Origin of the sequence: Mesorhizobium sp. M0011, assembly GCF_040324155.1 — a bacterium.
GTDB lineage: Bacteria > Pseudomonadota > Alphaproteobacteria > Rhizobiales > Rhizobiaceae > Mesorhizobium.
On the sequence record NZ_JAMYVQ010000005.1, the window covers coordinates 1 to 221112 of the forward strand.

General features: G+C 61.2%; 229 protein-coding genes, 2 tRNA genes and 4 pseudogenes (1 of these 235 only partly in view). 137 read left to right on the forward strand and 98 right to left on the reverse strand.

Annotation, left to right across the window (positions count from 1 at the left end; genetic code table 11):
* Positions 1–220: 220 nt before the first annotated feature.
* From secY to rplQ, 6 genes are all read left to right on the forward strand, one after another.
* Positions 221–1561, forward strand: a complete 1341-nt coding sequence (secY, locus tag NKK51_RS07060) for a preprotein translocase subunit SecY (protein WP_023812083.1) — start codon at positions 221–223, stop codon at positions 1559–1561.
* The gene (locus tag NKK51_RS07065; protein WP_023812082.1) at positions 1558–2154 is read left to right on the forward strand and encodes an adenylate kinase; all 597 of its coding nucleotides are present in this window, start codon (positions 1558–1560) and stop codon (positions 2152–2154) included. Before secY ends, NKK51_RS07065 begins: the two co-directional genes overlap by 4 nt.
* Before the next feature lie 210 nt (positions 2155–2364).
* Complete coding sequence (gene rpsM / locus NKK51_RS07070; protein WP_013531437.1) at positions 2365–2733, forward strand: 30S ribosomal protein S13; 369 nt, start codon at positions 2365–2367, stop codon at positions 2731–2733.
* A 161-nt stretch (positions 2734–2894) separates the two neighbouring features.
* Entirely contained in the window at positions 2895–3284 is a 390-nt protein-coding gene (gene rpsK / locus NKK51_RS07075) for a 30S ribosomal protein S11 (RefSeq protein ID WP_006205444.1), read from the forward strand.
* 102 nt (positions 3285–3386) lie between these two features.
* Entirely contained in the window at positions 3387–4397 is a 1011-nt protein-coding gene (locus NKK51_RS07080) for a DNA-directed RNA polymerase subunit alpha (RefSeq protein ID WP_023812081.1), read from the forward strand.
* Between the two features lie 104 nt (positions 4398–4501).
* Positions 4502–4933 (forward strand): 50S ribosomal protein L17, encoded by a 432-nt coding sequence (gene rplQ / locus NKK51_RS07085; protein ID WP_352551983.1) that lies wholly within the window; start codon positions 4502–4504, stop codon positions 4931–4933.
* 93 nt (positions 4934–5026) lie between these two features.
* Here the strand turns inward: rplQ and NKK51_RS07090 are convergent, their stop codons facing one another.
* Entirely contained in the window at positions 5027–5659 is a 633-nt protein-coding gene (locus NKK51_RS07090; protein WP_352551985.1) for a hypothetical protein, read from the reverse strand.
* Positions 5660–5743: 84 nt separating this feature from the next.
* Here NKK51_RS07090 and NKK51_RS07095 point away from each other — a divergent pair, with 84 nt between their 5' ends.
* The 10 genes and pseudogenes from NKK51_RS07095 to NKK51_RS07140 all read left to right on the forward strand — a co-directional run bounded on the left by NKK51_RS07095 (position 5744) and on the right by NKK51_RS07140 (position 16697).
* Entirely contained in the window at positions 5744–7231 is a 1488-nt protein-coding gene (locus NKK51_RS07095; RefSeq protein WP_352551987.1) for a DegQ family serine endoprotease, read from the forward strand.
* Between the two features lie 48 nt (positions 7232–7279).
* Entirely contained in the window at positions 7280–8587 is a 1308-nt protein-coding gene (locus tag NKK51_RS07100; RefSeq protein WP_023812079.1) for a replication-associated recombination protein A, read from the forward strand.
* Between the two features lie 171 nt (positions 8588–8758).
* Positions 8759–9589 carry an aspartyl/asparaginyl beta-hydroxylase domain-containing protein gene (locus NKK51_RS07105; protein ID WP_127295791.1) on the forward strand — a complete coding sequence of 277 codons (831 nt, stop codon included), beginning with the start codon at positions 8759–8761 and terminating at the stop codon, positions 9587–9589.
* 160 nt (positions 9590–9749) lie between these two features.
* Complete coding sequence (locus NKK51_RS07110) at positions 9750–10964, forward strand: hypothetical protein (RefSeq protein ID WP_352551988.1); 1215 nt, start codon at positions 9750–9752, stop codon at positions 10962–10964.
* 31 nt (positions 10965–10995) lie between these two features.
* Entirely contained in the window at positions 10996–11388 is a 393-nt protein-coding gene (locus tag NKK51_RS07115; protein WP_352551989.1) for a hypothetical protein, read from the forward strand.
* Between the two features lie 77 nt (positions 11389–11465).
* Positions 11466–11840 carry a fluoride efflux transporter CrcB gene (gene crcB, locus NKK51_RS07120; RefSeq protein ID WP_352551991.1) on the forward strand — a complete coding sequence of 125 codons (375 nt, stop codon included), beginning with the start codon at positions 11466–11468 and terminating at the stop codon, positions 11838–11840.
* A 62-nt stretch (positions 11841–11902) separates the two neighbouring features.
* A complete protein-coding gene (locus tag NKK51_RS07125) occupies positions 11903–12883 on the forward strand; it encodes an RluA family pseudouridine synthase (RefSeq protein ID WP_023812076.1) in 981 nt (326 codons plus the stop codon).
* Between the two features lie 62 nt (positions 12884–12945).
* Positions 12946–13817, forward strand: a pseudogene (locus NKK51_RS07130) (DMT family transporter).
* A gap of 11 nt (positions 13818–13828) precedes the next feature.
* Positions 13829–14620 carry an ATP12 family chaperone protein gene (locus NKK51_RS07135; protein WP_352551992.1) on the forward strand — a complete coding sequence of 264 codons (792 nt, stop codon included), beginning with the start codon at positions 13829–13831 and terminating at the stop codon, positions 14618–14620.
* Between the two features lie 190 nt (positions 14621–14810).
* Complete coding sequence (locus NKK51_RS07140; RefSeq protein WP_023812073.1) at positions 14811–16697, forward strand: MFS transporter; 1887 nt, start codon at positions 14811–14813, stop codon at positions 16695–16697.
* A 104-nt stretch (positions 16698–16801) separates the two neighbouring features.
* Here the strand turns inward: NKK51_RS07140 and NKK51_RS07145 are convergent, their stop codons facing one another.
* Positions 16802–16999, reverse strand: coding sequence for a DUF2735 domain-containing protein (locus NKK51_RS07145; RefSeq protein ID WP_023812072.1), 198 nt, complete (start codon positions 16997–16999; stop codon positions 16802–16804).
* A gap of 315 nt (positions 17000–17314) precedes the next feature.
* Between NKK51_RS07145 and NKK51_RS07150 the strand changes: the two genes are divergently transcribed.
* The gene (locus NKK51_RS07150) at positions 17315–18355 is read left to right on the forward strand and encodes a glutamine synthetase beta-grasp domain-containing protein (protein WP_023812071.1); all 1041 of its coding nucleotides are present in this window, start codon (positions 17315–17317) and stop codon (positions 18353–18355) included.
* Positions 18356–19093: 738 nt separating this feature from the next.
* Here the strand turns inward: NKK51_RS07150 and glnA are convergent.
* Entirely contained in the window at positions 19094–20503 is a 1410-nt protein-coding gene (glnA, locus tag NKK51_RS07155) for a type I glutamate--ammonia ligase (RefSeq protein ID WP_128306005.1), read from the reverse strand.
* Between the two features lie 65 nt (positions 20504–20568).
* On the reverse strand, positions 20569–20907 hold the full coding sequence (locus NKK51_RS07160) for a P-II family nitrogen regulator (RefSeq protein ID WP_006205430.1): 339 nt from the start codon (positions 20905–20907) through the stop codon (positions 20569–20571).
* A gap of 358 nt (positions 20908–21265) precedes the next feature.
* On the opposite strand from NKK51_RS07160, the gene NKK51_RS07165 reads away from it, so the two are divergent.
* Both NKK51_RS07165 and NKK51_RS07170 read left to right on the forward strand, forming a co-directional pair.
* Positions 21266–22810, forward strand: a complete 1545-nt coding sequence (locus NKK51_RS07165; protein WP_352551994.1) for an NAD(P)H-hydrate dehydratase — start codon at positions 21266–21268, stop codon at positions 22808–22810.
* On the forward strand, positions 22807–24810 hold the full coding sequence (locus tag NKK51_RS07170) for a hypothetical protein (RefSeq protein ID WP_352551996.1): 2004 nt from the start codon (positions 22807–22809) through the stop codon (positions 24808–24810). The genes NKK51_RS07165 and NKK51_RS07170 overlap by 4 nt, the downstream gene beginning before the upstream one ends.
* A 43-nt stretch (positions 24811–24853) precedes the next feature.
* On the opposite strand, the gene NKK51_RS07175 is transcribed toward NKK51_RS07170, so the two are convergent.
* Positions 24854–26386 carry an acyl-CoA carboxylase subunit beta gene (locus NKK51_RS07175; protein WP_128363678.1) on the reverse strand — a complete coding sequence of 511 codons (1533 nt, stop codon included), beginning with the start codon at positions 26384–26386 and terminating at the stop codon, positions 24854–24856.
* Between the two features lie 408 nt (positions 26387–26794).
* Between NKK51_RS07175 and NKK51_RS07180 the strand changes: the two genes are divergently transcribed.
* A complete protein-coding gene (locus tag NKK51_RS07180; RefSeq protein ID WP_352551998.1) occupies positions 26795–28216 on the forward strand; it encodes a DEAD/DEAH box helicase in 1422 nt (473 codons plus the stop codon).
* A gap of 101 nt (positions 28217–28317) precedes the next feature.
* Here the strand turns inward: NKK51_RS07180 and NKK51_RS07185 are convergent, their stop codons facing one another.
* The gene (locus NKK51_RS07185) at positions 28318–29292 is read right to left on the reverse strand and encodes an alpha/beta hydrolase (protein WP_352552000.1); all 975 of its coding nucleotides are present in this window, start codon (positions 29290–29292) and stop codon (positions 28318–28320) included.
* A 78-nt stretch (positions 29293–29370) separates the two neighbouring features.
* Positions 29371–30192 (reverse strand): SDR family oxidoreductase, encoded by an 822-nt coding sequence (locus tag NKK51_RS07190; protein WP_023812065.1) that lies wholly within the window; start codon positions 30190–30192, stop codon positions 29371–29373.
* A gap of 225 nt (positions 30193–30417) precedes the next feature.
* Here NKK51_RS07190 and NKK51_RS07195 point away from each other — a divergent pair, with 225 nt between their 5' ends.
* The 7 genes from NKK51_RS07195 (at position 30418) to NKK51_RS07225 (ending at position 35158) form a co-directional block, all read left to right on the forward strand.
* The gene (locus NKK51_RS07195) at positions 30418–31452 is read left to right on the forward strand and encodes a cysteine synthase A (protein ID WP_352552002.1); all 1035 of its coding nucleotides are present in this window, start codon (positions 30418–30420) and stop codon (positions 31450–31452) included.
* The gene (locus NKK51_RS07200) at positions 31452–32195 is read left to right on the forward strand and encodes an alanyl-tRNA editing protein (RefSeq protein ID WP_352552003.1); all 744 of its coding nucleotides are present in this window, start codon (positions 31452–31454) and stop codon (positions 32193–32195) included. The genes NKK51_RS07195 and NKK51_RS07200 overlap by 1 nt, the downstream gene beginning before the upstream one ends.
* Positions 32196–32234: 39 nt before the next feature.
* On the forward strand, positions 32235–33086 hold the full coding sequence (gene sseA, locus NKK51_RS07205) for a 3-mercaptopyruvate sulfurtransferase (RefSeq protein ID WP_128305999.1): 852 nt from the start codon (positions 32235–32237) through the stop codon (positions 33084–33086).
* Between the two features lie 5 nt (positions 33087–33091).
* On the forward strand, positions 33092–33655 hold the full coding sequence (locus NKK51_RS07210) for a GNAT family N-acetyltransferase (RefSeq protein WP_023812061.1): 564 nt from the start codon (positions 33092–33094) through the stop codon (positions 33653–33655).
* Positions 33656–33766: 111 nt separating this feature from the next.
* Positions 33767–34324 carry an OmpA family protein gene (locus NKK51_RS07215; RefSeq protein WP_128305998.1) on the forward strand — a complete coding sequence of 186 codons (558 nt, stop codon included), beginning with the start codon at positions 33767–33769 and terminating at the stop codon, positions 34322–34324.
* 132 nt (positions 34325–34456) lie between these two features.
* Complete coding sequence (locus NKK51_RS07220) at positions 34457–34924, forward strand: DUF1203 domain-containing protein (protein WP_128305997.1); 468 nt, start codon at positions 34457–34459, stop codon at positions 34922–34924.
* A 63-nt stretch (positions 34925–34987) separates the two neighbouring features.
* Positions 34988–35158: a hypothetical protein gene (locus NKK51_RS07225; protein WP_352552006.1), complete on the forward strand. Its 171-nt coding sequence runs from the start codon at positions 34988–34990 to the stop codon at positions 35156–35158.
* A 1-nt stretch (position 35159) separates the two neighbouring features.
* Here NKK51_RS07225 and NKK51_RS07230 read toward each other — a convergent pair whose 3' ends face one another.
* Both NKK51_RS07230 and ald read right to left on the reverse strand, forming a co-directional pair.
* Positions 35160–36449, reverse strand: a complete 1290-nt coding sequence (locus NKK51_RS07230; protein ID WP_352552008.1) for an outer membrane protein — start codon at positions 36447–36449, stop codon at positions 35160–35162.
* A 207-nt stretch (positions 36450–36656) separates the two neighbouring features.
* Complete coding sequence (gene ald, locus NKK51_RS07235) at positions 36657–37772, reverse strand: alanine dehydrogenase (protein ID WP_023812057.1); 1116 nt, start codon at positions 37770–37772, stop codon at positions 36657–36659.
* A 155-nt stretch (positions 37773–37927) separates the two neighbouring features.
* On the opposite strand from ald, the gene NKK51_RS07240 reads away from it, so the two are divergent.
* The gene (locus NKK51_RS07240; protein ID WP_013531467.1) at positions 37928–38401 is read left to right on the forward strand and encodes an Lrp/AsnC family transcriptional regulator; all 474 of its coding nucleotides are present in this window, start codon (positions 37928–37930) and stop codon (positions 38399–38401) included.
* Positions 38402–38765: 364 nt separating this feature from the next.
* Here the strand turns inward: NKK51_RS07240 and NKK51_RS07245 are convergent, their stop codons facing one another.
* Positions 38766–39419, reverse strand: a complete 654-nt coding sequence (locus NKK51_RS07245; protein WP_023812055.1) for a 5-formyltetrahydrofolate cyclo-ligase — start codon at positions 39417–39419, stop codon at positions 38766–38768.
* 162 nt (positions 39420–39581) lie between these two features.
* On the opposite strand from NKK51_RS07245, the gene NKK51_RS07250 reads away from it, so the two are divergent.
* Both NKK51_RS07250 and NKK51_RS07255 read left to right on the forward strand, forming a co-directional pair.
* Complete coding sequence (locus tag NKK51_RS07250) at positions 39582–40847, forward strand: NAD(P)/FAD-dependent oxidoreductase (protein WP_352552010.1); 1266 nt, start codon at positions 39582–39584, stop codon at positions 40845–40847.
* Between the two features lie 147 nt (positions 40848–40994).
* Positions 40995–42974, forward strand: coding sequence for a bifunctional 2',3'-cyclic-nucleotide 2'-phosphodiesterase/3'-nucleotidase (locus tag NKK51_RS07255; RefSeq protein ID WP_352552012.1), 1980 nt, complete (start codon positions 40995–40997; stop codon positions 42972–42974).
* An 85-nt stretch (positions 42975–43059) separates the two neighbouring features.
* On the opposite strand, the gene NKK51_RS07260 is transcribed toward NKK51_RS07255, so the two are convergent.
* Positions 43060–44316 carry an SAM-dependent methyltransferase gene (locus NKK51_RS07260; RefSeq protein ID WP_128304513.1) on the reverse strand — a complete coding sequence of 419 codons (1257 nt, stop codon included), beginning with the start codon at positions 44314–44316 and terminating at the stop codon, positions 43060–43062.
* 331 nt (positions 44317–44647) lie between these two features.
* On the opposite strand from NKK51_RS07260, the gene NKK51_RS07265 reads away from it, so the two are divergent.
* The 18 genes from NKK51_RS07265 to plsY all read left to right on the forward strand — a co-directional run bounded on the left by NKK51_RS07265 (position 44648) and on the right by plsY (position 59231).
* Positions 44648–44782, forward strand: coding sequence for a hypothetical protein (locus NKK51_RS07265; RefSeq protein ID WP_023812051.1), 135 nt, complete (start codon positions 44648–44650; stop codon positions 44780–44782).
* Positions 44783–44873: 91 nt separating this feature from the next.
* A complete protein-coding gene (locus NKK51_RS07270; protein WP_023812050.1) occupies positions 44874–45164 on the forward strand; it encodes a Dabb family protein in 291 nt (96 codons plus the stop codon).
* Between the two features lie 113 nt (positions 45165–45277).
* Positions 45278–46168, forward strand: a complete 891-nt coding sequence (locus NKK51_RS07275; RefSeq protein ID WP_352552014.1) for a VOC family protein — start codon at positions 45278–45280, stop codon at positions 46166–46168.
* On the forward strand, positions 46165–47025 hold the full coding sequence (gene kdsA, locus NKK51_RS07280; protein WP_031213495.1) for a 3-deoxy-8-phosphooctulonate synthase: 861 nt from the start codon (positions 46165–46167) through the stop codon (positions 47023–47025). The genes NKK51_RS07275 and kdsA overlap by 4 nt, the downstream gene beginning before the upstream one ends.
* A 94-nt stretch (positions 47026–47119) precedes the next feature.
* Positions 47120–47323 (forward strand): dodecin family protein, encoded by a 204-nt coding sequence (locus tag NKK51_RS07285; protein ID WP_352552015.1) that lies wholly within the window; start codon positions 47120–47122, stop codon positions 47321–47323.
* Between the two features lie 86 nt (positions 47324–47409).
* Positions 47410–47775 carry a PRC-barrel domain-containing protein gene (locus NKK51_RS07290; protein ID WP_127294419.1) on the forward strand — a complete coding sequence of 122 codons (366 nt, stop codon included), beginning with the start codon at positions 47410–47412 and terminating at the stop codon, positions 47773–47775.
* 375 nt (positions 47776–48150) lie between these two features.
* Positions 48151–49425, forward strand: coding sequence for a phosphopyruvate hydratase (eno, locus tag NKK51_RS07295; protein ID WP_023812044.1), 1275 nt, complete (start codon positions 48151–48153; stop codon positions 49423–49425).
* 272 nt (positions 49426–49697) lie between these two features.
* Positions 49698–50021 carry an FtsB family cell division protein gene (locus NKK51_RS07300; RefSeq protein WP_352552016.1) on the forward strand — a complete coding sequence of 108 codons (324 nt, stop codon included), beginning with the start codon at positions 49698–49700 and terminating at the stop codon, positions 50019–50021.
* 193 nt (positions 50022–50214) lie between these two features.
* The gene (gene pdhA / locus NKK51_RS07305) at positions 50215–51252 is read left to right on the forward strand and encodes a pyruvate dehydrogenase (acetyl-transferring) E1 component subunit alpha (protein ID WP_127272717.1); all 1038 of its coding nucleotides are present in this window, start codon (positions 50215–50217) and stop codon (positions 51250–51252) included.
* A 15-nt stretch (positions 51253–51267) separates the two neighbouring features.
* Positions 51268–52671, forward strand: a complete 1404-nt coding sequence (locus NKK51_RS07310; protein WP_352552018.1) for a pyruvate dehydrogenase complex E1 component subunit beta — start codon at positions 51268–51270, stop codon at positions 52669–52671.
* A gap of 18 nt (positions 52672–52689) precedes the next feature.
* Entirely contained in the window at positions 52690–54108 is a 1419-nt protein-coding gene (locus NKK51_RS07315) for a pyruvate dehydrogenase complex dihydrolipoamide acetyltransferase (RefSeq protein ID WP_352552020.1), read from the forward strand.
* A 13-nt stretch (positions 54109–54121) separates the two neighbouring features.
* Positions 54122–54538, forward strand: coding sequence for a hypothetical protein (locus tag NKK51_RS07320; protein ID WP_352552022.1), 417 nt, complete (start codon positions 54122–54124; stop codon positions 54536–54538).
* Positions 54535–55170, forward strand: coding sequence for an SGNH/GDSL hydrolase family protein (locus NKK51_RS07325; RefSeq protein WP_352552024.1), 636 nt, complete (start codon positions 54535–54537; stop codon positions 55168–55170). The genes NKK51_RS07320 and NKK51_RS07325 overlap by 4 nt, the downstream gene beginning before the upstream one ends.
* A 12-nt stretch (positions 55171–55182) precedes the next feature.
* The gene (gene lpdA, locus NKK51_RS07330; RefSeq protein ID WP_352441534.1) at positions 55183–56628 is read left to right on the forward strand and encodes a dihydrolipoyl dehydrogenase; all 1446 of its coding nucleotides are present in this window, start codon (positions 55183–55185) and stop codon (positions 56626–56628) included.
* Positions 56629–56717: 89 nt separating this feature from the next.
* On the forward strand, positions 56718–56975 hold the full coding sequence (locus NKK51_RS07335) for a GlsB/YeaQ/YmgE family stress response membrane protein (protein WP_352552026.1): 258 nt from the start codon (positions 56718–56720) through the stop codon (positions 56973–56975).
* A 137-nt stretch (positions 56976–57112) separates the two neighbouring features.
* On the forward strand, positions 57113–58078 hold the full coding sequence (gene lipA / locus NKK51_RS07340) for a lipoyl synthase (protein ID WP_352552028.1): 966 nt from the start codon (positions 57113–57115) through the stop codon (positions 58076–58078).
* 12 nt (positions 58079–58090) lie between these two features.
* Entirely contained in the window at positions 58091–58546 is a 456-nt protein-coding gene (locus tag NKK51_RS07345; protein ID WP_127294439.1) for a type II toxin-antitoxin system RatA family toxin, read from the forward strand.
* Between the two features lie 10 nt (positions 58547–58556).
* Positions 58557–59231 carry a glycerol-3-phosphate 1-O-acyltransferase PlsY gene (plsY, locus tag NKK51_RS07350; protein WP_352552030.1) on the forward strand — a complete coding sequence of 225 codons (675 nt, stop codon included), beginning with the start codon at positions 58557–58559 and terminating at the stop codon, positions 59229–59231.
* Between the two features lie 44 nt (positions 59232–59275).
* On the opposite strand, the gene NKK51_RS07355 is transcribed toward plsY, so the two are convergent.
* Positions 59276–59758 (reverse strand): CinA family protein, encoded by a 483-nt coding sequence (locus NKK51_RS07355; RefSeq protein WP_352552031.1) that lies wholly within the window; start codon positions 59756–59758, stop codon positions 59276–59278.
* On the reverse strand, positions 59755–60984 hold the full coding sequence (locus tag NKK51_RS07360; RefSeq protein ID WP_352552033.1) for a bifunctional 2-C-methyl-D-erythritol 4-phosphate cytidylyltransferase/2-C-methyl-D-erythritol 2,4-cyclodiphosphate synthase: 1230 nt from the start codon (positions 60982–60984) through the stop codon (positions 59755–59757). The genes NKK51_RS07355 and NKK51_RS07360 overlap by 4 nt, the downstream gene beginning before the upstream one ends.
* 262 nt (positions 60985–61246) lie before the next feature.
* Between NKK51_RS07360 and dusB the strand changes: the two genes are divergently transcribed.
* The 8 genes from dusB to hflX all read left to right on the forward strand — a co-directional run bounded on the left by dusB (position 61247) and on the right by hflX (position 71384).
* On the forward strand, positions 61247–62275 hold the full coding sequence (gene dusB, locus NKK51_RS07365) for a tRNA dihydrouridine synthase DusB (protein ID WP_352552267.1): 1029 nt from the start codon (positions 61247–61249) through the stop codon (positions 62273–62275).
* Complete coding sequence (locus tag NKK51_RS07370; protein ID WP_352552035.1) at positions 62272–63414, forward strand: two-component system sensor histidine kinase NtrB; 1143 nt, start codon at positions 62272–62274, stop codon at positions 63412–63414. Before dusB ends, NKK51_RS07370 begins: the two co-directional genes overlap by 4 nt.
* On the forward strand, positions 63411–64871 hold the full coding sequence (ntrC, locus tag NKK51_RS07375) for a nitrogen regulation protein NR(I) (RefSeq protein WP_352552036.1): 1461 nt from the start codon (positions 63411–63413) through the stop codon (positions 64869–64871). The genes NKK51_RS07370 and ntrC overlap by 4 nt, the downstream gene beginning before the upstream one ends.
* 129 nt (positions 64872–65000) lie before the next feature.
* On the forward strand, positions 65001–67286 hold the full coding sequence (locus tag NKK51_RS07380) for a sensor histidine kinase NtrY-like (protein WP_352552038.1): 2286 nt from the start codon (positions 65001–65003) through the stop codon (positions 67284–67286).
* A complete protein-coding gene (gene ntrX / locus NKK51_RS07385) occupies positions 67276–68637 on the forward strand; it encodes a nitrogen assimilation response regulator NtrX (RefSeq protein WP_023812026.1) in 1362 nt (453 codons plus the stop codon). Before NKK51_RS07380 ends, ntrX begins: the two co-directional genes overlap by 11 nt.
* Before the next feature lie 100 nt (positions 68638–68737).
* Positions 68738–69601: a D-amino-acid transaminase gene (locus NKK51_RS07390; protein WP_352552040.1), complete on the forward strand. Its 864-nt coding sequence runs from the start codon at positions 68738–68740 to the stop codon at positions 69599–69601.
* 145 nt (positions 69602–69746) lie between these two features.
* On the forward strand, positions 69747–69992 hold the full coding sequence (gene hfq / locus NKK51_RS07395) for an RNA chaperone Hfq (protein WP_006202172.1): 246 nt from the start codon (positions 69747–69749) through the stop codon (positions 69990–69992).
* Positions 69993–71384, forward strand: a complete 1392-nt coding sequence (gene hflX / locus NKK51_RS07400; RefSeq protein WP_352552042.1) for a GTPase HflX — start codon at positions 69993–69995, stop codon at positions 71382–71384.
* A gap of 6 nt (positions 71385–71390) precedes the next feature.
* Here hflX and mazG read toward each other — a convergent pair whose 3' ends face one another.
* From mazG to cyoA, 7 genes are all read right to left on the reverse strand, one after another.
* Positions 71391–72215, reverse strand: a complete 825-nt coding sequence (mazG, locus tag NKK51_RS07405; RefSeq protein WP_352552043.1) for a nucleoside triphosphate pyrophosphohydrolase — start codon at positions 72213–72215, stop codon at positions 71391–71393.
* A 140-nt stretch (positions 72216–72355) separates the two neighbouring features.
* On the reverse strand, positions 72356–73540 hold the full coding sequence (locus tag NKK51_RS07410) for an amino acid aminotransferase (RefSeq protein ID WP_352552045.1): 1185 nt from the start codon (positions 73538–73540) through the stop codon (positions 72356–72358).
* 258 nt (positions 73541–73798) lie between these two features.
* Positions 73799–74500, reverse strand: coding sequence for an SURF1 family protein (locus NKK51_RS07415; RefSeq protein WP_352552268.1), 702 nt, complete (start codon positions 74498–74500; stop codon positions 73799–73801).
* 96 nt (positions 74501–74596) lie between these two features.
* Positions 74597–74977, reverse strand: coding sequence for a cytochrome o ubiquinol oxidase subunit IV (gene cyoD / locus NKK51_RS07420; protein ID WP_352552047.1), 381 nt, complete (start codon positions 74975–74977; stop codon positions 74597–74599).
* Positions 74974–75600 carry a cytochrome o ubiquinol oxidase subunit III gene (gene cyoC / locus NKK51_RS07425; RefSeq protein WP_023812019.1) on the reverse strand — a complete coding sequence of 209 codons (627 nt, stop codon included), beginning with the start codon at positions 75598–75600 and terminating at the stop codon, positions 74974–74976. Before cyoC ends, cyoD begins: the two co-directional genes overlap by 4 nt.
* A gap of 5 nt (positions 75601–75605) precedes the next feature.
* The gene (gene cyoB, locus NKK51_RS07430) at positions 75606–77618 is read right to left on the reverse strand and encodes a cytochrome o ubiquinol oxidase subunit I (RefSeq protein WP_352552049.1); all 2013 of its coding nucleotides are present in this window, start codon (positions 77616–77618) and stop codon (positions 75606–75608) included.
* A gap of 15 nt (positions 77619–77633) precedes the next feature.
* Positions 77634–78803 (reverse strand): ubiquinol oxidase subunit II, encoded by a 1170-nt coding sequence (gene cyoA / locus NKK51_RS07435; protein ID WP_352552050.1) that lies wholly within the window; start codon positions 78801–78803, stop codon positions 77634–77636.
* 166 nt (positions 78804–78969) lie between these two features.
* Between cyoA and NKK51_RS07440 the strand changes: the two genes are divergently transcribed.
* From NKK51_RS07440 to NKK51_RS07480, 9 genes are all read left to right on the forward strand, one after another.
* Entirely contained in the window at positions 78970–80283 is a 1314-nt protein-coding gene (locus NKK51_RS07440; RefSeq protein ID WP_352552052.1) for an MFS transporter, read from the forward strand.
* 38 nt (positions 80284–80321) lie between these two features.
* Positions 80322–81602 carry an ATP-binding protein gene (locus NKK51_RS07445; RefSeq protein ID WP_352552054.1) on the forward strand — a complete coding sequence of 427 codons (1281 nt, stop codon included), beginning with the start codon at positions 80322–80324 and terminating at the stop codon, positions 81600–81602.
* On the forward strand, positions 81592–82125 hold the full coding sequence (locus NKK51_RS07450; RefSeq protein ID WP_023812014.1) for a response regulator transcription factor: 534 nt from the start codon (positions 81592–81594) through the stop codon (positions 82123–82125). Before NKK51_RS07445 ends, NKK51_RS07450 begins: the two co-directional genes overlap by 11 nt.
* Positions 82126–82377: 252 nt before the next feature.
* Positions 82378–82893, forward strand: a complete 516-nt coding sequence (locus tag NKK51_RS07455) for a sigma-70 family RNA polymerase sigma factor (RefSeq protein ID WP_352552056.1) — start codon at positions 82378–82380, stop codon at positions 82891–82893.
* Positions 82890–83681: an anti-sigma factor family protein gene (locus NKK51_RS07460; RefSeq protein WP_352552058.1), complete on the forward strand. Its 792-nt coding sequence runs from the start codon at positions 82890–82892 to the stop codon at positions 83679–83681. The genes NKK51_RS07455 and NKK51_RS07460 overlap by 4 nt, the downstream gene beginning before the upstream one ends.
* Positions 83682–83704: 23 nt before the next feature.
* Complete coding sequence (locus NKK51_RS07465) at positions 83705–84421, forward strand: Bax inhibitor-1/YccA family protein (protein WP_023812012.1); 717 nt, start codon at positions 83705–83707, stop codon at positions 84419–84421.
* Between the two features lie 175 nt (positions 84422–84596).
* Complete coding sequence (locus NKK51_RS07470) at positions 84597–85469, forward strand: aldose 1-epimerase family protein (protein ID WP_352552059.1); 873 nt, start codon at positions 84597–84599, stop codon at positions 85467–85469.
* A 40-nt stretch (positions 85470–85509) separates the two neighbouring features.
* Positions 85510–86172, forward strand: coding sequence for a glutathione S-transferase family protein (locus NKK51_RS07475; protein ID WP_352552061.1), 663 nt, complete (start codon positions 85510–85512; stop codon positions 86170–86172).
* Between the two features lie 64 nt (positions 86173–86236).
* On the forward strand, positions 86237–86893 hold the full coding sequence (locus NKK51_RS07480) for an imm11 family protein (protein ID WP_352552062.1): 657 nt from the start codon (positions 86237–86239) through the stop codon (positions 86891–86893).
* A 2-nt stretch (positions 86894–86895) separates the two neighbouring features.
* Here NKK51_RS07480 and NKK51_RS07485 read toward each other — a convergent pair whose 3' ends face one another.
* Positions 86896–87807 (reverse strand): agmatinase, encoded by a 912-nt coding sequence (locus NKK51_RS07485; protein WP_352552064.1) that lies wholly within the window; start codon positions 87805–87807, stop codon positions 86896–86898.
* A gap of 355 nt (positions 87808–88162) precedes the next feature.
* On the opposite strand from NKK51_RS07485, the gene NKK51_RS07490 reads away from it, so the two are divergent.
* Positions 88163–88972: a nucleotidyltransferase family protein gene (locus NKK51_RS07490; RefSeq protein ID WP_023812007.1), complete on the forward strand. Its 810-nt coding sequence runs from the start codon at positions 88163–88165 to the stop codon at positions 88970–88972.
* On the forward strand, positions 88965–89714 hold the full coding sequence (locus NKK51_RS07495) for a metallophosphoesterase family protein (RefSeq protein WP_023812006.1): 750 nt from the start codon (positions 88965–88967) through the stop codon (positions 89712–89714). Before NKK51_RS07490 ends, NKK51_RS07495 begins: the two co-directional genes overlap by 8 nt.
* A 38-nt stretch (positions 89715–89752) precedes the next feature.
* Here NKK51_RS07495 and NKK51_RS07500 read toward each other — a convergent pair whose 3' ends face one another.
* Positions 89753–89938, reverse strand: a complete 186-nt coding sequence (locus NKK51_RS07500; protein ID WP_023812005.1) for a hypothetical protein — start codon at positions 89936–89938, stop codon at positions 89753–89755.
* Positions 89939–90391: 453 nt separating this feature from the next.
* Entirely contained in the window at positions 90392–90787 is a 396-nt protein-coding gene (locus NKK51_RS07505) for a hypothetical protein (protein WP_352552066.1), read from the reverse strand.
* Between the two features lie 251 nt (positions 90788–91038).
* Here NKK51_RS07505 and NKK51_RS07510 point away from each other — a divergent pair, with 251 nt between their 5' ends.
* Both NKK51_RS07510 and NKK51_RS07515 read left to right on the forward strand, forming a co-directional pair.
* Positions 91039–91266, forward strand: coding sequence for a hypothetical protein (locus NKK51_RS07510; protein WP_023812003.1), 228 nt, complete (start codon positions 91039–91041; stop codon positions 91264–91266).
* Between the two features lie 150 nt (positions 91267–91416).
* Complete coding sequence (locus NKK51_RS07515) at positions 91417–91575, forward strand: hypothetical protein (RefSeq protein WP_023812002.1); 159 nt, start codon at positions 91417–91419, stop codon at positions 91573–91575.
* 55 nt (positions 91576–91630) lie between these two features.
* On the opposite strand, the gene NKK51_RS07520 is transcribed toward NKK51_RS07515, so the two are convergent.
* The gene (locus NKK51_RS07520; protein ID WP_352552068.1) at positions 91631–93532 is read right to left on the reverse strand and encodes a multicopper oxidase domain-containing protein; all 1902 of its coding nucleotides are present in this window, start codon (positions 93530–93532) and stop codon (positions 91631–91633) included.
* Positions 93533–93723: 191 nt separating this feature from the next.
* Here NKK51_RS07520 and NKK51_RS07525 point away from each other — a divergent pair, with 191 nt between their 5' ends.
* Positions 93724–94152 carry a hypothetical protein gene (locus NKK51_RS07525; RefSeq protein WP_023812000.1) on the forward strand — a complete coding sequence of 143 codons (429 nt, stop codon included), beginning with the start codon at positions 93724–93726 and terminating at the stop codon, positions 94150–94152.
* A 110-nt stretch (positions 94153–94262) separates the two neighbouring features.
* On the opposite strand, the gene NKK51_RS07530 is transcribed toward NKK51_RS07525, so the two are convergent.
* The 4 genes from NKK51_RS07530 to NKK51_RS07545 form a co-directional block, all read right to left on the reverse strand.
* Positions 94263–94421, reverse strand: coding sequence for a hypothetical protein (locus NKK51_RS07530; RefSeq protein ID WP_128304463.1), 159 nt, complete (start codon positions 94419–94421; stop codon positions 94263–94265).
* An 84-nt stretch (positions 94422–94505) separates the two neighbouring features.
* A complete protein-coding gene (locus NKK51_RS07535) occupies positions 94506–94976 on the reverse strand; it encodes a YbhB/YbcL family Raf kinase inhibitor-like protein (RefSeq protein WP_127268875.1) in 471 nt (156 codons plus the stop codon).
* 46 nt (positions 94977–95022) lie between these two features.
* On the reverse strand, positions 95023–95229 hold the full coding sequence (locus NKK51_RS07540) for a hypothetical protein (protein WP_013531530.1): 207 nt from the start codon (positions 95227–95229) through the stop codon (positions 95023–95025).
* 101 nt (positions 95230–95330) lie between these two features.
* Entirely contained in the window at positions 95331–97322 is a 1992-nt protein-coding gene (locus NKK51_RS07545) for a protein-L-isoaspartate(D-aspartate) O-methyltransferase (protein ID WP_352552070.1), read from the reverse strand.
* Positions 97323–97584: 262 nt separating this feature from the next.
* Here NKK51_RS07545 and NKK51_RS07550 point away from each other — a divergent pair, with 262 nt between their 5' ends.
* The 4 genes from NKK51_RS07550 (at position 97585) to NKK51_RS07565 (ending at position 101923) form a co-directional block, all read left to right on the forward strand.
* The gene (locus NKK51_RS07550; RefSeq protein WP_352552072.1) at positions 97585–99996 is read left to right on the forward strand and encodes a phosphoketolase family protein; all 2412 of its coding nucleotides are present in this window, start codon (positions 97585–97587) and stop codon (positions 99994–99996) included.
* On the forward strand, positions 99993–101171 hold the full coding sequence (locus NKK51_RS07555) for an acetate/propionate family kinase (RefSeq protein WP_352552073.1): 1179 nt from the start codon (positions 99993–99995) through the stop codon (positions 101169–101171). The genes NKK51_RS07550 and NKK51_RS07555 overlap by 4 nt, the downstream gene beginning before the upstream one ends.
* Before the next feature lie 208 nt (positions 101172–101379).
* Positions 101380–101619, forward strand: a complete 240-nt coding sequence (locus NKK51_RS07560; RefSeq protein ID WP_352552075.1) for a hypothetical protein — start codon at positions 101380–101382, stop codon at positions 101617–101619.
* 49 nt (positions 101620–101668) lie between these two features.
* Positions 101669–101923, forward strand: a complete 255-nt coding sequence (locus tag NKK51_RS07565; protein ID WP_023811993.1) for a DUF6894 family protein — start codon at positions 101669–101671, stop codon at positions 101921–101923.
* Between the two features lie 62 nt (positions 101924–101985).
* Here the strand turns inward: NKK51_RS07565 and NKK51_RS07570 are convergent, their stop codons facing one another.
* The 4 genes from NKK51_RS07570 to NKK51_RS07585 form a co-directional block, all read right to left on the reverse strand.
* Positions 101986–102150, reverse strand: coding sequence for a hypothetical protein (locus tag NKK51_RS07570; protein WP_352552077.1), 165 nt, complete (start codon positions 102148–102150; stop codon positions 101986–101988).
* A 158-nt stretch (positions 102151–102308) separates the two neighbouring features.
* Positions 102309–102509: a KTSC domain-containing protein gene (locus NKK51_RS07575; protein WP_023811991.1), complete on the reverse strand. Its 201-nt coding sequence runs from the start codon at positions 102507–102509 to the stop codon at positions 102309–102311.
* 80 nt (positions 102510–102589) lie between these two features.
* Positions 102590–103024, reverse strand: coding sequence for a GFA family protein (locus tag NKK51_RS07580; RefSeq protein ID WP_352552079.1), 435 nt, complete (start codon positions 103022–103024; stop codon positions 102590–102592).
* A gap of 81 nt (positions 103025–103105) precedes the next feature.
* Positions 103106–103405: a PRC-barrel domain-containing protein gene (locus NKK51_RS07585; RefSeq protein ID WP_013531539.1), complete on the reverse strand. Its 300-nt coding sequence runs from the start codon at positions 103403–103405 to the stop codon at positions 103106–103108.
* Positions 103406–103976: 571 nt separating this feature from the next.
* Between NKK51_RS07585 and NKK51_RS07590 the strand changes: the two genes are divergently transcribed.
* The 4 genes from NKK51_RS07590 (at position 103977) to NKK51_RS07605 (ending at position 107633) form a co-directional block, all read left to right on the forward strand.
* Positions 103977–104726 carry a Crp/Fnr family transcriptional regulator gene (locus tag NKK51_RS07590; protein ID WP_352552080.1) on the forward strand — a complete coding sequence of 250 codons (750 nt, stop codon included), beginning with the start codon at positions 103977–103979 and terminating at the stop codon, positions 104724–104726.
* Between the two features lie 386 nt (positions 104727–105112).
* Positions 105113–105724 (forward strand): alpha-ketoglutarate-dependent dioxygenase AlkB, encoded by a 612-nt coding sequence (locus NKK51_RS07595; RefSeq protein ID WP_352552082.1) that lies wholly within the window; start codon positions 105113–105115, stop codon positions 105722–105724.
* Positions 105725–105855: 131 nt separating this feature from the next.
* Complete coding sequence (locus NKK51_RS07600; protein ID WP_352552084.1) at positions 105856–106296, forward strand: DUF2231 domain-containing protein; 441 nt, start codon at positions 105856–105858, stop codon at positions 106294–106296.
* Complete coding sequence (locus tag NKK51_RS07605; protein WP_352552086.1) at positions 106293–107633, forward strand: PQQ-dependent sugar dehydrogenase; 1341 nt, start codon at positions 106293–106295, stop codon at positions 107631–107633. The genes NKK51_RS07600 and NKK51_RS07605 overlap by 4 nt, the downstream gene beginning before the upstream one ends.
* Before the next feature lie 28 nt (positions 107634–107661).
* Here the strand turns inward: NKK51_RS07605 and NKK51_RS07610 are convergent, their stop codons facing one another.
* Complete coding sequence (locus NKK51_RS07610) at positions 107662–108501, reverse strand: alpha/beta fold hydrolase (RefSeq protein WP_352552088.1); 840 nt, start codon at positions 108499–108501, stop codon at positions 107662–107664.
* Positions 108502–108822: 321 nt separating this feature from the next.
* On the opposite strand from NKK51_RS07610, the gene NKK51_RS07615 reads away from it, so the two are divergent.
* Positions 108823–109440, forward strand: a complete 618-nt coding sequence (locus NKK51_RS07615) for a flavodoxin family protein (protein WP_352552089.1) — start codon at positions 108823–108825, stop codon at positions 109438–109440.
* A 144-nt stretch (positions 109441–109584) separates the two neighbouring features.
* On the forward strand, positions 109585–109749 hold the full coding sequence (locus NKK51_RS07620; RefSeq protein WP_023811982.1) for a DUF3309 family protein: 165 nt from the start codon (positions 109585–109587) through the stop codon (positions 109747–109749).
* A 127-nt stretch (positions 109750–109876) separates the two neighbouring features.
* On the opposite strand, the gene NKK51_RS07625 is transcribed toward NKK51_RS07620, so the two are convergent.
* On the reverse strand, positions 109877–110518 hold the full coding sequence (locus tag NKK51_RS07625; RefSeq protein ID WP_352552091.1) for a DUF1236 domain-containing protein: 642 nt from the start codon (positions 110516–110518) through the stop codon (positions 109877–109879).
* 235 nt (positions 110519–110753) lie between these two features.
* Here NKK51_RS07625 and NKK51_RS07630 point away from each other — a divergent pair, with 235 nt between their 5' ends.
* A complete protein-coding gene (locus NKK51_RS07630) occupies positions 110754–111167 on the forward strand; it encodes a hypothetical protein (RefSeq protein WP_245273244.1) in 414 nt (137 codons plus the stop codon).
* A gap of 95 nt (positions 111168–111262) precedes the next feature.
* On the forward strand, positions 111263–111499 hold the full coding sequence (locus tag NKK51_RS07635) for a DUF6894 family protein (RefSeq protein ID WP_023811979.1): 237 nt from the start codon (positions 111263–111265) through the stop codon (positions 111497–111499).
* 10 nt (positions 111500–111509) lie between these two features.
* Here NKK51_RS07635 and NKK51_RS07640 read toward each other — a convergent pair whose 3' ends face one another.
* Positions 111510–111890, reverse strand: a complete 381-nt coding sequence (locus NKK51_RS07640) for a hypothetical protein (protein WP_352441513.1) — start codon at positions 111888–111890, stop codon at positions 111510–111512.
* Positions 111891–112088: 198 nt separating this feature from the next.
* Between NKK51_RS07640 and NKK51_RS07645 the strand changes: the two genes are divergently transcribed.
* The 4 genes from NKK51_RS07645 to NKK51_RS07660 all read left to right on the forward strand — a co-directional run bounded on the left by NKK51_RS07645 (position 112089) and on the right by NKK51_RS07660 (position 113985).
* Positions 112089–112283 (forward strand): DUF2934 domain-containing protein, encoded by a 195-nt coding sequence (locus NKK51_RS07645; RefSeq protein WP_352552094.1) that lies wholly within the window; start codon positions 112089–112091, stop codon positions 112281–112283.
* Between the two features lie 88 nt (positions 112284–112371).
* Positions 112372–112557, forward strand: a complete 186-nt coding sequence (locus NKK51_RS07650; RefSeq protein ID WP_023811976.1) for a hypothetical protein — start codon at positions 112372–112374, stop codon at positions 112555–112557.
* Positions 112554–113450, forward strand: a complete 897-nt coding sequence (locus NKK51_RS07655) for an alpha/beta fold hydrolase (protein WP_128304478.1) — start codon at positions 112554–112556, stop codon at positions 113448–113450. The genes NKK51_RS07650 and NKK51_RS07655 overlap by 4 nt, the downstream gene beginning before the upstream one ends.
* Positions 113451–113574: 124 nt before the next feature.
* The gene (locus NKK51_RS07660) at positions 113575–113985 is read left to right on the forward strand and encodes a DUF427 domain-containing protein (RefSeq protein WP_023811973.1); all 411 of its coding nucleotides are present in this window, start codon (positions 113575–113577) and stop codon (positions 113983–113985) included.
* A 30-nt stretch (positions 113986–114015) separates the two neighbouring features.
* Here the strand turns inward: NKK51_RS07660 and NKK51_RS07665 are convergent, their stop codons facing one another.
* Positions 114016–114447: an HD domain-containing protein gene (locus NKK51_RS07665; protein WP_352552096.1), complete on the reverse strand. Its 432-nt coding sequence runs from the start codon at positions 114445–114447 to the stop codon at positions 114016–114018.
* Between the two features lie 24 nt (positions 114448–114471).
* Positions 114472–114867 carry a GFA family protein gene (locus NKK51_RS07670; RefSeq protein ID WP_352552097.1) on the reverse strand — a complete coding sequence of 132 codons (396 nt, stop codon included), beginning with the start codon at positions 114865–114867 and terminating at the stop codon, positions 114472–114474.
* A 202-nt stretch (positions 114868–115069) separates the two neighbouring features.
* On the opposite strand from NKK51_RS07670, the gene NKK51_RS07675 reads away from it, so the two are divergent.
* Both NKK51_RS07675 and NKK51_RS07680 read left to right on the forward strand, forming a co-directional pair.
* Positions 115070–115678, forward strand: coding sequence for a cysteine hydrolase family protein (locus NKK51_RS07675; RefSeq protein ID WP_352552099.1), 609 nt, complete (start codon positions 115070–115072; stop codon positions 115676–115678).
* 100 nt (positions 115679–115778) lie between these two features.
* Positions 115779–117053 (forward strand): DUF763 domain-containing protein, encoded by a 1275-nt coding sequence (locus NKK51_RS07680; protein WP_352552101.1) that lies wholly within the window; start codon positions 115779–115781, stop codon positions 117051–117053.
* A 22-nt stretch (positions 117054–117075) separates the two neighbouring features.
* On the opposite strand, the gene NKK51_RS07685 is transcribed toward NKK51_RS07680, so the two are convergent.
* The 3 genes from NKK51_RS07685 to NKK51_RS07695 form a co-directional block, all read right to left on the reverse strand.
* Complete coding sequence (locus NKK51_RS07685) at positions 117076–117519, reverse strand: PPC domain-containing DNA-binding protein (RefSeq protein WP_023811968.1); 444 nt, start codon at positions 117517–117519, stop codon at positions 117076–117078.
* Positions 117520–117559: 40 nt separating this feature from the next.
* On the reverse strand, positions 117560–117877 hold the full coding sequence (locus NKK51_RS07690) for a hypothetical protein (RefSeq protein WP_013531559.1): 318 nt from the start codon (positions 117875–117877) through the stop codon (positions 117560–117562).
* 163 nt (positions 117878–118040) lie between these two features.
* Entirely contained in the window at positions 118041–118217 is a 177-nt protein-coding gene (locus tag NKK51_RS07695; RefSeq protein WP_352552103.1) for a hypothetical protein, read from the reverse strand.
* A gap of 164 nt (positions 118218–118381) precedes the next feature.
* On the opposite strand from NKK51_RS07695, the gene NKK51_RS07700 reads away from it, so the two are divergent.
* Genes NKK51_RS07700 through NKK51_RS07710 form a run of 3 tightly spaced genes read left to right on the forward strand, consistent with a single transcriptional unit; the run spans position 118382 to position 122306 of the window.
* Complete coding sequence (locus NKK51_RS07700) at positions 118382–118999, forward strand: (2Fe-2S)-binding protein (protein WP_352552104.1); 618 nt, start codon at positions 118382–118384, stop codon at positions 118997–118999.
* Between the two features lies 1 nt (position 119000).
* A complete protein-coding gene (locus NKK51_RS07705) occupies positions 119001–120023 on the forward strand; it encodes an FAD binding domain-containing protein (protein WP_352552106.1) in 1023 nt (340 codons plus the stop codon).
* Positions 120024–120026: 3 nt separating this feature from the next.
* Positions 120027–122306: a xanthine dehydrogenase family protein molybdopterin-binding subunit gene (locus NKK51_RS07710; RefSeq protein WP_352552108.1), complete on the forward strand. Its 2280-nt coding sequence runs from the start codon at positions 120027–120029 to the stop codon at positions 122304–122306.
* Positions 122307–122432: 126 nt separating this feature from the next.
* Here NKK51_RS07710 and NKK51_RS07715 read toward each other — a convergent pair whose 3' ends face one another.
* Entirely contained in the window at positions 122433–124142 is a 1710-nt protein-coding gene (locus NKK51_RS07715) for an HAD family hydrolase (RefSeq protein WP_352552110.1), read from the reverse strand.
* Positions 124143–124369: 227 nt separating this feature from the next.
* Between NKK51_RS07715 and NKK51_RS07720 the strand changes: the two genes are divergently transcribed.
* Positions 124370–124876: a YciE/YciF ferroxidase family protein gene (locus NKK51_RS07720; protein WP_027036469.1), complete on the forward strand. Its 507-nt coding sequence runs from the start codon at positions 124370–124372 to the stop codon at positions 124874–124876.
* A 60-nt stretch (positions 124877–124936) separates the two neighbouring features.
* Here NKK51_RS07720 and NKK51_RS07725 read toward each other — a convergent pair whose 3' ends face one another.
* The 3 genes and pseudogenes from NKK51_RS07725 to NKK51_RS07735 all read right to left on the reverse strand — a co-directional run bounded on the left by NKK51_RS07725 (position 124937) and on the right by NKK51_RS07735 (position 127105).
* Positions 124937–125086, reverse strand: coding sequence for a hypothetical protein (locus NKK51_RS07725; protein ID WP_127397577.1), 150 nt, complete (start codon positions 125084–125086; stop codon positions 124937–124939).
* Between the two features lie 40 nt (positions 125087–125126).
* A pseudogene (locus NKK51_RS07730) lies at positions 125127–126097 on the reverse strand (SDR family oxidoreductase).
* A gap of 312 nt (positions 126098–126409) precedes the next feature.
* The gene (locus NKK51_RS07735; RefSeq protein ID WP_352552112.1) at positions 126410–127105 is read right to left on the reverse strand and encodes a TetR/AcrR family transcriptional regulator; all 696 of its coding nucleotides are present in this window, start codon (positions 127103–127105) and stop codon (positions 126410–126412) included.
* A gap of 189 nt (positions 127106–127294) precedes the next feature.
* Here NKK51_RS07735 and NKK51_RS07740 point away from each other — a divergent pair, with 189 nt between their 5' ends.
* Positions 127295–127777, forward strand: a complete 483-nt coding sequence (locus NKK51_RS07740; protein WP_352552114.1) for a RidA family protein — start codon at positions 127295–127297, stop codon at positions 127775–127777.
* A 69-nt stretch (positions 127778–127846) separates the two neighbouring features.
* On the opposite strand, the gene NKK51_RS07745 is transcribed toward NKK51_RS07740, so the two are convergent.
* A complete protein-coding gene (locus NKK51_RS07745) occupies positions 127847–128542 on the reverse strand; it encodes a TrmH family RNA methyltransferase (RefSeq protein WP_352552115.1) in 696 nt (231 codons plus the stop codon).
* Between the two features lie 313 nt (positions 128543–128855).
* Between NKK51_RS07745 and NKK51_RS07750 the strand changes: the two genes are divergently transcribed.
* On the forward strand, positions 128856–129500 hold the full coding sequence (locus NKK51_RS07750; protein WP_352552117.1) for a GNAT family N-acetyltransferase: 645 nt from the start codon (positions 128856–128858) through the stop codon (positions 129498–129500).
* Positions 129501–129513: 13 nt separating this feature from the next.
* On the opposite strand, the gene NKK51_RS07755 is transcribed toward NKK51_RS07750, so the two are convergent.
* From NKK51_RS07755 to NKK51_RS07785, 7 genes are all read right to left on the reverse strand, one after another.
* Positions 129514–130332, reverse strand: coding sequence for an MBL fold metallo-hydrolase (locus NKK51_RS07755; protein WP_352552119.1), 819 nt, complete (start codon positions 130330–130332; stop codon positions 129514–129516).
* Positions 130333–130335: 3 nt separating this feature from the next.
* Complete coding sequence (locus NKK51_RS07760) at positions 130336–131130, reverse strand: TatD family hydrolase (RefSeq protein WP_352552121.1); 795 nt, start codon at positions 131128–131130, stop codon at positions 130336–130338.
* Complete coding sequence (gene metG / locus NKK51_RS07765; RefSeq protein WP_023811953.1) at positions 131130–132680, reverse strand: methionine--tRNA ligase; 1551 nt, start codon at positions 132678–132680, stop codon at positions 131130–131132. Before metG ends, NKK51_RS07760 begins: the two co-directional genes overlap by 1 nt.
* Positions 132681–132821: 141 nt before the next feature.
* On the reverse strand, positions 132822–133877 hold the full coding sequence (locus NKK51_RS07770) for a DNA polymerase III subunit delta' (protein WP_352441502.1): 1056 nt from the start codon (positions 133875–133877) through the stop codon (positions 132822–132824).
* Positions 133874–134548, reverse strand: a complete 675-nt coding sequence (gene tmk / locus NKK51_RS07775) for a dTMP kinase (protein WP_023811951.1) — start codon at positions 134546–134548, stop codon at positions 133874–133876. Before tmk ends, NKK51_RS07770 begins: the two co-directional genes overlap by 4 nt.
* A gap of 137 nt (positions 134549–134685) precedes the next feature.
* Positions 134686–135849: a D-alanyl-D-alanine carboxypeptidase family protein gene (locus tag NKK51_RS07780; protein WP_164892962.1), complete on the reverse strand. Its 1164-nt coding sequence runs from the start codon at positions 135847–135849 to the stop codon at positions 134686–134688.
* A gap of 103 nt (positions 135850–135952) precedes the next feature.
* Positions 135953–137185 carry a septal ring lytic transglycosylase RlpA family protein gene (locus NKK51_RS07785; RefSeq protein ID WP_352552123.1) on the reverse strand — a complete coding sequence of 411 codons (1233 nt, stop codon included), beginning with the start codon at positions 137183–137185 and terminating at the stop codon, positions 135953–135955.
* 376 nt (positions 137186–137561) lie between these two features.
* Between NKK51_RS07785 and NKK51_RS07790 the strand changes: the two genes are divergently transcribed.
* The 5 genes from NKK51_RS07790 (at position 137562) to NKK51_RS07810 (ending at position 141333) form a co-directional block, all read left to right on the forward strand.
* On the forward strand, positions 137562–137897 hold the full coding sequence (locus tag NKK51_RS07790) for a hypothetical protein (RefSeq protein WP_023811948.1): 336 nt from the start codon (positions 137562–137564) through the stop codon (positions 137895–137897).
* 468 nt (positions 137898–138365) lie between these two features.
* Positions 138366–138455: transfer RNA gene (locus NKK51_RS07795), tRNA-Ser, on the forward strand.
* 110 nt (positions 138456–138565) lie between these two features.
* Positions 138566–139882, forward strand: a complete 1317-nt coding sequence (locus tag NKK51_RS07800) for an integrase (RefSeq protein ID WP_352552125.1) — start codon at positions 138566–138568, stop codon at positions 139880–139882.
* 615 nt (positions 139883–140497) lie between these two features.
* Positions 140498–140932: a hypothetical protein gene (locus NKK51_RS07805; protein ID WP_155930582.1), complete on the forward strand. Its 435-nt coding sequence runs from the start codon at positions 140498–140500 to the stop codon at positions 140930–140932.
* Between the two features lie 200 nt (positions 140933–141132).
* Positions 141133–141333: an HGGxSTG domain-containing protein gene (locus NKK51_RS07810; protein WP_352461333.1), complete on the forward strand. Its 201-nt coding sequence runs from the start codon at positions 141133–141135 to the stop codon at positions 141331–141333.
* A 453-nt stretch (positions 141334–141786) separates the two neighbouring features.
* Here NKK51_RS07810 and NKK51_RS07815 read toward each other — a convergent pair whose 3' ends face one another.
* The 9 genes from NKK51_RS07815 to nanR form a co-directional block, all read right to left on the reverse strand.
* The gene (locus NKK51_RS07815; RefSeq protein WP_352552127.1) at positions 141787–143763 is read right to left on the reverse strand and encodes a D-apionate lactonase family protein; all 1977 of its coding nucleotides are present in this window, start codon (positions 143761–143763) and stop codon (positions 141787–141789) included.
* On the reverse strand, positions 143760–144854 hold the full coding sequence (locus tag NKK51_RS07820) for an ABC transporter ATP-binding protein (RefSeq protein WP_023811943.1): 1095 nt from the start codon (positions 144852–144854) through the stop codon (positions 143760–143762). Before NKK51_RS07820 ends, NKK51_RS07815 begins: the two co-directional genes overlap by 4 nt.
* Positions 144855–144865: 11 nt before the next feature.
* On the reverse strand, positions 144866–145672 hold the full coding sequence (locus tag NKK51_RS07825) for a carbohydrate ABC transporter permease (RefSeq protein ID WP_245273237.1): 807 nt from the start codon (positions 145670–145672) through the stop codon (positions 144866–144868).
* Between the two features lie 41 nt (positions 145673–145713).
* The gene (locus tag NKK51_RS07830) at positions 145714–146715 is read right to left on the reverse strand and encodes a carbohydrate ABC transporter permease (protein WP_352552130.1); all 1002 of its coding nucleotides are present in this window, start codon (positions 146713–146715) and stop codon (positions 145714–145716) included.
* 27 nt (positions 146716–146742) lie between these two features.
* Positions 146743–148398, reverse strand: coding sequence for an extracellular solute-binding protein (locus NKK51_RS07835; RefSeq protein ID WP_352552131.1), 1656 nt, complete (start codon positions 148396–148398; stop codon positions 146743–146745).
* A gap of 122 nt (positions 148399–148520) precedes the next feature.
* Positions 148521–149573: an NAD(P)-dependent oxidoreductase gene (locus NKK51_RS07840; RefSeq protein WP_128304507.1), complete on the reverse strand. Its 1053-nt coding sequence runs from the start codon at positions 149571–149573 to the stop codon at positions 148521–148523.
* A gap of 14 nt (positions 149574–149587) precedes the next feature.
* A complete protein-coding gene (locus NKK51_RS07845; protein ID WP_352552133.1) occupies positions 149588–150364 on the reverse strand; it encodes an HpcH/HpaI aldolase family protein in 777 nt (258 codons plus the stop codon).
* A gap of 46 nt (positions 150365–150410) precedes the next feature.
* On the reverse strand, positions 150411–150716 hold the full coding sequence (locus tag NKK51_RS07850; RefSeq protein ID WP_023811937.1) for a putative quinol monooxygenase: 306 nt from the start codon (positions 150714–150716) through the stop codon (positions 150411–150413).
* Positions 150716–151423 (reverse strand): transcriptional regulator NanR, encoded by a 708-nt coding sequence (nanR, locus tag NKK51_RS07855; protein ID WP_023811936.1) that lies wholly within the window; start codon positions 151421–151423, stop codon positions 150716–150718. Before nanR ends, NKK51_RS07850 begins: the two co-directional genes overlap by 1 nt.
* A 177-nt stretch (positions 151424–151600) precedes the next feature.
* On the opposite strand from nanR, the gene NKK51_RS07860 reads away from it, so the two are divergent.
* The 11 genes from NKK51_RS07860 to NKK51_RS07910 all read left to right on the forward strand — a co-directional run bounded on the left by NKK51_RS07860 (position 151601) and on the right by NKK51_RS07910 (position 161826).
* Positions 151601–151780, forward strand: a complete 180-nt coding sequence (locus NKK51_RS07860) for a hypothetical protein (RefSeq protein WP_128304509.1) — start codon at positions 151601–151603, stop codon at positions 151778–151780.
* Positions 151781–152667: 887 nt separating this feature from the next.
* Complete coding sequence (locus NKK51_RS07865; RefSeq protein WP_127296135.1) at positions 152668–153372, forward strand: heme-binding protein; 705 nt, start codon at positions 152668–152670, stop codon at positions 153370–153372.
* Positions 153369–155249 carry a methanol/ethanol family PQQ-dependent dehydrogenase gene (locus NKK51_RS07870; RefSeq protein WP_352552135.1) on the forward strand — a complete coding sequence of 627 codons (1881 nt, stop codon included), beginning with the start codon at positions 153369–153371 and terminating at the stop codon, positions 155247–155249. Before NKK51_RS07865 ends, NKK51_RS07870 begins: the two co-directional genes overlap by 4 nt.
* Complete coding sequence (locus NKK51_RS07875; protein WP_352552137.1) at positions 155230–156099, forward strand: substrate-binding domain-containing protein; 870 nt, start codon at positions 155230–155232, stop codon at positions 156097–156099. The genes NKK51_RS07870 and NKK51_RS07875 overlap by 20 nt, the downstream gene beginning before the upstream one ends.
* Positions 156096–156629 (forward strand): c-type cytochrome, encoded by a 534-nt coding sequence (locus NKK51_RS07880; RefSeq protein ID WP_352552139.1) that lies wholly within the window; start codon positions 156096–156098, stop codon positions 156627–156629. Before NKK51_RS07875 ends, NKK51_RS07880 begins: the two co-directional genes overlap by 4 nt.
* Positions 156630–156643: 14 nt before the next feature.
* A complete protein-coding gene (gene coxB / locus NKK51_RS07885; RefSeq protein ID WP_352552269.1) occupies positions 156644–157639 on the forward strand; it encodes a cytochrome c oxidase subunit II in 996 nt (331 codons plus the stop codon).
* The gene (gene ctaD / locus NKK51_RS07890) at positions 157636–159609 is read left to right on the forward strand and encodes a cytochrome c oxidase subunit I (protein ID WP_127296111.1); all 1974 of its coding nucleotides are present in this window, start codon (positions 157636–157638) and stop codon (positions 159607–159609) included. Before coxB ends, ctaD begins: the two co-directional genes overlap by 4 nt.
* On the forward strand, positions 159606–160211 hold the full coding sequence (locus tag NKK51_RS07895; RefSeq protein WP_352552141.1) for a cytochrome c oxidase subunit 3: 606 nt from the start codon (positions 159606–159608) through the stop codon (positions 160209–160211). Before ctaD ends, NKK51_RS07895 begins: the two co-directional genes overlap by 4 nt.
* Before the next feature lies 1 nt (position 160212).
* Positions 160213–160554: a hypothetical protein gene (locus tag NKK51_RS07900; RefSeq protein ID WP_127296109.1), complete on the forward strand. Its 342-nt coding sequence runs from the start codon at positions 160213–160215 to the stop codon at positions 160552–160554.
* Positions 160551–161429 (forward strand): cytochrome c oxidase assembly protein, encoded by an 879-nt coding sequence (locus tag NKK51_RS07905; RefSeq protein WP_352552143.1) that lies wholly within the window; start codon positions 160551–160553, stop codon positions 161427–161429. The genes NKK51_RS07900 and NKK51_RS07905 overlap by 4 nt, the downstream gene beginning before the upstream one ends.
* Positions 161410–161826, forward strand: coding sequence for a c-type cytochrome (locus NKK51_RS07910; RefSeq protein WP_352552145.1), 417 nt, complete (start codon positions 161410–161412; stop codon positions 161824–161826). The genes NKK51_RS07905 and NKK51_RS07910 overlap by 20 nt, the downstream gene beginning before the upstream one ends.
* Positions 161827–161907: 81 nt before the next feature.
* Here the strand turns inward: NKK51_RS07910 and NKK51_RS07915 are convergent, their stop codons facing one another.
* The 5 genes from NKK51_RS07915 to NKK51_RS07935 all read right to left on the reverse strand — a co-directional run bounded on the left by NKK51_RS07915 (position 161908) and on the right by NKK51_RS07935 (position 165974).
* On the reverse strand, positions 161908–162744 hold the full coding sequence (locus NKK51_RS07915) for a hypothetical protein (protein ID WP_352552147.1): 837 nt from the start codon (positions 162742–162744) through the stop codon (positions 161908–161910).
* Positions 162741–163133 carry a phage holin family protein gene (locus tag NKK51_RS07920; protein WP_352552149.1) on the reverse strand — a complete coding sequence of 131 codons (393 nt, stop codon included), beginning with the start codon at positions 163131–163133 and terminating at the stop codon, positions 162741–162743. The genes NKK51_RS07915 and NKK51_RS07920 overlap by 4 nt, the downstream gene beginning before the upstream one ends.
* Positions 163130–163738: a hypothetical protein gene (locus tag NKK51_RS07925; RefSeq protein ID WP_352552151.1), complete on the reverse strand. Its 609-nt coding sequence runs from the start codon at positions 163736–163738 to the stop codon at positions 163130–163132. The genes NKK51_RS07920 and NKK51_RS07925 overlap by 4 nt, the downstream gene beginning before the upstream one ends.
* Positions 163739–164038: 300 nt before the next feature.
* Complete coding sequence (locus NKK51_RS07930; RefSeq protein ID WP_352552153.1) at positions 164039–164884, reverse strand: manganese catalase family protein; 846 nt, start codon at positions 164882–164884, stop codon at positions 164039–164041.
* 172 nt (positions 164885–165056) lie between these two features.
* Positions 165057–165974, reverse strand: coding sequence for a glycoside hydrolase family protein (locus tag NKK51_RS07935; protein WP_352442897.1), 918 nt, complete (start codon positions 165972–165974; stop codon positions 165057–165059).
* 360 nt (positions 165975–166334) lie between these two features.
* On the opposite strand from NKK51_RS07935, the gene NKK51_RS07940 reads away from it, so the two are divergent.
* Complete coding sequence (locus NKK51_RS07940; RefSeq protein ID WP_023811918.1) at positions 166335–167507, forward strand: glycosyltransferase family protein; 1173 nt, start codon at positions 166335–166337, stop codon at positions 167505–167507.
* Between the two features lie 2 nt (positions 167508–167509).
* Positions 167510–168652: a UDP-galactopyranose mutase gene (glf, locus tag NKK51_RS07945; RefSeq protein ID WP_352552155.1), complete on the forward strand. Its 1143-nt coding sequence runs from the start codon at positions 167510–167512 to the stop codon at positions 168650–168652.
* A gap of 86 nt (positions 168653–168738) precedes the next feature.
* On the opposite strand, the gene NKK51_RS07950 is transcribed toward glf, so the two are convergent.
* On the reverse strand, positions 168739–169905 hold the full coding sequence (locus NKK51_RS07950; RefSeq protein WP_352552157.1) for a glycoside hydrolase family 26 protein: 1167 nt from the start codon (positions 169903–169905) through the stop codon (positions 168739–168741).
* A gap of 205 nt (positions 169906–170110) precedes the next feature.
* Between NKK51_RS07950 and NKK51_RS07955 the strand changes: the two genes are divergently transcribed.
* The 4 genes from NKK51_RS07955 (at position 170111) to NKK51_RS07970 (ending at position 172754) form a co-directional block, all read left to right on the forward strand.
* Positions 170111–170986, forward strand: coding sequence for an MBL fold metallo-hydrolase (locus NKK51_RS07955; RefSeq protein WP_128305823.1), 876 nt, complete (start codon positions 170111–170113; stop codon positions 170984–170986).
* Positions 170987–171325: 339 nt separating this feature from the next.
* Positions 171326–172060, forward strand: coding sequence for a Crp/Fnr family transcriptional regulator (locus NKK51_RS07960; protein WP_352552159.1), 735 nt, complete (start codon positions 171326–171328; stop codon positions 172058–172060).
* A gap of 19 nt (positions 172061–172079) precedes the next feature.
* Positions 172080–172316, forward strand: a complete 237-nt coding sequence (locus NKK51_RS07965; RefSeq protein WP_127296098.1) for a DUF6894 family protein — start codon at positions 172080–172082, stop codon at positions 172314–172316.
* A gap of 195 nt (positions 172317–172511) precedes the next feature.
* Positions 172512–172754 (forward strand): hypothetical protein, encoded by a 243-nt coding sequence (locus NKK51_RS07970; RefSeq protein WP_352552161.1) that lies wholly within the window; start codon positions 172512–172514, stop codon positions 172752–172754.
* A 599-nt stretch (positions 172755–173353) separates the two neighbouring features.
* Here the strand turns inward: NKK51_RS07970 and NKK51_RS07975 are convergent.
* From NKK51_RS07975 to NKK51_RS07985, 3 genes are all read right to left on the reverse strand, one after another.
* Positions 173354–174304: an NAD(P)/FAD-dependent oxidoreductase gene (locus tag NKK51_RS07975; RefSeq protein WP_352552163.1), complete on the reverse strand. Its 951-nt coding sequence runs from the start codon at positions 174302–174304 to the stop codon at positions 173354–173356.
* Positions 174305–174404: 100 nt separating this feature from the next.
* On the reverse strand, positions 174405–174689 hold the full coding sequence (locus NKK51_RS07980) for a DUF6894 family protein (RefSeq protein WP_352552165.1): 285 nt from the start codon (positions 174687–174689) through the stop codon (positions 174405–174407).
* Positions 174690–174797: 108 nt separating this feature from the next.
* Entirely contained in the window at positions 174798–175046 is a 249-nt protein-coding gene (locus tag NKK51_RS07985) for a hypothetical protein (RefSeq protein WP_127296096.1), read from the reverse strand.
* 249 nt (positions 175047–175295) lie between these two features.
* On the opposite strand from NKK51_RS07985, the gene NKK51_RS07990 reads away from it, so the two are divergent.
* On the forward strand, positions 175296–175880 hold the full coding sequence (locus NKK51_RS07990) for a low affinity iron permease family protein (RefSeq protein ID WP_348625594.1): 585 nt from the start codon (positions 175296–175298) through the stop codon (positions 175878–175880).
* Complete coding sequence (locus NKK51_RS07995; protein ID WP_352552167.1) at positions 175825–177213, forward strand: phospholipase D-like domain-containing protein; 1389 nt, start codon at positions 175825–175827, stop codon at positions 177211–177213. The genes NKK51_RS07990 and NKK51_RS07995 overlap by 56 nt, the downstream gene beginning before the upstream one ends.
* A gap of 114 nt (positions 177214–177327) precedes the next feature.
* Here the strand turns inward: NKK51_RS07995 and NKK51_RS08000 are convergent, their stop codons facing one another.
* The 5 genes from NKK51_RS08000 to NKK51_RS08020 form a co-directional block, all read right to left on the reverse strand.
* The gene (locus NKK51_RS08000; protein ID WP_081734899.1) at positions 177328–177549 is read right to left on the reverse strand and encodes a hypothetical protein; all 222 of its coding nucleotides are present in this window, start codon (positions 177547–177549) and stop codon (positions 177328–177330) included.
* Positions 177550–177558: 9 nt separating this feature from the next.
* A complete protein-coding gene (locus NKK51_RS08005) occupies positions 177559–177759 on the reverse strand; it encodes a hypothetical protein (RefSeq protein WP_352552169.1) in 201 nt (66 codons plus the stop codon).
* A gap of 744 nt (positions 177760–178503) precedes the next feature.
* Positions 178504–178992, reverse strand: a complete 489-nt coding sequence (locus tag NKK51_RS08010; RefSeq protein WP_352552170.1) for a hypothetical protein — start codon at positions 178990–178992, stop codon at positions 178504–178506.
* A gap of 89 nt (positions 178993–179081) precedes the next feature.
* Positions 179082–179327, reverse strand: a complete 246-nt coding sequence (locus NKK51_RS08015; protein WP_023811904.1) for a hypothetical protein — start codon at positions 179325–179327, stop codon at positions 179082–179084.
* 253 nt (positions 179328–179580) lie between these two features.
* Positions 179581–179859 (reverse strand): hypothetical protein, encoded by a 279-nt coding sequence (locus tag NKK51_RS08020; protein ID WP_352552171.1) that lies wholly within the window; start codon positions 179857–179859, stop codon positions 179581–179583.
* A gap of 172 nt (positions 179860–180031) precedes the next feature.
* Here NKK51_RS08020 and NKK51_RS08025 point away from each other — a divergent pair, with 172 nt between their 5' ends.
* Positions 180032–180541, forward strand: coding sequence for a ferritin-like domain-containing protein (locus NKK51_RS08025; protein ID WP_128305833.1), 510 nt, complete (start codon positions 180032–180034; stop codon positions 180539–180541).
* Between the two features lie 249 nt (positions 180542–180790).
* Here the strand turns inward: NKK51_RS08025 and NKK51_RS08030 are convergent, their stop codons facing one another.
* Together NKK51_RS08030 and NKK51_RS08035 are read right to left on the reverse strand one after the other, a co-directional pair.
* On the reverse strand, positions 180791–181636 hold the full coding sequence (locus tag NKK51_RS08030; RefSeq protein WP_352442908.1) for an SIR2 family NAD-dependent protein deacylase: 846 nt from the start codon (positions 181634–181636) through the stop codon (positions 180791–180793).
* Positions 181637–181677: 41 nt separating this feature from the next.
* Positions 181678–181986 (reverse strand): hypothetical protein, encoded by a 309-nt coding sequence (locus NKK51_RS08035; protein WP_023811900.1) that lies wholly within the window; start codon positions 181984–181986, stop codon positions 181678–181680.
* Positions 181987–182550: 564 nt separating this feature from the next.
* Between NKK51_RS08035 and NKK51_RS08040 the strand changes: the two genes are divergently transcribed.
* The gene (locus tag NKK51_RS08040) at positions 182551–182769 is read left to right on the forward strand and encodes a hypothetical protein (RefSeq protein WP_352552173.1); all 219 of its coding nucleotides are present in this window, start codon (positions 182551–182553) and stop codon (positions 182767–182769) included.
* On the forward strand, positions 182766–183266 hold the full coding sequence (locus NKK51_RS08045; protein WP_023811899.1) for a metallophosphoesterase family protein: 501 nt from the start codon (positions 182766–182768) through the stop codon (positions 183264–183266). The genes NKK51_RS08040 and NKK51_RS08045 overlap by 4 nt, the downstream gene beginning before the upstream one ends.
* 267 nt (positions 183267–183533) lie before the next feature.
* Here NKK51_RS08045 and NKK51_RS08050 read toward each other — a convergent pair whose 3' ends face one another.
* Positions 183534–183965 carry a hypothetical protein gene (locus NKK51_RS08050; RefSeq protein WP_023811898.1) on the reverse strand — a complete coding sequence of 144 codons (432 nt, stop codon included), beginning with the start codon at positions 183963–183965 and terminating at the stop codon, positions 183534–183536.
* 786 nt (positions 183966–184751) lie between these two features.
* On the opposite strand from NKK51_RS08050, the gene ku reads away from it, so the two are divergent.
* The gene (gene ku, locus NKK51_RS08055; RefSeq protein WP_352552174.1) at positions 184752–185576 is read left to right on the forward strand and encodes a non-homologous end joining protein Ku; all 825 of its coding nucleotides are present in this window, start codon (positions 184752–184754) and stop codon (positions 185574–185576) included.
* A gap of 714 nt (positions 185577–186290) precedes the next feature.
* On the opposite strand, the pseudogene NKK51_RS08060 reads toward ku, so the two are convergent.
* Positions 186291–186692: pseudogene (locus tag NKK51_RS08060) on the reverse strand (isochorismatase family protein); the annotation flags it as partial.
* A gap of 494 nt (positions 186693–187186) precedes the next feature.
* Here NKK51_RS08060 and NKK51_RS08070 point away from each other — a divergent pair.
* From NKK51_RS08070 to NKK51_RS08090, 5 genes are all read left to right on the forward strand, one after another.
* Positions 187187–187885, forward strand: a complete 699-nt coding sequence (locus tag NKK51_RS08070) for a DUF2161 domain-containing phosphodiesterase (protein ID WP_128305837.1) — start codon at positions 187187–187189, stop codon at positions 187883–187885.
* Positions 187886–187941: 56 nt separating this feature from the next.
* Positions 187942–188349, forward strand: coding sequence for a DUF930 domain-containing protein (locus NKK51_RS08075; RefSeq protein ID WP_032909322.1), 408 nt, complete (start codon positions 187942–187944; stop codon positions 188347–188349).
* 180 nt (positions 188350–188529) lie between these two features.
* Positions 188530–189192, forward strand: a complete 663-nt coding sequence (locus NKK51_RS08080) for a TerC family protein (RefSeq protein ID WP_352552176.1) — start codon at positions 188530–188532, stop codon at positions 189190–189192.
* A gap of 134 nt (positions 189193–189326) precedes the next feature.
* The gene (gene rimO / locus NKK51_RS08085; RefSeq protein ID WP_352552177.1) at positions 189327–190640 is read left to right on the forward strand and encodes a 30S ribosomal protein S12 methylthiotransferase RimO; all 1314 of its coding nucleotides are present in this window, start codon (positions 189327–189329) and stop codon (positions 190638–190640) included.
* Positions 190641–190741: 101 nt separating this feature from the next.
* Positions 190742–191848, forward strand: coding sequence for an acyltransferase family protein (locus NKK51_RS08090; RefSeq protein WP_352552179.1), 1107 nt, complete (start codon positions 190742–190744; stop codon positions 191846–191848).
* 46 nt (positions 191849–191894) lie between these two features.
* Here NKK51_RS08090 and NKK51_RS08095 read toward each other — a convergent pair whose 3' ends face one another.
* From NKK51_RS08095 to NKK51_RS08130, 8 genes are all read right to left on the reverse strand, one after another.
* Positions 191895–192962: a BMP family ABC transporter substrate-binding protein gene (locus NKK51_RS08095; protein WP_352552180.1), complete on the reverse strand. Its 1068-nt coding sequence runs from the start codon at positions 192960–192962 to the stop codon at positions 191895–191897.
* A gap of 50 nt (positions 192963–193012) precedes the next feature.
* Positions 193013–193933, reverse strand: coding sequence for an ABC transporter permease (locus NKK51_RS08100; RefSeq protein WP_352552182.1), 921 nt, complete (start codon positions 193931–193933; stop codon positions 193013–193015).
* Complete coding sequence (locus tag NKK51_RS08105) at positions 193933–195063, reverse strand: ABC transporter permease (RefSeq protein ID WP_352552183.1); 1131 nt, start codon at positions 195061–195063, stop codon at positions 193933–193935. The genes NKK51_RS08100 and NKK51_RS08105 overlap by 1 nt, the downstream gene beginning before the upstream one ends.
* On the reverse strand, positions 195060–196637 hold the full coding sequence (locus NKK51_RS08110; RefSeq protein WP_352552185.1) for an ABC transporter ATP-binding protein: 1578 nt from the start codon (positions 196635–196637) through the stop codon (positions 195060–195062). The genes NKK51_RS08105 and NKK51_RS08110 overlap by 4 nt, the downstream gene beginning before the upstream one ends.
* Before the next feature lie 133 nt (positions 196638–196770).
* On the reverse strand, positions 196771–197748 hold the full coding sequence (locus NKK51_RS08115) for a quinone oxidoreductase family protein (protein WP_352552186.1): 978 nt from the start codon (positions 197746–197748) through the stop codon (positions 196771–196773).
* A 44-nt stretch (positions 197749–197792) separates the two neighbouring features.
* Entirely contained in the window at positions 197793–198611 is an 819-nt protein-coding gene (pcsA, locus tag NKK51_RS08120) for a phosphatidylcholine synthase (RefSeq protein ID WP_023811884.1), read from the reverse strand.
* A complete protein-coding gene (locus NKK51_RS08125; protein WP_352552188.1) occupies positions 198608–199222 on the reverse strand; it encodes a DUF1326 domain-containing protein in 615 nt (204 codons plus the stop codon). The genes pcsA and NKK51_RS08125 overlap by 4 nt, the downstream gene beginning before the upstream one ends.
* A 14-nt stretch (positions 199223–199236) precedes the next feature.
* On the reverse strand, positions 199237–200175 hold the full coding sequence (locus NKK51_RS08130; RefSeq protein ID WP_352552190.1) for a DUF2182 domain-containing protein: 939 nt from the start codon (positions 200173–200175) through the stop codon (positions 199237–199239).
* 70 nt (positions 200176–200245) lie between these two features.
* Between NKK51_RS08130 and NKK51_RS08135 the strand changes: the two genes are divergently transcribed.
* The gene (locus NKK51_RS08135) at positions 200246–201457 is read left to right on the forward strand and encodes a UbiH/UbiF family hydroxylase (protein ID WP_128305845.1); all 1212 of its coding nucleotides are present in this window, start codon (positions 200246–200248) and stop codon (positions 201455–201457) included.
* Here NKK51_RS08135 and NKK51_RS08140 read toward each other — a convergent pair.
* Positions 201434–202396, reverse strand: coding sequence for an AEC family transporter (locus NKK51_RS08140; protein WP_352552191.1), 963 nt, complete (start codon positions 202394–202396; stop codon positions 201434–201436). The two genes, NKK51_RS08135 and NKK51_RS08140, sit on opposite strands and share 24 nt — an antisense overlap.
* A 125-nt stretch (positions 202397–202521) precedes the next feature.
* Between NKK51_RS08140 and hspQ the strand changes: the two genes are divergently transcribed.
* The gene (hspQ, locus tag NKK51_RS08145) at positions 202522–202845 is read left to right on the forward strand and encodes a heat shock protein HspQ (protein WP_023811879.1); all 324 of its coding nucleotides are present in this window, start codon (positions 202522–202524) and stop codon (positions 202843–202845) included.
* Between the two features lie 72 nt (positions 202846–202917).
* On the opposite strand, the gene NKK51_RS08150 is transcribed toward hspQ, so the two are convergent.
* Positions 202918–203547 carry an invasion associated locus B family protein gene (locus NKK51_RS08150; RefSeq protein WP_013531658.1) on the reverse strand — a complete coding sequence of 210 codons (630 nt, stop codon included), beginning with the start codon at positions 203545–203547 and terminating at the stop codon, positions 202918–202920.
* A 232-nt stretch (positions 203548–203779) separates the two neighbouring features.
* On the opposite strand from NKK51_RS08150, the gene NKK51_RS08155 reads away from it, so the two are divergent.
* Both NKK51_RS08155 and NKK51_RS08160 read left to right on the forward strand, forming a co-directional pair.
* Positions 203780–205600, forward strand: coding sequence for an extracellular solute-binding protein (locus NKK51_RS08155; protein WP_352552193.1), 1821 nt, complete (start codon positions 203780–203782; stop codon positions 205598–205600).
* Positions 205601–205617: 17 nt separating this feature from the next.
* Entirely contained in the window at positions 205618–206298 is a 681-nt protein-coding gene (locus tag NKK51_RS08160; RefSeq protein WP_352552195.1) for a DsbA family oxidoreductase, read from the forward strand.
* On the opposite strand, the pseudogene NKK51_RS08165 reads toward NKK51_RS08160, so the two are convergent.
* Together NKK51_RS08165 and NKK51_RS08170 are read right to left on the reverse strand one after the other, a co-directional pair.
* Positions 206277–206384 (reverse strand): annotated as a pseudogene (locus tag NKK51_RS08165) (hypothetical protein); the annotation flags it as partial. The gene NKK51_RS08160 and the pseudogene NKK51_RS08165 overlap by 22 nt on opposite strands.
* Entirely contained in the window at positions 206336–206773 is a 438-nt protein-coding gene (locus tag NKK51_RS08170; protein WP_352552196.1) for a hypothetical protein, read from the reverse strand. The pseudogene NKK51_RS08165 and the gene NKK51_RS08170, both read right to left, overlap by 49 nt.
* 595 nt (positions 206774–207368) lie before the next feature.
* Between NKK51_RS08170 and NKK51_RS08175 the strand changes: the two genes are divergently transcribed.
* On the forward strand, positions 207369–209267 hold the full coding sequence (locus NKK51_RS08175; protein ID WP_352552198.1) for an ABC transporter ATP-binding protein/permease: 1899 nt from the start codon (positions 207369–207371) through the stop codon (positions 209265–209267).
* A 273-nt stretch (positions 209268–209540) separates the two neighbouring features.
* Positions 209541–210905, forward strand: a complete 1365-nt coding sequence (gene mgtE, locus NKK51_RS08180; RefSeq protein WP_352552200.1) for a magnesium transporter — start codon at positions 209541–209543, stop codon at positions 210903–210905.
* Positions 210906–210970: 65 nt separating this feature from the next.
* Here mgtE and gor read toward each other — a convergent pair whose 3' ends face one another.
* The 3 genes from gor to rpiA form a co-directional block, all read right to left on the reverse strand.
* Positions 210971–212362 (reverse strand): glutathione-disulfide reductase, encoded by a 1392-nt coding sequence (gor, locus tag NKK51_RS08185; RefSeq protein WP_352552202.1) that lies wholly within the window; start codon positions 212360–212362, stop codon positions 210971–210973.
* 116 nt (positions 212363–212478) lie between these two features.
* Entirely contained in the window at positions 212479–213081 is a 603-nt protein-coding gene (locus NKK51_RS08190; RefSeq protein ID WP_352552203.1) for a DUF2059 domain-containing protein, read from the reverse strand.
* Positions 213068–213799, reverse strand: coding sequence for a ribose-5-phosphate isomerase RpiA (gene rpiA / locus NKK51_RS08195; RefSeq protein WP_023813970.1), 732 nt, complete (start codon positions 213797–213799; stop codon positions 213068–213070). Before rpiA ends, NKK51_RS08190 begins: the two co-directional genes overlap by 14 nt.
* Positions 213800–214120: 321 nt before the next feature.
* Here rpiA and NKK51_RS08200 point away from each other — a divergent pair, with 321 nt between their 5' ends.
* Together NKK51_RS08200 and NKK51_RS08205 are read left to right on the forward strand one after the other, a co-directional pair.
* Complete coding sequence (locus NKK51_RS08200; protein ID WP_352552204.1) at positions 214121–214801, forward strand: phosphoglycolate phosphatase; 681 nt, start codon at positions 214121–214123, stop codon at positions 214799–214801.
* Between the two features lie 365 nt (positions 214802–215166).
* Positions 215167–215241, forward strand: a tRNA-Val gene (locus tag NKK51_RS08205).
* Positions 215242–215290: 49 nt separating this feature from the next.
* Here the strand turns inward: NKK51_RS08205 and NKK51_RS08210 are convergent.
* Positions 215291–215644 carry a hypothetical protein gene (locus tag NKK51_RS08210; protein WP_031213807.1) on the reverse strand — a complete coding sequence of 118 codons (354 nt, stop codon included), beginning with the start codon at positions 215642–215644 and terminating at the stop codon, positions 215291–215293.
* A 673-nt stretch (positions 215645–216317) separates the two neighbouring features.
* On the opposite strand from NKK51_RS08210, the gene NKK51_RS08220 reads away from it, so the two are divergent.
* Positions 216318–216575, forward strand: coding sequence for a PepSY domain-containing protein (locus NKK51_RS08220; protein WP_024503292.1), 258 nt, complete (start codon positions 216318–216320; stop codon positions 216573–216575).
* Positions 216576–216794: 219 nt separating this feature from the next.
* Entirely contained in the window at positions 216795–217280 is a 486-nt protein-coding gene (locus tag NKK51_RS08225; protein WP_032909546.1) for a hypothetical protein, read from the forward strand.
* A 150-nt stretch (positions 217281–217430) separates the two neighbouring features.
* Here NKK51_RS08225 and NKK51_RS08230 read toward each other — a convergent pair whose 3' ends face one another.
* The 3 genes from NKK51_RS08230 to NKK51_RS08240 form a co-directional block, all read right to left on the reverse strand.
* Positions 217431–218321, reverse strand: coding sequence for an arginase family protein (locus NKK51_RS08230; protein WP_352552208.1), 891 nt, complete (start codon positions 218319–218321; stop codon positions 217431–217433).
* Between the two features lie 341 nt (positions 218322–218662).
* Positions 218663–220552, reverse strand: a complete 1890-nt coding sequence (locus tag NKK51_RS08235; protein WP_352552209.1) for a L,D-transpeptidase family protein — start codon at positions 220550–220552, stop codon at positions 218663–218665.
* A 209-nt stretch (positions 220553–220761) separates the two neighbouring features.
* On the reverse strand, positions 220762–221112 hold the final stretch of the coding sequence (locus NKK51_RS08240) for a 3-oxoacyl-ACP reductase family protein (protein ID WP_352552211.1). 396 nt of this gene lie beyond the right edge of the window; only the last 351 of its 747 coding nucleotides appear in the window; its start codon lies off the right edge, out of view — the gene reads right to left on this strand; its stop codon occupies positions 220762–220764.

A 221112-nucleotide genomic window follows, 5' to 3' on the forward strand; every position in this document is an offset into this window, starting at 1 on the left:
CCGCCTTCAAAGGCCGCCTGCCGATAAACCTCAATTCCTCCAGCTCCCGGAACTAGTGTCACCCTTTTTCCCCCTCTTTGGCTTTTTTAGCTGCACAACAGGGCGGCCGCGCAAACGCGCCCGCTTGCATGTTTAGAGCCCGGAGCTTATCTCGTGAGCTTCGGTGAAACGCGCCGCCTGACCTCAGGGCCATCAAGCGTTACCAAGCGGAGAATCAGGCATGGCTTCGGCTGCTGAACAATTAGCCTCGAATCTGAATTTCTCGGCCTTCGCCAAGGCGGAGGATTTGAAGAAGCGCATCTGGTTCACGATCGGCGCGCTGCTCGTCTATCGCCTCGGCACCTACATCCCGCTTCCCGGTATCAATCCCGACGCCTTCGCCCAGGCCTTCTCTTCGCAGAGCAAGGGCGTGCTCGGCATGTTCAACATGTTCGCCGGCGGCGCCGTGCAGCGCATGGCGATCTTTGCGCTCGGCATCATGCCTTATATCTCCGCGTCCATCATCATGCAGTTGATGACCTCGGTCATCCCGTCACTGGAAGCGCTGAAGAAGGAAGGCGAACAGGGCCGCAAGGTCATCAACCAATACACGCGCTACGGCACCGTGCTGCTTGCGCTGGTTCAGGCCTATGGCATTTCTGTCGGTCTGGAAGGCGGCAACGGCATCGTCAGCGATCCCGGCATGTTCTTCCGCATCTCGACCGTCGTCACGCTGGTCGGCGGCACCATGTTCCTGATGTGGCTGGGCGAGCAGATAACCGCGCGCGGCATCGGCAACGGCATTTCGCTGATCATCTTCTCCGGCATCGTCGCCGGCCTGCCGCACGCCATCTCCGGCACGCTGGAGCTTGGCCGCACCGGCGCGCTGTCGACCGGCCTGATCCTGGCGATCATCGTGCTGGCCGTCGTCGTCATCGCACTCATCGTGTTCTTCGAGCGCGCCCAGCGCCGCTTGCTGATCCAGTATCCGAAGCGCCAGGTCGGCAACCGCATGTTCCAGGGCGATACCTCGCATCTGCCGCTGAAGCTCAACACGTCGGGTGTCATTCCGCCGATCTTCGCCTCGTCGCTGCTGTTGCTGCCGGCCACCGTCGCGGGTTTCTCGCAGACGACCAACATGCCGGCCTGGGCAAGCACCATTCTGGCTGCACTCGGACATGGCCAGCCGCTCTACATGGCATTCTATGCGGCGATGATCGCGTTCTTCGCTTTCTTCTACACTGCGATTGTCTTCAACCCGAAGGACACCGCCGACCAGCTCAAGAAGCATTCAGGCTTCATCCCGGGTTATCGTCCGGGCGAGCGCACCGCCGATTACATCGATTACGTTCTCACCCGCATCACCGTCGTCGGCGCCATCTATCTGGTGCTGGTGTGCCTGCTGCCGGAGTTCCTGATCTCGGCGACTGGCGTACCATTCTACCTTGGTGGCACATCGCTTCTGATCGTGGTCAGTGTCACGCTCGATACGGTTGCGCAGATTCAGGGCCACCTGATTGCGCACCAGTATGAAGGCCTGATCAAGAAGTCGAAGCTGCGCGGGGGGAAGAAAGCCAGATGAGGTTGATATTGCTTGGGCCGCCAGGAGCGGGCAAGGGGACGCAAGCACAAAGACTGGTAGAAAAACACGGCATACCCCAGCTCTCGACGGGCGACATGCTGCGTGCTGCCGTCCAGGCAGGCACCGAAGTCGGCAAGCGCGCCAAGGCGGTGATGGATGCCGGTGAACTGGTGTCCGATGCGATCGTCAACGCGATCGTCGCCGAGCGTATCGATCAGCCCGACTGCGCCAAGGGGTTCATCCTCGACGGCTATCCGCGGACCCTGGTGCAGGCGGATGCGGTCGAGCAGATGCTGTTGGATCGCTCCCAGGCCCTCGACGCCGTCATTGAGCTCGTGGTCGACGACAAGGCTCTGGTTGGCCGGATCGTCAAGCGCGCCGACGAGGCGCAGGCAGCCGGCCTTCCCGTTCGCAAGGACGACAACCCGACGGTGTTCGAAGAGCGCCTGAGGGAATACTACAAGAAGACGTCGCCGCTGATTGGCTACTACTATGCCAAGGGCAAGCTCCGCAGTGTCGACGGCATGGCCGATATCGACGCCGTGACGGAACAGATCGAAGCGGTGCTCAAGGACGCAGTGCGGGGAAATTAACGATTGCACTTGACGGAAGCGGTTCGCTGCGGTATGGCGGCCCGTCTTCCTATCAGGCATGAGCTTTGCTTGTCCGCAAGGGCAAGGCAGCCGCATTGAACTGGAAACTCCCGCATGGGCCGGCCTCCACCGGACGCGGGGCAACTTAAGACAGCGCCGTGCCCGCCTCGTTTTTGAGGATTGGCCGGCCCACATGGAGAAGGGAAGAACATGGCTCGTATAGCCGGCGTCAACATTCCGACCAACAAGCGCGTTGTCATTGCGCTTCAGTACATTCACGGCATTGGCAAGCGGTTCGCCCAGGAGATCGTCGACAAGGTCGGCATCCCGGCCGAGCGCCGCGTCAACCAGCTGACCGACGCGGAAGTGCTGCAGATCCGCGAAACCATCGACCGCGATTACCAGGTTGAAGGCGACCTGCGCCGCGAAGTCTCTATGAACATCAAGCGCCTCATGGACCTCGGCTGCTACCGCGGCCTGCGTCACCGCCGCTCGCTGCCGGTCCGCGGCCAGCGCACGCATACCAATGCGCGCACCCGCAAGGGCCCGGCCAAGTCGATCGCCGGCAAGAAGAAGTAATTTGTTAGGGGAATAAGGGAGTAGGGGAGTAAGGCAGTAGGGAATGCTCATCAATCGGGCCGCACTTTTCCCTACTCCCTTACTGCCCTATTCCCCTACTCCCTTACGAAGGTGGAGCCGCTGGCATTACGGCGGTGTAGAGATCAACTGAAAGGACTATCATGGCCAAGGAAGCCGCTCGTGTTCGCCGTCGCGAACGCAAGAATATCTCGTCGGGCGTTGCCCACGTCAATTCGACCTTCAACAACACGATGATCACCATCACCGACGCGCAGGGCAATTCGATTGCCTGGTCGTCGGCCGGTGCCCAGGGCTTCAAGGGTTCGCGCAAGTCGACCCCGTTCGCTGCCCAGATGGCTGCCGAGGATGTTGCCAAGAAGGCCCAGGAACACGGCATGCGCATGCTCGAAGTCGAGGTCTGCGGGCCCGGCTCCGGTCGTGAATCGGCACTGCGCGCCCTGCAGGCCGCCGGCTTCACCATCACGTCGATCCGTGATGTGACGCCGATCCCGCACAATGGCTGCCGCCCGCGCAAGAAGCGTCGCGTCTAAGCATTTACCGAACGCCGCGCGAGCGCCCTTGGGCGCTCCTCCGCGGCATTCCAGGTCGCCCGCCACGATTGGATGGTGGCGGGTCAACGGAAGGAAAGCATCATGATCCAGAAAAATTGGCAGGAACTGATCAAGCCGAACAAGATCGAGTTCTCGTCGAAGAAGAAGACGCTGACCACGCTGGTCGCCGAGCCTCTCGAGCGTGGCTTTGGCCTGACGCTGGGCAACGCGCTGCGCCGCGTGCTTCTGTCTTCGCTGCGCGGTGCGGCTGTTACCGCCGTGCAGATCGACGGCGTTCTGCATGAATTCTCGTCCATCGCCGGTGTGCGCGAGGACGTGACCGACATCGTCCTCAACATCAAGGAAATCGCCATCCGCATGGAAGGCGATGGTCCCAAGCGCATGGTCGTTCGCAAGCAGGGACCGGGTGCGGTTCTCGCCGGCGACATCCAGACGGTTGGCGACGTCGAGATCCTCAACCCCGACCACGTCATCTGCACGCTGGACGAAGGCGCTGAAATCCGCATGGAATTCACCGTCGACACCGGCAAGGGTTACGTGCCGGCCGACCGCAACCGCGCCGAAGACGCGCCGATCGGTCTCATCCCGGTCGACAGCCTTTATTCGCCGGTCAAGAAGGTCTCCTACAAGGTCGAGAACACCCGCGAGGGTCAGGTTCTCGACTATGACAAGCTGACCATGACGATCGACACCGACGGTTCGATCACCGGCGAGGACGCGGTGGCTTTCGCCGCCCGCATCCTGCAGGACCAGCTCGGCTTGTTCGTCAACTTCGACGAGCCGCAGAAGGAAGTCGCCGCCGAGGCCGTCACCGAGCTCGCCTTCAACCCGGCGCTGCTCAAGAAGGTCGACGAGCTCGAGCTTTCGGTGCGTTCGGCCAACTGCCTGAAGAACGACAACATCGTCTATATCGGCGACCTGATCCAGAAGACCGAAGCCGAGATGCTCCGCACCCCGAACTTCGGCCGCAAGTCGCTGAACGAGATCAAGGAAGTCCTGGCGGCGATGGGCCTGCACCTCGGCATGGAAGTGCCGGACTGGCCGCCGGAAAATATCGAAGACCTCGCCAAGCGTTACGAAGACCAATATTGAGCATGAATTCCAAGGATGGGCGGCGTGGGCCGCTCGATCCGACGGTCATGCGGAAAACCATCAGAGGCCACGGCCTCTTGAACAACTGAAGAAGGAAAAGAGCCATGCGCCACGGTTTCAAAGGCCGTCGCTTCGCCCGAAGCATTAGCCATCGCAAGTCGATGTTCGCCAACCTCGCCGTGTCGCTGCTCGAGCACGAGCAGATCGTCACGACCTTGCCGAAGGCGAAGGACCTGCGTCCGATCGTCGAGAAGCTGGTGACGCTCGGCAAGCGCGGCGACCTGCACGCCCGCCGCCAGGTCATTGCCCAGGTCGGCAATGAAGGCGTCGTCAAGCGTCTGTTCGACACCATCGCGCCGCGTTACGCCAACCGCAATGGCGGCTATCTGCGTATCATGAAGGCGGGCTTCCGTCACGGTGACAACGCCGCCATGGCTGTCATCGAGTTCGTCGATCGTGACGTCTCGGCCAAGGGCGCCGGCGACCGCGCTCGCATCGAAGCCGAAGGTGCCGACGCGGATGCCGCAGCCGCATAAGGCTCGGTTTTCCCAATGAGTTCAAAGGGGCCTGCGGGCCCCTTTTTTGTTTGCCGATGTTTGCTGTCCATCGGCCAGCGCCAGGTACTGGCTTCAGCTCAACAGCTTCCAATTGAATGCACCCGGTACCTCTTCAGTCTTCGGGTAGGGGTATGAATAGATACTGTCGAGGACGGCTTGAGAATCGATTTTCGCCATCGATTGCGATGGGGAGGAGACGTTCAAATAGGTTTCGGCGTCTTGGTTGCCGATGAAGTCGGCAGCCACATGAAAATGTATCTGAATCGGTCCGGCGCAGATGTTCATTCCGATGTCATGGCCGGACGTCGCGTAGAAAACCTTGGCCTGATCTGGAGTCCAAAGGCCGGCACCCAGGAACTCTGATGGCTTTGTCTTTCCGCTGAACCCGTCCAGGGAGACTGCAAAGCGAGTGGTGAGAGCCTCCAAATCGCCTTTGAGGCAACTGGCCTGCTCAATTTGAAACCAGTTCATCTGGCGAGGCGGCGTGATATCAAAGGAAATTTCGAGCTTTCCGAACGTCCAGTAATCTGGATCGACATGCTCAGGCGTGCCGAGCACTTCGACAATCTCGGCCATTGTCATGTCGGGGGAGATCGGCCCCAAGCTGCCGGTCTTCAAAAAGTCACGGAAAGACAGGAGTTGTTTTTTCATCAGGGCCACGAGGTTTTCGGTTTCAAGGTCAGCTGTAGCTGTTTTGCTGCCCAAAATAATCGGATTTCAGCGGCTTAGCCTTTCATTTTGCACAATCGTCGGGACAATGCCCCCGAACTTGCCTTGGAGGATTCGCGAATGCGCGCCAGAAGACTGCCCTTTGTTCTGCTTTTCGCCGTCATGGCGTTTGCGGCCGCACCGGTGGTCAGGCAGGCATTGGCCGAGGAGACCAAGACCGATCCCGGCCTGTCCGATGTGCTGACCGACCTGCTGCATGGCGTCGAAGGCGAAAACGCCACGGCTGGTCCCGACAAGCGTGTGCCGTTCGGCCGCGAGGAGGTGCAATTGTCCTTTGCGCCGCTGGTCAAGCAGACAGCGCCGGCGGTGGTCAACGTCTATGCCTCGCAGACCGCCAAGGTCACGTCGCCTTTCGACGGCGATCCGTTCTTCGAGGAATTCTTCGGCCGCTCGCAGCCGCGTGCGCAGTCTTCGCTGGGCTCCGGCGTGCTGGTCGATCCGACCGGCGTCGTGGTCACCAATTACCACGTCATCAAGGATGCCGACCGGGTCAAGGTGGCGACGGCGGACGGACGCGAGTTCGACAGCAAGGTGCTGCTCAAGGACGAGACACTCGACCTAGCCGTGCTCAAGATCACCTCGGACAAGCCGTTTCCGGTCATCGCCATCGGCGATTCCGACGCGCTTGAGGTCGGCGACCTGCTGCTGGCCATCGGCAACCCCTTCGGCGTCGGCCAAACCACCACCAGCGGCATCGTCTCGGCACTGGCCCGCAGCCATATCGGCGTGTCGGATTCCAGTTTCTTCATCCAGACCGACGCCGCCATCAATCCGGGCAATTCCGGCGGTGCGCTGATCAACATGGGCGGCCAGCTGGTGGGCATCAACACCGCCATCTACAGCCGCAGCGGTGGTTCGATCGGCATCGGCTTTGCCATTCCCTCGAACATGGTTCGCGCTTTTGCCGACGCGGCCAAGGCCGGGCTCGACTTCTTCGAGCGGCCCTATGTCGGCGCCGAGTTCGAAGCGGTGACGCCGCAGATCGCCGAATCGCTCGGCATGGAGAAGCCGACCGGTGCGCTGGTCTCGTCGGTCGAAGCGACCGGTCCGGCCGCCAAGGCAGGGCTCAAGCCCGGCGACGTGGTGCTGCAGCTCAACGGCAAGCCGGTCGAGAGCATCGAAGCGCTGGACTACCGGATGGCGACGCTGTCGATCGGCACCACCGCCAATTTCGCGGTTTTGACCAAGGGCCAGCAAGCGGCGATGGATATAGCGCTGGAGCGTGCTCCGGAAGGCATGAAGGCTGCCGAGGTGACGCTGCATGGCCGCAGCCCGTTTTCGGGCGCCAAGGTCGCGGAGCTGTCGCCCCGGCTCGCGCAGCGGCTTGGCCTGCGCACGGACATCAAGGGCGTCACCGTGGTCGACATCAACCGCGATTCTCCGGCCGCCGATTTCGGCTTCCAGCCGGGCGACATCGTGCGTGAGGTGAACGGCACCACCATCGATACCGCGGCGACCCTGGAGCTGGCGGCCAAGACGGATACGCGCTGGTGGCGCTTTACCGTCGAGCGCGGCGGGCAGATAATGCGTCAGGTATTGCGTTATTAGGGCTGGGTTCCGTGCATTCGGGCTCATGCTCCAACGAAAAAGAAGTGCATGGCCGATCTGTTCAGCGTCGATGAACCGGAAAAGACGCCGCCCGGGCGGCCGCTGGCCGACAGGCTGCGGCCGAGAAACCTTGGCGAGGTCGTCGGCCAGGAGCATCTGACCGGCCCTGACGGCGCGCTGACCCGGTTGATCGGTTCCGGCTCGCTCGGCTCGATGATCTTCTGGGGGCCGCCCGGCACCGGCAAGACCACCGTGGCGCGCCTGCTTGCCGGCGAAACCAGCCTGGCCTTCGAGCAGATATCGGCTGTCTTTTCCGGCGTCGCCGACCTGAAAAAGGTGTTCGAAGCGGCCAAATTGCGCCGCACCAATGGCCGCCAGACCTTGCTGTTCGTCGACGAGATCCATCGCTTCAACCGTGCCCAGCAAGACAGCTTTCTCCCGGTCATGGAGGACGGGACAGTCGTGCTGGTTGGCGCTACGACCGAAAACCCGTCCTTCGAACTGAATGCCGCTTTGTTGTCACGCGCGCGCGTTCTGGTCTTCCATTCGCTTGGCGAGGAGAGCATCTCCAAGCTGATGGTGCGGGCGGAGGAGACCGAGGGCAGGGCGCTGCCGCTCGACGACGAGGCGCGGGCCATGCTCATCCGCATGAGCGATGGCGACGGCCGGGCCTCGCTGACGCTCGCGGAAGAAGTCTGGCGGGCAGCCAAACCCGGCGAGGTCTTCGATCCCGAGGGACTGCAGCGCATCGTCCAGCGCCGCGCGCCGATCTACGACAAGGGCCAGGACGGCCATTACAATCTGATCTCGGCGCTGCACAAATCGGTACGCGGTTCAGACCCTGACGCGGCTCTCTACTATCTCGCACGCATGTTCGATGCGGGCGAGGATCCGCTCTATCTAGGCCGCCGGCTGGTGCGCATGGCGATGGAAGACATCGGCCTTGCCGACCCGCAGGCGCTTGTCGTCGCCAATGCCGCCAAGGATGCCTACGACTATCTCGGCTCGCCCGAAGGCGAACTCGCCTTTGCCGAGGCCACCGTCTATCTAGCCACCGCGCCCAAATCCAACGCCGTCTACAACGCTTTCAAGGCTGCCACGCGGGCCGCCAAGGAACATGGCTCGCTGCTGCCGCCCAAGCACATCCTCAACGCGCCGACCAAGCTGATGAAAGCGGAGGATTACGGCGCCGGCTATCGTTACGACCATGACGAGCCGGATGCCTTTTCCGGGCAGGATTATTTTCCGGAGAAGATGGGCCGCCAGACCTTCTATGATCCGCCCGAGCGCGGCTTCGAGCGCGACATCAGGAAGCGGCTCGACTATTGGGCGAAGCTGCGCAAGGAGCGGGAATAGCGGGTTTGCGTGAGGCCGTTGACCAGATCCGCCAGGCAGCCAGCCGGCCACGATAGCAGGGCCGTTGTGTGGTAACCCAAAAAACCTTATCAAGGCGCACGGCCGGGCGGTGGCCGTTGCCTTGATTTGGGCACCTCATTCGCAACAGGATCGCGCTTCGCGCGTGGAAAAATGACAAAAACCCTTCGCAAATCCCTTCGCAAGTTCGCCATTGCCATCCCGCTTCTCGCCCTTGGCTTCTATTTCATTCCCATCCTGACGACGATCTTCATCATCTGCGGCCTGATCGACGTGCTGCGCAACGACCGCAAGGATCTGTCGCTGTTCTCAGGCTATTTTCTCGGCAACGGCCTGTTCACCTGGCTGCTTTCGCCGTTCAATCTGCTGGTCGACCTCTTGTGCTACAGAAATCCGGGCGTCTGGAAGCTGGAGCAGTTTCCCGCCGACTACCAGCGCGAGGTCAACGAGGTCCTGGACATCTTCAAAGCGCGCAAGGATGAGATCATCGCCGACATCGACGCCAATTTCGGCGCCGGCCGGCGCGGCATGTATGTCTACCAGTGGTACGGCAAGCACAGGATCGATAATGTCGCCGAGTTCAACAAGGATTTCAAATACATCAAGACCATAGCCGTTTCCGTCTTCAGCAAGCGCGAATCGACGTCCTGGCATTTCGGCCCGCTGCGGCTCAGCCTGCGCATCCTCTACAATCTGATCCCGGTGAAGTCGGAGATTTTCGTCGAGTGCGGCAACGTCAAGAATTACTGGTACGACAATCCGCTGTTCATCTTCGACGACACGCTGCTGCATCGCTCGGTCAACGAGTATGACGGCCGCCGCTACTGCGTGTTCATGGACATTATCAGGCCGTCTCCGGTTCCCCGTCTCATCGCGGGCATGCTCGCCATCGTCTCGGTCAGCGTCGAGCGCATCAATTCCATGTTCTACAAGAACTGGAAGATGATCGGCTCGACCAAGCCGAAAAATGCCGGGACGACCTGAGCTTTAGAGAACCGGCGCTGCCGGCGGCATTTGGGTGCTCCGCATGTGAGATTTGGCCCATCCTTGTGGCCGCTCATGCGCCGGAACGGCTGCTGGCTGCATGAACGGCGGCCCCGGGCTGACTTTGACAGTTCTGCCTCTCCCCTCCTGGCGGCTTCAAGTGACGAAGAACAGATCTCTCGGATTTTGGGCAACGACCTATGTGTGCACCGCTCTGCTGGGAGTTGCTCTTGCTCTCACCTATGTAGGGCTTGAACAGCCTGTCTATTACTGGGACTTCGCTGCCTATTTCGACACGTTCAGCCAGCAAGGCACGCTCTTGGTTCAGAGCCCTCTCGAATGGCTCAGCCACCTGAGAACCTCGATAGCCACGGATGACTACAGTGCGGCGATCCTGGTGCCGCTGATGCCGTTTCACATCATTTTTGGGGATTCGAGGTTTTCCTACATCGCCGGAACAGTCGCTGTTTATCTGGTCCCGACCGCTCTTCTCATCGGCAGAATAAGCTATCTGGAGGCGGCGACCGGAACATCTTCATGCCGAAGCTGGCTCACCGTATGGATTGCGGCCTTTCTCTACACGCCCTTCTGGGCGGCGACGCTCCGTGGGTTGCCTGACATTGCCGGCTGTTTCGCGCTTTGCGCGGCAACCTATTTTCTCTGGAAATCGAGGTTCCTGACCCTTGAACCGGTGATCAGCGGAATACGTGTCGGCGTATGCCTGTGGTTGGCATTCGTGCTGCGCCGCTGGTACGCCTATCCCGTCATCGGGGTCGGAATTTCCGCAGCCTTCTTCTGTTTTCTGCAGGCGAAAGACCGGGACTTTCCGGCACTCCGCAATGCCGCCGTCGGGGGCCTGTGTGCGATCCTCGTGGTTGTCGGAGCCGCGCTGACCTTGCAGCAACCCCTGATCCTCAAGATACTGGGAAACAGGCGGATACAAGACAAACTTCGGTTCACAGCTTGGCCAGGTAGGATCGCGGCTCAGCTATGTGAACTGGCTGTTGATCGTATTTGGCCTTTACATCTCCATCATACGCCGAAACAGATTTTCCCTGTTCTGTGCCGTTGCTTCGGCACTCACCTTCGTCCTCTTCACCCGCATGCAGGACCCGGATCGCCATCATTCGGTGCCAGTATTTCTTTGGCTCTTTCCTGCCTACGGCCAGGCAATCGTTGCGATCGTTTCGATGCCAGCGCTGAGATCGCGATGGTCTGCTGCCGCGATAGCCGTTGCCGCCGGGCTGGCGTTTTTCGGTACTTTTTTCCCGACTGGCCGCCAGGTGCTGTCACCGATCAGCTACGTCTTTGCCAGCGAAGCCACGCTCCCGCTGCACCTCGACAATCTTCCAGAATACAGGCGCCTTATCGATGACCTTCTTGGAAAGATGGGACCTGAGGACCGGTTGTCGGTATTTGCATCCAGCGGGATGATGAGCGATTCATTGCTGTATGAAATGGACAAGGACCTTCACCCTCGCATCGAGTGGGCTTGTCAGGTCGATAGTCGCGATCGATTCAGACCGGCGACGTTGAAGTCCAAATACGTTGTCGTGACCGACCCGCCCGTTATCCATCTGCAGCCGGGCGCGCAGCTCTGCGTCTCGATACCCGACCAATACATTGTCGAGGGCAAAGGCATCGGCGCAGCATACAGGCGCATCGCTGCGTACCAGCTGTCCGGCGACGTCAAGGGCTACCTCTACGAACAGGTGCGCCCAATCGGCAAAACGGAGATCGATGACCTCTACAACGAGTTCAGGAAAAAATATCCGGGGTGGGCTACGCCTGAGTGGTGACGAGCTCGGCTGGTCTCTGCGGTTGCGCTCATAAACGAGGGATTGACCGGGCAGCCCTGTGGGGGCAGTAAACGGACATGTTCAATCTGTTTCTCGTCGTCGTCGGTGGCGGCATCGGTGCCGGAATTCGTCACCTTACCAACATCGGCGCGCTGCGCCTTGTCGGCCCCAGCTATCCCTGGGGCACGATGGCCATCAACATCATCGGCTCCTTCGCCATGGGGCTGTTCATCGCCTCCATGATGCGCCGTGGCGGATCGAACGAGGTCAGGCTGTTCGTTGCTACCGGCATTCTTGGCGGTTTCACCACCTTCTCCGCCTTTTCGCTCGATTTCGCGACGCTGTGGGAGCGGGGAGCCACGCTGCCTGCGCTGGCTTATGCCCTTGCCAGCGTCATTGGCGCCATTATCGCCCTGTTTCTGGGACTTTGGCTCGCAAGAAGCCTGCCTTAGTGCTATTGCCGCGCCAAGAACAGGCCGAGCTTCGCTCGGGAAACGGATAAGCGACAAAAAACATGGCAGGCGTTGAACAGATCACGGTGGAGGCCGGCGAGGCGGGCATGCGGCTCGACCGCTGGTTCAAGACCCATTTCCCGGGCCTTGGTTTCGGCCATTTGCAGAAGCTTCTGCGCTCCGGCCAGATCCGTGTCGACGGCGGTCGGGTCAAGGCGGACACCCGTGTCGAGCCCGGCCAGATGGTTCGCGTCCCACCGCTCGAGGTCGACAAGAAGGGCGAGAGTGCGCTGACCGGCCACTCGATCCGCAACCAGGGCGATGCCGATGTTCTCGCCAAGATGCTGATCCACGAGGATCCCAAGGTTTTCGTCTTCAACAAGCCGGCGGGCCTTGCGGTGCAGGGTGGCTCGGGCGTCACCCGCAATGTCGACGACATGCTGGAGGCCTGGCGCAACCAGAAGGGCGAGAAGCCCAGGCTGGTTCACAGGCTCGACCGCGACACCTCGGGCGTGCTGGTCGTCGCCCGCAGCCGGCTGGCCGCCATGAAGCTCTCGGAAGCGTTTCGCGCCCGCGAGACCAAGAAGACCTATTGGGCGCTGGTCAAGGGCGTGCCGCCCAAGCGCGAGGACAAGATCTCGACCTGGCTGATCAAGGAGCCGACGCCGGACGGTGACCGCGTGCGTGTCGCCGCCCACGGCGAAAAGGGCGCCGACCACGCCGTGTCCTACTACCGCATCATCGAGCAGGCGGCGCAGACGATGACCTGGCTGGAGATGGAGCCTTATACCGGCCGCACCCACCAGCTTCGCGTTCATGCCGCCCACATCGGCTGTCCGATCCTGGGCGATCCGAAATATTTCGAGGCCGACACCAACTGGGACTTTCCCGGCGGCATTCAAAACCGCCTGCATCTGCATGCGCGCCGCATCATCATTCCGCATCCCGACAAGGGCGTCATCGATGTCACCGCGCCAATGCCGCCGCACATGCGACAGAGCTGGAACCTGATCGGCTTCGACGACGCCAGCGCGGAGGACTGATCGTGAGCGGCGCCACCGACGGGCTCGCCACCGATACGCTTGATCGCCGCGACACGGTCGACATGGCCGCCGCCGCCATCATGGTCGGGCTGACCTTTTCCTGGGGGCTGAATTACGTCGCCGCCAAGATCTCCTACGCCGGCTATGATCCGGTTTTCCTATCGATCGCGCGCTCGATCATCGGCGGCCTGTGTGTCTTTGCCTGGTGCCGGTGGCGCGGCATCGCGCTTTTCACGCGCGACGGGACCTTGCTCGCCGGCATCGCGGTTGGCGCGCTTTTCGGCATCGAGTTCCTTTGCCTTTATGTCGGCCTGGAGCATACGACCGTTGCCCGCAACACGCTGCTGGTCAACACGATGCCGTTCTGGAGCTGCTCGGCGGCCATTTCCTGCTTGGCGAGCAGATCACGTTGAGAAAATTCCTTGGCCTGCTGCTGGCCTTTGCCGGTCTTGCCGCGGTGTTTTCCGACAAGCTCGGCGGCGGCGGAGACATGCTGTTCGGCGATCTCCTGAGCCTCGGCTCCGGATTCTTCTGGGCTTTGACCAACATCCTCATCAAGCGGTCGAAGCTGGTCGAGGCGAGCGCCGAAAAGCTTCTGCTTTACCAGCTCGCCGGGGCAGCGATCGTAGGCGTCTTGGTGCTGCCTCTCGCCGGCCCGCCCGTTCGCGATCCGACCGTGCTGCCGACTTTGGCGCTGCTTTTCCAGGCTGTCTACATCGTCGCCTTCACCTATGTGCTGTGGTTCTGGCTGCTGCGGCGCTATCCGGCATCAGGCCTGTCCAGTTTCACCTTCCTGTCGCCGGTTTTCGGCGTGCTGTGCGGCGCCATGTTCTTGAATGAGCCCCTGACCATGCGCATTTTTCTGGCACTTGGCCTGATTGCCGCCGGCCTGATCATCGTCAACCGGCCGGTGCGCAAGCTGACGCCGGTGTAAGAGAGACCTTCATGCGTGATATCCTCAACGACCTCGAAGCGGGCAAATATCTTTCCCATCCCGATCCGGTGCGTCGCGCCCAGATCCAGATGAAGACGCATCTGCCGAAGCGCTTCTACAAGGCCGCCTCTGTCGCACCTGTCGACAATGGCTTTGCCGTGCATCTCGACGGCAAGCCGGTGCGCACCCCGGGCAAGGCGCTGCTGGCGCTGCCTACCGAGGCAGCAGCAGTGCTTGCCGCCGACGAATTCGCCGCCCAAAGCGAGACCATCAATCCGGTGACCATGCCGGTGATGCGTCTCGTCAACACCGCCATCGACGGTGTTGCCAGCGACCCGCAGGCGGTGCTGGAGGATATCCTGCGCTTCGCCTCATCCGATCTGCTCTGCTACCGCGCCGACGTACCGCAGGGGCTGGTGGAGCGGCAGAACCAGCATTGGGATCCGGTGATCGACTGGGCGAGGGGAACACTCGGGGTCCGCTTCAATCTCGCCGAGGGCATCATTCATGTCGAGCAGCCGCGCGAGACCATCGCCGTGCTGGGCAGCCATCTTGCTCAGCGAACAGAGCCGCTGCGGCTTGCCGCCATCCATGTGATGACCTCGCTGACCGGTTCGGCTCTGCTGGCGCTGGCTGTCGATTTCGGCGAACTCGATGCCGATTCTGCCTGGGCCGCTGCCCATGTCGACGAGGACTGGCAGATCGAGCATTGGGGGCAGGACGCGGAGGCCGTTGCCCGCCGCGCGGCTCGCAAGCGCGACATGATGGCTGCTGTCGGCCTGCTGGAAGCGCTCAAGCGCTAAGGAGTTTTCCAGCTCGCCCGGATTCATCCCGCAGTGCACCTAATACCAAAGTCATAATCCCAAAGACGCGCTGCCTTTGGCAGGCGCTTTCTGTCATTTTTCCGAATGGCTGTCGTTGAGTCCGTGCTCGGAGGAGAACGCGGACGGTGTCGCGCAGCATCGAGAACGGGTCTCACGGGAGGATAACGCAATGGCAATCGCATCGACCGCCGGCGGAGCAAGCCGCGGCATGACGCGGGAGGAGAAGAAAGTCATCTTCGCTTCCTCGCTCGGCACCGTTTTCGAATGGTATGATTTCTATCTCTACGGCGCATTGGCCGGAGCGATCGGCGCGGCATTCTTCGCCTCCTATCCAGAGGCGACTCGCAACATCTTCACGCTGCTGGTTTTCGCCGCCGGCTTCCTGGTGCGCCCGTTCGGCGCGCTGGTGTTCGGTCGCATTGGCGATCTCGTCGGCCGCAAATACACATTTCTTGTCACCATCCTGATCATGGGCCTGTCGACCTTCCTGGTCGGCCTGCTTCCCGGCTCGGCGAACTGGGGCATTGCGGCGCCCATCATCCTGGTCGGGCTGCGCATGCTGCAGGGCCTGGCGCTCGGCGGTGAGTATGGTGGTGCGGCGACCTATGTCGCCGAGCATGCTCCCGACGATCGCCGCGGCTTCTATACGTCGTGGATTCAGACGACGGCGACGCTCGGCCTGTTCCTGTCGCTGATCGTCATCCTGGTCGTGCAGAATTCGCTGAGCAAGGAGGATTTCGCGGCTTGGGGCTGGCGTATTCCGTTCCTGCTCTCGGCCATACTGCTCGGCATATCGGTCTGGATCCGCCTGTCGCTTGCCGAATCGCCGACTTTCCAGCGCATGAAGGACGAGGGCAAGGGCTCCAAGGCGCCGCTGACGGAAGCCTTCGGCCAGTGGAAGAATGCCAAGATCGCGTTGCTCGCGTTGTTCGGCCTCACCGCCGGCCAGGCTGTGGTCTGGTACAACGGCCAGTTCTACGCGCTGTTCTTCCTGGCGAATGTGCTCAAGGTCGACCCACAGTCGGTCAACATCATGATCGCGATTGCGCTGGCGCTCGGCGCGGTCTTCTTCGTCGTGTTCGGCTGGCTATCCGACAAGATCGGCCGCAAGCCGATCATCATGGCCGGTCTCGCGCTGGCGATCGTCACCACCTTCCCGCTGTTCAAGGCGCTGACATGGGCCGCCAACCCGGCGCTCGCCACCGCCCAGCAGAACACGCGTGCGACGGTGACCGCTGCTCCGGGGGACTGCAAGTTCCAGTTCAATCCAACCGGAACACGCAAGCCTCTCACCTCGTGCGATATTGCGACGGACTTCCTGGCCAAAAGCTCGGTGCCCTATGATATCGTCACGACAGCGGCAGCGGGAACAGCGGCCAGCGTCAAGATCGGCGCCGAGACCGTGACGTCTTACGACGCCGTGGCGGCCGCTGATAAGGCTGCTCCAAGCGATGCGGCTTTCAAGAAGGCGATCAACCTGGCGCTTCAGGACGGCGGTTACCCGCTGAAGCGTGCTGCCGCCAAGGTTGCTGACCAAAAGCTCGACGCCTTTGTCGCGGCCAATCCCGAACTGAAGCTCGACGCGGCAGCCATTCGCGCCGGTGAAAAGGCCACTGTCCCGCTCGCCCAGGCGGTCAAGGACAAGCTGCTGACGGCCGATGAGGCTGCCGGCGCCACGGACGTGACCGTCTACAGTGTTCCGGCGGCCGGTGCGTTCGCGATGTTTGCCGACCCGGCGGCGGTCAACTGGGCAAAGGTCATCGGCATCCTGTTCATCCTGGTCCTCTACGTGACCATGGTCTACGGGCCGATCGCGGCGATCCTGGTCGAGATGTTCCCGACCCGCATCCGCTATACCGGCATGTCGCTGCCCTATCACATCGGCAATGGCTGGTTCGGCGGCCTGCTGCCGGCGATCGTGTTCGCGCTCAGCGCCTCCAAGGGCGATATCTACTACGGCCTCTGGTATCCGGTGGTGATCGCGGCGATGTCGCTGATCATCGGCATGATCTTCGTCAGGGATACGCTGGGAACCAACCTGCACGACAAGCAGTAGCTGACAGCTCCAGCATACAAAGATAAAGCCCGGCGCGAGCAATCGCGCCGGGCTTCCTCTTTTCAGGCCAATTATCCGTTGACGAGGGCTGCTGCCCCTCTGTGTCAGCTCTTGCGGCCCCGGGCCTCATCCTCGATGGCTGCCTCATGGTACCAGCCGTCGCCGAAGTCTGCGCGGGCACCACGCAGCGAGGCAAGCTCTGCCGCAAACTTAGCCCTTCCGCTCAAATTTGAGGCAGAGAGGCGCGCTGCTGCCGGGAACATCAGAATTTTGGCCGACGGTCGTGTGGAAATGATTTCCATGCCGGATTCCTTTCTTCCGCCGAACCTTTTCGATTCAACTTGGTCCAAAGATAAGGTCTGCAATCAAGTTAGGCAATATGCCTATGAAAAGATCAGTATTTGCACACTATTTGTGCAAATAACGATTGTGATGGATCCGGGCGCATTGCTTAGGCGCTCACCGACTTTCGAGCGGATGCCGCGTCAATTTTGCCGCACCCTCCGGACCAAGAATGGCACACGAATTGCATTTTAAGTGTGCGGCAGGCCGTCTGCTGACGGCAGACGCATGTCGACGCCGTTCAGTGTTCGGTGATCAAGCAACGAGAGGCTAGAATGACGAAATACAAGCTCGAGTATATCTGGCTCGATGGATATACCCCGGTCCCCAACCTTCGCGGCAAGACGCAGATCAAGGAATTCGCCGAATTCCCTGATCTTGAGCAGCTGCCGCTGTGGGGCTTCGATGGTTCCTCGACCCAGCAGGCCGAAGGGCACAGCTCCGATTGCGTGCTGAAGCCGGTTGCGGTCTATCCGGATCCCGCCCGCACCAACGGCGTGCTGGTCATGTGCGAAGTCATGATGCCCGATGGCGTGACGCCGCACGCATCCAACAAGCGCGCCACCATCCTCGATGACGAGGGCGCCTGGTTCGGCTTCGAGCAGGAATATTTCTTCTACAAGGACGGCCGGCCGCTCGGCTTCCCCGAGAGCGGCTATCCCGCACCCCAGGGCCCGTACTACACCGGCGTCGGCTATTCCAATGTCGGCTCCATTGCGCGCCAGATCGTCGAGGAGCATCTCGACCTCTGCCTCGCCGCCGGCATCAACCACGAAGGCATCAACGCCGAAGTTGCCAAGGGCCAGTGGGAATTCCAGATTTTCGGCAAGGGCTCCAAGAAAGCCGCCGACCAGATGTGGATGGCCCGCTACCTCATGCAGCGCCTGACCGAGAAGTACGGCATCGACATCGAATACCACTGCAAGCCGCTTGGCGACACCGACTGGAACGGCTCTGGCATGCACGCCAACTTCTCGACCGCCTATATGCGCGAAGTCGGCGGCAAGGCCTATTTCGAAGCGCTGATGGCGGCCTTCGACAAGAACCTGATGGATCACATCGCCGTCTACGGCCCGGACAACGACAAGCGTTTGACCGGCAAGCACGAGACCGCGCCGTGGAACCGGTTCAGCTATGGCATTGCCGACCGTGGCGCCTCGATCCGCGTGCCGCATTCCTTCATCAAAAGCGACTACAAGGGTTATCTGGAAGACCGCCGTCCGAACTCGCAGGGCGACCCCTACCAGATCGCCTCGCAGATCCTGAAGACGATCGCCTCGGTTCCGGCAAGCGCCCAGGTTTCGGCCGCCGCGTAAGCGTTTCGGACTGCATGACAAGAAGACCCCCGGCGTTTCGCGCCGGGTTCTTTTTTGGCCGTTACCCGGCTGACGGCATTCCTGGGAAAACATACCCAGAAAAAGTCAGGGAATTCACGCGATCGCAAATCGCCCGGGAGTTCTTGCCGCAGCCATGTGAGCCTCCGGCGATCACTCGCTATAAAGCCCGGAAAAGCGCCTTTTCCAGCCCTTATCCGGGGCAAAGGGCCTTCCATAAGCATCTGTTCATACAGCAGAATCGGCCATTCGCGGCCCAGCTTGCGACGTTGACAGATCACGCTACGGCATGCGTATTCGCAGGCCTTGGGGTTACGTCACGCAATGCTGTTCGGACGGGCGGGGTTTTCTGAACGGCGGCATTGGCGTGGGCGCCGGACGAGCGGTCACTGTAGCCTGAGACAGTGCTCCGCTCGCTCCTGGCTCCAACGTTGGCGACCGAGCGGCCGCCTTGATCTTCACTGGACATCGCCGAGTAGTGATTGAATTCACCGGACCGACGCTCAAGCCGGCCGCTCCGATGGACCGTAGGTCCAAGAATCCGGGCATCGTGCGATCGCCGAAGACGAAAGGCGGATACGGGTGCGCATGCGGCTGCCGCGCAGGCGAGACATGCCGGTCGGCTGGCAATTCCTATTGGAGCGCAGCAAAAAGCCCTTGAAAGAGCGAAGTCTTTCAAGGGCTTGAGCATTATAGCTAATCTGGACTGAGATTGAAATCTCAGACCGAGTAGTACATGTCGTATTCGACCGGATGCGGGGTCATTTCGAAGCGCATCACTTCGGCCATCTTCAGCTCGATGTAGCTGTCGATCTGGTCGTCGTCGAAGACGCCGCCAGCCTTCAGGAAGCCACGGTCCTTGTCGAGGCTCTGCAGGGCTTCGCGCAGCGAACCGCAGACGGTCGGGATCTTCTTCAACTCCTTCGGCGGCAGGTCGTAGAGATCCTTGTCCATCGGCTGGCCGGGATGGATCTTGTTCTTGATGCCGTCGAGGCCGGCCATCAGCAGAGCGGAGAAGGCGAGGTAGGGATTCGCGCCCGGATCGGGAAAGCGGACCTCGACGCGCTTGGCCTTCGGCGACGAGCCGAACGGGATGCGGCAGGACGCCGAGCGGTTGCGCGCCGAATAGGCGAGCAGAACCGGCGCTTCGTAACCCGGCACCAGGCGCTTGTAGGAATTGGTCAGCGGGTTGGTAAAGGCGTTGATCGCCTTGGCATGCTTGATGACGCCGCCAATGAAGAAGAGGCAGTTTTCCGACAGACCCGCATATTCATTGCCGGCGAAGGTCGGCTTGCCGTTCTTCCAGATCGACATGTGGACGTGCATGCCCGAGCCGTTGTCGCCGAAGATCGGCTTCGGCATAAAGGTGGCGGTCTTGCCATAGGCGTTGGCGACCTGGTGGACGACATATTTGTAGATCAGCATCTTGTCGGCGTTGCGCACCAGTGCGTCGAACTTGATGCCGAGTTCGTGCTGGGCCGCCGCCACCTCATGGTGATGCTTTTCGACGCGCACGCCCATCTCGGCGAGCACGGTCAGCATTTCCGAGCGCATGTCCTGCGCGCTGTCGATCGGCGGCACCGGGAAGTAGCCGCCCTTGACGCGCGGACGGTGGCCGAGATTGCCGGTCTCGTAGTCGGTGTCGTCGTTCGACGGCAGTTCCGTGGAGTCGAGCTTGAATCCGGTGTTGTAGGGATCGGCCTTGTACTTGACGTCGTCGAACACGAAGAACTCGGCTTCCGGGCCGACATAGATGGTGTCGCCGATACCTTCCGCCTTCATGTAGGCCTCGGCCTTCTTGGCCGTACCGCGCGGATCGCGGTTGTAGGATTCACCCGAAACCGGATCGAGGATGTCGCACAGGATGACCATGGTCGACTGCGCGAAGAACGGGTCCATGTGAACCGTGTCCGGATCGGGCATCAGCACCATGTCAGACTCGTTGATGGCCTTCCAGCCGGCAATCGACGAGCCGTCGAACATCACGCCATCGGCGAACATGTCTTCCTCGACCTCGATGACATCCATCGTCACGTGTTGCAGCTTGCCCTTCGGGTCTGTGAAGCGCAGGTCGACGAATTTCACGTCGTTGTCCTTGATCTGCTTCATGATGTCTTTGGCTGTCGTCATGTCATGTATCCCTGTTTGATGACGTTTTTTGTTGATGACGTTTTCAGGAGGATGGCCGGGTCAGGTCAGACCGCGTCCATGCCCGTTTCGCCGGTGCGGATTCGCACAACTTCCTCGATATTGGAAACGAAGATCTTGCCGTCACCGATGCGGCCCGTCTGGGCCGCCTTGCGGATGGCCTCAATGGCGCCTTCGACCGCGTCGTCGCCAAGCACGACCTCGATCTTCACCTTGGGCAGGAAATCGACGACATATTCGGCGCCGCGATAGAGTTCGGTGTGGCCCTTCTGACGACCGAAGCCTTTTGCCTCGGTGACAGTGATGCCTTGCAGTCCGGCTTCCTGAAGCGCTTCCTTCACTTCGTCCAGCTTGAATGGCTTGATGATCGCTTCGATCTTTTTCATGTAAAAAGTGGCCTCCACTGCCAAAAAAACGGGTTGTGACCCCCCGCTTGCGCCTCCATCAAGCACGAACTGTGCCAATTCAGCGGATTCTAAGCGGTCTCATAAGATTTCAAAGCCGCGCCGCACCGGGATGCAAATTCGCGTCATTCACTGCACCGGAAGCGGCATGGGCTGCCAGAGCCTACACAGCGCCAACACCCGCGTCCGCACAAAAATCAGGCACATCGCCTATCCCGCAGGCAATTTTCTGCCCGCGATGCCTTCGTCCCGACGTTATGGCTGCAGATCTCGGCAACTCCCCCTTGTTTGCTTAGGATCGAAATTGGACAATGCTTGATAGCATGCGGATCGGCAATCCATGAGCAACGAACTTCTTGTCCCCGCCGAAATGACCGCGGCTGATCGGCTGACGATCGCGGCCGGTCCGGCCGACGGCATCGGCCTGATGCGGCGCGCGGGCGCAGCGGTCGCGGCCGAGGTTCTCAAGCGCTATCCCTCGGCAAAGCACATCCATGTGCTGTGCGGGCCCGGCAACAATGGCGGCGATGGCTATGTCGTCGCACGCCTCCTGGCCGCCAGCGGCGTCGGCACAACGATCTGGTCATCCGGAGCGCCGAGGCCGGAAAGCGATGCGGCGCTCGCCGCCGCGGAATCACTGATCAAGTCCCGGCCGCTGTCTGATTTCGACGCCGAGTTCGGCTCGATCGTGATCGACGCGCTCTATGGGGCAGGGCTGTCCAAGCCGCTTTCCGGCGATGCCGCGAAGGCCGTCGATACCGTAACAGCCCTGCGCCTGCCTGGGGTCGCGATCGACCTGCCGTCGGGCGTCTCAGGTGCCAGCGGTGAAATATTGGGCAGGGCGTTTCGTGCCGAGGTCACCGTCACCTTCGCGCGGAAAAAGCCCGGCCACTTGCTGCTGCCGGGGCGCGGGCAATGCGGTGAAATCGTGCTCGCCGATATCGGCATCGATGACGGCATCATCGCCCAGCTCGCTGTCTCGACCTTCGAAAATGTGCCGGACCTGTGGTTGCGGGAATTTCCGGTGCCGGCGGTGGACGCGCATAAATACAAGCGCGGCCATGTCGGCGTCTTTTCCGGCGGCCCGAGTGCTACCGGCGCGGCGCGGCTGTCGGCGATGGCCGCCGCGAGAAGCGGGGCAGGGGCGGTCACCGTGCTGTCGCCTGGCAATGCCCTGCAGGTGAACGCGACACACCTCACCTCGATCATGCTGCGAGAGGCGGGGTCACTCGAGGAGGTGCAGGAATTTCTGACGGTGCGCCAGCCCGAGGCGCTGGTGTTTGGACCGGGGCTCGGGCCAAAGCCCAAGGTCGGCGATTTCGCCCTGCAACTGATCAAGACCTTGGCGGAGGGTGCACGCGCATCGCAAACCGCAAACCACGGAGGAGCGATCGTGCTTGATGCTGACGCCATTACATCTATGGCCCATCAGCCGCAGTCGCTGTTCGAAGCCGCCCGTCACCTGAACGCGCCAGCGTTGGTGATCACGCCGCATGAGGGTGAATTCGGCCGCTTGTTCCCAGATATCGCCGGGGACAAAACCATGTCGAAATTGGACAAGGCGCGGGCGGCCGCAGCGCGGGCCAATGCCGTCATCGTCTACAAGGGCGCCGACACGGTCATAGCAGCGCCCGATGGCAAAGCGGCGATCAACTCCAACGGTGCACCGTGGCTGGCCACAGCCGGGTCAGGCGACGTGCTGTCGGGCATCATTGCCGGTTTGCTCGCACAAGGCATGCCGCCCTTCGAGGGCACCTGCGCGGCGGTGTGGCTGCATGCCGAAGCCGGCAGCCGGTTCGGACCCGGCTTGATCGCCGAGGATCTGCCGCTGGCGCTGCTGCCGGTGTTGCGTGAACTCTTCGACGCGCGCATGGCCGTTCCATGAACCGCGCCCTGGCTCTGCTGCTTGCCACAGTCTTTGCCGTCTTCGTGGCGTCGACGGCGCGCGCCGAGGGCCCTGTGATCATCGTCGACGATCCGGCGGTGCTCGCCGCACTCGATGCCAAGGGTTTCGGTTTCGCCGATGTTTTGGGGGTCGACGGCGAGGACGGTCTAAAGACGCTTTACGACGAGGCACCCGCCTATCACGCCATCGTCGACATCGTTGCCTCCGATGTTGCGGCGCTGCGGGCCGAGATAAAGGCCGGCGGGCGGCCGCTCTACGAGATAACCGACGGCAATGTCGGCCGCATCATGGACATGCGCTGGCTGAAGACCGATGCCGCGCGCTTCCGGCTGGTCGGCGTCGTCAACCGGCTCGACCGTCGCGATTTCACGCTGCTGCAAGGCGACAGGAACTGCGGCGAGGTGCGCTTCATCTACCGCCTGGCCTACAGTTTTCGCAAGAACGGCAAGCTGCTGGCATCGCGCCTGCCGTTCAATTTCAATGCCGTCTACAGCGCGGTGCCCGATGCCGACGGCGGCTGCGTCGGCACTGCCGGACGCTGGACGCCACAGCTTGACGAGAGCGTCGATGCCGGCTGGCTGACCGGCGGGCCGCTGGAGAAGGCCGGGCTGACCTTCAAGCAGCTGGAGCTCAACGCGCAGGTGGTGCGCTTTCCCTCCGGACAGGAAACCGAGTTCGGCGGGCAGGCGGCCTATCTCATGCGGGTATTCGGCATCGATGGCGCTGCTATCAGCGAGAAGCCGCTGGAGAACACGCCCGACACCGCACGGCTCTCGCAGGACGCGGCGCTGAAAGCACGGCTTGCCGCCTATGTCGGCGCCAATCTGCCGGCGGTCGATGAAGGCGTTTATGAAATTCCCGACGAGTTCCTGGCCAGAAAGATCATTTCATGGTCGACCTTCGGCAGTACGCGGCAGGCCAATCACCCGTTTACGCAATTATTCCAGCCCAATGAATTCGCACCGCTCGATTATTCCGCGCTGAAACTGGTGCGCACGCCGGAAGCGCTGGTCGAGCGGCTGGACAATGGCGCCTGCCAGGGTTGCCATCAGGCCGGTTCGACCGCCGGTTTCCATTTCATCGGGCTAGACGACAAGACGACATCGCCGTTGAACCGCATCGAGGTCGGGGTTTCGCCGCATCTTCATGCCGAGATCCCGCGGCGCCAGGCGTGGCTCGCCGCCACGGCCGAAGGCAAGCAGCCGAACCGCTTCCGTCCGCTCTCCTTTGCGCCGCCGGCGGTCTGGACGAACGCCGGCGCGGTCGATTACGCGCCGGCGGAGATGGCCATGCCGTGCCTGATGCAGGAAGATGCGGCCCGCTTCGGCGCGACCTGGCAGTGCAGCAGTGGTACCATCTGCACGCCGCTGGCCACCGCTTCGGGCGTGCACACGAAACTGGCGCAATGCCTGCTGCCCAAGGACAGCGAAAAAATGTTTTCCGGCCATCCCTGCCTGACCGGCTCGATCGCCAGCAACGCGGCGCAGCCCTTCAACGACCGCTACAGCAGATCGGGCCAGTTCGCGGCCTTCGCCCAGGATGTCTCGCGCACCGCCTATACCTGCCGTCCGCCGAAGATCGGCGTGCCTGGAGGCATCGCCTATCGCGGCTGCGACGACAAGGACCGTGCTTTCGCGGCCTTCAAAGCCGGCAAGCCGATGCCGAACGAAATCTGCGGGCTGGTCGGCGGCAAGAAATTCGACATCTGCGTGGCCACCAACAATTTCGACCAATGTCTTGGCGGCGCTGTCAATCGCGGCAACCGCCCGGCGTGTTCGGCCGATCATTTCTGCCGCGAGGACTATATGTGCCAGTCGCTGCCGCCGGACACGCCGGGCATCGGCAAGGTGAAAGGCATCGGCTTCTGCTCGCCGACTTACTTCATCTTCCAGATGCGCATCGACAACCACGCAACGCCATGGGGCAGCCCTGTCCGTGCCACGAGGGGAGCGGGGTTTGGTGCGGCGGAAGAGGAGTGAGCTGCCCGACGGTTACCTCCTCGGATAGATGCCCAGCCACGCCTCACAGCGGGATGTTGTCGTGCTTCTTCCAGGGGTTCTGCATGTCCTTGTTGCGCAGCATGCGCAGCGCGCGCGCGATGCGGCGGCGGGTCGAGTGCGGCATGATCACCTCGTCGACATAGCCGCGCTCGGCGGCGACGAAAGGCGACAGGAAGCGATCCTCGTAAGCCTTTGTGTGGGCCGCGATTTTTTCCGCGTCGCCGATGTCTTTGCGGTAGATGATCTCGACCGCTCCCCTGGCGCCCATCACCGCGATCTGCGCGGTCGGCCAGGCGTAGTTCATGTCGCCGCGCAGATGCTTTGACGCCATCACGTCATAGGCGCCGCCATAGGCTTTGCGGGTGATGACGGTGATCTTCGGCACGGTGGCCTCGGCATAGGCGAACAGGAGCTTCGCGCCATGCTTGATCAGCCCGCCATATTCCTGCGCGGTGCCGGGCAGGAAGCCGGGGACATCGACGAAGGTGACGATCGGGATCGAAAAACAATCGCAGAAGCGCACGAAACGGGCCGCCTTGCGGCTGGCGTCGGAATCGAGCACGCCGGCCAATACCATCGGCTGGTTGGCGACGAAGCCGACCGTGCGGCCCTCGACGCGCCCGAACCCGGTGACGATGTTCTTGGCGAAGTTCTGCTGGATCTCGAAGAAGTCGCCTTCGTCGGCAACTTTCATGATCAGTTCCTTGATGTCGTAGGGCTTGTTGGCGTTGTCGGGAATCAGCCGGTCGAGCGACAAATCATGGTCGGTGACCGACTGGTAGCATTCGATCTCGGGAAGCTCCGATGTGTTGGAAGCCGGCAACAGGTCGACCAGCCGGCGCATCTGCAGCAGCGCCTCGACGTCGTTGTCATAGGCGCCGTCGGCGATCGACGATTTCGTCGTGTGGACGGAGGCGCCGCCGAGGCTCTCGGCGGTCACTGTTTCGTTGGTCACCGTCTTCACCACATCCGGCCCGGTGACGAACATGTAGGAGGTGTCGCGCACCATGAAGATGAAGTCGGTCATGGCAGGCGAATAGACATCGCCGCCGGCGCAAGGCCCCATGATCACCGAAATCTGCGGAATGACGCCGGAGGCCAGCACGTTGCGCTGAAAGATCTCGGCATAGCCGCCGAGTGCTGCCACGCCTTCCTGGATGCGCGCCCCGCCGGCATCGTAGAGGCCGATGATCGGCGCCCGGTTGCGGAGCGCCATCTCCTGCACCTTGATGACCTTCTCGGCATGCGCTTCCGACAGCGAGCCGCCGAATACGGTAAAGTCCTTGGCGAAGAGGTAGACCGGGCGGCCGTTGACGGTGCCCCAGCCGGTGACGACGCCGTCGCCGGCGATCTTGGTGTTCTCCATGCCGAAGTCGGTCGAGCGGTGCTCGACATACATGTCGAATTCCTCGAACGAGCCCTCGTCGAGAAACACCTCGATGCGTTCGCGCGCGGTGAGCTTGCCCTTCTTGTGCTGGGCATCGATGCGGACCTGGCCGCCGCCCATGCGGGCGATCTCGCGGCGGCGCTCGAGTTCCTTGAGAACGTCTTTCATCGATTACCTCCCAAGCCAGCGGCATTTCGTCGTAATCGTGCCGGCAAGCGAGCGCAAGCGGCGCTTGCGCCACGGGCTTTGCTGCGCTGCAACATGAAGCCCCTTGCAATTGAGGGCGAACTCAGCCATATGCAGCCCATAGGCGCTTGGGCCGGGAACGAATCCGGCCTTCTCGACGAATGAGACTGGTTGCGTCTGTTTTCCCTCTTTCCGGTATATCGGCCCTTTTTCCGGTAAATCACAAAGCGGCGAAAAAGCCCCGTGGCATGATGCCTGCGGGCACGACAGCGCAGCCGAGTGGACGAACCCGTCCGCCCGCCTTGTCGTTCATCACAGATTTTTCGACGGCAGGTTGCGCCCTGCCGCCATCGATGTTTGCGGCCAGAAGCCGCGTGAAAGAAGATTATTTTGACCAACGAAAACACTTTGCCCGGTGGCGCTGCGGAACTCACGGGTTTCGCGGCACTGGGTATTACGGGCGCGCTGCTCAAGGCCACCCACAACGCCGGCTTCGCCGAGCCGAAGCCGATCCAGGCACAGGCGATCCCGCCGCAGATGGAAGGCCGTGACATTTTCGGCATCGCCCAGACCGGCTCCGGCAAGACTGCGGCCTTCGCGCTGCCGATTCTGTCGAAGATCATTGCGCTTGGCACCAAGCGCCGGCCGAAGACGGCACGTGCGCTTATCCTGGCGCCGACGCGCGAACTCGCCGTGCAGATCGAAGACACGATCAAGATCCTCGCCAAGGGCGCGCATGTCTCGACCGCGCTCGTGCTCGGCGGCGTGTCCCGCTTCAGCCAGGTGAAGAAGGTTGCTCCCGGCGTCGACATCCTGATCGCCACGCCCGGCCGGTTGACCGACCTGGTGCGTGAGGGCGACCTCGTGCTTGCCGACACCAAATGGCTAGTGCTGGACGAAGGCGACCGCATGCTCGACATGGGCTTCATCAACGACGTCAAGCGCATCGCCAAGGCGACCGCGCCCGACCGTCAGACGGTGCTGTTCTCGGCGACCATGCCCAATGAAATCGCCGAACTGGCCAAGGGCCTGCTGAAGAACCCGATTCGTGTCGAAGTCGCGCCGCAAAGCACGGCGGCGGCCGAGATCGTGCAGGGCGTCGTCTTTGCCCGCACCAAGCAGAAGCGCCAGGTGTTGTCGACGATGCTCGCCGACGAGGCGATGAAGTCCGTCATCATCTTTTCGCGCACCAAGCATGGTGCCGACAGGGTGACCAAGGACCTCGAGCGCGACGGCTTCAAGGCCGCCGTCATCCACGGCAACAAGTCGCAGAACGCCCGCCAGAAAGCGCTGAACGATTTCCGCGACGGTTCGGTGCGCATTCTGGTGGCGACCGACATCGCGGCGCGCGGCATCGACGTGCCCGGCATCAGCCATGTCGTGAATTTCGACCTGCCTGATGAAGCCGAGAGCTACGTCCACCGCATCGGCCGTACCGGCCGCAACGGCATGGACGGCATCGCGATCACGCTTTGCGATCCTTCGGAAAACAGCAAGCTGCGCCAAGTCGAGCGCATCATCCGTACCAAGCTGCCGATCGTTGCCGACCATCTCGGCAGCCCCGATCCGCTGCGCAATCCGGCTGAAAAGAACGAGCGCTTCGAGCCGGCCAATGACCGCAACGACCGCAATGGGCGTCGCGACGGCAGGCGGCCCGGTGGCGAGAACAAGGGCAACGGCTTTGGCAAGAAGCGCTTCGGCGACAAGCCGGCCTTCGCCGGCGAGCGCAAGCCGGATGGCGCCAAGCCGGCCTTCAAGGGCAACAACAAGCGCCGCTTCGGCGGCAAGCGCCCGGCGGCGCGGGCTGCGTAAGTAGCCAGCGTTGTAGTCAGTCAAGCTCAGGCTGGCTGATTGCCGGGACAGACCAAGGAAAGGGCGGCTGAAGCGATGCTTCGGTCGCCTTTTTCGTCCGCCTACTTCACCACCGCTTCGATCCAGACGGCGATCCTTTGCGCCAGAAACGCCGTGGTCGATGGCGACAGCGCGTCGCCGGCAATGACGTGATTGTCCGGGTCGCCGGTGTCGTCGACCGAAACCAGTTCATGCGGCGCACCCCAGCGCCCGGCAATCTCGCGGGTGCGGTCGGCCCACACCACTTTGTCCGAATCAGAAAAGATGAACAAAGCAGGGATGGTCGCCTTCTCCACCGGCGCGCCATAGGCAAGCTCGGTCAGCGCCTGCATCGGCAAGGTTGCTTCGATCGGATAGCGGGTGGTCCAGAATTTTTCATGCAGCGCGTTGCGCGGCACGAAGCTGTGTTCCTTGCCGGCGACCAGCCTGGCGATCTGTTTGCCCCACGGCATGGTCAGGATCTCGGCGCCCGAAGCCTTGACGCCGAAATTCGGCGAGATGAACGCGATCGCCGCCACCCCGTCCGATGCACCGGACTGCGTTGCCGCCCAGACCGCCAGCGAGCCGCCGGTCGAAGTCGAGATGACGATCACCTTGTCGCCGATCGCCCGGCCAATGGCGAGTGCTTCCTCATAGTCGTTGATCCAGGCGTTGATGCTGCCTTGCGTCATCGCCGCGCCATCCTGCCCGTGACCGGTAAGGCGTGTGTAGAAGAGATTGGCGTCAAGCTGTTCCGCCACTTCGTCGGGCAGCGGGCGGATTTCGCCCTTCGATGCGGAAAAGCCGTGGATGTAGACGATCGACAGCGGGGTCGTGGCATGCACCAACGGATCGGCCCAGACGATCTCTTTTTCCAGCCCGTCACGGATTCCGGGGATGGCGGCTTCCGCCTTTGCCACATAGGCCTGCGGATCGTCAGCGATGAGCGAGGGATCGAAACGGATAGTGGTGTCGACGCGAACGCGCGGGCCGAGCACGAAGGCCAGTGCGAGAATGGCGACAAGGCCCAGCACAGCAAGCACGATCCGTCGCCCCATCGCAGACTCCACGCGGCACTTGTCTCAACCATGGCGATGGCGGCCCGAAACGGGGAGCCTGCCAATTTCGCAGACGTCCTATTCGATCGGGGGCTTGCGGTCGTAATGCAGAGGCCGCGCCTTCCAACTGGTCATCAGGCTGATAAACCCTCTGCACAGCGGCCTCGGCAGCAGGCCGAGCAGTTTCAGGGGCCAGCTTGTCCGGCGCGGGAAATGGACTTCGAAGCCGCCGGACTTGATGCCCCGCGCCATGCGGCGCGATGCGCGGCTGACCGGCATCAGTCCCGGCATGGGCAGCATGTTCTTCTCGGTCAGCGGGGTGTCGATGAAGCCGGGATTGAACACCTGGATACGCACGTTCATCTTGTCGAAATCATACTTCAGCGACTCGGCCAGAATGTTGATGGCCGCCTTGGTGCCGCCATAGGCGGCCGTTGTCGGCCAGCCGAAATAGGATGTCACCGAGCCGACCAGCACGACATGGCCGCGCGCCCGCACACGCATGCGTTCGACCGCGGGCACGAGGCCGTTGATGATGCCGAAATAATTGACCTCGAAGGACCGCCGAAAGTCGTTGACGACAAGATTCTCCCCCGGCGTCGAAATGTAGTTCCCTGCATTGAAGATGGCGAGCACGATGGGACCGAGTTCCTTCTCGATCGCGGCGACGGTTCTTGCCATGCGCGGCTCGTCGGTGACATCGCAAGGAAAGGCCGTGACACTGCCCGGCATCTGCGCGGTCTCGACGACAAGCGTGTCGATCGGATCGTCGTCAAGCGCCGTCACCGCGACGGCATAGCCCTGGGACGCAAGATCCCTGGCCAGCGCTCGGCCGATGCCGCTTGAGCCGCCCGTGATCCAGGCGACGCCGTGCTTCGGGTTGGCCCGGTAGAGTGTCATGCTGCGCCCTGCGAAATGTTGGTGCTTTGCTCTAGCGGTGAAGAAATCGAATGAAAAGCTGCTTTTCAACGTCAGCCTGAAATGAACAGTGGCGCATGAGGCCAGCCTCGGGAAGCGCCGACGCAACAACAGTGCCGCAAATGCGACTGGGCCAGGCAAATTCTTGCCTTGAAACCGAAGCTTCGGGTTTCTAGGGTTTCGGCGCACGCACACAAGGAATCCTGAATGCCCCGTTCTGTGATCGACGCGATCGGCAACACGCCTCTGATCCGCCTCAACAAAGCTTCGGAACAAACCGGTTGCGAGATCCTGGGCAAGGCCGAATTCATGAATCCGGGCCAGTCGGTCAAGGATCGCGCGGGCCTGTTCATCATCCGCGACGCCGAGAAGCGCGGGCTGCTGAAGCCCGGCGGTGTGATCGTCGAGGGAACGGCGGGCAATACCGGCATCGGGCTGACGTTGGTCGCCAAGGCGCTCGGCTATCGCACCGTCATCGTCATCCCGGACACACAGAGCCAGGAGAAGAAGGACACGATCAAACTGCTCGGCGCCGAACTGATCGAAGTGCCGGCCGTGCCCTACAGGAATCCCAACAATTACGTGAAACTGTCGGGGCGGTTGGCCGAGCAACTGGCAAAGACAGAACCGAACGGCGCCATCTGGGCCAACCAGTTCGACAATGTCGCCAACCGTGACGGCCATATCCGCACCACGGCGGAGGAAATCTGGAACCAGACCGGCGGCAAGGTCGACGGCTTTGTCTCGGCGGTCGGTTCGGGCGGCACGCTGGCCGGCGTCGCCTCCGGACTGAAAGCCAAAAGCCGGGATGTGAAGATCGCGCTCGCCGATCCGCTGGGGGCCGCGCTCTATTCTTTCTACACCAGCGGCGAGCTGAAGTCCGAAGGCAGCTCGATCACCGAAGGCATCGGGCAGGGGCGCATCACCGCCAACCTCGAAGGGTTCACGCCGGATTTTTCATTCCAGATCCCCGATGAGGATGCGCTGCCGATCGTCTTCGACCTGATCCAGGAAGAGGGCCTTTGCGTCGGCGGCTCGACCGGCATCAACATAGCCGGCGCGATCCGTCTGGCCAGGGAATTGGGTCCCGGCCACACCATCGTGACCATTCTTTGTGATTATGGCACGCGCTATCAATCAAAACTGTTCAACCCGGAATTCCTGCGCGAGAAGCAGCTGCCGGTGCCAAGCTGGATGGAGCTGAAGAGCACAATTCCGGTGCCGTTCGAAAAGGTCGCGTGATGGCAAACAGGACGGACGCCCTGTTTCGCGACGATGCCTACCTGCGGACGGCGGACGCAACGGTCGTTGCCGTCAACGATCGCGGCGGCATCATCTTCGACCGGACGATCTTCTACGCCACGTCGGGTGGCCAACCGGGCGATACCGGTTATCTCGAGCGCGGCGACGGCAGCCGCATCGCCATTGCCGCCACCATTACGGGCGAGACCAAGGACGAGATCATCCACGTGCCAGCGCCGGAGCAGGCGGTTCCGCAGGTCGGCGAGAAGGTGGGGCTGGCCATCGACTGGGAGCGGCGGCATCTCTTGATGCGCATGCACGCGGCTTGCCACCTGCTCACCGTCGTCTGCCCGTTCCCGATCACGGGTGCTTCGGTTTCCGAGGACGACAGCCGCGTCGACTTCGACGCCCCGGATGCCGGCTTTACCAAGGAGGACGTCACCGCCGGGCTGATGGACCTGGTGCGGGCCGACCACCCGATCTTTGTCAGGCTGATCAGCGACGAGGAACTGGCTGCCAATCCCGGCCTGGTGAAATCCAAGAACGTCCGGCCGCCGGTCGGCACCGGCAAGATCCGCCTGGTCTGTATCGGCGACAACGCCTCGGTGGACAGCCAGCCCTGCGGCGGCACCCATGTGAAGAGCACCGGCGAAGTCGGCGAAATCCACATCGGCAAGATCGAGAAGAAGGGCCGCGAGAACCGGCGCTTCCGCATCCGCTTTGGGCCGATGCCGGCAAACTGAACAGGACAGTGATCGCCAAAAAGCGAGCAGGAGAACAAAATGGCCGAGGACAGCCCCTTCACCGTCGACGCAGACTGGCTGCAGCAACGTCTCGGCGAGCCGGGCCTGACGATCATCGACGCATCCTGGTATCTCCCGGCGCAGAAGCGCGATGCGCGCGGCGAGTATGAGTCGGCCCACATCCCGGGCGCACGATTTCTCGATCAGGATGCCGTTTCGGACCCGGATTCGCCCCTGCCGCATACCTTGCCGTCGCCGCAGCATTTTGCCCAGTATGTCGGCGCCATGGGTGTTTCGGCCGATGACACCATCGTCGTCTATGATGGTCCGGGTTTCTTCTCGGCGCCCCGGGCGTGGTGGATGTTCCGGGTGATGGGCGTCTTCCAGACCTATATTCTGGATGGCGGCTTCGATGGCTGGAAAGCCGCCGGCAGGCCGGTGACGGCTGAGCCGACCAAGATCGCGCCAAGCGTGTTTCATGCCGATTTCGACCCCGGGCGCGTCGCCAGCCTCGCCGACATGCGCCGGATCGTCGACACCGGGGCAAGCCAGATCGCCGACGCCCGGGGGCCGGGCCGGTTCATCGGCACTGAACCTGAGCCGCGCGCGGGTATCCGCTCCGGCCATATGCCTGGCGCGCGCAATCTGCCCTATTCGGCGCTGTCGGAAAATGGCGAGCTGTTGTCGAAGGACCGCCTGCGCAAGGCGATCGAGGAGGCCGGCATCGATCTGTCGAAACCTGTCGTCACTTCATGTGGCTCCGGTATTACCGCGGCGGTGGTGACGCTGGCGCTGGAAACGCTTGGCCATACGAACAACAGGCTTTACGACGGCTCCTGGACGGAGTGGGGCGGGCTTTCCGACACGCCTGTGGTGACCGGCAAGGAATGAAGACGATGGAAAACGGCACGCTGGAAGACATTGACGTCACGGTGACGTTCCTCGAGATGCATGTGCCGCCGGCCTATTCGCCGCCTGTGCCGTATAACCGTCAGGTCGCGCTGCTGAAGACCAAGGACATTCCGCTGCATTTCTACCGCTATCTGATGGACCGGGTGGGGCGCAAATGGCACTGGGTCAATGTGCTGAGACTGGATGACGACGAGCTTTCGGCCGGCATCCATCGCGAGGACCGCGACATCAGGGTGCTCTACCTCGATGGCGCCCCCGCCGGCTTCTTCGACCTCAAGCCGCATCTGCCGGAGGAAGTCGAGCTTGCCTATTTCGGCATGATGGAACATGCCACCGGGCAAGGCATCGGCCGCTGGTTCCTGGGCTCCGCGATCGCCGCCGCATGGTCGCATGGGCCGAAGCGGGTGACGGTGCAGACCTGCACGCTCGATCATCCGGCGGCTCTGCCGCTCTACCAGAAGCTCGGCTTCGCACCGGTGGCGCAAAAGAGGGAAATCGTCCATCCGCTGCCTTTCACCGAGCGCGCGGCCAGCGTCATGCGGCCCTAGCCGGAAGCTAATACCAGCTCGAATCTGAACCCGTCGTTCATCGGCCCTTCAGGCTGTTTTTGGCATGTTGCCGGCACCATCAATGCGGCCAAGGCCGAAGGAGACGAAGATATGCTGACCCGCCGTACACTTGCCGCCGCGCTGATCGCGGCAATTGCCATGCCAAGCCTGGCCGCAGCCCAGGCGACAACGCCTTCGGCCGCGACGATCGAGCGGAAGCTCGAGGCGGCGCCGCGTGTGAAATTGCGGCCGAACGAGCGCGTCACCATCCGCGAATTCAAGCGGCGCCCGGATTTGCGCCGCATGGCCCGCTCGATCGATATCCAGTCGATCAACTTCGCCTTCGGTTCGGCGGCCATTTCCAGTTCGCAATACGACAAGATCGAGACCATTGCCGACGCGCTGCGGCGCATCCTGCGCCGCGATCGCGGCGCCCGCGTGCTGATCGAGGGCCATACCGACGCCGTCGGCTCCTTCCAGTCGAATCAGGCTCTGTCCGAACAGCGCGCCGCTTCGCTGAAGCGCACATTGGTGCGCGAATTCGGCGTGCCCGGCCATGCCCTGGAAACTGTTGGTTACGGCGAGGAGTTTTTGCTCGTGCGGACGCAGACCGAAAACTGGCAGAATCGCCGGGTGACGCTCCGCCGCTTCGACGATTTCATCCGTTGAGCCGCAGCTCCGACGGGACTTGATGAGAGCCGATCGCCGAGGGGCGACCGGCTCTTCGACATTTGGCAGGAATCGGGTGGGCGGCGAGGGTTCAAGGACATAATTTCCAGTCACGACACCGGAGATTTTTCGATGACCATCCAGTTCAAAGCTTTGCCGACCGAAGATGTCAGGACGTTGCAGCGCGGCGGGATCGATGCTTATGGCCAAATGCCCGAGCGAAAGATCTCCGACGGTGACGGCATGCCTTGCCGGCATTGCTTGAAGAATATAGGAGCCGGCGATGCCTACCTTGTTCTGGCATACAGGCCATTCCCTAGCCTTCAGCCCTACGCCGAAACGGGGCCGATCTTCCTGCATGCCGAGGAATGCGATGGTGCCGCTGAGAGCGAGGCGCTGCCCGAGGTTCTCGATAGCCCTGACTACATCGTGCGCGGCTATGGCAGGGATGATCGTATCGTCTATGGCAGCGGCGGCGTCATCCCGACCACGGCAATTGCTGCACGGGCCGAGACGCTGTTCGAACGCGACGAGATCGCCTACGTCCATGTCCGTTCGGCGCGCAACAATTGCTACCAGTGCCGCATCGAGCGCGCTTGAGGCTGAGATTAGCCCCTGGAAACAGTTGTCGTACTCCCGTCGCATATTCGCGATAGAAAGCCATTGTCGATCGATTTGCCGACCACGGATGAACCGGCGGTAAATCTCGACATCGAGGAAGCGGGGCTTTGGCTCCGCTTTTTTGTTGCCTGCGCTTTGCGCAGAAAAGTCTTCCACGCAAAAAAGCCCGCCGGCATGGCCGACGGGCTCAGACTGTTTGCCTGGAGGGCTTAGCTTAGTTGAACTTGTACTTTGCGCCCAGACGCACGGTCTGGAAGGACGGGGTGTCCTCGAGGATGCCGCCCGAGCCGAAGTCTTCCTTCTGATACTGCGAATAACGGTATTCCAAACCGACGGTCATATTGCTGGAGACGGCAGTTTCCAGGCCGCCACCGATCGAGAAGCCGCTCGAGCCCCAATCATAGATGTCAGCGCTACCACCACCCGGCGCTTCCGCATGCAGATCGAAGTGCTGCCAGCTGTAACCGCCGAGCACATAGGCCAGCGTTGATTCGTTGACCTTGGCACCGATTCTAGCGAGGGCATCGAAGCCGTAGTCGGCATCGCCCTTGATGGAAACGGGGCCGAGATCGAGCTTGGACTGGATGCCGGAATAACGGGCGTCCAACTGAACGCCGGCGACCCAGCTGCCGAAATCATGGTCATAGCCGACGCTGGCCTCGCCGAACACGCCTTCGCCGCCAATGCCGTTGAGCTCGCCGCTACCGCCCAACCCAAAATTGAGGTTTAGATCATGCACCATCGTGCCGGCACCGAGCGCGCCGCCGACATAGAAGCCGGTCCAATCATAGGCCGGGGCGGCAAAGGACGTGCCGCCACCATTTTGCGCGCCGAAGCGATAGTTTGCCGCGATATGGAAGGTGTGGGTGGAAGGCTCGACATCGAGAGAAGCACCGCCAAGATCGAGTACCGACTTGTCACCATAGTCCGCGTAACGATATTCGGTCTTCAACGTCCAGTTGCCACGCAGCACGGTTTCCATGCCAACGCCGAGCACATAGCCGCTGCGGTTCTGCGAGAATTCCAAGCCGTCCGCAGCGCCCGATCCGTCAAGTTTGAAATGCTGCCAGGTATACCCGCCGAGCACATAGCCCAACGTATTCGGATTGAGCAGATAGCCGGCACGCAGGCCAACATCGAAGCCGTAGGAGTTTGTCAGATCGACGTCGCCGCCTGCAATGCTCAACGAGGGGCCGATGTTACTCAGATTTGCGTCAATAAAACCACCGAGCAGGAAACGCTCCGAAACCATGTAGTCGTAGCCTGCCGTCAATTCGCCAAACACGCCATTTCCACCAAGGCCATTGAAGGCTAGGCCCGGTATGCTGAACTTGTGTACGCTAGCGCCAAAGCCGCCGCCGATGCCGACATAAGCACCGCTCCAGTTAAAGCCGGCAGCTTCTTCTACCGGTTGCACGACGTCAGCTGCATGAGCAGCAGACATCAAAGCTACAGCAGAAACAGCACCAAGAAGAAAAGATTTCGCGGATGTGCGAATGAACATATGCCCGTACCCCAATGAATAAACCCGGAAATGTCTCTAGCAGGGAGTCGGCCGGTACGGGAATGACAAATATGCAACAATGATGAGCAAAGTGCCGTTGCGTCACATCCTTCCACGCCATGCTTTGCCTGAAAAACAGGCTTGCAAGAAAAAACCCGCCGGCATGGAACCGGCGGGTTGGATTGAAAGAGGCTGTTTTCGCGAAAATCAGGCGGCGAGAACGGCTTTCGGCTCGACCAGTTCGTAGCCGAGCGCCTCCGCGACTGCCCGGTTGGTGATCTTGCCTTTATGGACATTGAGGCCGTTGCGCAGATGATGATCGTCGACCAGCGCTTTGAGGCCCTTGTCGGCAAGCTGCAGGCCATAGTGCAGCGTCGCGTTGTTGAGCGCGTGGGCCGAAGTGACCGGCACGGCACCCGGCATGTTGGCGACGCAATAGTGGATGACGCCGTCGACCTCATAGGTCGGCTCGGCATGAGTGGTGGCGTGCGAAGTCTCGAAGCAGCCGCCCTGGTCGATGGCGACGTCGACCAGCACCGAGCCTTTCTTCATGCCCGACAGCATTTCGCGCGAAACCAGTTTTGGTGCCGCGGCACCCGGGATCAGCACCGCGCCGACGACTATGTCGGCTGAAAAACACTCTTCTTCCAGCGCCTCGACAGTCGAGTAACGGGTGTGGACGCGGCCGGCGAAGAGGTCGTCGAGCTGGCGCAGGCGCGGGATCGAGCGGTCGATGATGGTGACGTCGGCGCCAAGGCCGGCCGCCATCCTGGCCGCGTGCAGGCCGACGACGCCACCGCCGAGCACGGTGACCTTGCCGGGCAGCACGCCGGGCACGCCACCCAGCAGCACACCGCGGCCGCCATTGGCCTTCTGCAGCGCCGTGGCGCCGGCCTGGATCGACAGGCGTCCGGCAACTTCCGACATCGGCGCCAGCAGCGGCAGGCCGCCACGGTCGTCGGTCACAGTCTCGTAGGCGATTGCCGTCACGCCGGACGCAAGCAGGCCCTTGGTCTGCTCCGGATCCGGCGCCAGGTGGAGGTAGGTGTACAGGATCTGGCCTTCGCGAAGCTGCGCCCATTCGCTGGGCTGCGGTTCCTTGACCTTGACGATCATGTCCGACCTGGCGAACACCTCGGCGGCCGTCTTGGCAATCGTGGCGCCGGCGGCGCGATAGGCGTTGTCATCGGCGCCGATGCCGGCCCCGGCGCCGGTCTCGACCAGCACTTCGTGGCCATGGGCGACATATTCGCGGACCGAGCCGGGAGTGAGGCCGACGCGGTATTCGTGGTTCTTGATTTCCTTGGGGCAGCCGACGCGCATTTTCTTCTCCTGATCCGGCCCTTTGGGCTCGTTCCCTGTATGAATGGAGTGAACCACGAATCGTTGCGCAGGTGTTTGCGAATGCGCTTGCGCCAACCGGCCGGTTTCGATAATCGTTGCGCGAAATAACAAGATATTCGCAGGATTCACGAATAATGCCGCTCGACAGGATTGATATCGCCATTCTCGAGGCATTGCAGAAGGATGGCAGGATACCCAACGCGGCACTTGCCGAAAAGGTCGGCCTATCGCAGTCGGCCTGTTCGCGCCGGCTCGACAATCTGGAGAAATCCGGAACCATCCGTGGCTATCATGCCCGGCTTTCCAATGCAGCACTTGGCCACCAGATGACGGCGATCGTGCACATATCGCTGTCGGGACAGTTCGAGAAGACGCTGTCGGATTTCGAGGCGGCGATCAAGCGCTGCCCGAACGTGCTGTCCTGCCATCTGATGTCGGGCGAATACGACTACATCCTGAGGATCGCGGCGAAGGATCTCGTCGACTATGAGCGCATCCACAAGGAATGGCTGTCGGCGATGCCGCACGTGACCAAGATCAATTCGTCGTTCGCCTTGCGTGAGATCGTCGACCGTACGGCCATGGGCATGAAGCCGGAGATGGCCTAGTTCCTCGACACAGAAGTTCTGACGGGTCGCTGCATAGACAAACCACCTGCCTTCGATTTGCGGAAACGGGCGTCACTTCGTCATCCACGGGCGGAGCAAGGAGTGTAGCGACGCAGCGCAGACCCGAGGATCCATGCCGCGACTTCAAAGCGTCACTACGGTGCAGAGTTCTGCTCGGCTGCATTCCTTGGTCAAGGTCACGGCATGGATCCTCGGGTCTCCGCGACGGAGCTTCGCTCCTGCTTCGCCCGTGGATGACGAAGGTGGGTGCCTTGGGTCAATCCCGAATGCCTCTGCGATCCATCGAGACGAACCATGACAACCTGGCTGCTGACAGGCCGCTAACCACCCTGTGGGGCCTGGGCTAGCTGACCGCCGTTACCACCCGATCCATCGGGATATCGTGCGGCTGCGGGTAGATGGTCGCGATGCGCTGCAATTCGTAGCCGACGCCGATGACCAGCGGCTTGAACGGCATCGCTGCCAGCGTACGGTCGAAGAAACCGCCGCCATACCCCAGGCGGTAGTTCTGGGGATCGATACCGACGATCGGCGAGATGACGATGTCCGGCAGCACCGGATCGCCCTCGGCCGGGATCGGGATATTCCAGACACCTTTCTCCAACCGGTCGCCCGCTTTGTAGGCGCGAAAGATCAGCGGCTGCCCCTTCTCGATGACGATGGGCAGGGCGGTGCGGCCGCCGCGTTCGTTTATGGACGCCATCCAAGGCCGCAAATCCGGCTCGCCACGAAACGGCCAATAGAGACTGACCATGCGCCCGGCGATCTCGCCGATGATCGCGTCGAGGCTTTCCGCAATGCTTTGCGACATTACCGTTCGGGCGTCGGCCGAAACAGCAAGACGCGCGGCGATCAGGCGTTCGCGCTCGGCTTTGCGCCAGCGTCTCACATCGGTCCAGTCGCTCGAAGGCGCACGGAATTGCGGATCGAGTTCGTGCATGAAACAGGGCGGCGAAGAATACTGCGCCGGAGCATCGTCGTCACGATCGTTGGCCATGCCTCACCTCATCGCGTGTTCGATGACGCTATACCTCGCGATACGATACAACATGTGCGTTCACGACATGCAACGACGAGTCTCGGGCACTGTCATCTGTTGTTGCATTGCACAAAAATACCTACATCCAGGACAGGCAATCTTGCTATCGGGGTGAACGAAATGAACGAAGCCAGGCATCATGTCGTCGTTGTCGGCGCAGGTTTCGGCGGCCTCGAGTTCACCGGTGCGCTTGTTGGCTCGCCGGTCCGTATCACCATGATCGACAAGCGCAACCATCACCTCTTCCAGCCGCTGCTCTACCAGGTGGCGACGACGGCGCTGGCCACCTCCGAAATTGCCTGGCCGATCCGCCACCTCCTGCGCAAGCGCAAGGATGTGACGACGCTGCTCGCCAATGTCACCGGTGTCGACCGCGCCGGCAAGCGCGTGCTGCTCGATGACGGCAGCGCGGTCGCCTACGACACGCTGGTGCTCGCCACCGGTGCCCGCCACGCCTATTTCGGCCATGACGAATGGGAGCCGTTCGCGCCTGGCCTGAAGACGCTGGAGGACGCCACCAGCATTCGGCGGCGAATTCTCCTGGCCTTCGAGCAGGCCGAGCGGGAGACCGATCCCGCCGAACGCCAGGCGTTGCTGACCATTGCGATCGTCGGCGGCGGGCCGACCGGCGTCGAGCTTGCCGGCACCATCGTCGAGTTGGCGCATGACACGCTGCGCGGCGAATTCCGCAACATCGACACGCGGCAGACGCGCGTGGTGCTGATCGAGGCCGGCGACCGTATTCTGGCCAATTTCGCACCGAAACTTTCCGACTATGCCAGCAAAGCGCTCGAGCGGCTCGGCGTGACGGTCGAGCTCGGCCGGGCCGTCACGCGCTGCGACGCCGAAGGTGTTGTGTTTGGCGATAAGCAACTGGCCGCCCGAACGATCCTGTGGGCAGCCGGCGTTGCCGCTTCGCCAGCCGCTGAATGGCTCGGCGCGCCGGCGGACCGGGCGGGCAGGGTGCTGGTCGAGCCTGACCTCAGCGTGCCCGGCAGCCCGGAGATATTTGTCATCGGCGACGCCGCTCATGTGCTGCGGCCGGACGGGCGGCCGGTTCCCGGCGTGGCGCCTTCCGCCAAGCAGGAGGGCCGACATGTTGCGGCTACCATCAAGGCCAGGCTCGGCGGCGACACGACCGCGCGTCCTTTCCACTACAGGCATGCCGGCGATCTGGCGACGATCGGCAAACGCGCCGCTGCCATCGATTTCGGCTGGATCAAGCTCACCGGCTGGCTCGCCTGGTGGCTGTGGGGAGTGGCGCACATCTATTTCCTGATCGGCTTTCGCAACCGGCTTGCGGTTTCGCTGAGCTGGCTATGGATCTACGCGACGGGGCAACGTAGCGCGCGGCTGATCACCCAGGGCGACGACGACAAGGGCTGATTTCTTCGCCCCGATCGTTCATGCGCACGTCAATCTGTTGCTGATGGACTGACGGCTTCATGCGCGCGACTTGTTGAATGGACTTAAGCAGGTTTCAGAGCGAAGTTCGCTTCGGGGCAGGGCTTGTCAGGTTGTCGAGGAGAAAACATGTCGCAACTGCTCCATCCCGTATCCCGCCGCGATCTCCTTGCGGGTGCCGCCGCCGCAGGGGCACTGATCATGCTGCATCCGTTCTCCGCCCGCGCTCAAGGCAACCAGGCCCATCTTCGGATCATGGAAACCACCGACATCCATGTGAACGTGCTGCCTTACGACTACTACGCCGACAAAGCGAACGACACGCTGGGCCTGTCGCGCACGGCGTCTCTCATCGATGCTGTGCGCAAGGAAGCCGTGAATTCGATGCTGATCGACAATGGCGACCTGCTGCAGGGCAATCCGATGGGCGACTACATCGCCTATGAGAAGGGGCTGAAGGACGGCGACCTGCATCCGATCATGAAAGGCATGAACTTGCTCGGCTACGAGTGCTCGACACTGGGCAACCACGAGTTCAACTACGGCCTGTCGTTCCTGGACAAGGTGCTGGCCGGTGCCAATTTTCCCTTCGTCTGCGCCAATTTGATCCGCGGGACCGAGCTTGCCGCTAACCCGCGCGACGACAAGCTCTATCTCAAGCCCTATGTCATCCTCGACAAGAAGATAAAGGACGGCGCGGGCGCCGAGCAGCCGATCAGGATCGGCATCATTGGCTTCGTGCCGCCGCAGATCATGGTTTGGGATCTCAAGAACCTGGAAGGCAACGTCAAGACGCGCGACATCGTCGAGGCGGCCAAGGCCTGGGTGCCGCAGATGAAGGAGGAGGGCGCCGACATCGTCATTGCGCTCTCGCATTCCGGCATCGATGTGAAGCAGGGCGAGATGATGGAGAACGCCTCGTTCTTCGTCGCCGGTGTCGACGGCATCGATGCGGTGTTCACCGGTCACCAGCATCTGGTGTTCCCCGGCAAGAAGGATTTCCAGTCGCTCGATGGTGTCGACACGCAGAAAGGCACGCTGCAGGGCAAGCCCGCCGTCATGGGCGGCTTCTGGGGCTCGCATATGGGGCTGGTCGACCTGATGCTGGAACGTGACGGGTCGAAATGGAAGGTCGTTTCAGCCACTTCCGAGGCGCGGCCGATCTTCGAACGCGTCGACAACAAGAACAAGCCGACTGTCCCGGACGACAAGCGCATCATCGCGGCCCTCGAACAGGACCACCAGGCGACACTGGCCTATGTGCGCCGCCCTGTCGGCAAGACCTCCGCGCCGCTCTATTCCTATTTCGCGCTGGTCGCCGACGATCCGTCGGTGCAGGTCGTCAGCCAGGCGCAGACCTGGTACCTCAAGGATATTCTCAAGAACACGCAATGGAAGGACGTGCCGCTGCTGTCGGCCGCCGCTCCCTTCAAGGCCGGCGGGCGCAACGGCGCCGACTACTATACCGACGTGCCGGCAGGCGACATCGCCATCAAGAATGTTGCCGACCTCTACCTCTATCCCAACACCGTGCGTGCGGTCGAAATCACCGGTGCGCAGGTCAAGGAATGGCTTGAAATGTCGGCCGGCATCTTCAACCGGATCGAGCCTGATAAGGCCGACCAGACCCTCATCAACACCGATTTTCCGTCCTACAATTTCGACGTCATCGACGGCGTCACCTACAAGATCGATCTGTCGCAGCCGTCGAAATACGATGCCAAGGGCGGGCTGGCCAACGCTGGCGCCAATCGCATCGTCGACCTGAGTTTCGATGGAAAACCAATTGATCCCAAACAGAAATTCGTCATCGCGACTAACAATTACCGGGCTGGTGGCGGCGGCAATTTCCCCGACATCAATGCCTCGAAGATCATCTACGAAGCACCGGACACCAATCGCGACGTCATCGTCCGCTATATCGTCAGCGAGGGCACGATCAATCCGTCGGCGGACGACAACTGGTCGTTCGCACCGCTGCCTGGAGCCAGCGCCGTGTTCGAAACCGGCCCCAAGGCCAAGGATTTCATTGCGCAGGTGAAATCGCTGAAGATCGAGCCGGCGGGCGAGGGCGAGGCAGGATTCGCGAAATACCGCATCCTGCTTTGAAGGGTGACGGCGACCGCGCGGCCATGTCGAGATCGTGCTCGACATCGCTTGGTCAGCGGCAATGAAAATCGAAGAGCGTGTCGATTTACGCCTTGTAGACCACCTGGCGCACGTCGATGTAGCTGGCGCGGAAGCCGGCTTCGCAATAGTGCAGGTAGAACTCCCAGAGCTTTTTGAAGCGGTCGTCGAAGCCGAGCGGAACAATCTTCTCCCATGACGCCCGGAACCGGTGGCGCCATTCGGCGAGCGTGCGCGCGTAGTCGTCGGGAAAGACGCGCTCGCGCAGGTGGGCGAGGCCATGATCCTTGCCCAGTGCCTTCAGGATCGACGGCGTCGGCAGCATGCCGCCCGGGAAGACGTAGCGCTGGATGAAATCCGGCCTTGCGCGATAGGTGTCGTAGGCGGCTTCGTTGATGGTGATGATCTGCAGGCCGGCAGTGCCCCCAGGCCTCAGGCAGGCCTTCATCTTGCCGAAAAACACCGGCCAGTATTTCTCGCCGACCGCCTCGAACATCTCGATCGAGGCGATGCGGTCATAGGTGCCGGTTTCGTCGCGATAATCCTGCAGCTTGATGTCGACCTTGTCGGCAAGGCCAGCCTTGGCGATGCGAGCCGTGGCAAAATCGTGCTGCTCGCGGCTGATCGTCAGCCCGGTCACGCGGCAGCCGATCTCGCGCGCCGCGAATTCGGCGAAGCCACCCCAGCCGCAGCCGATTTCCAGCACATGGTCCTTCGGACCGATCCCTGTATCCTTCGCCAGAGCGCGATATTTGGCGGCCTGGGCGCCTTCCAGGTCGTTGGCACCGGTCGTGTAGAGCGCCGAAGAATAGGTCATGCTCGGATCGAGCCATTCCTTGTAGAAGGCGTTGCCGAGGTCGTAATGCGCGGAGATATTGCGTTTCGAACCGGTGCGCGTGTTCTGGTTGAACCAGTGGCGGATGCGCTGGACGGTGTTGATCAGCCAACTGGTGCCGCCCGCGATACGCTCGCCGATGACCGAATTGACCACGAACAGCTCCAGGAAGCTGGTCACATCAGGGCTTTCCCAATCGCCGTCCATATAGGATTCGGCAACGCCGATCGTGCCGCCGGAAAAGGCGCGGCCCGGCAAGCGCCAATTCTTCAACACCAGTTCGGCATCTGGGCCAGGTCCCTTGCCGCCGACGAGGACGGCACGGCCGTCCGGCAGCCTGACCTTGAGCGAACCGCGCGGCAGGTTCATCGCCGCCGACAGCACCATGCGCGCTTTCGCTGGAAGACCTTTCACGATCTCCGCGAAATTGAATTCATCGAGCCTGACCGCGTCGCTCAATGCTACGCCAAAATGTTCCTTTTGCGCCATCTCGTGCCCCTGGATTTCCGCGGTGTCGGCGCAAATTGCCGGGCCACGGTTCTCTTGGATCATTCGCCAGCTTCGAACGCCGCCGCGACCGGTTCGTCGGCGAGCGGGCTCGAATGAAGTGCGCGCCCCCTACCAGAGCTTCAGCGCTTCCCGGTGAATCCGTGCGACAATCTTCCACGTCATGCGGGGAAACTTCAAGGGGCAGGCTGCAACCGGGGCTGTGCCAAGCAGATTGCTCGCGCCGGCGGGCATCTGTGCCTTTGGACAGCCAAGGCGCAGCGCGTTAAAAAACGCCTATGGCCGCAGAATTCCTTGTGCGATAGATTTAGCCATGCGTTATGTAATCGTCATTGCCGCCATCGCGTTTTTCCTGATCTGGGATGGCATGTACAATCAGGGCCGGTATCTCGACACCACGGTGAGAGAACTTAGCCGCATTGTGCGATATGCTACCGGCAAGGTTTAGCTCCGGCGGCTGCAGCCGCGACATCCTTGTCGATTGACGCCAACGTCCTGCCGTCACAAAAGACCCCAGCACTTTGATCGAGGAGGCGGGGTTGATCCGGCATATCGTTTTCTTCAGCGCGCGGCGAAAAGAGGATGTCGAGGCTGTGCGCACCGGCTTGCTGGCGCTCGGCGACATTCCTCATTCCAGCCTTTTCGAGGTCACCTTGAACACCAAGGTCGATCCACTGTCCGATGAGGTCGACGTGGTCGTCTATGCGGAGTTCGCCGACGACGCCGCGCTGGCCGCCTACAAGGCGCACCCGCTCTATGCGCAGACCACCAGCAAGGTCAAACCGATGCGGGAACTGCGCTATTCCGCCGATGTCGTTGCCGGAAGCTGATGCCTTGTCCAGGTGGTGCCTTTTTCGAAGTCCGGTGAACTGACTTGGGCGAACTGGCCGGGATTGCGATCAAGTCTTGAACCGATTTGCGGAATGATGCACATCGCGCCTGCATGACCCAAACCGCAGCCGCAGGCACTCATCCGCTCGATCACCTGGTGCTGCCGACGCAGAGCCTTGAGGTTGCGCGAGCCCGGCTCACCGCGCTTGGCTTCGTCGTGGCCCCGACCGGCATCCATCCCTTCGGAACGGAAAACTGCTGTGTTTTCCTGGCCGACGGCACGTATCTCGAACCGCTCGCGGTCGGCGACGAACAGGTGGCGACAAAGGCTATCGCAGACGGCAATGTCTTCGTCACGCGTGATCGCGCCTATCGCGACAGCAACGGCGACGAGGGATTTTCCGCCATTGTTCTAAGCACGGGCAATGCCGATGCCGACCATGCACGCTATGTCGATGCCGGCATCTCGGCGGGAGACATGCTGGGCTTTTCGCGCGCCTTCACCGACCCTGCCGGCAAAAGCGACATCGCATCATTCAAGCTCGCCTTCGCGGCCGGAGCCGAAGCCACGGACGCCTTCCTGTTTGCCTGCGAGCGCGTCAACGCGCCTGATGTTGACCGTACGGCTTTGCAGGCCCACGCCAACGGCGCGACCGGAATTGTCGAGATCTTGGCGATCAGCGATGCGCCCGGAAAGCAGCATGGGCTGATTTCCGTGGCGGTGGACGATCCGGCCGCCGACAGGCAGGGCGGCATGTTTCCCTTGCCGAATGCAGATTTGAGCGTGCTTGACGGCGCGGCTTTCACCGCGCGCTTCGGCCTGCCTGCCGGCGCGCCGACAGATCTACGCTTCGCAGCGGTGGTCTTTTCGGTTCGGAACGCCGATGTGACATCGAGGCTGCTTGCAGCCAATTCCGTCCAACACGATATAGCGGGCAATGATATCGTCGTGCGGCCTGCACCCGGACAGGGCGCGGCCTTCATCTTCCGGGAGATCCCATGAGCAAGCCGCAAGCGTCCAATTCGATGGCGCCCAATTCGTCGGTAACCGTCGGCAATGTCGTCTTCGACAACAAGGCGGCTCTGTCGCTGATCGCCGGCCCTTGTCAGTTTGAGTCACGCCAGCACGCCTTCGATATGGCCGGCGCGCTGAAGGAACTGACCGGCAGGCTCGGCATAGGGCTCGTCTACAAGACCAGCTACGACAAGGCCAACCGCACCTCGCTGTCGGCGACGCGCGGTGCCGGTATGGACGCAGCCCTTCCCGTCTTCGACGAGTTGCGCAAGGAATTTTCGCTCCCCGTGCTGACCGATGTCCATACCGAGGAGCAGTGCGCGATCGTCGCGCCGCATGTCGATGTCCTGCAGATTCCGGCTTTCCTGTCGCGCCAGACGGACATGCTGGTCGCCGCCGCCAGGACCGGCAAGGTGATCAATGTGAAGAAGGGGCAGTTCCTCGCCCCCTGGGACATGAAGAACGTCGTCGCCAAGATCACCGGATCCGGCAATGCCAATGTGCTGACCACCGAGCGCGGCGCGTCCTTCGGCTACAACACGCTGGTGTCCGACATGCGCGCTCTTCCCATCATGGCCGAGATCGGCGCTCCGGTGATCTTCGACGCTACCCATTCGGTGCAGCAGCCGGGCGGGCAGGGGGGCTCCTCGGGCGGCGAGCGCCGCTTTGTCGAGACGCTGGCCCGCGCGGCAGTCGCTGTCGGCGTTGCCGGCGTGTTCATCGAGACCCATCAGGATCCCGACAACTCGACCTCTTCCGACGGCCCGAACATGCTCCCGTTGAAGGACATGCCGGCCCTGCTCGAGCGGCTGATGGCATTCGACCGCATCGCCAAGGGCCTCTAAGGGCGGACGCATACTCCGCCGACTGCCGGCGCTTGTGGAAGGCACGAGCCGGCTATACGCTTGGCTGGCAATGAGCGTTTTGCAGGAGGAAGCCATGTCCGTCGCCCGCGTCACCGAAATCACATCCTCGTCGAACAAGAGCTTTCAGGACGCCATCGAACAGGGAATTGCGCGCGCATCCAAAACCCTGAAGAACGTCGAGGGCGCCTGGATCCAGGACCAGAAGATCGTCGTCGAAGACGGCAAGATTGTTGCTTATCGCGTCAATATGAAGGTTACCTTCATCCTCGCGGAGTGAACGGTCGACGCCGAAAAAGTCGGGAACCTTCGCCCGCGCCCCTCATTGTCCAAGTATGGTTCGAAACCACAATGAGGAGCACAATCATGGCAACCCAGACAGGTCACACCCAAGCCATCGCCGCTTCGCGGGTCATCGGCACATCGGTCTACAATACCGAAGGCACGAGCATCGGCAGCATCGAGGATGTGATGCTTGACAAGATGACGAACGGCATCATGTTCGCGGTCATCGGTTTTGGCGGCTTCCTCGGTATCGGCGAGAAATATCACGCCATTCCGTGGGCAAGCCTCGACTACGATGAGGACAAAGGCGGGTATGTCGTGCCGTTTTCCAAGGAACAACTCAGGGCGGCACCTGCCTATTCGATCAACGAATTGACCGGGGCGGATGGCGAGGCGGCCCGCGACGAATCCTACAATTATTACAAGGTCACGCCTTACTGGCATTAACAGCAACCACAAAGCGGCCCCCCCCCCAGGCGGGGGCGCGTTGGGTTGTTGGGTATTAGCTGACGTATAAGGGGGCCATCGCCTTCGGCGGCGACTGCTGATTGTCGCACGACGTCAGGAATGCCGCCGCGATCAGGAACAGACTCACGATACCACTCAACTGGGACATGGCGAAACTCCTCCTGTTTCGCCCCGCGCCCCCGCACCATAGCCACAAGCCGGCCTGCCGTACATGACTTATCATGACAGCGATTTGCGCTTCGTGAATCGTTCGGAGGCTGATGCCGCGGCAATAATTGCCAGCGGGCCGATTGCCTTTTGCAGCACTTTGGCTAAGACGTGCGGCATTCTTCAGATCAATCGAGGACATCGCAAATGACCGCCATCATCGACATTGTCGGGCGTGAAATCCTGGACAGCCGTGGAAATCCGACCGTCGAGGTCGATGTCATTCTCGAAGATGGCTCAATGGGCCGCGCGGCGGTGCCATCGGGTGCTTCGACCGGCGCCCACGAGGCCGTCGAACTGCGCGACGGCGGTGCCCGCTATCTCGGCAAGGGTGTGCTCAGGGCCGTCGAAGCGGTGAACGGCGAACTGTTCGAGGCGATCGGCGGCATGGAAGCCGAAAACCAGATCCATATCGACCAGACCATGATCGAGCTTGACGGCACGCCCAACAAGAGCCGGCTTGGCGCCAACGCCATTCTCGGTGTGTCGCTGGCGGTGGCCAAGGCGGCCGCTGACGCCGCCGGCCTGCCGCTGTACCGTTATGTCGGTGGCACCAAGGCGCATCTCCTGCCGGTACCGATGATGAACATCATCAATGGCGGCGCGCATGCCGACAACCCGATCGATTTCCAGGAATTCATGATCCTGCCGATCGGCGCGCCGACGCTGCGCGAAGGTGTACGCTGGGGTTCGGAAATCTTCCATACGCTGCGCAAGAAGCTGAAGGATGCCGGCCACAACACCAATGTCGGCGACGAGGGCGGCTTTGCCCCGAACCTGAAAAGCGCCCCGGTGGCGCTCGATTTCATCATGGAATCGATCGAGCAGGCCGGCTTCAAGCCGGGCGACGAGATCGCGCTCGGCCTCGATTGCGCCGCGACCGAGTTCTTCAAGGACGGCAACTACGTCTATGAGGGCGAGAAGAAGACGCGCGATCCCAAGGCCCAGGCCAAATACCTGGCCAAGCTTGCCGCCGACTATCCGATCATCTCGATCGAGGACGGCTTGGCCGAGGACGATTGGGAAGGCTGGAAGTACCTGACCGACCTGATCGGCAAGAAGACGCAGCTGGTCGGCGACGATTTGTTCGTCACCAACACGGCGCGGCTACGCGACGGCATCCGCATGGGCGTTGCCAATTCGATCCTGGTCAAGGTCAACCAGATCGGCTCGTTGACGGAAACGCTCGACGCCGTCGAGACCGCGCACAAGGCCGGCTACACCGCCGTCATGTCGCACCGCTCGGGCGAAACCGAGGATTCGACCATCGCCGATCTCGCGGTTGCCACCAATTGCGGACAGATCAAGACCGGCTCGCTGTCGCGCTCCGACCGCATGGCCAAGTACAACCAGCTGATCCGCATCGAGGAAGAACTCGGCAAGCAGGCAAGCTATGCCGGCAAGTCGGTGATCAAGGGCTGATCCGGAACACCGGCTCATCGATACCGGACAAAAGGGCGGGAGCATTCCCGCCCTTTTTCGTTTCGGTGCCGCCAAACAGGTCTCCCGTAACCGTCCGTTAAGCACAATCGGGCGAAAAAGATCGTGAGCCGCCTGAGTTCGCGGGCTAGAGCCGGATGATTTCAGGTCTGTTCGACCTGAAATCTGAATCCGACTCTAAATCAAAGAGATAGAGCATGTCGTCCGAAAACCGCTTCACACTTTTCGGCATCACGCTCTAGAGGAATCGGGCGATGTGGACGCGTCAGCACAAGCAGAGAAACACCGGCCGGCTGATCATTCCCTCGCTTTGCGTGGCGTTCCTGGCCTATTTCGGCTTTCACGCCTATCATGGCGAATTCGGCATCTATTCGAAATATCAGCTGGAAGCCCAGACGGTTGCGCTGCAAGGCCAGCTCGATGCGATCAAGGCGCGCCGCATGGAACTCGAGCGCCGCGTTCGGCTGATGCATGAAGGCACGCTCGAGAAGGACATGCTCGATGAGCAGGCACGCAAGGCGCTCAATCTGTCCCAAGCCGATGAAATCACCATTATGTTGCCGACCTCGGTGAAATAACTGATTTCCAGTTAATCGCCAATATTTTCAACGATTTTAATTGCTTAGGCGCATGCCAGCTATGCAAATTCGGCATGGCGCAACGCTTTGACGCGTGTTAGCCTCCCTAAAATCGGTGGGGAGGAGCTGATCTCCCCAGAGCAGATTTCATCCTGCTCTAATGTCCACAAAGAGACGCCACAGGGAGTGATGCATGGCCACCGCCGCCAGAAAAGCGCCTGCCAAATCCAAATCCGACGGCAAATCGGGGCTTTCGGCCCCCAAACCCGCCGAGTTCACCAAGGACGAAGAGCTTGCCGCTTACCGGCACATGCTGCTCATCCGTCGTTTCGAAGAAAAGGCCGGCCAGCTTTACGGCATGGGTTTCATCGGCGGCTTCTGCCATCTCTATATCGGCCAGGAAGCGGTCGTCACCGGCATGAAGATGGCATTGATCGACGGTGACCAGATGATCACCGCATATCGCGACCACGGCCACATGCTGGCGATGGAACTGTCGCCGCGCGGCGTCATGGCCGAGCTGACCGGCCGTCGCGGCGGCTTGTCCCGGGGCAAGGGCGGCTCCATGCACATGTTCTCCAAGGAAAAGCACTTTTACGGCGGCCACGGCATCGTCGGTGCGCAGGTGTCTCTTGGTACTGGTCTCGCCTTTGCCAACCGCTACCGCGACAACAACAATGTCTCGCTGACCTATTTCGGCGACGGCGCGGCCAACCAGGGCCAGGTCTATGAAAGCTTCAACATGGCCTCGCTGTGGAAGCTGCCGGTGATCTACATCATCGAGAACAACCGCTATGCGATGGGTACCTCGGTGTCGCGCTCTTCGGCGGAAACCAACTTTTCGCATCGTGGCGCTTCGTTCAAGATCCCCGGTATCCAGGTCGACGGCATGGATGTGCGCGCTGTCAAGGCTGCCGGCGACCAGGCGACCGAATGGTGCCGCGCCGGCAACGGGCCGATCATTCTCGAAATGCAGACCTACCGCTACCGCGGTCACTCGATGTCCGATCCGGCAAAATACCGCTCCAAGGAAGAAGTGCAGAAGATGCGCTCGGACCATGACCCGATCGAGCAGGTCAAGGCACGGCTGATGGAAAAGAAGTGGGCGACCGAGGACGAGCTCAAGACCATCGACAAGGAGGTCCGCGACATCGTCGCCGACGCCGCCGAATTTGCCCAGAACGACGCGGAGCCGGATCCGTCCGAGCTCTGGACCGATATCGTATTGTAACGGGAGGGCAAGGACATGCCGATCGAAATTCTCATGCCCGCTCTCTCGCCGACCATGGAAGAGGGCAATCTTTCCAAGTGGTTGAAGAACGAGGGCGACAAGGTCGTCGCCGGCGACGTTATCGCCGAGATCGAGACCGACAAGGCGACGATGGAAGTCGAAGCTGTTGACGAAGGCACGCTGGGCAAGATCCTGATCGCCGCCGGTACCGAAGGCGTCAAGGTCAACACACCGATCGCCGTGCTGCTGCAGGACGGCGAAAGTGCCGGGGATATCGGCAAGTCTGCGGCGCCCGCCAAGGCGGAAGCACCTGCAAAGGCAGAGGCTCCGGCCGCAGCAGAGGACAAGGCGGAGGCCGCAAAGCCGGCCGCCGCACCGGTGGCTGCCGCCCCGAAGACGGAGATCGCCGCCGATCCGGACATTCCGGCCGGCACGGAGATGGTCTCCACCACGGTGCGCGAAGCGCTGCGTGATGCGATGGCCGAGGAAATGCGCCGCGACGGCGATGTCTTCGTCATGGGCGAGGAGGTTGCCGAATACCAGGGCGCCTACAAGATCACGCAAGGCCTGCTGCAGGAATTCGGGCCGCGGCGCGTCGTCGACACGCCGATCACCGAGCATGGCTTTGCCGGCGTTGGCGTGGGTGCGGCGATGGCCGGCCTGAAGCCGATCGTCGAGTTCATGACCTTCAACTTCGCCATGCAGGCGATCGACCAGATCATCAACTCGGCCGCCAAGACGCTCTATATGTCCGGCGGCCAGATGGGCGCGCCGATCGTGTTCCGTGGACCGAACGGTGCCGCCGCACGCGTCGCTGCCCAGCACTCGCAGTGCTATGCTGCCTGGTACAGCCACATTCCGGGCCTCAAGGTCGTGATGCCCTACACCGCCGCCGACGCCAAGGGCTTGCTGAAGGCTGCAATCCGCGATCCCAACCCGATCATCTTCCTCGAGAATGAAATCCTTTACGGTCAGTCCTTCGACGTGCCGAAGCTGGACGATTTCGTGTTGCCGATCGGCAAGGCGCGCATCCATAAATCAGGCAAGGATGTCACCATCGTCTCCTTCGGCATCGGCATGACCTATGCGGTCAAGGCTGAAGCGGAACTGCGTGGCCTTGGCATCGACGTCGAGATCATCGATCTCAGGACCATCCGCCCGCTCGATCTCGACACCATTATCGCCTCGGTCAAGAAGACCAACCGGCTGATCGTTGTCGAAGAGGGATATCCGCAGAGCTCCGTCGGCGACCATATCGCCAACCAGGTGTCGCAGCGCGCCTTCGACTTTCTGGACGCGCCGGTCATCACCATCGCCGGCAAGGATGTGCCGATGCCTTATGCGGCCAACCTCGAGAAGCTGGCGTTGCCGAATGTCGGCGAAGTCATCGAGGCGGTCAAAGCCGTCACGTATCGCTGAATCGGGCGGGAGGACAAAATGCCAATCAACATCACCATGCCGGCCCTGTCGCCCACGATGGAAGAGGGCAATCTGTCCAAGTGGCTCGTCAAGGAAGGCGACAAGGTTTCGCCGGGCGATGTCATTGCCGAGATCGAGACCGACAAGGCGACGATGGAAGTCGAGGCTGTCGATGAGGGCACGGTTGCAAAGCTCGTCGTTCCCGCCGGCACCGAGGGCGTCAAAGTCAATGCGCTGATCGCCGTGCTCGCCGGAGAGGGCGAGGATGCCGGTGCTGCCGCGAAAAGCGATGGTGGTGCTGTGACGGCGAAAGCGGAGGCCAAGCAGGACAAGGCGCCAATCTCCCCACCTGTGGGGGAGATGTCGACGAAGTCGACAGAGGGGGGCGCTGTCCCGCCGGCGTCGCATTCTGTCACGCCCCCCTCTGCCCTGCCCTCTTTGCCGCCACTTGGCATCTCCCCCTCAAGGGGGGAGATCGGCCAGTCGCCGGAAGGCCGCACCTTCGCCTCGCCGCTCGCACGCCGCATTGCGAAGGAGGCCGGCGTCGATGTGTCTGCCGTGTCGGGCACCGGTCCGCATGGCCGCGTGGTCAAGGCGGATGTCGATGCGGCGATTGCCGGTGGAGGCGCCCAGGCGGCGCCTGCCGCCAAGGCTCCTGCTGGCGCTCCTGCGCCTGCGGTGAAGGCAATGTCGGACGAACAGGTGCTGAAACTGTTCGAACAGGGTTCCTACGACCTCGTCCCGCATGACAATATGCGCAAGACCATCGCGCGGCGCCTGGTCGAGGCCAAGACCACCATCCCGCATTTCTACCTGACGCTCGACTGCGAGCTCGATGCGCTGCTGGCGCTGCGCACGCAGATCAACGCCGCAGCGCCGGTGAAGAAGACCGACAAGGGCGAGGCGCCGGCTTACAAGCTGTCGGTCAACGACATGGTCATCAAGGCGATGGCTATGGCGCTGAAGGCAGTGCCGGATGCCAATGCCTCATGGACCGAAAGCGCCATGGTCAAGCACAAGCATGCCGATGTCGGCGTCGCGGTGTCGATCCCGGGCGGCCTGATCACGCCGATTATCCGCAAGGCCGATGAGAAGACGCTGTCCACCATCTCCAACGAGATGAAGGATCTGGCCAGCCGCGCGCGCAGCCGCAAGCTGAAGCCGGAAGAGTATCAGGGCGGCACCACGGCGGTGTCCAACCTCGGCATGTTCGGCATCAAGGACTTTGCCGCCGTCATCAACCCGCCGCATGCGACGATCCTTGCCGTCGGTGCGGGTGAGGAGCGGGCGGTGGTCAAGAATGGCGAGATCAAAATCGCCACCGTGATGTCGGTGACGCTGTCGACCGATCATCGCGCCGTCGACGGCGCGCTGGGTGCCGAACTGCTGGTCGCCTTCAAGCGCCTGATCGAGAACCCGATGGGCATGCTGGTTTAGGACGGAGAGGGCGGTGCGGATCTTCTTCACCTCCCTTATGGCGTTTTTCCTGTCAGGATTGGCAGGCGGCTTGGTTGCTCAACAGCTGGCGGTCGCAACCCATGCGCAGGAAGAATACATTCTGGTGTTCATGACGTCGGTGCTTGTCACCATTGTCGCGACGATCGTGTTTTTCATCGCGCAGCTTTTTTCGAACGCACCGTCGATCATCAACTGGCTGGGCCTCTGCGCAATTGTCCTGTTCGTGCTGATCGGGCTCGGCCTGATCGGTTGGACGTTCTCTCAGCCGGTCGATAAGCGCCAGTGGGGAGGTGACCTGCCGATCGTCGCCGGCCTGGTTTTGCCGAACCTGGCCACTGTGCTGGTTCACTGGCTGTTCGTGCGCTGGCGGTTGAGGCGCAGCTCGATTAACGCACAGGTGGGCGCATGAAGACGGTTCTTTGCTACGGCGACTCGCTGACCTGGGGCTACAATGCCGAAGGTGGCCGCCATGCGCTGGAAGACCGCTGGCCGAGCGTGCTGCAGGCAGCGTTAGGCGGCAGCGTGCAAGTGATTGCCGATGGCCTCAACGGCCGCACCACGGCCTTCGACGATCATCTGGCCGGTGCGGACCGCAACGGTGCAAAACTGCTACCAACCGTCCTGACGACCCATGCGCCGATTGACCTGATTGTCATCATGCTCGGCGCCAACGACATGAAGCCGTGGATCCACGGCAATCCCGTCGCGGCCAAGCAGGGCATCCAGCGGTTGATCGACATCGTGCGCGGTCACGACTATCCGTTCGACTGGCCGGCGCCACAGATCCTGATCGTTTCGCCGCCTGTGGTCAGCCGTACAGACAATGCCGAATTCAAGGAGATGTTTGCCGGCGGCGACGACGCCTCCACCCGGCTGGCGCCGCTCTACGCCGCCCTTGCCGATGAGGTTGGCTGCGGCTTCTTTGACGCCGGCAGCGTGGCGCAAACCACACCGCTTGATGGCGTCCACCTCGACGCCGAGAACACGCGAAACATCGGCAAGGCGCTGGCACCCGTCGTGCGCGTCATGCTGGAATTGTGAAGGAGAAAAACCGTGGCTGAGAACTACGACGTCATCATCATCGGCTCCGGCCCTGGCGGCTATGTCACCGCGGTGCGTTCCGCGCAACTCGGCTTCAAGACGGCGATCGTCGAGCGCGAGCATCTCGGCGGCATCTGCCTCAACTGGGGCTGCATCCCGACCAAGGCGCTGCTGCGCTCGGCCGAGATCATGCACTATTCGGATCACCTGAAGGATTACGGGCTGAAGCTCGACGGCAAGGTCAGCGTCGATGCGTCAGCCGTCGTCGATCGCTCGCGCAAGGTGTCGCTGCGGCTCAATGGCGGCGTTGCCTTCCTCATGAAGAAGAACAAGGTCGACGTCATCTGGGGCGAGGCCAAGCTTTCGAAGCCGGGTGAGATCGTCGTGTCCAAGACGGCCAAGAAGCCGATGGAGCCGCAGCCGCCGGTGCCGAAAGGCGTCAAGGGCGAAGGCACGTACACCGCCAAGCACATCATCCTGGCGACCGGCGCCCGGCCGCGCGCGCTGCCCGGCATCGAGCCGGACGGCAAGCTGATCTGGACTTATTTTGAAGCCATGGTGCCGAAGGAGATGCCGAAGTCGCTGCTAGTCATGGGGTCGGGCGCCATCGGCATCGAATTCGCCTCCTTCTACCGCACCATGGGCGCCGAAGTGACGGTGGTCGAGCTGCTGCCTGCGGTGATGCCGGTCGAGGATGCCGAAGTCTCGAAATTCGCGCAGAAGCAGTTCGAGAAGCAAGGCATGAAGATCATCCTCGAAGCCAAGGTGACCAAGGTCGAGAAGGGTGCCAACTCGGTCACCGCGCATGTCGAGATGAAGGACGGCAAGGTCGAGAAGATCACCGCCGATCGGATGATCTCGGCCGTCGGCGTCCAGGGCAACATCGAGGGCCTCGGGCTCGAGGCGCTTGGCGTGAAGACGGAGCGTGGCTGCGTCGTCATCGATGGTTACGGCAAGACCAACGTGCCGGGCATCTACGCCATCGGCGATGTCGCCGGCCCGCCGATGCTCGCCCACAAGGCCGAACATGAGGGGGTCGTGTGCATCGAGAAGATCGCAGATTTTCCTGGCGTGCATGCCACCGACAAGCTGAAGATTCCGGGCTGCACCTACTGCAATCCGCAGGTCGCCTCGGTAGGCCTGACGGAAGCCAAGGCCAAGGCCGAGGGCAAGGACATCCGGGTCGGGCGCTTCCAGTTCGCCGCCAATGGCAAGGCCATTGCGCTCGGCGAGGATCAGGGTTTCATCAAGACCATCTTCGACAAGAAGACCGGTCAATTGCTCGGCGCCCACATGGTCGGTGCCGAAGTGACCGAACTGATCCAGGGTTTTGTCGTGGCGATGAACCTGGAGACGACCGAGGAAGAGCTGATGCACACCATCTTCCCGCACCCGACGCTGTCGGAGATGATGAAGGAAAGCGTGCTCGACGCCTATGGCCGCGCGCTCAACGCCTGATAGATTGAAAGCGCTGCTACAGATGGAACCCGGCGGCAAGGTACTTCGTTTGCGAATGCGTTTTCACGTATCCCACAAGGAGAAGGCATATGCACCTGAATGGCGTCGGCTGGATAGCAGCCATCATCATCGGCGGCCTGGCAGGCTGGTTCGCCGAAATGTTCATGAAGAGCAACACCGGCATCTTCATGAACATCGTCATGGGCATCGTCGGCGCGGTCGTGCTGAACGCCATTCTGCAGGCTCTCAATTTTGGCCCGTTCGGCGTCGGCTGGATTGCCTATCTGATCACCGGCTTTATCGGTGCCTGCCTGCTGATCTGGGCCGGGTGTCTGGTGCGCCGTTAGCATCACTGAAGAGTTGCTATGCGAAAAAGGCTGTTGCGGCATGCGCCGTGGCGGCCTTTTTCTTTGCGTTGAAAAGTCTTAGATGACGTTATGACAGCGAACGCCTGACTGGCGTCGCGAATGAACCAGGTTTCCCGATGGTCACTGTCCTCGATACGATCGCCAACGCCCCGCGCTTGCGGCATCCGGAAAAGGCGCACAAGCCTGATCAGGACGTGCTGCGCAAGCCCGACTGGATCCGCGTCAAGGCGCCGGTGTCGAAGGGCTATGCCGAAACGCGCGAAATCGTCAAATCGCACAAGCTGGTGACGGTCTGCGAAGAGGCCGGCTGCCCTAACATCGGCGAATGCTGGGAAAAGAAGCACGCCACCTTCATGATCATGGGCGAGATCTGCACCCGCGCCTGCGCCTTCTGCAACGTCGCCACGGGCGTTCCAACAGCGCTTGACCCGGATGAACCGGCCCGCGTCGCGCATGCGGTCAAGCAGATGGGCCTTACCCATGTGGTCATCACCTCGGTGGACCGTGACGATCTCTCCGATGGCGGTGCGCAGCATTTCGCTGAAGTCATTCGTGCCATCCGGGCCGCGACGCCTTCGACGACGATCGAAATCCTGACGCCCGACTTCCTGCGCAAGGACGGCGCGCTGGAGATCGTCGTGGCCGCCAAGCCCGACGTCTTCAACCACAATCTCGAAACCGTACCGTCGAACTATCTGACGGTTCGTCCGGGCGCCCGCTATTTCCATTCGATCCGGCTGTTGCAGCGGGTCAAGGAGCTTGATCCGTCAATCTTCACCAAGTCCGGCATCATGGTGGGGCTGGGCGAGGAACGGAATGAAATCCTGCAGCTGATGGACGATCTGCGGTCCGCCAATGTCGATTTCATGACCATCGGCCAGTACCTGCAGCCGTCGAAGAAGCACCACCCGGTGATCCGCTTCGTCACGCCGGAGGAGTTCAAATCCTTTGAGACGATCGGCCGGACCAAGGGTTTCCTGCTGGTGGCATCTAGCCCGCTGACGCGTTCATCGCATCACGCCGGCGACGATTTTGCCAAGCTGCGCGCGGCACGGGAAGCGATTCTCAAGAAATCAGCTTAACTCGCTGGTTCCATGCCAAAATTCGAAGCCACCCGACGCGTATCCCATACACCCGAGCAGATGTTCGCTTTGGTCGCCGATGTTGAATCCTATCCGCAATTCCTGCCGCTTTGCGAAGCGCTGACGGTTCGCTCGCGCAAGGAGCGTGACGGGCGCACTGTTCTGCTTGCCGACATGAGCATCGGCTACAAGGCCATCCGCGAAACCTTCACGACGCAGGTGCTGCTGAAGCCCGCCGAGAACGCCATCGACGTGAAATACATCGACGGGCCGTTCAAATATTTGAGCAATGTCTGGCGTTTCGAACCCGACGGCGCCGGTTGCGCCGTCCGCTTCTTCATCGACTACGAGTTCAAGAGCCGTATTCTGGGCGCGGTCATGGGAACCATGTTCGATCGCGCCTTCCGCATGTTCGCCGAAGCCTTTGAGAAGCGCGCCGACGTCATCTACGGTGCAAAACCGTCTTGAGGCCCTGCGCATGCTTTTCTGGATAGCGAGCACCGTTGGACTGGCAATCGCCTATCTCTTCGGTACCATGCCCACGGGTTATCTGGCGGGGAAGCTGCTCAAGGGCATCGATATCCGGGAGCATGGCTCCAAATCCACCGGGGCAACGAACGTCTTGCGGGTCTTGGGAAAATGGCCTGCGTTGGTGGTGTTGCTGCTGGATGTGCTGAAAGGCGCGGCGGCGATCGTTTTTGCCCGCTGGTTCTATCCCTGGTTCATCACGTTGCCGTTGGTTACGCCATCGACCCCGCTTGACCTGCAAACCTGGGTGCCTTGGGCTGTTTGCCTGGCCGGAATTGCCGTGTTGTTGGGACATGGCCGTTCGATCTGGCTGAATTTTACAGGTGGCAAATCCGCTGCGACGGGGCTTGGCGTGTTGCTGGCTCTGTCTTGGCCGGTAGGTGTGGGGGCTGCGGCGGCTTTTGGTGCTGTGCTGGCTACGTCTCGGATAGTTTCCCTGAGTTCGATGGTAGCGGCGTTGACCGCGATCGCCCTCATCTGTGGCCTGGAGCAACCGTTGGCCTATCGGTTGCTGGTGATTGCGGGCAGCATCTACGTGATTGCGCGCCATCGTGCCAACATTCAGCGGCTGCTGGCTGGGACGGAGCCACGCTTAGGGCAAAGCAGCCCGGAATCGAAAACGTAACCGCAATCCAGCTTTCGGGCCCGCCCGCCCAACGTTTTTATACCCTATCCGAGTGCTTGTAGGCCCAGTTCCAGCGCTTGCCGGACCGTTTCGCGACGAATGAAATCGCGGCCTTTGTCTGCAAAGAGCTGGTGCTCGGCGACAATCGGTCGGCCGTCCAGCGCAACCCCGAACCAGACCAGGCCGACCGGTTTTCCCGCCGAACCGCCGCCAGGCCCGGCAATGCCGGTGACCGCCAGGGTCAGCCCGGCGCGCGAACGGGCAAGCGCGCCTGCCGCCATTTCAATCGCAGTCTCGCGCGAAACCGCGCCATGCGCCTCGAGCGTGACGGCGGAAACACCGAGCATGTCCATCTTGGCTTCGTTGGAATAGGTGATGAAGCCGCGATCGACCACGGTGGACGAGCCGGCGATGTCGGTCAACGCGGCGATGATCATGCCGCCGGTGCAGCTTTCCGCCGTTGCCAGCATGATGCCACGTCTCTGACAGGCTTGCAGCAGGGCATTTGCCAGCTCGTTGTGGGTCATTCCGGCACCTCGCCGGGAAACACCACGCTGGCGGTGGCGATCGCCGCAATGCCTTCCTCGCGCCCGACAAAGCCGAGCTTTTCGTTGGTTGTCGCCTTGATCGAGATGCGGTCCGCGGAAATTGCCAGCATCTTCGAAAGGGCTGCGGTCATGGCCTCGCGATGCGGGCCGACGCGCGGCGCTTCGCAGATCAGCGTGATGTCGGCATTGGCGATGCGGCCGCCGCGCGCGCGCACCAGCCTTGCCGCATGCTCGACGAATATGCGCGACGCAGCGCCTTTCCACTGCGGGTCGGATGGCGGAAAATGCGTGCCGATGTCGCCTGCGCCGCAAGTCGCCAGCAGCGCATCGGTCAAGGCGTGCAGACCGACATCGGCGTCGGAATGGCCGGACAGCTTCTTGTCGTGCGCAATGGCGACGCCACACAAAGTGACATGGTCTCCCGGTTCGAAGGCGTGGACGTCGTAGCCATTGCCGGTACGGATATCGGGAAAGCGCACGCGTTCGCCGGAAAGCCGCTGGTCCGCCATCGCAATATCCCGTGCCCAGGTGAGTTTGACATTGTCCGGCGAGCCCGGAACGATCTTGACCGGAATATTCGCCCATTCGGCGATCGCGGCATCGTCGGTAAAATCCATTCTTCCCAGATGATGGGCTTTCTCGTGCGCGGCAAGAATGGGCCAGAACGGAAAGCCCTGTGGCGTTTGCGCCGCGTGAAGACCGCTGCGCGAAACGGTTTCGCCAACCACGCCGGAGGCCGATTCGCGCTTCAGCGTGTCGGCGACGGGCAAAGCGGGCAACGCGCCCTCGCGCTCGCCGATGGCGGCGATGGTGCGATCTATCAGGTCCGCATCGACAAACGGGCGGACGGCGTCGTGGATCAGAACCTGCGCCGGCGCGTGGCCTCTAAGGGCAAGCAGGCCGAGCCGGACGGATTCCTGCCTCGTCGCCCCGCCCATGATGGCGGTGACGCGCTCTACATTGGCGCCCGCCGCCTGCCGGAACAGCTCGTGGTCATCGGCATGAATGGCGACGACGATCTCGCTGGTCCGCGGGTGGGCCAGAAAAATGTCCAGCGTGTGTGCAATGACGGCAAAGCCGCCAATGTGTTGATATTGCTTCGGTCCGTTGGCCTGTCCGGCGCGCGCGCCACGGCCGGCCGCAACGATCACCACCGCGACCTTGCCATCCGCATCCGAAACGTGATTTTCACTTGCGTCAGTCATGCCCGTTTGGTCCTAGCGCACGATCCCGAAAAGTGTAATCGGTTTTCGGAAAGATCGTGCGCTAAGTATGAAATTCCAAAGCGTCCTTTGCGCGTCCTGAGGGACGCGCGGCGCTTTGGTCGCGGCCAAAGCCGAAGGCCAGCATTTTCCCAATTGCGCCTAAATGTGGCGTCATTCCGCGTTGCACATTGCGCCGGTTCTGGCTAGAGAATGTGCAACGAATGAAGATGCTTGGTTTTTGTGCATGGTTAACTTGACCAAATTGCCTGACTTGACCAAATTGGCAGGGCCGCTCGATGTCGGTGGTGTGAGAATCCGCAATCGCGTGTTCCTCGCACCGATGTCGGGGATTACGGACGAGCCGTTCCGGCAGCGTGCCCACGCGCATGGAGCAGGCCTGGTCGTGTCCGAAATGGTTGCCAGCGGAGAGCTCGCCAAGGGCAGGGCCGGTTTCAACCTGCGCATACGCCACTCCGGCCTGCCCGTCCATATGGTTCAGCTTGCAGGCCGTGAGGCGATGCACATGGCCGAAGGTGCCAGAATCGCAGCCGGTGAGGGGGCCGACATTATCGACATCAACATGGGCTGCCCGGCCAAGAAGGTTACCGGCGGTTATGCGGGTTCGGCATTGATGCTGGATCTCGACCACGCACTGTCGCTGATCGACGCCGTTGTCGGCGCGGTCGAGGTGCCAGTGACGGTCAAGATGCGGCTTGGCTGGGACGAAGGCGCGCTCAACGCCCCAATGCTGGCGCGCCGCGCCGAGCAGGCCGGCGTCAGGATGGTTACCGTGCACGGCCGCACGCGCTGCCAGTTCTACCAGGGCAAGGCCGACTGGCGCGCCATCGCCCGCGTCAAGGAAGCCGTGTCCATCCCGGTCGTCGCCAATGGTGACGTCTCTTCGCCGGCGGAAGCGGCCGACATTCTCGATCAATCGGGTGCCGACGCCGTGATGATCGGCCGTGCCCATTATGGCGCGCCCTGGATCGCAGGCGGCATTGCGGCCGCGGCGACCGGCGAGGCGACGCCAAACATGCCACGGGACTCGACGGCGCTCGCCGACTACATCGTGGCCCACTATGAGGACATGCTGGCGCTCTACGGCGCCGAAAGCGGCCTGCGCCAGGCGCGCAAGCATCTTGGCTGGTATCTTGATCGGCATGCCGACGGCGTCGCCGACGACAGCCGAAAGGCCATACTGACCGCATTCGAGCCCGCGCGCGTCATTGCCTTGCTGCGCGATGTGTTTTCGCGCGATCCGCAACCCTTGAACCTGCGGAGCGCCGCATGAACGCCGCCGCCGGCCCGGGCGCCGAAATGGCGGATGCCGCCCAAATCGTGCTCAACACCATCCGCCGCCCGGTGATCATGATCAGCGAGGAGGGGTTCATCACCTTCGCCAACGCCGACGCGGAAGACTTCTTTCGTTCGAGCGCGACCATGCTCGCCCGCAACACGCTGTCAAAACTCATTCCCTTCGGCAGCCCGCTGCTGACACTGGTCGACCAGGTGCGCGAGCGCCGGGCCCCGGTCAACGAGTATCGGGTCGACGTGTCGTCGCCGCGGCTCGGCATCGAAAAGGTCGTCGATCTCTACGTCGCGCCGGTGCCGGAATTTCCGGGCTCGGTGGTGGTGATGTTCCAGGAACGGTCGATGGCCGACAAGATCGACCGGCAGATGACGCATCGGGGCGCGGCACGTTCGGTCACCGGTCTGGCGGCGATGCTTGCCCATGAGATCAAGAACCCGCTCTCAGGCATCCGCGGCGCTGCCCAGTTGCTCGAACTGTCGGCTTCCGACGAAGACCGCGCGCTGACGCGGCTGATCACCGACGAGACCGACCGCATCGTGTCGCTGGTCGATCGCATGGAGGTATTTTCCGACGAGCGGCCGATCGACCGCTACCCCGTCAACATCCATGTCGTTCTCGACCATGTGAAGGCGATTGCCAAGAACGGTTTTGCCAAGAGAATCAAGATATTGGAGGATTATGATCCTTCGTTGCCTCCGGTGTTTGCCAACCGCGACCAGTTGATCCAGGTGTTCCTCAACCTGGTCAAGAACGCCGCCGAGGCGATCGGCAGCGACCCGCAGGGCGAGATCGTGCTGTCGACCGCCTTCCGGCCAGGCATCCGTGTTTCCGTTCCGGGCACGCAGGACCGCGTGTCGCTGCCGCTGGAATTCTGCGTGCGCGACAATGGCTCCGGCGTCTCCGAGGACATCTTGCCGATCCTGTTCGACCCGTTCATCACCACCAAGCCGAACGGCTCCGGGTTGGGTCTTGCGCTGGTCGCCAAGATCGTCGGCGAGCATGGCGGCATCATCGAATGCGAATCGACGCCGCGCGGCACCACATTCCGCATCCTGATGCCGGCCTGGAAAGAAGCGCCAAACGGCGCCGATGATGACGGTGAAGGAGACCGCAAATGACCGTTCGCGGCAATATTCTCGTCGCCGACGACGACGCGGCGATCCGTACCGTCCTCAACCAGGCGCTTTCGCGCGCCGGCCACGAGGTGCGCGTCACCTCCAATGCTTCGACTTTGTGGCGCTGGGTGGCGGCGGGCGAGGGCGACCTTGTCATCACCGATGTGGTCATGCCGGACGAGAACGCCTTCGACATGCTGCCGCGCATCAAGAAGGCGCGGCCGGAGCTGCCGGTCATCGTCATGAGCGCCCAGAACACCTTCATGACGGCCATCCGCGCGTCCGAAACCGGCGCCTATGAATATCTGCCGAAGCCGTTCGACTTGACCGAGCTGCTCAACATCGTCAACCGCGCGCTTTCCGAGCCGCGGCGGCCGAAGATCGATCCGCGGCCTGAAGAACAGCCAGACGCGATGCCGTTGGTCGGCCGTTCGGCGGCCATGCAGGACATCTACCGCATGCTGGCGCGCATGATGCAGACCGACCTGACGGTGATGATCTCGGGCGAATCCGGCACCGGCAAGGAGCTGGTGGCGCGCGCGCTGCATGAATATGGCCGCCGCCGCGGCGGCCCCTTCGTCGCCATCAATATGGCGGCGATCCCGCGCGACCTGATCGAATCGGAACTGTTTGGTCACGAGAAGGGTGCCTTCACCGGCGCACAGAACCGCTCGACCGGGCGCTTCGAACAGGCTGAAGGCGGCACGCTTTTCCTCGACGAGATCGGCGACATGTCGATGGAGGCGCAGACGCGTCTGCTGCGCGTGCTCCAACAGGGTGAATATACGACGGTTGGCGGACGCACGCCGATCAAGACCGACGTGCGCATCGTCGCCGCCACCAACAAGGATCTGCGCACGCTGATCAACCAGGGGCTTTTTCGCGAGGATCTGTTCTATCGCCTCAACGTCGTGCCGCTCCGGCTGCCGGCGCTGCGTGAGCGCTCCGAGGATGTGCCGGACCTCGTCCGCCACTTCTTCAAGCTCGGCGAGATGGAAGGCCTGCAGACCAAGCGCATTTCTTCCGGCGGCATCGAGTTGATGAAGCGCTATCCGTGGCCAGGCAATGTTCGCGAACTGGAAAACCTCGTTCGGAGGCTCGCCGCGCTCTATTCGCAGGACGAGATTTCCGCCGAGATCATCGAGGCCGAGCTGAAGACCGGCGAGCGCCCCGTAGTGCCGGGAGGCGGTAACCTCATTCCCGACGATTTGTCGATTGGCCAGGCGGTGGAGCATTTCCTGCAGCGCTATTTCGCGTCGTTTGCCGGCGACTTGCCTCCTGCCGGGCTCTATCAGCGCATCCTATCCGAGGTCGAGTTTCCGCTTGTCCTGGCCTCGATGACGGCAACGCGCGGCAACCAGATCAAGGCTGCGGAACTGCTGGGCTTGAACCGCAACACGCTGCGCAAGAAGATTCGCGAGCTCGGCGTCAACGTCTACAAATCATCGCGGCAGGGCTGAGCCTTGATCTGAGCCCGCGCTCTTTTCAGGGGATCGGCTCGCGAAAGATTTCCGTCTCGGTCACACTTGTTGCATAATCGCCACAATGCGTTGCATACATCCGACGCAATCATGGCTCTAGACGGCGACATGGCTCCGCAGGCACCGACAACAAACCAACCGCTTTTCAGCGAACCCGGCGCTCGTGACGGGCGCCGGCTGCTTGCGCTGCCAGGCGTGATCGCGGTCGTCGGCGCGCTGATGACGGCGGCGATCTCGTTCACCATCCTCGTTGGCGCCACGCCGATCACACCGAACGAGTCGACGACGCTGGCGTTGATTGCCCTCAACACGGCTTTCGTCCTGTTTCTTATCGCGCTGGTCGGGCGTGAGGTGCACCGCATCCTGATGGCGCGCCGGCATGGCAAGGCCGCTTCGCGGCTGCATGTGCGCATTGTCGCCATGTTCGCCCTGGTTGCCGCCATTCCCGCCATCATGGTGGCCATCATCGCGTCGATCACGCTCGACATCGGCCTCGACCGCTGGTTCGAGATCCGCACCAAGACGATCGTCAATTCATCGCTCTCGATCGCCGACGCCTATGTCCAGGAAAATGCCCGCAACCTCCAGGGCACGACTCTGTCCATGGCCTATGATCTCGATGCGTCGCGCACGCTCTACGGCCTTGATCGTACCGGCTTTCTCGACCTGATGAACAAGGAAGCCGTGGGCCGTTCGCTGGCCCATGCGGCGCTGATCAAGCCGGACGGCTCTTTCGTCATGAGCGCCAAGACCGATACGGATTTCGCCATGCCCGAGCCGCCGGAAGGCGCGGTGGCCAGCGCTACCGACGGCAAGCCGGTGCTGATCGAACCGAAAACGCGCAACATCATGGGCGCCATCGTCAAGCTGCGGGAGATCGAAGGACTCTACCTCTACACCATTCGGCTCGTCGATCCCGAAGTGATCAAGGCAAGGCAGATCGTCAGGTCCAACACCGACGAATATCGGGGGCTGGAAGATAACCGCCGTACCTCTCAGGTGGCCTTCGCGCTGCCCTATCTGTCGTTGACGCTCATCATTATCCTGTCCGCGATCTGGACCGGCATTGCGGTCGCCGACCGTCTGGTGCGGCCTATTCGCCAGCTCATCGGCGCCGCCGACGAGGTCGCGACCGGCAATCTCGACGTCGCGGTTCCCGTCAGGCCTTCGGACGGCGATGTCGCCTCGCTCGGCGATACGTTCAACAAGATGCTGCTCGAACTGAAATCACAGCGCAACGAGATCCTGTCGGCCAAGGACCTGATCGATGAAAGGCGCCGCTTTTCGGAAGCCGTGCTTGCCGGCGTCACCGCAGGCGTCATCGGCGTCGACCCCTACGGCATCGTCACCATCGTCAACCGCTCGGCCGAGGCGATGCTGGCCATTTCCGCCAGCGCCGCCCTCGGCCAGAACCTCTCCGCCGTGCTGCCGCATGTCGGCCGCGTCTTCGAGATCGGCCGCAAGTCCGGCAAGCCCGTCTATCGCGAGCAGGTGACCTTCTACCGCACCGGCGCCGAGCGGACCTTCAACGTGCAGATCACCATAGAGGCCGGCGACGACGGCTCGGAGGAAAAATCCTATGTCGTGACGGTCGACGACATCACCGATCTGGTTCAGGCCCAGCGCTCCTCCGCCTGGGCCGACGTGGCGCGTCGCATCGCCCACGAGATCAAGAACCCGCTGACGCCGATCCAGCTTTCGGCCGAGCGCATCAAGCGCCGTTACGGCAAGGTCATCACCGAGGACCGCGAGGTTTTCGACCAATGCACCGACACCATCATCCGTCAGGTTGAGGATATCGGCCGTATGGTCGACGAATTCTCGGCGTTCGCGCGCATGCCGAAGCCCGAGATGAAGGCGATAGATCTGCGCGAATCGCTGCGTGAGGCCTCGTTCCTGGTCGAGGTCAGCCGCGCCGACATCACTTTCGAGCGGATCTTCGGCACCGAGCCGCTCAAGGGCACGTTCGACAGCCGCCTGATGGCGCAGGCTTTCGGCAATGTGATCAAGAACGCCGCCGAGGCAATCGACGGATTGGAACAGAAGGACGGTTCGCACGGCATAATCCGGATTCAAGCCGGGCGCCAGAATGGTGCGATTCGAATCGACGTCATCGACAATGGCAAAGGCCTGCCGCGCGAGAATCGCCAACGGCTGCTCGAGCCCTACATGACCACACGCGAGAAGGGCACCGGACTTGGCCTCGCTATCGTCAAGAAGATCGTGGAGGACCATGGCGGCAGGCTGGAACTACACGATGCTCCAGCGGACTTCCACGATGGGCGCGGCGCGATGATCAGCATCATCCTGCCGCCTGCGGCCGCAACGGCTCCGCGCGGCGAAAGCAGGGCGGAAAACGAAAGAGAAACTGAAAAGGTCGGTAATGGCGTCTGATATTCTCATCGTCGATGACGAGGAAGACATCCGTGAACTCGTCGCGGGCATACTGAGCGACGAAGGTCACGAAACCCGCACGGCATTCGATGCCGACAGCGCGCTCGCTGCTATAGCTGATCGCGCGCCGCGGCTGATTTTCCTCGATATCTGGCTGCAGGGCTCGCGCCTGGACGGGCTGGCGCTGCTCGACGAGATCAAGACCATGCATCCGACCTTGCCGGTGGTGATGATTTCCGGCCACGGCAACATCGAAACGGCGGTCTCCGCCATCCGTCGCGGCGCCTATGACTTCATCGAAAAGCCGTTCAAGGCCGACAGGCTGATCCTTATTGCCGAGCGTGCGCTGGAGACCTCGAAATTGCGGCGCGAGGTTTCCGACCTCAAGCTGCGCAGCGGCGAAACCTTCGATCTGATCGGCATGTCGTCGGCGATGAGCCAGTTGCGCCAGACGATCGAACGCGTCGCGCCGACCAACAGCCGCGTGATGATCATCGGACCGTCTGGCTCGGGCAAGGAACTGGCCGCGCGCGCCATCCACACGCTGTCGGCGCGCAAGAGCGCACCTTTCGTGACGCTGAGCGCCGCCAACATCACGCCCGAGCGCATGGAGATCGAGCTGTTCGGCACCGAATCGAATGGCGTCGAGCGCAAGGTCGGGGCGCTGGAGGAGGCCCATCGCGGTATCCTCTACATCGACGAGGTGGCCGACATGCCGCGCGAGACGCAGAACAAGATCCTGCGCGTGCTGGTCGAGCAGCAGTTCGAGCGGGTAGGGGGAACCAAGCGGGTCAAGGTCGATGTCCGCATCATCTCCTCGACCTCGCAGAACCTCGAAGCGATGATTGCCGACGGGCGTTTTCGCGAGGATCTTTACCATCGCCTCGCGGTGGTTCCGGTCATCGTGCCGGGATTGGCCGAGCGGCGCGAGGATATTCCCTACCTCGTCGATAATTTCATGAAGCAGATCGCCCGCCAGGCCGGCATCAAGCCGCGCCGCATCGGCGACGACGCGCTGGCCGTGCTGCAGGCGCACAACTGGCCGGGCAACGTTCGCCAGCTGCGCAACAATGTCGAGCGCCTGATGATCCTTGCGCGCGGCGACGACGTCGATGCGCCGATCACCGCCGACCTGTTGCCGGCCGAGATCGGCGATGTCATGCCGCGCACGCCGAATCAATCCGACCAGCACATCATGGCGCTGCCGTTGCGCGAAGCGCGTGAGCAGTTCGAGAAGGATTACCTGATCGCCCAGATCAACCGGTTCGGCGGCAACATCTCGAAGACCGCCGAGTTCATCGGCATGGAGCGCTCCGCTCTGCATCGCAAGCTGAAGTCGCTGGGCGTCTGAGCGCGACATATCCAGCCGCCGCGCCCGGGCCGAGCATTTGCCGGTTACGGCGGCGGTGGAATCGCATAAGAAAGCCCCGAGAATATCCTAGAGGTTGCCCATGCCGCGCATTGCCTATGTCAACGGGCGCTATGTCACGCACGCCGACGCCGCCGTCCATATCGAGGACCGTGGCTATCAGTTCGCCGACGGTGTCTATGAGGTCTGCGAGGTGGCGCGTGGTTTCATCGTCGACATGCCGCGCCATCTGTCCCGGCTGAACCGCTCGCTGACCGAATTGTCGATCGCCTGGCCGGTCACCTCTCACGTGCTGCCACTCATTCTGCGCGAGGTGGTCAATCGCAACCAGGTCGCCAATGGCCTGGTCTACGTGCAGGTGACGCGCGGTGTGGCCAGCCGCGACTTCGCCTTCCCTTCCGCCGACACGAAGCCGGCCCTGGTGGTCACCGCCAGGAAGGCCGACCCAGCGGCTGGAGCGAAGCGAGCCGAGACCGGCATCGCGGTCATCACCGTGCCGGAGAACCGGTGGGACCGCGTCGACATCAAGACCGTCGGGCTGCTGCCCAATGTATTGGCCAAGCAGAAGGCTAAAGAAGCTGGCGCCCAGGAAGCCTGGTTCGTCGACGGTGAAGGCAACGTCAAGGAAGGCGGCTCGTCCAACGCCTGGATCGTCACCAGGGACGGCGTCCTCGTCACCAGGCCGGCCGAGCACGGCATCTTGCGCGGCATCACCCGCACGACCATGTTCGAAGTGGCGGCCAAGCTTGGCCTGAAGATCGAGGAGCGCGGCTTTTCCGTCGCCGAGGCCAAGGCGGCACGCGAGGCGTTCATCAGCTCCGCAACGACAATCGCCATGCCGGTGGTGAGCATCGACGGCGATACGGTCGCCAACGGGCACCCCGGCTCAATAACACTTTCCTTGCGGCAGGCCTTTTTTGACATTGCGGAAAAAAGTCCAGCCTGATAACCGCACAGGTGGAATGAACATCAATATATCTCGTTCTGCTTGTCGTTACTGACGACAAGACGGTGTTTGCGAGCTTGACATGCGCCCGTTAATTTGGCGCATTGGCTTGCAAACCGAAGGGGATCGGCGAAAGACAAGAACAATGGCGGAACGATCGCAAAACCTTCAGGACCTGTTCCTGAATTCAGTTCGCAAGAGCAAGAACCCGCTCACCATCTTCCTCATCAACGGCGTGAAGCTGACCGGCGTGGTCACTTCGTTCGACAATTTCTGTGTCCTGCTGCGCCGCGACGGACACTCCCAGCTCGTCTACAAGCACGCCATTTCCACGATCATGCCGAGCCAGCCGGTTCAGATGTTCGATGGCGAGGAAAGCCAGGGCGCCTGATTGGCACGTGAAAAAGACGCGGACGCCACCGTTCGCGGAAAACCAACACATCATCCCGGGACGGAAGCCAAGGGCCCGACCCGGGCTGTTGTCATTGTGCCCGTCCTTACCCGCCACCAGCGCAACGACGACGAGACCAACCGTCCTCGGTTGATGCGTTCGGCTGATGCTCGTCACGACGAGGCCGTCGGCCTTGCTCGCGCCATCAACCTGGATCTGATCCACACTGCGGTGGTGACCGTCAACGATCCGCGCCCGGCGACGCTGCTCGGCAGCGGCAAGGTTGCGGAGTTCGCGGAAATCGTCAAAGAGGGACATGCGGAAGTGGTCGTCGTCGACCATCCGCTGACCCCGGTGCAGCAGCGCAATCTCGAAAAAGAGCTGAACGCCAAGGTGCTGGACCGCACCGGGCTGATTCTCGAGATCTTCGGCGAGCGCGCGCGCACCAAGGAAGGCACGCTGCAGGTCGAACTCGCCCATCTCAACTACCAGAAGGGCCGCCTCGTGCGCAGCTGGACCCATCTGGAGCGCCAGCGCGGTGGCGCCGGCTTCCTCGGGGGCCCCGGCGAAACGCAGATCGAATCCGACCGGCGGCAGTTGCAGGAAAAGATCATCAAGCTGAAGCAGGAGCTGGAAACGGTGCGGCGCACGCGCGACCTGCACCGCGCCAAGCGCAGGAAGGTGCCGTTCCCGGTGGTGGCGATCGTCGGCTACACCAACGCCGGCAAGTCGACGCTGTTCAACCGGCTGACCGGAGCAGACGTGCTGGCGCAGGACATGCTGTTCGCCACGCTCGACCCGACGCTTCGGCGCGTACGCCTGCCGCACGGCACGCCGATCATCCTATCTGACACTGTGGGTTTCATCTCGGATCTGCCGACGCATCTGATCGCGGCTTTCCGCGCCACCCTGGAAGAGGTGGTCGAGGCCGATCTCGTGCTTCATCTGCGCGACATTTCCGATCCGGACACCGCGGCACAAGCGGAAGATGTCGAGCGCATCCTGGCCGACCTCGGTGTCGACGCCGGCGACGCCAAGCGCGTGATCGAAGTGTGGAACAAGATCGACCGGCTCGACGAAGGCAACCGGACCCGGCTGCTTGCAGACGGCGCCAATGCCAGCAAGGCGCCGCCGATTGCGGTGTCGGCTGTCACCGGCGAGGGCATCGATGCGCTGAAGGCAATCATCGAAACGCGGATGGCGGGCGAGCTCGAAGACCTGACGGTGACGATCGAGCCGGCACAGTTCGGCCTTGTCGACTGGCTTTACCGCAATGGCGATGTCGTTTCGCGAAGCGACAATGATGACGGCAGCGCCACCATCTCGCTCAAGGCCACGCAAAGCGCCCGCGAAGAGATCGAAAGCAGATTGCGTCGTAAAAACAACGGCTAATGTAACTTACTTCGCGGTCTTTGCTTCCTGCCATAGCGCTTCCATCTCGGCCAGATCGGCCTTGTCCAGCGTGTTGCCGGCTTTCTCCAAAGCCTGCTCGACATAATGGAAACGTGAGCGGAATTTTTCGTTGGTGCCGCTCAGCGCTGCTTCCGAATCGAGCTTGAGGTGCCGTCCGAGATTGACGACGGCAAATAGCATGTCGCCGAACTCGTCCTTGATCGAGGCCGTGTCGCCCTTGGCCAGTGCCTCGCGCAACTCGCCGATCTCTTCCTCGATCTTGTCGAGGATGGGCGCCGCCTCGCTCCAGTCGAAACCGACGCGGGCGGCCTTCTCCTGAAGTTTCAGTGCCCGCGTCAGCGCGGGCAGGGCGACCGGCACGCTGTCCAGAAACCCCTTGCCATTGTCTTCGGGATCGAGATCGCGCGCGAGGCGGGCGCTTCGTTTCTCCGCCTTCTCTTCTGCCTTGATCTTTTCCCACATGCCCTTGGCCATGCCGGCGCTGCGGGCTTTTTCGTCGCCGAAGACATGCGGATGGCGTCGGATCATCTTGGTGGTGATCGCCTGAACCACATCCGGGAAGGCGAATTCACCGGCCTCCTCGGCCATCTGTGCGTGATAGACGACCTGCAGCAGAAGATCGCCGAGCTCGTCGCGCAGATCGTCAAGGTCGCCGCGCGCGATGGCGTCCGCCACCTCATAGGCTTCCTCGATCGTGTAGGGCGCGATGGTCGAGAAATCCTGTTCGACGTCCCAGGGGCAGCCGGTCTTCGGCGCCCGCAGCGCCGCCATGATCTCGATCAGGCGCGAAATGTCTTTTGATGGCGTCATCGAGAGCTATTCCAGGAAAAGTGTGAAACGGTTTTCTGTCCGGAATTGCGTCAAAACAGTCTATCGGATGCTATCCCGCGACCGGCCGCGCGGCCAACGCTGTCAGCCGGCGCGGAAGCCTTGTCCACAGATGAGCCGCGTCAATCAAGAACCGAAACGATCGCCTTGGCGAATTCGTCCATGCCGTCCTCGGGCAGTCCGGCGACATTGATGCGGCTGTCGCCGACCATGTAGACGCCGTGCTCGGCACGCAACCGCTCGACCTGTGCTTCCGTGAGGCCAAGGCGGGAGAACATGCCGCGATGGCTGGCGACGAAGTCGAAGCGGTCGGAATTGGACTGCCGGCGCAGCGCCTCGGCGAACTGGACGCGAAGCCTGAGCATACGCAGGCGCATCTCTTCGAGCTCGGCTTCCCAGTCGGCGCGCAAGGCGGCGTCTTCGAGCACGATGCGCACGGCTGCCGCACCATGGTCCGGCGGCATCGAATACATGGCGCGCGCCGCCGACAGCATCTGGCTCATCGCCACATCCGCCTGTGCGCCGTCCCTGGCCAGGATCATCGCCGCGCCGACGCGTTCGCGGTAGACGGCGAAATTCTTCGAGCAGCTCGACGCGACGACCATCTCCGGAACTTTCGCGGCCAGCAGGCGCAAGCCGAGGGCGTCGGCCTCGAGGCCATCGCCAAAGCCCTGATAAGCGATGTCGACGAAGGGCAGCAGCTCGCGCTCGACGACCAGATCGGTAACGGCTGCCCACTGTGCCGCATCCAGATTGGCGCCGGTCGGGTTGTGGCAGCAGCCATGCAGCAACACGACGTCGCCGCTCTTTGCGGTCCGCAGGGCCACCAGCATGTCGTCGAAACGAACGGCGCCCGAGGCGGCATCGAAATAGGGGTACTCGCGGATCTGCAGGCCGGCGGCGCGCATCACCGGCATGTGGTTCGGCCAAGTCGGATCCGATAGCCAGATGGTTGCATCCGAGCGCGTCCGCTTCAGCAGTTCCGCCACCAGCCGCAGCGCGCCGGAACCGCCGGGCGCCTGTGCGGCGCGGATGCGTGTCATGTCAGCGCCTGGACCGAAGGCGAGCCTGGCCATCACTGTGTTGAAGCCGGTATCGCCGGCAAGGCCGAGATAGGTCTTGGTGTCCTGGCCCTGCAGCAGGCGCTTTTCCGCTTCGCGCACGGCGCGCATGACCGGCGTCTTGCCGTCGCGATCCTTGTAGACGCCGACACCGAGATCGACCTTGTCTGGACGCGGATCGGCACGATAAAGGCCGATCAGGGCCAGGATCTTGTCGGCAGGGGCGGGCTGCAGGGTCTCAAACATCGATAGGGCTCCAATGGCGGCGGAGTGATACGCAAATCGGTCGCGTTTCGCCAGCGGTTTTAGCTAGGTGATCCAGCCTGAGACGGGGGTGCCGGGAAGCCTGCCCTGCACGCTCCCCGTGATATGGACGGGGTTCGGTGCGGAACCCATTGATGCGCGTGGGAAAATGACCAGCCAACATCAACAGAGCCACCACGCCATCGTCCGCGCCGGCATGAGCGCTTCCGTGCGCAATTTCGGCTTTGCCGGGGCCAGTGGTCAGGCCCCACCGTATTTCCCAGCCTGCCGCAACAGATAGGCGATCGCGCCCAGCACCATCAAGGCCAGCCCGAACCATGTCAGGGCATAGGCCAGATGGTTGTTGTGGAACGAAACGACCGTCAGGCCGCCGACCGGCCACCCTCCCGGATTGGGCGTGGCATCGGCATCGATGAAATAAGGAGCGACACGCCCGAGGCCTTGCGTCGTGGCGATCGCCTGCACATCGCGCGAATACCAGCGGTTGGCGGCCGGATCGTTGTTACGCAGGAAGCCGCCTTTCGGTTCGCTGATGCGCAGCAGGCCGTGAATTCCGGTGTGATCGCCCGAGGGCTTGCCTGCGAGGCGGGTTGCCGGATCGCGCTTGTCCGTCGGCACGAAGCCCCTGTTCACCAGAATCGTGAAGCCATCATCCGCTCGGAACGGCGCCATTACCCAGAAGCCACCGCCGAGATCGGTGACCGCCTGGACCAGGGTCTCGCGATCACCGAGAAACCGGCCTGGAACGACGAGGCGGCGATACTCGTCATCCCTGGCGTTGATCGCTGGCCAGGCCGAAGGCGCCGGGGCGGCCACAGGTACTGCCTTGAGACGCTGGTCGACACGCTCGATCAGGTCGAGTTTCCAGACGCGGCGCTCCAGCTGCCAGACACCAAGCGCCGAAAGGCCGGTGATGCCGATGGCCCCGCAAAGGCAAAGCACCAACAGCGTCCATGGTGAACGCGTAACCCTTTGGCCGTCGCCTGTATTCGAATGCGGTGTCGTCCGTGCCTGTTCGTCCAAAGCCAGGTCCCTCTCTCAGGGTATCTGACTCATGTCATGGCCGGGCATCATGTTGACGTTCAGATGGTACATGACCCAGAGTGAGCCCGTCAGCGCGATCACCACCAGGATGAGGGTGAAGATCAGGGCCATCATGGTCCAGCCGTTCTCCGACCTGGTGTTCATATGCAGAAAGAACACCATGTGGACGATGATTTGCACGATGGCGAAGGCCATGATGGCAATCGCCGACGCCATCTGATTGCCGAGCGCGTTGGTCATGACCAGCCAGAAGGGAATGGCGGTCAGCACGACCGACAGGCCGAAGCCTGTCAGATAGCCGCGCAGCGAGCCGTGATCGACGCCGTGATGCGCGTGGCTCTGGTCGCTGGTGTCTGTGTGGTGGCCGGCGCTCATCGCAACATTCCCATCAGATAAACGAAAGTGAAGACGCCGATCCAGATGACGTCGAGGAAGTGCCAGAACATGCTCAGGCACATCAGGCGCCGCTGGTTCGCGGCGATCAGCCCGTGCCTGGAGACCTGCACCATCAGCACCACCAGCCAGATCAGGCCGAAGGTGACGTGCAGGCCGTGCGTTCCGACCAGCGTGAAGAACGACGACAGGAAGCCGCTGCGCTGCGGCGTCGCCCCCTCGTGGATGAAATGGGCGAATTCGTAGAGTTCGATGCTGAGAAAGGCGAGGCCGAACAGGCCAGTGATCACCAGCCACACCTGCATGGGTTTCACCCGTCCCTTCGCCATCTCCAGCATCGCGAAGCCGTAAGTGATGGAGGACAGGAGCAGCATGGTGGTGTTCAGCGCGACCAGCGGAAGATCGAACAGGTCCTTCGGCGCGGGTCCGGCCGCGTAATTGCCACCGAGCACGCCGTAGACCGCGAACAGCATCGCGAAGATGAGGCAGTCGCTCATCAGATAGATCCAGAAGCCGAGCATGGTGCTGCTGCCGCTCTCGGCATGGCCGTGGTCGTCTTCCAGGTGGAAGACCGTGTCGTCGATCACCGTGTCGGCGTGTGCCATGGTGCTTATCCCGCCTGGCTGGTGGCTGCGAGCAGGCGTGTCCGCTCGTCCTCGACGCGGGTGACGTCACTGGACGGAATGTGGAAGTCCCGGTCGTAGTTGAAAGTATGCGCGATGGCGTAGCCGATCAGGGCGACGAAGCTGACGATCGCCAGCCACCAAATGTACCAGATGAGCGCCATGGCAAGCACCACGCTCAACCCGGCCAGGACGAAGCCGGCTCCGGTGTTGCGCGGCATGTGGATGTCGCGGAAGCCCGTCAACGGACGCTGGTAGCCGCGATTCTTCATGTCCGTCCAGGCGTCGAGATCGTGGACGACCGGCGTGAAGGCGAAATTGTAGGCCGGCGGCGGCGAGGACGTCGCCCATTCGAGCGTACGCCCGTCCCACGGATCGCCGGTATCGTCGCGAAGCTGCTCGCGCCGGCGCACGCTGACGAAGATCTGGATGAGGAAGGACAGGATGCCAAGCAGGATCAGGAAGGCGCCGAAGGCGGCGATGATGAACCAGATCTGCAGCGAGGGATCCTCAAAGGTGCGCAGCCGGCGCGTTACGCCCATCAAGCCGAGGATGTAGAGCGGCATGAAGGCGAACCAGAAGCCGACCACCCAGAACCAGAACGACATCTTTCCCCAGAACGGATCAAGCCGGAATCCGAATGCCTTGGGGAACCAGTAGCTGATGCCGGCAAACAGGCCGAACAGCACGCCGCCGATGATGACGTTGTGGAAATGCGCGACCAGGAACAGGCTGTTGTGGAGCACGAAGTCGGCTGGCGGAACCGCGAGCAGCACGCCGGTCATGCCGCCGACCACGAAGGTCAGCATGAAGGCGACCGTCCACATCATCGGCAGTTCGAAGCGGATGCGGCCGCGGTACATGGTGAACAGCCAGTTGAATATCTTGGCGCCTGTCGGGATCGAAATGATCATCGTTGTGATGCCGAAGAACGAGTTGACGCTCGCTCCCGATCCCATGGTGAAGAAGTGATGCAGCCAGACCAGGTAGGACAGGATGGTGATGACGATGGTTGCATAGACCATCGATGTGTAGCCGAAGAGCCGCTTGCCGCAGAAGGCCGAGGTCACTTCGGAGAATATGCCGAAGGCCGGCAGGATCAGGATGTAGACCTCGGGGTGGCCCCAGATCCAGATCAGGTTCACGTACATCATCGGATTGCCGCCGAAGTCGTTCGTGAAGAAGTTGGTGCCGACATAGCGGTCGAGAGCCAGCAGGGCCAGCACCGCCGTCAGCACCGGGAAGGCGGCGACGATGAGCACATTGGTGCAGAGCGCGGTCCAGGTGAAGATCGGCATTCTCATCATGGTCATGCCTGGCGCGCGCATCTTGACGATGGTGCAGACCAGGTTCACGCCCGACAGCAGCGTGCCGACGCCCGCCACTTGCAGGGCCCAGATATAATAATCGACACCGACATCGGGACTGTAGCCGATACCCGACAGCGGCGGATAGGCAAGCCAGCCGGTGCGGGCGAATTCGCCGACGAACAGCGACATCATGACGATGACCGCGCCGCCGACCGTCATCCAGAAGCTGAAATTGTTGAGGAACGGAAACGACACGTCGCGCGCGCCGATCTGCAGCGGGACGACGAAATTCATCAGGCCCGTCACCAGCGGCATCGCCACGAAGAAGATCATGATCACGCCGTGCGCGGTGAAGATCTGGTCGTAGTGATGCGAATTGAGATAGCCTTCCGAACCGCCGAAGGCCATCGCCTGCTGGAGCCGCATCATGATGGCGTCGCTGAAGCCGCGCAGCAGCATGACGATGCCGAGCACCATGTACATCACACCGATGCGCTTGTGGTCGACGCTGGTGAACCATTCGCGCCACAGATAGCCCCAGAGCTTGAAATAGGTCAGTGCGCCGACGAGTGCCACGCCGCCCAGCGCGACGACTATGAAGGTCGCGACCACGATGGGTTCGTGCAGCGGCAGCGACTCGAGCGTAAGCCGGCCGAAGATCGCCTTGGGAAAAGCAGGATTGTCGAACATGTCTTGCGTGGCGCCTCAGGAGTTGAAGGGCGACCGAAGCGTGCCGGTTACGGAAGGTGACGGCAGTCGGATCGACAGGGGCAGTGGCCGTTGCAGACCAGCGCCGACTATCGGCGTCGAGGTCATCGGCGTGACGGATTGATCGGCCTTCGAAGCCGCTAGTGCTTCTTCGGTCGTGCATATGCTGGCGACATAGGACGGGGCAGGGCCGAATATCGTGCCGCGCCGGGCGAACTTGTCGTACAGCAGCGGAAGGGTGTTGCGGATGCCGGCCATTCCCAGACCGCCCTTGGCATCGATCTGCGACATCTCGCTCATGCACATCTTGCCGGGCTCGACGCACATGTTGAGGATCGCCTTGTAGAGATCGGCATCCACCGCCGCATAGTGGCGCACGGGTTGGTTCTCGCTGGGCTGTTCGAGCTCCAGATAGCCGTTTCGGTCGAGCTTGCCGCCGCCGTCCTTTGCCTTCGCGATCCATGCCTGGAAACCGGCATCGTCTAGGCCGTGGAACGCGAAGCGCATTCCCGAGAAGCCGGCGCCGCTGTAGTTGGCGGAGAACCCTTCATAGTCGCCGGACTTGTTTATGACGGCGTGCAGCCTGGTTTCCATACCCGGCATTGCATAGATCTGGCCGGCCAGTGCTGGAATGTAGAAGGAGTTCATCACCGATGCGGAGGTGATGCGAAAGCTGATCGGCCGGTCGACCGGCGCAGCCAGTTCGTTGACCATGGCGACGCCGTACTGCGGATAGATGAACAGCCATTTCCAGTCGAGCGCGACGACTTCGACCTCAAGCGGGCGCACGTCCGGCGGCAGCGGCTTGCCGGCCGCTACACGTCCGATCGGACGATAGGGGTCGAGCAGATGGGTGCCCATCCAGGTCACTGCGCCCAAGCAGATTATGATCAGAAGCGGCACAGCCCAAATGACGAGTTCGAGGTGGGTCGAGTGGTCCCAATCCGGCTCGTAGCGCGCCTCGCGGTTGGACTGGCGGTATCGCCAGGCAAAGAATATGGTGAGAGCCATCACCGGTATGATGACGATCAGCATCAGTGCCGTGGACACTATCAGCAGGTCGCGCTGCTGCGCGGCGACGTCGCCGGCAGGGTTCATGACGACCATGCTGCAGGAGCCGAGCGATGCCAGCAGGGGCAGCAGGAAAAGGGTACGAAGACGGCTCAATGTATGACCTGTCGGTTGTTCCCCCCAGTGCTAGCCGTACTGCGGCAATGAAGGCATTGGACAATTTGTCCAATGCCGCAATGACGCGGCAGGCGTCATCAAAGCACCTGGCCCGCGCACATGGCAAGCGATCGCATGAGACCGCGGCGGGGCGACGGAGAATGCTGTGAGCCCAACTTCGAAAATCGAAGCCGACGCAAGACGGATCAACGCGCGGCATCATGAGGTGAAGCCCGCCGAAATCGCCGTCGGCGTCATCATCGGCAGGACGTCGGAATTCTTCGACTTCTTCGTCTACGCGATCGCTTCCGTCATCGTTTTTCCGAAGCTCGTATTTCCTTATGCCGACCCGTTGACCGGCACGCTCTACTCCTTCGCCATCTTCGCGCTTGCCTTCATCGCGCGGCCGATCGGCACGGCGATCTTCACCGCGCTCGACCGCGCCTACGGACGCAGCGCCAAGCTCACCATCGCGCTGTTCCTGCTGGGGACCTCGACCGTGTCGATCGCCTTCGTGCCCGGTTACGACCAGATCGGCCAGGCTTCGGCCTGGCTGCTGGCCATGTTCCGGATCGGTCAGGGACTGGCGCTGGGCGGGACATGGGACGGACTTGCCTCGCTGCTGGCGTTGAATGCGCCCGAAAAGCGCCGCGGCTGGTATGCGATGATCCCGCAGCTGGGCGCGCCACTCGGGCTCATCGTTGCCAGCGCCCTGTTTGCATATTTCGTCGGCAACCTGTCGGCCGAAGACTTCTTCAGCTGGGGCTGGCGCTACCCGTTCTTCGTCGCCTTCGCCATCAATGTCGTCGCCCTGTTCGCACGGCTGCGCATCGTGGTGACGCCGGAATACACCAAACTGTTCGAAGGCCAGGAACTGGAGCCGACTTCCGTCCGCGAGACGTTGCGCGCCGAAGGGCGCACTGTCGTGCTCGGCGCCTTCGCGCCGCTGGCGAGTTTCGCCCTGTTCCACATGGTGACTGTGTTTCCTCTGTCCTGGATTTTCCTGTTCACGCGCGAGGGACCGGCTCGGTTCCTGGTCATCGAGACGATCGGAGCCTTCTTCGGCCTGGCGGCAATCGCGATCTCGGGCTTCGTCGCCGACCGAGTTGGGCGCTGGCCCTTGCTCGGAGGCTCGGCGGTGGCCATCGCCGTTTTCAGCGGTTTCGCGCCACAGCTGCTCGATGGCGGCTTCGTCGGAGAGTCCGTCTTCATGGTCTTGGGCTTCGTCCTGCTCGGCCTGTCGTTCGGCCAGTCTTCAGGAGCACTCGCCTCGAATTTTTCAAAGACCTACCGCTATACAGGTGCTGCGCTGACCTCGGACCTCGCCTGGCTGTTCGGGGCGGGCTTCGCCCCCATAGTCGCCCTGTTCCTGTCCGCCCATTTCGGGCTGATCTCGTCAGGCGCCTATCTGTTGTCGGGAGCACTATGCACCTTGCTTGCGCTGAGGCTCAACCAGCGCCTGGATCGGACGCCCGCTTGAGTGACCTGCTTGGCCAGGGCTGGGGACCTCCCGGCCCAATGACTCTGCACGACAAGACCAACAAACAGAATTTTCTGCTTCTGATTCAACTGCGCTGGATCGCGGTCGGTGGTCAGATCGTGACGATCCTGTTCGTCCGCTACGTGCTCGGCATCGGATTGCCACTGGTCCCGATGGCGGTGGTGATCCTGCTGCTGATCGGTCTCAATGTCGCCAGCCTGCGCCGGCACAGCAGCCAGGACGCGATCACCAACACCGAGCTGTTTCTTGGGCTGCTGCTCGACGTCACCGCGTTGACGGTCCAGCTTTACCTGAGTGGCGGCGCGTCCAATCCCTTCATTTCGCTTTACCTGCTCCAGGTCATCCTGGGCGCGGTGCTGCTGGAGACATGGTCGGTCTGGGCCCTTGTCCTCATTGCAAGCACGTGCTTCATCGCGCTGACCACCTTCTACCGTGAGATCAGCCTGCCCGCCGCACACGGTGCCGGGCTGTTCAGCCTGCACATCCAAGGCATGTTCATCTGTTTCGTCCTGGCGGCAACGCTTCTGGTGCTGTTCATCACCAGGGTCCAGAACAACATTCGCACCCGCGACGCCCATCTTGCGGATTTGCGCCAGCAGTCGGCGGAGGAGGCTCACATCGTCAGGATGGGCCTGCTCGCCTCCGGCGCCGCGCATGAGCTCGGCACGCCGCTGGCCACGCTTTCCGTCATCCTCAACGACTGGCAGCGCATGCCGGCTCTCGAGGCCGATCCGGATCTGGCGCAGGAAATCCGGGAGATGCAGGGCCAGTTGGACCGTTGCAAGAAGATCGTTTCGGGAATCCTGATGTCGTCGGGCGAATTGCGCGGCGAAGGCACGGTTCGCACCTCCGTCGACACCTTCCTGGCGGAGCTGGTGGCCGAATGGAAATCGACACGGCTGCCGCAAGGTTTCGAATACACCAGGCGTTTCGGCGCCAACCAGGAGATCGTCTCCGATCCTGCGCTCAAACAGGTGATGTTCAATGTACTGGACAACGCACTTGAAGCGTCGCCTCTATGGGTCGGGTTGATCGTCAGCCGCCACGCTGACGATCTTATCGTCGAAGTTGTCGACGCGGGACCGGGATTTGAAGAAGCCATGCTTGCTGAATTCGGCAAGCCCTATACGTCGACCAAAAACCGGCCAGGTAGCGGGCTCGGCCTGTTTCTGGTCGTCAATGTCATCCGCAAGCTGGGGGGTAGCGTCACCGTAAGAAATAGAACCGAGGGGGGAGCTTCGGTTACGTTGCATCTGCCGCTGGCTGCTCTGTCTCCGCGAGGGCACAATGCCGACTAAACGCACGCTGTTGATCGTCGAGGACGACATCGCCTTTGCCAACGCACTGCGCCGGTCTTTCGAACGGCGTGACTACGAAACGCATAGCTGCCGGAGCGTCGACGGCGTGCATGCGCTGATCGGCACCGTTGCCTTCCAATATGCCGTCGTCGATCTCAAGCTTGCCAGCGGCTCGGGCCTGGAATGCGTCAGGGCGCTGCACGAGCACGATCCTGAAATGCGGATCGTCGTGTTGACCGGCTTTGCAAGCATCGCCACCGCTGTCGAGGCGATCAAGCTCGGCGCCTGCCAGTATCTTGCCAAGCCCGCCAACACCGACGACATTGAAGCCGCTTTCGGCCAGGTCGAGGGCAATGCTTCGGTGCCGCTCGCCGAGCGACCAACCTCGATAAAGAACCTCGAATGGGAGCGCATCCACGAAATGCTGGTGGAGGCCGACTTCAACATTTCCGAAACAGCACGACGGCTGGGCATGCACCGCCGGACGCTGGCGAGGAAGCTGGAGAAGAGGCGTGTGAAGTAGGCACGATCTACTGCATTCCAGTCGCCACATTGGGCCCACTGCCGCCATGCCTGCCGTCGATGCACAGATGGAAATCACCCGCACAACGATTCCGGGAGCTTGTATTTCTCGGCTTCATCATGCGGTTCCAGGAATAGCCGCTCGATGCTGCGAGGCGCAGGGTAGAGGCGAACGATGCCCTCAAAGGGAAAAAATTGGCAGGGCAGGGATTAAAATCCCCACATGCTCCGTAAACAGGACATGAAATCGTCGATGCCACGCTTTGACATCATAGGACAGCTCGGTTCGCTGCGTCGCTATGCGCGCTCGCTGACGCGCGACAGCACCGACGCCGAGGATCTTGTCCATGACGCGCTGGTGCGCGCCTATGAGCGGCGCAGCACGTTCCGCTCCGGCGGAAACCTGCGCGCGTGGCTGCTGTCGATCGTCCACAACACCTTCATCGACAAGATGCGGTCCCGCAAGTCCGAAGCGTCGCGCGTCGAACAGGCTGGATACCTGGCCGACGGCAGCACGCCGGCACCACAGGAACATTCGGTGCGCCTGGCGCAGGTGCGCGAGGCTTTTTTCAGCCTGCCGGAAGAACAGCGTTCAGCGCTGCACCTCGTCGCCATCGAAGGCCTCTCCTATCAACAGGCCGCCGATGCCAGCGGCGTGCCGCTCGGCACGCTGATGTCACGCATCGGCAGGGCGCGCTCCGCACTGCGCGAGATGGAGGAGCCGGCGAAGGCAAAAAACCATCTCAGGATCGTTGGAGGCCCGTCATGACCGCAACTGTCGATCCCGTGACCGATATCGACCTCGACGCCTATGTCGACGATCAGGTCGACGTCACCCGCCGCATCGAGGTCGAAGCATTCTTGTCCGCTCGCCCGGAGGCGGCGGCGCGCGTGATGTCGGATCTCAGGACCCGCGATGAACTGCGCGTGGCGCTTGCCGGTTCCGCAGGTTTGGCCGGCTCCAAGGGCATGGCGCGGCCCGCGACCGCCGATGCCGCGCGGCGGCTGGAGAGGGGGCTTGCCCGCGGCCGGCTCTTCGGCGTGTTGCAGCGCGCGGCGGCGGTCGCCGGCTTCGTCGCCGCCGGCTGGCTGGCAAACGGCATCATCGGGCCGATCTCGGTGACCAAGGTCGTCGCCTCGCCGCAGCCGCCCGCCTATGTCGACGAGGCGGTGCAGGCCCACAGGACGACGCTGGTGCGCGAGGGCATGCCGTCGCAGCCGGAAGCGCCCAATTACAACGCCGGCGAAATCCGCGCCGCCACTGCCATCGTCATGCCGTCGCTGCCGACGGATTGGAGGGTGCGCGACGTGCAGATCTATCCGTCGCGCTTTGGGCCGAGCGTCGAAATGGCGGTCGAGACGAAAGACATGGGGCTGGTGTCGCTGTTTGCGATCCGGCCCGGAACCTTCGACGTCGTCAAGCCGACGATAGCGCCCTCGGGCGACATTTCGTCGGCCTATTTCCAGATCGGCGATGTCGCCTATGCGGTGGTCGGACGAAGCGAGGTTCACGACCTCGACCGCGCCGCCGAGACGCTTGCCAAGACGCTTTACTGATCGATCCACAAAGGAGAACGCAAATGAACACCCCCAATCTGGGATATCGCGTCGGCGCCGGCGCGCAAACCGGAGCCATCTTCGACGAGGGCCTGCGCCAGCATATGCTGCGCGTCTACAACTACATGGGCGTCGGCCTTGTGGTCACCGGCCTCGTCGCCTTCATGATCTCATCGACGCCGGCGCTCTACGTGCCGATCTTCTCCAGCCCGCTGAAATGGGTGGTGATGCTGGCGCCGCTCGCCTTCGTCATGTTGTTCTCGTTCAAAATGCAGACCATGTCGGCGGCGAGTGCCCAGGCGATGTTCTGGGCCTTCTGCGCGGTCATGGGCCTGTCGCTCGCCTCCGTGTTCCTGGTCTTCACCGGAACCAGCATCGCGCGCACCTTCTTCATCGCCGCCACCATGTTCGGCGCCACCAGTCTCTACGGCTACACGACAAAGCGCGACCTGACCCAGTTCTCGTCGTTCCTGATCATGGGCCTGATCGGCGTTGTGATCGCCAGCATCGTCAACATCTTCCTCGGCTCGACCGCGCTGCAGTTCGCCATCTCGGTGATCGGCATCGCCGTGTTCATCGGCCTGACCGCCTGGGATACGCAGACGATCAAAGAACAGTATGCCGAGAATTTCGACGCGGAATCGCGCCAGAAACTTGCCGTCTTCGGCGCCTTCTCGCTCTATCTGAACTTCATCAACATCTTCCAGCTGCTGCTGAATTTTACCGGCGAACGCGAATAACGACTATTCGCTGTGGGCAAGAGCGAGGGTTATTGCTCTTGATGCGGAGAGGTGGCCGGAGGGAGATCCTCCGGCCACAATTCGTTCCTGCAGAACCAGGCTACACCTTGAGTCCCCAAGAGCTTTTGCTAGTCTGCCGACCGCGCCGGCCTTCAACAACGACCCGCGAGGAAATGTGGCACAGGACAGCCAAACGCTTCATGGCGACGGCATCTCGGCGACCATCGTCGCGCAGGGTGCCGAACTGATTTCGCTGCAAGACGCGCACGGATTTGAATTCCTGTGGCAGGCGGGGCCAGAATGGCGGCGGCACTCGCCGGTGCTGTTCCCGATCGTGGGGCGGCTGGCGGGCGATCATCTGCGCCATCGCGGCCGGACCTATCCAATGACGCAGCACGGGTTTGGGCGCGACAAGCCGTTTGCCTGGACGCAGAAGGGGGCGAGATCCTGCACGCTGGTGCTCACTGACGACGCCGACACCTGGGCGCGCTATCCGTTCGCCTTTCGGCTTGAAGTGACCTATACGCTGGTCCGCCAGCAGCTTGATGTGACTTTCGACATCACCAACACCGGTGATGAGCTCCTGCCGGCATCGATCGGGGCGCACCCGGCATTCAATTGGCCCTTGCAGCCGGATTTGGCCAAGGCGGATTACCGGCTGATCTTTGCCGATGATGAGCCGGCGCCGATCCGCCGTCTTAAGGACGGACTGCTGCTGAAAACGCCACAGCCGACGCCTGTCGAAGGCAACATACTCCCGCTCTCTGAGCGGTTGTTCGACGAGGACGCGGTGATCATGGACCAGATCGCCAGCTCCAGCGTGCGTTATGCCGCTGAGCGTGGCCCGGCTCTGGAGATGTCCTGGCAAGGGGTTCGGGAGTTGGGCGTCTGGTCAAAGCCGGGCGGCGCGCCATTCCTTTGCATCGAACCTTGGCACGGCCTTGCAAGCCCGGTGGATTTCGATGGTGATTTTGTCGACAAACCAGGCCTGATGCTGGTCGCGCCGGGGGCAAAGCGCGTGATGAGCTATCAGACACGGCTGCTATGACGTTCCTGATCGGCAGATCCAGTCACGCCGGGAGTGCCCTATGAAGCTGTATTTCAGCCGCAATCCCAACCCTCGATTGGCGGTCGCGGCGGCACTCCATCTCGACGCGAAAGTCGAATTTGAATTCGCCTCGCCCTTCGCTCCGGGGCAGGCGGAGAAATATCGGCCGTTAAATCCCAATCTCTCACTGCCCATCCTTGTGGATGATGAGGGAAAGAGCCTCTGGGAGGCAGACGCCATAGCCTGCAGGCTCTCGCGCGACGCGCATTCGGATTTCTGGCGCACCGGCGATGACGAACCCGAGATGATCCGTTGGCTCAGCTGGGGCAAGGAGCACTTCGCACTCGCTTGCGACACGGTGCATTTCGAACGTGGGACCAAACAGCGGTACGGCATCGGCCCGATCGATCAGAAGCGGGTGGAGGAGGGCCTAAACCAATTCCATACGGCCGCGGCAATACTCGACGCCGTGCTTGCCGAGCGGCAGTGGCTGGTCGGGAATTCGATCTCCTATGCCGATTTTCGAATGGCGACCTTTCTGCCGTTCAACGATGCCGCCAGATTGCCGCTCGACGATTATTCCTCTGTCAGCCGCTGGTACCGTCGGCTTGAAGACATCGACGCCTGGCGTGACCCTTTCAAGGGGATGGATGCACCCGAATTGCCGCCGGTGCCGCAAACGGCTGTCGCGGACCAGCGGTGAGAACGCGCGCGAAGAGCCGCGCAGCAGGCCGAGTCTACCAAGGCAATGATGTGCGGGGGATCGGATGAATATCTATGTCCTGAGTGTGGTCGAAGGACAGGAATGGGTCCTTCCTCGACAGGCGGACGACTACCAGCTGTTTTCGACGCTCTGCGGCCGGAAGCAGACACAATGGCATCCGCCCGGGATGGAGATCCTGCGCGAACACGACGACGGTACGTTCCGGCAATATTCAGATTTTCCATGGCTTGGCGAGCATGTGCTCATCCTGCGGGCGAGGGCGTTGAAGTTGCTTCGGCCAACCCTCGAACCGTACGGTGAATTCCTGCCGCTTCGTGCTGACGAGCCAATATCGCTCTGCAATGTCACCACCGTGATCGATGCGCTGGACGAGGAACGTTCAAAGATCGTTCGCTTTGACGATGGCGGCATAATGGTGATCGAAAGCCTCGTCCTTCGAGCGGACGCAATCGGCGGTACCGAGATATTCAAGCTGCCCGAGCGTGCGGACGGGGTGCGAATATCCGATATCTATCTGCAGGAGACGATCGTACGCCGGATCGGGGAGCTTGGGCTCAAGGGCATTGCTTTCAACTTGGTATGGAGCGACGAGCCGGTCGGACAAGGCAGGATCGAATACCCAGGTGTGGAAAAGGGCATTTCAACCGCAAGCTCGCTCACGCGCTTTTGGGCAGGTCTGCGGCGGAGAGCAGGATTTTGACGTCAAACCTGCCGGACGACGGTGCCGACCACATTGACGAGAAGGCGCGCGGCGGTCAGCGCTGACAGGTCGTCAATGTCAGCCGGAGGATAGAACTCGACAAGGTCGAACCCTGCGATCCGGGCCCGTCTGCCGAGGCCGGCGATCAGGTCGATCACCTCCATGTAGGTGAGGCCGCCGGGTGTACGCGCCGCCACGCCCGGCATGATGCTTGGATCAAGGCTGTCGCAGTCGAGGGTGACGACAACCCGCGCGCCTTCCGGAATATGCCGGAGCGCGGCTTCGACGCCCTGAGCGTGAACCTCGCGGGCGGTCACGAAGCGACTGCCATAGCGCCGTGCCGCTTCGATCTCGGTGATGCGTGCGCTGCCAACGCTGCGCAGGCCGACTTGCACCATGCCTGCGACATGCGGCATCTCGCTCGCCCTGCGCATCGGGCTCGAATAGCCGTAGCGTTCGCCATGCACCTCGTCGCGCCAGTCGATATGGGCGTCGATCTGCAGGACCCAGACCGGCCCGTGCTCCGCAAAGCCGGCGAGGAAGGGAATGGTCATGGAACAGTCGCCGCCGATCAGGATCGGCACGGCCGGCAATACCAGGATTTCGCGCGTTTTTGCCTCGATCCTGACCCTGTTGCCGGCATTGTCATGCATGGTGGTCAAGATATCGCCGACGTCGATGCAAGAGGCCGGCTTGCCGTCGAACAGCGGGCCGCCGAGATCGAAATCCCAGTGCTCGACGAGCGCGGCATCGTCCTGGCTCGCAGTTCGGATGGCATCCGCCGCCAAGGCATGGCCGCGGCTGTCCTTGCCGGGATAAGTGCTGCCGTGACCGGCTCCGAAGATCACTGCGCGGGGCATGTGGCCATCTGTCAGGCGATCGGGAAAGCCGAGAAAGGGAGGCGAGGGTGTCATGGCTTGATGGATCCTGATGATGGCTTAGCGCACGCCAATCGGTTGCGTCTAAGTCAAGCGCCTTTGTGGGCCGATTGGGTAAGCCCAATAAACTCTAAAACAATCGAGATCGATCACCCACCTGGTGTTTCAAATTTGGGCCAATGGGACATTGGCGGTGGCATGGGCCGATCTCGAGGCGACATTGCGCTGCCGACGAGGACGTTGGCGGTTTGGATCGGCAGGCGCGATCCCGAAATTTCCAGTGCGTGACGAGAATGAACCTTGGCTGGTCGCCTGGTAGCGGAACCAGGCGAGGTTCACGTTGTTACCACAGCGGGCGACTACCGGTTGCCGGATTCGGAGTCATCGTTTCATGACCAATGGTCCATTGCCTGAAAACGTTCTGGTCTCGCTTCCCAAGATCGATGCAAAAGCGGCGCCGACGCTCAAAAATGCCGAGGCGGAGGTATTTTACACGGAAGCAATCCGCGAGCTTACCGCCACCGACATACCCTTTCTGGTCGCCGGGACTTACGCGGTAAGCGCTTATACGGGTGTCACCCGCCAGACCAAGGACCTCGATATTTTCTGCAAGGCAGGCGATTACGCGCGGATCCTCGCCCATTTCAAGCAGCTTGGATATGCCGTCGAAATCGAGGATGACCGGTGGCTCGGCAAGGTGTTCAAGGGCACGCATTTCTTCGACGTCATATTCGGCTCGGCCAACGGCACGGTGCCTGTTGGCGACCTGTGGCTGGAACACGCCCGCCAAACAGAGCTGTTGGGCAGCAGGGTGCGGATCATCGGCCCGACCGAACTCATCTGGTCCAAATGCTTTATCCAGGACAGAGGGCGACACGATGGCGCCGATATCGCTCATACGATTCTCAAGGCGGGCGATCAGATCGATTGGCACCGGCTGCTTTCTTATCTGGAGGTTCATTGGGAGGTTCTGTTGATGCAGCTTATCAATTTCAGATGGATCTATCCGAGCGAGCGCGATCATATCCCGGCGTGGCTGCTCGATGAATTGCTCGACCGCCTCGCCAAGCAACGGCAGTTGCCGTCTCCAAGGATGAAGATCTGCCGTGGGCGGCTGCTTTCGCAAACCGATTACGAAATCGACGTCAAGGAATGGGGCTTCGCCGGCGTCGGTGGTGTGGGAGAATTCCGTGATGGCTGATCCCGTCAAGAGCAGCGGGCCCAAGGACGGCGCACGCGCGCTCAAAGTTGCCGCGGTCGGGGATCTCCATGTGCGGGAAGATGCGCAAACCTCGTATCGAAACCTCTTCGGCGAGATTTCGAGCGAAGCGGACATTCTCGTTCTCACGGGAGATCTGACCAATCTCGGCAAGCCTCGTGAAGCGGAGATGCTGGCCGAGGATCTGCGCAACTGCTCGATCCCGGTCGTGGCGGTGCTCGGCAATCATGATTACGAGTCTGGTGCGGTGGAAGACGTCACGAACATCCTGCGCCAGGCGCATGTTCATCTCCTCGACGGGCAGGCAGTCGAAATCGAAGAGGTGGGTTTTGTCGGCGTGAAGGGATTCATAGGCGGCTTCGGGTCACGCATGCTCGGCTCATTCGGTGAACCGGCCATCAAGACGATGGTCGCCGAAAGCGTGAACGAGGCAATGCGACTTGAAAACGCGATGCGCCAGGTGCGGGCGAAGCGCACGCTGGTGATCCTCCACTATGCGCCGATTGCCGACACAGTCGCGGGAGAACCGCCGGAGATATTTCCATTTTTGGGCTCTTCACGCCTGGCGGAGACGATCGATCGATTCCAGGTTAGTGCTGTCGTGCACGGTCATGCACATCGCGGTTCTTACGAAGGTCAAACGCCTGGCGGAGCCAAGGTCTACAACGTCGCCATGCATGTGACCAAGCCAAGCGGCCGCCCCTACGCCTTGCTCGAAATCTGACGCCAGCGGCATGCGCCGTGGTGCCCATTGGCCTGAACTCAATTGGTGGCGTTGATCGACTTCGCCAACTCTTCCAGCTTCCGGGGATCGTTGCCGTGACGGCGCACCAGTTCGCGAGCCTGCCTGGACGGCAAATCGGTCGTGGCCGCCAGTTGTCGCACCTGCTGATCGTCGATGGCGACCTGCGGCAATGTATGGTCGATATTTCCTTGCTTGTCCTTCATCGCGCTTCTCCTTGATCCCTGTCGATGACAACGGCTCGAAAATCCGACCGGTTCCGAACGATCTGCAAACTTTTGGGCCGGCACCTGGGCGGACCAACATGCGCGTGCCGTGAGGGCGTAACGATCTCGATGGCTGGATTCTGCCAGGAACCATGCCACGGCGCACGAGTTGTTCCGACTGAACGGAGATAGTTAGATGCCACAGCCAAGACAGCCAGACCCAAATCGCGATGTGCCCGTGCCGCCTCCAACATGGAAGCCCCAGCCGATCGAGGAACCCGAACCGGAAAGGCTCCCGGACGAGACCCCGCTGCCCAATCCCGACGAGAATGAAGAGCCTCCCGTCCACGCATAGACGAAGGGGAGCTTCTTTATCGCGGGGCAGGTGCGCAACCTCGAGACAGAAAGCCCATCGCCTGCAGATCGGCAAAGTTGAATGGTTGCTTCGGCGCCTCAAGTCGTCGTCTGTATGATCAGGGTCAGCGTGCCATCGCCATCTATGTTTGCAGCGACAACCTGCGAGGAATTGAGCCCATTCGCCCTCAAAGCCGATGTCGCCTGAGGCGAAGCATCGACTGAGTTTTGCAGGCGAAGCAAATCTTCGGCGCTGGTTTGATTGATCACGGCATCCGCCTGCGCCTTGATTTCGGCAGGCAAATCCTCGACGGCGATAATGGCAACGCCGGTGAAATTCAAATCAGCAGAGCCTGGATCTGGCAGCGCCAGCTCCGGTTGCACTTCGCCCTGCGGTGGCGTCACCTGGGGAGGCTGCGGTCCAACAGTTTGGGCGTAGACGGGCTGAATGATGACCGCCCCGGAAAGTGCGAGAGCTATCGTCAACATGCGCATGGTCGCTCCTTGCATCCTCGAGGAGATTTTGAAGAAACCCCCATGCTGAGCGATGGTTCCCGCGGGGCTGGTCCCGCCGGGCGATTTCGTCCCAACTCACCCCAGAGAGACGCCGAAAACCTTGGCCAGGGCGTCCGTCACACGGCTGTCTCCCAACCGGTTGGGCGGTTTCGTACGGAATCGTACCATCGATTGATCTGCACCTTGGACAGGATCAAAATCAAGCAGAGGTGACCATGGGAGGGAGCCGCATGAGCATCGCCAGATGGGCAATAAGACCTGTCGGTACCGCCAAGGCGTTTCTGGCAGAGGAGCTTCGAAGTGCGCGATACGGCGACATTGTTTCGGTCAAAGCGGCGATAGAGGCCGCTCGCAGGGACGCGCCTTATTTGCAGGACACAGACGATGAGTTGATGGAGACGATCGTCGAGCTGGCACGGGAACTGGGGCTGGCCGTCCTTTTTGACTCTCGCGATTGACCGATGAGCCATGGCTGGAGGACTCACCGGCGGTTGAAGCGATTTGGTACGAAATCGACAATTGGCTCATGGCCGAAAATGCGCAATCATTGGGAAATGGGACGACGGTTGGACGACAAACTCGATTGCAAGGCTTGTGGGACTATCCAAATGGACATTCCCGACAACGCGGAGGAATCGACGCCAATTCATTGCAGCAATTGCGGCGCCTTTCTCGGCGAGTGGGGCGAATTGCAGGACGATTTCTACCGTCAGGCTCGCGGTACCGAAGCATTCGACTTGCGCAACGGAACCATTATCAAGAAGTAGCGCGCAACAACGCGGCCTCCGAATAACATCGGTAAATCCACAGGGGTTGGCAGATCTAGCCGACGTCGATGACGACCATCAACCCGCCGCCGCCCTTCTCCTCGACATTGTTGTTCGTCGTGTGATGCGGGATGTGGCAGTGAATGAGCCACTTGCCGGGACGCAGCGCCTTCCACACGACGTCATAGCGCTGTCCCGGTCCGACATTGATGGTATCGGCCAGGAAGCGTGCCGAGGGAGAAAGCGTCTCACCGTCACGGGCGACGATCTCGAAGGGTCCGCCATGGATATGCATTGGATGGACGAAGCCGTTGTTGGTGCCGATGAAACGCACCTTCAGCGTCTCGCCCACCTTCATAGGAATGGTGTCGGTTGCGGGATAGGCCTTACCGTTGATGGTGAAGAAGTTCGGCATGCCGCCTTCCATTGGCATTGAGGGGTAGGTCAGCCCATCACGCACCAGCCATTCCTGAAGTTCGATGACATAGTCGTGGTCAGCCGGAACCTCGTCGGCAGGATTGGCGGGATCGATGATCAGCGCCCCATAAAGCCCCAGCGCCTGGGTGCGGTCCGGCTTGGTATGCGGATGATAGAAATAGGTCCCGTGCTGGGTCGCGGTGAATGCATAGGAATAGGATTGTCCAGGTTCGATCGGCGGCTGGGTGATCTCGGCAGGCCCATCCATCTGGTTCGGCAGAATCATGCCGTGCCAATGCACCGTGGTTTCTTCGGGCAGGTCGTTGGTGACGTCGATGCGAACCTTATCGCCCTGGCGAATGTGGATGCGCGGACCGGGAATCTGGCCATTGTAGGCATAGGCGTCGACCGCGACGTTGGGCAGGATCTGCCAGCGGACCACCGATGGTCTGAGCTCGAACACCTTGACGCCGTTCTCCAGGCGGAATGGCAGTTCCTGGTCGCCCTTGGCGGCAAGAGCATAGGACGAGGTAACGCGACGCGGATCGGTTGCAGCCATGTCACGCATGGCCTCCGCCGGCGTGTCGCGACCCATGATCATGCCTTGCGGCATGATCGCGCCGCCGACGTCACGCGCCGAAAGCGTCAGGTTCAGCCAGTTGGCCGGCGCGGCCATGCCGATCGCCAGCGCCAACACCGACACAATACCGAGGGCCGCAATCTGCGGCGTGGTAGCGTCCGTCTCCATCTGGTGGCCGCTGCGTTTGGACTTATGGGAGGTGTTGCGGCTTCGTCGGCCGTCGCCGGCGTTGGGGTGATGCATAGCATGCTGTTGGTGGGCGGTCGGCTCTCCACTGCTCGTTTCGTTCGCCTGCGGGCGCTGCGTCATCAATCCGTGCTTCAGCCCGCGCGCGACCAGCCAGACATTGGCCGGATAGGCGAGCGTGAAGCCAGCGATGACGCCGATCGACATCACGCCCCAGAACAAAAGCTCGTTCGGCTCCATGGCGCGCATGTCGCGCCCCATCATCAGAAAGCTCATGACGGGTGCCATGCCGGCCATCATGAAATTCATCGAGATGAACTCGGGCAGGAAGCTCTTGCGCACGTTCTCCCAGTAGGTGCCGCCCATCATCGATTTCATGAACAGCGATTGGAAGATGAACAGGCCGAAGGCAAAGCCCGCCAGATATTCGACGATGAGGTCGAGCCACATCGGCAAGCCAAGCGTTGCCGTGATGACTGCGGCGAGAATGATGCCGGTCGCATCGCCGGCAACGCAGTGGATGGTCGAACCGACCCCCTGTTTCCACAGCGGCCTGGTAAAGTCTTCATGCTCGCCCGGCCGTGGCTCCTTGTCTGCAAGCACATAAAGCAGCAGCCCCAATGGACCCATATAGAGGGTCACCAGGATGAAACCCCATTTCATCACCACCGGTTCGGGATTGTTGCGGTATTGATCGAAGCCGACATAAAGCGTCGAGGCGGCGGCAAGAGCGAACCAGACGGCAAGGAAATAGTCGATTGGCTGGATGAACATGGATGCATCCCGTCGCGGATCAGTGGCTTGTCACAAGCAGCCCCGTCGATGAACGCAGCCGGCGTGTTTATGATCCCGCCGGCCCAATCCGGTTGTGTCGAATTCTCCAGCCTGGCGCTCTTGTCGAAGCATTAACGCGCGGTAATTCCCTTGAAGGCGTGGGCGCTTCGCTGCCTCAACAGGAGCTGGCCATGAAACATCAAACACTCGACCAACTGCATGCCGTCGCCAAGATTGAATCGTCGGCTGCCTATTCCGCAATGACACGAAATCAGCGCGTAGAGCGCTGGGCTGAACTGCTGGAGCGTAATCCCGAGCGATGCCTTGGGGCCTTTGCAGGCACTGAACATTTGCACCCTGAAGCACGTGCGATGATGCGGGGCGAGGGTACGGCAATTTCGGTTGCCTTCGAAGATCCAGTGCTGCGCGCATCGGGTTTGAAAGACGACACATATGGTGAGGCAAAGCGCTTTTTCGAGTTGAACGACTGGCAGTTGCACGACATCGTCTGCGATTGCCACGTCGGCTCAACCATGAAAGCGCGCTGGGCTGCGACGCGGGTCCGCTCAGCCATCAGCGGCAGGTTCTTTGCGTGGTTGCGGCAAAGGATAATGCGCTGACCGTAGTTGGGGATCGTCGTCGCTTCGGTGCGGCATACGATCCCCTGTCTTGCCGATTGGATGTCTTGCCGATTGGATGTCTTGCCAATCGGAGGTCTCGCCGATGCGGATCAACGCTTGTCCTGGTATAGCCGGTCGGTCGCTCGGTCGCTCTCCCTTCGTTCGGCGGGTCCACGCCGACGGCGTGCGATAACGGCATAGGCCATCAGCACGATCAGCAGCAATGGGCCGCCGGCAACGACGACCAACCACATGATATCTCCAAACATGGCGCCATCTCCTTTCCCAGACAACCGGCGAGGAGGAGAACCGTTCCGCGCAGCAGGCCACCTCGGTCGCCCCTGGTCATTAACTTACGAATTGCGCTCGTAGGTTCCGATGAGTTCAGCCTGCTCAAGCGAATGTTTCTGCGCCTCCCGCCAGATGCGCTCGATGCCCACGCTGGCTGGAATGGCAAGGCTCGGGGTGTCGAGCGCGGCCAGCCGGAAATGGTAATGGTGAACGCCATGTCCGACCGGCGGCTCAGGGCCGTCGTAATAGGCGTTGCCAAAATCGTTCGTTGCTTGCCTGAGGGCGCCCGGACCCGGCTTGCCGCTTTCGGCCTCGGGAAGTTCCCTTGTGTCCGGGGAGATGTTGAACACCGCCCAATGACCAAACGTTCCGCTCGGCGCGTCAGGATCCTGAACGACGAGAACAAGGCTCTTTGCTTCATCTGGCACTCCAGACCATTTCAGCGGCGGCGATACGTTTTTGCCGTCTCGTGTGTATCTTTCGGGAATTTGTCCGCCTTCGGCAAAGGCGGCACTGCTAAGGGCAAGTGGCATGGTTCACTCCTTCCGGCGAAGTTGATCCCAGCGACGCGCAGGGCAGCTATTTGTTAGTCCGCATCTTTTGTCTTGGATCGATCCCGCCAGCGGCGGTCGTGTCGTTTTCGACGTCACCTTCGACCGTGTTCTCGCCCTCAAGCTCGAACTCTTCGCCTTCCTTGATCGTTCCCTTGGAAGTCCCGATACCAGGATTGTTCGCCAAGTCGGCATCGCTCGGTTTTTTCCATTTCGGATGTTTGGTTCCGGTCATGAGAAAACTCCTTCGACGGGGATTGCAGTTTTGAAATCGCAGAGCGGATAATTCGTTCCGGTTCCACGCCTCGGCTTCTTCATTGGTTCGCAGCGCGCCGGCTAAAGCCCGAATGGATAGGTGTCGGGAACGCCGGTTCTTGCATGCTCCGGGCCAAGCGGCGTCACTGCCGCGGTTTTGTCGAACCATACGAACGCGTCGAACTGCCGGGGCAGGGAAGCGTCCGCATAGTGGCTGCCCAGCTCGGTTTCCGGCCGGTAGATCACGCCGATAAATCGCTCCAGCCTTCGTTCCAGCAACCGCTCACGCAGCGTTGTGTCGCGCCCGAGGTCGAGCAGGAACCGCGACACAAGGGAATCGTGGCAAAGCCGTTCGTAGCTGTCGGCGTGTGACGCGCGAATTTGCTTCACCTCCATTTTGCCATCCCAGTTGCTGGCGGCCGCTACAGTGCCGGAATGCGTGCCCATACCGATCAGCGCTGCCTCATCCCCGAAACGCTGCCGGCAGAGTTGGCCGATGTTCAGTTCGTCCCTGACGACGCCCATCTCGGTAAAGCGGGCATCGCCGATATGGGAATTGTGCGCCCACACCACGGCCTTGGCTTTGGGGCCGCCGGCATGCAGCAAATGTTCCAACGTTTCGAACATGTGCGTGTCGCGCAGGTTCCAGGACTCCGCGCCGCCATAGTACATGATCCGGTAATAGTGTTCGGCGGACGCGATCAGCCGGGCATTCTGACTGGCATCGAGAAAGTCGGTGCCGTCCCTTTTTGCATATTCGAGCTGTTTGGCGAGCAAGTCCCGGCATTGTTCCAGCACCGCTTTTTCGCATTTTTGATAGCCGGCGGTGAGCACCGCGCGGCCGTAGGTGGACGGTTCGTGTTGCCAGGGCGTCAGGCAGCCATAGCGTTCGCGCGCGATCTTGGCTGCCTGGGGATCGACCCGGTCGAGATAGTCGAGGACCGCGCCGATGGAACCGCTCATATTGTAGATGTCGAGGCCGTAGAACCCTGCTTGCTCCGAAGGCTCTAGCTTCTCGTTGTGACGGCGCATCCAGTCGGTGAAGGCCGCGACATCGGTGTTGCGCCACATCCACGTCGGAAATCGCTGGAATGGCGCACCAGTGCCGGTTCGCGGCCGACGATGGCGAACGTAGCGGTCGATCGCCGCCGCGTCGGGCCAGTCCGCCTCGACCGCGACGATGGTGAAGCCGTGGCGTTCGATGAGCCTGCGGGTGATTGCCGCGCGCGCCCTGTAGAATTCGGACGTGCCATGGCTTGCCTCGCCAAGCAGAACAATGCGCCGGTCGGCGAACCGATCGAACAATGCGCCGAAGGCCGGATCGTCGAAATCGGGCAGGGGTTCGGCCGCGGCCGCGATCATATCAGGCAGGCTGATCGGATGGGGATGTCGAAGCGGACGACCGACGTCGGTGACCGTGCCGTTTTCCGACCAACCCTGCTCGCCGATCAGAGGGACGAAGCGCACACCGCCGAAATCCTCCTCGCTATAGGTTGCGGCGCCTGTCCGGGTGACTTTGAGCAGACGTTGCAAATCCGGGTCGTCGCCGACCGGAATGACGAGCCTGCCGCCGACATCGAGTTGCTCCTGAAGGGCGAGCGGTGCGCCGGGACCGCTGGCTGTCACCACGATGGCATCGAACGGCGCCGCCTGCGGCCAGCCCTTGGTGCCATCGCCTGTCCGAACCTCGATGTTTTGGTAGCCGAGTTTTTCAAACCGCCCCTTCGCGGTTTCGGCCAAACCGGGATGACGCTCTATCGTGTAGACCTGTTCGACGATCCGGCTCATCACCGCGGCCGCGTACCCCGAGCCGGTGCCAATTTCGAGCACATGGTCACCCGGTTTGACATCCGCCATCTCGATCATGAACGCGACGATGTAGGGTTGCGATATGGTCTGGCCGTCGGCGATCGGCAGCGGCGTGTCTTCATAAGCAAATTCCTCGAAGCCGGGTTCGACGAAGGCCTCGCGTGGAACTTCGCGCATAGCCTGCAGAATCTCACGGTCATGGATGCCGCGCCGGCCGACATGGATTTTGACCATTCGATCACGGGCACGAGGAAGATCGAGCATCTTTTAGCTCCCCTTTGGTGCAACGCTTCGAGGCGATCCTTCGCGGTACCTGCCTTGAGCCTGCCTTCGCGATTCCAGTTTCTAACCGCCAGAAGACTTCAAGGTTCCCGACTATCTGCGGACAGAGCCGTGTGCCCGCCGGGATAGCGTCCGGGCTCTTGGCTGCGCGGGTCGCGACGCCGCCCCGGACGGCGGCAGTCGGGGGTTGCTCAAGCGCAAAAATGCCCCAGTTATCACCAGCGAACCGAAGCTGGAGATGTCGATGAACGACAAGGCAGCCGCGACGCCGCAGGCTATCGGCCACGAACGGATCGACCTCTTGGACCGTTACTGGCGCGCCGCGAATTATATCTCGGTCGGCCAGATCTACCTGCTCGACAATCCGCTGTTGCGCGAACCGTTGAAGGCCGAACATGTCAAGCCGCGGCTGCTTGGACATTGGGGCACGACGCCGGGGCTGAATTTTCTCTACCTGCATATGAACCGCGTTATCCGCGAAAGCGACCTTGATGTTCTGTTTATCTGCGGCCCGGGCCATGGCGGTCCCGCAATGGTTGCCAACACCTGGCTCGAGGGCACCTATAGCGAGATCTATCCCGATATCGGGCAGGGCGAAGACGGCCTCAGGAAACTGTTCCGGCAGTTTTCCTTCCCCGGCGGCGTGCCAAGCCATGCCGCGCCCGAGACGCCCGGCTCAATCCATGAGGGCGGTGAACTGGGATATGCCTTGGTCCATGCCTTCGGTGCGGCCTTCGACAATCCGGACCTGGTGGTTGCCTGCGTCGTTGGTGACGGCGAAGCCGAGACCGGTCCGCTCGCGGCGGCATGGCATTCCAACAAGTTCCTGAACCCGATGTCGGACGGCGCCGTCCTGCCGATCCTGCATCTCAACGGCTACAAGATCGCCAGCCCAACGATCCTGGGCCGCATGGACGACCAGGAATTGCGAAACCTTTTCGCCGGCTATGGCTACGAACCGTTCTTCGTCGAAGGCCACGAGCCGCTTTCCATGCACCAGTCGATGGCCGCGACGCTCGACACGGTGCTCGATCGCATCCGGTCCATTCAGGAGCAGGCACGGGCTCCGGGATGGCATGGTCAACGCCCGCAATGGCCGATGATCGTGCTGCGCAGCTCCAAGGGGTGGACAGGTCCCAAGGAGGTCGATGGCGAGAAGGTCGAGGGTTTCTGGCGCTCGCATCAAGTGCCGGTGTCGAACGCACGCGGAAATGAGGACCACCGCACGATCCTCGAAAACTGGATGCGAAGCTACAAACCGGAAGAGCTGTTCGATGAAAGCGGGCATCTGTTGCCGGAACTCGCGGCACTCGCCCCAACAGGGACAAAGCGCATGGGCGCAAGCCCGTACGCGAATGGCGGACTGCTGAAGCGCGATCTTGTGCTTCCCGACTGGAAAAGCCTGGCGCTGGAAGTGCCTCGTCCGGGAGGCGTCATCGCTGAAGCGACGCGGATTTGCGGAAGCTATCTTCGCGAGGTGTTCCGCCTCAATGCCGAGGCGCGGAATTTTCGCCTGATGGGGCCGGACGAGACGTCATCCAACCGCCTCGATGAGGTGTTCGAAGTTACCGATCGGATCTGGATGCAGCGCATCGAACCCTACGACGTCCATCTTTCCCGTGACGGACGTGTCATGGAAGTGCTCAGTGAGCATCTTTGCCAAGGGTGGCTCGAAGGCTATCTGCTCACCGGTCGGCACGGCCTGTTCTCCTGCTATGAAGCCTTCATCCACATTGTCGATTCGATGGTCAACCAGCATGCCAAATGGCTGAAGACCTCCGGCGAGCTTGCCTGGCGCAAGCCGATCGCCTCGCTCAATTACCTTTTGACCTCCCATGTCTGGCGGCAGGACCACAATGGTTTCAGCCATCAGGATCCGGGCTTTGCCGATCTGGTCGCCAACAAGAAGGCCGATACGGTAAGACTCTATTTTCCGCCGGACGCCAACACCCTGCTGTGGATCACCGATCATTGCCTGAGAACCTATAATCGCATCAATGTCATTACCGCCGGCAAGCAGCCGGCACCGCAATGGCTGTCCATTGAAGAAGCCGAAACGCATTGCAAGGCGGGGGCGGGCATCTGGGAATGGGCCGGTACGGTTGCTCAGGGCGAAGAGCCCGATGTGGTCATGGCCTGCGCCGGCGATGTGCCGACGCTAGAGACACTTGCTGCGACCGACATTCTGCGCTCCGCAATCCCCGACCTGAAAATCCGCGTCGTCAATGTTGTCGACCTGATGACGCTGCAGTCGAACACCGAGCACCCGCACGGGCTCGGCGATGGAGACTTCGACGCGTTGTTCACGAAGACACGGCCTGTCATCTTCGCCTATCACGGCTATCCCTATCTCATTCATCGCCTGACCTACCGTCGCGCCAACCATGACAACATGCATGTGCATGGCTTCCGCGAGGAGGGCACCACGACGACGCCGTTCGACATGGTGGTGCTCAATGAACTCGATCGCTACCACCTCGCGCTCGCCGCCATCGAACGCGTGCCGGGACTGGCCGAAAGGGCCGAAGGGCTTGCGGGCGAACTCCACGACCGGCTGGTGAAGCACAGGGCCTATGTCCGCGAGCACGGCGAAGACATGCCCGAAATCCAGGAATGGAGCTGGCCCGGCAAAAGCGCGGCAAAGGCGCGCCGATGACCCGCCGGTCGATCCTGGCGCTGAATGCCGGTTCGTCCAGCATAAAGTTCGCGCTTTACGATATTGCCTCGTCGCAGGATCTGCAGCTCGTTTCACGCGGCACGTTGGACTTGGGCGACACACCCACACTCCGCGCAAAAGCGGCCGACGGAACGGTGCAGTGCGAGCGGCAGCTCGCCGCCGACAAGCCGCGTGATGCGGCCATAGGCGAGATGCTGAATTGGGTGCAGAGCGAAATTGGCGAAAGAAGCCTGCTCTGCGCCGGCCATCGCGTCGTGCATGGCGGAAGCGAATTCATCGAACCTGTCCGTCTGACCCCAGACATCATCGACGCCATCGACAGGTTGACGCCGCTTGCTCCGCTGCATCAGCCTCGCAGTCTCGCGCCGGTCCGCGCGATAGCTGCCTTGCAACCGGACTTGCCACAGGTTGGCTGTTTCGACACCGCTTTCCACCAGACGATCGATCCGCTCGTGCGGCGCTTCGCCCTTCCGCGCCAGTATGAAGGGCAAGGCTTGCGCCGCTACGGGTTTCACGGTCTCTCCTATGAATACATCGCCGGGCGGCTCAGCGTGATATCGCCAACTCTTGCGGCGAAACGCACCATCGTCGCCCATCTCGGCAATGGTGCCAGCCTTTGCGCTTTGCAGCAGGGCAAGAGCATCGATACGACGATGGGGTTTTCGGCGCTGGATGGCCTCGTCATGGGCACGCGGTGCGGCGCCATCGATCCCGGCGTGCTGTTGTACTTCCTGCTGGAAAGAGGCATCGCGGCTGAGGAACTGCAGACAATGCTCTACGAGAAGTCGGGACTGCTCGGCGTATCCGGTATTTCGGGCGACATGAGGACGCTGGAAGCGAGCAATGATCCTCGCGCTCATGAGGCGATGGCGCTTTTCGCCTTTCGCGCCGCGAGAGAGGCCGCGGTGCTTGCAAACACGATGGGTGGTCTTGAATGCCTCGTGTTCACCGCCGGCATCGGCGAACGGTCCGCGTCTATCCGCAACGCCATATGCGAAAAATTGACCTGGCTTGGCGTGGTGCTTGAAGAACACGCCAACGACACCCACGCCGAAATCGTCAGTCGGTCGGAGAGCAAGGTGGAGGTGCGCGTGATTGCGACCGATGAGGAAAGTGTCGTTGCGCGTCACAGCCGCAAGGTGATGCAAGTCTGAGGGCTCGCCATCGGCATCTGAAATCGGCTGTCGGTTCGGCCCGACGAAAGCGCGGGCAAGGGTATTCCCTGTACGAAAATTACCAAGCGAGCGGTCGGGGGAACCAACTGCCCATGGAAATATTGTGCGAGCAATCTCGGCAAACCCCGAGACCGTCGGCACGATGATCAGGCCGACAGCCTTACTTCAGGCTTTGGCTGAGGAATCCATGTTTACGGACGACGTTGCGGTGAGGCGCCTGAAAATCCTGGTCGAGCAATATGTCGAGACACGCAAGAAGCGCCACGATGTGATCTCTACAGCCAAGGCCGGAACCGCAATCCGAGAGGTGATGCCAAGTTGCCCGCTTTCGGGAAAGGCTTTCGATGATCTGATTGCGGCCTGCGCCATAGAGCATGGCCTCGCCGTGCTCTTCGACAATCCGGGTATATCAGGCACTGAAATCTGAGGCTGGCGCTTCCGAGGCCACCATCGCGATGAGCAGGAGTTCAGTCGGCATGTCCAGATACTTTTTCGACCTTCGAGATGAGAGCGGAAGCTTGCAGGAGGATCCGGAGGGCCAGGAATTTCCTGATCTCGCGAGCGCCGAGGAAAACGCGATGGCGTCGGCGAAGGAAATCCTGGCCGAAGAGCTGCTGCATGGCAAGCCGCTGCGTACCGGATTGGCCTTTGAGATTTTTGACGAGAACCGCAACCTGGTGCTGCGCTTCCCCTTTGCGCTCGCGGCCGAAAAGGCCGGGGCACCCCCTTAATACCGAATTGCCTGGCGGCCGATCGCTTGCAGGGTCATACAGGTCGGGCTTCAATGCGGATCCTATCCTTCCGCCTTGAAGTTTCTGGCTTCTTTCTCGACCTTGGGGCTGTCCTTGCCATGCTTTCGCATGAGCTCCTTGGCCTGCTTGGGTGAGACGTCGGTGGTCTCTGCCAAGCGCAGCGCCTTCTTGTCCCTGCTTTCGGTCTTCTGCTTCTTGGCCGTCATGGCTCTTGAACTCCCTTGAAGCCTGTTCCGATCGATCTTTGCCGGTGCGAACGCCCGAGCATATCAGATGAACTGTCGTTGCCTGGTTTGCTTCGACGAGACGTCAACGAGACGGTCCCGGTCAGGTTCCGTGCATCGCCTGCTCATGGCTGAACTTGTCACGCCACGCGGCGGTATCGATGGCGATCTCGGATGAATTCATTGAAGAAGCGGCCTTTTGAGGAGGCTTTGGTGAAAGCGGCATAAGTTGCCGGCGCAACACCCTCATAATCGTAACGTCTGCCGCTCGGCACAAACCAGACCGAGAGGATCTTGGTGGCGGGATCGTATTGTGTGTTTTGGATCACGGTCGATGGCATAGTGGCACCCGACGGGTCTGCCCGAATAACCCGCTAGCGGTAGTCAGGTTCCGCCGATGCCCTCGCGGCTCGCACCGCGACTACCGGTCGCGCGGGTTGCCGAACGTCGGGTCGCGCTTCCTCGAATAACGGTCGATGCGTGGCAGGCTGTCATCAAACTGGATCCACGGCAACCTCAGGTCCCAATACGCATGGGCTTGCGGCCGAAAACCGTCAGGTTTGTCGAGGAAGCCGATCGTCACATAGAACTCGTCCGGCAGGCCTTCGTCGCGATAGCCTATCGAGCTTCCACAGTCCGGGCAGAACGTGCGGGTGACGCCTGGCGTTTTGGAAAAGGCCTTCGGCGTTCCCCTAAGAAGCTGAAATTGCTTTGGCCGGTAACCGACCCAGATCGTCAGCGGACTTCCGATGGCCCGGCGGCAATCGTCGTCGTGATCGTAGCATATCCAGAAAGGCTCTCCATCCATGGCTGCCGCGATCCGTCCGCAGAAGCAGGCTCCGGTCTCGCGCCGCATCGTCTGTCCATCCTGTCGCGCCCAAGGGACGTTCAGAGAGCGGCCGAACGGCCGCTCCCATTCAAGGTGAAGTCGTTGAAATCATGCATCGTGATGCTCGGGCATGCTCTTGAGCTGATCCTTGGTCCAGTTCGTCACCGCGTGGACATCGCCGTCTTCATCACGCATGAATTCCAGCTGGCTCGCGGGAACGGCCACCGGCTTGGCGCCTATGCCGAGAAAGCCGCCGACATCGATGACGACCTGACTGGCGGCTCCGGAGCCGTGGACATGCGAAACGCTGCCGACCTTGTTGTCGTCCGCGTCGTAAATGGTGGCGTCTTCGAGAATGTCTGGCGTCAGTTCGGTGCTTGTGAGGCGTACATGGTTGGTGTGATCCATCGGTCAAAGCTCCTGTTGGGTGGAATATTTGAACCTCTGAGGCGAGCAATCGTTCCCAACAATTTCGGGGGCGACGGACGGACGACGCAGGGACGCAAGAACCCTCAAACCAGCCTCGGGCCGAATTGACTCGCAAAGCTCCGTACGGAAGCGTACAAAGAGCAATCGTCAGCAGCACAGTTTGGGCGTTGACGCTTGGGAGTGACCATCGCTCTTGCCCATCACGAGGCATGGCGTTGCATGGCGAAGGAGCCCGAGCACCCCGGTCTGCCAGTAGGCGCGATAACCGCGCTGGCGCGGGATACAGGCGCCACTGAACAGCAGATACGCGAAATCATATCGCTCCTCGGGTTCGATCGCGCCTCTATCCTGCGGGAGGCTCGTTTGCTGGCGAAAGATGGTCAGCCAACAAGGCCTTCGAGTCTTCAGCAGTAACTGTCGGTTTCATACCAACACGCCGGCCCGCCTAGTGCTGGGCGAGACGAAGTCTATGGTTCGTTACCGTCCGCTCGTTCGACGGGCGCGGCCGGCTAAGAGATCCCAGTACTCTTGCCCAAGGGAAAAGAGTCTCGTGGATTACCAGATCCTGCAATCCAAGAGCGAATTGCTTCGCCGCATGAGCGCGGACGATTTCGCGCGGCTGAAGCCGCATCTGGCAAGTGTTTTCCTGGAGTTGCGCGCGCCGCTGGAGACCGAGGGGCAGAAGATCGAAGCCGTCTATTTTCTGGAAAGCGGACTGGCGTCGGTGGTGGCCAAGACTTCCGCGGCGACCGAAGCGGAAGTCGGAATCATCGGGTTCGAAGGAATGACCGGTTCGGCCCTGGTCATGGGGGACGACCAGGCAAACTTTGATTGTTACGTCCAGTCGACATGCGAGGCCCTCCGGATGGAGGCTGCCCCATTCGTCGAAGCCCTGGAGAACAGCCCCACGTTGCGGTCGTTCCTGTTGCGCTATGTCCAATATTTCCACGTTCAGACAAGCTACACGGCATCGATCAACGCACGGCAGAGCCTGGAAGTCCGGCTGGCGAGATGGCTTTTGATGTGCAGCGACCGCACTGTCGGCGACAGACTTATGATAACCCATGAATTTCTGTCCATCATGCTTGGTGTCAGGCGTCCGGGGGTTACCGTGGGTCTGCAGATGATCGAGAGTTATGGTTATATCCGAGCGCGCCGCGGAGAGATCACGATCCGCGATCGAGACGGTCTCGTGAAGTTGGCGCGAGGCTCTTACGGTCCACCTGAAACCCAGTACCGCCGGCTGATCGGAGATTTGGGCTCGAAGCATGCCGCGAGGCAGGAGCGGCCTCTCGCTTGAGCGCCGGGGCCAACAGAGGCTTCTCCACCACTGAACCGCCAGGAAGACATTTTCGAGTGGCCGACGCGATGATGCCGGTGAGACACCGTTGCCTAAGCCCGCGCCGGCCACCGCGGCATTTTTTGGGGATGCCGCGGTGCCAATCTAGTTGCTGACAAGCAACTGGCAACGAAGGCTCACGGTTTGGTAAGAACCGTACGTACATGCACGCAACCTCCCTCGGTTGCATTCAAGGCATGCTCGCGAATCCTGAGTTGAATACAGCATCCGATAAACTCCGGATTGGCAGGCGTTGTCAGATGCGGTGATGTCCGCTGGGTGGGGTGCAGATTTGCTGGCCAGGTTCCGATATTGCCAGGCGGGCTGGCCTTCACCATCTAGCTGGGATGGCGACACCCACATCGAAAACACTCGACTCATCCAGGCTCCAGCACGATCTCTTTGGTGCTGCCGACGACCTGCCGGAGGGTTTCCTCTACCAGCCCGAACTGATCGCGGCGCAAGAAGAAACGGAACTCGCCCGGCATCTCGAAGGCCTGCCTTTCGAGGCGTTCGATTTCCATGGCCATCTGGCAAACCGGCGCGTCGTCGGTTTTGGCCTGCGCTACGACTACGACAGGCGCCAAGTCGTCGAGGCGCCGCCGATCCCTGACTTCCTATTGGCCCTACGCGACAAGATCGCGGCGTTGGCAGGCAGGCCCGCCGAGGCCTTCGCGCAAGTGTTGATCAATGAATACCGGCCCGGCGCCGGCATTGGCTGGCATCGAGACAAGCCTCATTTCGAAGACGTTGCGGGTGTTTCGTTGCTGGCGCCTTGCAGCTTCCGGCTCCGGCGGAAGAATGGCAGCAAGTGGGATCGCCGCACCATCGTCGTGGAACCAAGGTCGGCGTATCTCATGACCGGACCATCGCGCACGGAATGGGAGCATAGCATTCCGCCAGTTGACCTGCGTCGATACTCGATCACCTTGCGGACATTGCGCGCCAATTCCGCATGAGCATCGCGTGCCGAGCCGTTCTGAGGCATCGCCAGCGCCATCACGAGTTCTTGAACGCAAACGGTTCCGGGAACCTCCCAACCACAAGTTGGTTTGGAGGACAGGTACAGCTTCAAAGGTGGAGAATGCCCATGGCCCGTGCCCGATCCGTGTTGGTGGCCGCCAGGCGTCCGTTCCATAAAACGCCGATGGCAGTCGCAAATGCATGTTTCGTCAGCACATTGCTGACCGACGTTGCCTATTGGCGAAGCGCTGAAATGATGTGGGCCGATTTTTCCGCTTGGCTGCTCCTTGCTGGCTTGGTTGTGGGCGTGCTCGCGGTTCTTGCAGCACTGGTGGATTTGTTTACCGGCCGGCTTTCCGGTGAAGCCGGGCGTGTATGGCCATATCTCCTCGGCAGCCTCGTCGTGCTCGTCGTATCGCTCTTCAACGCACTGGTGCACAGCCGGGATGCCTGGACCTCGGTCGTGCCGACGGGGCTCATCCTGTCCGCCGTCGCCGTGATCGTTGTTCTCTTGGTGGGCCTGCTGGGATGGAGTTCCGGCCGCACTCAGGTGGAGGTGGTCGAATGAATGTCTCGGCCAGGCATATCAGGCGTATGGCGAGCCTCGGTCTGCTGTGTGGGCCGATTTTGGCGCTGCCCGCATGCAGCGATAGCGAACCGGATCCCACCGATCAGGTCGGAGCGAACCCGACGCTGCCTGAACCGATCCAGTATCTGGTGCCGCCGATGCATGTCGCGTCCGTCATCGGTTGGAAACAGGAGGAAAGGCCGACGGTCGCCAAGGGTTTGCAAATCCAGGCCTTCGCCAAGGGCTTAAAGCATCCGCGCTCGCTTTACAAATTGCCGAATGGTGACGTTCTGGTGGTCGAGTCCGTGGCGCCGCCCGGTGCGGCGATCAAGCGGCCGAAAGACCTGGTCATGGGCTGGATCGAGTCCATGGCGACGTCAGGCGGCGGCACCGAAGGAAGCAACCGTATCACCCTGCTGCGCGATACCAACGGCGATGGTGTGCCCGATGTCCAGGAGGTCTTCCTCGATCATCTCAATTCGCCCTTTGGCGTGGCCCTGGTCGGCAACGATCTCTACGTCGCCAACACCGACGCTATCGTGCGTTACCCCTACATGTCGGGCGACACCAAGATCACCGCGCCGGGCACAGTGCTGACGCCGTTGCCCGGCGGGCCTATCGATCATCACTGGACAAAGTCTCTCGTGGCCAGCCCCGACGGGTCTCTGCTTTATATCGGCATCGGATCCAACAGCAACATCACCGAGAACGGCATCCAGGCAGAAAAGGACCGGGCCGCCATATGGGAAGTCGACAGGGCCACTGGCCGATATCGTATTTTCGCGAGCGGCCTGCGCAATCCCAACGGGCTGAGCTGGGAACCACAGAGCGGCGCGCTGTGGGCTGTGATCAACGAGCGCGACGAGCTCGGGCCTAACCTGGTTCCCGACTATATGACCTCGGTCAAGGACGGCGCGTTCTATGGTTGGCCGTACAGCTACTATGGTCAGCATGTCGATCCGCGCGTGATGCCGCAGCGGCCGGACCTTGTCGCCAAGGCGATCCCTCCCGACTATGCCTTGAGTTCCCACGTCGCACCGCTGGGCTTAGCGTTCTACACTGGAACCAACCTGCCGGACCCGTATCGCAATGGCGCCTTTGTTGGCGAGCATGGCAGCTGGAACCGCAAGACCTTCAACGGTTACAAGGTCGTGTTCGTGCCGTTCAAGGACGGTCATCCAGATGGCAAGCCGCAGGATGTCGTCACCGGTTTCCTCGACAAGGACAACAAGGCACACGGGCGGCCCGTCGGCGTTGCCGTCGACAAATCGGGCGCGTTGCTGATCGCCGACGATGTCGGAAACACGGTCTGGCGCGTAACTTCCGCGAGCCGGTAGGCACCTGCATAAACGCGGATCGCTTCACCTATCTCGGTGCAAATTCCACCAGCGCCTTGACGAATTCTGCCGGTGCCTCGATGGGCAGGAATTCGCCGCAGTTGACGATCACGCGACCTTGCAGGTCCTTTGCTCCAGACAGCCTCAAACCTTCGAGGTAGTCGTCGATCGATCCGAAATCCGCGTCGCCGCGGATATAGAGGATCGGAATTTCGATGCGCGCCGGTACTGCATTGACCTTGGCATCCTCCTTGAACGCGCGATACCAATCAAAGCCGGCCTTAAGTGCCTCCGGCCTCGAATAGGCCTCCGCAAAAGTCTCCCGCATTTCATTGGTCAACGCATCGGGATGTCCGGCGAGCAGATCGAAGAAGAAATCGAAGTAGGCGCGCTGGTGGCCTGTCACCAGCAACTCCGGCAGTTCGGGCACCGCATGGAACGCAAAATGCCAGATGTCCGGGTTTGCCACTATCTTCGTCCAGGGATGAAGGCCGGGGATAACCGTATTCATCGGCACCGCACCAACGATGCGATCGCCATGATGGCGAGCAGCGGCGAAGGCAATCATGCCGCCCACATCAAAGCCTGCAACGACGATGGATTTGGCCCCAAGCGTCTCGGCGGCTGAAATCACGATATCGGCAAGAACCTTCTTTTCCGCCGACGGCGGCGTGCCACGCGATTCACCGATCTCCGGAAGATCGAAAGCCAGCGTAAAGTATCGTGCGCCGAGTTCATCGATCACACCCTCATAGATTTTCCGGGAATGGGGCCAGCCGTGCAGAAGGATCAAGGCCGGGCGACCCGGATCGCCGGCCATGGATACCGCCAGCCGTATATTGCCTGCTTCGAGGGTCCGGACGAGCATCGTCTATCCATTCTCGGGAACTCAGGAGAAAACGATGAGCGAACGAATAGGTTGCCCGACCGGTTCCGCCGGCGTCGCTGCTCACCGCCGCCCGTTCTCCAGCAGTGGCCAGTGCTCAAAGAACCCAGCCTGCTCGCTCAGCCGGCTGGACCGTCACCCGGCGGGAGGAGGGGGCCACTCTCGCCACCGGCCTGTTGGTCCGCTTGGCGGAACAAGCATTTAATCCTGACGTTAAAATGCCGAGCGGTCCCGCAACGGGCGAATGGGCTGTCGCGAAGTCGTCGCGGCGATTTGCAATTAGGACAATGCAGGGAGATCCAGATGCCGCTTACGGCCTTCGCACTCAATTGCTCGCTCAAAGCTTCGAACGACAGGGAAAAATCCTCCACCGATCGGTTGCTCGCCGATGTCCTGGCGGCGCTGATGCAATACGAGGTGAAGGGCGAGATCGTGCGTGCGCTCAGCCACGATATCAAGCCCGGCGTGCTCTCCGACATGGGCGAGGGCGACGATTGGCCGAAACTCAGGAAGAAAATACTGGCGGCCGACATTTTCGTGCTCGGGCTCCCGATCTGGCTTGGCCAGCCCTCGAGTGTGGCCAAGCGCGTCCTGGAGCGGATGGATGCGTTTCTCGATGAGACCGATGACAGAGGGCGCATGCCGGCAGCAGGAAAGGTGGCCTTGGTAGCCATCGTCGGCAATGAGGACGGTGCGCATCACTGCCACGCGGAATGCTTTCAGTCACTGAACGATGTTGGCTTCACCATCCCGGCCAATGGCGGGGTCTATTGGGTTGGCGAGGCCATGCAGGAGGTCAACTACGTCGACCTGCCGGCAACTCCGGAAAAAGTCTCGGGTGCGATCGAAATGGCAGCCTCAAACGCCGCCCATCTCGCTGGATTGCTGAAAGAGCGGGACTACTCGGGCGTCTCGGGGTGACCTTTGTTCGCCTAAACACTACCTTGGCAGCGTCGATGAGGTCTCAGTCGGGAACAGGAAGGCTTGTAGCGAGTTCATATTCTCATCAGCCGGCGATCGCCGCTCCGTCTATACGGCGCGAAGCCGCAAACAGGAGAGCAAGTCATGGGTCTCGGCACGATTCTTATCATTATTCTGGTCATTGCATTGCTTGGCGGTTTTAGTGGTCTTGGCGGCGGGCCTTTCTACGGCACCGGTTACTATGGCGGCGGCGGTCTCGGTCTGCTGCTGCTTGTAGTCATTATCTTAGTCGTGCTCGGGCGTCTCTAGCCGAGTCCGCGATGCGGGTGGCAGAATGTATCACCTGCCGCTTGCGGTCCTTCTGGGTTGCTTTGAATCCATAGCAGTCCAGCAATGACGGTCCGCCCTCTAGAGGGCGGACCACTCGTTGGAGATGTTAGGTCAAAATCAGGACGATCTTGAACGTATCCGGATCAACGATGACGATCCGGCCGTCCGCAAGCACGAAATACTCGTAACTTTCGTAAGCAGGAACGATCTGGACGATACGAGCCGGCAAACGATGCAGCCTGACCTTCTGCCGTGGGACTTCGACGCCGACGGTGATGTCAAAATCGACATTGGAAATAGGCTCGACCTTCGTCTCCCGGATGATCTGAGTGACCTGGGTTTTCTGCTCCACCGTCACGTTGTTGATGGAACCGGTCGACGTCGTATCCTGTGTCGAGGCCTTGCCCTGAGCCTGCTCGTCGGTCTGCATCTTGGTCTTGTCCCGAGCCTGCTGGTCGGTGGTGGTGCCAGCCTTGCCCTGAGCCTGCTCGTCGGTCTGCATCTTGGTCTTGTCCTGAGCCTGCTGGTCGGTGGTGGTGCCGGCCTTGCCCTGCGCCTGCTCGTCGGTCTTCAGCTTGGCTTTGCCCTGGGCCTGCTCGCCCATCTTGGAACCGCCCTGGCAGTCAGCCTGCCCGGAAGCGCAATTGGCGTCTGCGCCAGATTGGCTTTCGAGCTGTTGTGTCTGAGCCATTGCCGTTCCACAGCCGAGCCCGATCGCCAGCATGCTGGTAATGAGAACATGTTTCATGGGGAAATCTCCCTGGGTAAGGTTCGTCCCTTCAGTGCGTAGAACCAGAACCCAAAAAAAATGTTCCGAGATAGTTGAGTGAGGTCTAAAAAAACGACCTCACTCGAGACCACATGATCGCGGGCGGAAGCCGTCGTTATAATGACCTTTTCAACCTTGCCGATTGCCCTAGCTCTCTCCTGAGAGGAGGCCGGATATGGCAATTTATAGTCTGAGGGTGGTCAGCTTCATTTTCGTGGCACTGGCTTTCGTTCCGGCCGCCGCGCATTTCTTCGCGATATTCAACAAGATGAAGCTTGACGGGCCAAACTATCTGGCTGCGCAGCGCGCCTATGATGGATGGAGCCTGTTCGGAATCGTGGTGCTGGGAGCATTGCTCTCTACGGCCGCCCTGGCGATCCTGCTCTACCGAGCGAGTGCATCTTTCGGCTTGGTTGTCGTCGCCTTTCTCAGCATCGGCGCCACGCAATTTGCCTTCTGGACGCTGACCTACCCAATCAATCAGGCGACCCGGAACTGGACTGTCCTGCCTGAAAACTGGGAGCTGCTGCGGCGCCAATGGGAGTATTCACATGCCATCGCCGCCGGCCTCAATGCCTTGGCGTTGCTTGTGCTTTTCCTATCGGCGCTTCGCGCTGCGGTGCGTTGAACGACCACGTCTTCACCAGCACGGCCGCCGAGCGGGCAGGAACCCCAATGAAGCGAAATCACTGACCCGCCCGATGTTTCCAGCGTGGCCCGAACATGAAGCGGTACTATTTCGATCTTCAAAACGGTGACGGCGCGGTACCCGACGATGACGGGCAGCTGTTCGAATCCCGGGAACAAGCCAGAGCGGAAGCAATTCGTATTTTGCAGGATGTTGCCCAAGACGAAATGCCCGACTGCGATTTCGTCAAGGTAACCGTCAAAGTACGCGATGAGATCGGTGCGCAGATGTTTGAGGCGTCGCTTGTTCTGACCTCCGGATGGAGCGTGTGATGCCGCAGTGCTAGCGGCGATACCGCACCGGGATTTGCACGACGTTCTCCGATCCAGGCAGATCAAAGGCCATGGCCAGTTGACGTACGGAGGCCATCTCCACGATCAGTTCTTCGATCGAAAAATCCGGCAGGCCGGTCTTCACCCTCTGCCTCACCTTGGCCGCAAGTTCATGAACCCGCACCGGGACGAAAAGCGGGCTGTCGTCCAGCAGCTTGCTGATTTCGATGACCACATCGGCGTCGATGTCTTTCGGCAATTCCCGCATGGGCGTCACCTCCTCTCGAAGCAATAGGCCCGTCATGTCGATGCGACGGGCGATCAGGCGTTGAGCGCCGGGCAAGAGGATCGGAGAGGGACGTGCTCGGCGCTGGCCGATAGCCAGATTCATAAAGCTGCGGGCATCGGTGTGTCACGAAAAAATATCGGTACGAAAATTACCAAGCGGCTCATCCCACGCAATCCACAAGCGCCTTCCCCGAAATCGCGACTCCGGCAGCGCTGTTCCCGACAGAGGAGGAACAAAAAATATGGGGAGGAACAAAAAATATGGCCCGGAATTGAGACTGACGAATTGGAGGATCTAGCCATGGACAGCAAGGAAGAAAAGATCAAACGGCGAGCCCATGAAATCTGGGAGCAGGAGGGCCGGCCGGCTGGCCGCGAGCAGGAGCACTGGGACCAGGCCGTGCAGGAGATCGAGGCTGAGGGTTCGGAGACTGAACGTGGCCCGGTTTTGCCTGATTCGACAGTTGCAGCCGATTCCAATAGCTCGAAGCGTTGATCGTCAAATCCATGGCGTCTTGAGAGTACGATCAGGCAACCAAATTGGTGGAACCTCGTTTGCCGGACAGCAACCAGAGGAGGTTTCGATGAAGAGGTTCTTTTTACTCCTGGTCCTGGCCGCCGTCCTTGCGCTCGGCGCCTGCGACAACAATATCGAGCCGATGAAAGCCAACACCGGCACCATCAACAAGAACCCACAGATTGACCAGGCCGCCAGACCAGAGTCCACGACTGGTGGTGATCAGCCAGCCACTGTGCCTCAGGGCAAATGAACTCGGTCTCACATTGCGACACACCTCTGCTGCGCGTCGCCTATCTCGATGGTGGACCGCGAGACGGCGCCCCGGTTATCCTGCTGCATGGCTGGCCCGACGACGCGACGACATACGCTCGCATTTCGCCAGCCCTTCATGAAGCTGGCTTTCGGACGTTTTCGCCTTGGCTGCGAGGCTTTGGGCCGACATCGTTCCTGTCAGAAGAAACCATGCGCTCGGGCGAGATTGCCGCGATGGCGCAGGATGTGCTGGATTTTGCCGATGCGCTTGGCCTCAGCCGCTTTGCGGTTGTCGGACACGATTGGGGCGCTCGGATATCCTATCTGCTCGCGTCGGTTTTCCCGGACCGCATCAAGTGCTGTGCTGCGCTGTCGCTCGGCTGGCAACCAGGCAAACCAGCAACGCCGGCGCCCGGACAAGCGAAAGCATTTTGGTATCAATGGTTCATGGCGACGGCCCGGGGCGCTGAGTTCGTACGAAACAATGGCAAGAAATTCGCCAGATACCAGTGGGATAGCTGGGGCCCATTAGGCTGGTTCGACGACGCTATTTTCGATGGTGTCGCGAGTTCGTTCGAAAATCCTGACTGGGCGGATGTGACGTTGCATTCCTATCGGGTCAGATGGGAAGAGGCCGAGCCCGATCCACGCTATGCCGAACTCGCCCGCCGGCAAGCAGCAGTCAAGATCATCACGGTGCCAATCCTGACGCTTCATGGTGGCGACGACCGCGTTGTGTTTGCCCAGTCCTCAGAGGGGCTCGAAAAGCATTTCACCGCGTTCTACAGGCGGGTGGTGCTGGATGGCATCGGACACTTCCCGACGCGTGAGGCTTCTGATCAGGTTTCGCGATTGTTGGCTGCGTTTCTCGATAGCCATGGCAAGCGCTGAAGTGGGGTCGTCATTCGACCTCATAGTACAGACCGGAACCTGACGCATCGCCGTGCATTTCGTCTCCATGCATGACGAACCGAAATGCGGTCTCGCAATCAATCGGCAGCCAGGGAGAATTTGAATGCAAGCTTCAGGCGCAATCTCAACACACCATGCTGGCCAACTGGCCATAGAACCGTTTGCCGGCACGGTGACGGTACGATTTTCCGACGCCATAGTCGCTGCCACGGAACGGGCGAAAGTGCTTCAGGAAGAAGGACATGAGCCCGTGTTCTACATCCCTTTCGAAGACATCTATTTCGACCTTTTCGAAAAGACGAACACTACCAGCCGCTCCCCTTTGAAAGGCACCGCGAGCTACTGGCGCGTCCATGCGGTGGGCAGCTCGGCTGACGATGTCATGTGGGCATACGAGACGCCTGAAACCGCGGCGCGGCCCATTGCACGTCATGGTGCATTCGATCCGGAAAAGGCGCGCATCGATGCCGAGCCCGCGGAGGACAGACGGCACACGCCCCACGTCCCGGAGTAGATTGCCCGTTCGCAGCGGGGCGATCTGAATTCAAGGCTGGTGCTGACGGCGCGGAAACTCGTCATCAAGGATGCATAGTGCCTCCTCATATTTGACAGTCGATGCCCCGACCTGTCGTGCCTGCCAGATATTGTCCGCCAGATCCGCGCGCTTCACCCGCAGCGCCAATGGATTCGATGCCGCTCGTCGCACAAACGCGAAGTAATCCTCACCGGACCTGCGCGACATGGCGTCGACGGCCGAAGCGATCGTCGGGCCAAAACCGGCCTCTTCCAACCTGGTCCGGTTCCAGCCTTCGCCCTTTTCGAGGACGTCATGGAGATAGGCGACGACCTTCTGGTCCTTGGTTTCGACCGCGTCAACGATACGGCGGCAGTGCTCGATATACGGTCGCCCGGTCTTGTCGCGCTGTGCTGCGTGGACCTCTTCGGCAATCTTGGCCGCCCGGTAAAACATGCTCATCTGGCTTGTCCTTCAGACATGGTTTCACCATCGCTCCTCAGTATCGTGGTGCGGCAGGTCTATTCCGCAGCAAACCCAGCCAAGTCGCTGCCTCGATCCATAATTGTAGCGCGGTTCCAGCCGAGCCGGATCGTCGAACGTTCCGATATGCAGCGCGATCTCTCCGGGCGATGCGTCATAGGCAAGGCTGAGGGGCGATCCGCAGGCGGAGCAGAAGCCCCTCCGGGCAATCGGCGAAGACCTGCGATAGGTCGGCATCGCGTTGGTCCAGGTCACGCTTTGGCAAGACACCCAGGCCAGAACCGCGAACGCACTGCCGGTCGCTCGCCGGCACATATCACAATGGCAGTAATGCACTCTCGGTTCGCTTCCAACGCGGAAGCGGATCGTGCCGCAGAGACACCCTCCGCTCAGTTCCATTTTGGCGCCCCGGCTGACTTGCCGCTCCAACGCCTCTCGCGCGGTCTCATGCGAGCACCTCCATTCATCTCAGCGGAAACGCCAGCCATTTGCGTCGGTTCCTGTGGCTATCTCAGGAACCAGTGCTTGCGCGCGGCGTTGCGTGTCTTTGCCGACAACGGGAGGAACCAGGGAAAATGCATCGCCGGTCGGAGAAGCGCTGATGTCGATGCCGGGGCTGGCATACGGTCCTCTCGGCGATCGATGCATGCATGTCTGCGTGGATATGCAGCGGCTGTTTGCCGAGCCCTCCGAATGGGCAACACCCTGGATCACCCGGGTTCTCCCGCAGATCGAGAGGCTGGTCGAAAGACGCGCGCCACAGACGATCTTTACACGCTTCCTGCCCGCCGGGAAGCCGGGGCAGGGCGTCGGCACATGGAAGCGCTATTATGAGCGCTGGGCTTCCCTGACGATCGAGACGATCGGGCCCGAAATGACCGAACTGTTGCCGTCTTTAGCCGGCTACTGTCCGCCAGCGGCGATCGTCGACAAGCACATCTACTCGCCCTGGTTCGAAGGGCGTCTCAGAGCGCTCCTGGTGGAGCGCGGCATCGATACGCTGGTCATCACCGGCGGCGAAACGGATGTTTGCGTTCTGGCCACGGTGCTCGGGGCCATCGATTTCGGCTATCGCGTGGTTCTCGTCACGGACGCGCTGTGCAGTTCTTCCGACGCAACCCATGACGCACTGCTGACGGTTTACCACCAACGTTTCGCGCAGCAGGTCGAGACGGTTGAGATGGAAACGGTTCTCTCGAACTGGACTTGACGTCCGCTAACCCGGCCCGGGTGGGAGCGTCCATGCTTCCTTGCGCGGTTTGGCTGCCTATCTGTTAAGAGAATGACGGACACCAGGACGGGTAGCAGACGTGACGCAACGATCGGGAAGTGCTGATCTTCCACTCCATGGCGGGCGCGTGCCGAAATGGCTCGGCGACCGCATGACGCGTCTTGGCGCTGTGATGTGCGAGGCGATCATTCATCACTATGGTCGAGACGAGCTGCTGCGGCGGCTGGCGCATCCATTCTGGTTCCAGTCCTTTGGTGCTGTCATGGGCATGGATTGGCACTCGTCGGGGATCACGACCAGCGTCGTGGGCGCTTTGAAGCGTGGCCTCACGCCGCTCTCCGGCGAGCTCGGCATTCATGTCTGCGGTGGTCGCGGCGTGCATTCGCGCAAAACCCCGCGTGAGCTGGAAGCCATCGGCCAACGCGTCGGCTTCGACGGAGCGGGCCTGGCAACCGCCAGCCGGCTGGTCGCCAAGGTCGACAGCGCCGCCGTCCAGGACGGTTTCGATCTCTATCTGCATGGCTTTATCGTCGCCGATGACGGTCACTGGGTTGTGGTGCAGCAAGGTATGAACGGCGACAGCAAGGTGGCGCGCCGCTACCATTGGCTTTCCGAGGGCCTCAAGAGTTTTGTCGACCAGCCGCATGCCGCCATCGAGGGCGCCCATCAAGGTGAGATCGTCAACCTGACCGACCGGCGTGCCGAGGCGTCCCGCCAAGGGCAACTTGACCTTTTGCAGGATCTCGGACCGGATCGCATCCTGGGCGAGCTGGCGGCATTGGAGCGTGGCGCGGAGCCGACGCGCCGGCAGGAGCCGGAACAACCGCTGCTGCCGCATTTGGTCATGCCGGCCCACCATGACGTTCGCGAAAGCGATGTCGTCATGCATCGCCTACACGGCAATATCGCAGCCGCCGCGGACCGCGGTCCCACCGATTTCGCCGAGCTCCTTCTGGTCCCCGGCGTCGGCGCACGCACAGTGCGCGCGCTGGCCCTCGTTGCCGAGGTGGTGCATGGCGCTCCTTGCCGTTTTTCCGATCCCGGCCGCTTCTCGCTGGCGCATGGCGGCAAGGACAGGCATCCATTTCCGGTACCGCTGAAGGTCTATGACGAGACGATCGGGGTTCTGAAGTCGGCCGTGCAGAAGGCAAAGCTCGGTCGCGATGAAGAAATCGGCGCCTTGAGGCGGCTCGACGATCAGTCGCGGCAAGTCGAGCGATACGTGACCGGCCCCAGCCTGAAGGAAATTGTCGCGGGAGAATTCGACCAGTCGCATCTGCTTGGCGGGCGCAGCGCGTTCGGGTGGGAAGCTGCGCCGGACACAGCACCTGCCGAGCGGAGCAAGAAAGCGTGAGAACGAGACAGAGGGCTGTAGATCAGTCGGCCAGATCGATCAGCGCGACACCGAGGTCCGGACGCTTGCTGCGGCGCAGATGACCGGGCGCTTCCACCAGGGTGATTTCGAGCGTTGGTCGAACGATGCCGTCAAGCAGATGTCCACCCCGGGTGGTGCCGTCGCTCAATCCAAGCACCGCATGGACGTGCAGGCTGGGCTTGTCATCATCACCCAGTGCAACATCGCCGATCGCGCTCAGAACCTCGCACTGTTCGCCGATAGGGATTTTGCGGTAGGTCTTCGCGGTCGGATCAAACCAGCCCACGGTGGCTTTTTCGAAAGCCCCTATGGCGGTCAAGGACGCACTGCCGATCTCCTGGTCGACCGCGAAGGCGGTCAGTGCCGCGAACGCTTCTTCGCCTGGGTCGAGCACCACGACAAATGTCCTTTGTCCGCCGATTTCATTGACGAGCTGAGATTTCATCCCTGTGCTTCCATCGTTCGGCCGGAGGCCGTCGCCGAGATCAATGAGCGCGGTGTTCCGCATTGCGCTTGCGGGTCGCTGCAGCTTTCTTCGCCGATTCCGATCGGCTTGCGGCAGACCGTGATGCCGATGCCTTGCCGCCGCTTTTGCCGCCTTTGTGCGCCGCGGGATGGCCCGTGTGTTTGCCGCGGCCCGAACCGCCTTCCTTCTTGCCACCGCCATCGTCCTTGTTGACGGTAGCCCATGCACGCCGCTCTGCTTCCTTGTCCGAAACCCCGCGCTTCTCGTAGCCCTCGGCAATGTGGTCGGCTTTACGCTCCTGCTTGTCAGTGTATTTCGATTTGTCGCCTCGTGGCATGGCCTGCTCCTATTGAATAAGGGCTGAACGTCGATTTGACGCGCTGGTTCCAACAGAAGTTCGCGTAGCCAATGCCGCATCGCGCGGCATGGCCAAACACCGTCGCGCGGCGCAAGCTAACGCTTTTCGGGGAGAGCGCAGCAGCAAGGCGAGGGGAATTGGTTCAGCCGATTGCCAATCTCACGACGAGGGCCAGGATCACGACACCGACCAAGCCGGCTATGAAGATGACCCGACGGGTGCGCGTTCGCAGGATGATCTCGCCTTGTCTCGCCTGCTCCGCAGAGAATACAGGTCCATTGTCCTCGTCACCGTCGTTGCCATGCCGACCATCGCTCATGATCGCCTCCTTCCGGCTCTTGGCACACAACCATCGCTTGACCGGGGAGGTTCCGATTGCATCGATCCGGCCAGCAGAAAAAGGATCACAGGCTCGTGAGGAGGGAACTTTGCCCTCCGCGAGTGGTTTGGGCCGCTTAATACCCAGCCAGCCCGGAGCCAGCCATGTCCGATGCCAAAATTTCCAGCGGCTTGAGCAGACGCATGTTCATGACGGCCTCTGTTTCGGCGGCGGCGGCGATGCCGCTTGTGAATTCGCCAACGAGAGCTGCCCAGCCCGCGTCCGCAAAACCGGCCGAACCGCGCGATTTGTCGGCGGTTTCGATGCGTATCAACAAGCAGACCTACAACCTCGCGCTCGACAATCGAACCAGCCTGCTTGACGCGCTGCGCGACCATGTCGGCCTGACCGGCACCAAGAAAGGTTGCGATCACGGTCAGTGTGGTGCCTGCACGGTGCTGATCGACGGAAAGCGGGTACTGTCCTGCTTGAGCTTTGCCGTCATGAACCAGGGCCGGGAGATCACAACGGTGGAAGGCCTGGCTTCGGCGGACGGGGAACTGCATCCGGTCCAGCAGGCCTTCGTCGACCACGATGCCTTTCAATGCGGCTATTGCACACCGGGTCAGATCATGTCCGCCATCGGTTGCATCAACGAAGGCCATGCTGGGTCGGAAGATGATATTCGCGAATATATGAGCGGCAATCTATGTCGCTGCGCGGCCTATCCCAACATCGTTGCGGCGATCGTTCAGGCACGCGACGAGACCAGGAGGGCTTAGGATGCGCCCGTTCGTATATGAAAGACCAACCAGCGTCTCCACGGCAATCGCCATGGCGTCCCGTCCCCATGCCGTGCATGTTCCGCCAACCGGCGCCGACACGCAGTTCATCGCCGGCGGCACCAATCTGGCCGACTACATGAAGCTCGGTGTCGCGCGGCCGGAGCGACTGCTCGACCTCAACACTCTTGCCGAGCCGGCCTTGCGGCAGATCAGGATAGACGATGATAAGATCCGGTTTGGTGCGCTGGTCCGTATGGGTGAAGCAGCCGACAACAATGATGTCAGGCGTCGTTGCCCGCTCCTTGCCGACAGCCTGAAATTCGCCGCCAGCGGTCAGCTTCGCAACATGGCGAGCTTGGGCGGCAATGTGCTGCAGCGTACGCGCTGCGAGTATTTTCGAGAGATTTCCTGGCCGTGCAATAAGCGCGAACCTGGCTCCGGCTGCGCTGCGATGGAAGGATCCAATCGCCAGCACGCCGTGCTGGGTACGAGCGATGCCTGCATTGCCACGTATCACGGCGATTTCGCGCAGGCGCTGGTTGCGCTGGACGCCACCGTCGATGTCGAAGGTCCGCGGGGAAGGCGCAAGCTTGCCTTTGCCAAGCTGCATAAACGGCCGGGTGAGACGCCCGACATCGAGACGGATCTTGCCGCCGACGAGCTCATAACCGCCATCGAAGTGCCGCTCGAACGGTGGAGCGGCCGGTCGCGCTATTTGAAGATACGCGACCGCGAATCCTACGCGTTTGCGCTGGCGTCCGCGGCCGTCGCGCTCGACATGGATGGCGAAACGGTGAGGAGTGCGCGCATTGCGCTTGGCGGAGTGGCGACGGTGCCGTGGCGCTCGCGCGAAGCAGAGGACGCGCTACAGGGCAAAGTGCTTGACGAAGCCGCGGCGCAGGAGGCCGCCGAGGCTGCTTTCGCCGATGCCAGACCGCGCGAGCATAACGCATTCAAGATACCGCTCGGCAAGCGCACGCTGGTGCGGGCGCTGCTTGAAACCCGGAATATGAAGGGCTGAGCCATGAACCAAGCTGCACCCGCTCCAAGGGAAAACCAGGGCGATCCCGTTGTTCGCATTGACGCCCGGCTAAAAGTTACCGGACAGGCCGGCTATCCCGCCGACATCGTCACAGCCAACGTCGCCTACGGTGCCCTTGCTACCAGCAGCATTGCCCGGGGCAAGGTTTCCGAACTTCACACGAAAGACGCTAGGGCCGTACCCGGTGTGCTGGACATCGTCACCTATGGCGATATGGACAAGGCCGACACGCCGAAATTCGCCAACACCGGCGCAAGTTCGATCGGGCCCTTGCACGACAAGACGGTTTTTCACGACGGTCAGATCATCGCTCTGGTGGTCGCCGAAACCTTCGAGGCGGCGGAGGAAGCAGCGATGTTGATCCGCGCCGATTACGAGAACGAACAGCCCAGCGCCAGCTTCGATTCCAAGGGCGTGAAGATGGAACCGGCTGCCGGCAAAAGCCCGATGTTCAAGGAGGATGCGAAGGCCGGTGACTTCAATGCCGCCTGGGCGGATGCGACGGTGAAGATCGACGAAAAATATTCGACGCCGACTCAGCATCACAATCCGATCGAGCTGTTTTCGACCACGGCCATATGGCAGGGCGACCAGTTGACGATACACGAGCCCAGCCAGAATGTTACGGGCTGGAAGGTGGAACTGGCACGCCAACTGAAGCTCGATCCGGCCAATGTGCGGATCGTCAGTCCCTATATCGGCGGCGCCTTCGGCTCCAAGGGGCCGATGACGGCACGCACTGCGATCGTTGCCGTCGCTGCGCGGCGGATCGGCCGGCCGGTTCGTTGCGTCGTCAATCGCATGCAAGCCTTCGGTACGCAGACCTATCGAGCCGAAACGCGGCATCGGATCCGCATGGGCGCCGGCAAGGACGGCCGCATCACGGCGTTCGGACATGAGGGATGGGAGGTGACGTCACGCCCTGATCCTTATGTCGTCGGCGGCACGTCCGCCACCGCGCGCATGTACAATTACGGCTCCGTTCTGACGCATGTTTCGCTGGTTCATGCCGACCGCAACACGCCTGGCTACATGCGATCGCCGCCGGAGACGCCTTATGTCTACGCGCTGGAAAACGCCATGGACGAAATGGCCGTGGCCCTCGGCATGGATCCTGTCGCGTTTCGTCGCATCAATGAACCGGAGAAGGAGCCGATCGGAGGCAAGCCATTTTCCAGCCGCTCACTCATCAAGTGCTACGACCAGGCGTCGGAGGCCTTTGGCTGGTCGAAACGCGATCCCAGGGTCGGCTCGATGCGCGACGGCGATTGGCTGGTCGGGATGGGCTGTGCGACGGCAATCTATCCGACTGCCGCCGCACCTTGCGCGGCCCGGGTTCGTTTCACCGCCGATGGCGAGGTCCGGGTCCAGTGCGGCTCGCATGAAATCGGTACCGGCGTTCGCACCGTCGCCGGCCAGATGGCGGCCGAAAGACTGGGGGTCGGCATGGATAAGGTCAGCGTCGAGATGGGCGACAGTGCCTTGCCGCCGGCTCCCGTGTCGGGCGGATCGATCTCGACCGCCAGTGTCTGCTCGGCGGTCATGAAAGCCTGCGACGCGATACGCGAGAAGCTGTTCGCCGCCGCTGCGGGCAGGGGGGCTCCGCTGGCTGGTTCAGGCAATGCGAAGCTGGACTTGAAGGACGAAAAGGTCGTCACCGAGACCGGCAAATCCGCAAAGCTGGCCGATGTCTTCAAGGCCATGCAGGTCGGCGCCCTCGAAGAATATGCCGAGTTCGCGCCGAAGGGTTCTTCGCCGGAGGCATTGAGCAAGCTCTATGCCGGACAGCCGGAATTTCATGGCGGAGAAGGAGACAAGGATTCGGTCAAATATGCCTTCGGCGCCGAGTTCGTCGAAGTGCGCATCAACAGCTATACACGCGAAATCCGGGTGCCGCGTATCGTCGGAGCCTTCGCTGCTGGGCGCATCATGAACACGCGCACCGCGCGCAGCCAGCTGATGGGCGGCATGATCTGGGGAATTGGCCAGGCCTTGCAGGAGGCGACGGAAATCGATCAGCGACACGCGCGCTACGTCAATCGCGACCTGCAGGATTATCTCGTGCCGGTCAACGCCGACATCAAACAGGTCGACGTTATCCTGGTCCCCGAGACCGACCATCAGGTCAATCCTGCCGGCGTCAAGGGCTTGGGCGAACTCGGCAATGTCGGAACGGCTGCTGCCGTGGCGAGTGCCGTTTATCATGCCACCGGCAAGCGCATTCGCGATCTGCCGATCAGGATAGACGATCTGATAGGCTGAGGGTCAAGAGCTCTGAGAGGAGGGGCTCCACAAGCCGACATCGTCATCGAAATTGTCGCGGTGGTGGCGTTGCCTGACTGATAAGTTTTCACACGCAGCGCTAGCTTAATTGGCTTGGCTCTCATGTCATTCCGGGGCTGTGGCGGGAGCCGTGTAACGGCGGCGCACGGCATCAAGCACCCGCTTGCGGCTCTGCTCCGCCGACAGGGTCTTGTCCTCTTCCGCCTCGGCGGTTTCGCGCGCCAGATCCTTGTCCCGGATCTGATGTCGAAACCATTTGGAATAGTCGCCGGAGCGCAAATGAAACTCCCAGGTCTTGTCGTCTATGCCCTCGGCGATCTGAGCGAAGATCATCAGATTGTGAGCCCTGAGATTCATCGCATCGTCAGGGCCATGGAAATAGAAGCTGCCGGCTTCGTCGAGCTGACCTTCGGCATATTTCCGGCTGTGCCGCTTGAGTGACTGACGTGGTTCGACCACCTTGACCGTCTTGACTTTCTTGCCCGCCTGCGGCCGCCAGAACAGCACGCGCGCGCCTTTGGGCGTTGGAATGTCCTTCGGCGGCTCAATGCCGGTTTCCTTGCAGAAGACCTTCACCACGTCCTTCGCCTTGGGGCCAAGCGCAATGATGGCTGTCACAAGGCGCAAGGCGTCTGTCGAAATCGCCTCGGGGTGAACGGTGATCAGGATTGTGCCAGGCAATTCCAATGACAGGACCGCCCGCGTATCGTCGCGCCGCTTGGGCAGGAGATGATGCGCTTCATCGATGACGAGCCAGTGCGGTCTCGCGGTGCGCCGGCGGAAACTGCTGAGGCCAGGCAGCAGGTCGGCAAAGAAATCCGGCCTCTCGTCGACACGCAGGGCCAATCCATTGACGACAATGTTGCTGTCGGCTTTGGCGATCAGATCAAGCACCTGCGCCTTTGTCGGCGCGCTTGAGCCGTCTCCCAGGCGAACGGCGCCTTCGAGGCCATCATAGTCGCCTTCGGGATCGAAGACGCAGAACTGAAAGCCGCTTTCGACGAAGCGTTCCGTCAGCGCGGTGGCCAAGGTGGATTTACCAATACCGGAACTCCCGGCAATGAGGATCGTGTCGCTCGGCGACAGGTAGATATCATCGCCGCCAGATGATCCAAGAACGATGCCGTCATGGCGCTTCGGCACTATCGCGTGATCACGCTTTATCAGCTTTGCGATGAGTTGCTCCACGCCTTTGCCGCGGGCACCCCGCATGACCAGGTTGGCTGTATCCTTGACCGCCGGAATTGCATTGTCGACGGCGGCGCTGCAGCCACAGGCTTGCAGGAACGCGTGGTCGTTCTCGGCGTCGCCGACGCCGACGACGTTGTGCGGCGAAAGCCGAAGGTCCTGAAGGGCCGCAGCGAGCCCGGTGGCTTTGTTGATGCCGCTCGGCAGGATCATCACCGCGCCCTTGTTGAAGATGATTTCCAGTTCGAGACCCATCTTCTTGATGACCTCGAGCACGGTCGCCTGATGGGGTTCCCAGGTTGCGACGATCGATCGCCCGACCGAAAGCGGCTTGACGCCCTGCCTCTTCAATCTGGCGACGAATTTGGGCTCGGGCGATGGGGCAATCACCCGCTCTTCCTCGCTGGCCGGCGTGTAGATCATCGCGCCATTCTCAGCGACGACCTTGTCGAAGAGGCTAAGCTCGGGAAAGACGCGCTTGAGATCGGGCAGTTCACGCCCGGTGACGAGAACAAGCTTGCGGCCGCTTTTCTTGAATCGCTCAAGCGCGGCGAGCGTCTTCCTGGCGACGATCCCATCATGAGCCAGCGTGCCGTCATAGTCTGTCGCCAATGCCATGAAATACATTCCGCCGACCTTCTCGTTCCGGTTGCCCTGCGGCTAGAACGTGTGATCGAGACAAAGGCTCCCCACCGACCGGATCACAGGTCTGGAGAAGGGGACGGTTCGCCCTCGGAAATCAGGAACTCCTTCGGCGCCGGTACGTTGACCAGACAAGCCGGGAACCGTCCCGGTCTTGCTGGCGGCAAACCCCGTCGCCGAAATCCACACCAAGTGCAATGAAAGGTAAGGCCATGGGCTTCTTTTCGAAGGACATCAAGACACTCGACGATCTCTTCGTGCACACGCTGCGCGACATCTATTACGCCGAAAAGCAGATCGAGAAGGCGCTGCCGAAGATGATCGACAAGGCAACCGACCCGCAATTGAAAGCCGGATTTGAAAAACACCTCGACCAGACGAGGGGCCATATCGAGCGCGTCGAACAGGTGTTTGAGTTGCATGGCGTCAAGGCCAAGGAGGTCAACTGTCCGGCAATCGACGGCATTCTCGAGGAGGCCGACGATGTGAGCGGTGATGTCGATGACAAGGAGGTTCTCGACGCGGCGCTGATTGCTTCGGCGCAGGCCGTCGAGCACTATGAAATGACCCGCTACGGTACGCTCATCGCCTGGGCCAAGCAACTCGGCCGCACCGACTGCGCCAATGTGCTGACCAAGAACCTGAAGGAAGAACAGGCGACCGATCGCAAGCTCACCGAAATGGCGGAAAGCAAGATCAACCTGCAGGCAGCCGAATAAGGCTGCAATCCGGCCGGCTGGTAACTCGGCCGGCCGGATTGCCGGCAGGTTTCCACTCCGTCAGCGAGACGGGTCGACGCCCAAGGCCGCTGATTGCTTGCGCAGCGCCTCATCGTCATCCTGCGGCACATGCCGAGCAGATCCTGCAGTTTCCGTGTAGATGCGGTACGCTACACAAGCGAGCGCCACCATGAAAAGCAGACGGCCCATCCATCCTACTCCTTGGTTACGGATTTCGTTTCGGCCATCCTCAGTACCCTCCGACGACCGGCAAGATCTCGCCGGTGATGTAGCTCGAGCAATGCGGCGAGGCGAGGAACACATAGGCCGGCGCGAGTTCTTCCGGTTGCGCAGGTCGCTTCATCGGCGTGTCCGCGCCGAATTTCGAGACGTCGTCGGCTTCTTTGTCCGACGGATTGAGCGGCGTCCACACCGGACCCGGTGCGACCGCATTCACCCTTATGCCCTTGCCGATGAGATTGCCCGACAGGGCCCGCGTGAAGGCATGGATGCCGCCCTTGGTCATCGAATAGTCGACCAGCTGTTTTGAACCGTCGATGCCGGTTACCGAACCGGTGTTGATGATCGCCGAACCGGGCTTCATGTGCGGCACCGCTTCCTGCGCCATATGAAAATAGCCGTAAAGATTGGTCTTCAGCGTCGTGTCGAAATGTTCTTCGGTCAGCTCGCCGAAATCGCTGGAATGGATCTGGAACGCAGCGTTGTTGACCAGCACGTCGATGCGGCCGAATTTTTCAACGGTCTCCATGACCGCCTTGTGGCAGTGGCTGCGTTCGCTGACATCGGCCTTGACCAGGATGCAGCGTCGTCCCTCCTTTTCCACCGCTGATTTGGTCTCTTCGGCATCCTTGTCCTCGGCCAGATGACGATCGCGACGTCGGCGCCCTCGCGGGCGAACAACACCGCCACCGAGCGGCCGATGCCGGAATCGCCGCCCGTGATGAGCGCTACCTTTTGGTCGAGTTTTTTCGATCCGAGATAGTAGGGCGCATCGTACAGCGGCTCCGGCTCTAGCGCCCATTCGTGCCCCGGTTTGGGCTGATGTTGCTCGGGGAAGGGGGGCTCGGGATATTCACGGGCGCCGGCCTGCATGGCGCCTTGCTGCTTCCCATCGCCTTTCAATTTGTCCTTGGCATCGACGCCACGTTGGATATGGCGCTGCTTGGCCGCTTCACCGGCTATTTCCGACTTCATCTGCATGATCGTCTCCTTGGCTTGGAGAGGAAACAACGCATGTCAGGCAAAAAGGTTTGCGCAAAAGATCGACTGCCGAGAGGATTCCGACCATCGTCTGGCAATGCGCAACGACGACATCGCCAGCAGCAACAATTCAGCTGCAATGCAGCCGCGCCAGCCACCGCCGCGACGGGATCGAGCACCCGGGGGGCTTGCCCGCTGCCTGCGCCGCCTTGGCGGCGAGCCAAATGTGATGATGTGGAGGGAAGCTATCGCGTCCAACTGGCATGCGCAAAGCAGTGCCATCCATTCTGCTCCGGGCGTAGCCGCCGGAATCTATCTTGGCGAGAGGCCATCGAGCAGGAAGTCCAGGCCTTTTCGGAAAGTGCCGTCCCAATCGTTGTCCAACAGCAGACGAGAGCGTTCGATTGTCGGATAGTGTTCGCTGAGATGTGTAAGACGCTGCTGTGCGGCTGCTCTGTCTTCTTCCGAGAGGTCGAAGCTTGCCCGGGTGAGGGTGGCGCCCATCACATAATTCCAGAGCGACCATATCGCGGCGTTGAGATCCGCGTCTGCAACACCGGCTCTGGACAAGGTCTTGCTCAGCATTTCCAGGCGACTGAGGATGTTCGGGCCAAGCGCCCGTCGCGGCAACAGCGATGCCGACCAAGGATGGCGCAACATTCTGGCGCGCCAGTTTTCGAGCATATGAACGACGTCTCCGCGCCAGTCCGGAGACTCACCTGTTTCAGGCGATGCGCGATATTCGAGCACCGAATCGAGTGCTAGATCAAAGACATCCTCCTTGTTGTCGACGTGCCAGTATAGGCTCATCACACCCGAGCCGAGGCGATCCGCCAGCCGACGCATTGTCAATCCGTTTATGCCCTGGGCGTCCAGCAGTTCCACGGCGATCGCCACGATACGCTCTCGAGACAGCGGCGGCTCGCTGCTCGCCTCCTGCACGGGCTGGAGCGGCACGCCGATCCGTTGAGCCCCTTTGCTCCGGGCATCGCTGCGTTTGGCTGCCATCCGTCTTCCTCACTTTCAGAACGTCGATTTTGACCGGCAATGCGACGAATGTCGATCTTGAACGATTGACTCGTACGATGTACCATACGATGACTCGTACATCGCACGATTCACGTGGCGATTTGGTTAAAGTTCAATCATGCAGGCCGCGAGGCAGATGCTCGCAGTCCGCAAAGCCAAGAGAAAATCATGTCACGCGCAATCAAGCATCTGCTTATCGGAGGGCTAATCATCATGACCATTGCAGTTCCCACTGCGTCGACGGCGAACGATCTCAAGCTGACCATCGTCAATCCACAGACGCTCTACGACCCGTCGCCGAATGGCTACAGCACGGCCGTGATCGCACCGCGCGGAGCTCGGGTGGCTTACATTTCCGGGCAGGGCGGCCAAGACAGTACGGGAGCCTTGTCACCCGATTTCGCTATCCAGGTTAAGCAGGCCTACGCAAATCTGCGTGCCGCGCTCGAGGGCGTCGGCGCCAGGCCGGATCAGGTGGCGAAGCTCACGGTCTTCGTGGTCGACCACGACATGTCCAAGCTCGATGTGTTGACCAGGAACGTCAAGGACATGTTCGGCGAGGCGCTGCCGGCGCAGACACTGGTTCCCGTTCCCAAGCTTGCCATCGACCCCATGCTGTTCGAGGTGGAAGCCACCATTATTCTGGAATAGGGGGTCTGATCGCCCCAACTGACATGGGGTCGAGCACGCCGCCGACAGCCACGCGTTGGAACCACCAATTCATTTTGGCTCGTCAGTCCGTTCAGTTTCGCTCGAAGCAAAGCCGTCAATTTCACGACGCATTACAGTAGGTAGTGGCTCAGCGCGTTTTCCCTTCCGTCTTCCGCGGCGGAATTTGCTCTGATATTCACGTCGCTGTTTCGTGATTTCGTAGAGAACGATACCCGAACTGGTCCCGAGGTTTAGGCTCTCGATCATCCCGAACATTGGGATTGCTACGCACATCTCGCTGCGCTCGACCGCGAGGGTGCTGATGCCCCGTTTCTCATTACCGAACCAGACAGCGAGTTTGGTGTGCTGGGTATAATCGCCCTCGTGCAGGAAAACGCTGGTCTTTCCCTTTATATGCGGCGAGGTGACGACGGACACAAAGCCATGTTTTTCCAGATGGCTGAGGCAGGCGGCAGTGCTGTCGAACCGTTTTACAAACGTCCATTTGACGGCTGATACAGACGTTTCCGAAAGCGATTTCCGCTGGCGCATTTGCTGCCAGTCATCGGGAAGTGCTTTGCGTGGATCAACGATATAGACTCTTTCAACGCCCAGAGCATTTGCGTTTCGAATTACCGTTCCGATGTTCCTGATATCATTCGGATCTTCGACAACGGCTACCAAGTTCTTGCAGCGAAACGATTTGACCGCAGCCGCACGCCTGCGAACCGATGCTCTGGGTTTCTGAGCCTCAAGGGTTTCCATGAGAGAGGTTCTTACCAGAGGCGCATCTGAATCCAAGGCCCGTGGCGACTCTATCGCCGCCACATCAGGAAGTCGCATAAGATAGATTATGGAACTAACGCATGGGCCAGGAACTGTAAGCCACCGCTGATTCTCATAGGCTTGAGCCGATTGTGCCGTATTGCCTTGAGCGGATGGCCAACGCTAGGCTGTCGAAATGAAGATGGCAAACAGCGGGATCGAAGCGGCGGTCGAGGTGTTCGTGCATGGCTTCAGTGCCGACAGAAGCCGCACCTTTCCTTACGTGGCCAGCCGTGTTGGGCCGTTGTGGCTGATGCGCGACGCCGAGCGCAAGAATCCTCGCGACTACCGCGGCGAAGAATGGGTCGTCCATGACGTCGCCGCTCAAGAGGCCGATGCCATCGTGCGGCAGCATGCACGGCCGGGCTTTGCCATTTCCGTTGTGATCGCGAACGAGGATCCGGACGGGCCGACACGAACCGCCTACAAAGCTCTCGGCTACCGACTGCTTCGGACCGAAGGCTTTTTCGTCCACCGGTTGCGCCGGATTCCGAGCCCGCCGGCGGTTGCTTCGATCGAACGCGTGCAGACAGCCGAACGGGCGGCGCAGTTGGGAAAGATGATCCGCAGGCAGCCGATCCCGGATCATTTGCTCGGCGACAGCGCGCCGTTGCGCCAGTATGTGGCAGTCGATGGCGCCGATATCGTTGGGCGCGTGCGCAGCTTGGATGCCGTGGAAGCCACGTGGTGTTCGAGCATGTATGTCGAGCCTTCGCACCGGCGTCGCGGCATTGGCCAGGCTTTGATGTCGAAAATGTTGCACGACGATCGGGCGCGCGGGTCGAGATACTCGGTGCTGGCTGCAACCCACGCCGGGGCGCTGCTTTATCCCCGGATGGGCTACGAACGGATTGGAACGCTGCTGATATTCGCACCAATGAACCGAAAGCCTGTATGAAAGTCTATTCGCATCACGCTGATTCGTAAGGGATTTCAATCGCCATCCCATCATAGGCCGGCTCGACGTTGGCGGGTGTCTCGGCCATCACCGTGGTGTAGTCGAGCGGTACATGCATATGCGTCAGCACGGCGTGTCTTGGCGCCAGCCGCTCGATCCATTCAAGCGCTTCGCCAAGGGACAGGTGACTTGGATGCGTCCGGTATTGCAGCGCGTCGATGATCAGCACGTCGAGGGCGCGCAGCCGTTCGGCGGTGGGCTCCGGAAAGTCGCTGATGTCAGGGCAATAGGCGAGCCCGCCGATGCGGAAACCGAGCGATACGATGTCGCCGTGGATCTGCGGCAGCGGCTCGAGGGTGAGGGTACCCCCTTCTCCTTCGATGACCACCGGCCTTGTGTGGTCGATGAGATGCGGCCTGACGATCGGCGGATAGGAACTGCCTTGCGGCGTCTCGAAACAGTATCCGAACGCTTCCCGCAGTCGAAGCATCGTCGCCCTGTCCGCATGGACGTCGATCAGCTGGCGCTGATCGAGAACGAAACCGCGCAGATCGTCGATGCCATGGATATGGTCGGCATGCGGGTGGGTATAGACGACCGCATCGACACGTTTAACGTCGGCCAGCAGCATCTGCTGACGAAAATCCGGCCCCGTGTCGATGACGACAGTCGTGCGGCTGCCGTTCGCCGCGATCCGCTCGACGAGTGCGGCGGCACGCGTGCGCCGGTTCTTGGGGTTGTCGGGGTCGCAATTGCCCCAGTCGCCGGTGATGCGCGGCGTACCTGGGGACGAGCCGCAGCCGAGAATGGTGAGGCGCAGCCGGTCGGTCATCGTTCAGGCACTTTGCTCTACAGGCCGCGGCATCTTGCCGAACAGCCGGAAGAAATTATCCGTGGTCAGATCGGCGATTTCAGCTTCGCTTACGCCGATGGTTTCGGCCAGCACCTTGGCGGTATGGGAGACATAGGCCGGCTCGTTGCGTTTGCCGCGAAACGGCACGGGCGCCAGATAAGGCGCATCGGTTTCGACCAGCAGTCGGTCATGCGGGACATCGGCGGCAATGGCACGCAACTCGGCTGAATTTTTGAAAGTCAGGATGCCCGAGAACGACACGTAGCCACCGAGAGCGACGCCCACCTCGGCAAGCCGGCGTCCTGAGGAAAAGCAATGCAGGATGAAGGGGAAGGCGCCCTTCCCTGTTTCGTCTTCGAGAATATCAGCCATATCGTCGTCGGCGTCGCGCGAATGGATGACCAGCGGTAGGCCGGTCTCGCGCGCGGCTGATATGTGGGTGCGAAAGCCTTGCGCCTGCGCATCGCGGGGCGCTTTGTCGTAGAAGTAGTCCAGCCCGGCCTCGCCGATGGCCACCACTTTCGGGTGCACGGATAGCCGCACAAGCTCCTCGACCGTGATATCCAGCTCTTCGGCCGCATTGTGCGGATGAGTGCCGACAGAGCAATAGACTTCGTCGAAAGTTTCAGCGATCTCAAGTACTTGCGGAAACCGCCTCACGCGTGTCGAGATCGTCACCATACGGTCGATTCCGGCGGCTAACGCGCGGGCGACGATGGCCGCCCGCTCCTCGGCGAAGTCGGGAAAGTCGAGATGGCAGTGACTGTCGACGAGCATCAGACGTTCGCGTCCGGCTGTTCGACATAACGTGGAAACACCCCTTCCGGTACGGGCAACGCAGTGCCGGGCACCAGCGCATGGTCAGCATGGACATGCGCGAAAGCGCGGCTCTCCGCCGGCACCGCCAACAGGTCGAGCAGTTTCGCGGCCGATCCCGGAGTGAAGGGTTGACACAGTACCGCCACGCGGCGCACGACTTCGGCGGTCGTCCACAGCACCGTTTCCATGCGCGCAGGGTTGGTCTTTTTCAACGCCCATGGTGCCTCGCCGGCAAAGTAGCGATCGGCTTCCGCCACCACGCCGAAGATCGCCGCCAGCGCCAGATGGATGCCCTGCTCGGCCATCGCCTTGCGCGCGATGTCGAGAGCGGCGACGGCCTGATCCAGGATTGCTCTGTCTGCATCCGTCAGGTCGCCGCGCTGCGGCACCACGCCGCCGCAGTTCTTGGCGATCATCGACAGCGAGCGTTGCGCAAGGTTGCCGAGGCCGTTGGCAAGATCGGCATTGGTGCGGTTGACGATCGCGTCATGGCTGTAGCTGCCGTCGTTGCCGAAGGGCACCTCGCGCAGGAAGAAGTAGCGCACCTGGTCGAGGCCGTAGTGCTCGACCATCGCGAATGGATCCACGACGTTGCCAACCGATTTCGACATCTTCTCGCCGCGGTTGAACAGGAAGCCATGCGCGAAAACGCGGCTCGGCAACTCAATGCCCGCCGACATCAGAAATGCCGGCCAATAGACCGCATGGAAGCGGACAATGTCCTTGCCGATGATGTGCGTGGCCGGCCAATAGCGCCATTGCTCGGCCTTTGTGTCGGGATAGCCGGCGGCGGTGATGTAGTTGGTCAACGCGTCGACCCAGACATACATCACATGTTTGTCGTCGCCGGGCACCGGCACGCCCCATTTGAAGGTGGTGCGCGAGATCGACAGATCCTTCAGCCCGGACTTGACGAAGCTGAGCACCTCGTTGCGGCGCTCGGTGGGACCGATAAAGTCTGGCTGGCTCTCATAAAGGGCCAGCAATTTTTCCTGATAGGCGGAAAGCCGAAAGAAATAGCTTTCTTCCTCGTTCCATTCGACGGGCGAGCCGAGCGGTTCGCGACGCACGCCATCCTCGCCGAGCGTCGTCTCGCTCTCGTCGAAATAGGCTTCCTGGCGCACCGAATACCAACCGCTATAACGGTCGAGATAGATGTCGCCATTGGCGGCCATCGCCTTCCAGATCGCCTGACAGGATTCGTAGTGGCGCGGTTCCGTCGTGCGGATGTAGTCGTCGTTCGAGCCACCCATCGCCTCGGTCATCGCGCGGAAAATCGCCGAATTGCGGTCGGCCAGCGCCAGCGGCGTTATGCCTTCCTTCTCGGCCGTTTGCTGCATCTTCAGGCCGTGTTCGTCGGTACCGGTCAGGAAGAAGACGTCCTTGCCGTCCAGGCGCTGGAAGCGTGCCAGGGCGTCGGTTGCAATGACCGTATAGGCGTGGCCGATATGCGGCTTGCCGTTCGGATAAAAGATCGGGGTGGTGATGTAGAACTTGTCGCGTGACATGAAGGAACCGTCATGAATGTCTGAATGGAAAGGCGTGGCGGTGGATATCGTATCGAGGCAGCATTTGCCATCCCGATGCCAATGCATGCCGCCCAAAAGTGGCCCCGGTTTTGGGGGCAACGGCATGCATCGGGAAAACCGTCACATTCGCATTGCAGAATTCAGGCGGTCGATCATGATCAGGGCGTGCTGCTTCTTGTCGAGATTGTAGGTATCGGTCTCAGATATAGCGTCCAGCGCCTCATGCCAAGTGTCGGACAACGTTTTGGCCCGTGCGAGATCGCCCGCCAGTGCTGCCTGACTTGCCGCGTCCGACAACAGGTCCAGCGCCCGGCGGTTGAAGATATCGAACTGGATCGCCTGATCGCGGCCAGCCACGGCTTCGGCGAGGCGAAACGCGCCGCCGACATCGCTCTTTCTGCCGGTGACCAGAGCGTCGAGCGTGGAGGCGATCTCCAGCCCGCCATACTGCGTCAACAGGATCGCGTTCCGGGCGCTGCCCCCTGCCCGCCCGACCAGTGCCGCGCGAGCCGCCGGATCGTCAGGCGGCGCGGGCTCGGTCGTTTCCAGCACCGTCATCAGGTCGTCGGCGTCGAGCGGGTTCAATCGCACCACCTGACAGCGCGACCGGATCGTCGGCAGCAGGCTGCCCGGCGCGTGGACAATCAGGATGAACAGAGTCCGTGCCGGCGGCTCTTCAAGATTTTTCAGCAACGCATTGGCCGCATTGGTGTTCATGTCATCGGCGGGGTCGACGATGACGACCCGATAGCTGCCGTCGTGCGAGGTCAGCGACAGGAAGCGGCTGACCTTGCGTATCTCATCGACGGTGACGACTGTCTTGAAACTCTTGGTCTTGTCGTTCAGCGGCCGGGTCAGATGCAGCACGGAAGGATGCGCCCCGGTGGCGATCTGGCGAAACAGCGACGAAGCCGGATCGGCAGTGGCAAGGCTTTCCGGCGCCTGCGCAAAATCCGGGTGCTTCAGCAGATGATGCGCAAGGTGGAAGGCGAGCGTCGCCTTGCCGATGCCGACTGGCCCGGAGAAGATCAGCGCATGCGGCAGCTTGCCCGCACGATAAGCGGCGGTGAGCACGCCTGCAGCTTGGCTATGCCCGACCAGAACGGGCGTTTCGGAGGGCTCCGGCACGCCGTCGAGCGTGTCGTGCTGCTCGGGTGCGATGCGTTCGAAGATCATGCCGGCGTTGCCTGCCTGTCGCGTGCCGGCGTTCTCGCCGCCAGTGCCGCGAACACCGCCGCGGTGACGACGTTCTCGACCGCGTCGGGCTCGGCGGCTGCGTCGACGACGATGCAGCGCTCCGGCTCGGCCTTGGCGATCGCCAGAAACGCCTCGCGGCGGGCCTGATGGATCGCCAGCGTCTCCTTTTCGAAGCGGTCGGCGACTGCCTCGGTGCCGCGCCGCAGCGTTGCGCGCCTCAGGCCTTCCGCCGGATCGATGTCGAAGATCAGCGTCATGTCCGGCATCATGCCGTTGATGGCGACCTGCTCCAGCGCATCCATGAACGCCGAATCGATGCCGCCGGTGACGCCCTGGTAGACGCGCGAGGAATCGAGGAAGCGGTCGCAAAGCACGATGGAACCACGCTCGACCGCCGGCCGGATGAGCTGCTCGACATGATCGGATCGCGCGGCGGCGAAAAGCAGCGCTTCCATCTTCGGTCCGAACGGTTCGGCCGCGCCCGAAAGCAGCACATGCCTGACGGCTTCGGCGCCCGGCGAGCCGCCGGGTTCGCGGGTAAGCAGCACATCGTATTTCTTGGCGCGCATCTTCCTGGCCAGCCGCTCGATCTGCGTCGACTTGCCTGCCCCCTCGCCGCCTTCGAAGGTGATGAAAAAACCGCGTGCCAACCGAGAGGCCTTCTTGTCCATGGCTGAATGGGATTGTAGCGCTCTAGATAGTCCGCGTTCGGCCAAACGTCCATGCCGTCAATTTTTGCCCTTGTGCAGTCGCCCCCAAAACCATGGCTGGTTTTGAGTGATATGCGTTATCGCAGCCAGCCGACCGCCAGTTCCTTGACGGCATCGAGTGCGCGCTGCGGCAGCGTGCCGACGCCGATCGATTCGGCGGCGAAAAGCGGTGTCTCCTGGCTGAGCGTATCGCCGATCCAGACGCGCAGCGCACCCACCGGCTGCCCCTCCTCCACCGGTGCAGCAACCGGGCCGTTGTAGACGATCCTGGCCGTCAGCTTGTCGCGGTTGGTGATCGGCAGGAAAATGTCGATCGGACCCTTGGCCTTCAGCGTCACCCCGGATTTCGCTCCGCCGAAAACCTGGGCTTCTCCAACCACCTCGTCCTTGGCGAAAATTTCAGTCTTCTCGAACGAGCGGACACCCCAGTCGAGCAGCTTTCGCGCTTCCTCGGCGCGCTCCTTGTCCGAGGCCAGCCCGCTCATCGCCGCGATCACGCGGGTACCATTGTGGCTGAGCGAACCGACGATGCCGAAACCGGCTGCCTCGCTCGCACCGACCGCCAGGCCGTCGGCGCCGATGTCCATCGCCAGCAGCGGATTGCGGTTCCTCTGTGAGATCTTGTTCCAGGTGAAATCCTTCTGGCTGTAATAGCGATAGAGATCCGGATAATCGCGCCACAGGTGCAGGGCGAGCTGCGCCAGCTCGCGCATGGTCGTCTGTTGGCCATCCGCCGGCAGGCCGGTCGAATTGACGAAAGTCGACGTCTTGAGGCCGATCTGGCGGGCCCGTTCGGTCATCTGCGCGGCAAAATTGTCCTCGGATCCCGACATGCCTTCGGCGATGACGATGCAGCCGTCATTGGCCGCCTGCACGGTCACGCCCTGAATCAGGTCTTCGAGCCGGATCGACGACTTGAGCTTGGCGAACATTGTCGATGTTCCCGAAGGCGCGCCACCCTTGCGCCAGGCGTTTTCGCTGACAACGAACGTATCGTCGAGCTTCAGGCGACCGGACTTGATGGCGTTGAAAACCACTTCCATGGTCATCAGCTTGGCCATCGAGGCCGGCGGTATCGGCTTGTCGGCATCCTTGGAAAACAGCACCGTCCCGGTCTCGGCGTCGATCATGAAGGCCTGTGCGGCCTTGGTCTCGAACAGCTGCGCACCGGCCGGAGCCTGGAAAAACAGCAGCAGGCCAAAAACCAGAAGCCCGGCGAGCGGGAGCAAGCGCAATTGCATGATGTTCGACCCGTTGGCCGGCACCGCCGGCAAGCCCGCAAAAAGTATCGGGCTTTTTGCACGGCGGATCAACCGCGTAGCGGAAATCCAGCCTGGCTTGTGCTCAGTTGCGCACAGCCAGCGCATCGGGAGCGCCATGCGACCAGGCAGCCTGCAGCAAATCATCCAGGTTGTGATGGCCATCGGGATAGAGATTGACCGAATACCAATCCTCGCCGTCGAGTTCCGAACGCTGGATCTCGATCTTGCCGAAGGCGGCAAGCTGAGCGGCAATACGGTTGGCTTCTCCGGCATCCTCGAACGAACCGGCAGCAACGTAGTCGGTGGACGGACCGGCCGGTGGCGGCTGCCGCTTCCACGATTGGAGCACGTCGGCCGGCGACATGCCGTCGCCACCCATTGCGGCGAAGGCATTTGAGGCGCGTTCGACCCGCTCGTCGGCATAGGACAGCGAGGCCACGGCAAACGGTGATTGCGGCGGCAGATTGATCTGCGGGCGCTCCGGCACGATCGGGCCGAAATCCGGAAGCGCCAGATCGCCATAGGCCGAGGACTGCGTCGACATGACCGGCTGGACAGCGCCGGAATCGGTCAACTGGCCCGGAAACGGCACGGCGGCGGCGCCCGCAGGCAGGCTTGGCGACGGCCCGTTCATGGCGACCATGACGCCGGTCGGCAGTCCATCCGACGGGTCTGGCGCCCTGTTGCCGGGATGGTAGGAAGCCATCAGATACTGGTCGTCATCGCCGTCGAGCGGCGCGCGGCCGACATATTCGACCTTCACCTGAGCGGTGCCGGTGTTGGCATAGTCAAGCATCTGGGCAGCGCGCTCCGAGACATCGATGATGCGGCCTTCGTGATATGGGCCGCGATCGTTGACGCGAACGATGACCGAACTGCCGGTCTTGAGATTGGTGACGCGGGCATAGCTCGGCAGCGGCATGGTCGGGTGCGCCGCCGTTAGATGGGTCATGTCGTAGACTTCGCCATTGGCGGTAAGCCGGCCATGGAAGGCGTCGCCATACCAGGAGGCCAGGCCGACCTTGGCGTAGCGCTTGTCTTCCCGGGGGTAATACCACTTGCCGCGGACCTGATAGGGTTTGCCGAGCTGATCCCTGCCGCCGCCACGTTGGATGCGCCCATTCTGGGAGATCACACGCGGGCTTGCCTTCACGCCATATTCGGATTCGGCGAAATATTCTTTGGAGCGGGTCTTCTTGTAGACCATCGCTTTCGGCTCGGGCTGCGACGCACACGCCGCCAGCAAGGCGGCCGACATGGCGAACAACGCGACTGCAGCAGCGCGACGAAGACGCGGTTGCGTCACAGCCTGCATTTTCCTGATGTCCCCTTCAGTCTTGACCTAGACGTCGTGTCCAACCGTCGAAGAAGCCGAAACACTCACCCGACCAATACAACGACGCCTTTGAACCCCGATCCTTTGTGCGCAGGAATTGCTTATCACGGTATTAACCGATTGTGGCTGCAACCGGGCAAGATTGTGGCGTCTCCACCGTGAAAGCCTTCTGAAAAGTAACGGTTTTCGTGCTTCCACGCGAGAGATGTGATGCCCTCTGCCACAGAGAGCCTGGCTTCGCTCCTGCCGCCCATGCCTGCCGTTGACCAAGCTTTGACGGGCAGCGGACCGACCGTCGGAACAAAGAAATGCGCCGCTAGTTTCTTCCGCAGGGCACTCGAACAGAAGGACGAGCATGATGAAAATGGCTTCATTGACAATCGCGATCGCAATGTCACTTTCTGCCGGGTCTGCGATCGCCGCATGCCCGGACAAGTCGGCTTCCAACGCAGGGACGGATTCCGAACAGACCGCCGGTATTTCGAAAGATGGAACTCATGCGCCTTTAGAGACCCCGAAAGCGTCGGATAGCGCGGGCAAGCCAGCCGCCAAGGATGGCGCCACGATGCCGTTGGCGGGCGCCGAAGGCGGCGGCGACAAGAATCTTGCAACCTCGCAGCAGGACATTGAGGCGCAGCAGCATGGTGATAAGGCCGCGGCGGCAAAGGCGGACGAAAGCTGCAAAGACTGAGGAACACGCAGGCCGGAGCCGATTTGCAGCTTCGGCCTTCCTCACGAGCAGCTGTTCCCTTGGCGAACTGAATTTTTTGGGGAAATGCCGCAGCTCTCCCAAGAGGTTGACCTATAGGGATTAACCCGCCCCGCCCGGTTGCAAGGATGGTTCTGGCGATAGCTGGACTGCGCCCTTGCCTGGGGCGCTGCATGGAAGCACTGCAGCGCCTCACAATCTCGGGCAACGCCCGCGGCGGGCTTCTTCTTCATGCACCATTGGACCGCGATGGTCCCGGTGCTCGATCCCGACAAGCTCAGAGTCTGCCCAGGACAGCAGGAAGCGACGCAGCGGTGGTTGACGCAGCCCTCAATGCCGCTTTACAGGAATGAGGCGTGAACCAGCCGGGAGCGCCTTCGGTGCCAATCCGGTGCCAACAGGCCAAACGGGTTGGCCCCCGCGCTACCCAAGTGGTTGAAAAATCACGATGGAGGAATGGCCGAGCGGTTTAAGGCACCGGTCTTGAAAACCGGCGTGGGTGCAAGCTCACCGTGGGTTCGAATCCCACTTCCTCCGCCAACTGGCGCCCCTGCAACCCACCTTTTTAGCATTTTGAACCTCCTATTGACCTTGCTCGCGCAACATGCCCCTTATTATGTGTAACAATCTGTGTAACGCCAGGGGATGGAATGGCGCGGAAATATCCGCCAAAGGCGCATAAGCGCGACGGCACCTGGTACCTCGTTCGCCGTGTTCCGAAGGAATTCGCCGAGCTCGATCGCCGCGTCCTGGTCCGCATCAGCACCGACATTCCGATCGTAAACGATCCCCGTGGCATTCGTGCCAAGGAAGTAGTGCAGCGCCTCCACGTCGAGCTCGATGCGTATTGGGGAGGGCTTCGCGACGGTCAATCTGGCGAAGCTCGCTTGCGTTTCGAGGCGGCCCAGCAGCGGGCGAAAGCCCTGGTCTATCAGACGAATGCCGAGCTCGCTGAAGGCGCGCGCGATGATATTGTCGACCGCATTAGACTGCTCCTCGACAGGAACGTCATTGAGGACGAGCGGGAGGTGGCGGCCGCCCTGGGTGGTGAGGAGCGGCCGGCGATCCGCCTCACGGGGCTGGTTGCAGAATTCGAGAAGATCGAGGCCCAAAGCCTCAATGCCATGTCCCCGAACCAGCTCCGAAAGTGGCGCAATCCGAAAAAGCGCGCCGTTGGCAACCTTATCGAGGTTGTGGGCGACATGAACATAGCCGCCCTCACCCGGAGCCACGCCATACAATTTCGCGAGTGGTGGCAGAAACGCATACGCGTGGAAAGTCTCGACATCGGCACCGCAAACAAGGACATCGGCCACGTGTCGAAGATGCTGACCACTGTCGACATGGCACATCAGCTGAATTTGCCGCCGGTGTTCAAGAAATTGCGGCTATCGGGACAGGTCGCGGTCCAACGAGCGGCTTTCGAAGCGGCTTTCGTCCAAGACAAGATCCTTGCCGACCGCGCGCTGGCGGAACTCAACGAGGAGGCCCGTCACCTTGTGCTGCTGATAGCGGACACCGGCATGCGTTTGTCGGAGGCGGCGAACCTTCTGCCGCACCGCATCTTGCTAGATCACGCGGTGCCACATGTGCAGGTGAGGCCCGATGGACGCGTGTTGAAGACAGACCACTCCCTGCGCGACATTCCGCTCGTTGGTTGCGCGCTCGCCGTAATGAAGCTCCACCCCAAAGGGTTTCCGCGCTATCTCGACAAGGCCGACTCGCTCTCTGCCTTGGTCAACAAGTTTCTTGACAATGCGAATCTCCTGCCGACTGATGACCACTCTCTCTACAGCCTGCGGCACACATACGAGGATCGGCTGACGGCCGTGGAGGCGCCCGAAAAGGTCGTGGCCATGCTGATGGGCCACAAATGGCATCGGCCAAAATACGGTTCTGGCCCGACGCTCGAGCAAAAGCAGTTCTGGCTGAAGAAGATCGCGTTCAAACCGCCGGCGCATCTTTGACCTCCCGCGCATCATTGCGGTGAGGACCGCCGCGTTATCATCGTGGCGCGCTTGAGCTCGACGGCGCGCTCCAGATGCTCGAACAACGGCACGTATGCGCTCTCAGGGGTACAGTCACGCTTGTATATGCGGTGCTCTCCGATTAATGGCCGTGAGCCGAGAACAAATCCGAGAGGCCGAAGGATGTATGGCGATGTCGTTAGGGAAGAACTCAATCTCCAGCCTTCGGCCCTCATCCGCTCCGAAGCTGAGTACATCCTCGACTTCCGTGATGCTGACGCCCTCTGAGCTCGACTTGCTTCGGCAACAGTCGAAAGAGACGGGCGACTTCGCGCGAAAAGCCTTCGAGGGTCTACGCCCCAAGGCAGCGAAATCGGCCTATGCGGCTGGGGTGCCGTCGACGGTGACACCGAGCAGACGCGCCTGAGTTTGGAGCGACCGGACGGACACCGCCGGCGGCTACTACACGCCTAGAGACGCAATCGTACCGCGCTGGACAGCGGCCGGCCCAATGCGGCCTACCACGAGGCGTTCCACCGCCTGCAGGCGCTGTTTCTCACCGATGCCGAGCCTCGGCTAAGATTTCTACGACGCTGGACGGGATCGAAGCGGCCCGTGCTTTTGCCAGCTCTGGAGAGCCACCATTTTTACGTTTACCTGCTTACGTCTCCGTACCAGACCAGTGGGGGCTGCTGTCAGCTCCCCGATGCTCATGCCATTGCAGAGAGCCGCCTAAATGAAAAACAGCTGTCATTGGCTCGAACTGTCCTTATCGAAGATCGTTTTGTCATCTACGATCCAAAGACTGAAGAATATTTCATTATCGACTGGTTCAAAGATAACCCGCCGATGGGTGAAAAACATCGGCTTGGCGTGATAATGCAAATCGACAAGATTGTAAGCAAGCGAGTTCGTGGAGCGGCGCTATCCGAGCTTGAGCGGCTTTGCCCAGTAAAGCTAAAAGATGAATCAGAGGTACTCCCATTCAAATCGGGTATTCATAATACCGCAATCGTCCGAAATGCTGGGTCTTTGAAACGCTCTCAGTGAGCCATCCTATCGAGACCCTGTCGCTGCCCTACCCTATCGATACCCTATCGACACAGAGACAGAGATAGAGACCATACAAGACGGAAATCCAACGAAACAAAAAATCTTACCTAAACCATTTTGAAAAATGTTTGCCGCGAGCGGCGAAGCTACCCTGTTCCGCGTTGGAGCGAAGGATCGAACATGGAGGACAGAACCAGTTGGCCCAAGACTACACCGAGACATGCGAAGCTAAAACTAGGAGGGGGACGGAATGCAGAAACGCAGCTGTGCCTGGAAAGCTCAGATGTCGGTTTCATGGTGGGCTGAGTACAGGCCCCACATCCCAAGGAGGAAAGGATAGGATAGCCGAAGCGCAGCGGTATCGTTGGGAGAGGTGGAGAGCTGCGGCTGATTCCTAGCAAATTGGCTTGGCAATCGTCGGCGCTCAACGAATGACTTGACTCCTCAACGAACATATTCGGACGGGTTTGAATGGGTCAACAATCCGCTTGAATGAATCAAGATGCAAACGGTGCCACTCCATGGGGTGTTACGATTATGTTGACTTTTGTTGACCTGAAAATCGTTTCGGTGAACGGGTTTCCAGGCACATGCTGAAGCGCACGTAGTGGCCAGGGGGCATTGAGGCGCGTGAGGCTTGCCCGGCGCAGCCAGAGCAAACCAGGCTCACGGACGTTTTGCACGGCAGACCAGGTCTCAATCATCTGCTGCTTTCGCGCGCTATGCCTTTGAATTGACCAACGATGGGGTTGGGGGTCAAAGCGAGATGGATCCCAAGCGCGGCCTTAGGGCCTCATAGAACTATCACCCTCATCTTTGTTGGGGTTTTGGCCAACTAAGCGAAGATCGGGCTAGGCCGAAGACGGCCGATCGAGGTCGACACGCGCGACGGCGTAGGCGTCAAGCGAGATGAATTGGTCATCCAGCGGTCTTGCGGAAATTTCCATGAAGTTGGGATCGGTTGCCGCCTGCTCGAACTGCTCGGCGCCGAGAAGAGCAATACGGGCGCTGCTCGGCGCATCCGAAAGCCGCACAGATTGCGTCTTGGCGGTGAGGTTAGCGACCCACAGGGTCACGCCCCGATCGTTTTCAGCTGCGATCGTCACAACGCCGTCAGCGCCGAAAGTTCCTACGGACAGCAAGGTGGCTCCGCCGAGCTTTGAGAGACCAGCCAAGACATGGAAAGCGGGATAGACCGTTCGGGAATCCTGCTGGTCAAACCATGGCTGCACGAAATCAGCCTTCCTATGGATTTGGCCAAATGGACCGGTGAAGTCACCGAAGACGACGGCCTCGATGCCCTCGCGAGCGCATGCGGCGAAATAGCCGACGATCCAGGCCGCATTGAACAGCCCGCGCTGACGAGGATCGATGCGCGATAGGCAGACGCGACCATTCGCTTCGTTCTGCGCCGTGGAGGCACCGTAAGGGTTCTCGCGGCAGCCGAGCTGACTGGGACCCACACGCAGCGGCAATTCGCCCATGAAGGAACGGGCAGAGCGGATCAGGTGGGGAATGGCCTCAAGCGTCTCCATCACTGACACATCGTCGGCAGCGTGCACGCTTGGACAGGTGGTAAAGGTCGCGTAGTCGAGCGCCTCGCTTGGCGGGCGCTTGCGATTGAGCTCGGTGAAGTACGCGGCCATGCCGCCGCCGACCGGTACACCCGGGAAAGCCCGGCGCGCTGCCGAGTAGCTTTCCTGGAAGCTCGGCATGGCCGGCCATGCTGCTCCCGGCTGTACCGATTTCATGTCCTGCGCCGGAAAGACGCAGATAGCTTCTAGATTGAGGCCGAGGCGACGGACAGCATCCGCGACCGGCTTCAACTCGCCGAAGGGATCCAGCGTTCCCCTGGTTATGATCTCCAGCACGACGCTTGCACCAATCAACCGGGTCAGCGCTGCGTACCGTTCAAGTTCATCGTGGCCGTGCCCGAGACGGAGATCGACCTGGCAGGCTATCCACTGCGGAGCCAATTGCCGAATTAGATCGGAGTTTCCAAGGGCGTGCCTGGCCTCGTCGGCGGCGACGCCGACGCCAATGCGAGGCACTCGGCCGGCCGGTCCGCCAATCGTCACTTTGATCGGCGGGTCAGGATTTTCAGACATCGGCGCAAGAAGCGTCCCCGACATATGCAGCCGGACGGCCTGGGTGAATTTCTGGCCCTTGGGCAGTCTGTAGGGCCACGGGCGACGCAAGGGACGAACATAGGTTTTATAGGATGCGTCAGACCAATTGCGTTGATCCTCCATCTCAAAGGCATCACCATCCATGATGCAGGTGGCCCAGATCCCAGGCGCGATCTCATGTGACAACGCGCGCACGTCGGTGAACGGACATTCCGGATCAATAAAGTCCGGAAAATGCGAAAGCCTTTCGAGACCATCTTGATGCAGGACCCGCACCGGCTTGCCGGCCAAATCTGCTATGGGATGCAGCACGACGAAGCCGGTCCGGTTGGTCAAAAGGTCGGTCTCAGGCTCTGCTTCTGTCACAAACGACAGCGCACCATCGCTACTGCCCGAGACGCGTGCCCGGTAAACCAGGCGGCCGGATGTTGCGGCACATGTTGCACGGTATTCAATGGCGAACGCATCCGGCCTCTCGTCGATCCGCAGATCATCGAGAACGGGGGTACATGTTCCCCAGTTTTCGTCCCGTACAAGAAACGAGATTCCGCGCAAGATCTCGATCGTCCCGATGCGGATGTAGCGCAACGCCCCATTGTCGAACGCGACCGACAAGGATCCGGCGCGCAGTGTGCGCAGCGGTGCCTCGTGCTGTTCGGTGCCACATAAGCGGACTGCCAGGGAAGCTGTCGAGGTCAAATTGCCCGCTCCGTCGTGGCGTCGAAGATCGAGGCCCGGTTCATGTTGATGTCGATCGCAAGCTTCTCGCCCGGACGGCTGACGTCGTGCGCCTGCAGCTCAGCCATCACCGGCGCGCCAGCCAGTCGGAATGTCGCGTAGCTGCGCGAGCCGGTCGGCTGCAGCAGGTCGATCGTTGCCTCATAGCGAAACGTGCCCTGCTCCGGTGTGGCAGTGTGCGCCCGAGTGAGATGTTCTGGCCTCAACCCGAGCAGCACCTGCTGTCCGTCTGCGACGCCCTTCAGCCCCCTGCCCGGCGCTAAGGGCAGCAGCGCGTCCGCTAGCCGGATGGCGGCGGCGCTTCCGTCCAAGGCAAGGTTGCCTGGCAGGAAGCTCATCCGCGGCGAACCCAGAAACCCAGCGACGAAGGTTGAGGCCGGGTGCTCGAACAACTCGAGTGGCGCGCCCTGCTGCTCTATCAACCCGTCGCGCATCAGCACGATGCGGTCAGCCAACGTCATCGCTTCGATCTGGTCATGGGTGACGTAGATCATCGTTGTGGCAATGTCCTGGTGAAGGCGTTTGATTTCGCCGCGCATTTCGTCGCGAAGCTGTGCGTCGAGATTGGACAGTGGCTCGTCGAACAAAAAGATGAGGGGGTTGCGGACTATGGCGCGGCCGATGGCGACGCGCTGACGCTGGCCACCGGACAGCTGACGCGGAAAACGCCCCAGCAAGGGAGTGATGCCAAGCATGCGTGCCGCCTCGGCCACGCGCACCTCGACCTCTGGCTTCGGCATCTTGCGAGCCTTGAGGCCGAAGCCAATGTTCTTGGCCACGCTCATATGCGGATAGAGCGCATAATCTTGAAACACCATTGCCACGTCGCGATCGCGCGGCCGGAAATCATTGACCACTTCGCCGCCAATCTCGATCGTGCCTTGTGAGCTCTCCTCCAGTCCTGCGATGGTCCTCAGCAGAGTGCTCTTGCCGCATCCGGAGGGTCCAACCAGGACAGTGAACTCGCCGTCGGGGATGTGGAGGTCAATGCCGCGCACCGCATGGAAGGCGCCGTAGCGCTTGTGCAAGCCGGTGATTCTGACTTCGGCCATGCCTTCCCTTCCTATCCGCGAACGGCGCCGAGCGTCAGCCCGCGCACGAGATGTCGTTGAGCAAGCACTCCAAGGGCGATCGATGGCACAAGGGAGACAATGGCAAGGGCTGCGGCTTCACCATATTGTGCGCCCTGGAAGCCGATGAAGGCTCGGAAGACCGTTGGCAGCGTAAAGGCAGTTCGGCTGGTCAAAATCAGAGCGAAGAAGAACTCCGTCCAGCAGGCAATGAAGGCGAAGACAGCCGCCGCGACGATGCCTGGTGCTGCGAGCGGCACGGCAACGCGCCAGAACGCCTCCCATCTCGTGCAGCCATCGACGAGGGCCGCCTCCTCCATCGACTTCGGCATGCCGCGGAAATAGGCAAACATCATCCAAACCGACACCGGTAGCGTGAAGACCGTGTAAGCTAGGATCAGCCCGATATGGGTGTCGTACAGCCCGACGCCACGATAGATAAGGAATACCGGCAGGACGATGCCTATCGGTGGCAGGAAGCGCTGCGACAGGACCCAGAAGGACAGATGCCGGCCGCCCGTGTTGTAGCGCGCCAGACTATAAGCCATCAGCGTGCCGATCAGTGCCGAAAGCACCGTCGCCGAAAGCGAAATAATCAGGCTGTTGATAAGCCCGTCGAGACCGCGATAGGTGAACAGCGCAGCTTCGTAGTGGACAAGCGTCGGTGCGGCAGGGAACCAGACAGGCGGTACGGTGAGGTAGTCGTCGCTGGGCTTGATGGAGGTGTTGAACATCCAGTAGAGCGGCCACAGCACAAACACCAGGAAGAACCCCAGCAGCAGAATTCGGCCGATCGGCAACGACCGGCGTTTCCTGCGGCGGGCGGGCGCGACGGCGGCCATTAGACCGGTTCTACCTTCAAGAGCCGACGCACCAGCAACGTCACGATGAGCGCCGTAAAGATCAGGAACAGCCAACTTCCTGCTGTTGCTTGCGATAGATGAAACTGCGTGAAGCCGACGGTATAGAGATAATAGGAGGCCGTGTAAGTTTGTGTTCCCGGGCCACCGCCTGTCATGATGAAAATGGTATCGAACATACGGATTGCGTCGAGCAGACGGAAGGTCAGGGCCAGCAGCATCATCGGCCCGAGATGCGGGAGCGTGATCGCCCAAAAAGCCTGCCAGGCGTTGACGCCGTCAAGTTCTGCCGCCTCACAGAGATTGGGTGGGATTGCGGTCAGCCCAGCGAGCAGGATGACGAACATGAACGGCGTCCACTGCCAGACATCGGCGATGATCAGCGAGATATAGAGCCACGGGCGCTCCGTCATCCATCCTATCGTAACCTCCTGCCCCAATAGTTGCGTCAGGATATAGTTGGTCGGTCCGAAAGGCCGCTGTAAAAGCAGCGTCCAGGCCTGGCCGACGATGACCGGGCTGATGAACAGCGGCACGATCAGGATCGACATGATCACACCGCGGCCCGGAAAGCTGCGCACCATTGTCAGCGCCACCAGGAGACCGAGCACGAATTCGATAGCGACGCTGATGCCCGACAGCCATGCTGTCAGCAACAGCGACCAACGTGCTACTGGATCGAACACGACCCGCTCAAAGTTCTTCAATCCGACAAAGGCGTGGCCCGGCACCTGGAAGTCGTAGTTGATGAAAGATACCACCAGCGAGAACAGAAGCGGATAGATCGAGAGCGCCAATATCAGCAGCACCGCGGGCGCCACCAGCAGCCACTTGAAGTGACGGTCTGCCCATTGGGCAAAGGCAGACAGCCGGGGCGGTGCGCCGGCGGCCTTCAAGCGACGGATCGTGGCGGTGGGCTGCATAGGCGTATCCAAAAATCGCCGCTTAGCGGGGAGGTGTTGCGAGCCAAGCGCCCGCAACACCAATTGCTCCAGACAGCATGCCTCCCCTCAGAGGGTGACCGCCATGCCAAGTTTTTCCACCGTGTTGTCGGCAGTGGCGCCAGGCAGTTTCAAGAACTCGGTGTAGAAGCCTTTCTGCGAATCCACACCCAGTCGGTCGGTCGTCTCGTTCCACTCGGCGGCGGCCGTTTCAAGCGACGCCTTCGCATCCGCCCCAGCCCACACCGCGGTGCACATGCGGTCGATGCTCAAGAAGTAGTCCTGCGCGCCTGGCATGATCGGATCGAGCAGACCGACATTTGCCGAGTTGTTGAGGTTGGCAAGGTACTCCTTGGCACTGGGGAAGAGCGCGCCGTAGAGCTCGGACTTGAAGTGCGAGATGCGGTATGGGTCGCGTAGCGCATAGGGCAGCATGCAACGTGCCAGCGAGACGGGTGGCGAGCATACCCATTGCATGAACAGATACGCCGCCTCTGGGTTGGGCGAATCCGCGGACAGTGCCTTGTTGTAGCCGGTCGCATGTTCCGGATTTCCCGGAACGACGGCATAGCCGACCTTGCCAGCGATCTGCGACTGCGGAATGAAGTTGATTGCCGTGGCGGACTGCGAATAGTTCGCCGCCATACGGCCGCTAGGAGGCCAGGAATAGATCATCGCGACTTTGCCGGTCAGGAAAGCCGCCCACAAGGAAACGGCGTCGAGCTCGTTGTTGCCGGGGATCGAGGCCTTGTTTGCGGCGAGCATGTTTGTCAGCGTCTTGACGCCGGCATCCGACACCAAGCCGGCCTTCATGTCGTCTCCGAACAGTTTTCCGCCGTTGGCGCGGTACTGCTGCAGAAAGTCGAACTGATTGCCAGGGCTGCCCGCCTTGCGGAAATGTCCCGCGCCATAAACCTTTGGCGCCATCTGGTCGGTAATGAACTGGGCGATCTGGGCATATTCTTCCCAGGTCTTCGGCGGTCCAAGCTTGGCGTTGAACTTCGCCTGGTAAGCCTCCACCATTTTCGGATCCTCGAAGATGTCCTTGCGGTAGTAGAGAGCGAACATGTCGCCGTCGTCGAAGAACCCCCAGATCTTTCCCTTGTAGGTCGGCAGCGCCTTGTACAGGGGATGATAGTCCTCGAGGTCTGCCGGGTTCATGTATTTGGCGATGTAGTCGTCTAGAGGGGCAATGACGCCGCCATCGGCAAGCGACGGTGTCCAGGCCGGCGAGATGTCGAGGATGTCATAGGCACCCGAGCCGGCGATGTGCTCGGCGACTGCCTTGGAGTACTGGTCAGGGTTCGACAGTTCGACGACATTCGACTTCATCCCGGTAAGCTGCTCCCACATCGGCCCACTGAAATTGCGCGGATCGAGTGCCTGCAGGCCAGCCTCGTAGGTCATGTTGAGGGTGACGCCCGAATGCGCCTTGGCCGCCTCCGCCGCGCGAAAGGCGGAACCGTCCGCCGGCCCTTCCTTCGATGCTTTTAGGGCTGCGGCCTGCGCCTGGCCGAGCGGCGACGTGGCGTCCGCCAATTCCAATGTTTGCTGCGCCATCGCCCAATCCGTCATCATCCCCAGCATCGGGCCGGACACGGCCAACATGCCGGTCATCTGACCGAAGCGGGTGATGAAAGTTCGGCGGGTGGTTTCGCCGCTCATGAAGGCGTCGACCTCTGCTTCGAGACCTGCCTGAAAGTCACGTTTTTCACGATCGTTCATAGTGCTTGGTCCTCCCATTTCCATTTGCTTCACTCGTCCGCCGGCGCTGCGGTCAAGCACATTTCCTCCCGTAAGGTCGCCGCAAAGGGGCCGCGGCGGCGCGCCCAAAAATCAGTGTCCTCCTAGGTTCCGAAGCGGGCGGCGAGCCCCGACAGCCTGGTCTTCCACAGCTCGCTCGAAAGAACCTCGCGATTGACCACGCCGCGCGGCTCCCGACCGCGCTGCACCTCCATTACCGCTTTGACGTCGGCGGCACCGTTGCCGGCAAAGCACTGGTCGGTCCAGCAAAGTGCGTGCGGCGCCAGGATCACATTGTCGAGTTTGAGGATCGCATCGTCTGCGTCGGGAGGCTCTTGTTCCAGCACGTCGAGACCGGCGCCGGCGATGCGGCGCTCCTGCAGCGCTTGCGTCAGCGCTTTCTGGTCGACGATCGGGCCGCGCGCGGTGTTGATCAGGTAAGCTGTCGGCTTCATCAGGGCGATCCGCTCAGCGTTGACTATGTGGTGGGTCTGAGGCGACAGGGGGCAACTGACCGACAGCACGTCGGCGCGGCGAAACAGATCCTCCAGCCCGACCAGCTCGACGCCCAGGTCGGCAGCAACCCTCTTGTCGGCAAACGGGTCATGGGCAATGAATTGCATGTCAAAGGGCTTCGCCAAGCGGAAGACCTCGGCACCGATGTTGCCGATGCCCAGTGACCCAAGCGAACGCCCGACGAGGCCGACCCCCATGTGATCGGAGCGCTTCTCGAAACCAACAGACCCTTTGCGGGTGAGCGCGTCCTTTGTCAGCAGTTTGCCGGTCAGTGCCAGCATGAAGGTGATGACGGATACGGCGACGGGGCGTCGCACGCCATCGGGCGTGATGACCAAGGCAATGCCGGCTGCGGTGCAGGCCTCAACGTCGACAGTGTCGTAGCCGACCCCGAAGCGGGCAACGACGGCCAGGCGTCCGCTCCTGGGGACACTCGTGGCATCGAAGCGATGGGCGAGGAGGATCAGCGCATCGAAATCCTCAAGTTGGTCGGCGCGAAGCGGACTGTTTGACTCCAGGAACACCATCTCGACGCCCGTCGCATTGCGCAGTGGCACCAGATCGAAATCTGGGTAGGTCGGCGAGCCGTCCGGCTTGCGGAAATCACCGGAAAGCGCCACCCTGAATTTTACGCTGTCCATCGTCTCCTCCGCTCCTATTCGCACCCGGCGCGGATCTTGGAAACCGCGTCGGCGATCGCGTCGTGCAGAATCCAAACGTCGCCTGAATAACAAATAAAATCAAAGCCTTGTGCGTAGAAGTCGTGTCCCTGCGCGACGTTGGGAACCAAGCGTCCAAGCGATTTGTTGTGCTTCTTGGCGGCGGCAACGATTTTGGCCATTGCAGCAGAGAAAGTGGGGTGGGCGAAGTCGCCAGGAATGCCGAGCGAGACGGACAGGTCGAAATGTCCGACCCACAGACAATCGACCCCGTCCAGTCCCGCGATGCCCTCAATGTTCTTGACGCCGTCGGCGGTCTCGATCAGGCAGATGAATGTCGAGCGCTTGTTGGCGGCTGAGAATTTATCAGCGACCGAGCCCGGACGGTAGCGGTCATGAGCGATCTGCAGCGCCACGCCGCGGACGCCGGCAGGGTGATATTTCATGGAATTGATGATGTGCTGCGCCTGCTCGACGGTACTCACCATCGGGGCGATCAGGCCTTCGGCCCCCATGTCCATGGCGCGGGCAAGGAAATGGTAGTCCTGCGATGGCACACGCACCATAACCGGCAGGTCGGCCGCTTCGAAATAGCGGATCGCACTCTTCACCGTTTCCAGGCTGAAGCCCGAATGCTCCATATCGAAAAAGACGAAGTCACAGCCAGCGGACTTCAGGATGTGACCTATACCCGGCGTCGCGAACTCGGCGACGAGCGTACCAAGTTTGACCCGCCTGTGAGAAGTTAACGCCCTGAGACTTGGCTCTGACATGCACTTCCTCCCGTTCGCCCAAAAGGGCCAATCCGCCTAGTTCTCGTCAATGCGTGGCCTCAAGAACGAGGTCGCAGGTCATCACCAACTTGGTCACGACGAGCGGCGCGCTCTGCGTATTGAATTCGTCGAAGTGAGCGGTGCGGCAGTGCTCCTCGAATGCGGCCTCGCTATCGTAAATCTCATAGAGCAGGACCCGGTCCGGTTCGCCGCGCGCCTCCGTCACGTCAAAGCGGCGGCAGCCGGCCTCGCTGCGCATCGACGCGGTTGCATTGGCGTCCACAAGTTCGCGGAATCTGCCCCGGGCACCCGGCTTGAGGCGGAAATCGACCCAGACCACGAAGCCCCTCATCACTTGGCACCTGCAATTTCCAGATAGCGCCTGGACACATATTCCAGATGCCTGCGCATAGCCGCTTCGGAGGCGTCTGGATCGCGCGCGGCGACGGCATCAAAGATTTCGCGATGAGCCTCATAGGCCTTGCGGTCTTCACCTTTGGCCAAAGTCGTGCGCCGCTGTTCGAGCAGCCATTCGGCCAACGCCGCGTGGATAGCTGTGAAGATTCGATTGCGGGTGATCACCGCCAGCACGTAGTGGAAGTCCACGTCGGTGCGCTCGAAGCGCGTCAGGTCCCCGATCGACTGTCGATTGATTTCAAGCGCCTCTTTGAGACTTTCAATATCTTCTGGGGTGGCATTGATGGCGGCGTTGCGGGCAAGACCGACTTCGAAAAACAAACGCGCGCTCTGGAAGTCATGAACCCCGCCGGGGGCCGAAATCATGTGACGCGCCGGCCCCGAGAGGGCGTCGATCACGAATTGGGGCGTTGGCCGAGTGACGCGGGCGCGCTCGCCGGATTTCACCTCGACAAGGCCCATCTTGCTCAGATGCAGCAGGGCTTCGCGGATTGAAGGGCGCCCGACCCCAAACTGCCGCATGAGTTCCCGTTCGGATGGGAGCCGGTCGGCTTCGGCCAGCTCTCCCTCGCGGATCATCCGCTCAAGGTGCGCTGCAACCTCGTCCGAAAGCTTCCGCGGCTTGATCAGAACTCCGATCATTGGCATACCTGTTATACCAATACGCTATGGCCCCAGAGCGCCTCTGTCAACGATCCTTCTACCAACAGACGCTCGTGACCAAGTGAGAACGGTCATTGTTCTTCCTGTCAAACGAGTATCTATCGGCGTTCGCCCAACTGAGACGCCGCACAAAGTTGGAACGAATCTGGCGTAAAATTGGCTGGGCGCATCGACGCCGGCATCGAGGAGGCGCTCGCCCGCTTTGGCATCGATACTCGTGGCGCAGCAGACGGCTGGGGAGCGACACTCGACAGCGTATATGACGGAGCGATTGAGGCGCTGACCTCCCTTGATGCTAGCTTTGCAAAGGCACTAGCGATCATCGCCGAGGGCTGAGCATGGCAGACATCGATGCTACACAGCGCGTCATCGAACATCTTTTGACGCATTTCGCCTGACCAAAAGCGGGCGCAAGCAGTCCGGCGGCAACGGGCTGTAACCGACTGTCAGGTCTCGGCAGGCATTTGAGATAGCTGCCGTTCTCCATACGATCCCCAGTTGGACGATAAGACCAAGCGTCCCAACAGCCAGAAGCGGACATCGTCAACGAGTTTAATTTACGCAGCCAGGATCGACCTCGCAGTTCGGGCCGATGCGACACCCATCCGGAACGCCATAGCTCAAAACCCCTCAAGCGCTTCAGCGCAGCGTTGCAAAAGGTCAAGCTGCGTTGCGGACCTCGGGTCTGCCGTTCGTTCTCCTCCGTCATGGCTGGTATACGGAGAACCACACGCCTTCCGTGATCCCTGACCTCTCTGGGCAGCATGATCCCGACCGCTTCCTGCAACGGAGGGGCGATCATTTCCACTAAATCCAATGCTTTATGAGGAAAGCCGGTGGTACCGTTGGCTGGGATCAGTTCGCCCATCAACTAACTGTTTTTTGTCACGTTTTTCCTTCCTGCGGGGTGTTGTTTGTATATCACAGCAGGCAGCACAATCTCGCCGCGGATATTCCGCCGGCGACACGGACAGACGGCAACTTGCATCGGCGTACGAGGGCTGCGCAATTTTTTGCAGAAGCAGGAACATAGCTGCATCGCCCAAGTTAAATACCGACGGCATTGGATCACGGCTTCATTCTCGCATTTCCAGTCTGCCAGAGTGCTCCGGGATTCTTTGATGCTCGAACGAATGGGCAGGACAATGTATCGCTGTCAGCTTTTGCTATCAGCCTTTGGTCTGGTGTTGTTGACGGGTGGCCTGTTCCCACAGGGCCAAGCCATGGCACAGGCGCCCTGCCCGGCCGACCACGATAAGCTGCTCGCTGTCCTCAAGGCCAATGTGAAAGCAAGCGGCGGACCTGCCAACGGTGGCTTTGAGACCAACGAATGGGCCGCTATCGTCGCCCGCGACGGCGCCGTATGCGCGATCGCTTTCAGCGGTCCCACCGCCGATTCGCAATGGCCAGGCAGTCGCCTCGTCGCGGCAGAGAAGGCCAACACGGCCAATGGACTCAGCTTGGCGCAGATGGCCCTATCGACGGCCAATCTCTACGCGGGGGCGCAGCCGGGCGGGCCGCTTTTCGGCTTGCAGGAGACCAATCCGGTCAACCAGGCCGCGGCCTATGCGGGCGATCCCAAAACGTTCGGAAGCGCCAGCGATCCCCTCGTCGGCAAGCCGATTGGAGGCGTCGTTGTGTTTGGCGGCGGGCTTGCCCTCTATGACGGCAAGAGCATCGTCGGAGGCATCGGAGTCTCCGGAGATTCCTCATGCGCCGATCACAATGTCGCCTGGCGTGTTCGCGCGGCGCTCGGCCTCGACAAGGTTCCAGCCGGGGTCAATCCCAATCGCAAGGACGCCATCGTCTACGATCTCGATCCCGGGGGCAAAAGCGCATCGGGCTGGGGCCATCCGCTTTGTGCCGGCACCGAGGCTGACATCGCGGCGGAGCTCGGCGCCGGCGTGGGAGGCTCGATCCACAAATGAAAGGCATGCTGCACCCGGCACCGGCGCGCGTTGACGCAGGACGAGGCGCCCGCGCATTGGCGATCTGGAATTCTTTTCGCACCTGCATATTCTCGGTGATGCTGCTGGCATGCGGCCCATTCCTGAGTGGTGCCTCGGAGCCCCCATCGGCAGCGGCTATTGCGCCGCCCGCCGCCGCAGCGCCACCCGACGACGGGCAATGGACGATGCCAGCCAAGAACTACGCGTCGACCCGCTTCAGCGACCTGACCGAGATCAACGAAGGCAATGTCAAGAACCTGCAGGTCGCCTTTACCTTCTCGACCGGCGTGAACAAGGGCCAGGAAGCAGCGCCGCTGGTTGTCGGCAACATCATGTACATCGTCACGCCCTTTCCCAACATCGTCTACGCGCTCGACCTTTCCAGGCCCGGCGCGCCGATGAAGTGGAAGTACGAGCCCAACCCCGAGCCGGCGGCACAAGGGGTGGCCTGCTGCGATGTCGTCAACCGCGGCGCGGCCTTCGCCGACGGGCGCATCTTCTTCAACACGCTGGACGGCCACACGATCGCGCTCGATGCCGATACGGGCAAGCCGATCTGGAACGCTCATATCGGCAACATCAACATCGGCGAGACAATCACCATGGCGCCGCTGGTGGTGAAGGGAAAAGTTCTGGTCGGCAATTCCGGCGGCGAAATGGGCGTCCGCGGCTGGGTGAAGGCGCTGGATGCCGGAAACGGGCATGTTGTCTGGACGGCTTATGGCACTGGACCCGACAAGGATGTGCTGATCGGCCCGGACTTCAAGCCCCACTATGACATGGACAAGGGCACAGACCTTGGCGTGACGACATGGCCGCCGGAAGCCTGGAAGATCGGCGGCGGCAATATGTGGGGCTGGATCTCCTACGATCCGGACTTGAACTTGATCTTCCACGGCACAGGCAATCCAGGACCGTGGAATCCGGATTTGCGGCCCGGCGACAACAAATGGACGTCCGGTATTTTCGCGCGTGATCCCGATACCGGAGCGGCGAAGTGGTTCTACCAGTGGAGCCCGCATGACCTCCATGACTATGACGGCATCAACGAGCAGATCCTTCTGGACATGACCTGGCAAGGCAAGCCGCGCAAGGTCCTGGTCCGACCGGAACGCAATGGCTACCTCTATATCCTCGATCGAACCACTGGCGAAGTGCTGTCTGCCACAGCCTATGGCCCGGTCAATTCCAGCAAGGGTGTCGATTTGAAGACCGGCCGGCTGATTGCAAACCCCGACAAGAGAACCGGCACCGGCAAGGTGGTCCGAGATATTTGCCCGACAGCGTCCGGCCTCAAGGACTGGCAACCATCGGCCTTTTCGCCGAAGACCGGCCTGCTCTACATCCCCCACAACAATCTCTGCATGGACGAAGAAGGCGTCGAGGTAAACTACATCGCAGGCACACCCTATGTCGGCATGAACGTACGCATGATCCCCGGGCCGGGGGGCAATCGGGGTGCCTTTACCGCTTGGGATGTTGCCGCGGCCAAGCCGGCCTGGGTCCTGAAAGAAAACTTCCCGGTGTGGAGTGGCACCGTCGTCACTGCCGGCGATGTCGTCTTTTACGGCACCATGGAAGGCTGGTTCAAGGCCGTCAGCGCCAGGACTGGCGATCTGCTTTGGCAGTTCAAGACATCGTCCGGCATCATCGGCCAGCCGATCACCTATCGCGGCCCCGATGGGCACCAATATGTCGCAATTCTGTCGGGCGTCGGTGGCTGGGCCGGCGCCATCGTTTCGGGCGACCTCGACCCACGCGATGCCACCGCGGCACTTGGCTTCGTCAACGCGATGAAGGATCTGAAGAACGCTACCACGGCGGGAGGCACGCTTTATGTGTTCCGGCTTCCTTGATGGATTGGACTTGACCGTCCGTCCGACGCGCAAGGCGTTCCAACGGGTGGCGATCGGCATGGCCGGGCTCGCCTTATTGCTCTTGCCGGCTATTGCCAATGCACGTGAGTTGAGAGTGTGCGCCGACCCGAACAACATGCCGTTTTCCAACGCGGCCGGTCAAGGCTTCGAGAACAGGATCGCGGAAATTATCGCCACTGATCTCGGCGCCAAGCTGACGTATACTTGGTGGGCGCAGCGCCGTGGCTTCATCCGCAACACGCTGAAGGCAGGTCTTTGCGATCTCGTGCCCGGCACGCCTGCCAATCTCGAAATGCTGCGCACCACCACGCCTTACTACCGTTCGTCCTATGTCTTCGTGACCCGCCAGGACGGCCCGGACGTGGCCTCATTCAACGACCCGCGGTTGCGAGAATTGCGCATCGGTGTTCAGCTCATCGGCGACGATGGCGCCAACTCGCCGCCTGTCCAAGCGCTTGGCCGCCGCGGCATCGTCGGACATCTGATCGGCTATCCCGTCTATGGCGACTACTCCGCTCCCAACCCTCCGGCGCGCATCGTCGAAGCTGTCGCGAACGGTGAGATTGATCTTGCCGTGGTCTGGGGTCCGCTCGCCGGCTATTTCGCCCAGAGGCAAAAGGTGTCGCTCCGGATCACGCCGGTCACGCCTCGCATCGACGGACCGCAACTGCCGCTGATGTACGACATCTCAATGGGTGTTCGGCGCGAGGACGATGCGCTGCGTGGCGATGTGAATAGCGCGCTTGCCAGACACAAGGCGGAGATCGACGCGGTTCTGGCGCAATACGGCGTACCGCGTCTGGACATGGCCGGGAGTCCGGCGCGATGAGGCAGGCTCTGGCGATGTTGCTGCCCTTGACGCTGGCCCTGGTCGCCTGCCAGCGTGAGGAGCGCGATACCCGGCCACAATCGGCGCTCGGCTCAGGCGAACAGCCGACACCGGTGACCGCGCTTGAGCCCGGCGCTCAGCGGCCTTCCGCCAGTGACAACAAGGCGGCGAGCTTCGAGGCGAACGCCTTTCACCTTAGCGAGGGCAAGCGCCTGTTCGGCTGGTTCAACTGCTCGGGCTGTCACGCCAATGGCGGTGGCGGCATGGGCCCGGCGCTGATGGACGAAAAGTGGCTCTACGGCAGCTCGATCGAAAGCATCCATGCCACGATCCGCGACGGGCGACCAAACGGGATGCCGAGCTTCCGCCAGAAGATACCCGACGACCAAATCTGGGAACTTGCGGCCTTCGTACGCGCACTGAGCGGCAACGCGCCCTCCTCCGCCGCGCCGCAGCGCAACGACGATATGATGGTGCACCCGTCTGAAAACCGCCTGCCGGATGCCGCGACGCTGGGAAAGTCGCCGTGAAACGGCTCGCCTTCATGGCGCTTGCCCCCTTCTGTGTCCTGCTTCTGCAGGGATGCGCAGGCTGGCAGTCGGCGCTGGACCCGAAAGGCCCCGCGGCCGGCGAGTTGGCCTGGCTGATCTGGTTCTTCACCGCGCTTTGCGCGGTTGTGTGGGTGCTGGTGATGATCGCGCTCGCAGCACCGCTGGTCATGCGATCGCGTCCCGGCGATGAGCCGCTCTTACTCGACGAGGGGGCCGAACGCCGCAAGATGCGCGTGGTTGTCACCGCTGTTGGGCTGACCGCCATAATCCTGATCGGACTTACGCTGCTGAGCTTTTTCGCCAACAGGACGCTTGCCGCCATTGGCCCGGACGCCGCGCTGACAATCAGGGTAACCGGGCATCAGTGGTGGTGGGAGGTGCGTTACGAGAATGCTACGCCGAGCCGCATCCTGACGACGGCGAATGAGGTCCACATCCCCGCCGGCGAGCCGGTGAGGCTTCTTTTGACCTCGACGGATGTGATCCATTCGTTCTGGATTCCAAGCTTGGCCGGTAAGCTCGACCTTATACCGGGTCACATGAACGTGCTGGACATCAAGGCGGACAAGCCGGGCGTCTACCGTGGTCAATGCGCTGAATTCTGCGGCGCGCAGCATGCCAATATGGGCACCTTCATCATTGCTGAGCCGCGTCCGAAATTCGATGCCTGGCTGAACGACCAGTTGCAGCCGGCCGGCGCGCCGGCGAGTGGCGAGGCCAAGGCCGGCGCGGACCTGTTCCTCAAGCGCCCCTGCGTAATGTGCCATAGGATCGGGGGGACGCCGGCCGGCGGAACGGTGGCTCCCGATCTCACCCACATAGCAAGCCGGAAAACATTGGCGGCCGGAACGCTGACGATGAGCCGCGGCAATCTCGCCGCCTGGATAGCCGACCCGCAAGGCATCAAGCCGGGTTCCCACATGCCAGTGGCAGATCTCAATGGCGACGAGCTCAACGCAATTGTGGCTTATCTCGAGGGACTGAAATGAGCAGCGCCGATATCACAGGCGACCGCCACATCCCGGAACTGGATACCGCCTCCAAGGGCGACCTCGCTCCCGAACGCGACGGACCCCGGGATACGGGAATGGATGATGCCAGTCTGCATCGCTGGCTCGAACGCACTTGGCGGACGCCGTCCGGTATCTTTGGAGCGCTGTCTAGCGTCGATCACAAGGTGATCGCACGACGCTATTTGATCACCGCATTTGTTTTCCTGTGTCTTGGCGGCCTCAACGCTGTGGCCATGCGTATCCAGCTCTCGGGACCGCAACGCGGCCTGATCGGGCCGGACCTCTACAACCAGCTGTTCACGATGCACGGCGTTACGATGATGTTTCTGTTCGCCGTGCCTATCGTGCAGGCGACTGGCATTTATCTGGTACCGCTGATGGTCGGCACCCGCAACATCGCGTTTCCGCGCCTGAATGCGTTCAGCTACTGGATCTACGTCTCGGGCGGCGCTTTTGCCTGGGTGTCCTTCGCCCTCAACATGGCTCCTGATGTCGGTTGGTTCGCTTACGTGCCGCTGTCCGGCCCCGAATTCGCACCGGGCAAGCGCGCCGACGTCTGGGCGCAGATGATCACGTATACGGAAGTGTCTTCATTGGCCGTGGCGGTGGCGACCATCGTCACCGTGTTCAAGCAGCGAGCCCCCGGCATGTCGCTGGACAAGATCCCGCTCTATGTCTGGGCGATGCTGGTCACTTCCTTCGTCGTCGTTTTCGCGATGCCGGCGGTGATGATCACCTCGACCTTCCTGATCCTGGACCGGCTAGTCGGCACACATATCTTCAACCCGGCTGAGGGTGGGGATGCTCTGCTGTTCCAACATCTCTTCTGGTTCTTCGGCCATCCGGAAGTCTACATCATCTTCCTGCCGGCGACGGGCATGGTCTCTTCGATCATCCCGGCTTTCGCCAGGCGACCGACATTCGGCCATCTCGGGCTTGTCCTGTCACTCTTCGCTGTCGGCCTCCTGTCGTTCGGGCTCTGGGTCCATCACATGTTCGCCACCGGATTGCCGAAGCTCGGCGCAAGCTTCTTCACCGCGTCCAGCATGATGATCGCCATTCCGAACGGCGTGCAGATCTTCTGCTGGCTGGCAACATTATGGGATGGCAGACCGGTAATCCGGACCCCGTTGCTGTTTGTCTTCGGCTTCTTCTTCATCTTCGTCATCGGCGGGCTGACCGGCGTCATGCTAGCCTCTGTGCCATTGGATCTTCAGGTGCACGACACCTATTTCGTCGTCGCGCATTTCCATTACGTGCTGATCGGCGGCTCGGTGTTCCCGCTGCTTGGCGCTGCTTATTTCTGGTTCCCGAAGATCAGCGGCCGCATGATGAGCGAACGCCTTGGGCGTTGGCATTTCTGGCTGGCCTTCATCGGGTTTAATGCGACCTTTTTCCCGATGCATCTCGTCGGTCTATGGGGCATGCCACGACGGGTCTACACCTATCCGGCCGAGCTTGGCTGGGGCAACATCAACCTTTTCATCTCGGCCGGGGCGCTGCTCTTCTTCCTGAGCTTTGTGCTGTTCACCTTCAACCTTGTGCATGGCGCGTTGAAAGGCACCTCGGCCGGCAACAATCCGTGGGACGCAGGAACCTTGGAGTGGGCAACATCCTCGCCGCCGCCGAGCTATAATTTCGCACGCATTCCCATCGTCACCCATATCGAGCCGCTCTGGGCCGAGCGCGAGACGCTCCCTGTAGCGACCGGGCTCCGCGTCGATGCGCGCGAGCTCCTCATCTCCACCGTGGCGGAAGCTCATCCCGACATTCGTGAGAAATCGGCCACACCGTCGATCTGGCCTCTTTTCGCGGCGCTCGCCGTCGGTGGTACGTTTCTCTATTCGATTTTCACGCCTTGGGCCATCGTCTGGGGCGCCGCGCCGATCGCCATCACTTTGATCGGTTGGTTCTGGCCGAAGGGCGATCCGGAGGACCAGGAATGAAGCATCGAGTTGCCGCCGATCTTTCAGGACTGCCGACCTTCGGGCATGGTCCGCACAGCCCCACCTGGTGGGGCACGCTGGGCTTTATGGCGCTCGAAGGCACCGGTTTCGCGCTGGCGGCGGGCGCATATCTCTACCTTGCGCTGTCATGGCCAGCATGGCCGCTCAGCGCACCGCAGCCGAACCATTGGCCCGGAACGATCGTCACGATTTTGTTTGTCGTCAGCCTTGTGCCCAACCACATCCTGCACCGCTATGCCAAGCAATGCTCCATTGTTCCGGTGCGGATAGGCCTGGTGGTCATGTCGCTGCTCGGCATCGCTCCGCTCGTCGTGCGCTGGTTCGAATTCCCCGCCCTCAACATCTATTGGGACACCAACGCCTATGGATCGATGCTCTGGGTGCTGCTTGGCCTGCACACCACGCACCTCATAACCGATGTCGGCGACACCATCGTGCTGATGGTGCTGATGTTCACGCGCCACGGCTATAGCGGCCGGCGCTTCGGCGATGTCGGCGACAATGTCTTCTACTGGGATTTCGTGGTCCTGACCTGGATCCCGATCTATGTGCTCATCTATTGGGCGCCGAGGCTAGGCTGACATGCGAGCGTTGCGGTTTGGAACGTCTTGGGGTGGTCTTCTGTCAGGTCCGCTGGCCTGGGCGGTCTCGACACAGCTGAATTATGCGCTGGTGCCTTGGCAATGCAATCGCCAGGTGCCGGTCGTGCTTCCCGTGGCGCTGCTGCTCGTCTTATTGTCGCTGCTCGGTGGGGCGCTGTCGTGGCGGGCGAAGCGGCGAGGCGGTGCCGCATTCAAGCCGGAGCGTACGCGCGGCACAGAGCGCTTCGTCGCCAACCTCGGAATGTTGTCGGCGTTGCTGTTTGCGCTTGTGATCCTCATGCAAGGCAGCGCGGCGCTGATCCTGGATGAGTGCCTGCGATGAACCTGGACGCGCTGTTCTCTACTTCCATCTGCTACGGCGCCGGCGCACCCGAGGCCGGGTGGACGCTCGCGCTGCCCATTACGCTGCCGCTTGCCGTCCTCGGACTCGCCTATGTCGTGGGCGCGAGCCGGCTTTGGCGGCGCAGCGGCCGCGGCAGGACTTTGCGGCTGCGCCAGGCTCTGCTGTTCACGGCCGGATGGGGCGTGTTGACAGCCGCATTGGTCAGCCCGATTCATGCGCTCGGCGAGCAGGTATTTGCGGCGCATATGATCGAGCATGAACTTCTGATGGCCGTGGCGGCGCCGCTGTTGGTCTCTGCCTGCCCGGCTGCTGCCTTGATGTGGGGCCTACCCACCCGATTCCGGCGCATTCTGGGAATTGCCGGGCACGCCAATTGGCTGAAGGCGGTCTGGGCTTTCGCAACGCGGCCGATCATGGCGACCATTATCCACGGCATAGCCATATGGATCTGGCACATTCCGGTGTTATTCGAAGCCGCGCTCGAACGCGGCGTGCTGCACTATGCACAGCACGCGAGCTTCTTCGGAACAGGGCTGCTGTTCTGGTGGGTGCTCTTGCCGCGTCCCGGCCGCCAGCATGCCTATGGGAGCGCAGTGATGCACCTCTTCATCACCTCGCTGCATACCGGCCTGCTCGGCGTTCTCCTGTTGCTCTCGCCACGGCTCTGGTACCCGGAGAACGCCGAGGGAGCGGCACTGTGGAATTTGAGTCCCCTGGAAGACCAGCAGCTTGCCGGGCTGGTCATGTGGGTTCCAGCTGGACTGATCTATGGCGGCGTAGCGCTGCTGCTGGCCGCGCTGTGGATCAAGGCGAGCGGAAGCAGGGAGGCGGCGCATGCGTACGAGCTTGTCTAAACTGCTTGCCGCCGTCAGCGCCGCGCTGGTGCTGCTCGTCGCGGCCGTGGCCGGAATGACCTGGTGGTCCGATCGGGCCGCACGCGTCCGCCACGAGGCGGAGGCGGCCACGGGCGGTGACACTGCGAGGGCCTTGCCGATCATGACGGCGAACGGCTGTTCCGGCTGCCATACGATTGCGGGCGTGCCGGGCGCGCAAGGGCAGGTCGGCCCTCGCCTGGATGCCAGTCTTGCTGACCGTGTTTTTATCGGCGGCGGGCTAGCCAACAATCCAGAGAACCTGATCCGCTGGATACGATCGGCAAGGGAAGTCAATCCGCACACGGCCATGCCATCGACACGGATTACGGAGCAGCAGGCGCGCGATATCGCGGCCTACCTCTACGCTCTGAAATGACTCGAGCGGTTCACCGTTCGACGGACAACGCCGACCCCTTTCTGGAAGAGACCGACTATCGTTGATCTATGGATTACCAAGCTAGGTTTGGCGCTGAGACGGATCGGAAATCTGTTCCCGCACGGCACGCTCGGTCTTGTCTGCTGTGGACTTCACAATCTCGCCGAGCTGATCGGCCATCGTGCCTGCTTCCATATGTTGCCGGCCAGCTTCCTGCTTAATGGTCTCATAGGCGTCAGCGGCGACCTGCTTGGCCTCATCGAGACCCCTGTCGAGCATGGTTTCGGCGGTGTCGCGAAGCTTGTCCCCATAGGCGCCTAGTTGCTCATCCTCCGTTGCCGTATGGGGCAGCATTGCACCTATAGCGGCACCGATGGCGAGACCGACGGCCGCTACGGCCAAGGGTTGGTCCTCCAACAGATATTGGGCGGAGCGGCTGGCTTTCGCCATGTCACCAGTCGTCGAGCTTGCATTGGCAGCGCTTCCCGTCAGACCCGCCGCAGCGGCTCTTGCGGTGCTCGATATGGTATCGCCGACGCTGGTAGCGCTCGATGAGAGCGATTCCGCGGCATCGGAGAGCGTGCCGCTGAAGCCGCCGCGCTCACCTTCATCATGTCGTGCCGGCGCTGAAGGCAATGGGTAACCAGCGGGACCGTGGGCCGTGTTTGATGTGCCGCTGCCGAACATCAGCCAAGCCAGACCCGCGCCCACCATGGTGACCGGCAAAGGATTGTCTCGGACCTGCGTTCTGAGATTGCTGAGCATGGCCGAGCTCTCCCCTCCCGAGAACAGCCCGGTGAACTCATCCAGCAATTGTCCCGGCGTCATCTTGCCTCGAATGGATTCGGCGGTCTCCATCACCCGGGCGCGAGCCGCCTCGGCCTCGCGTTCAAGTTCGGCTGCGGATTTCTCTTTCATCTCACCTGTTCCTTGATCACGCTCGCGTCGCGCTTGAGCTGTTCCTGGGTCCGGTCGGGGGTAAGTTCCGAAGGCGCCATGCTGGCCATCCCGGTCCGCAGCAGGATGACGCCGAGGACCGCCACGACCACACCGACCAGCAGAGAAGACCACCCCGCGCCAAGCCCTGCCCGCGTCAGTGCGATAACGAGTGCCTGCAGCAACACCAATAGCGCGGCGAGAAGGCAAATCGCGCCGCCCAGCACTTCCGCGGCACCTGCTCCGGCTTTGGTAAGCTTTTCAGAGAGCTCGGCCCGAAACAGCCTCGCCTCGGTCTGCACCAGAGTGGTGACATTGTGGGCCAAGTCGGTGATCAGTCCGGCAAGGCTGGGATTGTTCTGGGTGTTCATCTCTCCTGCTCCGCCTTCTGCATAGTCCCGTCATCGCCGACGAGGCCAAAATCCTGCGAATGATCAGCGGACCAACCCTGTGGCTGATCGGTGTGTGATTTGAGGTCTCCCAGAGCAGCCTGAGATTCCGGCCTTGCCGGCGGAGAAGCCTTGATGAACCGCCCGAGCGCCAAACCGGCCAACACGGATCCCGCAAGCAGGACACCGGGATTTTGCCGGCCAAAGGACTGCACCTCCTCAAGGACCTGGCCGAACGGTTTCTGTTTCAAGGACGATGAAAGCCGCTCAAGCCCACCGGCAGCATCCAAAGCGAACTTCGATGCGTTCCTTTCATCGTTGTTGGCCAGGTGATCGCTGGCCGCGCGCAGTGCACCGCCCAACGCCGCCATGCTCGATCCGATGTCGCGTTGCGCCTCCTCCGCCTTGTCGGCGATGACCTCGCTGGCTTCAGATGCATAGTCGCCAGCCTTGCGGGTCACCGTATCACGCGCGTCGTGAAGCAACTCGCTGGCACGTTCCTCTTCCTGGCGAAGCCTGTCGGAAACTTCGCTTTTCGTCTTGTCGAAATCGGTGGGCTGTCCGCCCTGATCGTTCTCATGCTGCATGGGCCACCTAGTGAAAACCGAAGAAGGAGAGGACCGCGAGCACGACAACGATAAGGCCGATAAGATAGATGACACTGTTCATGTGCACGTCCTCCGTGGCTGCCCAACTTCGAGGAACCTGCGATGTTCCCTTAGGTGAAAGCATTTGTGATCAGGCTGAAACGGAGAGCTCGTCAGGCACGCAACAGTCGCCAATGAGTTGCGCTGTCCCTCGAACGGAGCGCTCGGTACGACCGGGTGCGCGGGAGCCGCAAGCAGGAGACAGCCGAGTGCCGGCTGCCTCCGGTTTGCTATCTCTGCTTATTCGGCGGCCCGCCTGTCGATCATCTGCTCGCTCTGGGCGCCGGAACTTGGCCGTGGCGGCGAAAGCATGGGCTCCTCGCCCATTGGTGCACCGGCGACCAGGGAGAACTCTCCCTTGCCGTCCATCGAGGGTCCATCGCTCCAACGTCCCCGCGCTGGTTCGACACCTTCGACGAAGCAATTGATGAAGGCATAGGATACGTCCTGATGCTCCTTCTCCTGCGGGAAGGAGTTGGGGACCGGCAGAGACGCGTTCAGTCCGCCCATGTCTTCGATGGCCGCGAGCCACTGCTGTTGGTGCATGGTGTCGCGCGCAATAAGGAAGGACAGCATGTCCTTCATGCCGGGATCGTTGGTCATGTTGTACAGGCGGGTAGCCAGTACGCGGCCGCTTCCTTCCGCGGTGACGTTTGCGACCATATCCGCGGCAAGATTGCCGCTGGCATAGACATGCGAAGCATTGAAGGGAACGCCGTTGGCGTTTTCAGGCAGTGCGGCCAGGCCGGTCGACAAGATATGGCGGAAGTTCATCCCGTTGAGGACCGAGCCGCCGACCGTGTCCGACGAGATGTCCTCCTGCAGCGAAAGTGGTGCACCCTCTAGATTGAGGGCGACCGCAGTCGCCAGCATTTCGATATGGCCGAGTTCCTCGGTCGCCGTGTTTAACAACAGGTCGCGGTATTTGGCCGGTCCGCGGCATCCCCATGCCTGGAAGAAATACTGCAAGGCGACGCGGATCTCGCCTTCTACTCCACCTATGGCCTGCTGCAACGCGCGGGCAAAGACTGGATTCGGCGTTTCCACACGAACCGGGTACTGCAATTTCTTGTCGGTGTAATACATGGCTGACTCCTGGTTTGAAGTCAGCCGAACCTCAGCTCGGACGCATTGTTCCGTAGGAGAAACGTTTAATTCCGGCAGGCTTCCCGACGGAACGTCTCGAGCTACGGAAGCTCATTGCGCAATGCGAGCCGTCCAGTCGGTCTACGCCGTGGGTGCCCATTGGCACCGGGGATCATGCGACCTTGGAAAACAGGGCGACGTCGCATCTGGCCAGGCCGTAGCGCCACCGATGATCGGTCGTGGCGACCCGGCTTTGGTAAAACAACGATAGTTGGCTGCCTTCGATCATCACCGTCGAGTGGCCGTTCTCTCCCGGCTGGCCTGGCTCCAGCACCGGGCCGATCGATACGTAAGGTCCAGCAACGTCATCAGCGATAGCGAAGAACACGCGTTGCCGGTTCCCCCGAAGTCCATTCGGCAGAAAACAAGTGGCATTGAGAAGCACCCGACCGTCCGGCAACTCGACCAGCTGTGCGCCTTCTATGCCCCATTCATAGTCGGGATCCTCTCTCGTATTATGGTGAGGGACATCATTATGGTCGAGGATCTTGCCGATCCGCTTCCAGGGACCGAACCACGAGTCGGATTGGCTCCGTGCGAGGTAGATGTCGGGTTGCGGCACCCTGGTGAATTTTGGCATCGCGGAATAGACGAGGTAGCGCTTGCCGCCAATAACTGCGGGATGCGGATCGTAAATGCCGTCCTCCTCGGTGTCCGGGATGGCAAGGATCGCCGGGCTGAGAACCACCCACTGGAATCCGTCATTGGAAACCGCGTGCTCGCACCGGCCGCCAGACTTCATGAACTCGGTCTGGATGAACATATGAAAGACGCCGCTTTCGTGGATGACGCCGGGAGCCGCAACACCACTCCCGTTGATAGGAAGTTCGATCGGCGGATGCTCGGTCCACGGTCCATAGAGATCGGGCGCCGTGGCATGAAGGATCCTCCACGTCTCGGTGGTCACCGTGCCACTTGAGCCGAAGACGTGCCACAGACTGCCATCGAAGACAGGGCACGGGTCTTTGAGATCATCGACGCTTTGCGGATGAAACAGCGGAAAAACATTGGTCGCAAAGTCGATCTTCATATCAGCCCCGGAATCTTGCCCTGCCAAAACCGAATCGCCAGTCGTGCAGGCGAATCAACGTGATGTTCTGCACATTTTATAGCCGACAAGTTCAACGCAAATACGGCAATGCCGTTCTCCACCAGCATTCCCCAGTCGCCCCGCGCCTCAAAGCCCGCCGACACACGATAGCCGTTCTCGACTCAGCGAGCGGATCTCGTTTTCGTCTATCGAGCGGCGACTGAAGGCGCTCCATTTCACCTTGGAACAACTCACCTCGTTGAAAGTTAGGAGACGGGAACGAAGTTTAGTTCTCTCCCGTCCGCGACTAACAAATGTTAGTCGGAACATAAACGACAGAATAAAGGAAGGAAATCTTCAATGGAAGCAGCCTTGGGTGGGGCAGTCGCCAGTAACCGCGCTGGCAGGGAAAATCTACTGGTTTGCTTCTCCCATTTGCGGTGGAATTTCGTTCATCAACGCCCGCAACATATCCTCAGTCTCGCCTCCATGCAGCAGAGAGTGGTCTACTTCGAAGAGCCTGTTTTCGAAGACCTGCCACAGCCGCTGATGCGGACGAGCGAGGCAGCGCCAAGCATTCTAATTGTGACGCCAGTGCTTCCGCTCGGCATGTCGGCCGCGAAAGCAGATGCCGTCCAGCGGAGATTTGTCCAGCAGATCATAGCTTCAATGCCGCACAGCCGGTTGATCGCTTGGTACTACACGCCGATGGCTCTGCGCTTCACCGAGCACCTCGACCCAGACATATGCATCTATGACTGCATGGACGAACTCTCCGCATTCAAGAATGCGCCGCCCGAGCTGGGGCAGATGGAAAAGGCCCTGCTGCGCCGCGCCGATCTCGTTTTCACCGGAGGCCTAAGCCTGTTCGAGACCAAGCGTCACCTGCATCACGCGATCTTCCCTTTTCCTAGCAGCATCGATGTGAAGCACTTTCACACTGCGAGACGCCCAGGAAAGGAGCCAACCGACCAGGCCGGCATTCCTCATCCGAGGGTCGGATATTTCGGAGTTATCGACGAGCGGCTGGACGTCGAGCTCGTAGCGCAGGCGGCGGAGACTATGTCGGACGTGCATTTCGTGATGCTTGGCCCGGTCGTCAAGATCGACCCCGCAACCCTGCCCAGAGCCGAAAACCTGCATTGGTTGGGCGCGAAGGCCTACTGCGACCTGCCCCACTATATGCGCCATTGGGATGCCGGTTGGATGCCGTTTGCACTCAACGAAGCGACCCGCTTCATCAGTCCGACCAAGACGCCAGAGTTCCTAGCGGCCGGTCTCCCGGTGATCTCGACGGCAATCGTTGACGTTGTGCGCAGCTACGGCGCTGCTGGACTGGTGGAAATCGCCGACAGTGACGATCTGGAAATCAAGCTGCGCTCCATTCTATTGCGACCTCGTGAGACGTTCCTGCCGCAAGTCGACGCCTATCTTGCGGACATGTCTTGGCAAAAGACATGGAGTGGCATGACCGCTCACATCGAGCGTGCCTATCGAGGTAAGAAGGTCATCCCTCTCCGCAGGAGTGCATAGCCATGTTCGATTGGCTGATCGTCGGCGCGGGATTTGCCGGCAGCGTGCTTGCTGAAAGGATAGCCTCCCAGCGCCACGAAAGTGTTCTCCTGGTCGACCGCCGCAGCCATGTCGGCGGCAACGCCTATGATTGCTATAATGAAGCCGGCATCCTCATCCATCGTTATGGGCCACATATTTTTCACACCAACAGCCAGTCGATCGTGGACTACCTCTCGCAGTTCACGGAATGGCGCACATACGAGCATAGGGTGCTGGCGGCCGTGGATGAGAAACTGCTTCCCATCCCGATCAATCTCGACACGGTAAATCGCCTTTACGGCCTCGACCTGAATTCCACACAGTTGGAGGAGTTCTTCGCGTCGCGGCGCGAAACCGTAGAGGACGTACGAACGGCCGAGGACGTCGTCGTCAGCACGGTGGGACGCGAACTCTATGAGAAATTCTTCCGTGGCTACACCAGGAAGCAATGGGGCGTCGATCCTAGCCAACTGAGCAAATCAGTGACGGCACGAGTGCCGACCAGAACCAACCGCGATGACCGCTATTTTAGCGACAGCTTCCAGAAGATGCCGGCCGGCGGGTACACGAGAATGTTCGAACGCATGCTCGACCATCCGAACATCAAGGTCATGTTGCAGACCGACTTCCGCGAAATTCGTGACGAGATACCATTCAACCACCTGATCTATACCGGCCCGATCGACGAATACTTCGGCTGGCAGCTCGGGCGTCTTCCTTATCGCTCGCTCCGTTTCGAGCACGTCACTCTCGACCAAGAGCAGTTTCAGCCGGTTGCCGTCGTCAACTACCCCCAGACGGAAAATTACACCCGCATCACCGAGTACAAACATCTGACCGGCCAGCAGAACGCGCGGACCAGCCTGACCTACGAATATCCCACCGATATCGGGGACCCGTACTATCCGGTGCCGCGGGCCGAAAACGAAGAGCTCTACAAGCGTTACGAAGCGCTCGGCGCAACCTGTCCCGACGTGTGGTTTGTCGGCCGCCTGGCAACCTACCGCTACTACAACATGGATCAGGTGGTCGGGCAGGCCCTGGCAACCTTCGCCCGCATCCAAAAGAGCGTCCCGGAATGGGCGAGCGCGGGGAAGGCGTCGTTGGCCGAAGGGGCGCTGTAGCTCCCACCTAGACGTACTTGGGAGCATCGGACGTGGCAAAGCGGCGTCAACAGGCGCTCGCAACAGTCCTCGTGCCGCTCATGTATCTAACGCGTCGGGTTCGCCGCGAACAAAGTTTGCTGGCGGGCCAATTCATCCGCGATGGGCGTGCGGACGTGTCGGCTGCCGTCCGCCTGGATGACCGAAAACAATCCCACTTCCGCATGCCGCGAATTGTCCCAGCCCGGATAGGCGGTTATCGGGTATAGGCAAATACCTTCGATTGGCGCTTCGAGACCGATTGCGGCACGCACCTCGTCGCAGACATAATGGAGCCAAGCCGCCCCGCCCGATCCTTCGGAGCCGGTCTCGGCGATGAACATCGGCTTGCCGTATCGATGCGCGACCTCAATCAGCATCTCCGAAAGGGCACGGTACTCGTGATGCCCCATCGGAATCGTCGGCCCGTTTAGGTACCACTGATTGTGTGGGTAGAAATTCAGGCCAACGACATCGACAACATCTTCGCTGCCCCCCAACTCAGGTTCTGCCCGGCCCAGCAGCATGTCGTAAGCTTCGAACTGTCCGAGATGGGCATTTTCGGCCCGGCGCCGTTCGGTCCGCGTTCGGTCGCGAGGAGCAATGTGGATAAGCGGCTCGGCCCAGACAAATCTGCAAGCGGGATCGACCTCCCGCATCGCGCGAACGCCAGCTATTGCAGCTTTCACGAGGTGCCGCTTGAACCATCCCCGCTTCTTCGGACCGACGCGCGGGAAATACCCGACCTCAACAGCCCAGGCGAAAAACGAAATTTCGTTGATTGGGCACAACAGAGGTGCTGTACCGGCGATTGAACGATGAACCCTCACAGCTTCCGCGGCGAACGAGGCATAGGCATCGATGAAATGCATCGACCCCTGATCAACGTGGTCTGGAGATCCGTAGTGGAAAATGTCCCAGATGACCTGGACACCTGCCGATTGCGCTGCTTCGACCATCGGCGTCCAGCTTGACCAGTCATAGGTCCCAGGAGCGGTTTCGATGAGGTGCCAGCGCAAACCGTCGCGGATGGTACGAAGACCGAGTTCGGCGCAACCGCGGTAGTCGCCCAGGGCATGCAAATAATGCGACGTCGCGCGGATAAGATCGAGGCGAACGCCGTCCTTGCGCCGGTGCGACGAGCACTCAAAGCCAGCCATGAAAAAACTGGCGAACGCCGACGTGCCCGCAATCGAAGTCAAGCCATCGCTATCGCTTTGTGCTGCTTCGCTCATGCGGCAACCCCTTCTCATTTGCCATGCTGCACCATCGTCCAGTGTATTACTCAGGGCCAAACCCGGATGGTCGAGCCTTTGTTCCCCGATCGAGCCCACCGAGCCGGTGGAGCAGACAGGAGCCAGGGAACAAGGTGCGCCGAGGCAAGTTCGGGACCGAGCCGTCATCGATTGTCCAGCGGTTACAACGGAGGCAGGGAACAGCATGACCGTTCAGATTCGACTTTCCGACATCGACCATGCCAGGCGCGAGGATCGTGGCGACGGCGTCTGGAGCATCGCGCCGGATTTGGCCTATTTGCGGCTGACAATCGTGAATGTCGTGTTCTTCGGCGCTCCCGGCAGCGGAGATCGAAACTGGGTCCTGATCGATACGGGTTTGCCGACGTCGCGAAGCAGCATCCTGGCGGTCGCTGAAAAGCGCTTTGGAGCCGGCGCGCGGCCCGCCGCGATCATCTTGACCCATGGCCATTTCGACCATGTGGGAGCGGTTGTGGATCTGGCCGGCACATGGGATGCGCCCGTTTTCGCGCACCCGCTCGAGCGTCCCTATTTGGACGGAACCGGGTCCTATCCACCGCCTGATCCTTGGGTGGGGGGCGGCCTGATAGCGCTGCTTTCGCCACTCTTTCCTCGTGGCCCAATCGATCTCGGAGATCGCCTGCAACTCTTGCCGGCCGACGGATCGGTCCCCGGCATGCCCGGATGGCGCTGGCTGCACACGCCCGGGCATGCGCCGGGGCATGTCTCTCTCTGGCGCGAAGAAGACCGCTCGCTGATCGCTGGGGACGCCTTCATCACCACGGGTCAGGAGTCGGTCTATGAAGTCGCCGTTCAGGACTTGGAGATGCATGGTCCACCGCGCTACTTCACACCGGATTGGGATGCGGCGGAAAAATCCGTGAAACAACTGGCTGCGCTGAAGCCGCAGATGGTGATCAGCGGACACGGAGCGCCAGCTGCGGGAGTTGGCATGCGCCAAGCCCTCGACAGACTGGCTGAGCGGTTCACGGCATTCGCCGTGCCGCCGCGGATGAAGTTCGTGCGTGAGCCAGCCACTGTTTCAAATAGCGGAGCTTAGCGGAGCGCCAGGAGCTGTATTGCCGCTCCAAGGTGCTTGCAGATTGTCTCGGCGGAACAACCTCGTAGCGCCAGTTGGGGCATATGTTCCGTTGCGGACGTCAAAGCCTTGCCGAATTGGCGCCAATGGTTATCTCAGCGACAATTTCGAACACAGCCCATGTCATAGGTTAATGCGTGGCTCCGCAGGCTCCCCTATGGGCGGCATAACTGCGGGTTCGATTGTGCGGCGGTCCAATCACCCGCCGAACCGGGCCCGTTCTCCGCCGCCGCTCTGTAATGTCACGGAACTTTCAGCGCGATTGCAAGTTCGATAAATAACATAAGCTAGGTAGCCAATTTGTCTCCCACCTCATCCTCGGATGTACTTATCCGCAAACTCCTGAGCAACTCGGATGTTCGACAGACCGACATCGACGTTTTGAAGAGCATCCCGATCCAGGAGAAGGATTTTTTGCCCAACTACGACCTGGTGCGTGAGGGGGACCGTCCTGTCAGTTCGTTTGTCGTTTTGGATGGCCTGCTCGGTTCCACCAAACTTACCGGCGACGGCAAACGGCAGATTACATCCTTCTTTGTGGCTGGGGATATTCCGGATCTGCACGGACTGCATCTGTCGGTCATGGATTGCAATTTTACGACCCTCACAGCAGCTAGACTGGGCTTCATACGACATGACGCTCTTCGCGCCGTTTGCGAACAGCATCCTCGAATCGCGACGGCTTTTTGGCGGTCGACCCTGATCGATGCAGCTATTTACAGGGAATGGGTCACTAATGTGGGAAGACGCGAGGCATACACGCGCATGGCTCACATATTGTGCGAATTGATTTTTCGCTTGCGCTCGGTTGGACGCATCCAGGATCACGTCGCGGATCTTCCCATTACCCAGGCAGCCCTTGGCGATGCATTGGGCTTGTCCACAGTCCACGTCAACCGAATGCTTCAGGAACTTCGACGTAGAGGCCTCATCGCCACCACAGGATCAAGAGTGCATGTTCTGGATTGGCTTGGCCTCACTCATGCAGGTGATTTCGACACGACCTACCTGCACCAAAGAAACCCTGCAGTTTAGTGGTGACGGATGCTCTCGCATGGCACGATTTTTCTTTGATAGTGGCGATCACGATCTGGTCTTCGAGGACCAAATCGGCATCGAATGTGCCGGTTTGGAGGAGGTGCGCCGCGTGGGCTTCGAGGGCCTTATCGACCTTACGAGAGATGCACTCACTGAGGTGGACGGGCAGCAAGTGTTTGTTGAAGTGCGGAACGAAAACGGCGACAGGATTCTGAGGCTGAGCATCTCGCTTCAGATCAAGTTGATGAGGTGACGTGCGCACCGGACTTGCTGCGTCGAAAAGCTGCCGAGCGCCGGCACACGCCGCGTGGTCGGACAGTCGGACGAAGATGCCGCCGCGATTTGGGACCGACGACAAGTCGGGGCGGGCCCACATGGAAGAAATCGGCAAGGCACAGCCAGAAGGGCATAGCCCGTCCCATACGGCCCAACCGGTGTCGCGTATTTTTTGTATAAAGTTCTGGAACGCGCACTCTCGGCGCTCGTTCATGTTGTCTCAGCAGTGGGTGTCGAAGTGCAACGAAAAGCGAACGAAGCAAGCCGGGTAGCGAAAGGCCAGGAACTTGAGGTCGAACATCTGGTCGAGCTCACGGACATTGATCCCAAGCAGGCCCGAACGCTGCTTCGCAAGCACGGCGCCGATTGGCCGAAGCTCAAAGATGAGGCGGAAGCTCTGAAGAAGGAAGACTAATCGTCACCTTCCCAGCGGTTGGCGAGAAAGCTGTTCTAGCTCATCCTCATCCGTGATCCCCGCTTGGTAGTAGGCCAGAATACGTGATGCGCGGCGTTCCCTCTCGGTTGCGGTTTCGTTTTTGATTTTGCTGCGTGCGAAGACGCGACTGAGTAGGGCAACTTCTGATGGCGTGAAGGCGTCTCTATGCATCGCATCTCAACTCCGCGCGCCGCCCGTCTCGAGAGGGGCCGAGGCGGGCTGAAGCTATGGTTGCAACCTCTGATGCCGGCCAGCAAGAATCGCAGAACAGGTCGTCCGGCGCGCGCTAACGCTGGACGAGAAAGAATGTTCCACGTGTTTTCTTAGATGGAAAGCCCGCCCCGGACAAAGCCGAGACGGGCCGAAGCTGCTTCGGCAGCCTCAAGGCCCAGACACTGAGGGAGGATTGTAGGCCTGCAGCCAAAACCTCGTGCCGCAGTGAATGTTCCGCGGCTGTAACTGTTGGCGGGATCATCTGCTGCGATTGCAGGGCGCGGCAACTTCTTGTCGGCCGGGCTCGAGACGTTTCGACGCGCCGTCAAGCGGCCGACATCCCGATCAGCCGCGTGGTCTCATGTTCATTGAGAAGGCTGATCTGCAAATCCAGTCCGCTCGGCGCTCTCCAGCTCTCTATGGGCATGCGACGCGGCAATGGCAGCCTGTCCAAAAGCGACGGCTATCTGGTTCAACGCTTTGACAACGTCACCGATGGCGTACATGCCGTGGATGGAACTCTGCTGATGCTCGTCGACTGTGACATAGCCGTCTTTACAACATCTTGCGCCAACGGCCTCGGCGAGTTGAGAACGAACCTTGCATCCCAGTGCCAGATAAATGGCATCGAAGCGGTATGACGTCCCATCTTTCAAAATCGCCTCGCAGCCGTCTGCTGCCGGACAGAGCGTGTCGAGAGCGTCACCGACGACTATGCCTCTGGCGCTCGCCGCACGACGAGTGCTGATCGAAAAGTCGGATGCGTCGCTCCCAAGCATCGTTATGAGCGGTGTAAACCGACTGAGAAAAATGGCCTCTTTCAAGGCTCTCACGTCGTGCCCGACGACCGCAATCTTCTGGTCGATCGCCTCATACCCATCGCATACCGGGCAGAGTCGAATGACACCTGCGGCAATTGCCTCGCGTAGACGCGGAATGACGGGTGTCGTGTCGGTGATCCCTGTCGCCAAAAACACCTTGCGTGTCCGGATTGCGCCAATCGAGGTCTCAGTGACGAACCCCCGATAGGCAGGGGCGAGGGAATAGACCTGCCCTCCAACCAGAGTGGCTCCATACAAGGTGGCGTGACGTCGAAGGCGATCCAGAATATCGGCTCCACTTATCCCTTCGGGAAAGCCAGGACAGTTATGGCTCGTTGGGATCAAGGCGGCGCGAGGATCGCCGGCATCGATCACCAGCACGCGATGGCGAAAACGGGCCAGATATTGAGCGGCGGTGAGTCCTGCCGGCCCGCCTCCGACGATCAGGACATCTTCGGTCTCGGCGGCCGGTCGACTGACGTGGCTATCGTGCATGGTTCGGCGCATCACCGGCGAACGATTTGGTTCGTACGATGTTCCAAGGGCGGTGTTCGGGACATCCGGCTCGATGGCGACAGCGTAGAGACACCAGGCTTCAACCCGACCGCAAGACGCCAGGCTCCTCTGTTTCCTTGAACTCTTCCGTATCCTTGGGCGCAGCGACCAGATCCTGGAATCCGACAGTGGCGACGAGATAGCCTGCCTCATCGTAAACCTTCGTCACCCAACTGGTCGGGTCCAAGCCGTCGACAATTCCGTCGAGCATGGCCTCTTTGGCAGCGCGCTTCGCCTCCCTGACAGCCTCATCTCGATCAGCCATATCGGCGAAGATTGCAGGCTGCGACATGCCTTCGATAAACTCGAAGCGAAATTTCGGCATCGGTTGCTCCAGTCGGTGTGCAGCGGATCGGCCATTCTGGCAGGTTTGACGTCAACGCGGCGGTGCCGAAAAGGATGCAGCGGGTGGTGTTCGCATGACCATCCAACGTCAGGCAGCGTTGCTGCGTCCCATCTCCCAATCGTCCCGCCAACGTGCGCGCACGGCAATCATCAGCGTGGCCGCTTCCGTCATTCCTGTTTGGAACAGCCTGATCAACTCTCTTGCGACGGCATAGGCCGCCGCCGTGTCAGGCAAAATGGCAAATTCCTGGCACAGCGCGTCAAATGCCGCGCGAAGGATATTCAGGTCACTGGGGTAGAGAGCTTCTGTGTTCATGCGGATGGGTCGGTTAAGCATCAGGCTCCTCCAAATGGGCGAGAGTGGGACAGTCGCTCCCAAGCAGCGAAACCCGTTACACAGCCGCTGACCACGGCTTTATGCGGGACAGCCCACCAGCTGTCATTAAACTATGATGCACTCGGCCGTTGTTCATGCGTGAAGATGCTCCACGGCCCATTCATCGCTTAACCTTCGCGCAAGGTGTAGACGGCGAAGCGCTATACTCCAGCGACTATAACTCTTCACGGCGCGATGATGGGGCACAACGTGCAGAGAATTTACCAAGCGCAACCGCAGGTGCCGAAGCGGCTGTCCAAATCGCCTCGTCGCCGATATGAGCGTTTGCTGAACCGAACGCTTGGCGAGACTATCCAAATCGAGACCGTTCTCGATGCCGGACGGCATGTGGAGGCCGACGCAGGACACCTGGAAAGCGCGCGCTGCTCAACTGTACCTTTTGTTGATTCATGGCGGGGCGATATAATGCACCGCGGGAACCAGGGGCACTGCCCCGAGTTCTTTGGAATGGCAAATCATCCGGTCACGAGCGCCCTTACCTCAATCGGCACATTGACTTCCCGTCCTGCAGCGTTCCTGGTGTTGCTGGCCTATGCAATCCTTTGGATGATTTTCGAGCGACAGAGCTTGGATTGGCATGGAGCCGCTACATTGTTTACTTGGGCGATGACGCTGTTCATCCAGCGCGCGGAGCACCGCGACACTCAAGCGATCCACGCCAAGCTTGACGAGATTCTGCGGTCAGATCACGCGGCTTCAAACATCACGCGGATCGACGATGAAGAGCCCGAGGAGATCGAGAAACATCGCCATCGCCAGCAGCGGGGCGATTGACGTGCAGCCTTTCGGTTCCGTTGCGTCAGGCGCCCGCAAGAAGACCCCCGGCATTGAGTTCTGGCGAAAGGTGCTCATCTATCTGGCCATTGCCGCTATCGCCAGCCTGCTCACGGTGTTGATCATAAATCTCACTCCAGAGCCGCGCGTTTTACGATCAATCGTTCCCCACCGGTTTGACGCTACGGATCCCCAATTTTCCAAGACGATGAGCAGCTATTCGCAAGGGCAGATGTTCGGTTCCAATGCGGTCCAAACTCTCATCAACGGGGACGAAATATTTCCGTCAATGCTGCAAGCAATCGGGGCGGCTCGATCCAGCGTCGACATGGAGACATATATTTATTGGTCAGGAGCCATCGGCTACGAGTTCGCGATCGCATTGGCGACCAAGGCCAGCGAAGGCGTCGAAGTCCGCGTGAACGTCGACGGGGTTGGCAGCCTTCCCTTCGACGAGGACTTGATCCACATCATGACCACGGCCGGTGTGAGGTTCGAACGCTATCGGCCGCTACGCTGGTATACGTTGGACCGTGTAAACAACCGAACTCATCGCAAGCTGCTGATCGTCGATGGCCGGGTCGCTTTCACTGGCGGGGTCGGCATTGCCGATGATTGGCGCGGGAACGCACGCAACTCAAATGAATGGCGCGACACGCATTACCGGATCGAAGGACCCGCCGTGGCCGCATTCCAGGCGGCGTTCGCCGAAAACTGGCTTGAGATGACCGGCGAGACATTGCAGGGCGCGAAGTTCTACCCTGCAGTTGCGCCCGCTGGTGGGCTCGATGCCCAGCTAGTACTTTCTTCGCAGCCAAACGGCTCGGAGAACATGGAGTTGATGATGTTGGCGGCAATAGCCGCGGCCAAGGATCATCTGCGCATCGGCATGGCCTACTTCGTGCCGGACGACATAGCCCTGCAGCAGATTCTTGATGCAAGGAGGCGAGGCGTCTCGGTCGATGTCATCGTTCCCAATTGGCTGACGGACGTGCCTATAGTGCGAAAGGGCTCACGTTACTTCTGGGGCGAATTGCTCAAGGCCGGTGTGCGCATCTTTGAGTTCCAACCCACAATGTACCATCCGAAGCTTTTGATCGTCGACGATGTCTGGGTGAGCTTTGGCTCGGCTAATTTGGATGAGCGTTCCTTGCGCCTCAACGATGAGGCCACCCTGAATGTCTACGGCATGGAATTCGCGCGGACGCAAATAGACGTTTTCAACGAGGACCTGAAACGATCAAGGCAGGTCAGTGTGGAAGAATGGCAAGCTCGTCCGCTAAGCGAAAAGGTCACCGACTACTTTGCGAGCAGGTTTCGCTCCCAGCTTTAATAATAGCGAGGGTGCGGAGATGCAAAGTCCCCGCAATTGCTCGTCATTGGTATTGATAGACGCTCTCGGTCGAAGTTAAACGCCGTGCCGTGGTTCTGCACGGATGTGGAGAGCCTAAAATACTTCAATCACCTTACGGCTTCTCTTTTTGAGAGCCTGGATGGATTTGCGATGAATTTGCGGTTGCGCCGGCGACGTCTCCACCAGATGCTGTGCAAGCCTTGCTTGTCTCAGCCGCGCCGTCTTCTCGGCCCGTTCCGCTCGTTCAGCGTCCAGCATCTCTTGGCTGATACGCTTGGCGCGGTCGTATCTTTCCTTGTCGTGATTGCGAGTCACGGACACCTCCTAGCCAGCAACAGAAATCCTGCGAAACTTTTTGGTGACACGTGGCTTGCGTTCGATGGGACCGCGCGTGACGGCTTGTGCGAGGCGCGCTTCCTTCAATCGCGCCGTCTTGGCGGCGCGCTCAGCATGTTCCATGTCGACAATAAGTGCTGCAGCCGATGTGGTCTTCTCGTTGCGACCGTCATCATTGGTCCGCGGCATCTCAGCGCCTCGCCTTAATTCTTGTCGCCCGCAGTGCCATTTTGTACCCGGGTCGTGCTCTAACCTGGTCTATCGTCCTCTTGGCGGAGCTTTTGCCTGCATGAGCCGGCTTCTTGCGCAGGTGGTTGTCGTTGTCCGCTCGTGGGATGGCCATCTCGGTTCTCCTATGCGGGCCCAACTTCGAAATGGCGGAAGTGTTCCCAGCCAACTCGCAAGTTGCTGGGCTATTTTCGGATGCAGCGGCGGATCCAAGGCATGCGATCCGGGCCTGGCGTCGTTTGCCAACTCGCGTCCAGCGATTGATAACGACCCACCTTGCAGGTGCGCGAATGAGCAGCGGGACTGCTCGAGGCAGGTTCATAGCTGATTTCACGCTTGGAACACGTTGTCGGTCTTTAGGTTGTCCAAACGGCGTGATGCCGCAGGTGTCTACGATGAACTTTCCTCGCGACGCGATGGTTCAGACTTTGCTGCAGCAAGGGATCCCGCGGAAACGCATAAGCTCGGCATTGCAGGGAATTCGGCGCTAGGGTCGTTGAACCACTACCGGGTGTGTCTGCAGTCAACCTTACAGGCAGCCGCAGGTCCAGACGAGGAGCACGGTTCCAAGCGCATACGGGACAAGAAGCAAACCTATCGACACCCAGAAAGCCGGCTCTGCCAAGGCGGCCATGTCCTTGCGAAACTGCTCCATAGGGCTACCCCGACAACTTCGACAAACGAATAGAGCTAACCTGATAAAACCTATGGCCCGCTTTTGGCATCTTCGACCTCCAGCGCATCCATGACGGCTGCCACATCGCTGGCTTCTCCGTCGACGCCACCATGCACCCCAGTTCCGGCATTCTTTAGCGCTTGCTCGATCGCATCTTCAATGTTTCCAAGCTCGTCCTCACGCACCTCGCGACCATAACCGGCCGCTTCGGCATCCTGCTCGAATTGCTGGACAAGCACGGCGAAGCTCACTTCCTCTTTGCCAGCAAGAGTGCCGACATTCTCCTGCAGCCAGGTTTCAAAAAACACTTTGGTCGCGTTCATCGGATAACTCCTCCGCCGGATTAAGCGCGGCGGCGATCCGAAGTTCCGCAATGTCGTCACTTTCCCAATCAGCAAGGGGATATGCTCATGGTGGGCTTGATGATCGCGATAATGGCTCCAGCCATCCCCATCTGCGTATCGGAGCAAGGCCGCCGGATGCCAGTTTGCGCCCACCGAGCGCTCGTCGATCCGCATGCTCCCATCTTCGATCGGTCTGCATGGAACTATTGCCCGCTCCGTTGCGCAAGGCTGCCCCGGCGGTCGTTGTTCGCCTTCCCGCTATTCTATCCCGACATTCCGGATTGTATCACCTCATCAGCCGACAACCGGTCAGACATCGCTGCACTGTTGGTCTGGTCCATCCCGAACTGAGCGACCTGAATCATCATAGCCTTGGCCTTTGCGATGAGTTCGTCGTCGGGAAGACTATGCCCGGCCTGCAGGGTGACTGTAATCCACTCGCCGCCCTCCCCGCGGAATTCCACGACCGGAGCCTGGTCTCGGCTGACGACAATTTCCATCATCTGCATAAGAACCTCCTCGTGCTTCGACTATGGCGGCCAGCCGAAACTCAACGCAGCTCGGCCGTCTAATCCTTGACATAAGCCCCAGGCTGACGACCGCCTTTGGGCGCCTTGGCGTCTTTCGAATGCTCGGCCATCGCAGGACCTGCTCCAGAGGTTTTCTCTGCGGCCGGTGAAGGTGTCGCCTGCTTTGGCGGGCCCCTGCCACCCGATTTTTCGGGACGGGGTGATATGCCAACTGAAGAATTGTCTGAAGAAGTCATGGCTCGTTTACTTGGTTGCGAAATTCCATTACCAACCTGCGAAACGCCGTGACGTTCCATTGCAATTCGTTCGTGAAAACAAGAACTCCGCTGGTGAACCCGGGGCCTCGCTGAGCCAACGGGCTGTTTTCGCAAGACAAACGGTAAATGCCGGCCAGCTCGGGCAAGACAGAGCTTAGCCTGACACATGGCAGCGTGGCAGCAGAATACGAGCCAACACGAAACTCGTAGAGATACCCATCGCCGAACGCGGTGACGGCAGCAGCTTCGGTCATTCTGCAGAATGCGTTTCCAGCGCCGCGGCAATGCCCATCGCCCGAGGTCCAGCAGCCTGAATTCAGCGCCGACCAGCAAAAGGCTCGCGATACAGGCCGAGGCCGCAGTTCAACCGATGAGGAACAATATCTCCCTTTGAAAGTTCTGGCCGACCCATGAAGGAGATATGAAATGTCAGAATCGCGCGAATGGCTTGTCCAATGGCTCAGGGATGCTCACGCCATGGAAGAGCAGGCCGAGACCATGTTGAATGGGCAGTTGAACCGAATTGAGAACTATCCTGAGCTCAGCGAACGGATTCGCCAGCACGTCCAGGAGACCAGGCAGCAGGCTGCTCGGCTGGAAACCTGTCTCGACCGCATCGGACAAGGATCTTCCACACTGAAGGATGCCGGCGGCAAGCTGACGGCGATGGCGCAGTCGCTCAGCGGGGTCTTCGCCGGTGACGAAGTGATGAAAGGATCGCTTGCAAGCTACACGTTCGAGCACATGGAAATCGCCTCCTACACAATCCTTATCGCCGCTGCCAAATCTCTGGGTGAAGCAGAGGTCGCCCAGGTCTGCGAAGAGAACCTGCGTGAGGAAGTCGCAATGGCGGACTGGTTGAAAAGCCATATTCCAGCGACAACCGAGCAGTTCCTGGCGCGGGCCGACTCGGAGAGTGAGAACGCCAAGCGTTGATCAGCCGGTAGCGTCATTGCTAAACAAGCTCGCGCCTTGCGCTGAAGCTCGGCGCAAGGCGCATCGAGGTTGAGCCGTTACCGCTGTGAAAGGCACTTCAAAGTAGGCAGCGCGTGAGTAAGTTTTCCGATTAGCTCTCCGTGCCGCGATAGTATCCTTGACGCCAATTGAACTTGAAATTCCGGACGGAATTCTCTGCCATGTGCCGCTCCTTGAGAGCCCGCCGAACTGCCCATCATACGGATGTTGCTATCGCCCACTTTTTGGCGACAGTTCCCCATCCCCAACCATCTCCGCCAGCCGGCTGAGGAAGTCCACCAAAGCAGCTTGCGGCTCGTCGATTTCGCCGACGACGACCGAAATGCCCCAACGCCCAAGAACGGCCTCCTCCACAGGGTTTCGGCTGGTCATGAGGATGAACGAGGGCGGGCGATCTTTCTCATAGCCGGACCGATGCCACGTCTGCCAGAGACGGTGCAACAGCAACCGAATATTTGGGTCGGAAAGGCTATAGCCAATGAAGAGGATCGTGCTGCCGAGTGCATCCGAGCGAAAACGCACGTCCAGCGGAGAATTGAAGGAGAGGCGATCGAGGTAGTCCGTTTCGGTGAGGACGAGGGACGAATCCTCGTCGAAATCACCATGGAACTTGACGATGTGGGTAACGCCTTGGCGGGCCTGCGCTACATCGCGTGCATTGGCCACTTTCACGTAGTCCCGGCCGTATATCTCATAAGCCAGTTCTAGGTTCCGGTCATAATTAGTTGTGTAGATGACAGGGAAGTCGAGCCTCACGATGAGACGATGCAACTCGGATTTCTCGATCCGGTCCTTGGGGACGGACCAGTTTCTGTCCATCCAACTGCGAAGTGGCCCGATGCTGCCATGCTTGATCCGATAGTACTCGGCCAGGGTTTGAAAACGATCGCGTCGCGTGGAAAATTCGTCGTCGACGCCGAGCTCCTTTGCCATTCGCTCTATCAGCTTCTCCCAGGAGGGTAGTCCAACACTGATCGACACCCCTGCCCCAACAAACAGAATTGCGCTGCGATGGCGAATTGCGTTGGCGAGCGAATCTACAGGGTCATCGTTCATCAAGTCTTTTGAGGCCACCCGCGCAGGTCGACCTTCCTCCCTCACATCTGGTCGTTGTTAGGCTGCTTGGTGATCCCCACCTGCCTGGCCAGCTCGGAAAACGGTGGCACACTCGCTTCGAACTGCTTGGTGTTAGCCAGCCGCAAAAGACGCAAAGGGAAACACACTGCGTCGCGGTTAGCAGGCGACATATCCTCGAAGAGGCGCTCATCAACCGTGAACGAGGCTTCGGCGTTTTTCAACGCCGTGTCGATATCATCGACCGAGAGAAGGCCTCTGCGGACCAAGGCGTTATTGACGGCCGCGACCGCCATGAGCAAACCTTCCAATTGCAGGTTGGCGACGTTCATGGGCCATGTCCTTCATATCGTTGGAAGCCCGTCGATAGATAATCCTGCTCCGGAGGCCTTGTGCCGTGCCGGTGATGGGGTTGTCGCTTGCCAGAGCGTTTTGGCTGCGCGGCGGCGCCGGGATTGGCATCTGGTGGCGCCATGGCTTGGATCTCCGCTGGGCTGCTGGACAACTCTCCACATGCCTCGAGGTTCCGGATCGCCATGGCACTACCGTCGGGTGCACGAGGTGATCGAGGTTTGGTCTTCAGACTACGATTCAACAAGCGCGTTACATGGTTCCTCCGCGAGCGCGAGCCGCCTTCGGCAGAAGATGCCAGCCGCGTCCCGCTCTAGCCAAAAGCAACCGTCTGCAAGGCGTTCGGCAACTTTAGAGCTCCGACTGTGCCTCCCAGATGGGCCATATAGAGCCATATAGAAACGACCAAGCTGATGCCTGCTAAGGTCTCGGGATCTCGTTTTATCGGCGACATCAGGCTGCCGCGCTCGGCAGGTCAGCAGATCCGATGGAGGGAACAACCCGGCACGGTGATGGTTCGGTGGCATCAAAGGTGATAGAGAACGATGGGTAAAAAGCCCAAACAGCACACAGAAGCCACGGCGGATCGTGAAAAAGCGATCGAAGCGCTCTACTTTGCGCGCAAGTGCGGCCTCACCAAGGAAGAGGCACTCAAGATGTCAGGGAAGCCCAAATCAGGATCGATGATGGACCCAAAAGGCGCTCCGGCAAGCGAACTTAGAAGCGTTCGTCGAGCGCTCGTCTCAGCCAGCGGCGGCGCATGATCTTCTTCACCTCCGACACGCATTTCAACGATCCCCGCATTCTGCGGCTCGACCCCCGCCCCTTCAGTTCATTGGCGGCGCATGACCAGGCACTGACTGAACTTTGGAACGAGACTATTGCTCCAAGCGACGAGGTTTGGCACCTCGGCGACTTTGCCAGGGGATCGGCCGAGACAGTGTCTTCGCTGCTGTCCTGCCTCCACGGCACCAAGCACCTCATCATCGGCAACAACGACGGCGTGGTAACGCTCCGCGCTTCGGCTTGGGCTAGCGTGCAACACTACAAGGAGCTGACTGTCGAGGGCCGTTTCTTGGTTCTTTGCCACTACCCGTTCCGCACCTGGAACCAGATCGGCAAGAAATCGATAAACCTGCACGGCCATTCTCATGGCCGGCTGAAGCCGATGACGCGCCAGCACGACGTCGGCGTAGACGCCTGGGATTTTCGCCCAGTCACTTTTGCTGCCATACAGGCCAGGCGGCGCCGCCGAGGTTAGCGCAGCAGATGGTCGAACGATCGACGTCTTTACGTGGTGATGCTAGCCGCAAACAGGAATCCAGAAATCCTGCCCCTGGGGTATTGCAGCCTTGCCTGGAACGCACCGCGAGTAAACCGGACCGAGGAGCGCCCCACCCGTCTGCACAGCCGTCACAACCTTTGGGACAGGCGCCGACCCCCGTCGTCACCCCGGCGGCGCGCCACTGGCGCCCAATCGTTCATCCACCTCGCTTGAAACGAGCTTCAATCGCCGTCCTTGGCGATCTCAGTGCCACATTCTCTCTCTAAGCCACTTAAGAAACCTGTTCCCTCCAATCGACCGGCGAACTCTAGCGGCAGCCCACTGCCCTCTGAACGTGGTTCCGACATGGCAACTGCAGACGATGTCATGCAACTCACCGTCAGACAGTTCGAAGAAGCGCTTTGCTTCCCCATAGGTGTCATCCTTCAGGCCTAACGCACGCAGTAGCGGGTCCTCGAAGGCCACTGTAATTGGCGAGCCCTCACCGCGTGCTGCGTCGCGGGCTTCCCGCTTCAGATACTCAGTGCCGGTAAGGGCTCTCAGGCGTCGCTCGGGATGTTGTGCCAGCAACTCTGCCCAGCGCTCAATACGCTGTTGCCGGGTCATGATCGGGTATGTCGAGAGGGGTTCTACTTCTGCAATTGTCTGCAATTGACTTAGAGTTTGGTGTTCCATCGTCGGCTCCTTTTGATCGAAGTCCCTTCCCCACAAAAACTATCGCGCGCCTACGCACTGACAAGAGCCGGTAAGGCGGCCACTTGCCCGACATGGATTGCGAAATGACAAAAACAGCGCATTGCTCCGCCGGCGCGCGAAACGATATCTCATCCCAAATCAGACCGAAGCCGTTCAGAACGAACAGCTCGCCACCCGCCCACAACAACAATTTAAATTAGTAACGCCTTATGGAACTTTGGGGTTGGCGTTTCATTTCATCGGCATGGAGGCCACTGTAATCCAGTGAATTGGATCTCGAGACAGGCACAAGGCCGACAAGGCGCCCCTTCCACGTAGCTTGAGCCAACCAAAAGAAAGACCTGCTTCGCGGTTCGGCGCGTCCGCCATTTCTGACAAAATCGATGTCCGCTTCCAGGCCGGCAAACACACAACCCAAACGACAGGAATGAGGGCGCTTTGCGGACATTCGCATAAGCCCAAAACTGGACCTACATCGAGCCGGCCTATCAACCTGCTGCTGGGCATATTCAACAGCCTGTCGGAGCGCGTGCAGGGCAAGATCGGCGTCCCGTGCCGAAGGGCTTAAAGAAAGACAAGGCCGAGAGGATCAAGCCAGGCTTGGTCGGCCGGGTCAAGTTTTTCTGAAGGGCGAAGAAAAACTGCGCCATGCAAAGCTGCTGGACTACCGTGAAGAATAACTAACATTGGCGTGGGTACTGCCAACGTTGAGGAACAGAACCGTGTGCCTGACGTTGTGCCGGATCGACGTCTAGGAGAAACGGCATGGTGGCGCCACGCGCGGTCTGGAAGGGCTTTCTGAGGGTCGGTTCCGTGTCATGCGGGGTGAAGATAGTGGGTGCCACAAGCGAGGCAACCAAGATCGACTTCAAGATTTTGAACCGCAAGGACGGTTTACCCGTTAAAAGCGCCTATGTCGATGAAGAGACTGGCGACGTTGTCAAAGCCGAGGATCAGATCAAAGGGTATGAGGCGGACAAGGATGATTTCATCCACGTCGAGCCGGACGAGTTAAAGAAACTGAAGCTGACGTCACAGCATACACTTGACGTCGATTCCTTCGTTCCGGTTGCCGAGATCGACACACGTTATCTCGAGAAACCATACTACTTGATCCCGGCAGACGGCGCCTCCCTGGAGGCCTTTGCCGTCCTGCGCGATGCGATGGCCAAGAAACGCGTTGCGGCACGCTCCTGCGTCGTACTCTATCAGCGCGGGCGCGAAGTGTTGATACAGCCCCTTGGAAAAGGGATGTTGCTGACCGAGCTACGGACCCACAATGAGATGACATCGGAAGACACCGTCTTCGGCGATGTGAAGAGCGCAAAATATGATTCGGATTTGCTCGAAATCGCGGGGCTTCTCATCGACAAGAAGGTGACAAAGTTCGATCCTTCGAAATTCGAGGACACCTACGAGGACGCGTTGATTGCCATGATTGACGCCAAGCGCAAGGGCAAAAAACCCCCGAAACCGGTACCGAAACCCAAGGAGAACGTGGTCGACTTGGCCTCAGTTCTTCGAAAGAGCCTCGCCAAGGAAGGGATCGGCCAAGATCGGCCAAAGGCCAATAGCCGCAAATCAGCTTAGGTGCTGGAACCGGCACTCGTTCGTTGCTCATCCATATCGCTTGCCGAGAAGCGGAGCCTTGAGCGCGTCTAGCTGATCCTGAAGGCGGCCTTTCTCCACGATCATTTCCTCAGGGCCTTCGCAAACGGCACCGTGCACTGCTCCGTTGCCTCGCTCTAGACAGATTCACCACTAGCATTTTCGGGAAGGGCCGCGCTCGTGTCGCACCGTCTGACTGGCGCGTAACATGCTGTGTAACAATCGATTCTTAGATTGCTTGATTTGCTTGGATCGGAGGCAAGAATCGAATCCCACTTCCTCCGCCATCCCGCTCAGGTCCATTCCGGAGACATGGGTAGCGGTTTGTACCTAAGACATGATGACAACCTCGTGCCCAGCGGGTTGTCGATTGGTTGCAAGGTCCTCTGTTCCAAGTCGATATATCCGAGCTGGTCATCGATCACGAGCGCCCTGTTGCGTCAGGCTGACTTTGAAGTTCGGATAGATGACGTCCATTTCCTCTCGGAAGCGCTCCGCCGAACATCTCCATGGTCCTTTCAATGAGGCGATAGATAGCCAGGCTGCGCCGACTGTAGTCGCGGCCAATGGATGGAGGAAGTGATCGTTGATGACGGCCGGCCGCCCTGCATTCAGGCGGCTCGTCTTGTGGGCGGGGGTGACCCGGCTCAGCATGTTGGCGCTGGATCGCTCAACGCTTTCGTCACCCCGCCCAGTTCAGCCGGCGGTGCTCGGCACAGGCGTGTTGAGAAGTTGCTGCTCCCAGAGGTACGCGATGCCGCTGCCAGCGGCGTGCTGCTTGAGCACTTCCGTCAGCTCGCCGACGTGCTCGGTACGCGCCCAGTCGCGTTGCCACTCCGATGCCAGCGCCAGCCAGGTCATCATGTTTGCGCCGGCCGCGATCATGCGTTGGATGGCGACCTCGTGCGCTTCGACCGACGTGCCGCCCGAGGCGTCGGCGATGACCGTGGCGTCCCAGCCTTCGCCCAACGCCTGGATAACCGGCATGGCGACGCAGATCTCGGTCCACAGGCCGGCGATGATGAGCTGCCTGCGGCCGGTCGCCTTGACCGCGTTCACGACCTTCCTGTCTTCCCAGGTGTTGATGAACGTCCGGTCGCCATCGTCACAAAGGCGATATCGCTGACGCCGATCTTTTTCCTCGGCTTCTCGGAAGCGTCGATCGCCGTCTTTTCGACTATCTACCTTGGACATACGCTGCTTGTGCATTCAAACGTGCGGGCCCGTTCGGCCCCTTGAAGTGGCTGAACGCCAGCCCGCAGTTCCATCGCTGGCACCATGCCAACCAGCGCGAAGCCTATGACAAGAACTTCGCCGGGCAGTTGCCTTTCCTCGACATGCTGTTCGGCACCTACAATCCCACCGGTGACAAGGTGCCGGACAAGTACGGCGTCGACGATCCGATCCCTTCCACCTATTTCGGTCAGATCGGCTATCCCCTGCGCCGCAGGAAGCTGCCGAACCGGGCAGGTGCCGAACACCGAAGCCTGACAGCTGGCCCGACGGTGCGTATCCATCCCGATCCGCTTTCGGGCCGTAGAACGCCGAACCACGGGAAGGCTTTTCGCGTCGAATCGGCTAAACCCTGCGGCATGAACGAGACGTCTCTCTATGCGCCGGTGAAGCGGTTCCTCGAAAGCCTCGACTTCGTCGTCAAAGGCGAGATCGACGGCTGCGATGTTGTTGCATTGCGCGAGGGGGAGCCGCCGGTTGTCGTCATCTGCGAGTTGAAGCTGCAGTTCAATCTTGAACTGGTGCTGCAAGGTGTCGATCGCGCGGCGGCCTGCGACGAGGTGTGGCTGGCCGCGCGCATGTCGGCCCGCGGCAAGGGCCGCGAAAGCGACGCCAGATTCCGCAATCTCTGCCGCCGGCTTGGCTTCGGCCTGCTTGGCGTGACCGCGACGGACCGGGTCGAGGTGCTTCTCAGCCCGATCGCGCTGGCGCCGCGCAAGAATGCCCGCCGGCGCTCTCGCCTGGTCGACGAGCACCAGCGCCGTCGCGGCGATCCCGTTGTGGGAGGAGGATCGCGCAATCCGATCATGACGGCCTATCGCCAAAGCGCCCTCGCCTGCGCTGCGGCCATGGTGGACGGACCCAGGCGGCCGCGAGATCTGAAGGCGGTGACGCCGATGGCGCCGAAAATCCTGCAGCACAATGTTTATGGCTGGTTCGCGCGCGTCGACCGCGGCCTTTACGATCTCACCGATGCCGGCCGTGCCTCTTTGGTCCGTTGGCCGCAGGCGTCGCACGACGAATCCCGACACGCAATTTTGAACGCACCGGCCATATGATTGAAGATTCCGGCGGCGCTCGCGGCGGTCCTCTCGGTTGATTTCTCCGACAAAATATGTTGCTTGTCCCGCCCATGAAGAAGCTCTGCATGACCGCCTTGGCGTCAGTGACACTGAGTTTTCCAGCCAGCGCAATGGACAATGCATTGCGCGCCGGTCTGATGAAACTCGATCCCCAAACCCGTCTTGAACAGCGTTGCGATGCCGAAGTGCTCGACCGCATCACCCATGACGATCGCAAGTTCAAAGCCGATCGCGTCGTCGCCTACGCCTTCGCCACGCCCGAGATGGGTGCCGATGCAATCAAGAGCCCAGGTGCTGCGTTTCGCAGCAAGGGGCAGTGGTACCGGCTGAAATTCAAGTGCCAGACCGCGCCGGACCATATGGAAGTTTTGCAGCTCCGCTACCGGATCGGGGACGAGATTCCAGAAGCCGACTGGGCAAAGTACAATCTCTACGATTGATTTGTGATCTGCCATGGTTTGCCTGGCTGTCGGCGAGTGCCGCGAGCCTTGGATCCGGCTTGACGTGACGATGCTTCGGTGATGCAGCCACGCGTGATCCCTTGACGCCAGGGGACCACCAAGTTAGGGCCTCTGGATAATCGACGAACACTCGGCAAATTCAGCAAGGGCTTCCTGTCGATGGACATTTTTTTCAGCGCTGCCAGTCTGACCGCCCTGCTGCAGGTCATCGCCATCGACCTTGTGCTTGCCGGCGACAATGCGATCGTCATCGGCCTTGCCGCTGCCGGCCTGCCGACCGAACAACGCAAGAAGGCGATCCTCATCGGTGTGATTGCGGCAACGGTGCTGCGCATCGGTTTTGCCGCGGTGACCGTCAAGCTGCTGGCGATCGTCGGCCTGCTGCTCGCCGGCGGCATCTTGCTGCTGTGGGTCTGCTGGAAGATGTACCGCGAGTTGCGTACGTCCCAAGCCGATGAGCTTGAAGCGACCGAGGCGCTGTCGAACACCGATCTGAACAGCGACAATTTGGTGGCCGGCAAGTCGAAGCGCAAGACGCTCGGCCAGGCAGCATTGCAGATTGTCGTCGCCGACGTGTCGATGTCGCTCGACAACGTGCTGGCGGTCGCGGGTGCCGCGCGCGATCATTTCCCGGTGCTGGTCATCGGCCTCGTGCTGTCGATCGCGCTGATGGGGCTCGCCGCGACATTCATTGCCAAGCTGCTGCATCGCCACCGCTGGATCGCCTATGTCGGCCTGCTGATCATTCTCTATGTCGCGCTGGACATGGTCTATCGCGGTGCGGTGGAAGTCTGGCCGCATGTAAACGGCGCGGTCAGCTGAGGCGGCTGTCCGCCGCATCTTCGATCCGCAAAAGCATATCCGCCGTGCGTTTTGCCGCATTGCGGGCGTGCCCATACCAATGCCGCAATAAGTGTGGTACTGCGCCGGCAATCCTGAAAAGCCCGGAAAACCCTATGTCCGCTCCCCGCGTGAGTTTTGTCAGTCTTGGATGCCCGAAGGCCCTTGTGGATTCGGAGCGCATCATCACGCGCCTGCGCGCCGAAGGCTACGAGATCGCCCGCAAGCATGACGGCGCCGACCTCGTCGTCGTCAACACCTGCGGCTTTCTCGATTCCGCCCGCGACGAGTCGCTCAACGCGATTGGCTCAGCGCTTTCGGAGAATGGCCGGGTCATCGTCACCGGCTGCCTCGGCGCCGAGCCGGACGTCATTCGCGAGAGGCACCCCAATGTGCTGGCGATCACCGGGCCGCAGGCTTATGAGAGCGTGATGGCCGCCGTGCACGAGGCCGCACCGCCTTCGCACGACCCCTATATCGATCTCCTGCCGCCGCAGGGCGTCAAGCTGACGCCGCGCCACTACGCCTATCTCAAGATTTCCGAAGGCTGCAACAACCGCTGCACCTTCTGCATCATCCCCGCGCTGCGTGGCGACCTCGTCTCGCGGCCCGCGGCCGATGTGCTGCGCGAGGCCGAGAAACTGGCCAAGGCCGGCGTCAAGGAACTCCTGGTCATCTCGCAGGACACCAGCGCCTACGGCATCGACATCAAATATCAGACCAGCATGTTCGGCGACCGCGAGGTGCGCGCAAAATTCCTCGATCTCTCCGAGGAACTGGGCAAGCTCGGCATCTGGGTGCGCATGCACTATGTCTACCCCTATCCGCATGTCGCCGACGTCATCCCGCTGATGGCGGAAGGCAAGATCCTTCCTTATCTCGACATTCCGTTCCAGCACGCCTCGCCGCGGGTGTTGAAGAACATGCGGCGGCCGGCGCATGGCGAAAAGACGCTCGAGCGCATTCGCGGCTGGCGCGAAGTCTGTCCGGATCTCGCCATCCGCTCGACCTTCATCGTCGGCTTTCCCGGCGAGACGGACGACGATTTCGAGATGCTGCTCGATTGGCTTGATGAAGCGAAGATCGACCGCGCCGGCTGCTTCAAATACGAGCCGGTCCGTGGCGCCCGCTCCAACGATCTCGGTCTCGAACAGGTTCCGCAGGAGATCAAGGAGGCGCGCTGGCATCGCTTCATGCAGCGCCAGCAGAAGATTTCGGCGACGCAACTGGCCAAGAAGGTCGGCAAGCGCCTGCCGGTGCTGATCGACGAGGCGCACGGCACGTCGGCAAAAGGCCGCACCAAATACGACGCGCCCGAGATCGACGGCTCGGTCCACATCCAGTCGCGGCGCCCGCTGCGTCAAGGTGACATCGTCACCGTCAAGATCGACCGCGCCGACGCCTATGATCTCTACGGTTCGGCGGTCTGACGGGCCCGTATTTACTACATCCAGCGATAATTCAGGCCGCTTAACCCATTCGGCCGCGACCCGCTCTATGGTTTTCGGACCGTAATATGCGGGGGATGCGGATGGACGCCAGACCTGCCAGGCAGGATTACATCGCAACGCTGGACCTGCTCAGGCTGGCGGCGGCACTTGCTGTCGTGTTCTTCCACTATTTCTTTCGCGGCGCGGCCGCCGAAGGCTTTCTCGCCGAGGGCTATCCGCTTGCCGCGCCGTTCGCCCTCTACGGCTATCTCGGCGTCAATCTGTTCTTTCTGATCAGCGGCTTCGTCATTGCCTGGTCGGCGGAGAACCGCGGCTGGGACCAGTTTGCGATCGCGCGGTTCGTTCGCCTCTATCCGGGCTTCCTGCTCTGCATGACGATCACCTTCGCGATTGTCTTTCTGGCAGGCTCACCGCTGCTTCCAGCCTCTTTCAGCCAGTATGCCGCCAATCTGTCGATGTTCGCGCCGGCCTTCGGCCAGCCCTTCATGGACGGAGTCTACTGGTCGATCGTGCTTGAACTGGTGTTCTACGGATGGGTGACGCTCGCCCTGTTCACCGGGCTCTTCCAGAAACGCAAGCTGGCTCTGATTTTCGTCTGGCTGGCGATCTCGGCCTTGAACGAATTCTTCATCGGCAGCGGTGCCGCCAGGCTGCTGTTCATCACCGAGTTCGGGCCGTTCTTCGCTGCTGGTGTGCTGCTCCACCACATCCATGCGCATGGCCGTTCACTGCCGGCCCTGCTGCTGCTTGCCGCCGCGTTCCTGATCTCCTGCGGAACGCTGTCGGTGACGCAGCACTGGATGCTTGGCCACTACGGCATCGCCGTTTCGTCCGCCAATCTCGTTGTCGCCAATGTCGTCATGCATGGCGCGCTGATCGGCGCGGTCCTGCTGCGCGACCGTGTCAGGTCATCCTCGCTCACTCTGGCGCTCGGTGGGCTGACCTATCCGCTCTACCTGCTGCACCAGAATATCGGCTATCTCGCCATCAATGCCGCGGCGCCCCTGGTCGGCAAATGGTTTGCCGCCTTTGGCTGCGCCGCACTCATGGCCTTTGTTTCGTGGGCGCTCTGGCGCTATTGCGAACGGCCCGCACAGAGGCTGCTCAGAACAGGCCTCGGTCAGGCGCTTCATGCCGTGCGGACGCGATTTCGTCGCATCTCTGCCGGAGCGCAACCCGCCGAATGAAAAAGGGCGCCACGCGGCGCCCTTTCCTTTTGGTATCGCGCGCTGCTTACTGCGGCAGCTTGTCGTCGACGCCTTTCACATAGAAGTTCATGCCGAGCAACGTGCCGTCGTCGGCGACTTCGCCGTCCTTCAGCCAGGGCGTGCCGTCCTGCTTGGCGATCGGGCCGGTGAAGGGGTTCCAGCCGTCGGAGATCTTCTTCGTGGTCGCCTCCGCCATCGCCTTCACGTCGTCGGGCATGTTGGTGAAGGGGGCGAGCTTGACCGCGCCGTCCTTGATGCCGAGCCAGACATTGCCCGGCTTCCAGGTGCCGTCGAGGGCCGCCTGGACCCGGCTGATGTAATAGGGACCCCATTCGTCGGTGAGCGAGGTCAGCTGCGCGTTCGGCGCGAACTTGATCATGTCGGAGGACTGGCCGAAGCCGTGCAGCTTGCGCTCCTCGGCCACCTGCAGGGCAGCGGTCGAATCGGTGTGCTGGACGATGATGTCGGCGCCCTGGTCGAACAGCGCCTTGGCGGCGTCGGCTTCCTTGCCCGGATCGAACCACGAGTTCACCCAGACGATCTTGGCCTTGAAGTTCGGGTTGATCGACTGTGCGCCGAGCATGAAGGAGTTGATGCCCATTACCACTTCGGGGATCGGGAAGGAAACGATGTAGCCGGCAACGCCTGCCTTCGATTCCTTGGCGGCGATCTGGCCGAGCACATAGCGGCCTTCATAGAAACGCGCATTGTAGATGCCGAGATTGTCAGCGGTCTTGTAGCCGGTGGCGTGTTCGAACATCACCTTCGGGAATTTCTTGGCGACCTTCACTTCCGGGTCCATGAAGCCGAAGGAGGTGCCGAAGATGATCTTGCAGCCTTCGCGCGCCAGGCGCTCGAAAGCACGGTCGGCATCGGGGCCTTCCGAGACGTTTTCGAGATAGGCGGTTTCGACCTTGTCGCCGAGCGCCTTCTCCACCTCGAGGCGGCCCTGGTCATGCTGGTAGGAATAGCCGAAGTCGCCGATCGGACCGGTATAGACCCAGCAGGCCTTCAGCTTGTCCGCGGCCTCGGCGGTTGCCGCCAGCGATAGGGCGGCGGTCGTGGTCATCAGGGCAATAAGCAGTTTTTTCATTGTGTTACCTCTCTGAGTTAAGCCTTGGAGCTTCCCGTTTGTTTTTGTTGTCAACGATCCGGAACGAATGGCTGCCCCAAGGAAGCCGGCGTGTTCATCATCGTCAGACGCTTGTTGCGCGAGATTAGAACGAGAACCACGACGGTTGCCAGATAGGGCAACGAAGAAAGGAACTGTGAAGGCACCGGAATGCCAAAAGCCTGTGCATGAAGCTGGCCGATCCACACCGCGCCGAAGATGTAGGCGCCGGCCAGCACCCGCCATGGCCGCCATGAGGCGAACACCACCAGCGCCAGCGCGATCCAGCCCCGGCCGGCACTCATGTTCTCCACCCATTGCGGTGTGTAGACCAGTGACAGATGGCCGCCGGCGAGGCCGGCGCAGGCGCCGCCGAAGATCACCGCGAGATAGCGGTAGCGGATGACCTTGATGCCCAGCGCATGCGCCGACGTGTGGCTGTCGCCGATCGAGCGCAGCGTCAGCCCGGTCCGGGTCCTGAACAGGAACCACATGACGGCGGCGGTGAGCGCGATCGAGATGTAGAAGATCGGATCCTGGCCGAACAGCAGCCTGCCGACCACCGGGATCGCGGTCAGCCCTGGGATGTCGAGGTTGGGCAGCCGTTCGCCGGGCTGGCCGACGAAGCTCGTCCCCATCATGCCGGACAGGCCGAGACCGAGCAGCGTCAGCGACAGGCCGGTCGCCACCTGGTTGGTGGCCAGCGACAGCGTCATGATGGCAAACAGCAGCGAGAACACCGCGCCCATGGCGATTGCCGCCAGGAGGCCGATCCAGGGCGAGCCGGTGAGATAGGTTGCGCCGAAGCCGCCGACGGCGCCCATGATCATCATGCCTTCGACGCCGAGATTGAGCACGCCGGAGCGCTCGACCACCAGTTCGCCGATTGCCGCGATCAACAGCGGCGTTGCCGCCGTGGCGATGGTCAGAAGGATGTTTACGGTGATGTCCATCAACGGGCTTCCTTCAGCTTCGGTGCGGCTTCGAGTTTGGCCACGCCTTCCGGTTTGGTCAGCGCCAGGCCGATCAGGCGGATGCGGTAGTGGATGAGCGTGTCGCAGCCGAGCACGAAGAACAGCAGCATGCCCTGGAACACCCGCGCCACCTTGTCGGAGATGCCGAGCGCGCTTTGCACCGCTTCGCCGCCGAGATAGGTCAGCGCCAGCACCAGTCCGGCGGCAACGATGCCGAGCGGGTTGAGACGGCCGAGGAACGCCACGATGATGGCGGTGAAGCCGTAGCCGGGCGAGATGACGGGCTGCAACTGGCCGATGGCGCCCGAGACCTCGGAGATGCCGGCGAGTCCCGCCAGCGCGCCTGACAGCAGGAAAGCAAAAAAGACCATGCGGTTGAGGCCGAAGCCGGCGAAGCGCCCTGCCCGCGGGCTTGAGCCCAGCACGCGCACCTCAAAACCTTTCAGCATGCGGCTCATCAGGATCCAGACCAGCACCGCGGCGATCAGCGCGAAGACAAAACCCCAGTTTGCCCGCCCGGCATCCGGCATCAGCTCCGGCAACACGGCCGAATCGTTGAACTGGATGGTCTGCGGGAAACCATGACCCTGCGGATCGCGCCAGGGTCCGCGCACCAGCCAGTCGAGGAAGAGCTGCGCGACATAGACCAGCATCAGGCTGGTCAGTATCTCGTTGGTGCCGAAGCGAGTCTTGAGCAGAGCAGGGATCGCCGCATAGGCCGCGCCGCCGACCATGCCGAGCAAAAGCATCAGCGGCAGCACCAGCGGACCTTCGAACTGCGGAAACAGCACCGGAATCATCGAACCGGCAATGCCGCCGAGGATGAACTGGCCTTCGGCGCCGATGTTCCAAATGTTGGCCTTGTAGCAGACCGACAGGCCGACAGCGATCAGGATGAGCGGCGCTGCCTTGATCGCCAGCTCATGCAACTGCCAGACCTGGCTGATCGGCTCGATGAAATAGATATTGAACGCGGTCAGCGGATTGACGCCGAGCAGCGCGAACATGACGGCGCCGGCAATGATGGTCAGCGCGAAGGCGATGAACGGCGACAGGGCCGAAAACAGCATGGAACGCTGCGGGCGTTTGACGAGTTCGAGGCGCATCATGCCGTCTCCAGCGAGTGTTCGGCGTGGCCTGGTTCGGCGCCGCCCATCAGCAAACCTACCTTTTCGAAGGTTGCCTCGGCGATCGGCATCGGCTTCGACAGCTCGCCATTGTGCATGACCGCGATCGCATCCGATATCTCGAACAGCTCGTCGAGATCCTGGCTGATCACCAGCACCGCCGATCCGCTGCGCGACAGCTCGATCAAGGCCTGGCGGATGTGGGCGGCAGCGCCCGCGTCGACGCCCCAGGTCGGCTGGTTCACCACCATGACGCTTGGCCGGCGGTCGAGTTCACGGCCGACGATGAATTTCTGCAGATTGCCACCCGAAAGGGCCGCAGCCTCCGGATCCGGCGCACTCTTGCGCACATCCATCGCCTCGATGATGCGCTGGGAGGCGGCTTGGATGGCACCGCTCTTCACCATCCCGCCGGAACCGACGAACGCCTTGCCGTCGGTGGCATGGCGCGACAGCAGCAGGTTTTCAGAAAGCTTCATGCGCGGTGCCGCACCGTGGCCGAGGCGCTCCTCCGGCACGAAGGCGGCGCCCAGCAGTCGGCGTCCGGTGATGCTGAGGCCTCCCGCATCCTTGCCACGAATGCGCACCGAGGCGGCATTCTGCTGCAGCACTTCGCCTGAAACGGATTCGAAGAACTCGCCCTGGCCGTTGCCGGCGACGCCGGCGATGCCGATCACCTCGCCAGCGCGGACGTTCAGGTTGATGCCCTTGAGCGGTATCGAGAACGGTGTTGCCGGTTTGCGATTGAGATTGCGGATTTCGAGCAGCGGTGGCGCCTTGTCGATGCCCTCGACCGGCGCGCGCACCACGGCCTGCACCTCGTTGCCGACCATCATGCGAGCCAGCGAAGAGGCTGTTTCCTCACGCGGATTGCAGTGGCCGACCACCTTGCCGTGACGCAGCACCGTGGCGCGGTCGCAGATGCGTTTGACCTCCTCGAGCCGGTGCGAGATGTAGAGGATGGATTTGCCTTCCGAGCGCAAACGCTCCAGCGTCTCGAACAGCTTGTCGGCTTCCTGCGGCGTCAGCACCGAGGTCGGCTCGTCGAGGATGATGAGCTGCGGCGTCTGCAGCAGGCAGCGGATGATCTCGATGCGCTGGCGCTCACCCACCGACAGGTCGCCGACAAGCGATTCAGGATCGAGCGGCAGGCCATAGCTGAAGGAAAGCGCCCTCGCCTTGGCCGCGATGCTGCTGATCGGCGAGCCGTCGTCCAGCGATAGCGCGATGTTTTCGGCCGCGGTCAGCGCCTCGAACAGCGAAAAATGCTGGAACACCATGCCGATGCCGAGTTTTTTCGCGGCGCCGGGGTTGGAAATCCTGACCGCCTGGCCGTTCCAGAAGATCTCGCCGGCATTGGGCTCCAGCGAGCCGAACAGCATCTTGACCAGCGTCGACTTGCCGGCGCCGTTTTCGCCGAGCAAAGCGTGGATCTCACCCCTGGCGATGTCGAGATCGATATGATCGCACGCAGTCAGCGTGCCGAATATCTTGGTGAGGCCACGCACCTCGAGCAGGTTCGTGCCGTCGTGATTTGCACTCACAGTGCCTCCCATCTGGTTAGCCAGACATGTTCTGTGTTCCCGCAGGCATGGTAGGCGCGGCCGGCTCTCATCGGAAAGCGGCACGCGTCTTGAAAGAGCTTCAAGAATTTCAGCGGAAATTCAAGGGATAGCAAGGAAGAACGGACTAAGGGACGAGAATGGTGGTCCCTGTGGTCCTGCGGCCCTCGAGGTCGGAATGCGCCTTGCCGGCGTCCTTGAGCGCATAGCGCTGGTTGATCTTGATCTCGACCGCGCCGCTGAGCACGACCTCGAACAGGGCGGCAGCAGAAGCGTCGAGGTCCTCGCGTTTTGCGTTGTAGACGAACAGTGTCGGCCTTGTTGCGAACAGCGAGCCCTTCTGTGCCAGCAACGACATGCTGAACGGCGGTATAGGTCCCGAGGACTGGCCGAAGCTGACGAACATCCCAAGCGGCCGCAGGCAGTCGAGCGAAGCCGGAAATGTGTCGTTGCCGACGGAATCGTAGACGACATCGCATTTTTTGCCGCCAGTGATGGCGGCGACGCCGGCGACGAAATCCTGTTCCTTGTAGTTGATGACATGATCGAAACCATGCGCCCTGGCGAGCTCGATCTTGTCGGACGAGCTGGCGGTGCCGATGACGGTCGCGCCGAGATGTTTTGCCCATTGGCCGAGGATCAGCCCGACGCCGCCTGCAGCGGCATGGAACAGGATCGTGTCGCCGGCTTTCACCTTGAACGTCCGGCGCAGCAGATATTCCGCGGTCATGCCCTTCAGCATCATCGCGGCGGCCTGTTCGTCGCTGATGCCATCCGGAACCTTGACGACCCGGCTGGCATCGATGACGCGCTGTTGCGCATAAGCCCCCGTCGTCACCGCATAGGCGATGCGATCGCCCGGATTCAGCCAGTCGACGCCCTGGCCGACCTCCAGCACCATGCCGGCGGCTTCGCTGCCTGGCACGAGCGGGAAGCCGCCGGGCGGCGGATAGAGGCCAGAGCGATGATAGACATCGATGAAATTGAGGCCGATCGCGGTGTGCCGGACCAGGATCTGCCCGGATCCCGGCTGGCCGGGGTCGGCGTCCTCGTAGGTCAGGACTTCCGGGCCGCCGTTGGCGTGAATGCGGATCGTTTTGGACATTGCTAGGCTTCCTGTGGGGCTAGGCTCTCTGTGGGAGTGGCTGATCAGGCCTTTTTGGCACCGAGATTGGGAAAGAACTGCATGATGCCACCGATGCAGGCAAGGTAAAGCCCGGTGATGGTGATGCCGATCTTGGTGAAGGTGCTGACCTGCTCGCCCAGCACGCCGATCTGATCGTAGAAGGCAGCGAGTGCCGCCTGGGCCAGGGCAAGCGCGCCGAAAGCGCACCACAAGAGAGTCATCCCAAGGTTGATGCGCCGCAGCCGCACCACCCGCACCGGGTGGATGAAGTTGATCGGCACGAACGTCAGGACGCCGGCCACCACCACCACCGCAAACGAAACCCATTGTCCGGGCTCGATGACGAACAGGGTGAACACCACCATGTTCCAGACCACGGGGAACCCCTTGAAGAAATTCTCCTTCGTCTTCATGCCGGTGTCGGCATAGTAGATGGCGCTGGAGACGACGATGATCGCCGCCGACAGAAACGACAGGCCCTCGCCCATGAAGCCGCGCTGATAGAGCGCGAAGGCCGGGATCAGCACGTAGGTCACGTAGTCGATGATGTTGTCGAGCAGTTCGCCCGACCATGTCGGCAGGATCTCCTTGACCTCGAGCTTTCTGGCGATCGGCCCATCGATGCCGTCGACGAACAGCGCCAGCCCGAGCCACCAGAACATTGCGGTCCAGCGCTCTTCGCTCGCCGCCACAAGCGACAGGAAGGCCAGGAATGAGCCTGACGCGGTCAAAAGATGGACGGAGAACGCCCTCGCCTGCGGCCAGGTGACCTTTTTCTTCGGCCGCGGAATCCGGTCCGTGATCTTTTTGGCGGCTTTTCGGGCCGTTGTGTTCTTGCTCACGGGCCCCGCCAATCCAGCTTGCAGATTTCGGCCGAACGGCCGGCGAAATTCCAGTTGCGGCCGAAAGCCCGCATCTTGCTCTTGTCGGACCTGGCCACGATGATCTCCGGAGCGATCCAGTATTCCGAATTGCTGATCACCGTGTCCTTGTCGCGATCCTTGCCGGGGATGGGTGTCACTGCCCCGTCAATGATCTTCGGTATCTGGAAGATACGCGTCTTGTCACGCGTCTCATAGGTGATCGGCACCTGTTCGACGCCGAGGAATTTGCCCACGAGGATGGAGAGCAGCGATGTGGTTCCGCCCGCCTTGCCGGTGAAGATCTTCGTCAGCGCCTTGACCGCGTAGACCGAGGCGCGGCTGTCGATAAACAGGCCGGCGGTCCAGTTGCCGCGGCTCATGTAACCGGGGATTTCCATGACCAGCCCAAGATTGAGATTGGACAGGTCGACGTCGCCGAAATGGCCGGCGTCGATGCGAAACCCGGCCCAGGTCTGGCAATAGCCTTCGGTTGGCGGATGGTTGCCAAGCGACAGCACGCAAGGGCAAAAAACCGTGCAATTGCAGGAGAGTACGAGCTCTCCCTTCATTGCCCAGCTATGATCTGCCATCGATTTTCCCCCACTCACAGCGAGACTACTAGCAGCGCGGCTGCCCAGACAAGCAGTATCGCACCGGCCAGCCGGGTTGGAACCCTGCTGGCTGTTTGTTTTTCGATCAGGGTGAACAGCCCGATCAAAGCCATCCAGAAGACGTTTATGACGCCGACGGCGAACATTACCAGCATCAGTGCCCAGCAGCAGCCGAGGCACCACAGGCCTTGCGCGACGCCAAGCCGGAAGATGCTGAGAGGCCTTGCGCTCCAGTTCGAAAACAGGATCGAGAAAGGGTTCTTGCATTTCTTCAGGCAGGCTTCCTTCAGGCCACTGAACTGATAGAGGCCGGCGATCAGCAGAGCGAGCGCACCGGCAGCGCCGATGACCGGGTCGAACATCTCGCCTGAAGAGGCGAATGCATGGGCGGCCAAGGTCAGCGCCGCGAATATCACTGAGGCGGCGAGCCAGACGCTGAGGTAGCCGGCGACCAGCACCAGCGGATGGACGACCGGTTCGCCCTTGATGCGTGCCGTGTCGGTGATTTCGCAATAGGTGCGGATCATCGGCGCGGCCGAAGGCAACATCGTTGCGATCGCCATCAGGAACCACATGAAAACGAGCGCACCGGCCTGCAGGCCGAGACTTGCGTCCAGAGGCACCGGTGAGAGGCACAGCACAAAGAACCGTTCCAGGAAATCGGGCAGCGGCAGTTGCGGCAGGCTGCGCAGGATCGTGTCGCCGGGGGCGCTGACGCCTGCAATCCCGCCTTCGGCGCCGCGGATTGCCATCGCGGCAAGGGTCAGCCAGGCAAGCAGGATGCAAGCGCCGACAACGACGTTTACCGTGACGCGAGGACTGCGCGCGATGCCGGCCATGGCGCGGCCGGCGCGGTCGAGATGCCTGAAGTCGTCCTGCTGGCCGGTCATGACATCCGAATGGGCCGAATCGCCGCGTTGATCAAGCGGCATGATCTGACCTATATGCTCATCGAACGGCAGGTCGGGTGGACCGCCTCGCATTGCAAGCCGGAAGCCGATCTTGGAGCATCAGCAAACTGCGCGGATACTGGTTGCCGGCACGGGGCCGGCAGGACTGATCGCGGCGCTCGGTTTTGCCGCCGAGGGTTTCCCGGTGACACTGGTCGGGCCGGAGGCCACCGCCCCCGATGGCCGCACGACGGCCCTGATGAACCCTGCCTTGAAAGTGCTCGACCGGCTTGGCGTGCTCGAAGCCGTCAAATCCAAGGCGGCGGCCCTGAAAGTGATGCGCATCGTCGACGCCACCAGCCGGCTGATCCGCAGCCCGGTCGTCACCTTCCGTGCCAGCGAGATCGACGAGGACCAGTTCGGGCTGAACCTTCCCAACAGCGTGCTCAACCCGGCACTCGCCAGCGCCGTTGCCGCGCATGCCGGCATCGACCGGCTGATGCCGATGGTGGCGAACTGGCATCTCGATGCCGAGCGCGCCCGTGCCGTCCTGTCCGACGGCAGCACGGTCGACGCAGCGCTGGCGGTCGCCGCCGATGGGCGGTTGTCACCGGCGCGCCAGGCGGCCGGCATCTCGACCTCGGCCCGGTCCTACCCGCAGGCAGCTCTCGTCCTCAATTTCGGCCATGGCGGCGACCATGCCTTCACCTCGACCGAATTCCACACCGAGACCGGTCCGTTCACGCAGGTCCCGCTGCCCGGCAATCGCTCCAGCCTGGTCTGGGTGGTCAAGCCCCAGACCGCGACCGACCTCGCCGCACTGGACGATGCGACGCTTTCTCAGCGGGTCGAACAGCAGATGCAGTCGATGCTGGGCCGGGTAACGGTCGAGCCGGGCAGGCAGATCTATCCGCTTTCGGCGGTGACGCCACTGCGTTTCGCCCGAGATCGGGTGGCGCTGGTCGGCGAAGCCGCCCATGTGTTTCCCCCGATTGGTGCGCAAGGCCTCAATCTCGGCATCAGGGACGTCGACGATCTAATTGGAATCGCTCGTGAAAATAGAGCCGATCCAGGTGCAGCCAAGGCGCTTGCAGCCTACGATTTCAAGCGCCGCCCCGATATTCTGGCGCGCAGCAGCGTGGTCAACCTGCTCAACATGTCGCTGCTTTCCGACATGCTGCCGGCGCAGATGGCCCGCGTTGCCGGGCTCGGTGTGCTCGGAGGCTTCGCGCCGCTTCGGGCTTTTTTCATGCGCGAGGGACTTCGTCCCGGCAGCGGTTTTGCCGCGCTTGCTGGCGGGTTAGGGAAACAGGTCCGGCGCTAGGATATTGTGCCGGATCAGGTAGAGCAGCCCGGTGACGGTCACGACCGACAGGCAGGTTGTGATCAGCACACTGGCCGACGCGCGCTGTACCCAGACGCCATACTGCTGGGCGATGACGAAGACGTTGGTGGCGGTCGGCAATGCCGCCAGAAGCACCGCCGAGAAGACCCATGTCTCAGAAAAATTGCCGATCCAGCTCAGCACGACATAGCAGAGCAACGGGTGCAGGATCAGTTTCAGCGCCGCAATCGGAACCATCTCATGCGGGACGCGATTGAGCGGCCTGAGCGCCAGGGTGACGCCCATGGCAAACAGCGCGCAAGGTGCGGCCGCCCGGGAAAGATATTCCAGAAGTCGCTCCACCGGCACGGGCGGTCGAAAGCCGATATAGGCGGCGCCGACACCCAGGGCGGTTGCGATGATGAACGGGTGCAGCACGATCTTGCGCACGACACCCAGCGCAAGCCGGAGAGGAGTGGTCTTCTCGTCGCCCGACAGCGCCATCATCATGGGTGCGAGGGCGAAATGCATGATGTTCTCGAAACAGAAGATCAGGGCGACCGGCACAGCCGCCTCCTCGCCGAAGGCCAGCAATGCCAGCCCCGGTCCCATATAGCCGATATTGCCATAGGCGGCCGCGAGCGCCTTGATGGTCGATTGCGCTATCTCGCCGCGCGAGGTCAGCACCGACCCCATGAACATCAAGGAAAATATCATGAAGGTGGAGACGACCGAACCGAAGATGAAGCGCCATTCCGTCAGGTCTTCGAACGGCGTCCTGGCAAGCAGTTGGAAGAATAGGGCCGGCAGCGCGACATAGACGATGAACGTGTTCATCCAGCCGAGCGCCTCCAGCGGCTGCCTGGTGATGCGCGCCATCAGAAACCCGACAAAAATCAAGCCGAAGAACGGAAGAACAAGACCGATGACGTCAGACATTTTTATGCTGGTCCGAAACCCTGGCGCCGGGCTAGCCCGTTGCTTGATAGGGCGTCAAGCGCCTCGGGATTGAATTGATGCGCGGTCTGCGCCAAATAAGCCCAAGGAATTCAGTGGTGAGTACGATGAAAACAGCCAAATTCGCAATCGGACAGGTGGTTCGCCACCGGCTGTTTCCATTCAGGGGCATTATTTTCGACGTCGACCCGCAATTCGCCAACACCGACGAATGGTACGAAGCCATCCCCGCCGACGTTCGGCCGCGCAAGGATCAGCCTTTCTATCATCTGCTCGCCGAGAATTCGGAGACCGAATACATCGCCTACGTCTCCGAGCAGAATCTGCTTGAGGATCAGTCGGGTGAGCCGGTCCGGCATCCGCAGATCAAGGAGATGTTCGACAAGAGGCCGGACGGCGGCTACCAGCCGAAACGGCAGTCAAGGCACTAACCCGCGGAGAGACGGGCACAAAAAAAGCGGGGCATGACCCCGCTTCTTTGTTGGCCGGACGATATCGGCCGATCAGTTGGCGGTCTTCGCCTTGTCCTGCTCTTCCTTGAGCTTCTTGGCGAAATCCTGGTTGTTCTTGGCGACGAAGTCCTGAAGCTTCTTCTGCCGGTCCTCGATGTCCGACTGCTGCAGCGCCGGGCCGTCATAGGCGCCGCTGAAGCCCTGCAGGGCGATCTTGATCGGATTGGGCTGGTTCTGGAAATTGACGGAAGTCAGCGTGATCGCCTGGCCTTTCTTGAATGCCGCGACGAGCTGATCGGTCAGCGGCACTTCGGCCACGCAACGATCCGGGAAGCAGATCACATAGTCGAGCTTCTGCGCCTTGCCGGTGTCGATCTGCAGGCCGATGCCGGGAGGCACCAGACGGCCGGTCGGCACCGTCACCTGGAACACCTTGCGGTTCACCTTGCCCTTCAGCTCGATCAGGCTGACGCCGGTGACCAGCTGGCCGTTGCCGGCGGTGGTGATGTTCTGGACGTTGCAGATGTCGACGTCTTCCTGCTTGGTGCAGGCCTTGAACCAGCCTTGCGGAATCTGCTGTTGCTGCTGTGCGGAAGCAGCGGGAAGTCCTGCGCCGAGAAAGCCGACCACGCCAGCGGCCATGACCGACAGGCGGTACGCGTTGCTGTTCAGGCTCGTCATGTCGTGCACTTCCTCTCAAATGATCCCAGGACCGGCTTCTTCGTGCCGTGTGGTCCAGCTACCTGTTGCCGAAATGAGGCAACAGAATGACTTCGGAGGGCGTGTTACACTGCAAGCGAGGCCGAATCCAGCCCGGCGTCAGCAATTGTTGAACGCGCGGTTGGCCGGCGCGCAGCCGCCCCATGCTAGGGTGCACACCGAATCATCAAGCCGACCCAATAAGGAGACGGTCATGGGCCGCGTTGTTGTTTGGCTGATCACCGGGATATCGTTTCTCGCCCTTTCGCATCAGCCGGCCGCATCGGAGCCGAAGCACGCTATCGCCATGCAGGGCGAGCCGGCGCTGCCGCCCGGCTATACGCATTTCGATTACGTCAATCCCGATGCGCCGAAGTTTGTCTCGATCAGCTATTGCGTCGTCGGCAGCTTCGACAACGTCAACCCTTTCATCCTCAAGAGCCTGCGCACGACGGCGCGCGGCATGATGGACACGATCTTCGGCAATCTGGTCTTCGAGCCGTTGATGCAGCGCAATTTCGATGAGGCTTTCACGCTCTACGGTTTGTTGGCCGACAGCGCCGACATGGACCCGGAGCGCAAGAGCATCGAATTCCATCTCAATCCGAAGGCCAAATGGTCGGACGGTCAGCCGGTGACGCCGGAGGACGTGCTGTTCAGCTATGACGTCTACACCGAGAAAGGCCGCCCGCCTTACAGCGACCGCATGGCCAGGGTCGCCAAGCTCGAGAAGACCGGTGACCACAGCGTGCGCTTCACCTTCAACGACAAGGCCGATCGCGAATTCCCGCTGATCATCGCGCTGACCCCGATCGTCCCGAAGCATGCCTTCGACAAGGAGACTTTCGACAGGACGACGCTCAAGCCGGTGATCGGCAGCGGCCCTTATACGATCGCGCAGGTGCAGCCCGGCCAGCGCATCGTGTTCAAGCGCAACCCGGACTACTGGGGCAAGGACGTCCCGGCCAAGCGCGGTTTCGACAATTACGACCAGATCACCATTGAGTATTTCCTCAACGCCAACGCCAAGCTCGAGGCGTTCAAGAAAGGCCTTTGCGCCATCGACGACGACAGCGATCCGGTGAAGCGCGAGCGCGATCTCGATTTTCCGGCCTTCCACAAGGGCGATGTGGTCGCGCAGACCTTCGACACCGGCATTCCGCCCGTGGTGACTGGTTTCCTGTTCAACACGCGGTTGCCGAAATTCGCCAACCCGGTCGTGCGGCGCGCGCTCGGCATGCTTTATGACTTCGAATGGGCCAACAAGAACCTGTTCGGCGGCAAGTACGCGCGGACAATGAGCTATTGGCAAAATTCCGAGCTTTCCGCGATCGGCCATCCGGCCGACGACAGGGAGAAAGCGCTTCTGGCGTCCTACCCCGGCCGCGTCCCGGCCGATGTCATGGACGGTACATGGCGGCCGCCGGTGACCGACGGATCGGGCCAGGACCGCCGCGTGCTGAAGGCAGCCTTCGATCTTTTGAAAAGTGTTGGCTACCACGTGCAGAATGGAACGATGCTCGATCCCGAAGGCAAACCCTTCGGCTTCGAGATCCTGACCGCGTCGCAGGACGAGGAGCGCCTTGCCGGCATCTACCAGCGCACGCTGGAGAAGATCGGCATCGATCTCACCATTCGCAGCCTCGACGGCGACCAGATCCAGTCGCGCAAGCAGCGCTTCGACTTCGAGGTCCTGATCGGATCGAGCGGCTTCAACAATTCGTTGTCGCCCGGCATCGAGCAGAGCGGGCGCTGGAGTTCGGCCGCGGCCAGGACGGAAGGCTCGTTCAATCTCGCCGGCGTCGCCGATCCGGCTGTGGACGCGGCGATCGAGGCGATGCTGCGCGCCCGCTCCAAGGAGGATTATGTTGCCGCAGTTCGCGTTCTCGACCGGCTGCTGATCTCCGGCAACTACATGGTGCCGATGCAGTACAACACGCAGCAATGGATCGCCTACTGGAACTACCTGGAACATCCGCAAAAGACGCCCATATTCGGGTATCAACTGCCAACATGGTGGCGCAAGCCCAACTGAGGGATCAGGAGGTCGAGATGAGCGAATTGAGCGCCATCACCGTCGATGTGGTGTCCGATGTCGTCTGCCCCTGGTGCTTCATCGGCCAGAAGCGGCTCGACAGGGCGATTGCCGCCGTCGGCGATGTCGACGTGCATGTCCGCTGGCGGCCGTTCCAGCTCGATCCAACCATTCCGTCTGATGGCAAGGACCGCCGCGAATACATGCTGGCAAAATTCGGCAGCGACGAGCGCATCCGCGAGATTCACGCCCGCATCGAGCCGCTGGGCGAAATCGAAGGCATCTCGTTCGCCTTCGACGCCATCAAGGTGGCGCCGAACACGCTGGATGCGCACCGGCTGATCCGCTGGGCAGGTGCCGCCGGCGAAGCCATTCAGAACAGGCTTGTGCGCCGGCTGTTCCAGTTGAATTTCGAGGACGGCGCCAACATTGGCGATCATGCCGTGCTGGTCGAGGCGGCGCGCGAGGCCGGCATGGATGCGTCCGTGGTCGCCACGCTTTTGCCGACCGAGGCCGATGTCGAGGCGGTGCGCACCGAGATCGCCACCGCGTCGCGCATGGGCATTTCTGGTGTACCGTGCTTCCTGCTCGAGGACAAATACGCGGTCATGGGCGCGCAGGATGCCGACACGCTGGCCGATGCCATTCGCCAGGTGGCGGCCGCCAAGGCGCGCGGCGAACTGGAAAAGGCCGGCTGAGCCGACCGCCCTCTACTGTCCGCGACAGCAGGAAACGTTACTTCACCGTCGCCTTGGCCTTGCTGATGAAAAATCCATGGCCGTTCGTCGCCATGCAGGACAGTCCCTTGGTTGACGACTGGCACGAAAACGGCCCGGCGCTCCAGCTGTTGCCGTAGCCAAGCTTGTCGACATCGCTGCAGCAGCCCTGCTCGCCTGGGTTCTTGATCAGCGTGGCTGGCCCCTTCGGACCCAGGATAATCGTGACGTAGCTTGGCTCGACGCGCGAGCAGCTCAGCTCCGGGCCACCATCCCTTGGTTCATAGGTGCCGGTGCCGCCTTTGGGCGTGTAGATGCAGCCGATGTTGCCGGACGGCGTGTTGAACTCGATCTGGCCTTCGGCGCTGGCCGGGATGCTCTGCTCGCCGGCATGCGCCAAAGGTACGAGGGGCAGCCAGGCGAAGAGGGACAGGATTGCGGCCGCGCGTGCAAGCATTGGGAGCTTCCTTGTTGGAGAACCGAACATGCATGAGTGTCGACGATGCCAGGCAAGGTTCAATCCCAAGCGGATGAATTGTCAAACGCAGTTCCTCAGCCGATCCGACAAGGAAGCGCCGCTCGGCCGATTCTCCGGTCACGTCCTGCCTCCGGCAAGGACGACAACGGCAAACCCGGCGAGATCGCGAACGGCAATCGGGTGTTCGGGTCAACCCGCTTTGAGAAAAGCGCTCGGTCCGGACGATTTTGAGTTCACAAAACCGTGTGAAACACTTCCCTAAGGGAAGCCGCTCCAACGTTGCGTTTCTCCAACTCAAACATTTGAAATCAAAAGCGATATCGTGATTTTTGCCTATCGTTGTCGCTATATTTCAGCATGTAATCTGTTGCCTCACGGCAACGGCTGCCGGGGCAATCCGGTCCGCCCGGTTTTAAATTAATGGAAAATGATCAATTGGTGTTACCATCCGTAACAAAAGAAAAAAGGTTTGGGCGGGATCGTGATTCGGGTCGGTAGACCATCGCAAGAGTCAGTACCGGAAAAAACACCTCGCGATGCCGCAGGGCGATCGCTTCTGACGCCGGTGTCGTCGATGCGCAGCTTCTGGGGCCTGATGCGGGCCTACTGGGTTTCCGACCGCTGGAAGGAAGCCTGGACGCTGACGCTGGTGATCGCACTGCTCACGGCGCTGTCCAGCAAGGCCGGTGTTTGGTTCGCCGAAGCCTCCGGCGAACTGGTCAACTCGATCGCCTTCTTCCATGACGCCGCCAACACCACGCCGCTTCGCTCGCTGCTGGTCAATGCCGGCGTCCTGGTGCTGCTGGTCGTGCTCAAGGACGCCGGCTTCACCGGCATCCGCAGCCTCGTGTCAGCGACATTGCACCGCAAATGGCGCGGCTGGCTGGACAGCCGCTTCAACGAAGCGCTGCTCGACACCAATCATACGCATTTCCACGCCCAGCATGGTTCGTCCGGCAATGCCGCTCCCGACAACATCGATCAGCGCGTCCAGGAATCGATCAAGGACATGACCGGCGGAGCCATCGGCCTCGCCATGGGCGTCCTGGGTGTTGCCACATCGCTTTATTTCGTCGGCCAGAAATTGCTTGAAAACTCGGCGGAAGTGAAAGGGCTGGAATTTCTCGGCAGCTACGGCAGCGCGGTTTTGGCTTTCCTGGCGGTCGCCACCTACGTGCCGCTGAACACTTGGATCGCGGTCAAACTGGGTCGTCTGCTGGAACGGCTCAACGTCAGGATGCAGCAATCCGAAGGCAGCTATCGCGGCGAGTTGACCACTTTCCTGCGTCGCAGCTTCCATGTCGCGGCCTCGCAAGGCGAGGATGTGCAGAAGACGATGCACAATCGACTTTATGTCGACATCGACCGCACTTGGGCGCGGCTGAATATCGTCAACACAGGCTACAATTCGTTCGAGCTGATCTACAATTTCATTGGCGCCCGCATTGTCGCCTATGGACCTGGCCTGGTGCCGTTCATCCACAACGGTTTCGATCTCAAGGGCTACATAACCGGCTCCGAGCTGGTCAATTCGCTGATCAGTCAATGCTCCTGGTTCATCCACGTCATGCCGAACATCGCAACGTTGCGCGCCAACAGCCAGCGCGTCATCGAATTGGCGCAGGCGATCGAGAATGTCCAGCATCCGCAGGAATTCTACAGCCAGACCGGCCGCTCCGATTTCCACTACACCAGCCAGAACCCGGTTTTTGGCCTGACCATCCAGAAGCTCGAACTGGCGCATCAAGGCGAGGATGCGACGCCCTTCCTCAGCGCCGCCAATCTGCGCTTCCGGCGCGGCGAATGGACTTTCCTGAAGGGCGAGTCCGGCTGCGGCAAGACTTCGCTGATCAAGGCGATCAATGGCCTGTGGCCCTATGGCCGCGGCACCATCGTCTTCCCCGAGGGCGTCAAGAGTTTCTATGCCGCCCAGGAGGTCAAGCTGCAGCAGGTGACGCTGAAGCAACTGGTCTGCCTTCCGGGCTCCGAGCGCGACCATGGCGACGCGCAGGTCGCGTCGGCGCTGCACAAGGCGGGGCTCGGCGACTTTATCGAGCACATGGCCGACGAAAGCCGCGAAGGCAAAAGCTGGGACCAGGTGCTGTCGGGCGGCCAGAAACAGAAGCTGGTGGTGGCCCGCATCGTGCTGCAGCAGCCGGGGCTGCTGTTCCTCGACGAGGCGACCGGCGCGCTCGACCCCGACGGCAAGGTAGCCTTCCACCAGGCCATCAAGGACAACTGCCCCGATGTCACGGTGATCAGCGTCATGCACGAGGCGGTTGCGCCAAGATCGATGACGGGCAGCGAATTCTATCACAGCATCGTCGCGATCGCCGACGGCGTCGCCACCAAGAAGCCGCTGGTTCCGACCTTGCCCGTCGAGCTCACCACCATTCTGGTGCAGCCAAGGCCGGTCCCGCGGCCGGTCGAAGACAAATGGCTGCGCTTCTCGCGCCGGCTGAAGCAGAAATAACGGTTAATCCACCCCGGTCTGCCTAGTCGAACGGCGGCCGGCAATCACAGTCTCGCGATCTCGGCCGCTCGTCGGCATTTTCCCTCCTCACCGCGATTGACACGGCAAGGCGCGCTCCTATGTTGCGCCCGCTTGCAGATAGTAAAAACGCGAACCCGCAAGCGGAAAGGTCACCGCGCCATGCCTGGCGACAGTCACAGTCGAACGCAACAGCCGTCCGCCCTGACGTGACCTCACATGGTTCATGTCCTGCCGGACGGCAAGGAGTGAGCCATGAACGAATTTACCACAGTGGCCAGCGACGAGGCCGTCGCGATTGCCCGTATCCTAGCCAACGATCACGTCGCCGACATTGTCGAGGCCCTGAACAGGGAGCCTCGAGAGACCGCGACGGAACTGCTCTGTGAAGTGACGTTCGAACGTCTGGTCGAGATCTTCGATCAGCCGGAACTCGACGGCGCGTCCGAACTCATGGAGGCGCTGCCGCGCGCCAAGGCGGGCAAGCTGCTCACCGCGATGTCGGTCGACCGTGCCGCCGACATCCTGCGCGAGCTGGAAGAGCCGGCCCGTTCCGAGCTGCTTGGCGGGCTTGCACCGCCGCTGCGCGCAACGCTGCTCTCCATCCTCGGCTATCCCGAAGGCAGCGCCGCATCGATCATGACGACGGAGTTCGTCAGCGTGCCCTCGGACTGGACCGTCGGGCAAACGCTAGACTACATCCGCAAGGTGGAGCGGACGCGCGAGACCGTGTATGCGATCTATATCGTCGATCCGCAAACGCACCTGCTTGTGCGCTCGACGGGCCTGCGCCGGCTGATCACCGGGGAGCCCGACGATTCGATCATGACGGTGGCGCCGGATCATCTTCCGGTGACGGTCGGACCGCTGACCGATCGCGAAACCCTGGCGCAGACGATCTCCAAATACGATCTGCTCGCCGTTCCGGTCGTCGACCATGGCAAGATCCTCGGCATCGTCACCATCGACGACATCATCGACACGATGGTCGCGGAGACGACCGAGGACGCGCACCGTTTCGGCGGCATGGAGGCGCTGGACGAGCCGTACATGAAGATGAGCTTCCTCGCCATGATCAAGAAACGTGGCGGCTGGCTGTGCGCGCTGTTCATCTCGGAGATGCTGACGGCCAACGCCATGCAGAGCTATGAGGGCGAGCTGGAGAAGGCGATCGTGCTGACGCTGTTCATCCCGCTGATCATGAGCTCGGGCGGCAATTCCGGCTCGCAGGCGACCTCGCTGGTCATCCGCGCGCTGGCGCTGCGCGAGATCGGTCTTGGCGACTGGTGGCGGGTGGCGCTGCGCGAGCTGCCCACCGGTCTCGTGCTGGGCGCCATGCTCGGCGTGGTCGGCGTCTGCCGCATTGCGCTGTGGCAATATATGGGCTTCTACGACTATGGCCCGCACTGGCCGCTGATCGCCACGACGGTGGGCGCGGCACTGGTCGGCATCGTCACCTTCGGTTCGCTGTCGGGGTCGATGCTGCCGTTCGCCTTGAAACGTATCGGCTTCGACCCTGCCAGCGCATCGGCGCCGTTCGTCGCCACGCTGGTCGATGTCACCGGGCTGGTGATCTACTTTTCGGTAGCGCTGGTGATCCTGCGCGGCACGCTGCTGTAGCCGTTTCCTTATCTCCGCCGCGGCAAATACTTGCCGCGGCGGAGTTCCCCAGTCCGGCTTTACCGTCAATCGACCCGCACGCCGTCCTTCACGCGGTAGGTCGGCTTGTACATGGTGACCAGTTCTTCCGCCGCTGTCGGATGCACGGCCATTGTGCGGTCGAAATCGTCCTTGGTCAGGCCGGCCTTCAGCGGGATGCCGAGCAGCTGCGCCATCTCGCCGGCGTCCGGCCCCAATATGTGGGCGCCAAGCACTTTCTTCGACGCGCCGTTGACCACCAGCTTTATCAGCATCTTCTCATCCCGCCCGGACAGGGTGTGCCGCATCGGCCGGAATGTCGCGCGGTAGATCTCGATGTCGGGGAAGCGTTTGACGGCGTCGTCCTCCGACACGCCGACAGTGCCGATCTCCGGCTGTGAAAAGACGGCGGTCGCGATCGTCTCGTGATCGGGCGCGGTTGGATTTCCCTTGAAGGCGGTTTCAATAAAACACATCGCCTCGTGGATCGCCACCGGCGTCAGTTGCACGCGGTTGGTGACGTCGCCGATCGCCCAGATGCTGTCGATGTTGGTGCGGGAATATTGGTCGACGGCGATGGCGCCGGTCTTGGTCATCTCCAGTCCGATTCCTTCCAGGCCCATATTCTCGGTGTTGGGAATGCGGCCGATGGCCAGCATCACCTGGTCGACGGTCAGCACCTCGCCGCCGCTGACGAGCGCGTCGAGCCGGCCGTCCGGCCGCTTGCGGATCCATTCGGACACGGAATGGCAGAGGATTCTTATCCCCTTCTTTTCCATCGTTTCGTGCAGCATGCGCCGCAGGTCCATGTCGAACCGGCTGAGGATCTCCTTGCCGCGATAGACCAGCGTGGTGTCGACGCCGAGACCGTGAAAAATGTTGGCGAACTCGACAGCGATGTAGCCGCCGCCCTCGATCATGATCGCCTTGGGCAATTCCTTGAGGTCGAAAGCCTCGTTGGAAAAGATGCAATGTTCATGGCCGGGCAGCGCCGGATGCGGCGCCGGGCGGCCGCCCGTGGCAATCAGGATCTGGTCTGCTGTGACGGTGCGATCCTCACCCAGGAGATGCACGACATGCGGATCGACGATCATGGCGCGCGAGTGGAAGGTCTCGCCGCCGGCGCCCTCGACGTTCCTGACGTAGATCGCCTCCAGCCGGCTGATCTCGCGATCCTTGTTGGCGACCAGCGTCTGCCAGTCGAAACTGGCTTCCGGCACCGTCCAGCCATAGCCGGCGGCGTCGGCAAAGTGCTCGGGAAATTGCGAGGCATAGACATAGAGCTTTTTCGGCACGCAGCCGCGGATGACGCAGGTGCCCCCATAGCGGTATTCCTCGGCGATGCCGACACGCTTGCCGAGAGCCGCGGCGACACGCGCCGCCCTGACCCCGCCCGAACCGCCGCCGATGACGAAAAGATCGTAGTCGTAACCGGCCATGACGCGGCTCCCAAGCTTCAGAAATGTGTCAGACAGGTAGGCCGCAAACAGTCAAAAGAAAAGCCCGGACAGGCCGGGCTTTCGCGGGAGGCCGCAAGGCCATTTGAAATGCGGGATCAGTTATTGTCCGCGGGGGCCGCGCCATCGGCGGGCGCTGCGCCATCGGCCGGAGCGGCGGCTCCGTCGGCGGGCGCGGCAGGTGCTGCCTGCGCCTTTGCCTTGGCGGCGGCGGCCAGCGTTTCGCCAACCTGCTGGGCGAGATCGCGGCCGAGGCCGTTCTGCCAGATGTCGGCTGCCTTGACCAGTTCGCGGGTCACCGTCGGGCCGCTATCGAGCAGCTTCTTGCCCGAATCGGAATTGTAGAAGGCGGCGATGTCGGCCAGTTCCTTTTCGGAGAACACTTTCGCGTAGGCGAGTGCTGCTTCCTTCTCGAGGTCGGCGCGGCGCGAGGCCAGCGCCAGCGCCTTCTCGCTGATCGTCTTGCCGATCAGTTCCTGCATGTCCGGGTTCTTCTGGATCAGCTGCGATTCGAGCGCCGCGGCTGCCTGCGGCAGGATGTTGTCGAACGGGTCGGTCGCGTGGATCGCAGCGACCGCCGCGCGGGCGGCCTTCAGGTGCGAATCCGTGACATCCTGCGAAAACGCCGGCGAAGAGAAGGCGAAAACGGCCGAGGACGCCAGAAGGACGGAAAGGCTGCGAACCCGGTTATGCAACGTCATGATCGGTAGAACTCCCTGGTTTTCGGGCGGCATGGACGGTTTGGATACCGTCGCCGCCGGCGATGATGGCCGCTGAAGCCAGCCCGATGAAAAGACCATGCTCGACCACGCCCGGAATGGCGTGGAGAGCATTCGAAAGCGCTCTTGTATCCGGAATGCGGCCAAAAGATGCATCGAGGATAAAATGGCCGCCGTCTGTAACAAAAGCCTGCCCCCCCGTCATCCTCAATGTGACCGGCCCGGAAAGACCGAGCTTTTCAGCCGCTGTGGCAACCGCGATTTCAGTGGCGCGCAGGCCGAACGGATTGACCTCGATCGGCAGCGGAAAACGACCGAGCGTCTCGACCATCTTGGAGCGGTCGGCGATGACGATCATGCTCTGGGACGCCGCGGCGACGATCTTCTCGCGCAGCAGCGCGCCGCCGCCGCCCTTGATCAAGGTCAGTTCCGGGTCGACTTCGTCGGCGCCGTCGACGGTGAGATCGAGCTCTGGCGTTTCCTCCAGCGTCGACAGCGGTACGCCAAGCTCGCGGCAGAGCAACGCGGTGCGCTCCGAAGTCGGCACGCCGATGATGGTCATGCCGGTGGCGACCTTTTCGGCAAGCAGCCGCACGAACTCTTCGGCCGTGGTGCCGGTGCCGATGCCGAGCCGCATGCCGTCGCCCACATGGGCAAGTGCGGCGCGCGCGGCTTCGACCTTCAATTGCCTTGCATCCATGTCGGTAATTGCCCCGGAAATTCGCTGCCGGGCTCGTAGCATTTTTGCCGGTCCGGTCAAAGCCCTGGACGGCGCTTCTCCAGGTGATGCCTGTGTAGGAATTATTTCCTTGACCGGTGAGGGCAGCTATGCTACATTTTTGTCCATGGTGCTGATTTGTGCCAACACCTCGCCGTCGAGGCGGGTTTTTTCATATAGGACGGCCCGCCGCGAATGCCCGGCCTGATGGGCAGGCCCCGCCTGAACGAACTGGCCCCGCGCTTGCCTTGACGCGCCGCAGCCGCTATCGCCTGCCCATTGCACACCTGCCCAGGACAGACCATGACCCGACCGATCATCGTGTTCGACCTCGACGGTACGCTGATCGACACAGCGCCGGACCTGCTCGACAGCCTGAACCACAGCCTGGCCGCCAGCGAGATCGCGGCGGTCGACGAAGCCGGCTTCAGGCGTTTTGTCGGTCACGGCGGCCGGGTGATGATCGAGCGGGCGCACGCCGCCCGTCAGCGATCGCTCGATGTCGCGGAGCACGACCGGCTGCTGAAACTGTTCCTCGACCACTACACAATCAACATCCCCGGCAAATCGCGCCCCTACCCCGGTGTCGTCGAGGCGATCGCGCGCTTCGAAAAGGCCGGCTATCTCCTGGCCATCTGCACCAACAAATACGAAGCCAACTCGCTGGCGCTGATCGAGGCGCTCGGCCTGACCCAGCATTTCGCGGCCATCGCCGGCCAGGACACGTTCGCCTTCCGCAAGCCCGACCCGCGCCATCTGATCGAGACCATCAAGCTGGCCGGCGGCGACCCGCACCGCGCGCTGATGGTCGGCGATTCGCAAACCGATATCGACACGGCAAAAGCCGCCGGCATCCCGGTGGTGGCGGTCGATTTCGGCTACACCGACCGCCATGTCCGCGAATTCGAACCCTCGGCGGTCATCTCGCATTTCGACGCCCTGACGCTCGGTCTGGCGCAAAGGCTGATTGCCGCGGCCGGGTAGTGACGGGGAGTGGCGCAGGCAATCGCATATGGGCAAAGGCTTGCGCCCTACGAATACCCCCACTCCTAACCCCTCCCCACAAAGGGGGAGGAGATTCCGTCGGCGCTGATATCAGCAGATTTCCAACGTTCTCGACGCAAAAGGCGAGAGCGCGGCAGCTTCCCTCCCCTTGTGGGGAGGGCTAGGGTGGGGGTCCTCTTCGCAAGAATCTATACTCGATAGCGTTGGGAAGCGGCCTGCCCCCCCCTCGGCGACAACGCGGAAAGGGCAGCAAATCCGATCCTTAGCCGAACGCCGAACACCGGCTTGACTTCCCGCACCCGCCTCCCTTATATCGCGGCTCGCTTGGCCTTTGGGCAACGAGCGGGCGATTAGCTCAGCGGGAGAGCACACCCTTCACACGGGTGGGGTCGCAGGTTCAATCCCTGCATCGCCCACCAAAATCCTTACGGCAGTTGGCGATGTCTGGTGGAGATGCACCAGCCGCGATCAGCGCTTCATCGAGTGCAGGATGGCCTGCATGTGCTCTTCCAGGTCGAGTTCACCCCGAGCCTCGGCGGTCAACAGGTAATCGGCCTTGGCCCGGCGATCGCCTCGGCTGATCGCAGGATAGGAGCAGATGGCCAGCAGTGCTTCCTGTTCAATCCGGTCTGCCCTCTTGCGTTCGTGGCTGCTACTGCCCGCTTGATGAACAACCCTGTGAAGCCCGACATAGGTGGCTTCATGGGCTCCGATCAGCGCCCGCAATCCGGGTGAGGCCCCTTCCCCTTCAGCAAATGTCGGTTCAATGACTGAGGCCACGGCGGTGAACGCAAGAAGTGTACGGCGGGTGACTTCGGGCATGGCTCATATCCCTGCTGCCTGATCATGCAGGCACACCATAGCACCGGCGAAGCGGTTCGCAGAGATGCTCGGGGACGCGACCACACTTCTGCTGACAGATGTATTCGCTTCCGTAGCCCGCCCGCCCAGCAGCTGGTGTGGCCTTAAGTCGCAATGATTGACTTCCGAAATGCAGGGTTTCGGGCTTCATTGACGCTGCGACCAACACCATATGGTGATCCACAGCCCTCCAAAACGAGAGAAGCTCGCCTTGACACGGTCGCTTTGCGGCCATCGGCCGGCAATGGCTATGAACCAGGAACCTGAAAAACCATGCCTGAAAATATCAGACCGATTTCGAAAGACGTCCCCCTCATTCAGCTAGGCGTCTATCAGTGCCGCTTCCCGGTGAGCGAAGACCGGTCAGTGCCCGGCGGTTATCGTTTCTGTGCTGGGCCAACTTCGGCGGATCGCGTCTATTGCGATCACCACCACAGCATCGTGACCGCCGTCGACCCTCGTCGAACCCGTTCAGGTCTCCACCCCGCTCAACGACGCGCTGCGTAAGTCAAGCGGGCGGCGGCCCATTATTCGGGCAGCTGCAAACCTGTGGACTGAATCGGCACGCATTCCGGCTGCGGAACAAACCGGCACGCCAGCGAGTTTCTCTCCGACGAAAACTTGAGGGAAAGCCATGTCCAGATTTCTGCTGGCGACCAGCGTCGCCGTTCTTCTCGCCGGCGCGCCGGCCTTGGCCGCGGACGACAAGCCGCTGCCGCCGCCCAATGCCAAGAAGCTGTCCGAGATCATCGCCAAGGTCGAGCAGCGCGACGGCTTTCGCTATGTGGACGAGGTCGACTGGGATAGCGGCGCCTACACCGTCACCTATTACACGGCGGACAAGGCGAAGGTCGAAATCACCTACGATCCTGTGACGGCGGAGCCGAAATAGGGTTCGCCGGCAGACATTTCGTTCCCGGCCGTGTCAGCGGCCATTCCCGGCGCGGGCGCCTCCCCTTGCGTCAGCGTCGCTTTGATGGCTGACTGTGCGCCAGAGCAGTTCACCGCTTCATGGAAACGGTGAACCGCTCTAACTCTTTGTTTTGGCGCAATTCCGGACGGAAACCGTTTCACACTTTTCCTGGAATTGCTCTGGGCGCCGCATTGGGGGATGGGGATGGCGACGGCAAAGCACGTGATGAAGCGCATATTGATGATGTTGGCCGGCTACTTCGTGTCGGTGCTGGTCGGCCTGATCGCCATAGCGGTGATCTATGGCGTGCTCAGCTCCTTGCCCAACGCGCCCAGCTATTTCGACGTCATGGGCGTTTCGCCGATCGCGGTGCTGCTGGTGCCGCCGCTCGGCATGTTCGTCTATTTCCTGACGATCGTGGTGACCGCGCTGCAGACGCTGATCTTCGCGTTGATCGCCGAGTTCTTCTCGTTGCGCAATGTCCTGCTGCACATGGTTTTCGGCGCCGGCGCCGCGGTCGGCGGCTTCGCCCTGATCTGGCCGAGCGCACCGGAGGATATGGACCCGGAGCGTTGGGTCGACATCGGCATCATTGCCGCTGCCGGCCTTGTCGCCGGGTTGCTCTATTGGCTGATCGCCGGGCGCGACGCCGGCTTCCGGCGGCCATTGTTCCAGCGCTACTAGCTTGCAGGCTCACAATCGCGAGCCCGGCATATCGGCTGATGCCGAGCCTGAAAGAAACAGATTCCGCCGCATTATAGCCGCCAGTCGGAAAACGATCTCAAATCGGTCGCTCAGTGCGCCTTGCTGCCTGAGAGCAGCCATAGCTCGTCGTCATGGCGCTGCTGTTCCGAGCGCGGCGGCCAGTACGTCGGCGAGGCCGCGTCCGGCGCTGCCGTCCTCATCAAGGCGCGGATTGTAGATGGTGATCTCGAGGCCGACTGCCTTGCCGCTCGCCAAGGCAAGCCGGAGCGCAGCCGTCAGCTCGTCCCACGACAATCCGCCTGGCACGCGAAAATCGACAGCTGGCATGATGACGTCGTCGAGACAGTCGGCGTCGAGATGGATGAAGAAGCCGTCCAATTCAGCTCTCGTCAGGTGATCGATCGCTTCGCATGCGGCGGTCTCGATGCCCGTGGCGCGCACAGCGGGAAGGTCAAGCACCTTGAGCTCTTCGGGGAGCGGCTGGCTTCCGTACTCCTCCTGATCCTTGTGATCGCGATACGCGAAGGCGACAACGTCTTCAGGGCGGACCAGAGGACCGCGACCTTCGATGTCGGTCAGGAGCGACGGACCGTAGCCGGTGACGAAGGCGAGGTCCATCGAGGCGCCCTCACCATTGGGTTCCGCCTCTGGCTGGAAGAAATCGGCGTTGCCGTCAATGAAGAGCAAGCCGTAGCGGCCGCGTCGTCGAAACGCGAGCGCCGAGCCCAGCACGATCGTGCAATCGCCGCCCAGCACCACTGGAAACCCGCCTGCGTCAAGCACCGCTTCCACGGCGTCGGCGAGCTTGGGCGACCACTGCGCAATTGCCCTGGCGTTCAGGGTGCCGGTCTCGGGATCGGGCGTCGGGTCCTTCGGAGGCACAACCAGCCGCCCGGCGTGGCGCGCATGGATGCGCTCCGCAAGGCCAAGGTCAAGGAGCCGGTCAGGCAAGCGCTCCACACCGTCGGTCGCCAGGCCCAGCGTGGAAGGGGCTTCGAGAATCGCATAATGGCTCGGCATAGGCGCCTCCATTAGTGACTATTTTGCGGAGTAGGTCAGGGCCTCTGTTTTGTGGCCGTGTGATCGCGAATGAAGGCCCTTCCATCTGCACGCTGAAGCGAAACGTGCCCACTTCCGTAGTCTGGTCCACCTTCAGCCATCGGCAGAATGCCGACGATGGCAAAACAGCGTCGCAGAATCGCTTCGAGCGCTCAACATCATTCGTCCCTGCCGAAACAGGATCACAGTTGCGTTTTGAGCTTGTTCGATAACGGTAGCCGCCGCTCCTCGTTCCCTCTCAGCCGCCTTTCCGCTTTCGGTCAGGCCGTATTTATGAGTTAACGGTCTACCGAAGTCCTGGATCAACTCAAAGGCGAGCGAACCGCCTCCGTAGCGTCCAGAGCCTGCTTCAGGCGCGAATCGCGGTCGTAGACGTCGCCGAAATATTCGACCTTGCCGGACAGATCAGGCCAGGCGGTGAAATAGGCGACATAGACCGGGATCGTGCGCGTCACATTCTCGGTCGCATGGCCGTGCTTCAGCTTCTCGGCGATATAGTCCACGGAGGTGCCAAGCACCGCCGCTGCCATGCCGCGCGGGTCCTGCAGCCGCACGCAGCCATGGCTGAGCGCGCGCATGTCACGCTCGAAGAATGATTTCTGCGGCGTGTCGTGCATGTAGATCGCATGCTTGTTGGGGAACAGGATCTTCAACTCGCCCAGCGCGTTGGCCTCGCTCGGCTGCTGGCGCACGCTGTAGGGGATGTTCGAGCCATAGGCCCCCCAATTGACCGCCGACGAAGGAATGCGCTTGCCGCGCGAGTCCGTCACCTCATAGCCGGCCCGGTCGAGATAGCCCGGATCGTTGCGCAATCTCGGCAGCATCTCGTTGACGATGATCGACTGCGGCACGCCCCAATAGGGATGGAAATCGACCTGCTTGATCTGGTCGTAGAAGAAGGAGGTCTGGTTGGTGGTCCGGCCAACGACGACACGCGTGTTGAGCTTTTCCTCGCCATTGTCGATGTAGCTTGCGGTAAAGGCCGGCTGGTTGATGAAGACGCGCGGGCTGCCGAGATCGGAGGGCAGCCAGCGCAATTCCTCCAGCGCCACTTCCACCTTCAGCAGCTTGTCGGCCTTGGATGTTCCGGCCAGCGTCGCGACGGTGCGCGGGCCGATGACGCCGTCGCCCTTCATGCCTGCCTTCTGCTGCACGGCTTTGATGATCGGAATCAGTTCCGGATCATAGACCTCGCTGGTGGCCAGCCTGGACAGGATCTCGCCATAGGCGCCGCCCATCTCGTCATCGAGATTGCGCGCGATCAGGGTCAGCAGCTTCGGCAGTTCGGGGCTGGTTTCGCCCGGCTTCAGCAACAGTTTGGGGTCGACGACGATTTCGTTTTCCGCACTGGCCTGCAGCGATTCCAGCTCGACGCGCAGTGCCTGGTATTCCGCATTCTGCGGATGCCGCGATTCGAGATAGGTGCGCACTTGCTGGGTATGCGCCAGCGTCCTCAGCACGCCTTGCAAGTCGAGCGGCTTGGCCGGGAAATCATAGTAGCCGGTCATGCGGTTGGGATCGACGCGGCCGTTCTGGGCGTCGTGGGCATAGCGCAGCACACGCGCGGAAAGCGCCATCTCGAAACGGACGAGCTCTTTCAGTTGCGCATTGGCATCGGCCGACGATGCGCCGGCAGCGGGCACTTCGACCGTATAGTCGGCGGGCGTGAGGCCATAGCTTGAAGCCTCGCCAAGCACCCGCACCGCATCCTGCGCGCGGCTGTTGAGGCTGGTTCCGCTTATCCAGATGAAATCCGGATTGGCCGAGTAATACGCGATCAGCGCCTTGGCGATGTCGGGCTCGGCTAAGAGTTCGTAGTCACCCAAGCTGGCAACCGCATCACGGAACGCAGCGCCCGTTGCCGACGGCACGAAGGCGGCGTCCTGCGGTGTCGCCGGCTGCGGCGTCGCGGCCAATGCCGAGAAGTCGACGCGAACCAGCCGGTCGGCCTTGTAGGTGTAGTAGGATGGGCTGCTGATCTTCACATTGCCGCCGCCACCACCGGACACTTTCGGCTTTGGCTTGTTCTTCGGCGGCGGGGGCGGAAACTCGCCTTTCGGCGCATGCTTGACGCCGCCGCCGAAAAGCATGTCGAACAGCCCCTGCGCGCCTGCCTGGGGTACACCGAAAGCCAGCGTTGCCGTGATCGCCACCAGCGGTATCACGGTTGCTTTGTTTCCGAGGAATTTCATGAATCACCCGCTCCGGCCGCAACCGGTTCCCGTTCCGCACGCTAGATCGTCCCGCTCACCGCATGGCGGATGTAAGGCGCGACTATACTGATTCATACCGATTTCGTTAAGCTTTCATAAATTTTGGAAAGCCTGTTGCAGAACGGTTTCACAAGATCGTGACGGCTGGAGCGGAGGGTTGTTCCGCCCCAGCCGGAAATCTCTCGGGATCAGGCGTTGGCGCCGCCATCGATGGTCAGGGCAGCGCCGGTGACGAAGCGGCCTTCAGGGCCTGCAAGCCAGGCGACCATACCGGCAATGTCATCGGCCTTGCCGAAACGCGGTGTTGCCATCTTCCGGCGCTGATGCTCGGCGTGCGGGCCGTCGGCCGGGTTCATGTCGGTGTCGGTCGAACCGGGGTGGACGACGTTGGCGGTGATGCCGCGCGGGCCGAGGTCGCGCGCCAGCGCCTTGGTCAGGCCGACCAGCGCCGCCTTGCTGGCTGAATAGGCCGTGAGGCTGCCGTCGGTCGCCCTCTCGGCAAGGTTGCTGCCAATCGAGATGATCCTGCCGCCCTCACC

What these genes read in the sequence shown, in the direction of transcription:
- secY (WP_023812083.1), top strand. Translation starts at nt 221, where the DNA reads ATGGCTTCGGCTGCTGAACAATTAGCCTCGAATCTGAATTTCTCGGCC.
- NKK51_RS07065 (WP_023812082.1), top strand. Translation starts at nt 1,558, where the DNA reads ATGAGGTTGATATTGCTTGGGCCGCCAGGAGCGGGCAAGGGGACGCAA.
- rpsM (WP_013531437.1), top strand. Translation starts at nt 2,365, where the DNA reads ATGGCTCGTATAGCCGGCGTCAACATTCCGACCAACAAGCGCGTTGTC.
- rpsK (WP_006205444.1), top strand. Translation starts at nt 2,895, where the DNA reads ATGGCCAAGGAAGCCGCTCGTGTTCGCCGTCGCGAACGCAAGAATATC.
- NKK51_RS07080 (WP_023812081.1), top strand. Translation starts at nt 3,387, where the DNA reads ATGATCCAGAAAAATTGGCAGGAACTGATCAAGCCGAACAAGATCGAG.
- rplQ (WP_352551983.1), top strand. Translation starts at nt 4,502, where the DNA reads ATGCGCCACGGTTTCAAAGGCCGTCGCTTCGCCCGAAGCATTAGCCAT.
- NKK51_RS07095 (WP_352551987.1), top strand. Translation starts at nt 5,744, where the DNA reads ATGCGCGCCAGAAGACTGCCCTTTGTTCTGCTTTTCGCCGTCATGGCG.
- NKK51_RS07100 (WP_023812079.1), top strand. Translation starts at nt 7,280, where the DNA reads ATGGCCGATCTGTTCAGCGTCGATGAACCGGAAAAGACGCCGCCCGGG.
- NKK51_RS07105 (WP_127295791.1), top strand. Translation starts at nt 8,759, where the DNA reads ATGACAAAAACCCTTCGCAAATCCCTTCGCAAGTTCGCCATTGCCATC.
- crcB (WP_352551991.1), top strand. Translation starts at nt 11,466, where the DNA reads ATGTTCAATCTGTTTCTCGTCGTCGTCGGTGGCGGCATCGGTGCCGGA.
- NKK51_RS07125 (WP_023812076.1), top strand. Translation starts at nt 11,903, where the DNA reads ATGGCAGGCGTTGAACAGATCACGGTGGAGGCCGGCGAGGCGGGCATG.
- NKK51_RS07135 (WP_352551992.1), top strand. Translation starts at nt 13,829, where the DNA reads ATGCGTGATATCCTCAACGACCTCGAAGCGGGCAAATATCTTTCCCAT.
- NKK51_RS07140 (WP_023812073.1), top strand. Translation starts at nt 14,811, where the DNA reads ATGGCAATCGCATCGACCGCCGGCGGAGCAAGCCGCGGCATGACGCGG.
- NKK51_RS07145 (WP_023812072.1), bottom strand. Translation starts at nt 16,999, where the DNA reads ATGGAAATCATTTCCACACGACCGTCGGCCAAAATTCTGATGTTCCCG.
- NKK51_RS07150 (WP_023812071.1), top strand. Translation starts at nt 17,315, where the DNA reads ATGACGAAATACAAGCTCGAGTATATCTGGCTCGATGGATATACCCCG.
- glnA (WP_128306005.1), bottom strand. Translation starts at nt 20,503, where the DNA reads ATGACGACAGCCAAAGACATCATGAAGCAGATCAAGGACAACGACGTG.
- NKK51_RS07160 (WP_006205430.1), bottom strand. Translation starts at nt 20,907, where the DNA reads ATGAAAAAGATCGAAGCGATCATCAAGCCATTCAAGCTGGACGAAGTG.
- NKK51_RS07165 (WP_352551994.1), top strand. Translation starts at nt 21,266, where the DNA reads ATGAGCAACGAACTTCTTGTCCCCGCCGAAATGACCGCGGCTGATCGG.
- NKK51_RS07170 (WP_352551996.1), top strand. Translation starts at nt 22,807, where the DNA reads ATGAACCGCGCCCTGGCTCTGCTGCTTGCCACAGTCTTTGCCGTCTTC.
- NKK51_RS07175 (WP_128363678.1), bottom strand. Translation starts at nt 26,386, where the DNA reads ATGAAAGACGTTCTCAAGGAACTCGAGCGCCGCCGCGAGATCGCCCGC.
- NKK51_RS07185 (WP_352552000.1), bottom strand. Translation starts at nt 29,292, where the DNA reads ATGGGGCGACGGATCGTGCTTGCTGTGCTGGGCCTTGTCGCCATTCTC.
- NKK51_RS07190 (WP_023812065.1), bottom strand. Translation starts at nt 30,192, where the DNA reads ATGACACTCTACCGGGCCAACCCGAAGCACGGCGTCGCCTGGATCACG.
- NKK51_RS07195 (WP_352552002.1), top strand. Translation starts at nt 30,418, where the DNA reads ATGCCCCGTTCTGTGATCGACGCGATCGGCAACACGCCTCTGATCCGC.
- NKK51_RS07200 (WP_352552003.1), top strand. Translation starts at nt 31,452, where the DNA reads ATGGCAAACAGGACGGACGCCCTGTTTCGCGACGATGCCTACCTGCGG.
- sseA (WP_128305999.1), top strand. Translation starts at nt 32,235, where the DNA reads ATGGCCGAGGACAGCCCCTTCACCGTCGACGCAGACTGGCTGCAGCAA.
- NKK51_RS07210 (WP_023812061.1), top strand. Translation starts at nt 33,092, where the DNA reads ATGGAAAACGGCACGCTGGAAGACATTGACGTCACGGTGACGTTCCTC.
- NKK51_RS07215 (WP_128305998.1), top strand. Translation starts at nt 33,767, where the DNA reads ATGCTGACCCGCCGTACACTTGCCGCCGCGCTGATCGCGGCAATTGCC.
- NKK51_RS07220 (WP_128305997.1), top strand. Translation starts at nt 34,457, where the DNA reads ATGACCATCCAGTTCAAAGCTTTGCCGACCGAAGATGTCAGGACGTTG.
- NKK51_RS07230 (WP_352552008.1), bottom strand. Translation starts at nt 36,449, where the DNA reads ATGTTCATTCGCACATCCGCGAAATCTTTTCTTCTTGGTGCTGTTTCT.
- ald (WP_023812057.1), bottom strand. Translation starts at nt 37,772, where the DNA reads ATGCGCGTCGGCTGCCCCAAGGAAATCAAGAACCACGAATACCGCGTC.
- NKK51_RS07240 (WP_013531467.1), top strand. Translation starts at nt 37,928, where the DNA reads ATGCCGCTCGACAGGATTGATATCGCCATTCTCGAGGCATTGCAGAAG.
- NKK51_RS07245 (WP_023812055.1), bottom strand. Translation starts at nt 39,419, where the DNA reads ATGGCCAACGATCGTGACGACGATGCTCCGGCGCAGTATTCTTCGCCG.
- NKK51_RS07250 (WP_352552010.1), top strand. Translation starts at nt 39,582, where the DNA reads ATGAACGAAGCCAGGCATCATGTCGTCGTTGTCGGCGCAGGTTTCGGC.
- NKK51_RS07255 (WP_352552012.1), top strand. Translation starts at nt 40,995, where the DNA reads ATGTCGCAACTGCTCCATCCCGTATCCCGCCGCGATCTCCTTGCGGGT.
- NKK51_RS07260 (WP_128304513.1), bottom strand. Translation starts at nt 44,316, where the DNA reads ATGGCGCAAAAGGAACATTTTGGCGTAGCATTGAGCGACGCGGTCAGG.
- NKK51_RS07265 (WP_023812051.1), top strand. Translation starts at nt 44,648, where the DNA reads ATGCGTTATGTAATCGTCATTGCCGCCATCGCGTTTTTCCTGATCTGG.
- NKK51_RS07275 (WP_352552014.1), top strand. Translation starts at nt 45,278, where the DNA reads ATGACCCAAACCGCAGCCGCAGGCACTCATCCGCTCGATCACCTGGTG.
- kdsA (WP_031213495.1), top strand. Translation starts at nt 46,165, where the DNA reads ATGAGCAAGCCGCAAGCGTCCAATTCGATGGCGCCCAATTCGTCGGTA.
- NKK51_RS07285 (WP_352552015.1), top strand. Translation starts at nt 47,120, where the DNA reads ATGTCCGTCGCCCGCGTCACCGAAATCACATCCTCGTCGAACAAGAGC.
- NKK51_RS07290 (WP_127294419.1), top strand. Translation starts at nt 47,410, where the DNA reads ATGGCAACCCAGACAGGTCACACCCAAGCCATCGCCGCTTCGCGGGTC.
- eno (WP_023812044.1), top strand. Translation starts at nt 48,151, where the DNA reads ATGACCGCCATCATCGACATTGTCGGGCGTGAAATCCTGGACAGCCGT.
- NKK51_RS07300 (WP_352552016.1), top strand. Translation starts at nt 49,698, where the DNA reads ATGTGGACGCGTCAGCACAAGCAGAGAAACACCGGCCGGCTGATCATT.
- pdhA (WP_127272717.1), top strand. Translation starts at nt 50,215, where the DNA reads ATGGCCACCGCCGCCAGAAAAGCGCCTGCCAAATCCAAATCCGACGGC.
- NKK51_RS07310 (WP_352552018.1), top strand. Translation starts at nt 51,268, where the DNA reads ATGCCGATCGAAATTCTCATGCCCGCTCTCTCGCCGACCATGGAAGAG.
- NKK51_RS07315 (WP_352552020.1), top strand. Translation starts at nt 52,690, where the DNA reads ATGCCAATCAACATCACCATGCCGGCCCTGTCGCCCACGATGGAAGAG.
- NKK51_RS07325 (WP_352552024.1), top strand. Translation starts at nt 54,535, where the DNA reads ATGAAGACGGTTCTTTGCTACGGCGACTCGCTGACCTGGGGCTACAAT.
- NKK51_RS07335 (WP_352552026.1), top strand. Translation starts at nt 56,718, where the DNA reads ATGCACCTGAATGGCGTCGGCTGGATAGCAGCCATCATCATCGGCGGC.
- lipA (WP_352552028.1), top strand. Translation starts at nt 57,113, where the DNA reads ATGGTCACTGTCCTCGATACGATCGCCAACGCCCCGCGCTTGCGGCAT.
- NKK51_RS07345 (WP_127294439.1), top strand. Translation starts at nt 58,091, where the DNA reads ATGCCAAAATTCGAAGCCACCCGACGCGTATCCCATACACCCGAGCAG.
- plsY (WP_352552030.1), top strand. Translation starts at nt 58,557, where the DNA reads ATGCTTTTCTGGATAGCGAGCACCGTTGGACTGGCAATCGCCTATCTC.
- NKK51_RS07355 (WP_352552031.1), bottom strand. Translation starts at nt 59,758, where the DNA reads ATGACCCACAACGAGCTGGCAAATGCCCTGCTGCAAGCCTGTCAGAGA.
- NKK51_RS07360 (WP_352552033.1), bottom strand. Translation starts at nt 60,984, where the DNA reads ATGACTGACGCAAGTGAAAATCACGTTTCGGATGCGGATGGCAAGGTC.
- NKK51_RS07370 (WP_352552035.1), top strand. Translation starts at nt 62,272, where the DNA reads ATGAACGCCGCCGCCGGCCCGGGCGCCGAAATGGCGGATGCCGCCCAA.
- ntrC (WP_352552036.1), top strand. Translation starts at nt 63,411, where the DNA reads ATGACCGTTCGCGGCAATATTCTCGTCGCCGACGACGACGCGGCGATC.
- NKK51_RS07380 (WP_352552038.1), top strand. Translation starts at nt 65,001, where the DNA reads ATGGCTCCGCAGGCACCGACAACAAACCAACCGCTTTTCAGCGAACCC.
- ntrX (WP_023812026.1), top strand. Translation starts at nt 67,276, where the DNA reads ATGGCGTCTGATATTCTCATCGTCGATGACGAGGAAGACATCCGTGAA.
- NKK51_RS07390 (WP_352552040.1), top strand. Translation starts at nt 68,738, where the DNA reads ATGCCGCGCATTGCCTATGTCAACGGGCGCTATGTCACGCACGCCGAC.
- hfq (WP_006202172.1), top strand. Translation starts at nt 69,747, where the DNA reads ATGGCGGAACGATCGCAAAACCTTCAGGACCTGTTCCTGAATTCAGTT.
- mazG (WP_352552043.1), bottom strand. Translation starts at nt 72,215, where the DNA reads ATGACGCCATCAAAAGACATTTCGCGCCTGATCGAGATCATGGCGGCG.
- NKK51_RS07410 (WP_352552045.1), bottom strand. Translation starts at nt 73,540, where the DNA reads ATGTTTGAGACCCTGCAGCCCGCCCCTGCCGACAAGATCCTGGCCCTG.
- cyoD (WP_352552047.1), bottom strand. Translation starts at nt 74,977, where the DNA reads ATGAGCGCCGGCCACCACACAGACACCAGCGACCAGAGCCACGCGCAT.
- cyoC (WP_023812019.1), bottom strand. Translation starts at nt 75,600, where the DNA reads ATGGCACACGCCGACACGGTGATCGACGACACGGTCTTCCACCTGGAA.
- cyoB (WP_352552049.1), bottom strand. Translation starts at nt 77,618, where the DNA reads ATGTTCGACAATCCTGCTTTTCCCAAGGCGATCTTCGGCCGGCTTACG.
- NKK51_RS07445 (WP_352552054.1), top strand. Translation starts at nt 80,322, where the DNA reads ATGACTCTGCACGACAAGACCAACAAACAGAATTTTCTGCTTCTGATT.
- NKK51_RS07450 (WP_023812014.1), top strand. Translation starts at nt 81,592, where the DNA reads ATGCCGACTAAACGCACGCTGTTGATCGTCGAGGACGACATCGCCTTT.
- NKK51_RS07455 (WP_352552056.1), top strand. Translation starts at nt 82,378, where the DNA reads ATGCCACGCTTTGACATCATAGGACAGCTCGGTTCGCTGCGTCGCTAT.
- NKK51_RS07460 (WP_352552058.1), top strand. Translation starts at nt 82,890, where the DNA reads ATGACCGCAACTGTCGATCCCGTGACCGATATCGACCTCGACGCCTAT.
- NKK51_RS07465 (WP_023812012.1), top strand. Translation starts at nt 83,705, where the DNA reads ATGAACACCCCCAATCTGGGATATCGCGTCGGCGCCGGCGCGCAAACC.
- NKK51_RS07475 (WP_352552061.1), top strand. Translation starts at nt 85,510, where the DNA reads ATGAAGCTGTATTTCAGCCGCAATCCCAACCCTCGATTGGCGGTCGCG.
- NKK51_RS07480 (WP_352552062.1), top strand. Translation starts at nt 86,237, where the DNA reads ATGAATATCTATGTCCTGAGTGTGGTCGAAGGACAGGAATGGGTCCTT.
- NKK51_RS07485 (WP_352552064.1), bottom strand. Translation starts at nt 87,807, where the DNA reads ATGACACCCTCGCCTCCCTTTCTCGGCTTTCCCGATCGCCTGACAGAT.
- NKK51_RS07490 (WP_023812007.1), top strand. Translation starts at nt 88,163, where the DNA reads ATGACCAATGGTCCATTGCCTGAAAACGTTCTGGTCTCGCTTCCCAAG.
- NKK51_RS07495 (WP_023812006.1), top strand. Translation starts at nt 88,965, where the DNA reads ATGGCTGATCCCGTCAAGAGCAGCGGGCCCAAGGACGGCGCACGCGCG.
- NKK51_RS07500 (WP_023812005.1), bottom strand. Translation starts at nt 89,938, where the DNA reads ATGAAGGACAAGCAAGGAAATATCGACCATACATTGCCGCAGGTCGCC.
- NKK51_RS07505 (WP_352552066.1), bottom strand. Translation starts at nt 90,787, where the DNA reads ATGCGCATGTTGACGATAGCTCTCGCACTTTCCGGGGCGGTCATCATT.
- NKK51_RS07510 (WP_023812003.1), top strand. Translation starts at nt 91,039, where the DNA reads ATGAGCATCGCCAGATGGGCAATAAGACCTGTCGGTACCGCCAAGGCG.
- NKK51_RS07515 (WP_023812002.1), top strand. Translation starts at nt 91,417, where the DNA reads ATGGACATTCCCGACAACGCGGAGGAATCGACGCCAATTCATTGCAGC.
- NKK51_RS07520 (WP_352552068.1), bottom strand. Translation starts at nt 93,532, where the DNA reads ATGTTCATCCAGCCAATCGACTATTTCCTTGCCGTCTGGTTCGCTCTT.
- NKK51_RS07525 (WP_023812000.1), top strand. Translation starts at nt 93,724, where the DNA reads ATGAAACATCAAACACTCGACCAACTGCATGCCGTCGCCAAGATTGAA.
- NKK51_RS07530 (WP_128304463.1), bottom strand. Translation starts at nt 94,421, where the DNA reads ATGTTTGGAGATATCATGTGGTTGGTCGTCGTTGCCGGCGGCCCATTG.
- NKK51_RS07535 (WP_127268875.1), bottom strand. Translation starts at nt 94,976, where the DNA reads ATGCCACTTGCCCTTAGCAGTGCCGCCTTTGCCGAAGGCGGACAAATT.
- NKK51_RS07540 (WP_013531530.1), bottom strand. Translation starts at nt 95,229, where the DNA reads ATGACCGGAACCAAACATCCGAAATGGAAAAAACCGAGCGATGCCGAC.
- NKK51_RS07545 (WP_352552070.1), bottom strand. Translation starts at nt 97,322, where the DNA reads ATGCTCGATCTTCCTCGTGCCCGTGATCGAATGGTCAAAATCCATGTC.
- NKK51_RS07550 (WP_352552072.1), top strand. Translation starts at nt 97,585, where the DNA reads ATGAACGACAAGGCAGCCGCGACGCCGCAGGCTATCGGCCACGAACGG.
- NKK51_RS07555 (WP_352552073.1), top strand. Translation starts at nt 99,993, where the DNA reads ATGACCCGCCGGTCGATCCTGGCGCTGAATGCCGGTTCGTCCAGCATA.
- NKK51_RS07560 (WP_352552075.1), top strand. Translation starts at nt 101,380, where the DNA reads ATGTTTACGGACGACGTTGCGGTGAGGCGCCTGAAAATCCTGGTCGAG.
- NKK51_RS07565 (WP_023811993.1), top strand. Translation starts at nt 101,669, where the DNA reads ATGTCCAGATACTTTTTCGACCTTCGAGATGAGAGCGGAAGCTTGCAG.
- NKK51_RS07570 (WP_352552077.1), bottom strand. Translation starts at nt 102,150, where the DNA reads ATGACGGCCAAGAAGCAGAAGACCGAAAGCAGGGACAAGAAGGCGCTG.
- NKK51_RS07575 (WP_023811991.1), bottom strand. Translation starts at nt 102,509, where the DNA reads ATGCCATCGACCGTGATCCAAAACACACAATACGATCCCGCCACCAAG.
- NKK51_RS07580 (WP_352552079.1), bottom strand. Translation starts at nt 103,024, where the DNA reads ATGCGGCGCGAGACCGGAGCCTGCTTCTGCGGACGGATCGCGGCAGCC.
- NKK51_RS07585 (WP_013531539.1), bottom strand. Translation starts at nt 103,405, where the DNA reads ATGGATCACACCAACCATGTACGCCTCACAAGCACCGAACTGACGCCA.
- NKK51_RS07595 (WP_352552082.1), top strand. Translation starts at nt 105,113, where the DNA reads ATGGCGACACCCACATCGAAAACACTCGACTCATCCAGGCTCCAGCAC.
- NKK51_RS07600 (WP_352552084.1), top strand. Translation starts at nt 105,856, where the DNA reads ATGGCCCGTGCCCGATCCGTGTTGGTGGCCGCCAGGCGTCCGTTCCAT.
- NKK51_RS07605 (WP_352552086.1), top strand. Translation starts at nt 106,293, where the DNA reads ATGAATGTCTCGGCCAGGCATATCAGGCGTATGGCGAGCCTCGGTCTG.
- NKK51_RS07610 (WP_352552088.1), bottom strand. Translation starts at nt 108,501, where the DNA reads ATGCTCGTCCGGACCCTCGAAGCAGGCAATATACGGCTGGCGGTATCC.
- NKK51_RS07615 (WP_352552089.1), top strand. Translation starts at nt 108,823, where the DNA reads ATGCCGCTTACGGCCTTCGCACTCAATTGCTCGCTCAAAGCTTCGAAC.
- NKK51_RS07620 (WP_023811982.1), top strand. Translation starts at nt 109,585, where the DNA reads ATGGGTCTCGGCACGATTCTTATCATTATTCTGGTCATTGCATTGCTT.
- NKK51_RS07625 (WP_352552091.1), bottom strand. Translation starts at nt 110,518, where the DNA reads ATGAAACATGTTCTCATTACCAGCATGCTGGCGATCGGGCTCGGCTGT.
- NKK51_RS07635 (WP_023811979.1), top strand. Translation starts at nt 111,263, where the DNA reads ATGAAGCGGTACTATTTCGATCTTCAAAACGGTGACGGCGCGGTACCC.
- NKK51_RS07640 (WP_352441513.1), bottom strand. Translation starts at nt 111,890, where the DNA reads ATGAATCTGGCTATCGGCCAGCGCCGAGCACGTCCCTCTCCGATCCTC.
- NKK51_RS07645 (WP_352552094.1), top strand. Translation starts at nt 112,089, where the DNA reads ATGGACAGCAAGGAAGAAAAGATCAAACGGCGAGCCCATGAAATCTGG.
- NKK51_RS07650 (WP_023811976.1), top strand. Translation starts at nt 112,372, where the DNA reads ATGAAGAGGTTCTTTTTACTCCTGGTCCTGGCCGCCGTCCTTGCGCTC.
- NKK51_RS07655 (WP_128304478.1), top strand. Translation starts at nt 112,554, where the DNA reads ATGAACTCGGTCTCACATTGCGACACACCTCTGCTGCGCGTCGCCTAT.
- NKK51_RS07660 (WP_023811973.1), top strand. Translation starts at nt 113,575, where the DNA reads ATGCAAGCTTCAGGCGCAATCTCAACACACCATGCTGGCCAACTGGCC.
- NKK51_RS07665 (WP_352552096.1), bottom strand. Translation starts at nt 114,447, where the DNA reads ATGAGCATGTTTTACCGGGCGGCCAAGATTGCCGAAGAGGTCCACGCA.
- NKK51_RS07670 (WP_352552097.1), bottom strand. Translation starts at nt 114,867, where the DNA reads ATGGAACTGAGCGGAGGGTGTCTCTGCGGCACGATCCGCTTCCGCGTT.
- NKK51_RS07675 (WP_352552099.1), top strand. Translation starts at nt 115,070, where the DNA reads ATGTCGATGCCGGGGCTGGCATACGGTCCTCTCGGCGATCGATGCATG.
- NKK51_RS07685 (WP_023811968.1), bottom strand. Translation starts at nt 117,519, where the DNA reads ATGAAATCTCAGCTCGTCAATGAAATCGGCGGACAAAGGACATTTGTC.
- NKK51_RS07690 (WP_013531559.1), bottom strand. Translation starts at nt 117,877, where the DNA reads ATGCCACGAGGCGACAAATCGAAATACACTGACAAGCAGGAGCGTAAA.
- NKK51_RS07695 (WP_352552103.1), bottom strand. Translation starts at nt 118,217, where the DNA reads ATGAGCGATGGTCGGCATGGCAACGACGGTGACGAGGACAATGGACCT.
- NKK51_RS07700 (WP_352552104.1), top strand. Translation starts at nt 118,382, where the DNA reads ATGTCCGATGCCAAAATTTCCAGCGGCTTGAGCAGACGCATGTTCATG.
- NKK51_RS07705 (WP_352552106.1), top strand. Translation starts at nt 119,001, where the DNA reads ATGCGCCCGTTCGTATATGAAAGACCAACCAGCGTCTCCACGGCAATC.
- NKK51_RS07710 (WP_352552108.1), top strand. Translation starts at nt 120,027, where the DNA reads ATGAACCAAGCTGCACCCGCTCCAAGGGAAAACCAGGGCGATCCCGTT.
- NKK51_RS07715 (WP_352552110.1), bottom strand. Translation starts at nt 124,142, where the DNA reads ATGTATTTCATGGCATTGGCGACAGACTATGACGGCACGCTGGCTCAT.
- NKK51_RS07720 (WP_027036469.1), top strand. Translation starts at nt 124,370, where the DNA reads ATGGGCTTCTTTTCGAAGGACATCAAGACACTCGACGATCTCTTCGTG.
- NKK51_RS07725 (WP_127397577.1), bottom strand. Translation starts at nt 125,086, where the DNA reads ATGGGCCGTCTGCTTTTCATGGTGGCGCTCGCTTGTGTAGCGTACCGC.
- NKK51_RS07735 (WP_352552112.1), bottom strand. Translation starts at nt 127,105, where the DNA reads ATGGCAGCCAAACGCAGCGATGCCCGGAGCAAAGGGGCTCAACGGATC.
- NKK51_RS07740 (WP_352552114.1), top strand. Translation starts at nt 127,295, where the DNA reads ATGTCACGCGCAATCAAGCATCTGCTTATCGGAGGGCTAATCATCATG.
- NKK51_RS07745 (WP_352552115.1), bottom strand. Translation starts at nt 128,542, where the DNA reads ATGGAAACCCTTGAGGCTCAGAAACCCAGAGCATCGGTTCGCAGGCGT.
- NKK51_RS07750 (WP_352552117.1), top strand. Translation starts at nt 128,856, where the DNA reads ATGCGCGACGCCGAGCGCAAGAATCCTCGCGACTACCGCGGCGAAGAA.
- NKK51_RS07755 (WP_352552119.1), bottom strand. Translation starts at nt 130,332, where the DNA reads ATGACCGACCGGCTGCGCCTCACCATTCTCGGCTGCGGCTCGTCCCCA.
- NKK51_RS07760 (WP_352552121.1), bottom strand. Translation starts at nt 131,130, where the DNA reads ATGCTCGTCGACAGTCACTGCCATCTCGACTTTCCCGACTTCGCCGAG.
- metG (WP_023811953.1), bottom strand. Translation starts at nt 132,680, where the DNA reads ATGTCACGCGACAAGTTCTACATCACCACCCCGATCTTTTATCCGAAC.
- NKK51_RS07770 (WP_352441502.1), bottom strand. Translation starts at nt 133,877, where the DNA reads ATGATCTTCGAACGCATCGCACCCGAGCAGCACGACACGCTCGACGGC.
- NKK51_RS07780 (WP_164892962.1), bottom strand. Translation starts at nt 135,849, where the DNA reads ATGCAATTGCGCTTGCTCCCGCTCGCCGGGCTTCTGGTTTTTGGCCTG.
- NKK51_RS07785 (WP_352552123.1), bottom strand. Translation starts at nt 137,185, where the DNA reads ATGCAGGCTGTGACGCAACCGCGTCTTCGTCGCGCTGCTGCAGTCGCG.
- NKK51_RS07790 (WP_023811948.1), top strand. Translation starts at nt 137,562, where the DNA reads ATGATGAAAATGGCTTCATTGACAATCGCGATCGCAATGTCACTTTCT.
- NKK51_RS07800 (WP_352552125.1), top strand. Translation starts at nt 138,566, where the DNA reads ATGGCGCGGAAATATCCGCCAAAGGCGCATAAGCGCGACGGCACCTGG.
- NKK51_RS07820 (WP_023811943.1), bottom strand. Translation starts at nt 144,854, where the DNA reads ATGGCCGAAGTCAGAATCACCGGCTTGCACAAGCGCTACGGCGCCTTC.
- NKK51_RS07835 (WP_352552131.1), bottom strand. Translation starts at nt 148,398, where the DNA reads ATGAACGATCGTGAAAAACGTGACTTTCAGGCAGGTCTCGAAGCAGAG.
- NKK51_RS07840 (WP_128304507.1), bottom strand. Translation starts at nt 149,573, where the DNA reads ATGGACAGCGTAAAATTCAGGGTGGCGCTTTCCGGTGATTTCCGCAAG.
- NKK51_RS07845 (WP_352552133.1), bottom strand. Translation starts at nt 150,364, where the DNA reads ATGTCAGAGCCAAGTCTCAGGGCGTTAACTTCTCACAGGCGGGTCAAA.
- NKK51_RS07850 (WP_023811937.1), bottom strand. Translation starts at nt 150,716, where the DNA reads ATGAGGGGCTTCGTGGTCTGGGTCGATTTCCGCCTCAAGCCGGGTGCC.
- nanR (WP_023811936.1), bottom strand. Translation starts at nt 151,423, where the DNA reads ATGATCGGAGTTCTGATCAAGCCGCGGAAGCTTTCGGACGAGGTTGCA.
- NKK51_RS07865 (WP_127296135.1), top strand. Translation starts at nt 152,668, where the DNA reads ATGGCACAGGCGCCCTGCCCGGCCGACCACGATAAGCTGCTCGCTGTC.
- NKK51_RS07870 (WP_352552135.1), top strand. Translation starts at nt 153,369, where the DNA reads ATGAAAGGCATGCTGCACCCGGCACCGGCGCGCGTTGACGCAGGACGA.
- NKK51_RS07875 (WP_352552137.1), top strand. Translation starts at nt 155,230, where the DNA reads ATGTGTTCCGGCTTCCTTGATGGATTGGACTTGACCGTCCGTCCGACG.
- NKK51_RS07880 (WP_352552139.1), top strand. Translation starts at nt 156,096, where the DNA reads ATGAGGCAGGCTCTGGCGATGTTGCTGCCCTTGACGCTGGCCCTGGTC.
- coxB (WP_352552269.1), top strand. Translation starts at nt 156,644, where the DNA reads ATGGCGCTTGCCCCCTTCTGTGTCCTGCTTCTGCAGGGATGCGCAGGC.
- ctaD (WP_127296111.1), top strand. Translation starts at nt 157,636, where the DNA reads ATGAGCAGCGCCGATATCACAGGCGACCGCCACATCCCGGAACTGGAT.
- NKK51_RS07895 (WP_352552141.1), top strand. Translation starts at nt 159,606, where the DNA reads ATGAAGCATCGAGTTGCCGCCGATCTTTCAGGACTGCCGACCTTCGGG.
- NKK51_RS07900 (WP_127296109.1), top strand. Translation starts at nt 160,213, where the DNA reads ATGCGAGCGTTGCGGTTTGGAACGTCTTGGGGTGGTCTTCTGTCAGGT.
- NKK51_RS07905 (WP_352552143.1), top strand. Translation starts at nt 160,551, where the DNA reads ATGAACCTGGACGCGCTGTTCTCTACTTCCATCTGCTACGGCGCCGGC.
- NKK51_RS07910 (WP_352552145.1), top strand. Translation starts at nt 161,410, where the DNA reads ATGCGTACGAGCTTGTCTAAACTGCTTGCCGCCGTCAGCGCCGCGCTG.
- NKK51_RS07915 (WP_352552147.1), bottom strand. Translation starts at nt 162,744, where the DNA reads ATGAAAGAGAAATCCGCAGCCGAACTTGAACGCGAGGCCGAGGCGGCT.
- NKK51_RS07920 (WP_352552149.1), bottom strand. Translation starts at nt 163,133, where the DNA reads ATGAACACCCAGAACAATCCCAGCCTTGCCGGACTGATCACCGACTTG.
- NKK51_RS07925 (WP_352552151.1), bottom strand. Translation starts at nt 163,738, where the DNA reads ATGCAGCATGAGAACGATCAGGGCGGACAGCCCACCGATTTCGACAAG.
- NKK51_RS07930 (WP_352552153.1), bottom strand. Translation starts at nt 164,884, where the DNA reads ATGTATTACACCGACAAGAAATTGCAGTACCCGGTTCGTGTGGAAACG.
- NKK51_RS07935 (WP_352442897.1), bottom strand. Translation starts at nt 165,974, where the DNA reads ATGAAGATCGACTTTGCGACCAATGTTTTTCCGCTGTTTCATCCGCAA.
- NKK51_RS07940 (WP_023811918.1), top strand. Translation starts at nt 166,335, where the DNA reads ATGGAAGCAGCCTTGGGTGGGGCAGTCGCCAGTAACCGCGCTGGCAGG.
- glf (WP_352552155.1), top strand. Translation starts at nt 167,510, where the DNA reads ATGTTCGATTGGCTGATCGTCGGCGCGGGATTTGCCGGCAGCGTGCTT.
- NKK51_RS07950 (WP_352552157.1), bottom strand. Translation starts at nt 169,905, where the DNA reads ATGAGCGAAGCAGCACAAAGCGATAGCGATGGCTTGACTTCGATTGCG.
- NKK51_RS07955 (WP_128305823.1), top strand. Translation starts at nt 170,111, where the DNA reads ATGACCGTTCAGATTCGACTTTCCGACATCGACCATGCCAGGCGCGAG.
- NKK51_RS07965 (WP_127296098.1), top strand. Translation starts at nt 172,080, where the DNA reads ATGGCACGATTTTTCTTTGATAGTGGCGATCACGATCTGGTCTTCGAG.
- NKK51_RS07975 (WP_352552163.1), bottom strand. Translation starts at nt 174,304, where the DNA reads ATGCACGATAGCCACGTCAGTCGACCGGCCGCCGAGACCGAAGATGTC.
- NKK51_RS07980 (WP_352552165.1), bottom strand. Translation starts at nt 174,689, where the DNA reads ATGCCGAAATTTCGCTTCGAGTTTATCGAAGGCATGTCGCAGCCTGCA.
- NKK51_RS07985 (WP_127296096.1), bottom strand. Translation starts at nt 175,046, where the DNA reads ATGCTTAACCGACCCATCCGCATGAACACAGAAGCTCTCTACCCCAGT.
- NKK51_RS07995 (WP_352552167.1), top strand. Translation starts at nt 175,825, where the DNA reads ATGAAGAGCCCGAGGAGATCGAGAAACATCGCCATCGCCAGCAGCGGG.
- NKK51_RS08005 (WP_352552169.1), bottom strand. Translation starts at nt 177,759, where the DNA reads ATGCCGCGGACCAATGATGACGGTCGCAACGAGAAGACCACATCGGCT.
- NKK51_RS08010 (WP_352552170.1), bottom strand. Translation starts at nt 178,992, where the DNA reads ATGCGGATCGACGAGCGCTCGGTGGGCGCAAACTGGCATCCGGCGGCC.
- NKK51_RS08015 (WP_023811904.1), bottom strand. Translation starts at nt 179,327, where the DNA reads ATGCAGATGATGGAAATTGTCGTCAGCCGAGACCAGGCTCCGGTCGTG.
- NKK51_RS08020 (WP_352552171.1), bottom strand. Translation starts at nt 179,859, where the DNA reads ATGACCGAAGCTGCTGCCGTCACCGCGTTCGGCGATGGGTATCTCTAC.
- NKK51_RS08025 (WP_128305833.1), top strand. Translation starts at nt 180,032, where the DNA reads ATGTCAGAATCGCGCGAATGGCTTGTCCAATGGCTCAGGGATGCTCAC.
- NKK51_RS08030 (WP_352442908.1), bottom strand. Translation starts at nt 181,636, where the DNA reads ATGAACGATGACCCTGTAGATTCGCTCGCCAACGCAATTCGCCATCGC.
- NKK51_RS08035 (WP_023811900.1), bottom strand. Translation starts at nt 181,986, where the DNA reads ATGAACGTCGCCAACCTGCAATTGGAAGGTTTGCTCATGGCGGTCGCG.
- NKK51_RS08040 (WP_352552173.1), top strand. Translation starts at nt 182,551, where the DNA reads ATGGGTAAAAAGCCCAAACAGCACACAGAAGCCACGGCGGATCGTGAA.
- NKK51_RS08045 (WP_023811899.1), top strand. Translation starts at nt 182,766, where the DNA reads ATGATCTTCTTCACCTCCGACACGCATTTCAACGATCCCCGCATTCTG.
- NKK51_RS08050 (WP_023811898.1), bottom strand. Translation starts at nt 183,965, where the DNA reads ATGGAACACCAAACTCTAAGTCAATTGCAGACAATTGCAGAAGTAGAA.
- ku (WP_352552174.1), top strand. Translation starts at nt 184,752, where the DNA reads ATGGTGGCGCCACGCGCGGTCTGGAAGGGCTTTCTGAGGGTCGGTTCC.
- NKK51_RS08070 (WP_128305837.1), top strand. Translation starts at nt 187,187, where the DNA reads ATGAACGAGACGTCTCTCTATGCGCCGGTGAAGCGGTTCCTCGAAAGC.
- NKK51_RS08075 (WP_032909322.1), top strand. Translation starts at nt 187,942, where the DNA reads ATGTTGCTTGTCCCGCCCATGAAGAAGCTCTGCATGACCGCCTTGGCG.
- NKK51_RS08080 (WP_352552176.1), top strand. Translation starts at nt 188,530, where the DNA reads ATGGACATTTTTTTCAGCGCTGCCAGTCTGACCGCCCTGCTGCAGGTC.
- rimO (WP_352552177.1), top strand. Translation starts at nt 189,327, where the DNA reads ATGTCCGCTCCCCGCGTGAGTTTTGTCAGTCTTGGATGCCCGAAGGCC.
- NKK51_RS08090 (WP_352552179.1), top strand. Translation starts at nt 190,742, where the DNA reads ATGGACGCCAGACCTGCCAGGCAGGATTACATCGCAACGCTGGACCTG.
- NKK51_RS08095 (WP_352552180.1), bottom strand. Translation starts at nt 192,962, where the DNA reads ATGAAAAAACTGCTTATTGCCCTGATGACCACGACCGCCGCCCTATCG.
- NKK51_RS08100 (WP_352552182.1), bottom strand. Translation starts at nt 193,933, where the DNA reads ATGGACATCACCGTAAACATCCTTCTGACCATCGCCACGGCGGCAACG.
- NKK51_RS08105 (WP_352552183.1), bottom strand. Translation starts at nt 195,063, where the DNA reads ATGATGCGCCTCGAACTCGTCAAACGCCCGCAGCGTTCCATGCTGTTT.
- NKK51_RS08110 (WP_352552185.1), bottom strand. Translation starts at nt 196,637, where the DNA reads ATGGGAGGCACTGTGAGTGCAAATCACGACGGCACGAACCTGCTCGAG.
- NKK51_RS08115 (WP_352552186.1), bottom strand. Translation starts at nt 197,748, where the DNA reads ATGTCCAAAACGATCCGCATTCACGCCAACGGCGGCCCGGAAGTCCTG.
- NKK51_RS08125 (WP_352552188.1), bottom strand. Translation starts at nt 199,222, where the DNA reads ATGGCAGATCATAGCTGGGCAATGAAGGGAGAGCTCGTACTCTCCTGC.
- NKK51_RS08130 (WP_352552190.1), bottom strand. Translation starts at nt 200,175, where the DNA reads ATGCCGCTTGATCAACGCGGCGATTCGGCCCATTCGGATGTCATGACC.
- NKK51_RS08140 (WP_352552191.1), bottom strand. Translation starts at nt 202,396, where the DNA reads ATGTCTGACGTCATCGGTCTTGTTCTTCCGTTCTTCGGCTTGATTTTT.
- hspQ (WP_023811879.1), top strand. Translation starts at nt 202,522, where the DNA reads ATGAAAACAGCCAAATTCGCAATCGGACAGGTGGTTCGCCACCGGCTG.
- NKK51_RS08150 (WP_013531658.1), bottom strand. Translation starts at nt 203,547, where the DNA reads ATGACGAGCCTGAACAGCAACGCGTACCGCCTGTCGGTCATGGCCGCT.
- NKK51_RS08155 (WP_352552193.1), top strand. Translation starts at nt 203,780, where the DNA reads ATGGGCCGCGTTGTTGTTTGGCTGATCACCGGGATATCGTTTCTCGCC.
- NKK51_RS08160 (WP_352552195.1), top strand. Translation starts at nt 205,618, where the DNA reads ATGAGCGAATTGAGCGCCATCACCGTCGATGTGGTGTCCGATGTCGTC.
- NKK51_RS08170 (WP_352552196.1), bottom strand. Translation starts at nt 206,773, where the DNA reads ATGCTTGCACGCGCGGCCGCAATCCTGTCCCTCTTCGCCTGGCTGCCC.
- NKK51_RS08175 (WP_352552198.1), top strand. Translation starts at nt 207,369, where the DNA reads ATGCGCAGCTTCTGGGGCCTGATGCGGGCCTACTGGGTTTCCGACCGC.
- mgtE (WP_352552200.1), top strand. Translation starts at nt 209,541, where the DNA reads ATGAACGAATTTACCACAGTGGCCAGCGACGAGGCCGTCGCGATTGCC.
- gor (WP_352552202.1), bottom strand. Translation starts at nt 212,362, where the DNA reads ATGGCCGGTTACGACTACGATCTTTTCGTCATCGGCGGCGGTTCGGGC.
- NKK51_RS08190 (WP_352552203.1), bottom strand. Translation starts at nt 213,081, where the DNA reads ATGACGTTGCATAACCGGGTTCGCAGCCTTTCCGTCCTTCTGGCGTCC.
- rpiA (WP_023813970.1), bottom strand. Translation starts at nt 213,799, where the DNA reads ATGGATGCAAGGCAATTGAAGGTCGAAGCCGCGCGCGCCGCACTTGCC.
- NKK51_RS08200 (WP_352552204.1), top strand. Translation starts at nt 214,121, where the DNA reads ATGACCCGACCGATCATCGTGTTCGACCTCGACGGTACGCTGATCGAC.
- NKK51_RS08210 (WP_031213807.1), bottom strand. Translation starts at nt 215,644, where the DNA reads ATGCCCGAAGTCACCCGCCGTACACTTCTTGCGTTCACCGCCGTGGCC.
- NKK51_RS08220 (WP_024503292.1), top strand. Translation starts at nt 216,318, where the DNA reads ATGTCCAGATTTCTGCTGGCGACCAGCGTCGCCGTTCTTCTCGCCGGC.
- NKK51_RS08225 (WP_032909546.1), top strand. Translation starts at nt 216,795, where the DNA reads ATGGGGATGGCGACGGCAAAGCACGTGATGAAGCGCATATTGATGATG.
- NKK51_RS08230 (WP_352552208.1), bottom strand. Translation starts at nt 218,321, where the DNA reads ATGCCGAGCCATTATGCGATTCTCGAAGCCCCTTCCACGCTGGGCCTG.
- NKK51_RS08235 (WP_352552209.1), bottom strand. Translation starts at nt 220,552, where the DNA reads ATGAAATTCCTCGGAAACAAAGCAACCGTGATACCGCTGGTGGCGATC.